The organism is Hydrogenophaga atypica, assembly GCF_042665215.1.
Lineage (GTDB): Bacteria > Pseudomonadota > Gammaproteobacteria > Burkholderiales > Burkholderiaceae_C > Hydrogenophaga > Hydrogenophaga defluvii_A.
This window is the reverse complement of sequence record NZ_JBHTCA010000004.1, coordinates 1-219,175: the sequence shown is the minus strand read 5'-3', so window position 1 is coordinate 219,175 and position 219,175 is coordinate 1. Positions and strand designations below refer to the sequence as shown.

Annotated in this window: 227 protein-coding genes, 4 tRNA genes and 2 pseudogenes (1 of these 233 cut by a window edge); 139 read left to right on the top strand and 94 right to left on the bottom strand. The window is 64.4% G+C overall.

The window, feature by feature from the left end; all coding sequences use genetic code 11:
- The 5 genes in view from ACFQPB_RS07800 to ACFQPB_RS07780 are tightly spaced (at most 56 nt apart) and all read left to right on the top strand, a layout consistent with a single transcriptional unit that may run on beyond the window.
- A protein-coding gene (locus tag ACFQPB_RS07800; RefSeq protein ID WP_382221514.1) for a putative bifunctional diguanylate cyclase/phosphodiesterase crosses the window boundary here: on the top strand, positions 1–586 show its 3' portion. 1,646 nt of this gene lie to the left of the window's left edge; 586 of the gene's 2,232 nt are visible here — the last part of the coding sequence; its start codon lies off the left edge, out of view; its stop codon occupies positions 584–586.
- 19 nt (positions 587–605) lie between these two features.
- Positions 606–1,724 carry an ABC transporter substrate-binding protein gene (locus ACFQPB_RS07795; protein ID WP_382199132.1) on the top strand — a complete coding sequence of 373 codons (1,119 nt, stop codon included), beginning with the start codon at positions 606–608 and terminating at the stop codon, positions 1,722–1,724.
- Positions 1,721–4,507: a PAS domain S-box protein gene (locus ACFQPB_RS07790; protein ID WP_382221511.1), complete on the top strand. Its 2,787-nt coding sequence runs from the start codon at positions 1,721–1,723 to the stop codon at positions 4,505–4,507. Before ACFQPB_RS07795 ends, ACFQPB_RS07790 begins: the two co-directional genes overlap by 4 nt.
- A gap of 56 nt (positions 4,508–4,563) precedes the next feature.
- Positions 4,564–5,406 carry a substrate-binding periplasmic protein gene (locus tag ACFQPB_RS07785; protein ID WP_382221509.1) on the top strand — a complete coding sequence of 281 codons (843 nt, stop codon included), beginning with the start codon at positions 4,564–4,566 and terminating at the stop codon, positions 5,404–5,406.
- The gene (locus tag ACFQPB_RS07780; RefSeq protein WP_382221506.1) at positions 5,406–7,997 is read left to right on the top strand and encodes an ATP-binding protein; all 2,592 of its coding nucleotides are present in this window, start codon (positions 5,406–5,408) and stop codon (positions 7,995–7,997) included. The genes ACFQPB_RS07785 and ACFQPB_RS07780 overlap by 1 nt, the downstream gene beginning before the upstream one ends.
- Before the next feature lie 28 nt (positions 7,998–8,025).
- Here the strand turns inward: ACFQPB_RS07780 and ACFQPB_RS07775 are convergent, their stop codons facing one another.
- Entirely contained in the window at positions 8,026–9,945 is a 1,920-nt protein-coding gene (locus tag ACFQPB_RS07775; protein WP_382221504.1) for a response regulator, read from the bottom strand.
- 5 nt (positions 9,946–9,950) lie between these two features.
- Positions 9,951–10,472 (bottom strand): putative pterin-binding protein, encoded by a 522-nt coding sequence (locus tag ACFQPB_RS07770; protein WP_382221501.1) that lies wholly within the window; start codon positions 10,470–10,472, stop codon positions 9,951–9,953.
- Positions 10,473–10,738: 266 nt separating this feature from the next.
- Between ACFQPB_RS07770 and ACFQPB_RS07765 the strand changes: the two genes are divergently transcribed.
- A tRNA-Leu gene (locus ACFQPB_RS07765) sits at positions 10,739–10,827 on the top strand.
- 139 nt (positions 10,828–10,966) lie between these two features.
- Positions 10,967–11,968 carry a tyrosine-type recombinase/integrase gene (locus tag ACFQPB_RS07760; RefSeq protein WP_382221500.1) on the top strand — a complete coding sequence of 334 codons (1,002 nt, stop codon included), beginning with the start codon at positions 10,967–10,969 and terminating at the stop codon, positions 11,966–11,968.
- Position 11,969: 1 nt separating this feature from the next.
- Here the strand turns inward: ACFQPB_RS07760 and ACFQPB_RS07755 are convergent, their stop codons facing one another.
- The 11 genes from ACFQPB_RS07755 to ACFQPB_RS07705 are packed head-to-tail and all read right to left on the bottom strand — an operon-like array spanning position 11,970 to position 18,055.
- Positions 11,970–12,194 (bottom strand): helix-turn-helix transcriptional regulator, encoded by a 225-nt coding sequence (locus ACFQPB_RS07755; RefSeq protein ID WP_382221497.1) that lies wholly within the window; start codon positions 12,192–12,194, stop codon positions 11,970–11,972.
- Positions 12,191–12,832 (bottom strand): ASCH domain-containing protein, encoded by a 642-nt coding sequence (locus ACFQPB_RS07750; RefSeq protein WP_382221495.1) that lies wholly within the window; start codon positions 12,830–12,832, stop codon positions 12,191–12,193. Before ACFQPB_RS07750 ends, ACFQPB_RS07755 begins: the two co-directional genes overlap by 4 nt.
- Positions 12,829–13,311, bottom strand: a complete 483-nt coding sequence (locus ACFQPB_RS07745) for a hypothetical protein (protein WP_382221492.1) — start codon at positions 13,309–13,311, stop codon at positions 12,829–12,831. Before ACFQPB_RS07745 ends, ACFQPB_RS07750 begins: the two co-directional genes overlap by 4 nt.
- On the bottom strand, positions 13,308–13,757 hold the full coding sequence (locus ACFQPB_RS07740) for a hypothetical protein (protein ID WP_382221489.1): 450 nt from the start codon (positions 13,755–13,757) through the stop codon (positions 13,308–13,310). Before ACFQPB_RS07740 ends, ACFQPB_RS07745 begins: the two co-directional genes overlap by 4 nt.
- Before the next feature lie 8 nt (positions 13,758–13,765).
- Complete coding sequence (locus ACFQPB_RS07735; RefSeq protein ID WP_382221486.1) at positions 13,766–15,919, bottom strand: ParB/RepB/Spo0J family partition protein; 2,154 nt, start codon at positions 15,917–15,919, stop codon at positions 13,766–13,768.
- Positions 15,919–16,470 carry a hypothetical protein gene (locus tag ACFQPB_RS07730; RefSeq protein WP_382221483.1) on the bottom strand — a complete coding sequence of 184 codons (552 nt, stop codon included), beginning with the start codon at positions 16,468–16,470 and terminating at the stop codon, positions 15,919–15,921. The genes ACFQPB_RS07735 and ACFQPB_RS07730 overlap by 1 nt, the downstream gene beginning before the upstream one ends.
- A complete protein-coding gene (locus ACFQPB_RS07725; protein ID WP_382221480.1) occupies positions 16,467–17,009 on the bottom strand; it encodes a DUF4406 domain-containing protein in 543 nt (180 codons plus the stop codon). The genes ACFQPB_RS07730 and ACFQPB_RS07725 overlap by 4 nt, the downstream gene beginning before the upstream one ends.
- Positions 17,006–17,329, bottom strand: coding sequence for a hypothetical protein (locus ACFQPB_RS07720; protein WP_382221477.1), 324 nt, complete (start codon positions 17,327–17,329; stop codon positions 17,006–17,008). The genes ACFQPB_RS07725 and ACFQPB_RS07720 overlap by 4 nt, the downstream gene beginning before the upstream one ends.
- A gap of 2 nt (positions 17,330–17,331) precedes the next feature.
- Entirely contained in the window at positions 17,332–17,475 is a 144-nt protein-coding gene (locus ACFQPB_RS07715; protein WP_382221474.1) for a hypothetical protein, read from the bottom strand.
- A complete protein-coding gene (locus ACFQPB_RS07710; protein ID WP_382221468.1) occupies positions 17,472–17,747 on the bottom strand; it encodes a hypothetical protein in 276 nt (91 codons plus the stop codon). Before ACFQPB_RS07710 ends, ACFQPB_RS07715 begins: the two co-directional genes overlap by 4 nt.
- Complete coding sequence (locus ACFQPB_RS07705; RefSeq protein ID WP_382221466.1) at positions 17,744–18,055, bottom strand: DEAD/DEAH box helicase family protein; 312 nt, start codon at positions 18,053–18,055, stop codon at positions 17,744–17,746. The genes ACFQPB_RS07710 and ACFQPB_RS07705 overlap by 4 nt, the downstream gene beginning before the upstream one ends.
- On the opposite strand from ACFQPB_RS07705, the gene ACFQPB_RS07700 reads away from it, so the two are divergent.
- Both ACFQPB_RS07700 and ACFQPB_RS07695 read left to right on the top strand, forming a co-directional pair.
- Positions 18,054–18,368, top strand: coding sequence for a hypothetical protein (locus ACFQPB_RS07700; RefSeq protein WP_382221463.1), 315 nt, complete (start codon positions 18,054–18,056; stop codon positions 18,366–18,368). The two genes, ACFQPB_RS07705 and ACFQPB_RS07700, sit on opposite strands and share 2 nt — an antisense overlap.
- Before the next feature lie 76 nt (positions 18,369–18,444).
- Positions 18,445–18,696 carry a hypothetical protein gene (locus ACFQPB_RS07695; RefSeq protein ID WP_382221460.1) on the top strand — a complete coding sequence of 84 codons (252 nt, stop codon included), beginning with the start codon at positions 18,445–18,447 and terminating at the stop codon, positions 18,694–18,696.
- 121 nt (positions 18,697–18,817) lie between these two features.
- Here the strand turns inward: ACFQPB_RS07695 and ACFQPB_RS07690 are convergent, their stop codons facing one another.
- Positions 18,818–19,099, bottom strand: a complete 282-nt coding sequence (locus tag ACFQPB_RS07690; protein WP_382221457.1) for a hypothetical protein — start codon at positions 19,097–19,099, stop codon at positions 18,818–18,820.
- Positions 19,100–19,257: 158 nt separating this feature from the next.
- Between ACFQPB_RS07690 and ACFQPB_RS07685 the strand changes: the two genes are divergently transcribed.
- Positions 19,258–19,785, top strand: coding sequence for a hypothetical protein (locus ACFQPB_RS07685; RefSeq protein ID WP_382221455.1), 528 nt, complete (start codon positions 19,258–19,260; stop codon positions 19,783–19,785).
- A 170-nt stretch (positions 19,786–19,955) separates the two neighbouring features.
- Here the strand turns inward: ACFQPB_RS07685 and ACFQPB_RS07680 are convergent, their stop codons facing one another.
- Positions 19,956–20,348, bottom strand: coding sequence for a hypothetical protein (locus ACFQPB_RS07680; RefSeq protein ID WP_382221452.1), 393 nt, complete (start codon positions 20,346–20,348; stop codon positions 19,956–19,958).
- Between the two features lie 71 nt (positions 20,349–20,419).
- Here ACFQPB_RS07680 and ACFQPB_RS07675 point away from each other — a divergent pair, with 71 nt between their 5' ends.
- On the top strand, positions 20,420–20,695 hold the full coding sequence (locus tag ACFQPB_RS07675) for a YdaS family helix-turn-helix protein (protein ID WP_382221449.1): 276 nt from the start codon (positions 20,420–20,422) through the stop codon (positions 20,693–20,695).
- Positions 20,696–20,703: 8 nt separating this feature from the next.
- Here the strand turns inward: ACFQPB_RS07675 and ACFQPB_RS07670 are convergent, their stop codons facing one another.
- From ACFQPB_RS07670 to ACFQPB_RS07660, 3 genes are all read right to left on the bottom strand, one after another.
- Positions 20,704–21,141 carry a hypothetical protein gene (locus tag ACFQPB_RS07670; protein WP_382221447.1) on the bottom strand — a complete coding sequence of 146 codons (438 nt, stop codon included), beginning with the start codon at positions 21,139–21,141 and terminating at the stop codon, positions 20,704–20,706.
- Positions 21,142–21,249: 108 nt separating this feature from the next.
- Complete coding sequence (locus ACFQPB_RS07665; RefSeq protein WP_382221445.1) at positions 21,250–21,495, bottom strand: hypothetical protein; 246 nt, start codon at positions 21,493–21,495, stop codon at positions 21,250–21,252.
- A 90-nt stretch (positions 21,496–21,585) separates the two neighbouring features.
- Positions 21,586–21,855: a hypothetical protein gene (locus tag ACFQPB_RS07660; protein WP_382221443.1), complete on the bottom strand. Its 270-nt coding sequence runs from the start codon at positions 21,853–21,855 to the stop codon at positions 21,586–21,588.
- Between the two features lie 246 nt (positions 21,856–22,101).
- Between ACFQPB_RS07660 and ACFQPB_RS07655 the strand changes: the two genes are divergently transcribed.
- The 33 genes from ACFQPB_RS07655 (at position 22,102) to ACFQPB_RS07495 (ending at position 49,150) form a co-directional block, all read left to right on the top strand.
- Positions 22,102–22,599: a phage regulatory CII family protein gene (locus tag ACFQPB_RS07655; RefSeq protein WP_382221440.1), complete on the top strand. Its 498-nt coding sequence runs from the start codon at positions 22,102–22,104 to the stop codon at positions 22,597–22,599.
- Positions 22,596–22,910, top strand: coding sequence for a hypothetical protein (locus tag ACFQPB_RS07650; protein ID WP_382221437.1), 315 nt, complete (start codon positions 22,596–22,598; stop codon positions 22,908–22,910). The genes ACFQPB_RS07655 and ACFQPB_RS07650 overlap by 4 nt, the downstream gene beginning before the upstream one ends.
- 18 nt (positions 22,911–22,928) lie before the next feature.
- Positions 22,929–25,604, top strand: coding sequence for a VapE domain-containing protein (locus tag ACFQPB_RS07645; protein ID WP_382221435.1), 2,676 nt, complete (start codon positions 22,929–22,931; stop codon positions 25,602–25,604).
- Between the two features lie 367 nt (positions 25,605–25,971).
- A complete protein-coding gene (locus ACFQPB_RS07640; RefSeq protein ID WP_382221433.1) occupies positions 25,972–26,316 on the top strand; it encodes a hypothetical protein in 345 nt (114 codons plus the stop codon).
- Complete coding sequence (locus ACFQPB_RS07635; RefSeq protein WP_382221432.1) at positions 26,303–26,710, top strand: hypothetical protein; 408 nt, start codon at positions 26,303–26,305, stop codon at positions 26,708–26,710. The genes ACFQPB_RS07640 and ACFQPB_RS07635 overlap by 14 nt, the downstream gene beginning before the upstream one ends.
- A gap of 254 nt (positions 26,711–26,964) precedes the next feature.
- Positions 26,965–27,174, top strand: coding sequence for a hypothetical protein (locus ACFQPB_RS07630; protein WP_382221429.1), 210 nt, complete (start codon positions 26,965–26,967; stop codon positions 27,172–27,174).
- Entirely contained in the window at positions 27,174–27,557 is a 384-nt protein-coding gene (locus ACFQPB_RS07625; protein WP_382221427.1) for an HNH endonuclease signature motif containing protein, read from the top strand. Before ACFQPB_RS07630 ends, ACFQPB_RS07625 begins: the two co-directional genes overlap by 1 nt.
- Before the next feature lie 143 nt (positions 27,558–27,700).
- Positions 27,701–28,267 carry a phage terminase small subunit P27 family gene (locus ACFQPB_RS07620; RefSeq protein ID WP_382221424.1) on the top strand — a complete coding sequence of 189 codons (567 nt, stop codon included), beginning with the start codon at positions 27,701–27,703 and terminating at the stop codon, positions 28,265–28,267.
- Positions 28,264–29,979 (top strand): terminase large subunit, encoded by a 1,716-nt coding sequence (locus ACFQPB_RS07615; RefSeq protein WP_382221422.1) that lies wholly within the window; start codon positions 28,264–28,266, stop codon positions 29,977–29,979. The genes ACFQPB_RS07620 and ACFQPB_RS07615 overlap by 4 nt, the downstream gene beginning before the upstream one ends.
- Positions 29,976–31,283 carry a phage portal protein gene (locus ACFQPB_RS07610; RefSeq protein WP_382221420.1) on the top strand — a complete coding sequence of 436 codons (1,308 nt, stop codon included), beginning with the start codon at positions 29,976–29,978 and terminating at the stop codon, positions 31,281–31,283. Before ACFQPB_RS07615 ends, ACFQPB_RS07610 begins: the two co-directional genes overlap by 4 nt.
- Positions 31,280–32,017 carry a head maturation protease, ClpP-related gene (locus ACFQPB_RS07605; protein ID WP_382221418.1) on the top strand — a complete coding sequence of 246 codons (738 nt, stop codon included), beginning with the start codon at positions 31,280–31,282 and terminating at the stop codon, positions 32,015–32,017. Before ACFQPB_RS07610 ends, ACFQPB_RS07605 begins: the two co-directional genes overlap by 4 nt.
- Positions 32,018–32,083: 66 nt before the next feature.
- The gene (locus tag ACFQPB_RS07600; RefSeq protein ID WP_382221415.1) at positions 32,084–33,292 is read left to right on the top strand and encodes a phage major capsid protein; all 1,209 of its coding nucleotides are present in this window, start codon (positions 32,084–32,086) and stop codon (positions 33,290–33,292) included.
- Between the two features lie 75 nt (positions 33,293–33,367).
- Positions 33,368–33,715 carry a hypothetical protein gene (locus ACFQPB_RS07595; RefSeq protein WP_382221412.1) on the top strand — a complete coding sequence of 116 codons (348 nt, stop codon included), beginning with the start codon at positions 33,368–33,370 and terminating at the stop codon, positions 33,713–33,715.
- Between the two features lie 73 nt (positions 33,716–33,788).
- On the top strand, positions 33,789–34,277 hold the full coding sequence (locus ACFQPB_RS07590; RefSeq protein WP_382221411.1) for a hypothetical protein: 489 nt from the start codon (positions 33,789–33,791) through the stop codon (positions 34,275–34,277).
- Positions 34,278–34,340: 63 nt separating this feature from the next.
- Entirely contained in the window at positions 34,341–35,735 is a 1,395-nt protein-coding gene (locus ACFQPB_RS07585; protein WP_382221408.1) for a hypothetical protein, read from the top strand.
- Positions 35,701–36,270, top strand: coding sequence for a head-tail connector protein (locus ACFQPB_RS07580; protein WP_382221405.1), 570 nt, complete (start codon positions 35,701–35,703; stop codon positions 36,268–36,270). Before ACFQPB_RS07585 ends, ACFQPB_RS07580 begins: the two co-directional genes overlap by 35 nt.
- Positions 36,271–36,272: 2 nt before the next feature.
- Entirely contained in the window at positions 36,273–36,593 is a 321-nt protein-coding gene (locus tag ACFQPB_RS07575) for a head-tail adaptor protein (RefSeq protein WP_382221403.1), read from the top strand.
- The gene (locus ACFQPB_RS07570) at positions 36,590–37,123 is read left to right on the top strand and encodes an HK97 gp10 family phage protein (protein WP_382221400.1); all 534 of its coding nucleotides are present in this window, start codon (positions 36,590–36,592) and stop codon (positions 37,121–37,123) included. Before ACFQPB_RS07575 ends, ACFQPB_RS07570 begins: the two co-directional genes overlap by 4 nt.
- On the top strand, positions 37,120–37,473 hold the full coding sequence (gp17, locus tag ACFQPB_RS07565) for a tail completion protein gp17 (RefSeq protein ID WP_382221398.1): 354 nt from the start codon (positions 37,120–37,122) through the stop codon (positions 37,471–37,473). Before ACFQPB_RS07570 ends, gp17 begins: the two co-directional genes overlap by 4 nt.
- Positions 37,474–37,621: 148 nt before the next feature.
- Positions 37,622–38,269, top strand: coding sequence for a phage tail tube protein (locus ACFQPB_RS07560; RefSeq protein WP_382221395.1), 648 nt, complete (start codon positions 37,622–37,624; stop codon positions 38,267–38,269).
- Between the two features lie 117 nt (positions 38,270–38,386).
- The gene (locus tag ACFQPB_RS07555) at positions 38,387–38,767 is read left to right on the top strand and encodes a phage tail assembly chaperone (protein WP_382221393.1); all 381 of its coding nucleotides are present in this window, start codon (positions 38,387–38,389) and stop codon (positions 38,765–38,767) included.
- A 29-nt stretch (positions 38,768–38,796) separates the two neighbouring features.
- Positions 38,797–39,090: a DUF1799 domain-containing protein gene (locus ACFQPB_RS07550; protein WP_382221391.1), complete on the top strand. Its 294-nt coding sequence runs from the start codon at positions 38,797–38,799 to the stop codon at positions 39,088–39,090.
- A gap of 21 nt (positions 39,091–39,111) precedes the next feature.
- A complete protein-coding gene (locus ACFQPB_RS07545) occupies positions 39,112–44,253 on the top strand; it encodes a phage tail length tape measure family protein (RefSeq protein ID WP_382221388.1) in 5,142 nt (1,713 codons plus the stop codon).
- The gene (locus tag ACFQPB_RS07540) at positions 44,250–45,335 is read left to right on the top strand and encodes a carbohydrate-binding protein (RefSeq protein WP_382221385.1); all 1,086 of its coding nucleotides are present in this window, start codon (positions 44,250–44,252) and stop codon (positions 45,333–45,335) included. Before ACFQPB_RS07545 ends, ACFQPB_RS07540 begins: the two co-directional genes overlap by 4 nt.
- Positions 45,335–45,979 carry a hypothetical protein gene (locus ACFQPB_RS07535; protein ID WP_382221382.1) on the top strand — a complete coding sequence of 215 codons (645 nt, stop codon included), beginning with the start codon at positions 45,335–45,337 and terminating at the stop codon, positions 45,977–45,979. Before ACFQPB_RS07540 ends, ACFQPB_RS07535 begins: the two co-directional genes overlap by 1 nt.
- Positions 45,980–45,992: 13 nt before the next feature.
- Positions 45,993–46,319 (top strand): hypothetical protein, encoded by a 327-nt coding sequence (locus tag ACFQPB_RS07530; protein WP_382221379.1) that lies wholly within the window; start codon positions 45,993–45,995, stop codon positions 46,317–46,319.
- Entirely contained in the window at positions 46,319–46,777 is a 459-nt protein-coding gene (locus ACFQPB_RS07525; RefSeq protein ID WP_382221376.1) for a hypothetical protein, read from the top strand. Before ACFQPB_RS07530 ends, ACFQPB_RS07525 begins: the two co-directional genes overlap by 1 nt.
- Complete coding sequence (locus tag ACFQPB_RS07520; RefSeq protein ID WP_382221373.1) at positions 46,777–47,118, top strand: hypothetical protein; 342 nt, start codon at positions 46,777–46,779, stop codon at positions 47,116–47,118. The genes ACFQPB_RS07525 and ACFQPB_RS07520 overlap by 1 nt, the downstream gene beginning before the upstream one ends.
- A 14-nt stretch (positions 47,119–47,132) precedes the next feature.
- Positions 47,133–47,513: a hypothetical protein gene (locus ACFQPB_RS07515; protein WP_382221370.1), complete on the top strand. Its 381-nt coding sequence runs from the start codon at positions 47,133–47,135 to the stop codon at positions 47,511–47,513.
- Positions 47,510–47,824 carry a hypothetical protein gene (locus ACFQPB_RS07510; protein ID WP_382221367.1) on the top strand — a complete coding sequence of 105 codons (315 nt, stop codon included), beginning with the start codon at positions 47,510–47,512 and terminating at the stop codon, positions 47,822–47,824. The genes ACFQPB_RS07515 and ACFQPB_RS07510 overlap by 4 nt, the downstream gene beginning before the upstream one ends.
- A complete protein-coding gene (locus ACFQPB_RS07505) occupies positions 47,815–48,273 on the top strand; it encodes a D-Ala-D-Ala carboxypeptidase family metallohydrolase (RefSeq protein WP_382221364.1) in 459 nt (152 codons plus the stop codon). Before ACFQPB_RS07510 ends, ACFQPB_RS07505 begins: the two co-directional genes overlap by 10 nt.
- Before the next feature lie 5 nt (positions 48,274–48,278).
- On the top strand, positions 48,279–48,647 hold the full coding sequence (locus tag ACFQPB_RS07500) for a ubiquitination-like system serine protease family protein (protein ID WP_382221361.1): 369 nt from the start codon (positions 48,279–48,281) through the stop codon (positions 48,645–48,647).
- Positions 48,647–49,150, top strand: a complete 504-nt coding sequence (locus tag ACFQPB_RS07495) for a hypothetical protein (RefSeq protein WP_382221359.1) — start codon at positions 48,647–48,649, stop codon at positions 49,148–49,150. The genes ACFQPB_RS07500 and ACFQPB_RS07495 overlap by 1 nt, the downstream gene beginning before the upstream one ends.
- 217 nt (positions 49,151–49,367) lie before the next feature.
- On the opposite strand, the gene ACFQPB_RS07490 is transcribed toward ACFQPB_RS07495, so the two are convergent.
- Together ACFQPB_RS07490 and ACFQPB_RS07485 are read right to left on the bottom strand one after the other, a co-directional pair.
- Complete coding sequence (locus ACFQPB_RS07490) at positions 49,368–49,622, bottom strand: hypothetical protein (RefSeq protein ID WP_382221358.1); 255 nt, start codon at positions 49,620–49,622, stop codon at positions 49,368–49,370.
- 116 nt (positions 49,623–49,738) lie between these two features.
- The gene (locus ACFQPB_RS07485) at positions 49,739–50,029 is read right to left on the bottom strand and encodes a hypothetical protein (protein ID WP_382221355.1); all 291 of its coding nucleotides are present in this window, start codon (positions 50,027–50,029) and stop codon (positions 49,739–49,741) included.
- A 303-nt stretch (positions 50,030–50,332) separates the two neighbouring features.
- Between ACFQPB_RS07485 and ACFQPB_RS07480 the strand changes: the two genes are divergently transcribed.
- From ACFQPB_RS07480 to ACFQPB_RS07470, 3 genes are read left to right on the top strand one after another with little or no spacing between them, the layout of a single operon-like run.
- Entirely contained in the window at positions 50,333–50,959 is a 627-nt protein-coding gene (locus ACFQPB_RS07480; protein WP_382221352.1) for a DUF6806 family protein, read from the top strand.
- Positions 50,960–50,991: 32 nt separating this feature from the next.
- A complete protein-coding gene (locus tag ACFQPB_RS07475; RefSeq protein ID WP_382221349.1) occupies positions 50,992–52,293 on the top strand; it encodes an MFS transporter in 1,302 nt (433 codons plus the stop codon).
- Positions 52,293–52,823 carry a YgjP-like metallopeptidase domain-containing protein gene (locus tag ACFQPB_RS07470; protein ID WP_382221346.1) on the top strand — a complete coding sequence of 177 codons (531 nt, stop codon included), beginning with the start codon at positions 52,293–52,295 and terminating at the stop codon, positions 52,821–52,823. Before ACFQPB_RS07475 ends, ACFQPB_RS07470 begins: the two co-directional genes overlap by 1 nt.
- Here ACFQPB_RS07470 and murI read toward each other — a convergent pair.
- The 3 genes and pseudogenes from murI to ACFQPB_RS07455 form a co-directional block, all read right to left on the bottom strand.
- A pseudogene (gene murI, locus ACFQPB_RS07465) lies at positions 52,806–53,586 on the bottom strand (glutamate racemase). The gene ACFQPB_RS07470 and the pseudogene murI sit on opposite strands and share 18 nt — an antisense overlap.
- On the bottom strand, positions 53,586–55,136 hold the full coding sequence (locus ACFQPB_RS07460; protein ID WP_382221344.1) for a fumarate hydratase: 1,551 nt from the start codon (positions 55,134–55,136) through the stop codon (positions 53,586–53,588). The pseudogene murI and the gene ACFQPB_RS07460 overlap by 1 nt, the downstream one beginning before the upstream one ends.
- Positions 55,137–55,164: 28 nt before the next feature.
- The gene (locus ACFQPB_RS07455; RefSeq protein ID WP_382221342.1) at positions 55,165–55,764 is read right to left on the bottom strand and encodes a TIGR00645 family protein; all 600 of its coding nucleotides are present in this window, start codon (positions 55,762–55,764) and stop codon (positions 55,165–55,167) included.
- Positions 55,765–55,943: 179 nt separating this feature from the next.
- Between ACFQPB_RS07455 and acs the strand changes: the two genes are divergently transcribed.
- A complete protein-coding gene (acs, locus tag ACFQPB_RS07450) occupies positions 55,944–57,938 on the top strand; it encodes an acetate--CoA ligase (RefSeq protein WP_382221339.1) in 1,995 nt (664 codons plus the stop codon).
- Between the two features lie 64 nt (positions 57,939–58,002).
- Here the strand turns inward: acs and ACFQPB_RS07445 are convergent, their stop codons facing one another.
- Entirely contained in the window at positions 58,003–58,308 is a 306-nt protein-coding gene (locus tag ACFQPB_RS07445; protein ID WP_382221336.1) for a c-type cytochrome, read from the bottom strand.
- Between the two features lie 55 nt (positions 58,309–58,363).
- Between ACFQPB_RS07445 and ACFQPB_RS07440 the strand changes: the two genes are divergently transcribed.
- Positions 58,364–58,669, top strand: coding sequence for a TIGR04438 family Trp-rich protein (locus ACFQPB_RS07440; RefSeq protein WP_382221334.1), 306 nt, complete (start codon positions 58,364–58,366; stop codon positions 58,667–58,669).
- 72 nt (positions 58,670–58,741) lie between these two features.
- Here the strand turns inward: ACFQPB_RS07440 and ilvD are convergent, their stop codons facing one another.
- Positions 58,742–60,436, bottom strand: coding sequence for a dihydroxy-acid dehydratase (gene ilvD / locus ACFQPB_RS07435; RefSeq protein WP_382221331.1), 1,695 nt, complete (start codon positions 60,434–60,436; stop codon positions 58,742–58,744).
- Between the two features lie 106 nt (positions 60,437–60,542).
- Here ilvD and ACFQPB_RS07430 point away from each other — a divergent pair, with 106 nt between their 5' ends.
- The 6 genes from ACFQPB_RS07430 to ACFQPB_RS07405 all read left to right on the top strand — a co-directional run bounded on the left by ACFQPB_RS07430 (position 60,543) and on the right by ACFQPB_RS07405 (position 67,202).
- The gene (locus ACFQPB_RS07430) at positions 60,543–61,460 is read left to right on the top strand and encodes a LysR family transcriptional regulator (RefSeq protein WP_382221329.1); all 918 of its coding nucleotides are present in this window, start codon (positions 60,543–60,545) and stop codon (positions 61,458–61,460) included.
- Positions 61,454–62,248, top strand: a complete 795-nt coding sequence (lgt, locus tag ACFQPB_RS07425; RefSeq protein ID WP_382221327.1) for a prolipoprotein diacylglyceryl transferase — start codon at positions 61,454–61,456, stop codon at positions 62,246–62,248. Before ACFQPB_RS07430 ends, lgt begins: the two co-directional genes overlap by 7 nt.
- Positions 62,249–62,411: 163 nt before the next feature.
- Positions 62,412–63,095, top strand: a complete 684-nt coding sequence (locus tag ACFQPB_RS07420) for a GntR family transcriptional regulator (protein WP_382221324.1) — start codon at positions 62,412–62,414, stop codon at positions 63,093–63,095.
- Positions 63,092–64,573, top strand: a complete 1,482-nt coding sequence (locus ACFQPB_RS07415) for a malonyl-CoA decarboxylase domain-containing protein (RefSeq protein ID WP_382221322.1) — start codon at positions 63,092–63,094, stop codon at positions 64,571–64,573. Before ACFQPB_RS07420 ends, ACFQPB_RS07415 begins: the two co-directional genes overlap by 4 nt.
- A 55-nt stretch (positions 64,574–64,628) precedes the next feature.
- Complete coding sequence (locus ACFQPB_RS07410) at positions 64,629–65,639, top strand: Bug family tripartite tricarboxylate transporter substrate binding protein (RefSeq protein WP_382221319.1); 1,011 nt, start codon at positions 64,629–64,631, stop codon at positions 65,637–65,639.
- Positions 65,640–65,660: 21 nt separating this feature from the next.
- Positions 65,661–67,202, top strand: a complete 1,542-nt coding sequence (locus tag ACFQPB_RS07405) for a malonate--CoA ligase (protein WP_382221317.1) — start codon at positions 65,661–65,663, stop codon at positions 67,200–67,202.
- 113 nt (positions 67,203–67,315) lie between these two features.
- On the opposite strand, the gene ACFQPB_RS07400 is transcribed toward ACFQPB_RS07405, so the two are convergent.
- Entirely contained in the window at positions 67,316–67,759 is a 444-nt protein-coding gene (locus ACFQPB_RS07400) for a universal stress protein (protein WP_382221316.1), read from the bottom strand.
- Between the two features lie 127 nt (positions 67,760–67,886).
- Between ACFQPB_RS07400 and ACFQPB_RS07395 the strand changes: the two genes are divergently transcribed.
- The 9 genes from ACFQPB_RS07395 (at position 67,887) to ACFQPB_RS07355 (ending at position 75,810) form a co-directional block, all read left to right on the top strand.
- Positions 67,887–70,271: a heavy metal translocating P-type ATPase gene (locus ACFQPB_RS07395; RefSeq protein WP_382221313.1), complete on the top strand. Its 2,385-nt coding sequence runs from the start codon at positions 67,887–67,889 to the stop codon at positions 70,269–70,271.
- A 17-nt stretch (positions 70,272–70,288) separates the two neighbouring features.
- Positions 70,289–70,426, top strand: coding sequence for a cbb3-type cytochrome oxidase assembly protein CcoS (ccoS, locus tag ACFQPB_RS07390; protein WP_382199108.1), 138 nt, complete (start codon positions 70,289–70,291; stop codon positions 70,424–70,426).
- A 68-nt stretch (positions 70,427–70,494) separates the two neighbouring features.
- Positions 70,495–71,952 (top strand): cytochrome-c oxidase, cbb3-type subunit I, encoded by a 1,458-nt coding sequence (ccoN, locus tag ACFQPB_RS07385; RefSeq protein ID WP_382199106.1) that lies wholly within the window; start codon positions 70,495–70,497, stop codon positions 71,950–71,952.
- 10 nt (positions 71,953–71,962) lie between these two features.
- Positions 71,963–72,586 (top strand): cytochrome-c oxidase, cbb3-type subunit II, encoded by a 624-nt coding sequence (ccoO, locus tag ACFQPB_RS07380; protein WP_382221310.1) that lies wholly within the window; start codon positions 71,963–71,965, stop codon positions 72,584–72,586.
- A 12-nt stretch (positions 72,587–72,598) separates the two neighbouring features.
- Positions 72,599–72,745: a cbb3-type cytochrome oxidase subunit 3 gene (locus tag ACFQPB_RS07375; RefSeq protein ID WP_382199104.1), complete on the top strand. Its 147-nt coding sequence runs from the start codon at positions 72,599–72,601 to the stop codon at positions 72,743–72,745.
- 27 nt (positions 72,746–72,772) lie between these two features.
- On the top strand, positions 72,773–73,684 hold the full coding sequence (gene ccoP / locus ACFQPB_RS07370; protein ID WP_382199103.1) for a cytochrome-c oxidase, cbb3-type subunit III: 912 nt from the start codon (positions 72,773–72,775) through the stop codon (positions 73,682–73,684).
- A 129-nt stretch (positions 73,685–73,813) separates the two neighbouring features.
- The gene (gene ccoG, locus ACFQPB_RS07365; RefSeq protein ID WP_382222018.1) at positions 73,814–75,184 is read left to right on the top strand and encodes a cytochrome c oxidase accessory protein CcoG; all 1,371 of its coding nucleotides are present in this window, start codon (positions 73,814–73,816) and stop codon (positions 75,182–75,184) included.
- 24 nt (positions 75,185–75,208) lie between these two features.
- Positions 75,209–75,475: a nitrogen fixation protein FixH gene (locus tag ACFQPB_RS07360; protein ID WP_382199102.1), complete on the top strand. Its 267-nt coding sequence runs from the start codon at positions 75,209–75,211 to the stop codon at positions 75,473–75,475.
- A 38-nt stretch (positions 75,476–75,513) separates the two neighbouring features.
- The gene (locus ACFQPB_RS07355; protein WP_382221307.1) at positions 75,514–75,810 is read left to right on the top strand and encodes a hypothetical protein; all 297 of its coding nucleotides are present in this window, start codon (positions 75,514–75,516) and stop codon (positions 75,808–75,810) included.
- 5 nt (positions 75,811–75,815) lie between these two features.
- Here the strand turns inward: ACFQPB_RS07355 and fnr are convergent, their stop codons facing one another.
- A complete protein-coding gene (gene fnr, locus ACFQPB_RS07350) occupies positions 75,816–76,535 on the bottom strand; it encodes a fumarate/nitrate reduction transcriptional regulator Fnr (RefSeq protein ID WP_382199100.1) in 720 nt (239 codons plus the stop codon).
- Positions 76,536–76,663: 128 nt separating this feature from the next.
- On the opposite strand from fnr, the gene hemN reads away from it, so the two are divergent.
- Complete coding sequence (gene hemN, locus ACFQPB_RS07345) at positions 76,664–78,040, top strand: oxygen-independent coproporphyrinogen III oxidase (protein WP_382199099.1); 1,377 nt, start codon at positions 76,664–76,666, stop codon at positions 78,038–78,040.
- A gap of 27 nt (positions 78,041–78,067) precedes the next feature.
- Here hemN and pdxR read toward each other — a convergent pair whose 3' ends face one another.
- Positions 78,068–79,540, bottom strand: coding sequence for a MocR-like pyridoxine biosynthesis transcription factor PdxR (gene pdxR / locus ACFQPB_RS07340; protein WP_382199098.1), 1,473 nt, complete (start codon positions 79,538–79,540; stop codon positions 78,068–78,070).
- A 117-nt stretch (positions 79,541–79,657) separates the two neighbouring features.
- On the opposite strand from pdxR, the gene ACFQPB_RS07335 reads away from it, so the two are divergent.
- Together ACFQPB_RS07335 and ACFQPB_RS07330 are read left to right on the top strand one after the other, a co-directional pair.
- Positions 79,658–80,326, top strand: coding sequence for a pyridoxamine 5'-phosphate oxidase family protein (locus ACFQPB_RS07335; RefSeq protein ID WP_382199097.1), 669 nt, complete (start codon positions 79,658–79,660; stop codon positions 80,324–80,326).
- Between the two features lie 9 nt (positions 80,327–80,335).
- Positions 80,336–81,016, top strand: a complete 681-nt coding sequence (locus tag ACFQPB_RS07330) for a sulfite exporter TauE/SafE family protein (RefSeq protein ID WP_382221305.1) — start codon at positions 80,336–80,338, stop codon at positions 81,014–81,016.
- A gap of 2 nt (positions 81,017–81,018) precedes the next feature.
- Here ACFQPB_RS07330 and ACFQPB_RS07325 read toward each other — a convergent pair whose 3' ends face one another.
- Positions 81,019–81,939 (bottom strand): DMT family transporter, encoded by a 921-nt coding sequence (locus ACFQPB_RS07325; RefSeq protein ID WP_382221302.1) that lies wholly within the window; start codon positions 81,937–81,939, stop codon positions 81,019–81,021.
- A gap of 341 nt (positions 81,940–82,280) precedes the next feature.
- On the opposite strand from ACFQPB_RS07325, the gene aceA reads away from it, so the two are divergent.
- From aceA to ACFQPB_RS07285, 8 genes are all read left to right on the top strand, one after another.
- A complete protein-coding gene (gene aceA / locus ACFQPB_RS07320; RefSeq protein ID WP_382199094.1) occupies positions 82,281–83,612 on the top strand; it encodes an isocitrate lyase in 1,332 nt (443 codons plus the stop codon).
- 159 nt (positions 83,613–83,771) lie between these two features.
- Positions 83,772–84,170 (top strand): bacteriohemerythrin, encoded by a 399-nt coding sequence (locus ACFQPB_RS07315; protein ID WP_382221299.1) that lies wholly within the window; start codon positions 83,772–83,774, stop codon positions 84,168–84,170.
- A 229-nt stretch (positions 84,171–84,399) separates the two neighbouring features.
- Positions 84,400–85,620 carry a tyrosine-type recombinase/integrase gene (locus tag ACFQPB_RS07310; protein WP_382221296.1) on the top strand — a complete coding sequence of 407 codons (1,221 nt, stop codon included), beginning with the start codon at positions 84,400–84,402 and terminating at the stop codon, positions 85,618–85,620.
- A 231-nt stretch (positions 85,621–85,851) separates the two neighbouring features.
- Positions 85,852–86,103, top strand: a complete 252-nt coding sequence (locus ACFQPB_RS07305; protein WP_382221293.1) for a helix-turn-helix transcriptional regulator — start codon at positions 85,852–85,854, stop codon at positions 86,101–86,103.
- Positions 86,104–86,191: 88 nt separating this feature from the next.
- Positions 86,192–87,247 carry a hypothetical protein gene (locus ACFQPB_RS07300; protein ID WP_382221291.1) on the top strand — a complete coding sequence of 352 codons (1,056 nt, stop codon included), beginning with the start codon at positions 86,192–86,194 and terminating at the stop codon, positions 87,245–87,247.
- A gap of 304 nt (positions 87,248–87,551) precedes the next feature.
- Positions 87,552–88,226, top strand: coding sequence for an NUDIX hydrolase (locus ACFQPB_RS07295; protein ID WP_382221289.1), 675 nt, complete (start codon positions 87,552–87,554; stop codon positions 88,224–88,226).
- Positions 88,227–88,228: 2 nt separating this feature from the next.
- The gene (locus ACFQPB_RS07290) at positions 88,229–88,690 is read left to right on the top strand and encodes a YbjN domain-containing protein (protein ID WP_382221287.1); all 462 of its coding nucleotides are present in this window, start codon (positions 88,229–88,231) and stop codon (positions 88,688–88,690) included.
- 570 nt (positions 88,691–89,260) lie between these two features.
- A complete protein-coding gene (locus ACFQPB_RS07285) occupies positions 89,261–90,610 on the top strand; it encodes an alpha/beta hydrolase (protein ID WP_382221284.1) in 1,350 nt (449 codons plus the stop codon).
- 65 nt (positions 90,611–90,675) lie between these two features.
- On the opposite strand, the gene ACFQPB_RS07280 is transcribed toward ACFQPB_RS07285, so the two are convergent.
- Positions 90,676–91,002 (bottom strand): hypothetical protein, encoded by a 327-nt coding sequence (locus tag ACFQPB_RS07280; RefSeq protein WP_382221281.1) that lies wholly within the window; start codon positions 91,000–91,002, stop codon positions 90,676–90,678.
- 285 nt (positions 91,003–91,287) lie between these two features.
- Here ACFQPB_RS07280 and ACFQPB_RS07275 point away from each other — a divergent pair, with 285 nt between their 5' ends.
- From ACFQPB_RS07275 to ACFQPB_RS07255, 5 genes are all read left to right on the top strand, one after another.
- Entirely contained in the window at positions 91,288–91,800 is a 513-nt protein-coding gene (locus ACFQPB_RS07275; RefSeq protein WP_382221279.1) for a dienelactone hydrolase family protein, read from the top strand.
- A gap of 258 nt (positions 91,801–92,058) precedes the next feature.
- On the top strand, positions 92,059–92,643 hold the full coding sequence (locus ACFQPB_RS07270; RefSeq protein WP_382221276.1) for a recombinase family protein: 585 nt from the start codon (positions 92,059–92,061) through the stop codon (positions 92,641–92,643).
- Between the two features lie 44 nt (positions 92,644–92,687).
- Positions 92,688–93,410, top strand: a complete 723-nt coding sequence (locus tag ACFQPB_RS07265) for an endonuclease/exonuclease/phosphatase family protein (RefSeq protein WP_382221273.1) — start codon at positions 92,688–92,690, stop codon at positions 93,408–93,410.
- A 433-nt stretch (positions 93,411–93,843) separates the two neighbouring features.
- Entirely contained in the window at positions 93,844–94,632 is a 789-nt protein-coding gene (locus tag ACFQPB_RS07260; protein ID WP_382221271.1) for a hypothetical protein, read from the top strand.
- 229 nt (positions 94,633–94,861) lie between these two features.
- A complete protein-coding gene (locus tag ACFQPB_RS07255) occupies positions 94,862–96,046 on the top strand; it encodes a hypothetical protein (protein ID WP_382221268.1) in 1,185 nt (394 codons plus the stop codon).
- A 404-nt stretch (positions 96,047–96,450) separates the two neighbouring features.
- On the opposite strand, the gene ACFQPB_RS07250 is transcribed toward ACFQPB_RS07255, so the two are convergent.
- The 3 genes from ACFQPB_RS07250 to ACFQPB_RS07240 form a co-directional block, all read right to left on the bottom strand.
- Positions 96,451–97,266 (bottom strand): S1 family peptidase, encoded by an 816-nt coding sequence (locus ACFQPB_RS07250; RefSeq protein WP_382221265.1) that lies wholly within the window; start codon positions 97,264–97,266, stop codon positions 96,451–96,453.
- Between the two features lie 26 nt (positions 97,267–97,292).
- Positions 97,293–97,751: a hypothetical protein gene (locus tag ACFQPB_RS07245; RefSeq protein ID WP_382221262.1), complete on the bottom strand. Its 459-nt coding sequence runs from the start codon at positions 97,749–97,751 to the stop codon at positions 97,293–97,295.
- A 536-nt stretch (positions 97,752–98,287) separates the two neighbouring features.
- Positions 98,288–98,500 carry a hypothetical protein gene (locus ACFQPB_RS07240; protein WP_382221259.1) on the bottom strand — a complete coding sequence of 71 codons (213 nt, stop codon included), beginning with the start codon at positions 98,498–98,500 and terminating at the stop codon, positions 98,288–98,290.
- Between the two features lie 374 nt (positions 98,501–98,874).
- Between ACFQPB_RS07240 and ACFQPB_RS07235 the strand changes: the two genes are divergently transcribed.
- Positions 98,875–99,990: a dienelactone hydrolase family protein gene (locus ACFQPB_RS07235; RefSeq protein WP_382221256.1), complete on the top strand. Its 1,116-nt coding sequence runs from the start codon at positions 98,875–98,877 to the stop codon at positions 99,988–99,990.
- Between the two features lie 539 nt (positions 99,991–100,529).
- On the opposite strand, the gene ACFQPB_RS07230 is transcribed toward ACFQPB_RS07235, so the two are convergent.
- The 9 genes and pseudogenes from ACFQPB_RS07230 to ACFQPB_RS07190 form a co-directional block, all read right to left on the bottom strand.
- The gene (locus tag ACFQPB_RS07230; protein WP_382221253.1) at positions 100,530–100,901 is read right to left on the bottom strand and encodes a hypothetical protein; all 372 of its coding nucleotides are present in this window, start codon (positions 100,899–100,901) and stop codon (positions 100,530–100,532) included.
- 14 nt (positions 100,902–100,915) lie between these two features.
- Positions 100,916–101,003, bottom strand: a tRNA-Ser gene (locus tag ACFQPB_RS07225).
- A 44-nt stretch (positions 101,004–101,047) separates the two neighbouring features.
- On the bottom strand, positions 101,048–101,716 hold the full coding sequence (gene ureG, locus ACFQPB_RS07220; protein WP_382199090.1) for an urease accessory protein UreG: 669 nt from the start codon (positions 101,714–101,716) through the stop codon (positions 101,048–101,050).
- Positions 101,713–102,453, bottom strand: a complete 741-nt coding sequence (locus ACFQPB_RS07215; RefSeq protein ID WP_382221251.1) for an urease accessory protein UreF — start codon at positions 102,451–102,453, stop codon at positions 101,713–101,715. Before ACFQPB_RS07215 ends, ureG begins: the two co-directional genes overlap by 4 nt.
- Positions 102,454–102,455: 2 nt before the next feature.
- A pseudogene (gene ureE, locus ACFQPB_RS07210) lies at positions 102,456–102,974 on the bottom strand (urease accessory protein UreE); the annotation flags it as partial.
- Between the two features lie 240 nt (positions 102,975–103,214).
- Positions 103,215–104,933 carry an urease subunit alpha gene (gene ureC, locus ACFQPB_RS07205; RefSeq protein ID WP_382221248.1) on the bottom strand — a complete coding sequence of 573 codons (1,719 nt, stop codon included), beginning with the start codon at positions 104,931–104,933 and terminating at the stop codon, positions 103,215–103,217.
- Between the two features lie 2 nt (positions 104,934–104,935).
- Entirely contained in the window at positions 104,936–105,241 is a 306-nt protein-coding gene (locus ACFQPB_RS07200; protein WP_382221246.1) for an urease subunit beta, read from the bottom strand.
- Entirely contained in the window at positions 105,238–105,405 is a 168-nt protein-coding gene (locus ACFQPB_RS07195) for a hypothetical protein (RefSeq protein ID WP_382221243.1), read from the bottom strand. The genes ACFQPB_RS07200 and ACFQPB_RS07195 overlap by 4 nt, the downstream gene beginning before the upstream one ends.
- Before the next feature lie 8 nt (positions 105,406–105,413).
- Positions 105,414–105,716, bottom strand: a complete 303-nt coding sequence (locus ACFQPB_RS07190; RefSeq protein ID WP_382221240.1) for an urease subunit gamma — start codon at positions 105,714–105,716, stop codon at positions 105,414–105,416.
- Between ACFQPB_RS07190 and ACFQPB_RS07185 the strand changes: the two genes are divergently transcribed.
- The 3 genes from ACFQPB_RS07185 (at position 105,715) to ACFQPB_RS07175 (ending at position 111,178) form a co-directional block, all read left to right on the top strand.
- Positions 105,715–109,263, top strand: coding sequence for a hybrid sensor histidine kinase/response regulator (locus ACFQPB_RS07185; RefSeq protein ID WP_382221238.1), 3,549 nt, complete (start codon positions 105,715–105,717; stop codon positions 109,261–109,263). The genes ACFQPB_RS07190 and ACFQPB_RS07185 overlap by 2 nt on opposite strands.
- Positions 109,244–110,203 carry a response regulator gene (locus tag ACFQPB_RS07180; protein WP_382221235.1) on the top strand — a complete coding sequence of 320 codons (960 nt, stop codon included), beginning with the start codon at positions 109,244–109,246 and terminating at the stop codon, positions 110,201–110,203. The genes ACFQPB_RS07185 and ACFQPB_RS07180 overlap by 20 nt, the downstream gene beginning before the upstream one ends.
- 228 nt (positions 110,204–110,431) lie before the next feature.
- Entirely contained in the window at positions 110,432–111,178 is a 747-nt protein-coding gene (locus ACFQPB_RS07175; protein WP_382221232.1) for an N-acyl amino acid synthase FeeM domain-containing protein, read from the top strand.
- Between the two features lie 16 nt (positions 111,179–111,194).
- On the opposite strand, the gene ACFQPB_RS07170 is transcribed toward ACFQPB_RS07175, so the two are convergent.
- Positions 111,195–114,146: an EAL domain-containing protein gene (locus ACFQPB_RS07170; RefSeq protein WP_382221229.1), complete on the bottom strand. Its 2,952-nt coding sequence runs from the start codon at positions 114,144–114,146 to the stop codon at positions 111,195–111,197.
- 326 nt (positions 114,147–114,472) lie between these two features.
- Here ACFQPB_RS07170 and urtA point away from each other — a divergent pair, with 326 nt between their 5' ends.
- Genes urtA through ACFQPB_RS07140 form a run of 6 tightly spaced genes read left to right on the top strand, consistent with a single transcriptional unit; the run spans position 114,473 to position 121,446 of the window.
- Positions 114,473–115,750 (top strand): urea ABC transporter substrate-binding protein, encoded by a 1,278-nt coding sequence (gene urtA, locus ACFQPB_RS07165; protein WP_382199079.1) that lies wholly within the window; start codon positions 114,473–114,475, stop codon positions 115,748–115,750.
- A 10-nt stretch (positions 115,751–115,760) separates the two neighbouring features.
- Positions 115,761–117,356: an urea ABC transporter permease subunit UrtB gene (gene urtB, locus ACFQPB_RS07160; RefSeq protein WP_382221227.1), complete on the top strand. Its 1,596-nt coding sequence runs from the start codon at positions 115,761–115,763 to the stop codon at positions 117,354–117,356.
- Between the two features lie 7 nt (positions 117,357–117,363).
- The gene (urtC, locus tag ACFQPB_RS07155; RefSeq protein WP_382221224.1) at positions 117,364–118,485 is read left to right on the top strand and encodes an urea ABC transporter permease subunit UrtC; all 1,122 of its coding nucleotides are present in this window, start codon (positions 117,364–117,366) and stop codon (positions 118,483–118,485) included.
- The gene (gene urtD, locus ACFQPB_RS07150) at positions 118,482–119,357 is read left to right on the top strand and encodes an urea ABC transporter ATP-binding protein UrtD (protein WP_382221221.1); all 876 of its coding nucleotides are present in this window, start codon (positions 118,482–118,484) and stop codon (positions 119,355–119,357) included. The genes urtC and urtD overlap by 4 nt, the downstream gene beginning before the upstream one ends.
- Positions 119,358–119,374: 17 nt before the next feature.
- Positions 119,375–120,067 carry an urea ABC transporter ATP-binding subunit UrtE gene (gene urtE / locus ACFQPB_RS07145; RefSeq protein ID WP_382222015.1) on the top strand — a complete coding sequence of 231 codons (693 nt, stop codon included), beginning with the start codon at positions 119,375–119,377 and terminating at the stop codon, positions 120,065–120,067.
- A 41-nt stretch (positions 120,068–120,108) separates the two neighbouring features.
- The gene (locus ACFQPB_RS07140) at positions 120,109–121,446 is read left to right on the top strand and encodes a glycerate kinase type-2 family protein (protein WP_382221219.1); all 1,338 of its coding nucleotides are present in this window, start codon (positions 120,109–120,111) and stop codon (positions 121,444–121,446) included.
- On the opposite strand, the gene ACFQPB_RS07135 is transcribed toward ACFQPB_RS07140, so the two are convergent.
- The 7 genes from ACFQPB_RS07135 to ACFQPB_RS07105 all read right to left on the bottom strand — a co-directional run bounded on the left by ACFQPB_RS07135 (position 121,415) and on the right by ACFQPB_RS07105 (position 127,501).
- On the bottom strand, positions 121,415–121,948 hold the full coding sequence (locus ACFQPB_RS07135) for a Fur family transcriptional regulator (protein ID WP_382221217.1): 534 nt from the start codon (positions 121,946–121,948) through the stop codon (positions 121,415–121,417). The genes ACFQPB_RS07140 and ACFQPB_RS07135 overlap by 32 nt on opposite strands.
- Positions 121,949–121,980: 32 nt before the next feature.
- Positions 121,981–122,712, bottom strand: coding sequence for a metal ABC transporter permease (locus ACFQPB_RS07130; RefSeq protein ID WP_382221214.1), 732 nt, complete (start codon positions 122,710–122,712; stop codon positions 121,981–121,983).
- Entirely contained in the window at positions 122,709–123,644 is a 936-nt protein-coding gene (locus ACFQPB_RS07125) for a metal ABC transporter substrate-binding protein (protein ID WP_382221211.1), read from the bottom strand. The genes ACFQPB_RS07130 and ACFQPB_RS07125 overlap by 4 nt, the downstream gene beginning before the upstream one ends.
- Complete coding sequence (locus ACFQPB_RS07120; RefSeq protein ID WP_382221209.1) at positions 123,625–124,752, bottom strand: hypothetical protein; 1,128 nt, start codon at positions 124,750–124,752, stop codon at positions 123,625–123,627. The genes ACFQPB_RS07125 and ACFQPB_RS07120 overlap by 20 nt, the downstream gene beginning before the upstream one ends.
- 87 nt (positions 124,753–124,839) lie before the next feature.
- Positions 124,840–125,670 carry an urease accessory protein UreD gene (locus tag ACFQPB_RS07115; protein ID WP_382221206.1) on the bottom strand — a complete coding sequence of 277 codons (831 nt, stop codon included), beginning with the start codon at positions 125,668–125,670 and terminating at the stop codon, positions 124,840–124,842.
- 295 nt (positions 125,671–125,965) lie between these two features.
- Positions 125,966–126,466, bottom strand: coding sequence for a nucleoside deaminase (locus tag ACFQPB_RS07110; RefSeq protein ID WP_382221204.1), 501 nt, complete (start codon positions 126,464–126,466; stop codon positions 125,966–125,968).
- A gap of 3 nt (positions 126,467–126,469) precedes the next feature.
- Positions 126,470–127,501, bottom strand: coding sequence for an ABC transporter substrate-binding protein (locus ACFQPB_RS07105; RefSeq protein WP_382221201.1), 1,032 nt, complete (start codon positions 127,499–127,501; stop codon positions 126,470–126,472).
- 291 nt (positions 127,502–127,792) lie between these two features.
- Between ACFQPB_RS07105 and ACFQPB_RS07100 the strand changes: the two genes are divergently transcribed.
- Together ACFQPB_RS07100 and ACFQPB_RS07095 are read left to right on the top strand one after the other, a co-directional pair.
- Positions 127,793–128,836, top strand: a complete 1,044-nt coding sequence (locus ACFQPB_RS07100) for an aromatic ring-hydroxylating dioxygenase subunit alpha (protein WP_382221200.1) — start codon at positions 127,793–127,795, stop codon at positions 128,834–128,836.
- 50 nt (positions 128,837–128,886) lie between these two features.
- A complete protein-coding gene (locus tag ACFQPB_RS07095; protein ID WP_382221198.1) occupies positions 128,887–129,066 on the top strand; it encodes a DUF3012 domain-containing protein in 180 nt (59 codons plus the stop codon).
- 18 nt (positions 129,067–129,084) lie between these two features.
- Here the strand turns inward: ACFQPB_RS07095 and ACFQPB_RS07090 are convergent, their stop codons facing one another.
- From ACFQPB_RS07090 to ACFQPB_RS07070, 5 genes are all read right to left on the bottom strand, one after another.
- Positions 129,085–129,561, bottom strand: coding sequence for a nucleoside deaminase (locus ACFQPB_RS07090; RefSeq protein ID WP_382221197.1), 477 nt, complete (start codon positions 129,559–129,561; stop codon positions 129,085–129,087).
- Positions 129,558–130,325, bottom strand: a complete 768-nt coding sequence (locus tag ACFQPB_RS07085; protein WP_382221194.1) for an ABC transporter permease — start codon at positions 130,323–130,325, stop codon at positions 129,558–129,560. The genes ACFQPB_RS07090 and ACFQPB_RS07085 overlap by 4 nt, the downstream gene beginning before the upstream one ends.
- A 10-nt stretch (positions 130,326–130,335) precedes the next feature.
- On the bottom strand, positions 130,336–131,163 hold the full coding sequence (locus ACFQPB_RS07080; protein WP_382199061.1) for an ABC transporter ATP-binding protein: 828 nt from the start codon (positions 131,161–131,163) through the stop codon (positions 130,336–130,338).
- A 64-nt stretch (positions 131,164–131,227) separates the two neighbouring features.
- Positions 131,228–132,262, bottom strand: coding sequence for an ABC transporter substrate-binding protein (locus ACFQPB_RS07075; RefSeq protein WP_382221191.1), 1,035 nt, complete (start codon positions 132,260–132,262; stop codon positions 131,228–131,230).
- A gap of 224 nt (positions 132,263–132,486) precedes the next feature.
- Entirely contained in the window at positions 132,487–134,793 is a 2,307-nt protein-coding gene (locus ACFQPB_RS07070) for an NADP-dependent malic enzyme (protein ID WP_382221188.1), read from the bottom strand.
- Positions 134,794–135,028: 235 nt separating this feature from the next.
- Between ACFQPB_RS07070 and ACFQPB_RS07065 the strand changes: the two genes are divergently transcribed.
- Positions 135,029–135,406 carry a DUF2946 domain-containing protein gene (locus ACFQPB_RS07065; protein WP_382221185.1) on the top strand — a complete coding sequence of 126 codons (378 nt, stop codon included), beginning with the start codon at positions 135,029–135,031 and terminating at the stop codon, positions 135,404–135,406.
- Between the two features lie 68 nt (positions 135,407–135,474).
- Positions 135,475–135,987: a copper chaperone PCu(A)C gene (locus tag ACFQPB_RS07060; protein WP_382221182.1), complete on the top strand. Its 513-nt coding sequence runs from the start codon at positions 135,475–135,477 to the stop codon at positions 135,985–135,987.
- Here ACFQPB_RS07060 and ACFQPB_RS07055 read toward each other — a convergent pair.
- Positions 135,972–136,700, bottom strand: coding sequence for a TetR/AcrR family transcriptional regulator (locus tag ACFQPB_RS07055; protein ID WP_382221179.1), 729 nt, complete (start codon positions 136,698–136,700; stop codon positions 135,972–135,974). The genes ACFQPB_RS07060 and ACFQPB_RS07055 overlap by 16 nt on opposite strands.
- Before the next feature lie 79 nt (positions 136,701–136,779).
- On the opposite strand from ACFQPB_RS07055, the gene ACFQPB_RS07050 reads away from it, so the two are divergent.
- The gene (locus ACFQPB_RS07050) at positions 136,780–138,672 is read left to right on the top strand and encodes an amidohydrolase (protein ID WP_382221176.1); all 1,893 of its coding nucleotides are present in this window, start codon (positions 136,780–136,782) and stop codon (positions 138,670–138,672) included.
- A 12-nt stretch (positions 138,673–138,684) separates the two neighbouring features.
- On the opposite strand, the gene ACFQPB_RS07045 is transcribed toward ACFQPB_RS07050, so the two are convergent.
- Positions 138,685–139,803 (bottom strand): ABC transporter ATP-binding protein, encoded by a 1,119-nt coding sequence (locus ACFQPB_RS07045; protein WP_382221173.1) that lies wholly within the window; start codon positions 139,801–139,803, stop codon positions 138,685–138,687.
- An 89-nt stretch (positions 139,804–139,892) separates the two neighbouring features.
- Between ACFQPB_RS07045 and ACFQPB_RS07040 the strand changes: the two genes are divergently transcribed.
- Positions 139,893–141,500, top strand: a complete 1,608-nt coding sequence (locus ACFQPB_RS07040) for an ABC transporter permease (RefSeq protein ID WP_382221170.1) — start codon at positions 139,893–139,895, stop codon at positions 141,498–141,500.
- A 1-nt stretch (position 141,501) separates the two neighbouring features.
- On the opposite strand, the gene ACFQPB_RS07035 is transcribed toward ACFQPB_RS07040, so the two are convergent.
- Both ACFQPB_RS07035 and ACFQPB_RS07030 read right to left on the bottom strand, forming a co-directional pair.
- Positions 141,502–141,810, bottom strand: a complete 309-nt coding sequence (locus ACFQPB_RS07035) for an ATPase with chaperone activity (protein ID WP_382199052.1) — start codon at positions 141,808–141,810, stop codon at positions 141,502–141,504.
- A 25-nt stretch (positions 141,811–141,835) separates the two neighbouring features.
- Positions 141,836–141,910: transfer RNA gene (locus tag ACFQPB_RS07030), tRNA-Arg, on the bottom strand.
- Between the two features lie 116 nt (positions 141,911–142,026).
- On the opposite strand from ACFQPB_RS07030, the gene ACFQPB_RS07025 reads away from it, so the two are divergent.
- Both ACFQPB_RS07025 and ACFQPB_RS07020 read left to right on the top strand, forming a co-directional pair.
- Positions 142,027–142,344 carry a hypothetical protein gene (locus tag ACFQPB_RS07025; protein WP_382203040.1) on the top strand — a complete coding sequence of 106 codons (318 nt, stop codon included), beginning with the start codon at positions 142,027–142,029 and terminating at the stop codon, positions 142,342–142,344.
- A gap of 10 nt (positions 142,345–142,354) precedes the next feature.
- A complete protein-coding gene (locus ACFQPB_RS07020; RefSeq protein ID WP_382221167.1) occupies positions 142,355–142,768 on the top strand; it encodes a hypothetical protein in 414 nt (137 codons plus the stop codon).
- Between the two features lie 5 nt (positions 142,769–142,773).
- Here the strand turns inward: ACFQPB_RS07020 and ACFQPB_RS07015 are convergent, their stop codons facing one another.
- Genes ACFQPB_RS07015 through ACFQPB_RS06995 form a run of 5 tightly spaced genes read right to left on the bottom strand, consistent with a single transcriptional unit; the run spans position 142,774 to position 151,172 of the window.
- On the bottom strand, positions 142,774–146,700 hold the full coding sequence (locus ACFQPB_RS07015) for a translocation/assembly module TamB domain-containing protein (RefSeq protein WP_382221164.1): 3,927 nt from the start codon (positions 146,698–146,700) through the stop codon (positions 142,774–142,776).
- On the bottom strand, positions 146,697–148,616 hold the full coding sequence (locus ACFQPB_RS07010) for an autotransporter assembly complex protein TamA (RefSeq protein ID WP_382221162.1): 1,920 nt from the start codon (positions 148,614–148,616) through the stop codon (positions 146,697–146,699). The genes ACFQPB_RS07015 and ACFQPB_RS07010 overlap by 4 nt, the downstream gene beginning before the upstream one ends.
- Positions 148,508–149,695, bottom strand: a complete 1,188-nt coding sequence (locus ACFQPB_RS07005) for a vWA domain-containing protein (protein WP_382221159.1) — start codon at positions 149,693–149,695, stop codon at positions 148,508–148,510. Before ACFQPB_RS07005 ends, ACFQPB_RS07010 begins: the two co-directional genes overlap by 109 nt.
- Positions 149,696–149,710: 15 nt before the next feature.
- Complete coding sequence (locus ACFQPB_RS07000; RefSeq protein WP_382221156.1) at positions 149,711–150,325, bottom strand: GNAT family N-acetyltransferase; 615 nt, start codon at positions 150,323–150,325, stop codon at positions 149,711–149,713.
- A gap of 4 nt (positions 150,326–150,329) precedes the next feature.
- Entirely contained in the window at positions 150,330–151,172 is an 843-nt protein-coding gene (locus ACFQPB_RS06995; protein WP_382221153.1) for an AAA family ATPase, read from the bottom strand.
- A 173-nt stretch (positions 151,173–151,345) separates the two neighbouring features.
- On the opposite strand from ACFQPB_RS06995, the gene ACFQPB_RS06990 reads away from it, so the two are divergent.
- Entirely contained in the window at positions 151,346–151,975 is a 630-nt protein-coding gene (locus ACFQPB_RS06990) for a c-type cytochrome (protein WP_382221150.1), read from the top strand.
- A gap of 51 nt (positions 151,976–152,026) precedes the next feature.
- Here ACFQPB_RS06990 and ACFQPB_RS06985 read toward each other — a convergent pair whose 3' ends face one another.
- Entirely contained in the window at positions 152,027–152,461 is a 435-nt protein-coding gene (locus ACFQPB_RS06985; protein ID WP_382203032.1) for a DUF1841 family protein, read from the bottom strand.
- 105 nt (positions 152,462–152,566) lie between these two features.
- Between ACFQPB_RS06985 and pcaF the strand changes: the two genes are divergently transcribed.
- The 4 genes from pcaF to ACFQPB_RS06965 are packed head-to-tail and all read left to right on the top strand — an operon-like array spanning position 152,567 to position 155,669.
- Positions 152,567–153,769, top strand: coding sequence for a 3-oxoadipyl-CoA thiolase (gene pcaF / locus ACFQPB_RS06980; RefSeq protein WP_382221148.1), 1,203 nt, complete (start codon positions 152,567–152,569; stop codon positions 153,767–153,769).
- Complete coding sequence (locus ACFQPB_RS06975; RefSeq protein ID WP_382203030.1) at positions 153,766–154,542, top strand: sulfite exporter TauE/SafE family protein; 777 nt, start codon at positions 153,766–153,768, stop codon at positions 154,540–154,542. The genes pcaF and ACFQPB_RS06975 overlap by 4 nt, the downstream gene beginning before the upstream one ends.
- A 57-nt stretch (positions 154,543–154,599) precedes the next feature.
- Complete coding sequence (locus ACFQPB_RS06970) at positions 154,600–155,217, top strand: nucleotide-binding protein (protein WP_382221146.1); 618 nt, start codon at positions 154,600–154,602, stop codon at positions 155,215–155,217.
- On the top strand, positions 155,214–155,669 hold the full coding sequence (locus ACFQPB_RS06965) for a MaoC family dehydratase (protein WP_382221143.1): 456 nt from the start codon (positions 155,214–155,216) through the stop codon (positions 155,667–155,669). Before ACFQPB_RS06970 ends, ACFQPB_RS06965 begins: the two co-directional genes overlap by 4 nt.
- Here ACFQPB_RS06965 and trmL read toward each other — a convergent pair.
- Together trmL and ACFQPB_RS06955 are read right to left on the bottom strand one after the other, a co-directional pair.
- A complete protein-coding gene (gene trmL, locus ACFQPB_RS06960; RefSeq protein ID WP_382221139.1) occupies positions 155,653–156,147 on the bottom strand; it encodes a tRNA (uridine(34)/cytosine(34)/5-carboxymethylaminomethyluridine(34)-2'-O)-methyltransferase TrmL in 495 nt (164 codons plus the stop codon). The two genes, ACFQPB_RS06965 and trmL, sit on opposite strands and share 17 nt — an antisense overlap.
- A gap of 36 nt (positions 156,148–156,183) precedes the next feature.
- On the bottom strand, positions 156,184–156,807 hold the full coding sequence (locus ACFQPB_RS06955; protein WP_382221136.1) for a ComF family protein: 624 nt from the start codon (positions 156,805–156,807) through the stop codon (positions 156,184–156,186).
- Positions 156,808–156,954: 147 nt separating this feature from the next.
- On the opposite strand from ACFQPB_RS06955, the gene ACFQPB_RS06950 reads away from it, so the two are divergent.
- From ACFQPB_RS06950 to ACFQPB_RS06915, 8 genes are all read left to right on the top strand, one after another.
- Positions 156,955–157,806 carry a class I SAM-dependent methyltransferase gene (locus tag ACFQPB_RS06950; RefSeq protein WP_382221133.1) on the top strand — a complete coding sequence of 284 codons (852 nt, stop codon included), beginning with the start codon at positions 156,955–156,957 and terminating at the stop codon, positions 157,804–157,806.
- A 175-nt stretch (positions 157,807–157,981) separates the two neighbouring features.
- The gene (locus ACFQPB_RS06945) at positions 157,982–158,497 is read left to right on the top strand and encodes a DUF2244 domain-containing protein (protein ID WP_382221130.1); all 516 of its coding nucleotides are present in this window, start codon (positions 157,982–157,984) and stop codon (positions 158,495–158,497) included.
- A 55-nt stretch (positions 158,498–158,552) separates the two neighbouring features.
- The gene (gene coxB, locus ACFQPB_RS06940; RefSeq protein WP_382221127.1) at positions 158,553–159,749 is read left to right on the top strand and encodes a cytochrome c oxidase subunit II; all 1,197 of its coding nucleotides are present in this window, start codon (positions 158,553–158,555) and stop codon (positions 159,747–159,749) included.
- Between the two features lie 37 nt (positions 159,750–159,786).
- A complete protein-coding gene (ctaD, locus tag ACFQPB_RS06935) occupies positions 159,787–161,412 on the top strand; it encodes a cytochrome c oxidase subunit I (RefSeq protein ID WP_382221124.1) in 1,626 nt (541 codons plus the stop codon).
- Positions 161,413–161,446: 34 nt separating this feature from the next.
- Complete coding sequence (locus ACFQPB_RS06930) at positions 161,447–161,560, top strand: cytochrome oxidase small assembly protein (protein WP_382203021.1); 114 nt, start codon at positions 161,447–161,449, stop codon at positions 161,558–161,560.
- A gap of 2 nt (positions 161,561–161,562) precedes the next feature.
- Positions 161,563–162,165 (top strand): cytochrome c oxidase assembly protein, encoded by a 603-nt coding sequence (locus ACFQPB_RS06925; RefSeq protein WP_382203020.1) that lies wholly within the window; start codon positions 161,563–161,565, stop codon positions 162,163–162,165.
- Entirely contained in the window at positions 162,162–162,374 is a 213-nt protein-coding gene (locus ACFQPB_RS06920) for a DUF2970 domain-containing protein (RefSeq protein WP_382221121.1), read from the top strand. Before ACFQPB_RS06925 ends, ACFQPB_RS06920 begins: the two co-directional genes overlap by 4 nt.
- A gap of 77 nt (positions 162,375–162,451) precedes the next feature.
- Positions 162,452–163,333 carry a cytochrome c oxidase subunit 3 gene (locus tag ACFQPB_RS06915; RefSeq protein ID WP_382203018.1) on the top strand — a complete coding sequence of 294 codons (882 nt, stop codon included), beginning with the start codon at positions 162,452–162,454 and terminating at the stop codon, positions 163,331–163,333.
- Between the two features lie 82 nt (positions 163,334–163,415).
- Here the strand turns inward: ACFQPB_RS06915 and ACFQPB_RS06910 are convergent, their stop codons facing one another.
- The gene (locus tag ACFQPB_RS06910) at positions 163,416–163,643 is read right to left on the bottom strand and encodes a twin transmembrane helix small protein (RefSeq protein WP_382221118.1); all 228 of its coding nucleotides are present in this window, start codon (positions 163,641–163,643) and stop codon (positions 163,416–163,418) included.
- 24 nt (positions 163,644–163,667) lie between these two features.
- Between ACFQPB_RS06910 and ACFQPB_RS06905 the strand changes: the two genes are divergently transcribed.
- The 5 genes from ACFQPB_RS06905 to ACFQPB_RS06885 are packed head-to-tail and all read left to right on the top strand — an operon-like array spanning position 163,668 to position 167,706.
- Positions 163,668–164,399 carry an SURF1 family protein gene (locus ACFQPB_RS06905; protein ID WP_382221115.1) on the top strand — a complete coding sequence of 244 codons (732 nt, stop codon included), beginning with the start codon at positions 163,668–163,670 and terminating at the stop codon, positions 164,397–164,399.
- Complete coding sequence (locus tag ACFQPB_RS06900; protein WP_382221113.1) at positions 164,341–165,054, top strand: SCO family protein; 714 nt, start codon at positions 164,341–164,343, stop codon at positions 165,052–165,054. Before ACFQPB_RS06905 ends, ACFQPB_RS06900 begins: the two co-directional genes overlap by 59 nt.
- Entirely contained in the window at positions 165,054–166,211 is a 1,158-nt protein-coding gene (locus ACFQPB_RS06895) for a COX15/CtaA family protein (RefSeq protein WP_382221110.1), read from the top strand. Before ACFQPB_RS06900 ends, ACFQPB_RS06895 begins: the two co-directional genes overlap by 1 nt.
- Positions 166,208–167,119, top strand: a complete 912-nt coding sequence (gene cyoE / locus ACFQPB_RS06890) for a heme o synthase (protein WP_382221107.1) — start codon at positions 166,208–166,210, stop codon at positions 167,117–167,119. Before ACFQPB_RS06895 ends, cyoE begins: the two co-directional genes overlap by 4 nt.
- A gap of 5 nt (positions 167,120–167,124) precedes the next feature.
- A complete protein-coding gene (locus ACFQPB_RS06885) occupies positions 167,125–167,706 on the top strand; it encodes an SCO family protein (RefSeq protein ID WP_382203043.1) in 582 nt (193 codons plus the stop codon).
- Here the strand turns inward: ACFQPB_RS06885 and ACFQPB_RS06880 are convergent.
- The 9 genes from ACFQPB_RS06880 to ACFQPB_RS06840 form a co-directional block, all read right to left on the bottom strand.
- Positions 167,703–168,425, bottom strand: a complete 723-nt coding sequence (locus ACFQPB_RS06880; RefSeq protein WP_382221104.1) for an ABC transporter ATP-binding protein — start codon at positions 168,423–168,425, stop codon at positions 167,703–167,705. The genes ACFQPB_RS06885 and ACFQPB_RS06880 overlap by 4 nt on opposite strands.
- Positions 168,425–169,216 carry an ABC transporter ATP-binding protein gene (locus ACFQPB_RS06875; protein WP_382221101.1) on the bottom strand — a complete coding sequence of 264 codons (792 nt, stop codon included), beginning with the start codon at positions 169,214–169,216 and terminating at the stop codon, positions 168,425–168,427. The genes ACFQPB_RS06880 and ACFQPB_RS06875 overlap by 1 nt, the downstream gene beginning before the upstream one ends.
- Positions 169,213–170,202 (bottom strand): branched-chain amino acid ABC transporter permease, encoded by a 990-nt coding sequence (locus tag ACFQPB_RS06870; protein WP_382221099.1) that lies wholly within the window; start codon positions 170,200–170,202, stop codon positions 169,213–169,215. Before ACFQPB_RS06870 ends, ACFQPB_RS06875 begins: the two co-directional genes overlap by 4 nt.
- Positions 170,203–170,215: 13 nt before the next feature.
- Entirely contained in the window at positions 170,216–171,079 is an 864-nt protein-coding gene (locus ACFQPB_RS06865; RefSeq protein WP_382203009.1) for a branched-chain amino acid ABC transporter permease, read from the bottom strand.
- Positions 171,080–171,231: 152 nt separating this feature from the next.
- Positions 171,232–172,419, bottom strand: coding sequence for an ABC transporter substrate-binding protein (locus tag ACFQPB_RS06860; RefSeq protein WP_382221096.1), 1,188 nt, complete (start codon positions 172,417–172,419; stop codon positions 171,232–171,234).
- 114 nt (positions 172,420–172,533) lie between these two features.
- Positions 172,534–173,358 carry an alpha/beta fold hydrolase gene (locus ACFQPB_RS06855; RefSeq protein ID WP_382221093.1) on the bottom strand — a complete coding sequence of 275 codons (825 nt, stop codon included), beginning with the start codon at positions 173,356–173,358 and terminating at the stop codon, positions 172,534–172,536.
- A complete protein-coding gene (locus tag ACFQPB_RS06850; protein WP_382221089.1) occupies positions 173,355–174,938 on the bottom strand; it encodes a benzoate-CoA ligase family protein in 1,584 nt (527 codons plus the stop codon). The genes ACFQPB_RS06855 and ACFQPB_RS06850 overlap by 4 nt, the downstream gene beginning before the upstream one ends.
- A 25-nt stretch (positions 174,939–174,963) precedes the next feature.
- Complete coding sequence (locus ACFQPB_RS06845) at positions 174,964–176,538, bottom strand: 3,4-dehydroadipyl-CoA semialdehyde dehydrogenase (RefSeq protein WP_382221086.1); 1,575 nt, start codon at positions 176,536–176,538, stop codon at positions 174,964–174,966.
- Between the two features lie 154 nt (positions 176,539–176,692).
- Complete coding sequence (locus ACFQPB_RS06840; protein WP_382203004.1) at positions 176,693–177,157, bottom strand: DUF4863 family protein; 465 nt, start codon at positions 177,155–177,157, stop codon at positions 176,693–176,695.
- Positions 177,158–177,240: 83 nt separating this feature from the next.
- On the opposite strand from ACFQPB_RS06840, the gene ACFQPB_RS06835 reads away from it, so the two are divergent.
- From ACFQPB_RS06835 to ACFQPB_RS06815, 5 genes are all read left to right on the top strand, one after another.
- Positions 177,241–178,152 carry a helix-turn-helix transcriptional regulator gene (locus tag ACFQPB_RS06835; protein ID WP_382203003.1) on the top strand — a complete coding sequence of 304 codons (912 nt, stop codon included), beginning with the start codon at positions 177,241–177,243 and terminating at the stop codon, positions 178,150–178,152.
- Positions 178,153–178,280: 128 nt separating this feature from the next.
- Entirely contained in the window at positions 178,281–179,963 is a 1,683-nt protein-coding gene (gene boxC / locus ACFQPB_RS06830) for a 2,3-epoxybenzoyl-CoA dihydrolase (protein WP_382221083.1), read from the top strand.
- A gap of 85 nt (positions 179,964–180,048) precedes the next feature.
- The gene (boxB, locus tag ACFQPB_RS06825) at positions 180,049–181,476 is read left to right on the top strand and encodes a benzoyl-CoA 2,3-epoxidase subunit BoxB (RefSeq protein ID WP_382221080.1); all 1,428 of its coding nucleotides are present in this window, start codon (positions 180,049–180,051) and stop codon (positions 181,474–181,476) included.
- 308 nt (positions 181,477–181,784) lie between these two features.
- Entirely contained in the window at positions 181,785–183,080 is a 1,296-nt protein-coding gene (gene boxA / locus ACFQPB_RS06820; RefSeq protein ID WP_382221077.1) for a benzoyl-CoA 2,3-epoxidase subunit BoxA, read from the top strand.
- 45 nt (positions 183,081–183,125) lie between these two features.
- On the top strand, positions 183,126–183,749 hold the full coding sequence (locus ACFQPB_RS06815) for a YitT family protein (protein WP_382221074.1): 624 nt from the start codon (positions 183,126–183,128) through the stop codon (positions 183,747–183,749).
- A 136-nt stretch (positions 183,750–183,885) separates the two neighbouring features.
- Here ACFQPB_RS06815 and ACFQPB_RS06810 read toward each other — a convergent pair whose 3' ends face one another.
- Entirely contained in the window at positions 183,886–184,851 is a 966-nt protein-coding gene (locus ACFQPB_RS06810) for a Bug family tripartite tricarboxylate transporter substrate binding protein (RefSeq protein WP_382221071.1), read from the bottom strand.
- A gap of 21 nt (positions 184,852–184,872) precedes the next feature.
- Entirely contained in the window at positions 184,873–185,910 is a 1,038-nt protein-coding gene (locus ACFQPB_RS06805; protein WP_382221069.1) for a CDP-6-deoxy-delta-3,4-glucoseen reductase, read from the bottom strand.
- Between the two features lie 95 nt (positions 185,911–186,005).
- On the opposite strand from ACFQPB_RS06805, the gene ACFQPB_RS06800 reads away from it, so the two are divergent.
- Entirely contained in the window at positions 186,006–186,935 is a 930-nt protein-coding gene (locus ACFQPB_RS06800) for an SDR family oxidoreductase (RefSeq protein ID WP_382221067.1), read from the top strand.
- A gap of 10 nt (positions 186,936–186,945) precedes the next feature.
- On the top strand, positions 186,946–188,133 hold the full coding sequence (locus ACFQPB_RS06795; protein WP_382221064.1) for a C45 family autoproteolytic acyltransferase/hydolase: 1,188 nt from the start codon (positions 186,946–186,948) through the stop codon (positions 188,131–188,133).
- A 138-nt stretch (positions 188,134–188,271) separates the two neighbouring features.
- Here ACFQPB_RS06795 and ACFQPB_RS06790 read toward each other — a convergent pair whose 3' ends face one another.
- A complete protein-coding gene (locus ACFQPB_RS06790) occupies positions 188,272–191,853 on the bottom strand; it encodes a class I SAM-dependent DNA methyltransferase (RefSeq protein ID WP_382221062.1) in 3,582 nt (1,193 codons plus the stop codon).
- Positions 191,854–192,014: 161 nt separating this feature from the next.
- Here ACFQPB_RS06790 and ACFQPB_RS06785 point away from each other — a divergent pair, with 161 nt between their 5' ends.
- The 5 genes from ACFQPB_RS06785 to ACFQPB_RS06765 all read left to right on the top strand — a co-directional run bounded on the left by ACFQPB_RS06785 (position 192,015) and on the right by ACFQPB_RS06765 (position 195,081).
- Positions 192,015–192,830, top strand: a complete 816-nt coding sequence (locus ACFQPB_RS06785; RefSeq protein ID WP_382221059.1) for an alpha/beta fold hydrolase — start codon at positions 192,015–192,017, stop codon at positions 192,828–192,830.
- Complete coding sequence (locus ACFQPB_RS06780; protein ID WP_382221056.1) at positions 192,827–194,182, top strand: GGDEF domain-containing protein; 1,356 nt, start codon at positions 192,827–192,829, stop codon at positions 194,180–194,182. The genes ACFQPB_RS06785 and ACFQPB_RS06780 overlap by 4 nt, the downstream gene beginning before the upstream one ends.
- A gap of 132 nt (positions 194,183–194,314) precedes the next feature.
- Positions 194,315–194,569 (top strand): type II toxin-antitoxin system Phd/YefM family antitoxin, encoded by a 255-nt coding sequence (locus ACFQPB_RS06775; RefSeq protein WP_382221054.1) that lies wholly within the window; start codon positions 194,315–194,317, stop codon positions 194,567–194,569.
- Entirely contained in the window at positions 194,566–194,829 is a 264-nt protein-coding gene (locus ACFQPB_RS06770; protein WP_382221052.1) for a Txe/YoeB family addiction module toxin, read from the top strand. Before ACFQPB_RS06775 ends, ACFQPB_RS06770 begins: the two co-directional genes overlap by 4 nt.
- Positions 194,830–194,868: 39 nt before the next feature.
- Positions 194,869–195,081, top strand: a complete 213-nt coding sequence (locus ACFQPB_RS06765; protein WP_382221049.1) for a hypothetical protein — start codon at positions 194,869–194,871, stop codon at positions 195,079–195,081.
- A gap of 9 nt (positions 195,082–195,090) precedes the next feature.
- Here ACFQPB_RS06765 and ACFQPB_RS06760 read toward each other — a convergent pair.
- Positions 195,091–195,175: transfer RNA gene (locus ACFQPB_RS06760), tRNA-Leu, on the bottom strand.
- A gap of 77 nt (positions 195,176–195,252) precedes the next feature.
- Between ACFQPB_RS06760 and cysM the strand changes: the two genes are divergently transcribed.
- The 3 genes from cysM to ACFQPB_RS06745 are packed head-to-tail and all read left to right on the top strand — an operon-like array spanning position 195,253 to position 196,978.
- The gene (cysM, locus tag ACFQPB_RS06755) at positions 195,253–196,173 is read left to right on the top strand and encodes a cysteine synthase CysM (protein WP_382221046.1); all 921 of its coding nucleotides are present in this window, start codon (positions 195,253–195,255) and stop codon (positions 196,171–196,173) included.
- Positions 196,170–196,721 carry an NUDIX domain-containing protein gene (locus tag ACFQPB_RS06750; RefSeq protein ID WP_382221043.1) on the top strand — a complete coding sequence of 184 codons (552 nt, stop codon included), beginning with the start codon at positions 196,170–196,172 and terminating at the stop codon, positions 196,719–196,721. The genes cysM and ACFQPB_RS06750 overlap by 4 nt, the downstream gene beginning before the upstream one ends.
- A 29-nt stretch (positions 196,722–196,750) precedes the next feature.
- Positions 196,751–196,978, top strand: a complete 228-nt coding sequence (locus tag ACFQPB_RS06745) for a sulfurtransferase TusA family protein (RefSeq protein ID WP_382202985.1) — start codon at positions 196,751–196,753, stop codon at positions 196,976–196,978.
- 70 nt (positions 196,979–197,048) lie between these two features.
- Here ACFQPB_RS06745 and ACFQPB_RS06740 read toward each other — a convergent pair whose 3' ends face one another.
- The 3 genes from ACFQPB_RS06740 to ACFQPB_RS06730 all read right to left on the bottom strand — a co-directional run bounded on the left by ACFQPB_RS06740 (position 197,049) and on the right by ACFQPB_RS06730 (position 201,979).
- Positions 197,049–199,940, bottom strand: coding sequence for a valine--tRNA ligase (locus ACFQPB_RS06740; RefSeq protein WP_382221041.1), 2,892 nt, complete (start codon positions 199,938–199,940; stop codon positions 197,049–197,051).
- Between the two features lie 63 nt (positions 199,941–200,003).
- Positions 200,004–200,249: a DUF2783 domain-containing protein gene (locus ACFQPB_RS06735; RefSeq protein WP_382221039.1), complete on the bottom strand. Its 246-nt coding sequence runs from the start codon at positions 200,247–200,249 to the stop codon at positions 200,004–200,006.
- An 8-nt stretch (positions 200,250–200,257) separates the two neighbouring features.
- The gene (locus ACFQPB_RS06730; RefSeq protein ID WP_382221037.1) at positions 200,258–201,979 is read right to left on the bottom strand and encodes an FAD-dependent monooxygenase; all 1,722 of its coding nucleotides are present in this window, start codon (positions 201,977–201,979) and stop codon (positions 200,258–200,260) included.
- A gap of 151 nt (positions 201,980–202,130) precedes the next feature.
- On the opposite strand from ACFQPB_RS06730, the gene ACFQPB_RS06725 reads away from it, so the two are divergent.
- From ACFQPB_RS06725 to queF, 6 genes are all read left to right on the top strand, one after another.
- Positions 202,131–202,553, top strand: a complete 423-nt coding sequence (locus ACFQPB_RS06725) for a rubrerythrin family protein (protein ID WP_382221034.1) — start codon at positions 202,131–202,133, stop codon at positions 202,551–202,553.
- Between the two features lie 99 nt (positions 202,554–202,652).
- A complete protein-coding gene (locus ACFQPB_RS06720) occupies positions 202,653–204,002 on the top strand; it encodes a (Fe-S)-binding protein (RefSeq protein ID WP_382221031.1) in 1,350 nt (449 codons plus the stop codon).
- 7 nt (positions 204,003–204,009) lie between these two features.
- Positions 204,010–204,600 carry a DUF3501 family protein gene (locus ACFQPB_RS06715; protein WP_382221028.1) on the top strand — a complete coding sequence of 197 codons (591 nt, stop codon included), beginning with the start codon at positions 204,010–204,012 and terminating at the stop codon, positions 204,598–204,600.
- Between the two features lie 61 nt (positions 204,601–204,661).
- Positions 204,662–205,438, top strand: coding sequence for a peroxide stress protein YaaA (gene yaaA, locus ACFQPB_RS06710; protein ID WP_382221026.1), 777 nt, complete (start codon positions 204,662–204,664; stop codon positions 205,436–205,438).
- Positions 205,439–205,474: 36 nt separating this feature from the next.
- Entirely contained in the window at positions 205,475–206,332 is an 858-nt protein-coding gene (locus tag ACFQPB_RS06705) for a 2OG-Fe(II) oxygenase (RefSeq protein ID WP_382221023.1), read from the top strand.
- On the top strand, positions 206,329–207,186 hold the full coding sequence (gene queF, locus ACFQPB_RS06700; RefSeq protein WP_382221020.1) for an NADPH-dependent 7-cyano-7-deazaguanine reductase QueF: 858 nt from the start codon (positions 206,329–206,331) through the stop codon (positions 207,184–207,186). The genes ACFQPB_RS06705 and queF overlap by 4 nt, the downstream gene beginning before the upstream one ends.
- A gap of 145 nt (positions 207,187–207,331) precedes the next feature.
- Here the strand turns inward: queF and ACFQPB_RS06695 are convergent, their stop codons facing one another.
- From ACFQPB_RS06695 to dinB, 5 genes are all read right to left on the bottom strand, one after another.
- Positions 207,332–208,888 (bottom strand): methyl-accepting chemotaxis protein, encoded by a 1,557-nt coding sequence (locus tag ACFQPB_RS06695; protein WP_382221018.1) that lies wholly within the window; start codon positions 208,886–208,888, stop codon positions 207,332–207,334.
- Positions 208,889–208,954: 66 nt separating this feature from the next.
- Complete coding sequence (locus ACFQPB_RS06690) at positions 208,955–209,998, bottom strand: histone deacetylase family protein (RefSeq protein ID WP_382221015.1); 1,044 nt, start codon at positions 209,996–209,998, stop codon at positions 208,955–208,957.
- 11 nt (positions 209,999–210,009) lie between these two features.
- Positions 210,010–210,858 carry an enoyl-CoA hydratase-related protein gene (locus ACFQPB_RS06685; protein ID WP_382221012.1) on the bottom strand — a complete coding sequence of 283 codons (849 nt, stop codon included), beginning with the start codon at positions 210,856–210,858 and terminating at the stop codon, positions 210,010–210,012.
- A gap of 58 nt (positions 210,859–210,916) precedes the next feature.
- Positions 210,917–211,393, bottom strand: a complete 477-nt coding sequence (locus tag ACFQPB_RS06680) for a putative metalloprotease CJM1_0395 family protein (RefSeq protein WP_382221010.1) — start codon at positions 211,391–211,393, stop codon at positions 210,917–210,919.
- Between the two features lie 43 nt (positions 211,394–211,436).
- Positions 211,437–212,630, bottom strand: coding sequence for a DNA polymerase IV (gene dinB, locus ACFQPB_RS06675; protein WP_382221007.1), 1,194 nt, complete (start codon positions 212,628–212,630; stop codon positions 211,437–211,439).
- An 84-nt stretch (positions 212,631–212,714) separates the two neighbouring features.
- Between dinB and ACFQPB_RS06670 the strand changes: the two genes are divergently transcribed.
- Together ACFQPB_RS06670 and ACFQPB_RS06665 are read left to right on the top strand one after the other, a co-directional pair.
- Positions 212,715–213,353 (top strand): GDSL-type esterase/lipase family protein, encoded by a 639-nt coding sequence (locus ACFQPB_RS06670; RefSeq protein WP_382221004.1) that lies wholly within the window; start codon positions 212,715–212,717, stop codon positions 213,351–213,353.
- A gap of 79 nt (positions 213,354–213,432) precedes the next feature.
- On the top strand, positions 213,433–214,380 hold the full coding sequence (locus tag ACFQPB_RS06665; RefSeq protein WP_382221001.1) for a glycosyltransferase family 2 protein: 948 nt from the start codon (positions 213,433–213,435) through the stop codon (positions 214,378–214,380).
- Between the two features lie 16 nt (positions 214,381–214,396).
- On the opposite strand, the gene ACFQPB_RS06660 is transcribed toward ACFQPB_RS06665, so the two are convergent.
- The 5 genes from ACFQPB_RS06660 to ACFQPB_RS06640 form a co-directional block, all read right to left on the bottom strand.
- Positions 214,397–215,038, bottom strand: coding sequence for a DUF2894 domain-containing protein (locus ACFQPB_RS06660; RefSeq protein ID WP_382220998.1), 642 nt, complete (start codon positions 215,036–215,038; stop codon positions 214,397–214,399).
- Complete coding sequence (locus ACFQPB_RS06655; protein WP_382222012.1) at positions 215,035–215,685, bottom strand: OmpA family protein; 651 nt, start codon at positions 215,683–215,685, stop codon at positions 215,035–215,037. The genes ACFQPB_RS06660 and ACFQPB_RS06655 overlap by 4 nt, the downstream gene beginning before the upstream one ends.
- A complete protein-coding gene (locus tag ACFQPB_RS06650; RefSeq protein ID WP_382220995.1) occupies positions 215,685–217,856 on the bottom strand; it encodes a DUF802 domain-containing protein in 2,172 nt (723 codons plus the stop codon). The genes ACFQPB_RS06655 and ACFQPB_RS06650 overlap by 1 nt, the downstream gene beginning before the upstream one ends.
- On the bottom strand, positions 217,853–218,590 hold the full coding sequence (locus ACFQPB_RS06645) for a DUF3348 family protein (protein WP_382220992.1): 738 nt from the start codon (positions 218,588–218,590) through the stop codon (positions 217,853–217,855). Before ACFQPB_RS06645 ends, ACFQPB_RS06650 begins: the two co-directional genes overlap by 4 nt.
- A 189-nt stretch (positions 218,591–218,779) precedes the next feature.
- The coding region (locus ACFQPB_RS06640; RefSeq protein WP_382220989.1) for a nitroreductase family protein at positions 218,780–219,175 on the bottom strand (396 nt) is incomplete at its 5' end.

Here is a 219,175-nt window from a genome sequence, read left to right as displayed (position 1 = left end):
GCTGGGCCAGTGGGTCATGACCTCGGCGTGCATGATGATGCGTGACCTCCTCGACCTGGGCTTGGCGCCGCGGCGCATCGCCGTCAACGTGTCGGTGGTGCAGTTGCAAGACCCCGCCTTCACCGACCACGTGGCCCAGGCCCTGACCGTCAGTGGCCTGGAAGGCCGGCACCTGGAGCTGGAGATCACCGAGTCGGTGGCGGTGTTGCCAACGGCCTACCTCGAAACCACGCTCGCCGGCCTGCGGGCTCAAGCCATTGCCATCGCCATCGACGACTTTGGCACCGGCTACTCGTCGCTGAGCTACCTGGAGCGCCTGCCGCTGGACCGCATCAAGATCGACCGCACGTTTGTGCGCCAGATCACCGAGGCCAAGGGTCCGCGCATTGCTGAGATGGTCACCCAACTGGGCCGCAAACTGGGCTTGAAGGTGCTGGCCGAAGGCATTGAAGACGCCAGCGTCTGGGCGGCGCTGGTGGCCATGGGCTGCCATGATGGCCAGGGCTACCACATTGCCCGACCCATGGACAAGGAACAGCTGCTGGCCTGGTTGCGCCAGCGACGGGACGGCCCCGCCGCCGAGTGACCCACTGGAGGACGCCCTGATGCCCCCCCTGACGCGCCGCGATGTTCTTCTGGGCACCCTGTCCACAAGCGCCCTGGGGCTGGTGGGCTGCGACAGCGCGCCCATCAAAATCGGGTTTGTGGGCGGGCTCACCGGTCGCACCGCCGACCTGGGGTTGGCCGGCCGCGACGGCGCGCTCCTGGCCCTGGAACAAGCCAATCTGGCCGGTGGTGTGGGCGGGCGCCAGCTGGCGTTGCTGACCGCCGACGACCAGCAAAACCCCGACACCGCCGCCGCTGCCTTCCAGACCCTGCGCGAGGCGGGTGTGGCGCTCATCGTCGGCCCCATGACCAGTGCCATGGCCATGGCCATGGTGCCCCTGGCCAACGCTGCGGGTCTGGTCATGGTGTCGCCCACCGTGACCACCAGCGCGCTCACCGGCCTGGACGACCACTTTTTCCGGGTCATTTCCTCCACCCGGGAATACGCGCAGGCCAGCGCCCGTTTTCATGCGCAGCGCAGCAAATTGCTGCGGGTGGCGGCGGTGCTGGACATGTCCAACGCCGCCTACACCGAGCGCTGGCTGGACGACTTCGAGACCGAGTTTCGCGCGTTGGGTGGGGAAGTGGTGGCCAGGGAGGGCTACCGCTTCAAGCCCGGGATGGCTTTCGCCGATTTGGCCCGCAGTGCCCTGGCCAGCCAGCCCGACGGGCTGTTGCTGTTGACGGGTGCGGTGGACGCCGCCCAGCTGATACAGCAGGTGCGCAAGCTGCAGCCCAGCCTGCCGCTGATGACCGCCGAATGGGCGGCCACCGAACAACTGCTGGAGCTCGCGGGTGGTGCCGCCGAAGGGGTGGTGGCGGCGCAGTTCCTGGACCGCACCAACACCGCGCCCGCCTACCGCCAGTTTCGGCTGGCGTACCAGCAACGCTTCGGCAACCCGTCCGGCTTTGCCGACCTGGCCGGCTTTGACGCCATGCGTGTGGCCTTGCAGGCTTTGGGTGCGCAGCAGCGCGGCGAGCACCTCAGGCAAACCTTGCTGCGGGTGCGCCAGTTTGAAGGCACGCAGCAGGTGGTGGCGTTCGATGCCACCGGCGACGCGGTGCGGCAGACCTACATCACGGTGGTGAGGCAGGGCCGCTACGAGGTGCTCGCTTGAGCCGCTTCGGCGGGCCTTGGCGCCTGCGCACTTTGCTGGTGGGCCAGTTTCTGGTCGCCATGCTGGTGGCCTTGGTGGTGCTGACCTTGATGATGATCTTCTGGCGCCTGCCGCTGGCGCAGCAGCAAACCCAGGACGAACAGGCGCGTGTGGCCGACCTGGCGCTGGCCAACATGGAGCATGGCCTGGACAACACCCAGGCCCTGATGTCCACCCTGACCGGGCTGACCGGGCTGGCCGACTCGGCCGGTGGCCCGGCTGCCGCCATCGCCGCCGATGTGTTCGCGGTGGCCACGCGGCAACTGCTGTTGGGCGACAACCTGCTTGACGGCGTCTACCTGCTGGACGACACCCTCACCCTGCGCTCGGCCTTGTTGCGCCACGGTGTGGTGGCGCAGGCGGGCGAATGGGTGGGCAACGACCTCAGTGCCGTGGCGGTGCTGCGCACGGCGCGCGAGCAGGGCACCTTGCAGTGGAGCGCACAATTTCTTTCGCCCATACAGGGGCGGCCGGTGGTGGCGGTGGCGGTGCCTTTTGCGGGCGGCGTGTTGCTGGGCGAACTCTCCATGGACCGCCTGGTGAGCCTGACCAACCGGCCCAACCAGCGCGATGGCCTCTTGCTGCTGGCGGTGGACAACCGGGGTGCCCTGGTGTCGGCGCCCAACTTGCAGATGGTGCGCGAACGCACCAACCTCATGAACCTGCCGCTGGTGCAAGCCGCGCTGCGCGGCGAACAGGCCAGCGGGCGTTTTGAGTTTGATGGGCAACCCTACCAGGGCACTGCCCGCCTGTCCCATCGCCTCGGATGGGGTTTGCTGGTGGCCTACCCCGAATCGGTCGCGCAGGCGTCGCGGGATGCGGCCATCCTGATCGCGGTGGTCACGCTGTCGCTGGCGCTAGCCGTGGGCGTGGCCACGGCGGTGTGGCTGACCCACCGCATCGAGCGGGTGGTGCACGGCGCCATGGCGTTTGCCCACCGCATAGCGGCGGGGCAGTACGACGGGGCACCCCAAAGCAGCGGCATTGCCGAGCTGGAACGCCTGGGCACCGACTTGCAGCAGGTCGCTCAGGCCATTGCGCAGCGCGAACACCAGCTGGCCGACCAGGACAGGCGCTTTCGCGAGCTGGTGGAACACACCGCCGACCTGGTGATCGAGCTGGACCGCCATGGCACCGTGACCTACGCCAACCCCAGCGCCGAGCAGGTGCTGGGGCAGCCAGGGTTGCCGGCACGTGGTCGCGCCATCGTCGATCTGGTGGAGCCCGACGAGCGCGCCATGGTGCAAGAGTTTGTGGTGGTGGGTGGCAAGTTGCGCCGCCCCACCTACCGGCAGGACTTGCGCATGCTCACTGCGGGCGGGGCGGTGCGCGACATCGCCTGGAGCTCCAGCGTGGACCGCAACGCCGAGGGGGGCTTCGAGGGTTTCCGCTGCATTGGCATCGACGTCACCAGCCAGCGTGCGGCCGAGGCGGCGGTGCGCCGCAGCGAGGAACGCTTGCGCACCATTCTCGACAGCACGCCCGCGCTGGCGGTGCAGTGGTTTGACACCGAAGGCCGCGTGCTGGAGTGGAACACCGCCTCTGCCGCGCTGTTGGGCTGGTCGAAAGACGAAGCGATGGGGCGGCGGCTGGAGGAGCTGATCTACTCCCCCCAGCAACAGCGGGACTTCATGCACATGCTGGCCGAGGTGGGGCGCACCGGGCAACCCTACGGACCCTACGAAGGCGAGGTGCATGACCGCGCCGGGCGGGCGCGCTGGCTGTTGTCCACCACCATTGGTGTGCCGGGCGACGTGGCGCGGGGCGAGTCGCCCATGATATTTGTCTGTCTGGACGTGGACATCAGCGACCGCAAACGCGCCGAAGCCGCGTTGCTGGACCTCAACGCCCAGTTGGAGGGCCGCATCGAAGAGCGCACACGCAGCCTGTCCATCGCCAACACCGAACTGGAGCAGGCGCTGCAGACGGTGCAACTGGCGCAGGAGCGGCTGGTGGCGTCGCAAGACCGCCTGGTGCAGTCTGAAAAACTGGCCTCACTGGGCTCGCTGGTGGCGGGGGTCGCACACGAGCTCAACACGCCCATAGGCAACGGGCGCATGGCGGTGTCCACGCTGAAAGAGCGGGTCGGGCAGTTCCGCCGCCAAATTGAACAAGGCCTCAAGCGCTCCGATCTGGAGGCGTTTGTGTCCCATGTTGACACCGGCGGCGACATCGCCCTGCGCAACCTGGAGCGCGCCAGCGAACTGCTCAGCAGCTTCAAGCAGGTGGCGGTGGACCAGACCAGCGACCAGCGGCGGCGGTTCCGCTTGCGCGAGGTGGTGGACGAGATCGTGCTCACCCTGCAGCCCACCTTCAAACGCAGCGCCCACGAGTTGGTGTGCCGCGTGCCCGATGAGATTGAACTCGACAGCTACCCGGGCGCGCTGGGCCAGGTGCTCACCAACCTGATTCAGAATGCCCACATCCACGGGCTGGACGGCATCGAGCGCGGGCGCATCGACATCGCTGCCGAGGTGCGTGCAAGCGAGGTCTGCCTGTCGGTGGCGGACAACGGCCATGGCATCCCCGAAGCCAACCGCCGCCATGTGTTCGATCCCTTCTACACCACCAAACTGGGGCATGGCGGCAGCGGCTTGGGCCTGCCCATTGTGCGCAACATCGTCGCCGGTGCACTCGGTGGGCACATCGACTTCCGCCATCCGGACGCAGGGGGTGTGGTGTTCGAGGTGGTGATTCCGCTGACCGCGCCGGTGGCCCCCGCCACCGAAGCGGCGGCCGTTTGAGTGGTGGGGGCGTTGGCCCCACAGCCCTTGCCCACGTGTTTTTCGAAGGAGTCAGGATGTTTTTGAGATCGACACAACATGGCGCCGCCGGTGTGGGTGGGATGGTTGTGGCGCTGGTGTTGGGCCTGGCACCTGCCGCATGGGCGCAGGGCGCCAGCGCTGCCGCGCCCACAGGCAGCCGCTTGCAGCACATCCAGGCCAGCAAAAAACTGCGCGTGTGCATCTGGCCTGACTACTACGGCATCAGCCTGCGCAGCCCGCGCACGCAGCAACTGGCCGGTGTCGATGCCGATCTGGCACTGGAGTTGGGCAAGGACCTGGGGGTGGCGGTGGAATTTGTGGACAGCTCGTTCGCACGCCTGGTGGGTGACGTGACCGGCAACCTGTGTGACGTGGCGATGTTCGCGGTCGGCGTCACGCCCCAGCGGGCCGAGAAGCTGTTGTTTGCGCGGCCCACCCTGGCCAGCGACATCTACGCCATCACCACACGCAGCAACCGGCGCATCAAGTCTTGGGACGACATCGACAAGCCCGGGGTGGTGGTGGCTGTGATGAAAGGCACCCTGCACGAGCCGGTCATGCGGGCCCGCCTGAAGGCCGCCACCTTGCTGGTGGTGGACACCCCGATGGCGCGCGAGCAGGAAGTGGAATCGGGCCGTGCCGATGTGTTCATGACCGACTTCCCGTACAGCCGGCGGATGCTGGAGACCACCGACTGGGCGCGCCTGATCTCGCCCACCAGCACGTACCACATGACCGAGTACGCCTACGCCGTGGCGCCGGGGGATCTGCCCTGGTTCAACCGCGTCGAACAGTTTGTGCGCGACATCAAACGCGATGGCCGTCTGTTGCGTGCGGCCAGCCGCTACCGGCTGGAGTCGATCGTCGTGCCGAACTGATGGCCCAGTTGCCCGGACGAAGCTTTGGCCCGCCCGCGGACGACCCGCGTCCGGCGGTGCGTTACCAGTGGCTGGCGCGGCTGTTCCTGGGGCTGTTTCTGGTCACGGTGCTGGGTGCGGTGGGCTATGCCGTGTGGCGCGACCGCGAGGTGCAGTTGGAGCAGCAGTTGGTGCGCGCCCAGGGCAACGTGCTGATCTTTGAGGACGAGATCGGCCAGACCCTGCAACTCGTGGAAAACACCTTGCGTGCCCTGCCCGAAGTCTCGGGCGAACCTTTGGCCAGCGCGTCGCCGCAGTGGTTGTATGGCGTGTTGCGGCGCTTGCAGCACAGCCAGCCCGCCCTGCGTTCTTTGTCCATCCTCGACCGCAGTGGCCGGGTTCGGGCCAGTTCGCAGCCCAACAACCTGGGGGCGGTGATCGATACCCTGGGTTTTTTGCCGGCCGACCGCGCCACCGGCGAGTCGTCTGTCTTGCGCGTGGGGCCGGTCTGGGAGGGGCGCGACATCGGCGAGGCCCGCCCCACGCTGGCCGAGCAGCCGGGTGACCCGGCCAAGCCTTATTTTGTGCCGTTGCTGTTGCGCATGGGCGAGGGCGACGAAGCCGTCTGGCTGGTGGCCGCGCTCAACCCGGACTACCTGCTCGGGCGCATGGAACGCTTTCACCGCCCCGACAGCGACCGCGTGCACGTCGCCCGGCTCGACGGCCGGGTGCTGTTCAGCACCGATGACAGCCCCAACGGCGGCCCCTATCCCTTTGACGACCTGTTGCCCGACATCCTGACCCACGAACTTGGCACTGACGAAGGCGATGCGCTGAGCGCCTACCGCACCCTCAAGGCTTACCCGGTGTTTGTGTCGGTGCGGGTGGACCGCTTGGCGGTGCTGGCCGACTGGCGCCGCAAGTCGGCGGTGATCGGCTTGGTGACTTTGCTGGGGCTGGCCAGCGTGCTGGCGGGTTACCTGTGGCTGATGCGCCGGGTGCGCGCCGGCGAACAGGCCGAGGCCTTGCAGCAGGCCACCATCGTGCGGCTGTCGCAGGCGCTGGAGCAAAGCCCCAGTGGCATGCTGATCGTCAACGACCAGGGCCGCATCGAATACAGCAACCCCTTCTTGCGTCAGATGACGGGCTATTCGGCGGCCGAGCTGCAAGGTCGCACGCCCGCGCTGCTCGATGGCGGCCGGGTGGACAAGGCGCGTTACCTGGAGGTGCTGGCGCAGTTGAAGGCGGGCCAGATCTGGCGTGGTGAACTGCTGCGCCGGCGCCGCGATGGCCAGGTCTACCCCGCCCACGTGGTGGCGGCACCCCTGCGCGACGTGTCGGGGCACATCACCCATTTTGTGAGTGTGGAGCACGATCTCACGCAGGAGAAGCGGACCCTGGCCGAGCTGGCCCAGGCGCGCGACCATGCCGAGGCGGCCACACGCGCCAAAAGTGCCTTCTTGGCCAACATGAGCCACGAGATCCGCACCCCCATGAACGGGGTGATCGGCATGGTCAGCCTGCTGCTGGATTCGCGGCTGGACCCCGAACAGCGCGACCAGGCGCAGACCATCCGCGAGAGCGCCGAGTCGCTCTTGCACCTGATCGACGACATCCTGGACTTCTCCAAGGTCGAGGCCGGCAAACTGGTGTTGGCCAGCGCCGCGCTGTCGCCGGCCGAGCTGTGCCGAACCTGCGCGCGCCGCCTGCAGGTGACCGCACAGGGCAAAGGCCTGCGGCTGGTGTTGGCGTTGGCAGACGACGTGCCACCGGCGGTGCTGGGCGATGCCCAGCGTCTGCAACAGGTGCTGGTCAATCTGTTGGGCAATGCCATCAAGTTCACGGCGGCGGGGCAGGTGGTGCTGCGTTTGCAGCGGCTGGCACCGGCCTGCGCTTCAGACACAGGCGCGGAACCTGGCGCGACGCTGCGATTTGAGGTGCAGGACGAAGGCATAGGCATCGCACCGGAGGCGCAGCAGCAGTTGTTCCAGCCCTTCACCCAAGTGGACAGTTCCAGCTCGCGGGCTTTTGGCGGCACCGGCTTGGGCCTGTCCATCAGCCGCCAACTGGTGGAGGCCATGGGGGGACGCATCGGCGTGCACAGCGCGCCGGGTGCAGGGGCCACGTTCTGGTTTGAGCTGACCCTGCCCTTGGCATCACCCGTGGTGGCCCCGCTCAGCAGCCACCCTGCGCCCGCCGTGGCCTTGCCCCGCCTGACAGGGCGTGTGTTGCTGGTGGAAGACCAGCCGGTGAACCAGAAACTGGCGCTGGCCGTGCTGGGCCGGGTGGGCCTGGAGGCGGTGCTGGCGCAGAACGGCCGGGAAGCGCTGGACCGTTTGCGTGCAGAACGCTTCAACCTGGTGCTGATGGACTGCCAGATGCCGGTGATGGACGGTTTCGAGGCCACCGAACGCTTGCGGGCCGGCGAGGCGGGTGACGCTGCGCAGACCGTGCCCGTGCTGGCCCTCACCGCCAACGTGATGGCGGAAGACCTGGAGCGCTGCCGCGCCAGCGGCTTCGATGGGCACGTGCCCAAGCCCTTCACCATGAAGGGCTTGCACGCCGCCCTCGTGCCCTGGTTGCCGGCCGCATCGCCCGAAGCGGCGTCCTGATCTGAACCGGGTGGGCGGGGGCCTGGGCTCAGGCCGCCTGCATGGCAGCGGCCTGTTCCAGTGCGCGGTGTGGGGCGGCTTGGCAGTTGCGCACCACGGCTTGCAGCTCTTGCACCTTCAGCGGCTTGGTGAGAAAACCGTTGACACCGGCCTGTTCGGCCTCGCGCCGGGCCTCCTCCAGCGCGTTCGCCGTGAGTGCCACCACCGGCACCTGTCCGCGTGGTGCGGGCAGGGCGCGGATGTGCCGTGTGCTCTCCAGCCCGTCCATTTCGGGCATGTGCAGGTCCATCACCACCAGATCGAAGGCCTGTGCCTGCACCGCCTCCAGCGCCAGCCGCCCGTTGACCGCCTGAACCACCTCATGCCCCATTTTCTGCAACAGGGCGGTGGCCAGTTTGAGGTTGATGGGGTGGTCGTCCACCACCAGCACCTTCAGCACCTGGGCCGCCGGTGTGCCGGCCGTGGCGGTGACCATGTCGCCCCCCTCGGCGGTTGCCAGCACGGGCGCCGGCGGTGGCATGGTGTTGGCAAAGCAGGGCGCCACGCTGGCCTCCACTGTGGTGGGCAGGCGCAGGGTGAAGGTGCTGCCTTGTCCTTCGTGGCTCTCCACCTGCAGGCTGCCACCCATGAGTTCGGCCAGGGCACGCGAGATGTTCAGGCCCAGGCCCGAGCCGCCACGGCGCCGGTTGAGGCGCGACTCGACCTGGAAAAAACGTTCGAACAGGCGTGCCACCGACTCGGCCGACATGCCGATGCCGGTGTCGCGCACGGTGAACACCAGTTCGATGGTGTCGGCCGACAGCCCCGGTTGAACGGCCACTTCAAAGCCCACGCTGCCGTGTTCGGTGAACTTGACGGCGTTGCTCAGCAGGTTGAACAGCACCTGCCGGGTGCGGGTGGGGTCCAGTCGCACGGCAAGCGGCAACGAGGGAGGCATCTGGACATCAAACTGCAGACCCTTGTCACGCGCCTGTGCGGCCATGGGGGTGACCACGTCGCGCAACACGCGTGGCAGTTCGATGGCTTCGGGCGCCACCTTGAGCTTGCCCTCCTCAATGGCCGCCATGTCCAGGATGTCGTTGAGCAGCGTCAGCAGGTGTTGTGCGGAATCGGCGGCGGTGTGCAGGTAGTCGCGCTGGCGCGCATCCAGTGGCGTTTCGTGCAGCAGTTGCAGCATGCCCAGCATGCCGTTGAAGGGCGTGCGCAGTTCGTGGCTCATGTTCGCCAGGAAGTGGCCCTTGGTCACGTTGGCCTGCTCCGCCAGATGGCGCGCGATGTCCAGTTCGCGGTTGAGCTGCTCCAGTGCCAGCCGCTCGCGCTCCTGGCGCCGCTGGCGCACCACGATGGTCGCGGCCACACTCAGCAGCAGCAGGGCCTGGGCGGCAAACAGGCCCACGATCATCCGGCTCTGGCCGCGCAGGGTGCTGATCTGGTGCTGCATCTGGCGCGAGATCATGGCGTTGGACGCGAAAGACAAGGCCTGCACTTCGGGGCCGATCGCATCCATGTCCTGGGCGAGGGTGGCCCAGTTGCTGCGGTGCGCCGCCGGGTTGTCCAGCCAGGGTTGAATGCGCTCGGCCAGCACCTGCAGATGTGGCAGGGCCGCCTGGTATTCAGGCGTTTCACGCAGGCGGTCCACGCTGGGGCTGGTCAGCAGCAGGTCCAGGCGGCTTAAAAAGATGTCGAGGCGCAGCGTCAGGGCGTCCCAGTCGGTGCTGGCTTCGTCTGCTTCGCCAGCCAATGCCACGCCGCCGCGCATGCGCAGGAATTCACGCTCCAGCTGAAACACCAGCGCGGTGACCGAGTCGGCTTGCAACTGCGCGGCCTCCTCCGCCAGTCGGGCCTGGCGCAGAAAGATGCCCATCAGCACCAGCAGCCCGGCCAGCATCAGGGCGGTGGCCAGACCGAGCCACGCCCAGAAGCGTTGCGTGGCTTTGCGCCGCTGCATGGGCCTCAGTCGATTTCCAGCCCGCCCAATTGCCAGATGGAACGCTCGTAGTAGACGGTGTTCTGCAGCGTCGGGTTGCTGTCAAACGGGTAGACAACAAACAGCGGCCCTTTGGTGCGCACGGGGATCGGCTTGTCGTTCATGCGGTGGGCCAGCATCAGGTCGAACTTGGTCGTGTCTTCCAGGGGAATGGTGATCTTGTAGTCGTTCAGTGCCACCGCCTTGAGCGTGCTGCCTTGGGCCTTGACGGCGGCCAGCACATCGCGCAGCAGCGGGCCGGAGAACTTCACCGGCGTTTTCTCCCACGGTGTCATGGTGGTGAAGGTCTTTTGTGGCAAGGCTTCGAGCATGGCCATGTCAAACACCGCCTTGCCCGCCCGATTGCTGGCGCCCAATTTGCCACTGACGGTCAGCACCACCTTGCCTTTGGGCGCGTCCAGGGCCCACGCGGCCGACGGCAGCAGGCCCGCCCAAACGAGTGCCAGGGTGCTCCAAAGGGCGTGCAAAACGGGGCGGCGGGTGGGCATGTGGGTTTCCTTTGCAGGTTCTGCAAAATGACAACTCGTGGTTATCAATAGCAAAAAATTTGACAATGCGCGGAACTATAGCTTCTTTCCACCGCGATTTCCAGGCGTTTTCACTTTTAAATGATTTTATTGATTATAAATGCATTGATTTTAATATTTGTAAATCGAACTTTTTTTATTGCGCCTTGCTGCCCGGCTCGGGGTCGGGGCCTGGCGTGGTCGGGCCAAGGGGTGACTGAACGAATTGCGGCGAAAATACGGGCCTGGCCCCGATGGTGAAATCGGTAGACACAGCAGACTTAAAATCTGCCGCCCTTCATCGGGCGTACCGGTTCAAGTCCGGTTCGGGGCACCACATAGGTTTCTAGCGTTTTTCGATTGTCGTAAAAACGTAGAAAAATCAAGGCTTCCGGGCCGGTGGGTTTTCGGTATATTCCAGCCAGCGCGAACATTTGTAAGGTGTTTGCCCCCGAAAATCCCCCACCAATCCCCCGATGGCCACGCCGAAGAAAACACCCCAGGGCACGTACCGAATTCAGGTTGAGGTGCGCGGTGTGCGCGACTCGGGCACTTTCCCCACGGCGCGCGAGGCGCGGGAGTGGGCGGTGGCCCGAAAAGCGGAGCTGCAGGCCATCGGCAGTGGCAAGGTGGGCACTGTCAAAACGCTGCGGGATGCCCTGCGCAAGTACGCCGAAGAGGTGAGCCCGAAGAAGCGGGGCGAGCGCTGGGAGCTGGTGCGGCTGCAGGCGTATGAACGGCCGCCGACTGACGAGAAACCGGGCCATCGCCTGCCGCTCGATGCCAAGCTGTCCGATGTGACCAAGGCCGACCTGGTGGCCTGGCGCGATGATCGGCTGAAGGTGACGACGCGCGGCACGGTGTTGCGCGACATGACGTTGCTGGGCAACGTGCTGGAGGTGGCGCGGCGCGAGTGGGGGTGGATTCCCGCCAACCCCATGAGCGATGTGACCAGGCCTGCTGAGCCGGACCACCGCACCCGCGTGATCGCCGGCCCTGAGGTGCGCAAGATGCTGCGGGCGCTGCGGTATGGCTGGCCCGTGCGGTCGGTGGGCCAGGCGGTGGCGGCTTGCTTTCTGCTGGCCTTGTCCACCGGCATGCGCGCCGGCGAGCTGTGCGCCCTGACCTGGGCCGACGTGCGCGACGACTACGTGGTGCTGCACACCAGCAAGACGGGCGCCGGCCGGCATGTGCCGCTGTCGCCGGTGGCGCGGCGGATTGTGGCGGGCATGAAGGGCTGGGACGAGTCCAGCGTGTTCGGGCTGACGCCGCCGACCCTGGCGGCCATGTTCATCAAGTACCGCAAGCGGGCCGGGTTGGAGGGCTTCACTTTCCACGATGCGCGGCACTCAGCCGCCACACGCATCGCCCAGCGCCTCCACGTGCTGGACTTGTGCACGATGTTCGGGTGGAAGAACCCGAAGATGGCGATGACCTACTACCAGCCGAAGGCCAGCGACCTGGCCAAGCGGCTGTAAGTCAGTGCCGGGCCTCCCACTCAAGGATCTCTGACAGCAGCCACTTGCCGTCTTTGCCCGGCCGTGGGTACTGGCCCAGCTCCAAGCGCTTGGCCAGGGTGGGGCGGCTCACGCCCAGACGCAGGCACACCTGCTCGCGTGTGAGGCGTGGGCCAAACATGCGCACCAGTGTGGCCACGGTTTCGCGCAGGCTGCGCAGTTCTTTTTCGATGGCGGCTTCGCTCATTTCTCAACTCGCTTGAATGTGATCGCCCAGACCCAGGGATTGGCCTCCCAAGAGCCAGCGCCGTTGATTTCGTCCCAGAGCTGGGCATATGCGTCGTAGGCAGGGCACGCTGGGTCGGTGTAGACGCCCTCGACCTGGGCATCCGCCTCGCTGATGTCCTGCAGCCGCTCCACGCGGACCTCGGTCACTTCCAGGGTGATGCGGCTGGCCCAGCGGGGCATGTGGATGCTGGGGCGGCGATGCCACCCTGGCACTGTCGTACTGCGGCCCCTGATGAAGCCGTTCGGCTCCGAGAGCTGGACGCCCATGTCCCGGTTCGGGTGGAAACTCCAGCGACGTTTGCCGTGCTCGTCCTTGTGCACGCCCCATATGCCATGGAGGTAGTGCGTCTCCCGCACCCACAGCCGGTCGCCGGGCTGGCCGTGGGGACAAGAAAACTGTGTCGCCGATGGATGGATGTCCTGGTCTTCGCCGATGGTCCAGGCGAATTGGTGGACGCCGTCGAGGTCAACCCAGCAGCAACCGTCGACTTCGTCTGGGGGTTCCTGCTTTACCACCCGCCGTGTCTGCGTCTTCGTGCCAGCCAGCAGGGCGCGCACCATCGGCGCGCTGAAAAGGATTGGGCGTTCTTTGCTCATGCCGCCTCCAAACACAGCCCTGTGGCCGTCAGCTGCTGCACTTCGTTGATGGCGGCGTGCACGGCGCGTTTGTATTCGGCGGCGCCCAGTTGCTTGATCTGGAAGTGGTGGAGATCCACGAAGGTGGTGAGGGCGTCGATCTCGTGGAAGTAGAGCGGGGTGGGGCGCCAGCCTTGGGGCGTGTGGCTGCGGGCCGCGATGGCCTGCAGGACGTTGTGGGCGCTTTGCAGGTGCTCGGCCAGGCCGCATACCACGCGCTGGCGCTCGATGGCCTGGGCCACGGCGCAGGCCATGGCCAGGTTGGACCATTCGTCGTCGGTGGCGCGTGCTTGCCGCGCTGCTGCCAGCGCGAGGTGGAGGGGTTCGAGCAGGGCGGCGGTCTCGGCGTCGGTGAGGCATGCGGCGCTGATGATGGCCAAGCGCATGGAGTCCACGCGGGCGGGCCAGCGGGGTTGGCGGGGTTTTTTGCGGCCGTTCATGTGGCGCTCGCTTTCTGGGCCGCGATGGCTGCCCGAAGCCCGGTCTTGATTTCCTCGACCTCGCTTTGTCCGATTGCGCCGTCAGTCAGTGCACGGTGGAATGCGAGCGCCATTGCGTCTGTCACATCGCTCGGCACCGCCTCGGCCTGCGGCTGCTGCCCACGGCAATACGGGCACTTGGCCGCGTTGTGGTGGTTCGTTGGGTCAAAGCCCAGCGCCTCGCATACCTTGAGCATGTCGGGTTCTGCCTGCGGCTGCTCATCAACCGACACCGCTTCAATCGTGATGCGCACGCCCAGCCAACCGGCGCAGTCCTCACGCTGCACGGGGTAGTTGAATGTCAGTGGCTTGGTGCCGCAGTGTTGGACATAGGCCGACTTGAGCATGGACTCGGCCAGCAGTTGCACGGCGAATGGGTTCAAGCCGACGGCGTGGAGATCGTGCATGGTGGCGCTCATACCCGCCCCTTCGGAAACGGCCACAGGTCTGGGTTGGCCATGCTGTTGGTCGTCGCGCCCTGGTCTTCCCCAGCGGCCGTCGAAGCGGCCGCCTCATCGCCCTGCGACGCGTCAGCGGCGCCTGGATTGACATCCGAAGCGTGCTCATCGGCAGCGCCATCGCCAGCAGCGTCAGCGGCGGCCGTCGAAGCGGCCGCTTCGTCTTTCTGCATCGCGGCAGCGATGCCTGATAAGGCATGGGCAGCGCTGAGCTTGGGCGTTTCGTCGGGCGCCTGTTTTGCGCCTCGCGCAGCGGGGGGTCGGCGGTTTGCTTCTTTGGGCTTGCCCCCTCGCGCAGAACGCGCTTGCGCAGCAGGGTGCAGGGGTGGAGAGGCTTCCGTGGCCTCGGCGGCGGGTGCGGCTGTGGTGGGCGCGCTGGCCTGGGCTGCGCGGGTGTTGGCGCGGGTTTGGGCTTCGATGGCGGCTTTGTCCACGCCAAAGGCTTCGGCCACCAGCCACAGGGCGTCGTTGCCGTCTTTGCCGCTGTAGTCCATCAGGTGCGGGTGGTAGCCGCACTCGTTGAACATGGTGATCAGCAGCAGGGCGGCGCCGGGGTTGGTGCTGTCGTTGCGCACCCAGTCCAGCAGGCCTTCCTTGGGGGCCACTTTGCCCAGGGCCAGCAGCTTGCACAGCTTTTTGGCGTCGTCCTGGTTGAGCCGGTCGGCGGCCCTGGTGGCAATGTGGCGGGTAACGCGGTCCAGTTCGGGGCCGCTGGTCTGGCCCTGGGTGCGCTCGTGCACTTGCTGCCAGGTGGCCTCCAGCACGGCCCAGCGCCAGGCTTGCTCCAGGGCGTTTTTGGCTTCGGCGCGTTCGCGCTCGACCTGCAGGTTGGCTTCGGCCTCGGCATCGCCCTGCAGTTTCTTGGCGGCTTTGTTGTCGCCCTTGGCCTGCAGCAGCTCGGCCACCTTGTCGGTGGGCAGCACGGCGATCAGGTCGCCTTCTTTGTGCGGGTTGGCCACGAGGATGGGCTGCACATCGGCCTTGGCCAGTTGCTTGGCCAGCACGGTGCGCAGGGGTTTGTCGGTGGGGCTGTCGCTGGCGTCGTCCAGGCGCAGGTAGCCCTCCACGCGGGTGCTCCAGCTGTGGGGCATCAGCTCGCGGGCCTCTTTGCCTGTGATGATGGTTTGCCCCCGCGCCTGGGCCTCGGCCAATTGGCGCGCCTGGTGGGCGGCCTCTTTGCCGTGATAGCACTTGGGGTCGGTGCACATGTCTGCACCCTTGGCGTCGGCAAACAGGTCGGGGTTCGCGCCGGTGCGTTTGGGGCAGGCCTTGCATTCACCGGCGGCGGGCACCAGGGTGGCGTCTTTGATGGGGAACTTGGCGTATTCCAGCTTCAGCATGAACTCGCGCTGCACGATGTCGCACGCCTGGCGGTAGCTGGGCATCTGGCCGTAGAAGTCTTCCTCGGTCAGTTCCTCCACCGCCTTGGCTTGCAGCTCACCGTCTGGGATGCGCGCCACCAGCAAGGCGCGGCTGGCGTCCAGCTTGCCTTCGCGCAGGGCCTCGCGGCCTTGGGGGCCGAGGTCCAGCAGCTTGGTGCGGGCGTACACGTAGCTGCGGCTCTTGCCGATCTTGGCGGCCACCTGGTCGGCGTTGAGGCCGGCGTGCTGCATCAGGTGCTCGTAGCCCTCGGCCTCTTCCAGCGGGGTGAGGTCGTCGCGCTGCAGGTTCTCGATGATCTGGATTTCGAGCATCTGGTCGTCGGTGAGGTGGCGCACCATGGCAGGGATGGTGGGCATGCCGGCCAGTTGGCTGGCGCGGTAGCGGCGCTCGCCGCTGATGATTTCGTGCGTGGGCTTGGGGCCGGTGCGGCGGGTGAGGGTGTTCACCTCGAAGAAGGTGTCTTGCAGGCGGCTGCCGGGCAGCGGCCGCACCAGGATGGGCTGGTGCACGCCCGTGGCTTTGATGCTGTCGGCCAGCTCCTGCAGCTTGGCCTGGTCAAACGTCTTGCGCGGGTTGGTGAGGCTGGCCACCACCACCTCCAGCGGCAGCACGGCGAAGTGCTGCTCGGGCGTGGGGGTGGGGTCGGTGGCCTCGTTTTCGATGGTTTTGGCGGTGGGCCAGGCGTTGTCGGGCTGGGCACCGCCCAGCTCGTATGCGGTGAGGGGCATTACTTGGTCCTCCAAAGGCGGGCGGTGGTGGGGCTGGTTTTGCGCACGAGGTACTGGGGGTGGTCCTCGCCCTTTTTGTTGCGCTTGGTGGCTTCGGCCAGAAGGGGCACGTACCACTCGAACTTGAGGGGCACGCTGGTGTCGGGCTCGGTCAGCTTGGCAAAGATGCCGTCCCACTTGCAGCCGCCGTGCACACGGCTCAGGGGCACGGGCACGCCTTTTTCGGGCTTGAGTTTGGCAATGTCGGTGGGGTCCACGTACACGGGTGGGCGCGGGGTGCGGCGTGTGGCGCTGCCTGCAATGCGCGCCGCTGCCATGGCCGGGCCTGGGCTGTAGACGTACTCGCCGTCTTCGTCGGGCACGCGCAGCAGGGCGCCGCTGTCCACCGCGCTTTTGAGCTGGGTGTGGACGCTGCTGGCGGTGGCGCTGAATTTTTCGGCCACGTCCACGCGGGTGAGCGTTTCTTCGGGGTTGGCCAGGAAGAAGGTGATGACCTTGGCCGGCAGGCCGTGGGGTGCGAACTTGTTGAGGGGGCCGGGGCGCTTGCTCATGCTGCGGCCTCCGTGGCGCGGGCTTCTTCCGTGGCCTGGCTGAGCCAGTGCTGCAGGCTGCTCACCTGCATGCCCAGTTGTGTGGCCACGCGCACCTCCAGCGTGGCGCCACGGCTGTTTTGCCAGCCGTCCAGTGTGGCCACGTGGGTGCAGTCCATCAGGTGTTTGATGTCCACGCGCAGGTGCTCGGCCCAGGGGGCCTCATCGGGCACACCGTTTTCGGCGGGGTTGAACACCTGCCAGCCGGCGGTGCGCAGGGCCTGCGCGGCCAGGTTGAAGGCGGGGCGGTTGTGGTCTGCCACGTTGGTGATGGGGCCGCTGATGTAGATGCGCGGTGTGCGGCTCTGGCCGGGCGTGGGCTCGGCGTCGGCAAAGTCCACCGGCCATTCGCGCGGGGAGCGGCGCAGCATGTCGAGCGCGAGGCTTTGCGCGGGTGTGGCGGGGTGGCCCACGGCGGGTTTGAAGGTGCTGTGCACGGCAACGGCGCCGGTGGGCGTGTCGCGCAGGGTGAGTTGCACGGTGCTGGCGGGGTGGCTCAAGATGCTTCCTGTGTGGTTTGGGGGTGGATGTGGGTGGCATTGGCCACCACCAGGCGCACGCCCACCATGGGCGCCTCCACGGTGATGTGCATGCCTTTGGTGAGGCGCCGGGCGGCTGCCTGGCACTGGGCGTGGTGGTCCAGCGGGTAGGGCTGTTCCACATGGATGGGCAGGCGCATGGGGCTGTCGCTCTCGATGTCGAGGCACAGCACCGGCACCATGTGGCCTTCGCCGTCGATGACCTTGTTGCGCACCTCGGGGGCGCGCAGCAGGCGGCCGGTGTACTGGGCGTGGATGGCGCCGAAGAGGTCGGGGGCCATGATCAGATGTGGTATCCGAATTTGGCCAACAGGGTGACCGCAGCGGCGGTTGTGAAGGCGATCGCGGTGAGGCGCTGAAGGCGGGGCGAGACGGAAGGCGCGAGATAGATGGCCGCCAGGATCAGGAAGAACTCGGTGTGATTCACAGCACCACCTCCACACGTCTGCACACCAGCTCACCGGTGCCGGCCACGCGCAGCACGCGGGCGCGGTTGCCGTGGATGTGGGCGCAGGCCTGGCGCACGTCCAGTTCGAAGGCGGCGCGCTCGTCGGCGTCGGCCTGGGCTTGCATGGCCTGGGCGTCTTGCCGGGCCAGTTGGGCGTTGATTGCGTCGCGCTCGTCGTCGCCGCTCAGGGCGGTGGCGCCCACCAGCACGGCCATGAGGGCCAGGGCGGCGAGGGTGTTGGCGGGGGTCATCGCTGCACCTCTCTGGCCCATTGCAAATGGATGACCTGATCGCTGTGCTCCACTTGCCCCAGTGGTGGCAGATCGCGCTCGTGCTCGATGACCAGGACGTCGTAAGTTGTGGCCTTGCCCGTCTCCGGGTCGATGAACGCGCGGTCTCGAAGCCTGTTCGGCTCGCGGGTCTCTCGGTAGTCGATCAGGCCGTGGTCCTGCGGGCACAAGGCCGTCTTGCCGCGTCTTTTGAGGTCGGCGATGATGAGTGCGCCCAGCATCGTTTTGCCGGAGCCCTGCGGGCCAACAATGTGAATGAGTTTTGCCATGGATGAAATGACCTCTGCTGAGAAATTCAAGCTGCCGTACACACTGCTGCTGGACCCTGAGACGGGCCGCGCTGCCGCGTATTCACAAAACCACCGCCTGTTGACGGAGACGGCCAGCGACAAGTTGGTTGCGTGGGCACGTGCCAATCACGTAAAGCAGGCTGTGTGGGATGCAGCGATGCACGACCCGAGCAGCCAGCACCACCCGTTGCCGAGCTGGGCCACGCCAGCGGTGCTGGCCCGGTGTGTATTGCTGTGGGTGCGCGAAGGTGGGCAGCCAGACGATTGGCTGCGGCAGATACCGAGGCGCTGAGCTGGCTCATGCCGCACCCCCTTCCGTGCACCGCGTAGCATGGCGGCCTGTCACAACCATGGCCGAAAGGGAGCCGATGAACACACTGAGCAACACCGACCCGTTTGACGCGCGCCTGCGCATCGTTGACCGGATGGGGCGCACCGAAGAAGGCCGGGCGGCGCTTCTGGTGTACGAACGGCTTTTGACGGCGCGATCGATTGCCGAATCACTGCTGCCCGCTGCCACGCCCGCCGATGTGGTGGGCATCCTGGCGGTGCTTTCGCCTCTGGCCGACGCCTGCGAGGCTGCAGAACTGGCGCGGTCCAGCTCCACCTCGGGCACGTAAACCAGCGTGGTGTGGCGCTGGTAGGGCGCACGGTACTGGATGCCCACCAGCCCAGGGCCGGGGCCGGGCATGCAGTGGTTCTGCACCAAATCGTCCAGCAGGTGGCGGGGCGGGGTCGCGTTCATGCGGCACCGCCTTGCAGCACCTTGGTGCTGGGCCAGCAGAACAGCAGCAGGCCACGGTTGAGGGCGCGTTCGGCTGAGTGCCCCGCTTCTTTCCGCAGCTCGTGGTAGCCCGAATAGAGCGCGCTGATCAGCGCCTGGCGGGTGGGTGCTGGCTTGAGGCGCGCCAAGCGGTGCGCTTCGCCCAGGAGCACGTCCGCGTCACGGGCGGCTTCGTTGTGGCACACGACCCAGATCAGCGGGCCGGGGTTGTTGGTGGTGGGGGTGGCTGCGGCTTGCATTTCGACTCCATCGCCCCTTGAGTGGGGTGCGGATGCAATTACATCAAACGGTGATGTCAATGTCAACACCAGTTGGTGATATTTCGTGCAAAATCACACCACGTGGTGCATGTGGCGCCCGTCAGAATGGGGTCTGCAAGCCTCAGTGGAGTAGGGAAATGACCGAGATCGATGTGGCCGAATTCAACAGCCGAGAGGCGGCCAAGTTCAGCCTGGCCAACCTGGACGTGGTGCGCACCCGTGCCCACCAGTTGCTGCTGTTGCTGCTGGGTGGTGGCGCCGGCATGGGGGCGCTGGGTCTGGAGCGCTGGCACGCCTCGCCCGTGCTGGCGGGGGCGTTGCTGGGGGCGGCGCTGCTGTGGTTTGTGCTGGCCCGCCAGGTGGCGCGGCAGGGCCTGGTGTCAAGCCCGGTGAAAGCCTGGGCGCAGGCCGGCCTGGTGGAGCATTACGGCGAATGGCAGCGCTTCAATGCGGAGCTGGCGCATGAGGGCAAGCCCACCATTGACCCGCTGGCCGAACTGCGCAAGGCCAGCCTGCGCGCCACCGACCGCGCCGCTGCCGACTACCGCACCGCCAGCGCGGCGGCCTATGCGGTGGTGGACAACGCCTACAAGTCCATGGTCACCACCCCGGTGGCGGCGCTGCTGGGCGCGGGGGCGGCGGCCTTGTTGCGGCGTTTTATGTGATCTGGCGCGGCCTGTCTTGCGGGCGGGGCAGGTCTTTGCGCTCAATGGGTTGGTCGGGGTCGTTGGGCCGGGTGGCGTGTGGCATGTGCTGGCTCCCTGATTGTGGATTTTGGTTTGCGTTTCAACCTGTTACAAACGGGCTGGAAATCGATAGATTCGGGCGCTTGCTTTCAGGCGGCTTTCTGGTTTTCGGTGATTGGTAGCCCGGGCATGTCGAGGTGGGCGCGAAGTACGTTTTCAGCCCGGTGGAGTGCATTGCTGTCCAGGCTCAATATGGCGGCATAGAGGCTGCTCGAAAAAGGCCAGCCAGTCGGGGATGGGGATTCTTCCCATTCTGAAAGCTCAAGCCGGCGCAGGCCCAGTTTGTCCTCAATTTCATAGGCGAGATCGTGGGAGATTGGGCGGTGGCCTCGCAGTCGGTCACTCCAAAAAGAGCTGGTGCGCCCAAAAATTTTCACAAGCTCTGACGGTGCCCCTCGGGTGGGGTCTTTTTGACTGACCCAGCCTTTGGCGACGCATATCGCATTCAGGCGATTCCGGTAGACGTCAGACAGTTCACTCATAGCGCAACTTGACACCGTTCACATCATCATTTGGTGTTGACATAGAATGTCACCCAATGGTGTAATAAAGCATGAACCTCAAAACCTACCTGGCACCCCTGCCGCAAACGGAACGGGTTGCGCTGGCTGTAGCGGCTGGCACCACATTTGGACACCTGCGCAACGTGGGCTACAGGCTGCGCCCCTGCTCGCCCGAGCTGGCCGCCGCCATTGAGCGGGCCACGCGGGGTGCTGTGATGCGCTGGGACATGCGCCCGCATGACTGGCGCCTGATCTGGCCGGAGTTGCAGGCGCGCGCCGATGCGCCCGTTGAGCGCATCAAGGATGCAGAGCGGGAGGTGGCGTGATGGACTGGTCAAGGAAGTCGCAGCTTGCAAAGGCTGCACGTCCATGTTGGGGATCCCCAAAGGTCGCCTGGTTGAAGAACCGATTTCCGGCCCTGGTCGAAGCACGGCTGGCATACGTAGTGCGATGGGGTTGGACTCCCTTCCTCGTCTGGCTCGAAGCGATATGCCATCGCACCTTGCCCGGGCGCTATTTGCGCGAGCGTGTATCGCGCGCGTTCCTGAAGCTTCATTTCCAGAACACGAGTTTTCTCTTGCTCTTGATGGAGCGCCAGTTGAAGCGAATGAGCCGTGGCCTGTGATTCCAGTGCTGCCGACATGGCGTCCATCAGGCGGCTTTGCATGTCTAGGAGCGCGCCCTTGGCTTTGGTGTCGTCCCTGGCGTCTACGGCCGCTTTCGTGACTTCGATCAGGGCTTTGAGCCCGGCGAGGGCTGAGGCGATTTCCATGGGTCGGTCCCTTCGGTTCGTTGGTGTGGGTCAGAGCCACCAATGTACCGGGCTGGGCCGGCCCGCCCCCTTTTTCAATCAGGAGTTTGCCAATGGCTGAGGTTGGCGTCAGTGTTTCGGTAGCCCCGTGCCTTCTGGTGGTCCGTCTTTCAACGCCGCTGCGTGTTTTTTCAGTGCCTCGCTCAGCTCTAGGGCTTGTGCAGCGGTCAGCACGAAGTGTGGCGTCTGAAGGGCTTCGCTTGGCTGCTGCGTTGGGTGCAGCAGGTAGTCGAGGCGAAGGATGACCGCGCCGTATGCCGGTATGGGCCCGGTGGTCCAGCCCGCAATGGGTGCCAGCGGTATGTCTTGTGTCATGTCTGTCTATTTTTCTTGCTTGGAGGTAATCAATGGCTGAAGCCCTGGAACAAACGCGCGCCCTGTGGCTGCACGAGCTGGGCGAAATGCTCAGCTGTGGCTGGGATGGGCGCCGCCGGCTTGATCGTTGGCTTGCAAAACTGCTTCGGCGTGGGCTGCGGCCTGTGCGTTTTGCAGCACTACCAGCACGAGGCGCGAAGCCTGGGCGCTTTGCTCGTAGGCGCGGCTGATGCCTTCTAAGTCTCGTTTGAGCTTCTTCGCGTCCAACTGCCGGCACAGCGCCTGGGTGAGCAGGCCAATGGCCTGGGCCTGGGTTGCCTGCAGTTCGGCAATGAGTTGTGCGACGAATTTTTCGTTCATGGGCTGGCCCTCCCTGGGCTGCGTTGTGGTGTGTAGGAGCGCCCATCGTAGCGGGAGTGGCCGGCCCGCCCCCTTTCCCCACCACGCGCCGGCTGCAGTCAGCCGTGACCCGGCCCGCATGGGCTTTCCTCCGGCCGCGCAAGCGTGCGGGTTGGGTCGGTGGGGTCTTTCTGTTGTGCATGGGCGCAGTGTCGGCACAGCCGGCGCGCCTGTGAATCGTTTTGTCTGTTTGAAGGGATCATGGTCATGAGTGGTGCTGTGGATGCACTGGCGCGCATGGTGCGCTACTACCCTGGGGGCCGGCCTGCTGTGGCCGCCCGCCTGGGCCTGAGTGATGAGGACTTGCGCAAGAAGCTGTCGGTGAGCGACCGCAGCCGCCACCTGGGCGTGGAAGAGGCCGCCGCCATTGCCAGCATGTGCCACGAGGTGGGCGCGGTGGACGCCGACGCCTACGCCGTGGTGGTGGCCGCTGAGAGTGGCGGGCGCTTTGTGAAGGATGCGCGCACGGGCGACAACGATGCCAAGGCCTTGCTGGCCCGCCTGGGTGCCGAGAACAAGGAAGCCGCCGACCTGACCCAGGCCGTGCTGACAGCCATGGCCGATGGCGTGGTGAGCGACCGCGAAAAGCGCGACATTGAAGAGCAGGCCATGGAGCTGATGGTGGCCGTGCAGCGCCTGCTGGACGTGTGCCACGCCAACAACGCCGCGCACGCCCAACCCGGCCGCCAAGGGGGTGGCGCATGAGGCCAGCGGGTGAAATTCGGCAGGCGCTGCTGACATCGGCCGTGCAACTGGCCCAGCCGCACCAGGCGCCCACGCTGGCCGAGCTGGCCGCACACGCGGGTGTGGGCTACCTGGCCGCACGCCGCACGGTGGACAACCTCAAGCGCTGTGGTGCGCTTGAGATTGCCCGCCTGCGCCGGGTGGACTACCGCAACCGCCCGGTGGCGGAATACGTGCCCGCCCAGCTGCAGGCCGACGACAGCGCGAACAGCGCCCCGTTTGTGGACCTGGCCCGGGTGCTGGGTGGATGGAGCGCCGCCCAGGCGGCCTGACCAGCACCCCCAGCACACATGGCCGAACAACAACAGACGCCGGGCGCAAGGCCCGAGCGGGGGCCGCTGCCCCCCATCAATTTCACGGCGCTGGCCGATGCGCTGCTGCACAACGCCGAGCACCTGGTGGCCGCCTGGCTGCCGGGTGGCGTGAAGCGCGGGCACGAGTGGGTGTGTGGCGGGCTGAGCGGGGGCGAAGGCACCAGCTGCAGCGTCAACCTCAACAACGGCCGTTGGGCCGACTTTGCCACCGGCGAACAAGGCGGTGACCTGGTGAGCCTGTACGCCGCCATCCACAGCCTGACCATGGGCAAAGCCGCCGTGCAGGTGGCGCGTGATGAGGGCCTGGAGGATGTGGCCGGTGTGCAGCGCAGTGCTGAGCACCAGCGCATTGAGCGCCCCCCACCGCCGCCTGCCGCGCCGAAGCGCGAGCGGGTGGAAGAGGGCTGGACCACCGTGCGCCCTGTGCCCAGCATGGCACCGGCGCCCACCTTCAAACACCACCACCGCCAGGCGCAAGACATTGAGCACACCGCCACCTACCGCGCGGGCGATGAGCTGCACGGGTACGTGGTGCGCTTTCGCACCAGCGACGGCGGCAAAGACACGCTGCCCTACACCTGGTGCGTGAGCGCGCACACGGGCACGGCCAAGTGGACGTGGCGGCAGTTTGACGAACCCCGCCCGCTGTACCTGCCGGGCCATGCCTTGCCCAACGGCCGCACCGTTGTGCTGGTGGAAGGCGAGAAGAAGGGCGACGCCCTGCAGGCCCTGCTGGACGCCACCGCCTCCGGTGTGTACTGCGTGGCCAGCTGGCCCGGCGGCTGCAAGGCCTGGAAGAAGGCCGACTGGGCCTGGCTGGCCGGGTGCACCGTGCTGCTGTGGCCGGACTGTGATGCCAAGCACGAAGCCCTGACCGTGGCCGAACGCAAGGCCCACCCCGACAAAGCCGCCCAGGCCGTGGTGCAGCAGAGCAAGCCGCTGCTGCCCGCACACGAGCAACCGGGCATGGCCGCCATGTTGGGCATCGGCGCCCACCTGCGCGACGTGCACGCCTGCACCGTGCAACTGCTGCCCATCCCCGCGCCTGGTGCCGTGCCCGATGGCTGGGACTGCGGCGACGCCATCAACACCGACGGGTGGGACGGTGCGCGCGTGCTCGCGTTCTTTGGCGGGGCCTTTGCTTTGCCTGGGGATGCGGGTGCGGATGCGCCTGCGCCTGATGCCGCGCCTGCCGCTGCGGGCGGTGGGAGTGGGGGCAAGGGTGGCGGAAAAAATCGCGATCCCCTCGCTGGCGCTGAGGACGGCGGTTCAAGTGATGGTGGCCGCCCGGACTGGCTCACGCCGTTCTGGAACCGGAAGAAGTACTACTGGATGGTGTCGCGCGAGCTGGTGATTGCCGCGCTGGAAAACGACCCCGACCTGGTGGGCCTGGTGGCGGTGAACAAGCTGACCAACAACATCGATCTGCGCCGGCCATTGCCTGGCAGCAAGATCGAAGCGGGCCCAATGACGGGCGCCACCGACCTGCTGCTGGGGCGCTACCTGAGCCAGCGCTACGGCCTGCCCACCATCAGCCGCGCGGCGCTGAGCGAGGCCATTGAGACGGTGGCGCACCAGTGTGAATTTCACCCGGTGCAGGACTACCTGCTGGACCTGCACGACGGCAAGGTGTGGGACGGCACGAAGCGGCTGGACAAGTGGCTGCCGTGGGTGATTGGTGAGATTGACCCGAAGACCGGCGCCGCGCTGCTGCCGCCCAAGGTGCACGAATACCTGTGCCTGGTGGGGCGCTTCTTCCTGCTGGGCATGGTGAACCGGGTGATGGACCCGGGCTGCAAGTTCGACTACTGCATGGTGCTGGAAGGCAAGGGCGGGCTGATGAAGAGCACGCTGTTCAAGGTGCTGGCCAGCAAGCAGTGGTTCAGCGACACCCACTTTGATGTGGGGCGCGGCAAGGATGGCCAAGAGCAGGTCCAAGGCCTGTGGGTGTACGAGATTGCCGAGCTGGCCGCGTTCAGCAAGTCAGACATCAACCTCATCAAGGCCTTCATCAGTGCCGAGGTGGACCGCTACCGGCCCAGCTATGGCCGTGTGGTGGAGGCCTACCCGCGCCAGTGTGTGCTGGGTGGCACCACCAATGAAAAGCAATGGCTGAGGGACCGCACGGGCAACCGCCGCTGGTGGCCGGTGCCGGTGAAGAACCGGGTCAAGATCGAGTGGCTGCAGAAGTACCGCGACCAGCTGCTGGGTGAGGCGTTTGCCGAGTACCTGGCCGGTGCGCGCTTCTTCCCGAAGCCTGACGAAGAGGAACGGCTGTTCGTGCCCATGCAGGACAAGCGGCTGGTGGAGAGCACGGTCATGTCGGCACTGTTGGAGGTGCTGACGCGCCCACCCGTGGCGGCTGGCATTGGCGCCATCGTGAACGAGCTGACCGAGTTCGTGACGATCAAGCAGCTCAACGAGGCCTTGCACGTGGACGCGGGCAAAAGTTCGGCGGCGCTGGATGGGCAGATCCGCGCGTGGCTCGACAGCGAGGGCTGGGAGCACACGAAGAAGCAGATCAACGGCGTGCGCGCCAACGGCTACCTGCGGCCCAAGGGCTGGCCCATTGCCCGCCCTGACGACGATGAGGTGCCGCCCGCGCCGCCACCACCACCCACCACAGACGAAGGCGACGATGCCCCGTTCTGACCATCAACACCACCAGGCATGGGCCGCTGAAACGCGCCGTGCTGCAGACACCGCCAGACGCAAGATTGGCAGCGGTGTGCCCGAAGGGCTGGGAGGCGAGTGCCCCCACTGTGGCGCGGTAGCGGGGATGTCGGTTCACGCGCCTATGACCTGAGTGTCCAAGTGTCCACGGTGGCCAGGCCCTTCCATGGAGGGCTATGGCAGTGGTGTTCCCCCTCTTTTGGGGGTTGAAGCTGCTGCATTGCCCAACCGGTGGACAGCGCGAATTTCCAAGGCGGGCGGGCGTGTGATCAGGGGCGCATGAGCGCGCTCGCGCGTGTGCCGCTCCCCCGATCACCTTATCCCTCTATAGAAAGTGTTGGACAGTATGGACACCAGGACAGCAGACAAGCCGGGCCAGCAGGTTGATGTGCAGGCGCGTGTACAGCTCATCAAGGCCGAGATGCCCGAGACCTACAAGGCAATCGTCGTCCAGGCTCAGATGATGGGCAACGAGGCCTATGCTTTGGTGCGGCGCGGCCTGCGGGGTGAAGCCAACTGCTTCTACGCCGTGGAGCGCGGCCACGTGGTGGGCACGCCCTTCAACTTGCCCGATGTGCAAGCCGACATGGCGCGCTTCATGGTGCAGTTCGGGTGCGCGTTCCTGGTGATGTGGGCGCCGGTTGCTGTGGCTGCAGCTGCGGGCAAGGGGGCAGCCGATGGCGCGCATTGAGTACATCAAGCAACGCCTGGAAAACTGGGCGCGCTGGCACCAGCAGCGCGACGGTGGCGGCCTGGGCTACCCCAGCCAGTCGGCCTTCGTGCGGCTCATGCCCCGCTCGGGCCCAGGTGAAGCCGTCATCCCCATCAACGACCTGGACGCCAGCGAGACCGAGGATGCCGTCAACAGCCTGCGCCTGGTGAAGAGCCACCTGTACCTCACGCTGCACCACATCTACGTGCAGAACTGGGACATCAAGCGCACGGCCAAGGCGCTGTGCAAGGCAGAGTCCACCGTCAAGGCCCACCTCGACCAGGCCGACCACGCCCTGCAAGCCTGGTTCACCGCCCGCGCAGAGCTGCGCCAGAAGCGTGAGCAGACTGCAAAAAGGAGTTTTACGACATAGACCTTTTCGGTACATTTCAGGCAAGCTGCAGCGAACGTGTCACCACAACTCACTGTTTACTGCAGCCGAACCCCGTAGTGCGCGAGTGCTTCGGGGTTTTTCTTTTTGTGGTGCGTCTTGGAGTTGATATGGGAACTGTCACTGAATCAATCTGCTTTCGGTGCCGGTCGGACTGCACACCTCTGGCGAACCTCGGGTCAGACGCGCCAAGCAAGTCGGCGCCGTCCGCCCCCGTTTCGTTCATCTGTGTTGGGGTGAACCACCCGGCCTCTCGGTCGGTCCCGCAAGATCGCTTCACCTTGTGCTGGAAGAACCGGGCAGTTGATGAGCGAGGTCATTGGGACAAGCGCGATCTGCTCGACACCATGAGCGTGATCGCGCAGGCGCTGAGCGTCGACGAGAACATTCGCGTCAGCAACGGGTTCTCCGAATCCGATATGCAGCAAGTCAACTTCTTGTCCTGATGCCCTCGTCCGCACCCAGGCCTTGCACTCACCCCGGCTGCGGCCAGCTGGTGCGCGACGGCTCAGGCCGGTGCGACAAGCACAAGCGCGCGATCACGCAGGCCAGTGACGCCAGGCGCGGTACCGCCCACGAGCGTGGATACACCAGCGCCTGGCAGAAAGCACGCGCCGCCTACCTGCGGGCACACCCACTGTGCCGCATGCACGAGGCGCGCGGTGAGGTGGTGGAGGCGGTGGTGGTTGACCACATCAAGCCGCACAAGGGCGACAAGCTGCTGTTCTGGGACAGCAACAACTGGCAGCCGCTGTGCAAGCGCTGCCACGACATCAAGACCGCCCGCGAGGACGGCGCCTTCGGGCGCGCCCCGGTGGTCAAGCGCTGACCGGCGCGGTCCCGCCCAGGCGGCAGGGGAGGGGGAGGGTGAAAGTCCACACCCTTTCTCCCCAGACCGACCGGTTCCTCAAATTTTTACGCGCGATAGTTTTGGAGGGGGGGGTACTCCCCCGCTCTGCATTGGAGATTGCAATGGCACAAGTTCATGCCCTGGGGTCTCGGGGGCCGCTGCCAAATCCCCTCTCTGACCGCACCAAAAACCGGGCGCTCGACCTCACGGCTGGCATCAACCCGAAGATCGAGATCCCGAGCCCGCCCAAGCACCTCGGTGCCGAGGCGCGCAAGGAATGGAAGCGGATCACGCCGCTGCTGGAAGAGCTGGGCCTGATCAGCGGCCTGGACCGTGCCGCCCTGGCGCTGTACTGCCAGACCGCCGGCCGGCTGGCCGAGCTGGAGACCGCCTTCAACAGCAAGGTGGCCCGCCTGGTGTCTGACAAAGGCATGGACTACGCCGACGCGGTGTACGAGGCCAGCCACGCCGTGACGCCCTCGGGCTACGCGCAGCAGAGCGTGCTGGTGCAGCTGATCGGCAAGCACCGCGAGCAGCTCAACCGCTACCTGATGCACTTCGGCCTGAGCCCTGCGGCGCGTGGCCGTGTGCAGGCCAGCAACTACGTGCAGCCCACGCTGCCCGGCATTGACGCGCCGCCAGAGCGGCCCACGGGCTTCGCCATGTTCGCGGTGGGTGGCGCGCGATGAGCGAATACGTCAACGCCGCGCTGGCCTATGCCCGCGCGGTGGTGGCGGGCGACCTGGTGGCGTGCAAGTGGACGAAGTTGGCCTGCCAGCGCCAGCTGGACGACCTGGAGCGCGAACCCTCGGCCGAGTGGCCCTGGGTGTTCGACGTGACGCGCGCCGAGCGCCCTTGCGCCTTCATCGAGCTGCTGCCCCACATCAAGGGCAAGTGGGCACGCGAAGGCCGCAACATCGCGCTGGAGCCCTGGCAGTGCTTCATCATCACCACCGTCTACGGCTGGGTGCACCGCGAAACCGGCCTGCGCCGCTTCCTGGAGGTGTACGAAGAGATCGCCCGCAAGAACGCCAAGTCCACCAAGGGCTCGGGTCTGTTCTTGTATTCGCTTACCGCTGATGGTGAGCACGGCGCCGAGTGCTACACCGCCGCCACCACCCGCGACCAGGCGCGCATCGTCTTCGATGACGCCCGCGCCATGGCCGAGCGATCGCCAGGCCTGCGCACCCACCTGGGGCTGGCCATCATGCAGCACAGCCTCACGGTGGCGCACACGGCCAGCAAGGGCGCGCCACTGGCCGCCGAAGGCAGCACGCTGGACGGCCTGAACGTCCACTTCGCCCTGCTGGACGAACTGCATGCCCACAAAACCCGCGCCGTGTACGACGTGATCGACACCGCCCGGGGCGCGCGTGAACAGTCGCTGCTGTGGACCATCACCACCGCCGGCACCGACCGCTCGGGCATCTGCTACGAGCGGCGCACCCACATCACCAAGATCCTCGACAAGGTGGTGATCGACGACCGCGTGTTCGGGATCATCTACACCATCGACGATGGTGACGACCCGTTCGACCCGGCGGTGTGGCCCAAGGCCAACCCGAACTTCGGCAAATCGGTCCTGCCCGACGACATGGCCGCAGCGGCCCGCAAGGCCGAGGCCATGCCGAGCGCGCTCAACAACTTCCTCACCAAGCGCCTCAACGTCTGGGTGTCGGGTGAGTCGCCCTGGATGGATATGCGGGCCTGGGACCGCTGCGCAGAACCCTCGCTGCGCGACCTCTCCGAGTACCACGGGGCTAAGGCGTGGATTGGGCTCGACCTGGCGCAAAAGAAGGACTTTGCCGCGTTGTCTATCGTCTTCCAGCACAACTTCCTTGAGCTGGGCGCCGATGGTGTATACGCGCCAGTGGAAAAGTGGTGCCTGTCCACACGTCTGTATCTCAACGAGCTGGCCATTCAGGAAAGCGGCAACGCCCACCTGAGCGGCTGGGCACGCCAGGGCTACGTGCAAGTCACCGATGGCGACCTCACCGACTTCGACGTGGTGGCCGACGACCTGCGCGCTCTGTGCCGCCAGTTCGACGTGCAAGAGATCGCCTTCGACCCGGCGCTCTCCATGTACTTCGCCGGCAAGCTGATCGAAGAAGGCCTGCCGCTGGTGGAAATCACCCAGCGCGCCATCTTCTTCACGCCCGCCCTCATCCAGGTGGAGAACCTGGTGTTGGAGGGCAAGTTGTGCCACGACGGCAACCCCGTCATGGCCTGGATGGTCAGCAACCTGGTGGTCAAGGTCAGCAAGTTCAACGAGCTGATGTCGCCCACCAAAGAGCGGCCAGAAAACAAGATCGACGGCCCCATTTCGGCGCTCATGGCGCTGGGCCGGGCGCTGGCCAACGAGCCCAGCAACACCATTGAACAAGGCTTCGTATCGCTATGACCACCACCACCTGGGACGATGTGCAGGCCCGCGCCACAGTGCCGGGCTCGCCCATCCTCACGCAGTGGCGCGCCGAGCGCGAGGCCACCCGTGCCATCCGCAACGCTGGCAACGGCGCCACGGAAACCATCGCCAGCAGCGACCCGCGCGTGGTGGAGCTGTTCGGGTCCAACCGTGCCGCCGCCGGCATGGCCGTCACGGCAGAGAGCGCCATGCGCGTGTCGGCGGTGTATGGCTGTGTCACCCGCATCGCGGGCGTCATCAGCCAGCTGCCGGTCAACGTGTACGAGCGCATCGGCACCGGCCGCAAGCTGGTGGAAGACACACCCTACTGGTGGATGCTCAACGAGCAGCCCACCGCGCGCTTCACCGCCGCCAGCATGTGGGAGCAAATCACCAGCCACAAGCTGCTGCGCGAGTCCGGCTTCGTGTTCATTGGGCGCAGCAAATCGGGCGCGGTGCGCGAGCTGATCCCGCTGCCTTACGAGGCGGTGCAACCTGATCGCGTCCAGTCGGGCGAGCGCCTCAAGTACTTCGTGCAAGACGTGCGGACCTATGGCTGCGACCAGGACGACATGCTGCACTTCCCCGGCTTCGGCTTCGACGGACTGCGGGCCAGGAGCGTCATCCAGTGGGCCGCCCGCAACGCCACCGGCAACGCCATGGCGATGGACGAGTACTCCGGTCGCTTCTTCGCCAACGGCTCGCACCACAGCATCGTGATCGAGGCGCCAGGGCAGATGAAGCAACCCGCCGTCGATGCGCTGCAACAGGCCTACGCCAACAAGTACAGCGGGCTCGACAACGCCCACCGCCTGCCCCTGGTGCTCACCGACGGGCTGAAGGCCAAGGAGGTCAGCATCAGCGCCCAAGACGCCCAGCTGCTCGACGCCCGCAAGTTCCAGGTGGTGGACATTGCCCGCGCCTTTGGCGTGCCGCCCCACCTGATTGGCGAGACCAGCGCGGCCACCAGCTGGGGCAGTGGCCTGGAGGAAATGACCCGCGCATTCATGCTCTTCACCATCCAGCCGCACCTCAAGCGGTTGGAGCAAGAACTCAACCGCAAGCTGTTCCGCACCTCGCGGTACTTCTTCGAGTTCGACCGCGACGCCATGCTCGAAGGCAACAGCAAGGCCCAGGCCGACTACTTCCGCGCCGCACTGGGTGGCCCAGGCAGCGGCCAGGGCTGGATGACGGCCGACGAGATCCGCCGCAAAAAGAACCTGCCACCGCAAGGCGGCGAGGCCGACAAGCTCTTTCACCCCGGCACCGCCGGCACCAAGACCACCGGAGCCCAACCGTGAAAAAACTCATCCAACTGCTGCGCGACAACGCAGCCCAAGAGCGCAAGCCGCTGCAGCTGGTGCGCGCCGAGGCCTCTGCCGACGCCACGCTCTACATCTACGACGTGATCGACGCCTACTGGGGCGTGAGCGCCCAGGAAGTGGCCAAGAGCATCGCCGGCCTCGACGCCAGCACCACGCTGCACCTGCGCATCAACAGCCCAGGCGGTGACGTGTTTGAAGCCCGCGCCATCGCGGCATCCATCGCGCAGTTTGGCGGCAAGACCATCGCCCACATCGACGGCCTGGCCGCCAGCGCTGCCACCACCATCGCCTCGGCCGCGCAAGAGGTGGAAATCGTGGACGGTGGCTTCTACATGATCCACAACGCGTGGACCTTCGCCATGGGCAACAAGCACGACATGCGCACCACCGCCGACCTGCTGGACAAGGTGGATGGCGCCATCGTGGCCGATTACGCCCGCCGCACTGGCGCCACCACCGAGCAGGTGATTGCCTGGATGGACGCCGAAACCTGGTTCACCGCACAAGAGGCGGTGGACAACAAGTTTGCCGACCGCCTGGCGCCCTCTGGCCAGGCCGGCACCAGCAACGCCAGCGCCCGCCAGTTCAACCTGGCCGCGTTCGACAAGACACCCCAGGCGCTGCTGGCACCCCAGCCGCCCCAGATCAACGAGGGCGCCGTGCGCGCCCACAACGAGCGGCGCCTGCGCCTGCTCGAACTCAACGCCTGAAGCGCTACCGCGCAGCGTACCGCCGCCCTCTGGGCGGTTTTTTTTGCTCAACACGAAAGGACTGATATGAGCATCCAAGCCCTGCGGGAGCGCCTGGCCTCCCTGAAGAAGCAAGCCCGCAACCTCCTGGAGGAAACGGGTTCCGCCACCTGGTCGGCCGAGAACAAGGCCAAGTTCGACACGCTCGTGGACGAAGCCGAGCGCGTTGAACAGCAAATCGAAGCCCACCAGCGCCTGCTGGACAACGAGGCAGAGAACGCCTTCGACAACCTGCCCCGCAACGAGCGCAAACCCGCCCAGCAAACCGATGCCCAGCGCGCGGTGGACCTGTTCCTGCGCAAGATGAGCAAGCACCTCACCGCCGAGGAATCCCTGCTCATCCGCAACACCATGAGCACCACCACCGGCAGCGAGGGCGGCTACACGGTGCAATCCACGCTGGCCAGCACCTTCATCGAAGCGCTGAAGGACTACAGTGGCATTCGCCGTGTGGCCAGCCGCCTGGTCACCGAGAACGGTGCCGACCTGAGCTATCCCACCACCGACGGCACGGCGGAAGAGGGCGAAATCATCGCGCAGAACACCACTGCCAACGATGCCGACGTCACCTTCGGCACCGTGCCGTTGAACGTGCAGAAGTGGAGTTCCAAGGTCATCACCATCCCCATCGAGCTGCTGCAGGACACGTCCATCGACATCCTGGCCCTGGTGGCACAGCGCGTGCGCGATCGCATCGGCCGCATCCAGAACCGCCTGATGACCGCCGACGGCACCGGCACCGGCCAGCCTTACTCGCTGGTGGGCGCTGCAGGCGTGGGAAAAACCGGTACCACTGGCCAAACCACCACCGTCATTTACGACGACCTGGTGGACCTTGTGGACAGCATCGACCCGGCCTACGACGACGCCGCCTTCAAGTTCATGTTCGGCCAGACCATGCGCCGCACCGTGCGCAAGATCAAGGACACCGCCGGCCGCCCCATCTGGACGCCCAGCTACGACGAAGGCATGTCCGCCAAGACGCCCGACCTGTTGCTGGGCTACCCGGTGGAAATCAACAACGCCATGCCCACGCCGGCGGCCAACGCCAAGCCCATCAGCTTTGGCGACCACAGCAAGTACATGGTGCGCGACGCCATGGAGGTGACCCTGTTCCGCTTTGAGGACAGCGCCTACATGAAGAAGGGCCAGGTCGGCTTCCTGGCCTGGGCGCGTGCCGGCGGCAACCTGCTCGACGTCAACGCGGTCAAGACCTACCGCAACAGCGCCACCTGATAGGCGCCAGGCCCCGGCCCGCCCAGGCACCCGCCCGGCGGGCCGGCCCGTCCACCCCACCCACAAGGAAGTCTCATGTCCAAGCTCATCGCCCTGATGGCGCTCGCTGCCGGCACCGTGGCCGGCATTGCCGAAGACCTGGCCGAAGGCGCCGAATTCGAAGTCGCGCCCGACGTCGCGGAACCCCTGCTCAACGAAGGCAAGGCCAAGCTGGCCAGCGCCTCCATCACCCCGCCTGCGCCCCCGGCCACCAAAGAAAAGGCCGTCAAGGTGCGCGTGCTGGTTGCCTGTGCCTACGGTCAGCCCGACGACGTGGCCGAAATGCCCGCCGCCGTGGCCAAGGCCGCCGTGGCCGACGGCCTGGTAGACGCCGACAAGGCCGCCGTGGCATTCGCCCAAAGCCTCAAGCCCGCCAAGGCCTGACCACCAGCCTGATGCGTGAAACACCCTGCCCCCAGGGTGTTTTGCAGATCAGCCTTCTGCTGGAGACCCTCCCATGCCCATCACCTCCACCGACATCCAGTACCGCCTCTCCGGCGGTGCCGCCAACAGCAACCCCGACGCGTCCCTCGGCGGTGCCAAATCGTCCGAGCTGGTACCGGTTGATCTGTTCGATGACGTCAGCAGCGCCGAGAGCGCCGCCGGCGACACCGAATACCGGATCATCTACGTCCACAACAACCACGGCTCGCTCACCCTCCAGAACGCGGTCATCTGGATCAGCGCCAACACCACGGGCAGCCGCATCGCCATCGGCCTTGGTGCTTCGGCCATCAACGGCACGGAAAGCACGATTGCGAACGAGAACACAGCCCCTGGCGGTGTGACCTTTAGCCAGCCCAGCAGCAAAGGCGCGGGCCTGTCCCTGGGCAGCATCCCGCCTGGGCAGCACAAGGCGGTCGCCATTCGCCGGGCCGTGGTCGCTGCCACACCTGCCGCCAACGACACCTACACCCTGAGCGTTGAAGGCGACACCGCCGCTTGATGAGCTGCGGCCCATGGGCAGCGTCCCCCTGGGCCTTGAACTGGACGCCGGAAAGAACCGTATGTGGCAATCTCTTATGTAGGCGGCAAGGGGGCGGGTGCTGCAGGCCAGGGTGGCGGCTCCATCAGCCTCACCACGGGCCTCACTGGTGGCAGTGGTGGCGCACCCATTGAGGGCGACCTCGTTGTCGTCACGGTAAGCGTTGGCACGGCTGCACGGGCGCCCACCGTCGCCATCAGCACGCCGAGCGGCTACACGCCACTGACGCCGCAGCGCACCACCGCCACCACCTACGACACCAACGTCCAGACCTGCTACAAGGTCATGGGCAGTACGCCGGACACGGCGGTCACCATTCCGCCGTCGGGCAACAACGCCGACGGCATTGCCTACACCATCCAGGTGTTTCGCGGCGTGGACCCAACCACGCCGATGGACGTTTCGCCGACCTATGCCACCGGCTCTGGCGTCAACAACCGGCCTGACCCGGCAGCCATCGAGCCTGTCACCGAAGGGGCCTGGATTGTGTGCTGCGGCGGTGGCGCATCGGCCACTGGCACCACGCTGTACACGGCTGGGTACCTCACCAACCTGCTGACCTTCAACGGTGCCGACACAAACGATGGCACGGTAGGTGCTGGCTACTACACCGGCTGGACATCTGGCAGCTACAACCCTGCGGCCTTCGGTGGCGGCAGCGTCAACGCGGCCAACAGCTGGGGCGCCACTACCCTGGCGCTGCGGCCCCAAGCGCTGTCGGCGGTGGGGCAAGACAGTCCCGGCGGGTACGACATCCTCGCCAGCGCCGATGCCGACAGCACCGGCAGCTACGCAATCAGTTCCATCGTGGGCGCTGAGAGTGCGGGCAGCTATGCCGTGCTCAACGCCGTGGGCGCGAACGCCGTAGGCACCTATGCCCTGCGCCAGGCAGTGGGCCAGGCCCAGGCGGGCGGCTACAGCGTGTTGGCGGTGGTGGCGGCCAGCCTGCCCGGGGCCTACGGCCTGGGGGGTGTGGCTGGCGCCAGTTTTGCAGGTGCCTATGGCCTGGCCGGCACCGTAGGTGCCGAGCACTCGGGAGGCTTTGCGGTGCTCACCCCGGTGGGGGCCGAACTGGCCGGTGCGGCCCAGGTGCTGACCGCCGTGGGCACCAACCTGTCCGGCGCCTACGCGCTGGCAGAGGCGGGCAGTGCTGTGGGCGCTGATCTGCCAGGCAGCTACCAGCTGAGGTCGCCGGCTGCCGCTGAGCTGTCCGGTGGTTACCTGATCGACAGCCTGCTGCGCCGTGCTCCTGCTGGCGCAGGACACAGCCGAACCGGTGCTGCAACGCAGCGCCCCGTGCAAGAAAACACCGCGCGCGTCCTGGTGGGCCGCGCTGGCCAGGCGAGGGCGCCAGCCACCCCGACGACCCGGAAAAACACACGTTATGAACCCCAAGCGAACCGCCGCCCCAGCCGCTGAGCCGCTCACGTTGGCCGAGGCCAAGGCACACCTGCGCGTCACCGTCAACGACGACGACACGCTCATCACGGCCCTCATCAGCGCCGCCCGCGAGGCCTGCGAAGACCGCCTGCAGCGCACGCTCATCAGCACGCCCTGGCTGCTGGCGCTCGATGCCTTCCCCGACGCCATCAAGTTGCCCATGCCACCCGCCCTGCAGGTGCAGAGCCTGCAGTACTTCGACGCGGCCGGCACCCTGGTGACACTGGCCGGTGAAGACTACGAGCTCGACCCCTACAGTGAGCCTGCCTACCTGGTGCCCGCGCCCGGCGTGGCCTGGCCTGCCACCCAGGCCGGCCGCATCAACGCCGTGCGAGTGGCCTACACCGCCGGCTACGGCACCACCGCCGCCGACGTGCCCGGCCCCATCAAGCAATGGCTGCTGCTCGCCATTGGCGACATGTACGAGCGCCGCACCCGCAGCGCCGAACGCCCCGCAGTGCCGCAGGGCTTTGCCGATGGCCTGCTGGACACCTACCGCGTGTGGAGTCTCTGACCATGCCCATCGACCCCGGCCGCCTGCGCGAGGTGGTCCACATCCGCGCCCCACAAACCGCGCAAGACGAAGCCGGCCAGCCGCTGCCCGGCCATACAGACGTGTGCACAGTGCGCGCCGAGGTGCGTTACCTCAGCGGCATGGAAGCCCTCAAGGCCGGCGCCCCCGTCAGCACCGTGCGCGCCAGCATGCTGGTGCGCCGCACCGCCGCCATCAACCACAGCCACGTGGCCGTGTTGGGTACCACGGTGTTCAACATCCTGGCCGTGCAACCGGCCGACGATCAGGGCTACATGTACCTGGTGTGCGAGGCCACGCAATGAGCATGACCATCAAAGCCGACCTCGGCGGCCTCAACCGCCTCATGGGCAAGCTGGGCACCCGCATGCAAGAGGCAGCCCGCCCCGCCGCCCAGGCCGCTGCCGATGTGCTCTACCAGGAAGTGCAGCGCAACGCCAACCGGGGCAAGCGCAGCAGCGGCAAGCTGGCCAGCGCCATCTACCAGGCCTACAGCGCCGACAACAGCGGCCCCGGCCGCGCCGTCTATCACGTCAGCTGGAACGCCCGCAAGGCGCCCCACGGCCACCTGGTGGAGTTCGGCCACCTGCAGCGCTACGAGTACTACCAGGACGAACAAGGCCGCGTGCGCCCCAAGGTGCGGCCCGAGATGTACGGCAAGCCCAAGCCCAAAAGCAACGGCCGCAACCGCGCCGCGCTCGACGCCTACTACGTCACCCTGCCCACGCCCGTGCACGTGCCCGCCCGGCCCTTTGTGCGGCCCGCCATGGCCAAGTTTCCGCAGGCCATGGCAGCAGCTCGCGCCGAGCTGCTCAAACGCATCAACAACCCATGAGCCTCGAAGCCCAACTCACTGCTGCCCTGCAGGCCGTGTGCCCCCGCGTCTACCCCGACCAGGCACCCGCAGAGGCCCAGCTGCCCTACGTCATCTACGAGCAGGTGGGCGGCCCCGCTCTGGTGTACCTGGAAGGCACCTTGCCCCCCGAGCGCGCCGCGCTCATGCAAATCACCGCCTGGCACAGCACCCGCCTGGGCGCCAGCCAGCTCATGCTCAACATCGAGGCCGCACTGTGTGCAGCCCCAGGCTTTACCGCCACACCACAAGCCGCCCTGCAGGCCGCCCCGTCAGACGACCCCGCCACACGCGGCGCCATGCAGGATTTTGAAATCTGGGCCGATCGGTAGACCCGACAGACCCGCACCGAACCGGCCACACGGCCACCTGAGCAACCCGCCCTGGGCAACCAAGGCGGGTTTTTTCTTGCCCGCGAGGGCGCATGCAACCACTCCGCCCACCTCGCGTGGGTTTTTTCACTTCTGAAAGGCCCTTGTTATGGCACGTACCCCTTCCGGCACCACCCTCTGGGTGGCCAGCACCATCGCGGCTTCCAAAGCCACCACCATCGTCACCAACGCGGCCGAAGCCGTGGTCACCTCGGTGGCCCACGGCTACACCAACGGCGACATCGTCGAAATCCAGTCCGGCTGGGGCCGGCTGCACAAGCGCGCGTTCCGCATCAAGGGCGTGACGGTGGACACCTTCACGCTCGAAGGCGCAGACACCACCAGCACCACCTTCTTCCCGGCCGGTACCGGCGTGGGCTCGGTGCGCAAGGTCAGCGCCTGGACCCAGATCACCACGGTGATGAACCCGCAGTCCAGCGGCGGCGAACCCAAGCAGGTGAACTACAAGTTCCTGGAGAGCGACGTTGAATACACCATCAACGACGGCTTCACCCCCATCACCCGCTCGTTCAACATCGACGCGGACAGCATCGGTTCGCCGGGCTACACCGCGCTCAAGACGCTCACCGACGTGCAGACCGACACCATCATGCGCAACATCGCCAAGAGCGGCGCCATCACCCTGCTGCCCTGCACCGTGGCGCTGAACGAAGAAGAAGTGATGCAAGAAGGCCAGGTGACCATGCTGCGCGTCTCCGTCAGCGGCAACAACCGCAGCACCCGCTACGCCTCCTGATCCCCGGGCCACTGAGGTGGCCCAGCCCGCGCACCGACCCGCCCCCATTCGTCCCTTTCGCGGGGGACGGTGGGGGTGGGCACGGGCATTTCTCTATCCCCGCGAAAGACAAGCATCATGGCCAAAATCCAATTGGGCAAGCGCCCCGAATCCTTCCCCGCCGTTGTCACCTTCCCCATGCTCGACGGCAGCACCGGTGCCCTCTCTGTCAAGTACAAGTACCGCACCCGGCGTGAGTTCGGCGAGTTCATTGACCGCATGTTCAACGACGCGGGCGAGGCCCCGCCCGCCGATGGCAAGTTCTCGCTCGGCACCCTCATGAGCAAGACGGTGGACAAAAACGCCCAGTACCTCAGCGAAGTGCTGGTGGGCTGGGATCTGGACGAACCTCTCACGCTGCAGAGCCTGGCCGAGCTGGCGGACGAACTCCCCGCCGCTGCTGCCGCCGTGATGGAGAAGTACCGCACCGCCATCACCGAAGGCCGGCTGGGAAACTGAAGGCCGCCGCCCAGGCGGCTTACGAGCGCATGCCCACCATCGCCGAAATGCGCGCCGATGGCTGGGAGCCCGAAGATTTCGAAGCCGAAGACCCGGTGGAGGTCTGGCCCGAGAACTGGCAGGCCTTCACCACCTTCATGCGCCTGCGCACCCAGTGGCTGCTGGGGCCAGGTGGCCCCATTGGCCTCAACTACGTGCCGCTCTTCTCCCTGATGGACCGCCTCGGTCTGCAGGGCCGCGAGTGGGACGACTTTCTGTCCGATGTGCAGGCGCTCGAAGAGGGCGCCCTCGACCAGATCGCCAAAAACAAACCGCCGGGGTGACTCGGCTTTTTTTCGCCTGCCATGTCCACACGTGAAGAAAAAATCCAGCTCGCCACCGAGGTGGACAGCTCTGGCGCGCTCCAGGGTCTCAAGCGCATTGAGGACGGCGCCGCTGGCATGGCCCGCGCCGTGTCCGATTCCGCCAGCAAGGCGGGTGCCGGCATCGATGCCATGGGCACGTCTGGTGCCCAGGCCTCGGCCAAGATCGACGCCAACACTCGCAGCATCGTGGCCAGCATCCAGCGCGCCACCGCTGCGGCCGAGGCCGGCGAAAAGGGCACCGCCAAATTCTTCGAGTCCCTCGGCCGCCAGCGCGGCGCCGACGTGGGCGCTCTGCAGCCCTACCTGCAGCAGCTCGAACAGGCCCGCCAGCGCACCGATTCGCTGACCATCTCCACCGGCCAGTACACCAATGCCCTGCGCATGGTGCCGGCCCAGATGACGGACATCGTCACCAGCCTGGCCAGCGGTCAAGACCCGCTGCTCGTGCTCATCCAGCAGGGCGGCCAGCTGAAAGACCAATTCGGCGGCGTGGGCGCTGCTGCCAAGGCGCTGGGTGGCTACGTCATGGGCATGGTGAACCCGCTCACCCTGGCGCTTGCAGCGGCGGCAGGCCTGGCCCTGGCGTTTGAATCTGGCCGCAAAGAGTCCGCCTTGCTGGACATCACCGCCACCAAAACCGCCACCACCCTTGGCGTCACCGCTGGCCAGTTGGAGTCCATCGTCTCCAAGCTCTCGGGCGCCGGCTTCTCGCGCGGCGCCATCAGCACCGCCCTCACCGAGATTGCTGCCAACGGCCGTGTGGCAGCCGACAGCCTGGAGCGGTACACCCTGTTTGCCGCCGAGCTGGAAAAGTACCCTGGCCAGGGCGTGGCCGAAACGGCCAAGGTGTTCAAAGAGCTGGCCGACGAACCCACCAAAGCCACGCTCAAGCTGAATGAGGCGCTGGGCTACCTGACCCAAAGCCAGTACGAGCAGATCAAGGCACTGGAAGAACAGGGCCGCAAGACCGAGGCCGCCCGCATCGCCCAGGCCGCCTATGCCGACGCGGTGAAGCCCACCATCGAAGCCTACAAGGCCAACATGGGTGCCCTCGAAACCGCCATGGACTTCTGGGCCCGGAAGGGCAAGTCCATGTGGGATGCGATCACCGGTATCGGCCGCTCCGACACGGGCGAAGAGCGCATTGCAGCGGCACGCGAAAAGCTGGAATCCATGCGCACCCGTGGGGGCGCGTTCGGCCAGAGCGCCGCCGACCGCAAGGCCATGATCCAGGCCGCGCAAGACGAACTCAACTACCTGGAGCGCGTCACCCAGGCCGTGCGCGACAACGCCGCCGCCGAAGCCAAACGCCAGGCCACCCAACGTGCCGGCATTGAGGCCAGCGGCGCCGTTGAGGCCGCGCAGTCCAAGGGCTTGGGCAAGCAATACCAGCTCAACAAAGCGCTGGACGACTACCGCGAAGGCCTGGACAAGATCCGCGCGGCCAACCCCGAAAGCGCGTTGCTCAACCCCGAGCGCGTGGCCGCTGGCGAAAAGGCCATCCGCGAGCAGTTCAAAGACACGGCCATCGCGCGCGTCAACGCCGAGAACATGCAGATCGCGGCCCTGCGCTCGCGTGCGGTGGCCGAAGAAGAGGCTCTGCGTCGCCTGCAGGTGTACGGCCTGCAGGCCGACAAACTGACCGACGGCGAACGCGAGGTGCTGCGCCTGCAAGAACAGATTGCCGTGGCCACCGATGGCCGCGCCAAGTCCGTGCTGCAGGCCGAGCTGGCCGAAGCCCGCCGCGTGGCCACCGCGCAGCGTGCCCAGGTGGTGCTGCGCGAATCGCTGCAGTTGGAGCGCGACCTGGTGGCGCAGGGTGACAAGCAACTCGCCGGCATCAACAACGATGCCGAGGCCATCCTGCGCCGTGCGATCGCCTTGGAGGCGGAAAACGAGGTGTGGGGCAAAAGCCGTGCCGTCATCGAGGCCGCCGCGTTGGCCCGCATGCAGTCGAACGCTGCCGACATCGCCGGGTTCAAAAACTCGGAGCAGGTTGTCGCAGCGATCAACAACAAAACCGACGCACAACAGCGCTACGTGGACGCCCTCAAGGCCGCCGAACTGAAGACCTTCAATCAGCGCGGTGACGAAATGCTGCGCCAAGCACAAGAGCTGCGCGACACCTACGCCGACGAACTGCGCATGGTCGGCCTGTCGGCCGTTGAGCGCGAAAAGATCGTGGCCGTGCGCCAGGTGGAGCTGAAGTACGCCAAGCTCATCGCCGACGTGGAGCGCTCCAGCCTGAGCGACGCTGAAAAGCGCGCCCAGGTGGGCAAGCTGGTGGAAGCCAAAGGCATCGAGAGTTCGGCCGTCGTCAACCGCGTTCTGCAGCAGGATTTCGCGCGCACGTCTGCACAGATCGAGCAGACCCTCACCGACGCCCTCATGCGCGGCTTCGAGTCCGGCAAAGACTTTGCCGAAGTGCTGCGCGACACCGTGGTCAACATGTTCAAAACCATGGTGCTGCGCCCGGTCATCCAGGCCGTGGTGCAGGGCGGCATGGGGGCGATGGGCATGGGGGGCTCGCAGGATGGAAGCGGGGGCATGTTCAACAACGTGTCCAACGGCTACAGCCTCATGAACAATGCCTCCGGCGCGGGCGCTGCTTACACCGGCTTCATGAACGGCATGACCGTTGCCGCCGAGGGCGGCAGCTATGCCGGCATGGTGGCCAACCCCGGTCTCTACTCTCAGTGGGAGCTGATCGGCGGCGCGTACGCCAACGGCGGCGCGGGCACGTGGATGGGCACCACAGCCGGTGGCGTCGGCCTCAGCGCGGCGGGTGGCCTCAGCGCCTACGGCTTCGGCAAGGAATACGGCGCCGTGGGCGGCTTCATCGGTGGCGCGGGCACGGTGGCTGCTGCGGGGGCGGTCTCGGGCGCTGTGGCCGGCACGGGTGCCACGGCGGGGGCCACCGCGGCGCTGGGTTCTGTGCCCGTGTGGGGCTGGATCGCCATCGCCGCCCTGGCCATTCTGGGCAGCCTTGACGACTCCGGCACCCTGCACGCGGGCGGTGCTGGCTCGTACAGCAAGGCGCAGGGCAGCAAGTCCGGGTTGGGTGTGGATGGACTCGACTTTGCGCTCGACGTCCACAACGAAGGCGTTTCCAAAGGCGCGGCCGCGCTCTCGCAATCCCTGGTGGAAGTGCTCGACACCACCGCCAAAACCTTCGGCAAAGACGCCGGCTACTGGGCCGCCACCGGCTTTGCTGACGACAGCAGCGGCGACGGCGCCTGGGGTGCACTCAACATCATGCGCGATGGCCAGTCGCTCATCGACTGGAAGCAGGGCGCAGACAAGTGGCCCGGCCGCGAATTTGCTGATGGTGAAAAGGGCTACACCGAGTACCTCAACGCCATCTCCAAAGATGTGCGCGACGTGCTCATCGAGTCCACGCCCGATTGGGCCGACGCCATGCTCAAGGGCCTGGGCGACTCCGTCACCATGGACGGCCTGTCCATGGTGGTCACCCAGATCAACCAGATTCAGGCCGCGCTCGAAGGCATGGGTGCTGCCATGCCGCAGCTGGCCAGCCTCACCGACGAAGCCACCAGCGCGCTGATTTCCATGTTCGGCAGCATGGAAGGCCTGGCGGCCGCCAGTGCCAGCTACTACGAAAACTTCTACAGCGACGCGGAGCGCGCCAGCTTTGCCACCGCTCAGGTGGCTGAGGCCATGGGTGAGCTGGGCCTGTCCATGCCCGCCACGCGCGATGCCTTCCGCGCGCTGGTGGAAGCGCAAGACCTCAGCACCGAAAGCGGCCGCAAGAACTACGCGGCCCTGCTGCAGTTGGCCCCCGCCTTTGCCAGTGTCACCGAAGCCGTCACGCAAACTGCCAGCGGCATCACCACGGCGGCCACGCAGGCGCGCGACGCTGCCTTCAAGCAACTGCAGGCCTCGGTGGACGCTGAAAAGGCCCTGTGGCAGCGCCAGGCCGATGGCGCCAGCGCCCTGCGCGACGAAGTGGCCGCAGTGTTCGACATCCTCAGCGAGGGCGTCAACTCCCTGCGGGCCGAAGCCCTTGGCCCTGTGGCTGCGGCCGCGCGGGGGCAAGACACCATCCAGCAGGCGCTGGCCTCGGCCCGCGCTGGCCTGGGCCTGCCCGATGCCGAAGCGCTGGCCAACGCCATTGACAGCGCGCGCGGTGGCATGGGCATGGAGAACTACGCCAGCCTGGCCGAACAGCAGTTCGCCCAGCTCAAGCTGGCCGGCGACCTGGAAGACCTCTCGCGCTTCGCGGGCGACCAGCTCAACGAAGCCGAGCGCCAGCTGCTGGTGGCTCAGCAGCAAATGGAAGCGCTGGACCAGACCCTGGTGTACTGGCGCGACATGCTCACCCGTGCCGACGCCGGCACCGAGGTGAACCGCGCGGGCTACGTGTCGGTGGTGGATGCGATTGCCGAGCTGCAGGAGGCCATCAAGCCGGGCAGTACGGGCCGGCGCCCCAACGCCGGCACACAGTCGGCGCCCATGTACGCCAACGCCTATGGCGAGGGTTCGGGCTACACCACCGACCCCTACAGCATGACGGCCACCCAAGAGCAAATCTATGGTGGCCTGTTGGCCTACAACGCCGAAAACCGCACGGCCTACGAACAGGCGCAGGTCTACCTCAACGCCGTGCGCGGTGGCGAGCTGGGCCTGGGCGGTGCCGACGCCGTGGCGGCCGCCATGGCTGGGGCAGGGGCCTCGCAGGCGCAGATCGATGCCACGGCAGCGGCTGCAGCGGCCTACCAGCAGTTCCAGCAGGACACCGGCCGCACGCCGCAAAGCGCCACCGAGTTCTTGAGCTACTACGGCCAGGAAGACCCCTATGCCTGGATGAATCTGCCCCGGTTTGCCGATGGTGGCTGGCACAGCGGCGGTTGGGCCATGGTGGGCGAACGTGGGCCAGAGCTGGCCTACATGCCGCCCGCGCAGATCTACACCGCCACGCAAACGCAATCGATGCTGGGTGGAAACACCCAGCGCCTTGAAGCGCTGGTTGAAAGCCTCACGGCCGAAGTGCAGCGCCTGCAGGTGGTGGTGAACGACGGCAACACCTACCAGCGCCGCACCGCTGAGACGCTGGACAACGTAACCGAAGGCGGCGCAGGCATGCGCACGTTCGCAGCATGAACATCATCAACCCCATTGCCATCACCGCCGAAATGATCGGCGCCGGCACCACCGTGCCCGAGCCTTCGGGCACGGCTGCCGATTGGTCTGGCTCCAGCGTGGCCTACACCGTGGGCCAGGTGGCCAAGCGCAGCACCACCCGCAAAAACTACGTGTGCAAGGTGGCGCACACCAGCGCCGCTACGCCCACACCCGAAGACGATCCCACCCGCTGGACGGTGCTGGGTGATGTGGAGCAGGCCTGGGCCGCCGCCGTGACCTACGCGGTGGGCGACATCGTGGCCCGCCCCACCACGCACCGCAAATACAAGTGCGCTCAGGGTCACACCAGTGCCGCCAGCCCGCTGCCCGAAGACGACCCCACCCGCTGGAAAGACTGGGGCCCCACCGACCGATGGGCGCCCTTCGACATCTACTCCAGCACCGCCGCCCTGGGCGCCAACAGCATGACCTATGTGCTGAGTCCTGGCTTCTTCAACGCCGTGGCGCTGTACGGCCTCACAGGGGCGCAGTACAGCATCACTGTCAAAGACGCGCCAGGCGGCACGGTGATTTTTGAGCAGAGCGACTTTCTGTTGGAGCCGTCGCTCGGTTGGTACGAGTACCTGTATGCGCCCGCGCGCCCGCTCAACCGCGTGGTGGCCACCGACATCCCGCTGCGCCCCACGGCCGAACTCACCATCACCGTCACCGCCGCCCTCGGTCAGCCCGTGGGCATCGGAATGATCGTGGTGGGCGACTTCGTGCCGCTCATGAGCGCGCTGGACTGGGGCGGCACCTTGCAAGGTGCTATCGCCGAGCCGGTGTCGTACAGCTACATCGACGTGGCCGAAGACGGCACCACCACCATCAAGCGCCGCCACAAGGCCACCAACCTGCGCTGCCGGGTGGCCATGCCCCGTGCCAATGCCGACTACGCCGTCAGCCTGGTGCAGCAGGTGCTCGACGTGCCCGTGGCCTGGGTGGCCACGCGCCAGCGCGGCTACACGGGGCTCACCACCTTCGGCATCGGCAGTGGCTCCATGGCCTACGACGCATTCAACCAAGCCACTTTGGACATTGTTGTGAAAGGACTTATCTGATGGCCTCACCGCCGACCACCATCCCGGCGCTGCCCCCCGCGCCGGACCTAAACGACCGCAGCACATTCAATGCGCGGGCTTACGCGTGGAGTGTGGCCCTGGGGCCTTACGCCACGGGCTTGCAGCTTGTGGGAGAGAACGCCTACAGCAACGCCGCCGAAGCCTATGCGTCGGCCCAAACCGCATCCGCCCAGGCGCAAGCCGCCGTGGCGGCCGTCAACTCACCCAAGTGGGTGACGGGCACCAACTACACCGCTGGCGACACGGCGTGGAGCTTGCTCAATGGCCGCACTTACCGTGCGCGAAACAACCTCTCGCCCAGCACGGTGGACCCAGCCCTGGCCCCGACCGACTGGTGGGACATCGCGTCCGTGTCGGGCCGGCCCATGGTGACGTATCCGGCTGGCGGCCCCGCCATTGCTGGCTTTCATCACGTGCTCACCGGTTCGGGTGACCTGGTGCTGCCTACCACTGGTTTGGTGGATGGCAGCACGGTGGTGGAGTTTCTGGACCTCTCGGAGTCCTTGACGGCGGCCCTCGATCCGGGTCCCAACAAGATCCGCAATGCGCTTGGCAAATGCACCCTCAACGTCAAAAACGCCCGCGCCGTTCTGGTGTGGACGGCCTCCAAGGGCTGGGTCTGAAAAGGAGAGATGAATGAGCTTATTCAGTGAATTGTTCGGTGGCGGTGGCATGAAGTCCATCCAATCGGGCTATGTGAGCACAACCAGCCTGAGCAGCGGATCGGGTGAAGACACCGAATACGTGGACATCACCATCAGCAGCGTGAACACGGCCAAGGCTGTCATCACCTTCGCGGGTGGTTTTGCGGATTCCGTAGTCAACACGACTTTCAGATCCGGCGGCACCTCTGTTCAAGAGCCGACCCGCCGCCTCACAAGTCCAACCAATCTTCGTTTGGCGGTGCCGAACACCTTCGCCAGCGCGTGCGCCGGCCGCTGGACCGTTATGGAGTACGACTGATGCACTACGCACAAATCACCCCCGCCCGCATCGCTTTCGCCGTCACCAAATCGTCGGGTGTCATCGACGCCCCGGACATGATCCCACTGGCGGCGTATGACGAAACCGTCATCGGCAAGCGTCACAACGCCGAAACCGGCGAGTGGGAAAGCCTGCCGCCCGCACCCGACACCCGCCCCCGCCACATCACCGAAGGCGCCTGGAAAGACCGCCTGGGCTTTGCCTTGGTGGCGGGCATTGCCGCCAGCACGCATCCCATTTGCATCGGCATGAAAGAGATGCTCAACAACCGCGCCCATGTGAACCTGGACCGGCCTGATCTGCCGGTGCTGCTGGGCATGATGGTGGAGCAGAGCCTGCCCGAGCCCATTCCGGGCCTGCCCGGCAGCGGCCCCATCACCGCCGACAAGGTGGCCGAGGTGCTGGGTGGCCAGGTGCTCGAAGAGGAGCGCCCCTGATGCGCGCCCGCCTGCTCAAGGTGTGGGCTTGGCTGCTGCAAGTGCTCATCGCCCTGGACCAGTTCCTCAACGCGGCCATCCCTGGCGGTTGGGCCGACGAAACCCTGAGCAGCCGCGCCCACCGCATGCGCGTCAAAGGCCAGCGCTACTGGGGCTGGACGGCCCGCGCCATCGATGCGCTGTTCTTCTGGCAGCGCGCCCACTGCGCCCAGGCCCACGCCGACGAGCTGGACCGCCTGCAGCTGCCGCCCGAGCTGCGCGGCACGCCGTCTGCACCAGCGGCCCCAGCCTTACAGCCCCAGCCCTACTACCCGCCCGGCGCCGACCCCGACCAACTCTGACCACCACCCCAAGCATGAGCGAACCCATCTCCACCTCCGGCGCGGCCGGGGCGTCTCTTGTGGCCATTGCGTCGGGCATCGTCGGCGCGCAGTTCGGGCCCATGGCCACCGTCATGGTGGCGGCCCTCATTGGCACGCTGGTGAGCCTGGGCGAGGTGGACACCACCAGCCGCACCGAGGCGGCCAAGTACGTTGCCCGCTACGTGGCCATGGCCGCCATCTTGAGCGGCACGCTGGCCTACCTGGTGGAGCGCTACCTCGCCATCCCAGCGGTGGAACTGCTCGCGCTGGTGGCCTTCCTCATCGGCTGGGTGGGCAACCGCTGGCTGGCCCTGCGCGAGGCCATTGCCGGGGCGCTCAGCGTGTTCATCGGCCGAAAGGGGGCAGGGCAGTGAAAGACGTCATCTACCTGGCGCTGGCCGCCGCCTTGTGGTGGACGTGCTTTTGCCGCGCCACCCGCATGAACAAACGCAACACCCTGCGCCCGGTGCGCTGGGCGTTCGCGTTGCTCACCACCGCCGCCACAGTGGCCATCTACGCCCCCCTGGCCACCGCCTACCAGCCCGACTGGGTGACGGTGCTGCTGCTCGCCGGCATTGGCGCCGTGCAGATCACCACCAGCAAGTACTGGCGGCACGGTGTGCCCGACAACTTCCGCATCCACCCCGATCCATCCGCCCCGAAAGGCCCACCGCCATGCGCCTGACCGCCAATTTCTCGCTCGAAGAACTCACCCGCAGCAGCACCGCCCAGCGCCTGCGCCTGGACAACACCCCGCCGCCCGGCTTCCTGCCCCAGCTGCAGGCCACGGCCGAGATGCTCCAGCGCATCCGCGAACACCTGCAGCGCCCGGTGATCGTCACCAGCGCCTACCGTGGGCCAGAGGTCAACCGCGCCGTGGGCGGCGTCACCAGCTCCGACCACACGCGCGGCCAGGCCGCCGACATCGTGGTGCCCACTTTCGGCACGCCCTACCAGGTGGCCAAGGCGCTCGCGCCCCAGGTGTCCGTGCTCGGCATCGGCCAGCTCATCCTGGAAGGGGTCAAGGGCAAACAGTGGGTCCACGTCTCCACACGCCTGCCCGAAAAGGTCATGAACCGCGTCATCACCATCACCGACGCCGGCGCCCAGGTGGGCATACAGGTGTTGGCGTGATGGGGATGCTGTCCAGACTGCTGCGCAACACGACCGATAACGGCCTCATGTTCTGGTGCCTCGGCTGCGACATGGCGCACCGGATTCAACACGGTGATGGCGCTGGCCCACGTTGGGGCTGGAACCAGGACGCCGAGCGTCCAACATTCACGCCCAGCGTGCTGGTCCGCTGGAATCAGTGGACCCCTCCGGCAACAAACGACGAAGTGGCGGCAAAGATCAGATCGGGCGAGATCGTGCAGACCAAGATTGAAAAGGTGTGCCACACCTTCGTCACCGATGGCCGCATCCAGTACCTGGGGGACTGCACCCATGCCCTCGCGGGGCAAACCGTTGACATGGTGAGCTTTCCTGCGGATTGGGGAGACGACTGATGTTTGCCCTGCCTTCCATCACCACCCTCAAGCTCGCCGGCATCGCCGTGCTGGCCGCTGGCTCATTCTGGGCCGGCTACCAGTGGCACGCCGGCCGTGTGGCCCAGGCCGACCTCGAAGCCAAAGACCACGCGCAAGACCTACAGCGCTACGCCCGCCGGGGCATGGACGCATCCGCCGGCCAGCACGCCCAAACGCTGGCCACCCTCAACACCCAACTGGGAGCCGCCCGTGTCCAAATTGCCCGCCTGGCTGGCCGTGATTGCCTTGACCCCAACACTGTGGGCGTGCTCAACGACATCGGCCGTGGTGGCCTGCGAGCCCCTGCCGGCGACGCTGAGGGTGCGCCCCCAGCCGCTTCCACTGGTGGAGGCCTCCGGTTCACTACTGACCGCGACGCCGCCAGCGCCATCGCCATCTGCCGCGCCAAGTACGCCGAGGTGAGCAGCCAGCTCGACAAGATCCTCGACATCGAGGATAAGCGCCACCCGTCGTCGCCCTGATCGCTCGCTGTTGTCTCCTGGCCTGGTTCGCCCGGCCCTTCGCCCGCCCACTCCGTCACAGGGGTGGGCGGGCTTTTTGCGTTTTGTGGCGCCTTTGATTGAGGGGTAGCAGGCTACCTGCGTGACGCATTCGTGGCCCCTCCATACACGGGGGTTGCTATCCGAGTTTTGTTTCTACCTTGGTGCCAGAACGGCGTAGGAAAATAGCGCGGCGGTGTTACTTGGGCTGTGTAACTGCAGGAGGAGGTGCGCGGTCGGCCAGTTGAGACGCCATCAAGTCCCAGGCTTTGTTGACAATAAATCCACCAACGACAACTAGTATCCCGAGAACCACGCCGGCTGCATAGATTTTGTGTGTCACCGATGACACCTTGTCCTCGACCTTGTCGACCTTCGATTCCAGTTTTTCAACCGCGTCCTTCAAGCTTTTGACTGTCGCAGTCAATTCTCCAGTAGAGCGCTGCAACTCCATTACGGCCTGTAGTGTGAAGTCGTGCCCGGGTGTTCCAAAATTTACATTTGGACTCGACTGCGGGGTTTGTGGGACGGACTCCGCTTCAGTGGGCCGCCTGGCTCGTGTAGTCGCCATCAGTTTCTCTCGAAGCGAATTTTGAGCCACTCCCACATGTCAGTAGGGCCGCGACCATAGTAGGAGGTTACGGCGGTAATCAGCGTTGACCCAACGGGCGAGATTTCACCCTTCGCTTGACCCGTGACACCTAGCGTGTTTGACAATTCAATAGTGGTCCCATCGAAGTCAACAAACCAGCCCATGTTGTTCTGCAGGGGAATCCGGTCGCGCTCATTTATCGTGGTCGTCACAGCACGAGCAAGCGCGTCTCTGTTGTTACCGATTGGCGTTACCTGATAGATTGGCATCGCCCGAATTTAGCACGTGACGAGTTATCGGGTACGGGGCTGTTCGCGTGCAGTCGAAGTGGCTTCATCACCTGGAAGAGCGCCCCGTGCCCGACTGGGGGCCGCCGTAGTTGCAGGGCCTCGCCCCCAGTTCGGCGGCATGAGAAAATGCAGCCAAGACCTGATCTGGCGGTTTCGCGTGTGCAGACGTTTGCCCTCGAAATCCCCCCGTTTTTCCCGTGAAGCCTTGATCGGCGCGGGTTGGCGGTGCCGGTTCGGGGCACCAGGCGACGTGACGGCCAGCCATTTTTGAGAGTACAGACCATGACCCCTTACGACGCCCCCTTCGAGATCCATGTCCACGGCGACGTGCCGCTGCGCGACGACGTGGCCTTTGCGCAGATTCAGGAAGCCCTCAAGCCGCTGTGGGCGTACGCCGGCGCCAAGTCGTTGGCCGACGGCGCGGCCAGCGCCTACGAAGACGAACCCGGCATCCGCTTTGACGCCCCTCAGCACCTGCTGCAAATCTGCTGGACGGTCAGTGGCGACGAGGACTTCCGCCAGGTGATCGAGGAAACCTGCATGGCGCTGAACGACATCGCCGCCGCCGGTGCCGCGCTGGAGGTGTCCTTCTACGACACCGAGTTCGACGAAGAGAACGAGGACGAAGAGGCCGAGTCGCGCGACGATTTCATGATGTGTTTTGTGGGCCCCACGCCGGCGGCCATCATGCAGGTGCAGCGCGACCTGCTGGTGCAGGACGTGGTGCACATCATGGAGCGCCACTTCGACGCGTCCGAATTGGGCGATGTGGTCGTGGCCATCGACAAGCTGTTCTCCAACCGATTTGATGCGCTGATCAATTCCATGCAGTTGGGCCGCCCGCCGCGTGGCCCCGGTGGGTCGGCGGGTGGGCATGGTGGCCCACGCAAGCCGCGCCACCTGCACTGATGACCTGATCCACCGAACCGACACATCGACAAATGGCCAACAGCCTGACCGGCGCGCTCAACCCCGGTGTGCGCCGCCGCGAGGTGCTGGGTTGGGCCATGTACGACTTTGCCAACTCCGGCTACACCACGGTTGTGCTCACGGCCGTGTTTGCCGCTTACTTCGTGGGCGGCGTGGCCGGCGGTGCGGACTGGGCCACCTTCGCTTGGACAGCCACCCTGAGCGTGTCCTACGCCATCGTGATGTTGACCATGCCCACCTTGGGTGCCTTGGCCGATTTGCGGGCCAACAAGAAGCAGTTGCTGCTGCTCAGCACCGTGGGGTGTGTGATGAGCACCGCCGCACTTGCGCTGGTGGGGCCGGGCGAGGTGGCGTTGGCTGTGGCACTGCTCATCCTGTCCAACCTCTTTTATTCGTGGGGCGATTCGCTGATCGCGGCCTTTTTGCCCGAACTGGCGCGTCCGCAGTCCATGGGGCGGGTCAGTGGCTGGGGTTGGAGCCTGGGCTATGTGGGTGGCATGCTGGCGCTGGGCCTGAGCCTGGGTTACGTGTTGTGGGCGCAAGCGCGCGGCTTGCCGGCCGCCCATTTTGTGCCGGTCACCATGCTCATCACGGCGGTGGTGTTTGCGGTGGCCGCGGTGTTCACCTTCACGTTGCTGCGTGAGCGCGCGCAAGCCAACCCCCAGGCCTTGGCCCAGAGCGGCCTGCGTGCATCGCTCGCCCGTCTGCGGGCCACCTGGCGCCAGGCGCGCCACTACCGCGATTTCATGTGGCTCATGGGCTGCGCGGTGGCCTACCAGGGTGGCGTGGCGGTGGCCATCACCCTGGCCGCCATCTACGCTGAGCAGGTGGTGGGTTTTGCGCCCCAGGAAACCATGGTGCTGATCTTCGCCCTCAACATCGCCGCCGCGTTGGGGGCATTCGCTTTTGGCTACGGTCAGGACCGCGTCGGCCACAAGCGGGCCCTGGCCATCACGCTGGTCGGCTGGATCGTGACCTGCGTGGTCGCAGCGCTGTCGACCACCAAAGGCATGTTCTGGTACGCGGCGGTCATCGCCGGTCTGTGCATGGGGTCCAGCCAATCAGCGGGGCGGGCCATGGCCGGCCTGCTCGCGCCGCCCGCGCAGCGCGCCGAGTTTTACGGTTTGTGGACCCTGGCCACCCGCCTGGCCAGCATCATTGGCCCGCTGACCTACGGGGCCATCACCTGGGCCACGGGGGGCAACCACCGCTTGGCCATCCTGTCCACGGCCGCGCTGTTTGTGGTGGGCCTGCTGCTGCTGTGGCCGGTGAACATGGCGCGCGGTGAGCGTGCTGCGGCCCAGGCCCCCTAGTGAGCGCGCCGCTCAAATACCTCTCGGCCTATTCCCCCGAGTTGCAACAGCAGGCGCGTGGCCTGCTGGACGGCGGGCGCCTGGCGCCCTGGCTGCTGGCGCGCCACCCGCAACCCCACGGCAAACGCAACGACAGCGCGCTGTACGCCCATGTGGAGGGGCTGCGACAAACCCACATGCGCCAGACGCCGCGCCTGGACCGCGTCTGTTTCGACAGCAAGCTGCATGTCGTGCAGCACGCCTTGGGCTTGCACACCCGCGTGTCGCGTGTGCAGGGCAACAAGCTCAAGGCGGCGCGCGAGATCCGCATCGGCTCCGTGTTCCGCGACGCGCCGTTGGCCTTTCTCGACATGATCGCGGTGCACGAGCTGGCCCACCTGCGCGAGCGTGAACACGACAAGGCCTTCTACCGGCTGTGCCAGCACATGCTGCCCGACTACCACCAGCTGGAGCTGGAGTTGCGCCTGTACCTCATCCACCTGGAGCGGGGGCGTGAGCGGTTGTGGGCCGCGTCAGATCTGCCAGCGTGAGGCCGCTGCGGCGAGTCGCGTGACCGAGCCTGTGTCCAGCCACGCAACGGCTGGCAGCACCGGGCCGGTCGGGTCGGCCAGCCGGCCCGCGTTGGTCAACAGGCGGCGGGTTTGGCGGGCCACGGGTTCGCCGGTGTCCACCAGGGTCACGCCAGGCCCCAGCTGTTCTGCCAGTTGTTCGCGCACAAACACGTAGTGGGTGCAGCCCAGCACCAGGGTGTCGATCTCGCCGGCGCTGGTGCCGAAGTGGCCAAGCGCGCTCAGGTAGCGCTCGCACAAAGCCTGAACCGGCCCCGGGTCGGTGTCCTGCTGTTCGATGGCCAGGGCCAAGCCATCGCAGGCTTGGGTGACGAATGTGGCCTGGCCGTCCAAAGAAGCGCGCAGTGCGGCGAACTTGGGGCTGCCCAGGGTGCCCCGGGTGGCCCAGACGCCCACCCGCCTTGTGCGTGTCACCGCCAGCGCCGGCTTGAGCGCAGGCTCCACGCCCACGATGGGCAGCAAGGGATGCCGCTGTCGCAACGCGTGGATGGCCGGCGGTGTTGCAGGCCACCACGAGGGCCTTGATGTGGTGGTCCCGGACCAGCCCCTCGGCGATGGCCAGCGACCGCGCGATCACGAACGCGTCGCCGCGTTCGCCGTAGGGTGCGTGGCCGCTGTCGGCGAAGTAGACGTAGCGTTCGTGGGGCAACTCGGCGCGCAGCGCGCGCAACACGCTCAGGCCACCGACGCCGCTGTCAAAGACGCCGATGGGCGCGTTCGCCATCAACCCGCGATGGCGATGCCTTTGAATTCGCCCGAAGCGATGCGCTTGCTCCATTCGGCCGGGCCGGTGATGTGGGCGCTGGTGCCGCCCGAATCCACGGCCACCGTGACCGGCATGTCCACCACATCGAACTCGTAGATGGCTTCCATGCCCAGGTCCTCGAAGCCCACCACCTTGGCGGTCTTGATGGCTTTGGACACGAGGTAGGCGGCGCCGCCCACGGCCATCAGGTAGGCGCTCTTGTGCTGCTTGATGGCCTCGATGGCGACTGGGCCGCGTTCGGCCTTGCCGATCATGGCGATCAGACCGGTTTTGGCCAGCATCATCTCGGTGAAGCCGTCCATGCGGGTGGCGGTGGTGGGGCCGGCGGGGCCCACGGCCTCGCCCTTGACCGGATCGACCGGACCCACGTAGTAGATGACGCGGTTGGTGAAGTCCACCGGCAGCTTCTCGCCCTTGGCCAGCATGTCCTGGATGCGCTTGTGCGCGGCGTCGCGGCCGGTCAACATCTTGCCGTTGAGCAGCAGGGTCTGGCCGGGCTTCCAGCTCGCCACTTCGGCGGGCGTGAGGGTGTCCAGGTTGACGCGCACGCTCTTGTCGGTGTCGGGTGCCCACTCGACCTTGGGCCACAGGTCCAGGCTGGGCGGGTCGAGGTAGACCGCGCCGCTGCCGTCCAGCACGAAATGCGCGTGGCGCGTAGCCGCGCAGTTGGGGATCATGGCCACCGGCTTGCTGGCCGCGTGGGTGGGATACATCTTGATCTTCACGTCCAGCACCGTGGTCAGGCCACCCAGGCCCTGCGCGCCGATGCCCAGGGCGTTGACCTTGTCAAACAGCTCCAGGCGCATCTCTTCCACGCGGTCGAGCTTTTCGCCTTTGGACGCCTTGGCCTGCAGCTCGTACATGTCGATGTCGTCCATCAGGCTTTCCTTGGCCATCAGCACGGCTTTTTCGGCGGTGCCGCCGATGCCGATGCCCAGCATGCCGGGCGGGCACCAGCCGGCGCCCATGGTGGGCACGGTTTTCAGCACCCAGTCCACCACGTTGTCACCGGGGTTGAGCATGACCATCTTGCTCTTGTTTTCCGAGCCACCGCCTTTGGCGGCCACGGTCACCTCCACCGTGTTGCCGGGCACCAGCTCGGTGAAGATCACGGCGGGCGTGTTGTCCTTGGTGTTCTTGCGCAGGAACTGCGGGTCGGCCACCACGCTGGCGCGCAGGGTGTTGTCCGGGTGGTTGTAGCCGCGGCGCACGCCTTCGTTGATGGCGTCGTCCAGGCTGCCGGTGAAGCCTTCCCAGCGCACGTCCATGCCCACTTTCAGGAACACGTTGACGATGCCGGTGTCCTGGCAGATGGGGCGGTGGCCGGTCGCGCTCATCTTGCTGTTGGTCAGGATCTGCGCGATCGCATCCTTGGCGGCCGCGCTCTGCTCGCGTTCGTAGGCGCGGGCCAGGTGGGCGATGTAGTCGGCCGGGTGGTAGTAGCTGATGTACTGCAGGGCGCCGGCAATCGATTCGATGAGGTCGGCTTGGCGGATGGTGGTGCTCATGGCGTGGCTCCGATGGGGTAGGTGAGGCTCAGTGTTTGTCAGCGTGTGACATCAGCTTGTCGGTGTAGGCGATGGCCATGGCGCTGAGCAGGAACACGACGTGGATGATGGTCTGCCACATCAGCACCTTCTCGTCGTAGTTGGCGGCGTTGATGAAGGTCTTGAGCAGGTGGATGGAACTGATGCCGATGATGGACATGGCCAGCTTGACCTTGAGCACCGAGGCATTGACGTGGCTGAGCCACTCGGGTTGGTCGGGGTGGCTCTCCAGGTTCATGCGGCTCACAAAGGTTTCGTAGCCACCCACGATGACCATGATCAGCAGGTTGCTGATCATCACCACGTCGATCAGGGCCAGCACCACCAGCATGATGATGGTTTCGTTCAGGCCGGTCAGTTGTACGTCGCTCTTGTAGCCAATGCTGGCCACCAGCTTGTCCAGTGCGCCCTGGTTGCCAAAAGCGGCTTCCACGAGGTGCACCAGTTCGACCCAGAAATGGAACACGTAGATGGCTTGTGCGGCGATCAGACCGATGTAGAGCGGGAGCTGCAACCAGCGGCTGGCGAAGATGAGGTTGGGCAGGCTGCGCATGCTGGGCGCGGGCTTGTTTTGGGGGACTTTGGACATGGGTTGGAAGGTAGGGGAAAGCCCTGTTATTGTAGGTGGGCAGACCGCCACCAGCCTGTGGCTGGGGCGGCCGGCGCGGTGGCTGGGGGCTTGTGTAAGTGGCTCGTAAGAGCCCAGCCGCACAGTCCGTCCCGTCCGCAAACGCGACCCTGTCCGACAACATCCGAGGAGACCGAAGCATGTCCGCACCATCGTCTGCCATCCAGTCCACGCTGATCGAGAACCGCGTGTTTGAACCCAGCGCCGCCACGGTGGCGGCGGCCCGTGTGGGCGGCATGGCAGCCTACGAAGCGCTGTGCGCCGAGGCCGACAAGGACCCGGAAGGTTTCTGGTCGCGCCTGGCGCGCGAAAACCTGAGCTGGCACAAGCCCTTCACCAAGACGCTGGACGAGTCCAACGCGCCTTTCTACAAGTGGTTTGACGACGGCGAATTGAACGCTTCCTACAACTGCCTCGACCGACACATGGGCACGCCGGTCGAGAACAAGACCGCCATCATCTTCGAAGCCGACGGCGGTGAGGTCACCCAGGTCACCTACAAGGAGCTGCTGGGCAAGGTCTCGCAGTTCGCCAATGCGCTCAAGGCCAAAGGCGTGAAGAAGGGTGACCGTGTGGTCATCTACATGCCCATGACCATCGAAGGTGTGGTGGCCATGCAAGCCTGCGCCCGCATCGGTGCCACCCACAGTGTGGTGTTTGGTGGCTTCTCGGCCAAGGCCTTGCAGGAACGTATCCAGGACGCCGGTGCCGTGGCTGTGATCACCGCCAACTACCAGCTGCGCGGCGGCAAGGAGCTGCCGCTCAAGGCCATCGTGGACGAGGGCATCGCCCTGGGTGGCTGCGAGTGTGTGAAAGACGTGATCGTGTTTCAGCGCACGCCCACCGCTTGCAACATGGTGGCCGGCCGCGACAGCCTGATGCACGAGGTGATGGCGGGCCAGTCCACCGACTGCCCGGCCGAAATGGTGGGTGCCGAACACCCGCTGTTTGTGCTCTACACCTCGGGCTCCACCGGCAAGCCCAAGGGCGTGCAGCACAGCACCGGCGGCTACCTGTTGTGGGCCAAGCTGACCATGGACTGGACCTTCGATCTGAAGCCCAACGACATTTTCTGGTGCACCGCCGACATCGGCTGGATCACCGGCCACAGCTACGTGGCCTACGGCCCGCTGGCCGCTGGCGCCACGCAGATCGTGTTCGAAGGTGTGCCCACGTTCCCGAACGCTGGCCGTTTCTGGCAGATGATCGAGCGCCACAAGTGCACCATCTTCTACACCGCGCCCACGGCCATCCGCTCGCTGATCAAGGCCGCTGAAGGCGACGAAAAAGTGCACCCCGCGCGGTCCGACTTGAGCAGCCTGCGCCTGTTGGGCTCGGTGGGCGAACCCATCAACCCCGAAGCCTGGATGTGGTACTACAAACACGTGGGTGGCGAGCGTTGCCCCATCGTGGACACGTTCTGGCAGACCGAAACCGGTGGCCACATGATCACCCCGCTGCCTGGCGCCACGCCACTGGTGCCGGGTTCGTGCACGCTGCCGCTGCCGGGCATTGCCGCCGCCATCGTCGACGAAGCCGGCCACGACATGCCCAACGGCTCGGGTGGCATCCTGGTCGTCAAGCGCCCCTGGCCGTCCATGATCCGCACCATCTGGGGTGACCCGGAGCGTTTCAAGAAGAGCTACTTCCCTGAGGAGCTCAAAGGTTTTTACCTGGCCGGCGATGGTGCTGTGCGCAGCGCCGACCGGGGCTACTTCCGCATCACCGGTCGCATCGACGACGTGCTCAACGTTTCGGGCCACCGCATGGGCACGATGGAAATCGAATCGGCTCTGGTGGCCAAAACCGATCTGGTGGCCGAAGCCGCTGTGGTGGGCCGTCCCGACGACCTGACCGGCGAGGCGATTGTGGCTTTTGTGGTGCTCAAGCGCCCGCGCCCCACGGGCGAAGAGGCCAAGGCCATCGCCAAGATCCTGCGCGACTGGGTGGGCAAAGAAATTGGCCCCATCGCCAAGCCCAAGGACATCCGCTTCGGTGACAACCTGCCCAAGACCCGCAGCGGCAAGATCATGCGCCGCCTGCTGCGTGGCATCGCCAAGGGCGAGGCCATCACGCAAGACACCTCCACCTTGGAGAACCCAGCGATTCTGGATCAGCTGTCCGAGAACAACTGATCGCCAACCTCCCAAGCAAAACGCCCGCAGCTGCGGGCGTTTTGTATGTTGGGTGGCGCCTTGTTTATTTCAGGCCCAGGACCCAGTTCGCGAGTTGAAGCGCCTCGGCCTGGTTGACCTGGGTGTTGGCTGGCATGGGCACCGCGCCCCAGGTGCCGGCGCCACCGGTCACGATCTTGGCGGCAAGTTTGGCTGCCGCATCGCCTTGACCGGCGTACCTTTTGGCGATGTCCTTGTAGGCCGGTCCCACCAACTTCTTGTCCACGGCGTGGCAGGCCACACACTGTTTGCTCTTGGCGAGCGCCTCGTTGGCCAGGGCGGGCGTTGCGGCCAGGCTGCCGAGCAACGCTATCGTCAAAATGTGTTTCATCGCGGTATCCTTCAGGTCATGGTGCGGTGTTTGCCGCCATTCTAGGAGTCGCCCCTTGCGCGGCGGTTCCTGGGCCAACTCAAATTTCCTGCGGGCGGTGCCCGAGACGATGGAGTCGATGATGTGGTTTTTGGCGTTGGGTCTGTTGTTGATGCTGCTCAAATGGCTTGAATTTGGCCCTGTGGCTGAGTGGGCCTGGTGGCAAACCATGATTCCCCTGGGCTTGGCCATCGTGTGGTGGACATGGGCCGACTTGTCGGGCTACACCAAACGCAAACGCATGGAAAAAGACGCCAAGCGCCACGATGACCGCATCCAGCGGCTGAAAAAAAACATGGGGCAGATCCAGCGGCCCAAGTGAGCCGCACCGGGCAAAAAAAGGCCGCCGAGCCCACGTGGGGCTGGCGGCCTGTGTCTGGACCGGTGCCGCAGATCAGTAGTCGTCCAGCACAGCGCCTTTGCTGGCGCTTGATGCGTTGAACGCGAACTTGGCCTGCACACCACGCGTGTAGCGCGGTGCGGGTGCTGTCCAGCCTTCGCGGCGTTTGGCCAGTTCGGCTTCGCTCACGTTGAGTTCCAGCACCAGCTTGTGCGCGTCGATGGTGATGCTGTCGCCTTCGTTGACGAAGGCGATGGTGCCACCGGCCGCGGCCTCGGGTGCCACGTGGCCCACCACCATGCCCCAGGTGCCGCCCGAGAAGCGGCCATCGGTGATGAGGCCGACACTCTCACCCAGGCCGGCACCGATGAGCGCACCGGTGGGGGCCAGCATCTCGGGCATGCCGGGGCCACCCTTGGGGCCCAGGTAGCGCAGCACCATCACGTCGCCGGCTTTGATTTTGCCGGCCAGGATGGCGGCGAGGGCCGATTGTTCATCGTCGAACACGCGAGCGGGGCCGGTGATGACCGGGTTCTTCAGGCCAGTGATCTTGGCCACGGCGCCCTCGGGGCTGAGGTTGCCCTTGAGGATGGCCAGGTGGCCTTGTGCGTACATGGGGTTGCTGATGGGGCGGATCACGTCCTGGTCGGCACGTGGCTGGTCGGGCACGTCCTTGAGGACTTCGGCGATGGTCTGGCCGGTGATGGTGATGCAGTCGCCGTGCAGCAGGCCGGCATTGAGCAACAGCTTCATGACCTGCGGGATGCCGCCGGCGCGGTGCAGGTCCACCGCCAGGTACTGGCCGCTGGGCTTGAGGTCGCACAACACGGGGGTGCGTTGGCGGATGCGCTCGAAGTCGTCGATGGTCCATTCCACACCGGCGGCGTGGGCGATGGCCAGGAAGTGCAGCACCGCGTTGGTGGAGCCGCCGGTGGCCATGATCACGGCCACCGCGTTCTCGATGGCCTTTTTGGTGACGATGTCGCGCGGCTTGATGTCTTTCTTGATGGCCTCGATCAGCACCTTGGCCGACTCCTTGGCCGAGTTCATCTTCTCGTCGTGCGGGTTGGCCATGGTGGAGGAGTAGGGCAGGGAGATGCCCAGGGCCTCGAAGGCCGACGACATGGTGTTGGCGGTGTACATGCCGCCACACGAGCCGGTACCGGGAATGGCGCGTTTTTCGATCTCGTGGAGGTCAAAGTCGCTGAGTTTGCCGGCCGCGTTTTCACCCACGGCCTCAAACACGCTGACGATGTTCAGGTCTTTGCCCTTGTACGAGCCGGGCAGGATGGTGCCGCCGTACACGTAGACGGCGGGCACGTTGGCGCGCAGCATGCCCATCAGGCCGCCGGGCATGTTCTTGTCGCAGCCGCCCACCACCAGCACACCGTCCATCCACTGGCCGCCCACGCAGGTTTCAATGCAGTCGCTGATGACTTCGCGGCTGACCAGCGAGTACTTCATGCCTTCGGTGCCCATGGCCATGCCGTCCGAAATGGTGGGCGTGCCAAACACCTGGGCGTTGCCGCCGGCCTCCTCGATGCCTGCGATGGCCGCATCGGCCAGCTTTTGCAAGCCCGAATTGCAAGGCGTGATGGTGCTGTGGCCGTTGGCCACACCCACCATGGGCTTCTTGAAGTCGCCTTCCTCGTAGCCCATGGCGTAGTACATGGAACGGTTGGGCGCGCGCGACTTGCCTTCGGTGATGTTGGCGCTGCGGCGGTTGATCTGGATCGGTTTGGTTTCCATGGCGGGCTCTGAGGTGTGGGGGACGGTGTGGAGAAAGGCGACATTTTGCGCCCTGCCCGTGATTGCTTCCAATCCATTTTGCAGGGCTTATTGATATGCTTGGTGTATGAGTGAGGTGACGATAGATCTGCGCGTGTGGCGCCAATTTGTGGTGTTGGCCGAAGAGCTGCACTTCGGCCGTGCGGCTGCGCGGCTGCACATGACCCAGCCACCTCTGACCCAGGCCATCGCGCAGCTGGAGGCCGTGCTGGGTGTGCGCGTGTTTGAGCGCAGCCGCCGCCACGTGGCCCTGAGCCCGGCAGGCGAGGCCTTGCTGCCTGAGGCGCGCGAGCTGTTGGCCCGCGCGCAGCGTTTGCCAGGGGTGGCGCAGGCGGCAGCGGCCGGGGAGGTCGGCCGTCTGCGGCTGGCCTTTGTGTCGCCTGTGGGCTTTGAGTTGCTGCCGCATTGGGTGCGTGGTTTTCGCGCCCACTCGCCCGGCGTGGCCCTGGACCTCATCGAAGCCACGGGCGACGTGCAGTTGGCTGCCCTGGAGCGGGGCGAAATCGATGCCGGCGTGCTGCTGCATTCGCCTGGTTTTGTGCCCGCCAGCCTGGCCTCGCTGCCGGTGGCCGAAGAACCCCTGGTGCTGGCCATCCCCGCCGCGCACCCGCTGGCCAGTACCCGCCGCCTGAGCGCACCTCAGGTGCTGGCGCAGCCGCTGGTGCTGTTCCCGCGCCGAATACTGCCGTCCATCTTCGACGCGCTGTTTGCGCTTTACCACGCGCATGGCCACTCGCCCCAGGTGGCACAGGAGGCGATCCAGATGCAGACCATCGTCAACCTGGTGGCGGCCGGCATCGGCGTGGCCTGGGTGCCACGCAGCGTCACCCGCTTCGAGCGCAGCGGCGTGGTCTACCGCGAGTGGGCGCAGGCCGGCGTGCCCCGCTGCGAAACCCGGCTGGTGTGGGCGCAGGGCGAGCCGCGCCCGGCGCTGGCGCGCTTCGTGGGCTTTGTGCGTGAACAGGCACAATCGCCCGCATGCTGATACACCCCCAGATCGATCCGGTCGCATTGCAGCTCGGCCCCGTGGCCATCCATTGGTATGGCCTGACCTACCTGGCCGCGTTTGGCCTCTTCATGTGGCTGGGCACGCGCCGCTTGCAACACCCGCCGTTTGTGTCCCTGCCGCAATGGACGCGGCGTGACGTGGAGGACATCCTGTTCCTGGGCGTGCTGGGCGTGGTGCTGGGCGGGCGCATCGGCTATTGCCTGTTCTACAAGCCGGCCTACTACCTCGCCAACCCGCTGGAAATCCTGGCCGTGTGGCAAGGCGGCATGAGCTTTCACGGCGGGCTGCTCGGCGTGTTGCTGGCCATGGTGTGGTTTGCTCGCTCGCGCCAGCGGCCCTGGCTGCAGGTGATGGACTTCGTGGCGCCCTGTGTGCCCACCGGTCTGGCGGCCGGGCGGGTGGGCAACTTCATCAACGGCGAACTGTGGGGCCGTGTGGCCGATCCGTCGCTGCCCTGGGCCATGGTGTTCCGCGGTGCGGGCGATCTGCCGCGCCACCCCTCGCAGGTCTACCAGTTCCTGCTGGAAGGCGTGTTGTTGTTTGTGTTGCTGTGGCTGTACGCGCGTGGCCCGCGCAAAACCGGCCAGGTCAGCGCGGCCTTTCTGGTGGGCTACGGCAGCTTCCGCTTCATTGCGGAATTCTTCCGCGAGCCCGACGCCCACCTGGGCCTGCTCGGGCTGGGCCTGAGCATGGGCCAATGGCTGTGTGTGCCCATGGTTCTGGCGGGCTTGGTCATGGGTGTGTGGGCGTCGCGCAGAGGCTGAATCTGACAACTCGCCGCGCCTCTTGATCGCCCGCCACTTTTCTCCCTAACCCCGTCAGGGCCGTTGACCAGGGCGCCGCCTCAGTGGGCGGCCCAACGCCGCCAACAGCTTGCTTGACAAAGCAGAGCAGGTCGTTTGTAATTTCTCGTAATTACAGAAAATTATGGCCATTTCAAACACCACCACCGCCCCTTTGTCGCTGCACGAAGACGTGGCAGTGCGGCTGCGCGAGCTGATCTACAGCGGTGAGCTGCCCCCGGGGGCGTTTGTGGACGAGCCCGCGCTGTGCGAGCGCCTGGCCATTTCGCGCACGCCGCTGCGCGAGGCACTCAAGGTGCTCACCGCCGAAGGCCTGATGCGCCACGAGCCGCGCCGGGGCTGCTTCGTCAACCAGGTGACGGAACGCGACCTGGACGAGATTTTTCCGGTCATCGCCTTGTTGGAAGGGCGCTGTGCGTTTGAGGCCGCGTCGCGCGTGAACGACGCCGATCTGCGGGTGCTGGACGGGATGCACCAACGCCTGCGCGATTGCGCCGCCGCTGGCCAGATCGCCGCCTACTACGAGGCCAACCACGTCATCCACGAGGCCATCATCCAGCTCGCCGACAACCGCTGGCTGGCGCAGGTGATCGCCGATCTGCGCAAGATATTGCGCCTGTCGCGCCAGCAGTCGCTGCAGGTGCCGGGGCGGCTGGAGCAAAGCCTGTCTGAGCACATGGCGGTGTTTGCCGCGCTGCAGGCGCGCGACAACTGCGGTGCCGAGGCGGCCATGCGCACCCACTTGCTGCGCCAGCGCGAGGCGCTGCGTGAACTCTCGCGCCAACAACCCCGGAGCCTGATGCCATGAACACCACCACCGACTGGATTGGCCGGCGGGTCTCCAGCCTGTTGCCCGGCAAGGGCAAAGCGGCCACTGCGCCGGCCACGAGCACGCCCGCCGGTGCCAGCCCACCGCCCACGCCGGGCCGTGGCAAGCCCGCCGCGCGTTCCACCCGTGACCGCCTGGCCGCCACCTTGCGCCAGGGCGACGAGGCCATGTCACCGCGCATGCTGCGACGCACGCTGGAGGAGCTGCGCGCCATCATCGATCCGCGCGTGAGCGAGGTGGAAGGCGGGCGCCGTGCCGAGGCCATGGCCCAGCTGTACCTGGGGGCCACACCCGAACGCCGGCGCGACCTGTGGCTGCTGATGAGCGAGATGTTCGTGGCCGACCCCAAAAAAACGGCCGACGCACAGGCCCGCTACGCGGCGGCGCTGGGCACACCCGACGAGGCCGCTGCCGAAGTGCACTACCGCCGTGCCACCGTGTCGCCCCGCCGGCGCCTGCTGCAGCGCTTCAGCGTCTACCCCGGTGGGGTGGTGTTTCTGGTGGAGATGCGTGCCGAGATGCAGCCCCACCTCAAGGGCGACAAGCGCCTGCTCGCGCTGGACGTGGAGATGGAGTACATGTTCTCCACCTGGTTCGATGTGGGTTTTCTGGAACTCAAGCGCATCAGCTGGGATTCGCCCGCTTCGCTGATTGAAAAGCTCATCCAGTACGAGGCGGTGCACGACATCCGCAGCTGGGCCGACGTGAAGAACCGCCTGGACAGCGACCGCCGCTGCTACGGCTTTTTCCACCCGCGTTTGCCGGGCGTCCCGCTGATTTTTGTGGAGGTGGCGTTGGTGGATGCCATTGCCAGCGACATCGAGCCTTTGCTGGACGAATCGGCGGCGGCGGCCGATCTGAAGAAAGCCACCACCGCCATTTTTTACTCCATCAGCAACACCCAGGTGGGTTTGCGTGGGGTGAGTTTTGGTGACTCGCTGATCAAAAACGTGGTGGACACGCTCAAGCAGGAATTCCCCCAGCTCAAGACCTTTGCCACGCTCTCGCCCATCCCGGGTTTCCGTGCCTGGCTGGGCCGCCAGATCGGGGCCGAGCTGGCGGCGCTGGGCGACAAGCCGCGTGCCGAGCTGGGCCGCGCCGTGGGCTTTGAGCCACCCGCCGCCGAACACGTGTTGGGCGCACTCGACAAACCGCTGGCGCTGGACACCAAGTCGCCATTGCGCCGCTTTCTGATGGGGGCTGCCGCGCGCTACCTCGGCACGCAGTGGCAAGAGGGCAAGCCGCTGGACCCGGTGGCGCGTTTCCACCTGGGCAACGGCGCCCGCGTGGAACGGCTCAACTGGGCCGGCGACCCCTCGGCCAAAGGCCTCAAGCAGTCTTATGGCCTGATGGTGAACTACCTCTACGATCTCAAGCGGCTGGACCGCCACCGTGCCCAGCTGGCGCAAGGGCGCATCCCGATGTCCAGCGAGGTCGAGGACTTGCTGAAAGCCTGAACCGTTCTTTCACCCGCCGGGGTGTTCCCGGCCATCACAACGACGGAGACAAACCATGAACCCTTCTTTCGACCGCCGCGCGCTGCTGCGCCATGCCTCTGCCTTGGCCGGAGCCAGTGCCGGCCTGGGTGTGCTGGGCGCCTTCGGGCATGCCCACGCGCAGTCCACCTGGCCCAGCAAACCGGTCAACCTGGTGGTGCCTTTCCCGGCAGGCGGCGGCACCGACGCATTTGCACGTCCGCTGTCGGCGCAGTTCGCCAAACTCACCGGGCGGCAACTGATTGTGGACAACCGAGGCGGCGCTGGCGGCACGCTGGGCGCGGGCATCGCGGCCAAGGCGCCGGCCGATGGCTACACCCTTTTCATGGGTGCGGTGCACCACGCCATCGCGCCGTCCATGTACCCCAAGCTCGACTACGACATCGAGAAGGATTTCGTGCCCATCGCCCTGGTGGCGAACGTGCCGCAGGTGGTCGTGGTCAACCCCAAGAACGTGCCGGTGGCCGACATGAAGGGCTTCCTGGAGCTGGTGCGAAAGAGTCCCGGCAAGTTCAACTACGGCTCGGCTGGTACCGGCACGTCGCACCACCTGGCGGGCGAGTTGTTCAAGCAGCAAAGCAAGACCTTCATTACCCACATTCCTTACACCGGCGCCGGCCCGGCGCTGCGCGACCTGGTGGGCGGGCAGGTGGATGTGATGTTCGACGGCCTGGGGTCGTCTGCCGCTCACATCAAGGGTGGGCGCGTCAAGGCGCTGATGGTGTCGGGCAACAAACGCAACCCGGCTTTTCCCGATGTGCCTTCGGCCGCCGAAGTGGGCCTGCCCGACTACACGGTGAGCACCTGGTACGGCATCTGGGCGCCCAAGGGCACACCGGCCGATGTGGTGGCCCGCATCGCCGAAGAAATCCGCCGCTGTGGCGCCAGCGATGAACTCAAGACCATCTGGGCCGGCAACGGCGCCGAATTCAGCACCATGACGCCCCCGCAGTTCGGGTCGTTTGTGGGCAACGAAGTCAAGCGCTGGGCCACGGTCGTCAAGGCCTCGGGCGCAAAGTTTGACTGATTCCTCCCTCACTTCACGGATATGAGCCAACACAACCTCTTCGCGGCCTTGCGGGCCGCTTTTCTCGCCGATCTCGACAGCACCGCCATCGAAACCGATGGGGGCCTGAGCTATTCGTGGCGTGACATCGATCGCGCCACCGCCATGGTGGCCAACCTGCTCGGATCGCTGGACATCCCGCCCGCTTCGCGCATCGCGGTGCAGGTGGAAAAGTCGGTGGAGGCGGTGGTGCTCTATCTGGCCACGCTGCGCGCCGGCCACGTGTTCCTGCCGCTCAACACCGCCTACCAGAGCGCCGAGATCGACTACTTCGTCACCAACGCCGAACCGGCGGTGGTGGTGTGTTCGCCGGCGAACTTTGGCTGGATGAGCAAGATCGCGTTCAAGGCGGGTACCCAACACGTGTTCACGCTGGGCGACGACCGCACCGGCAGCCTGCTGGAGCGCGCCGCCCATTGCAGTGACCAGCACACGGTGGTGGCGCGCGGCCCCGACGACCTGGCCGCCATCCTCTACACCAGCGGCACCACCGGGCGCAGCAAGGGGGCCATGCTCTCGCACAACAACTTGCTGTCCAACGCGCGTGTGCTCAAAACCTATTGGGGCTGGAAGCCGGGCGACGTGCTCATCCACGCGCTGCCCATCTTCCATGTGCACGGTCTGTTTGTGGCGCTGCACGGCGCCTTGCTCAACGGCAGCAAGATGTTGTGGATGGCCAAGTTCGACCCCAAGCAGGCCATTGCCTGGATGCGGCAGGCCACCGTGTTCATGGGGGTGCCCACGCTGTATGTGCGCATGTTGGGCGAATCGGGGCTGACGCGCGAGGCCACCGCCCACATGCGGCTGTTCATCTCAGGCTCGGCACCGCTGTTGATCGAGACCTTCAAGGCGTGGCAGGAGCGCACCGGCCACACCATTCTGGAGCGTTATGGCATGAGCGAAACCGCCATGCTCACCTCCAACCCCTACGCCGCCGATGCGCGTTTTGGTGGCCAGACCGAGCGCCGGGGCGGCACGGTGGGTTTCCCGCTGCCAGGCGTGGAGCTGCGTGTGTTGGGTGACGATGGCAAAGCCTTGCCGGTGGGCGAGATTGGCGGCATCCAGGTGCAGGGCCCGAACATCTTCAAGGGCTACTGGCGCATGCCCGAGAAGACGGCCGAGGAGTTCACCGACGACGGTTTCTTCAAGACCGGCGACGTGGGCAAGGTGGACGAGCGTGGCTACGTGACCATCGTGGGCCGCAGCAAAGACCTCATCATCAGCGGCGGCTACAACGTCTACCCGGCAGAAATCGAGGGCTACATCAACGACATGCCCGGCGTGGCCGAAAGCGCTGTGATCGGTGTGCCCCACCCGGACTTTGGTGAGGTGGGCGTGGCGGTGGTCATCCCCAAACCGGGCGCCAAGGTGGATGGCGATCAGATCATCGCAGCCCTCAAAGCCCAACTGGCCAACTTCAAGATCCCCAAGCGCTGTTTTGTGGTGGCCGAACTGCCACGCAACACCATGGGCAAGGTGCAGAAAAACCTGCTGCGCGAACAGCACAAATCCCTGTTCGCTTGAGCAAGAACCCAGACCGGAGCGCGTGTCCGATCCGGGAACGCGGCGGATCTGGCTCCGCCAGGCCGCTCGCGTTGCCCCCTGGGGGGTGACGCCGAAGGTGGCGCGGGGGGGATTTATCGGAGCACGAGGACAGGAATGTGCGAGTGCGTCAGCACATGGGTGGTCTCGCTGCCCAGCAGCAGCCGCTTGAGTCCTTTGCGACCGTGTGAGGCCATGATGATCAGGTCGCACTTGCTGCGCTTGGCGGCGGCAATGATGGCCTCGGCCACCAGGTCGGACTTGGCGGTGATGGCCTTGACCTTGACCTCGCGCTTCTGGCCAGCGGCCTTGACGGCGTTGACCACCTCCATGGCCTCGGCCTGCCACTGCGCCTCGATCTTGCTGATCTCGGAGGCAGCCAACGCCACCCCGCCTTCGAAGTAGGTTTGTGGGTAGCGGGGAATCACCTTCAAGGCCACCACCTCTGCGCCGGTGATGTCGGCCAGACCCAGGCCGTGTTCGACCGCCTTTTGCGAGAGTTTGGAGCCGTCGGTGGCCACCAGGATGCGCTTGTACATGGTTGTGTCCTCAGTCGTTGGGAAGGGCAGGCCGAGCCTGGACCAGAAAAAGATTAACACCATGGCAAAGTCGCGTGTTGACGTATGTCAAGCGCGATCAGGGTGAACTGGACTAAGCTTGCCCCCCATGTCAGACGCCGCCAGCACAAGCGCAGACCTGCCACTGCCTGACGGTGCCTCCCGCATCGGCGGCCCGGCCTTGCCCGTCGGTCAGCTGGATGTGACGGACGACTTCAGCGGGCTGGACGACCCAGAGGAGCAGCGCAGCTTCACCGAAGCCCCCGACACCAGCCGCAGTGGTGCGGCCGAGTCGCTGCTGGTGGTGCAGGGCATGTACTGCGCCGCCTGTGCCGACACGGTCGAAGCCGTGCTCAACGGCCAGCCCGGCGTGTTGCGTGCCGAGGTCAACGCCGCCAGCCGGCGCCTGCGCCTGCATTGGGACCCGGCTCAGATTCGCCTGTCGGAACTGGCGCAGGCGGTGGGCCGCAGCGGCTACCGCGTGTTGCCGCTCTCGCAGGCGCTCAGCCTGGGGCAGCGTTTGGCCGAAACCCGCAAAGCCTTGTGGCGCCTGTTTGTGGCGGGCTTCTGCATGATGCAGGTGATGATGTACGCGTGGCCCGCCTACGTGAGCGAGCCGGGCGAGATACCGCCGGACATCGCCCAGCTGCTCAACTGGGGCAGCTGGATCGTCAGCGTGCCGGTGCTGTTGTTCGCCAGTGGTCCGTTCCTGGGTGGGGCTTGGCGCGATCTCAAACAGGGCAGGGTGGGCATGGACACACCGGTGTCGGTGGGCATTCTGGTCACGTTTTTTGTCAGCACGGCAGCCACACTGGAGCCCACCGGCCCGTGGGGTTCCGAGGTGTGGTTCGATTCGCTGACCATGTTCGTGTTTTTTCTGCTCGGCGGTCGCTACCTGGAACTGAAGGCGCGCGACCGCACGGCCGGTGCGCTGGATGCCATGGTCAGCCGCCTGCCCGAAACCTGCGAGCGCGAACTGGCCGATGGCCGCTGGGAGCAGGTGGCGGTGCGCCGCTTGCGGCAAAACGATGTGGTGCGCATCCCGGTGGGCCAGGCTTTCCCGGGCGACGGCGTGCTGCTTGACCCTTTGGCCAGCGTGGACGAAGCCTTGCTGACCGGCGAGGCGCGCCCGGTGCACCGCGTTGTTGGCGAGGCGCTGGTGGCGGGCAGCTTCAATTTGGCCGGTCCGGTCCGCGTGCGCCTGACGGCGGTGGGTGCCGATACCCGTTTTGCCCAAATTGTGGCCTTGATGGAGCGCGCTGCGACCGAAAAACCGCGTCTGGCGGTGCTGGCCGATCGCATCGCGGCGCCCTTTCTGATGTTGGTGTTGCTGGCCGCCGCTTTTTCCGCCTGGTACTGGTGGGACACCGATGCGCACCGCGCCATGGCCACCGCCGTGGCGGTGTTGATCGTGACCTGCCCCTGCGCCTTGTCGCTGGCCACGCCAGCGGCAATGCTGGCCTCGGCCGGTGCATTGGCGCGCAAGGGCGTGCTGGTGCGGCGCCTGCAGGCGTTTGAGGCGCTGGACGGTGTGGACGTGGTGGTGTTCGACAAGACCGGCACCCTCACCGACGACCAGGCCCGGCTGACGGCCGTGTTCACCCGCCCCGGCGTTGCGCGCGAGCAGGCGCTGGCGTGGGCGCGACCGCTGGCGGGCGCCTCGCGCCACCCGGTGTCGCGCGCCATTGCCGGTGCTGCGGGTGAGCACGCGCAGGTCGCGGGCACGGTCACCGAATTCGCCGGGCAGGGTTTGTTGTGGCAGCGCTCTGACGGCAGCGAACTGCGCCTGGGGTCTGCCCGCTTTTGTGGGCTGGATGAGCAGGTGCTGGCGGCACATGGCGTGCCGGCGCCCGAGGCGCCACATGCCCACCTGACCGATGCCCAGGGCTGGCTGGCCACGTTTGTGCTTGACGAATCGCTGCGCCCCGACGCCGCCGCCACGGTGGCGCGGTTGCAGGCCAGTGGCGTACAAACGTGGCTGATCTCGGGCGACCACGAGGCGGCGGCCTGGCGCATTGCGCGGGCGGTGGGCATCACCCACGTGGTGGCCGGTGCCAGCCCCGAACAAAAGCTGGCCGAACTGCTGGCGCTTCAGGCCCAAGGTCACAAAGTCGCCATGGTGGGCGATGGCCTCAACGACGGCCCGGTGCTGGCGCGTGCCAACGCCTCCATGGCGCTCGGCCACGCCCTGCCGCTGGCGCAGGCGCAGTCGGACTTGGTGTTGCAGGGGGGGCGCCTGGCCGATGTGGCCGACGCGCTGGTCCAATCACGCGCCACCATGCGCATCGTGCGCCAGAACCTGGTGTGGGCTGGCGTCTATAACGCCGTGTGTGTGCCGCTGGCGCTGTTGGGCTGGATGCCCCCCTGGCTGGCGGGGCTGGGCATGGCCGCCAGCTCCTTGTTTGTCATTGCCAACGCTTTGCGGCTGTCCCGCCGTGGTGAGGCCGCAACACCGGTCGCTGCGGCGCCCATGCCTGCCCCGGTGGCCGGCTGATCTGGAGCCCTATCCCCATGGACGTTCTTTACTTGTTGATTCCGCTCTCGGTGGTGCTGGTGCTGGGCATCATTGCCTTGTTCTGGTGGGCCTTGCACAGTGGCCAGTTCGACCACGTGGAGCGCGAGGGCGAGCGCATTCTGGATGGCGATTGACCTAGGTCAATCCCTGATATGTATCTGCCGGTGACACTCGGCGCAGGATTATTGAGAGGAGTTTCTGTATGTCTGTGAACTCGAAGACCGCCCAGGCGGCGGTCTACAACGACAAGGTGGTCAGGCAATTTGCCATCATGACCATCGTCTGGGGCGTCGTCGGCATGTTGGTGGGCGTCATCATTGCCGCCCAGCTCACGTGGCCAGAGCTGAACCTGGGCATTTCCTGGTTGAGCTACGGTCGTTTGCGCCCGTTGCACACCAACGCCGTGATTTTTGCCTTCGGTGGCAGCGGCCTGTTCGCCACCAGCTACTACGTGGTGCAACGCACCTGCCAGACACGGCTGATTTCCGACAAACTTGCCGCCTTCACCTTCTGGGGCTGGACAGGGGTGATCGTGCTGGCCGCTGTGTCTCTGCCGCTGGGCTACACCCAAGGCAAGGAATACGCTGAACTGATTTGGCCCATCGACCTGCTGATTGCGGTGGTCTGGGTGTCGTATGCCATCGTGTTCTTCGGCACCATCGGCATCCGCAAGGTGCGCCACATCTACGTGGCCAACTGGTTCTTCGGCGCCTTCATCATCGCCGTGGCCTTGCTGCACATTTTCAACAACATCCAGTTGCCCACCGGTCTGCTGCATTCCTACTCGGTCTACGCCGGTGTGCAGGACGCCATGGTGCAGTGGTGGTACGGCCACAACGCGGTGGGCTTTTTCCTCACCGCCGGCTTCCTGGGCATGATGTATTACTTCATCCCCAAGCAGGCCGAGCGCCCCGTTTACAGCTACCGCCTGTCCATCGTCCACTTCTGGGCGCTGATCTTCACCTACATGTGGGCCGGCCCACACCACCTGCACTACACCGCGCTGCCCGACTGGGCGCAGTCCATCGGCATGGTCTTCTCGCTCATCCTGCTGGCCCCCAGCTGGGGCGGCATGATCAACGGCATCATGACCCTGTCGGGCGCCTGGCACAAACTGCGTGACGACCCCATCCTGCGCTTCCTGATCGTGTCCCTGTCGTTCTACGGCATGTCCACCTTCGAAGGCCCGATGATGTCGATCAAGACCGTCAACGCCTTGAGCCACTACACCGACTGGACCGTGGGCCACGTGCACTCGGGTGCCCTGGGCTGGGTGGGCCTGGTGACCATGGGTTCGATGTACTACCTGATTCCGCGCCTGTTTGGCCAGAAGAAGATGTACTCGGTGCCTGCCATCGAACTGCACTTCTGGGTCGCCACCATCGGCATCGTGCTGTACATCGCCGCCATGTGGATTGCCGGTGTGATGCAGGGCCTGATGTGGCGCTCGGTCAACGCCGACGGCAGCCTGACCTACACCTTCGTCGAGTCGGTCAAGGCCACCTTCCCGTTCTACGTCATCCGTTTGTTGGGTGGCCTGCTCTACCTGGGCGGCATGCTGGTCATGGCCTGGAACGTCTGGAAGACGGCCAGCGCCGGTCTCAAAGCCGGTGGCGTGCCCGAGGTGCGCATTCCCGCCGTCAACCCCGCACACGCTTGAGGACCTGACCATGGCTGACAAAGAAATCAAGGGTTTCACCCACGAGCGGATCGAAACCAACAACTTCCTGATGATCGTGCTCATCACCTTGGTGGTGGCCGTGGGTGGTCTGGTGGAAATCGTGCCGCTGTTCTTCCAGAAGTCCACCACACAGGCGGTGGAAGGCCTCAAGCCCTACACCGCGCTGCAGATTGCCGGGCGCGACATTTATGTGCGTGAGGGTTGCTACAACTGCCACTCGCAGATGATCCGCCCCTTCCACGCCGAGACGCTGCGTTATGGCCCCTATTCGGTGGCCGGCGAGTTTGTGTACGACCGCCCGTTCCAGTGGGGTTCCAAGCGCACCGGCCCTGACCTGGCCCGTGTGGGTGGTCGCTACAACGACGAGTGGCACCGCATCCACCTGAACAACCCGCGCGACCTGGTGCCCGAGTCCAACATGCCCGCTTACCCGTGGCTGGAGAAGGCCCCCGTGGGTGGTGCCGACCTGCCCAAGCGCATGGCCGTGCTGCGCACACTGGGCGCGCCCTACACCGACGAGGAAATTGCCGGCTCGATCGAGTCGGTCAAGGGCAAGACCGAAATGGACGCCCTGGTGGCCTATCTGCAGGTGCTGGGCACCGCTGTCAAGTAAGGGGTCGGCGCCATGGACATCAACGACTTCCGCAGCGCGGTCACCGTGCTGAGCCTGCTGCTTTTTGTGGGCATCGTGGCGTGGGCCTGGTCGCGTCGCAACCAGGCCGACTTCGAAGCCGCCGCCCAGCTCCCGTTCGAAGATGAGCAGGACCGCTGAGCCGCGCAACGCACAAGGAAAAACATCATGAGCGACTTCACAAGCGAATTCTGGCACCTGTATGTGGCCGGGCTGACCGTGGTCAGCATCATTGCCTGTCTGATCCTGTTGTGGATCTCGGGCACCACCAAGGTCAACGCCAGCAGCGACAACACCACCGGCCACGTTTGGGACGAAGACCTGCGTGAAATGAACAACCCGCTGCCCCGGTGGTGGATTTACCTGTTCATCCTCACCTGCGTCTTTGGTTTTGTGTACGCGGCGCTGTACCCCACCCTGGGCAAATTCCAGGGCACGCTGAACTGGTCGTCCGCCGGGCAGCACACCGATGAGGTGAAAAAGGCGGTCGATTCGACGGCGCCCTTGTACGCCAAGTTCAATGGCCAGCCGCCCGAGCAGCTGGCGGGTGACGCCCAGGCCATGGCCGTGGGTGAGCGCCTGTTCATGAACAACTGCGCCCAGTGCCACGGCTCTGACGCACGCGGCAGCAAGGGCTTTCCCAACCTCGCCGATGCCGACTGGCTGTGGGGCGGTGCGCCCGACGCGATCAAGACCACCCTCAACGAAGGCCGCCAGGGCGTCATGCCACCCATGGCCGCTGCGGTGGGTTCGGCCGAAGACGTGCGCAACCTGGCCCAGTATGTGTTGAGCCTCTCGGGCAGCCCGCACGACTCCATCCAGGCCTCGCTGGGCAAGTCCAAGTTCGGTGCCTGCGCCGCCTGCCACGGCATGGACGGCAAGGGCAACACCGCCATGGGCGCACCCAACCTGACCGACGCCGTGTGGCTGCATGGCTGGGGTGCCGACGCCATCATCAAGATGGTCAACGAAGGCAAGCACAACGTGATGCCGGCACAAAAGGGCAAGCTCAGCGATGAGCAGATCCACGTGCTGACGGCCTATGTGTGGGGCCTGTCCAACAAGCCCGCCGCCAAGTAACCCGGCCCCCCGAGTGGAGCGTCCCAACGGGCGCTCCCCCAGAAAGCAGACGTTCCCGTGAGCACCAGCGACAGCAACAGCAAGGTCATCCCCATCACGCCGGTGGCACCCGACGGTGCGGACGAGGTGATGGTGTCCCTGTACGAAAAGAGCAAGAAGATTTATCCGCGCTCGGTGCAGGGCTTGTTCGTCAAATGGCGTTGGGCGCTGGTGTGGCTGACGCAGCTGGTTTTTTACGGGCTGCCTTGGCTGGAATGGAACGCACGCCAGGCGGTGCTCTTCGATCTGGAAGCGCGCCGCTTCTTCATTTTTGGCCTGGTCCTGTACCCGCAGGATTTCATCTACCTCACCGGCCTGCTGGTCATCTCGGCGCTGGCCTTGTTCCTGTTCACGGCGGTGGCTGGGCGGGTGTGGTGCGGCTACGCCTGTCCTCAAACCGTTTACACCGAAATTTTTCTCTGGATAGAGCGCAAGGTCGAAGGTGACCGCTCGGCCCGCATACGGCTGGACGAGTCAGCCATGTCGGTCCGCAAGCTGGGCAAAAAATCGCTCAAGCACACGCTCTGGATCGTGTTGTCCTTGTGGACCGGGTTCACCTTTGTGGGCTACTTCACGCCCATCCGTGAACTCAGTGCACTGACCCTGGCCGGTGCCTTGGGCCCGTGGCAGACCTTCTGGATTTTCTTTTATGGTTTTGCCACCTACGGCAACGCCGGTTTCATGCGCGAGCAGGTGTGCAAATACATGTGCCCGTATGCGCGCTTCCAGAGCGCCATGTTCGACAAGGACACGCTCATCGTCACCTACGACGAAAAACGTGGTGAGCCACGTGGTGCGCGCTCCAAGAAGGCCGATCCCAAGGCCTTGGGCCTCGGGTCTTGTGTGGACTGCACCCTGTGTGTGCAGGTCTGCCCCACCGGCATCGACATCCGCAAAGGCCTGCAGTACGAATGCATCGGCTGCGCGGCCTGCATCGACGTGTGCGATGACGTGATGGATAAGGTGGGCTACCCACGGGGCCTCATCCGCTATTCCACCCAGAACGCGGTGGCCAATGGCTGGACACAAGCCGAAATCATCAAACGTGCGGTGCGCCCGCGTGTGCTGGTGTACACCGCCATCCTGGGCCTGATCTGTGTGGCCGTGGGCGTGAGCCTGTTCATGCGCACGCCGCTGAAGGTGGACGTGATCCGCGACCGTGGCGCGCTGGCGCGCCTGGTGGAGCAGGGCCGCATTGAAAACGTGTACCGCCTGCAGGTGATGAACGCCACCGAATCGACCCAGTCTTACCAGCTGGCCGTGAGCGGCCTGGAGGGGGTCACGATCGCTTCCGAGACCAGCATTGAAGTGCGCTCGACCGAAGTGCGTTCGGTGGCCGTGCGTGTGCAGGTGCCGCCGGGCGTGGCGCCGGGCTCGCACCCCATCCATTTCGACGTTCGCTCCACCGGGGCCGATGTGGCCCAGGTGAGCGAAAAAGCCGTATTCCTGGTGCCACGCTGAACTTGCCCGTTTAGAAAGACCCCCATGACAACTGCCCAAGCCCTCAAGAACCCGCCCGTGGCCCGCGCCTGGTGGCGTGAGCCCTATGTCTGGCTGGTGATCGGCGGCCCGGCCGTGGTGGTGGTGGCCGGTATTGCCACCGCCATCATTGCCATGACCAACCCCGACCCTGTGCTTGACCGCAGCGCGCCGCAGACCCGCACGGCGTCACCCGACGAAGCCTTCAAGCTGGCGCCCGCCGGCCAGGCACGCAACCACGCCACCACCGCCACGGTGCCCGTGAAGCCCTGAGCCCCGGGGCCAGACCGACAAACAACAAGGAGACTGCGATGCGCCTGCAACGCCTGATGTGGATTGCGTGGCCGGCCTTTCTGGTGGCCGGCGTGCTGGAGATGGTGGTCTTTGCGATGGTCGATCCGGACGACCTGCACCGCATCGGCGGCGGCGAGCTGGGCTGGTCGCGCCAGGCGGTGTACACCGTGAGCTTTTTCTTCTTCTGGGGTGCGACCATGGCGTCCAGCGCGCTCACCACGCTGTTGGCCATGTCACCTTTCGAGGTGAACCGCTGCCCCGTGCCGCCCGAAGAGCGCCCCGCCGACTGCGCGCGCGAGGGCAACTGCTGCTGAACTGATCAGTTGCAGACCTGGGGGTTCACGATGCGCTTGAGCGCTTCCGTGTCGAGGATCTTCACGTAACGCTGCTTGACCTCGATGACGCCGTCCTCGACGAACTTCGAGAAGGTGCGGCTCACGGTCTCCAGCTTCATGCCCAGGTAGCTGCCGATTTCCTCGCGCGTCATGCGCAGGATCAGCTCGGACTGCGAGAAACCCCGCGCGTGCAGGCGCTGCACCAGGTTGAGCAGAAAAGCGGCCAGGCGTTCCTCGGCGCGCATGCTGCCCAGCAGCAGCATCACCCCGTGGTCGCGCACGATCTCGCGGCTCATGATCTTGTGCACGTGGTGCTGCAAGGTGTTGAACTCGCGTGAAAGCGTCTCCAGCTGGTCGAAGGGCATGACGCAGACTTCGGCGTCTTCCAGCGCGATGGCGTCGCAAGAGTGCTGGTCGGACACGATGCCGTCCAGGCCGATGATCTCGCCCGTCATCTGGAAGCCCGTCACCTGGTCGCGCCCATCGGCGGTGGTGATACAGGTCTTGAAGAAACCCGAGCGAACGGCGTAGAGCGAGGTGAAGCGGTCACCCGTGTTGAACAGGGCCGTGCCACGTTTGATGCGTTTGCGGGTAGAGATCACGTGGTCCAGCTTGTTCATCTCGTCGTGGCTCAGGCCCATGGGCAGGCAGAGTTCACGCAAGTTGCAACTGGAGCAGGCGACCTTGATGCTGTGTGCGTCCATGGTGCGATTGTCAGGTGTTTCCCCATGTTAGCGGAAAACATCATTCACATTTGGAGGGGGTTGACCCAGATCAAGGGCAGAAAGCCCCGTGTCAGGCACAGTTCCTCCCACATTGGAGATGCCCCGACATGCACGTGATTGACGAACAACTGCTGCGCCGCTTTGACGTGCCTGGGCCGCGCTACACCTCGTACCCGACGGCCGACCGTTTTGTGGAAGCCTTTGGCGAGGCCGATTACATCCAGGCCTTGGAGCAGCGCCGCGCCGGCTCGCTGGCATTGCCGCTGTCGCTATACATCCATGTACCTTTTTGCGAGTCGGTGTGCTACTACTGCGCCTGCAACAAGGTCATCACCAAACACCACAGCAAATCGGCCGAGTACCTGCGCTACCTGGCGCGTGAGCTGGACCTGCATGTGCAGCACTTTGGCCGTGGCCACCACGTGTCGCAACTGCACATCGGCGGCGGCACGCCCACCTTCTTGAGCGACGCGGAACTGAGCGACCTCATGCACACCGTGCGCCGCCATTTCAACTTGGTGCCCGGTGGCGAATATTCGATTGAGGTCGATCCACGCACCGTGACCGAACAGCGCCTGGAGCACCTGCACCAACTGGGTTTCAACCGCCTGAGTTTCGGCGTGCAGGACTTCGACCCCGCCGTGCAGAAAGCGGTGCACCGCGTACAACCCGCCGAACAGGTGTTTGCCCTGGTGGCGGCCGCCCGCCGCATCGGCTTCGAGTCGGTCAACGTCGATCTGATCTACGGCCTGCCGCTGCAAACCCCCGAGTCGTTCGCGCGCACTTTGAGCCAGGTGGCCCAGTTGCGCCCCGACCGCATCGCCCTTTACGCCTACGCCCATTTGCCGGCGCGCTTCAAGCCGCAACGCCGCATCGTGGCGGCCGAACTGCCTGCGCCCGCCGACAAGCTGTCCATGCTGTCGCAATCGCTCGACGCCTTCAGCGAGGCCGGTTATGTGTACGTGGGCATGGACCACTTCGCCCTGCCCAACGACGCCTTGGCCGTGGCCAAGCGACAGGGCCGGCTGCACCGCAACTTCCAGGGCTACAGCACCCAGCCCGACTGCGACCTGATCGCGCTCGGCGTGTCGGCCATCGGCCGCGTGGGCGCCACTTACAGCCAGAACGCCAAGACGCTCGACGAGTACTACGACGCCCTCGACCAGGGCCGCCTGCCCATCGTGCGTGGCATGGCGCTCACGCGCGATGATCTGGTGCGCCGCACCGCCATCATGGCGCTGATGTGCCAGGGCCGGTTGCTGTTTGAGTCCATCGAACTGGGTCACCTGCTCGACTTCCGAAGCTACTTCGCGCGCGAACTGGAGCAACTGCAGGATTTCGAAGCCCAGGGGCTGGTGACCATAGACGACCAGTGCATCGAAGTGACCGAAGCTGGCTGGTACCTGGTGCGCGCCATCGCCATGGTGTTCGACAAACACCTGCGCGTGGACCAGGACCGCGCCCGCTTCTCGAAAATCATCTGAGGCCGCAGCGCTGCCGTGGTGGACAGCCTATTTCCCATCCCCGCGCACCACGGCGTCGAGCCGCCGCACCAGCCCTTCCATGGCCTCGGCCGGCACCTGGGCGTAGCCCAGCAGAAAGCCCCGCCAGGGCTGGGCGCGCAGGCCCACTGCGTGCAAGCTGAGCGCCGGAGCCACGATGCCCTGCTGATCCAGCAGGCGCGCGCTCAACGCCACGTCGTCCGCGCGGTCGTCGTGCAGGCGCAGCGCCAGGTGCATGCCCGCCGAGCCGCCGTAAACGGTGGCCACGTCGCCCAGCCGCCGGGTGAGGGCGGCCGTGAGCGCATCGCGGCGTTCGCGGTACAGGCGGCGCATGCGCCGCAGGTGCAGGCTGAACTGCCCGCTGTGGATGAATTCGGCGAGCGCCAGCTGGTCGGCCGCGCGCCCGCGTGGCGCGGTGCGGTCCAGCATCGCGGCCAACGCAGGCGCCAAGGTGGCGGGCACCACCATGAAGCCCATGCGCAGCGCGGGGAACAGCGTCTTACTGAAGGTGCCCAGGTAGACCACGGGCGCGTCCGCCGCCAGCCCTTGCAGGCAGGCCAGGGCCGGGCCGTCGTGGCGGAACTCGCTGTCGTAGTCGTCCTCGATCACCAGCGCGCCCGCCTGGCGCGCGCCCTCGATCAGGGCCAGGCGCCGTGCCAGGCTCATGACGCTGCCCACGGGGTACTGGTGCGAGGGCGTGGCGTAGATCAGCCGGGGGCGCTGGCGCTGCCAGTCGCCGGCGGTGGGGGCCATGCCCTCGGCATCCACCACGATGCCTATGGTCCGGAGCTGCGCCGCGCGGAACGCCGCCACCGCGCCCTGGTAGCCGGGGTTTTCCACCCACACCTTGTCGCCCGCGTCGGCGAAGGCGCGGGCGCACAGGTCCAGGCTGGCCTGGGTGCCGTCGGTCACGAACACCTGGGCCGCGTCCACGAGCGCCCCCCGCGCCACGCGCAGGTGGTTGGCGATGGCTTCGCGCAGCAGGGGTTCGCCCGCCGGGTCGGCGTAGTTGAGCTGGGCGGGCCGCAGCGCGCGCCACGCGCGGTCCAGCATGCGCCGCCACAGCGTGAGCGGGAAGTCATCGAGCGCGGGCACGCCCGGCGCGAAGGCCACCGAGGCGGGGGAGCCGGGCAGCAGCGACATGCCGCGCACCCGCCGCGACAGGCCGGAGGGCTCGGCGGCCGTGGACGTGCGCCAGGGCGCGGCGGGCGCGAACGAGGTGGCCAGGGGCGCCACCACACTGCCGCGCCGGCTGGCCAGGATGAAGCCTTCCGTGGCCAACTGCTCGTAGGCGTAGAGCACGGTGTTGCGTGCTACGCCCAGCTCGCCCGCCAGCGTGCGGCTGGCGGGCAAGCGCGTGCCGCTGGCCAGCAGCCCGGTGCGCACGCCGTGGCGCAGGCAGGCGTGCAGCTGGCGCTGCTGCGACCAGCTGGCGTGGGCGGGCTGCGCGCGAAAGGCGGAAAAAAGGAGTTGGTAGTCCATTTGAGGAGGTCGGTTTCTGTGGCTCTAAAAAATAGCACGGATATGGGTCTTATTCGGATGCCAGCAGGCGATTACATTGCGCTTCCTCCGTCTACCGCAACCCAGGAACAAGCGCCCGTGAGCAACACCACCGATCTGCCCTCCACCAGCCAGCCGCCCAGCGACCGCACCCGCGTGCGCCGCGTGGCCGAGAACGCACGCTACGACCGCGCCACGCTGCACGCCATCATCGACGCCGCCTACCTGTGCCACGTGGCCTTCGTCGACGGCAAGGGCACACACTGCATTCCCACCGCTTGCTGGCGCGAGGGCGAGCACCTCTACATCCACGGCTCCAACGGTGGGCGGCTGATTCGACTGCTGCAAGATGGCACGCAGGCTTGCGTGACCATCACCCACCTTGACGGGCTGGTGCTGGCGCGCTCGGCCTTCAATCATTCGATGAACTACCGCTCGGCCATGGTCTATGGCCAATTCGAGGCAGTGGCCGAGAAGCAGGCTTCCCTGGCCGCGCTCATGGACCACATCGCGCCCGGCCGCCAGTCCGAGATCCGCGCCGGCAGCTCCAAGGAACTGGCCGCAACCACCGTGATGCGTATCGCCTTGGGCGAGGCCGCCTGTAAAGTGCGCACTGGCCCGCCCGTGGACGACACGGAAGACATGGAGCACCCGGCCTGGGCGGGCGTACTTCCGCTGGTGCAGCACCGCGCGGCGCCCGTGGTTGACCCGCTGTGCGCTATCGAGCCTCCGCCCTACGTGCGGGCGTGGGCACACGCGCCTTGCTAGACTTCGTCCATGCAAACGTCGATGGCCGTCACGGCCTTGTTCATGGGTTTTGTGGGTGGCCCCCACTGCGTGGCCATGTGTGGCGCGGCCTGCGCTGGCATTGCCAAGGCGGCCGCACCGCGCACGCGCCAGGCCATCGTGGGCTTCCAGCTCGGGCGCATCGTGGGCTACGCCACGCTGGGCGGTGTGGCCGCTGCCACCGTGCAAGGTTTGGGCTGGCTGGGCACGAACACCGTTGTTTTGCGGCCTTTGTGGACCGCCATGCATGTGGTGGCCCTGTTGGTGGGCTTGTTGTTGCTGGTGCAGGCGCGCCAGCCCGCGTGGGTGGACGGCTTTGCGCAGTCGGTGTGGCGCAAGGCCAAACCGGTGTTGGGCCGTCTGGGCGGCAAAGCCCCTTATGCCTTGGGTGTGGGTTGGGCGCTGATGCCGTGTGGCCTGTTGTATTCCGCGCTGCTGCTCGCATCGCTGTCGGCCAACGTGCTGGAAGGCGCGGTCATCATGGGCCTGTTTGCATTGGGCACGTCGGTGTCCATGACGATTGGTCCCTGGCTGCTGCTGCGCTGGCACGCATCGGGCAGCCTGCGCGGCGGTGCCTGGGGCATGCGCCTGGCGGGTGCGGCGCTGGTGCTCACGTCGGGTTGGGCGATCTGGATGGGCATGACCAACCCCACCGGCCTGTGGTGCGCTTGACCTCAGTGGGCTGAAGGCGGTTCGCGGCCCGGCAGCGTGGCCAGCAGCAAACCCAGCAAGGCGATGGCGAACGCCAGCGCTTGCACGCCGGTCAGGCTTTCACCCATGAACAGCACGCCGATGGCGGCAGCGCTCACGGGCAACATCACGGTGAACACGCCGGCCTGGGATGCGGGCACGGCCTTGAGCCCGGTCATCCACAGCCACACCGTCCACACGCTGGCCGCCAGGCCGTAAAACACCAGCAGCAGCCAGAAGCTGGTTGACACGCTGCTGAAATCGAAACTCAGCGCGGCCCACAACCCCATGGGCGTGACCAATACAAAACCGACCAGGTTGATGAGCGATGAAATGCGCTTGGGACCCAGGCCCTGCGTGAGCCGCTTGCCAATGACCACGTAAGAGGCTTCGCACACCACGGCCGCGAAGATCAGCAGGTTGCCCCACAAGGGCAGCGGCAGGCCAGCCCAGGTGTCTGCCGTGCTGCTGGCGGTGTCCGCCTTGGTCAGGGAAAACAGCCCGATGCCAATGGCCGCCAGCGCAATCGCCGCCATCGAACGCTTGCCAATGCGTTCGTGCAGGAAGAGGGCGCTGAGCACCGCCACCACCGCCGGAATGGCCGACATGATGACGCCGGCCGCCACCGCCGTGGTGAGCTTGACGCCGAACAACATGCAGACCGAGAACAGGAAGTTGCCCAGGAAGGATTCGAGAAAGAGCAGGGCGCGCGTGCGCGGCGTGAGCGAGGGTTCATCGGCCGGCTTGCGCAACCAGCGCGCCATGGCCAGCCCGCCAATGCCAAATCGCAGCCAGGCCAGCAAAAACACGGGCATGGCGGCCACCAGCGGTTTGGACAGGGCCACGTAGCTGCCCACCAGGGCCATGCTGGAGGCGAGACAGAGGTAGGCGAGCCAACGGTTCATGCGTATGTGGTGCGGACAAAGGCGCCATCATGCCGCACCTGGCGCACCGTGCCGGTGCCTGCACCTGCGGTGTGCTCTTGTGTTTTCAGAAAGAAGAAATGTGCTTCCGCAATGCGAAATAACGAAATGCTGCGGCGCAGAAAAATTTCTCAATACAAGAGATAGATTTTCATATTGTGATATAAAAATCATAGGTTGTTGATTTTAAACAAATAAAAATCTTGTCTTCTATAAGACATAAGATTAGACAAACTCTTATAGAAGACTTAAAGTACAGACCATGGGCACCGGTCTTGCAAGCAGCAGCCACCGCCCCCGACTCAACCAACCAAGGAGTGACCATGTCGCAAGCCCTCAACGGCCAACTCAGCCGCCAACAACAAATTGAAGCCCTGGAAAAAGACTGGGCCCAGAACCCCCGCTGGAAGGGTGTGAAGCGCGGCTACAGCGCCGCCGACGTGGTTCGCCTGCGTGGCAGCCTGGCCATCGACCACACGCTGGCCAAGCGTGGTGCCGAAAAGCTGTGGGACAAGATCAACGGCAGCGCCAAGAAGGGCTATGTCAACGCCTTCGGCGCCATCACCGCCGGCCAAGCCATGCAGCAAGCCAAGGCTGGCCTGGAGGCCGTGTACCTGTCGGGCTGGCAAGTGGCCGCCGATGGCAACACGTCGGAAACCATGTACCCCGACCAGTCGCTCTACGCCTACGACTCGGTGCCCACCATGGTTCGCCGCATCAACAACACGTTCAAGCGCGCCGACGAAATCCAGTGGAGCCGTGGCATCGAGCCGGGTTCGCCTGAGTTCATCGACTACTTCCTGCCCATCGTGGCCGATGCCGAAGCCGGCTTCGGCGGCGTGCTCAATGCCTTCGAACTCATGAAGAACATGATTGCCGCCGGTGCCGCTGGCGTGCACTTCGAAGACCAACTGGCCGCCGTGAAGAAGTGCGGCCACATGGGTGGCAAGGTGCTGGTGCCCACGCAAGAAGCCTGCGAAAAGCTGATCTCGGCCCGCTTTGCCGCTGACGTCATGGGCGTCTCCACCATCGTGCTGGCCCGCACCGACGCCGAAGCCGCCAACCTCATCACCAGCGACCACGACGCCAACGACAAGCCCTTCCTGACCGGCGAACGCACCCCCGAAGGCTTCTTCCGCGTCAAGAACGGCCTGGAGCAGTCCATCAGCCGTGGCGTGGCCTACGCCCCCTACGCCGACCTGGTGTGGTGCGAAACCGGCGTGCCCGACATCGGCTTTGCCCGTGAATTCGCCCAAGCCGTGCACGCCGCCTGCCCCGGCAAACTGCTGTCGTACAACTGCTCGCCTTCCTTCAACTGGAAGAAGAACCTCAACGACAAGCAGATCGCATCCTTCCAGGAAGACCTGTCCGCGCTGGGCTACAAGTTCCAGTTCATCACCCTGGCCGGCATCCACATCAACTGGTTCCAGACCTTCCAGTTCGCCCACGCATACGCACGCGGCGAAGGCATGAAGCACTACACCGAAATGGTGCAGGAACCCGAATTCGCCGCACGCGACAAGGGCTACACCTTCGTGTCGCACCAGCAGGAAGTGGGCGCAGGCTACTTCGACGACGTGACCACCGTGATCCAGGGCGGTTCGTCCAGCGTGAAGGCCCTGACCGGTTCGACCGAAGAAGAACAGTTCCACTGAGATTGAGTTTCAACCCCTGCTTATCCGCAGGGGCCAGAAAAAAGAAGCCCGGGCGACCCCCGGGCTTTTTTCGTTTTCGGACTGGCTGCGGTCGCGACACGGCAGCTACCGCTTGCGGGCCACAGGCAAAATCACCAGAGTTGACCCTGGAGAACCGCCATGCCTCACATCCCCCAATGGAGCCACACGCTGAGCGTGCGCAATGCGCGGTTGGATGAGCAGCACATTGTGCTGATCGAACTGTCCAAGGAGCTGATTGCGCTGGTGAAAGGGGCGCCGACTACCGATGCGCCCATTCTCCAGGCGCTTCGGGAGTTTGCCGATCTGGCGCGCCGCCACGATGAGCTGGAAGAGGGGTTGCTGGCGGCCAATGGCTGCCCAACGCTTGATGAACACCGCGCCATCCATCGCCTGGCGGAAGCCGAACTGGATCGCTGGATGGCGACTGCTGCCTCGGAGTCGCTGGACCGCAAAGCCTTGGTCGATGGCCTGGACGGCTGGATGGCCCACCATCTGACCGAGACGGACATGCCGGTCAAAGGCTACATGCACGAATGAGGGGCCTTTTGGCGGAAGCGGTGAAATCCAAACTCGTGTCCAGACTAGATCATTTTGAGCCAAGTTTGACCATAAAAACAAACAAAAACAACAACTTATGAGTCCAAGTTAGTCCGTGTTTGTCCAATTTTGATCTACTACATCCGGCACTAGAGTGTTACCTGTGATGTGACTTGAAATCTAGTCACACTCCGTGTATCTTCGCGATCCCTAGCACAGGATACGGTACATGGGCAAGCTGACAGACACGTTTTGCAAGAACACGAAGGTGCCGAAGATGCACCCGGATGGTGATGGTCTTTACCTGAAGGTACAGGCCTCAGCCAAAGACAAGAGTCGAGTCACCAAGTCATGGATGTTTCGGTGGGGCGCGGGTGGGAAGAACACCATGGGACTCGGGTCATACCCTGAAGTCACACTGGCTAGGGCACGAGAACTGACGTTGGAGAAGCGGCGGCTGATCACTGAGGGTATCGATCCACGTGAAGAACGTCAGCAACGGCAGCTTGAAATCAAGCGTCAGCAGAACACCAAGACCTTCAAGGATCATGCCCTTGACTACATCGATGCCCAGAAGGCCGGGTGGAAGAATCCAAAGCATGTACAGCAGTGGCAAAACACCCTGGCCACCTATGCCTATCCGGTGATTGGTGATCTGACCATTGAACAAATTTCTTTGGACCACATCAGGCAAATCCTTGACCCGATATGGTCAACCAAGAGTGAAACAGCGGAAAGAATTCGTGGTCGGCTGGAGGTCATCATCGACGCGGCCATGGTCAAGGAAGATCGACCGGTGATGAACCATGCACGATGGAAGGGACGGCTGGAACACCTGCTTCCAGCCCCGCAACGCAAGAAGAGGTTGCAACACCATCCCGCACTCAAATACGCGGCTCTAAAGCCCTTCTATGACCTTCTGAAGGCCCATGGTGGCATCGCTGCGATGTGTATGCGGTTCACCATCCTGACAGCCTGCAGAACCAATGAGTCCATCGGTGCCACTTGGGCAGAAATCGACCTGGAAAACCGCGTGTGGACGATACCCAAGACACGCATGAAAAAGGGCAAGGAACACAGGGTTCCACTATCAGATGAGGCGGTAGCACTACTCAAGGAGTTGAAGGGCTTCGAGTTGAGCAAGCAGTGGGTCTTCCCGAGCCCCATGAAGCCGCAGCAGCACCTGTCGAACATGGGGATGCTGTCGCTGCTGAAGAAGGGGTTGAATCGACCGGACATCACAGTGCATGGTTTCCGGTCTACGTTCAGAGACTGGGCTGGTGAGACCACCAATCACGAACGTGAGGTCATCGAACACGCTCTGGCCCACCAGTTGGCTGATGAAACCGAAGCTGCGTATCAGCGGGGTGACTACTTCGAGAAGCGAAAGGTGCTCATGCAAGATTGGTCTACGTTCGCCGCTGGTCGGAACCCAGACGCAATGACTTGACATCAGGACTGAAAATAGTCCTTGACAATCAGATTCAATCCTGGTAAAGTACAGCCTATCGGACATACTGTGTCTTTAAAGACTACGTTCGATGCAGTTTGATCTCCAGGTCAAACTAGCCTCAATCCAAAGACCTCATTAGATTCAACAGCAAGTTGATCTGAGGCAACCAGACAATCTAAGCAGAAAACCCATTGACTTTGCCGTCAGTGGGTTTTTTTTCGTCTCTACATGTCCCGATTCCCGAGTTCCTTATATATGCCACTTACTCGTGAAAGGACAATCATCGCAAAACTGCTTCGTTTAAAAGACATCATTGGAGACAAGAAAGAAGGCATAGCACCACGAATCCCAATTGGAAAATCTAGCTGGTGGAATGGAGTTCGAATTGGGAAATTCCCTCAACCGATCAAACTTGGATCGAGGACAACATGTTGGAGAGAATCCGATATCGATGCTCTTATTGCTGGAGCATCTCAGTAAATAAGCAGTCGCATCCCCATCTGAAATAGCATTGAAAGTGTATTTTCAAATGGGGATGCGATCCAATTAACAATATTTAAGGATAAATATGGATCGTGATTATGATGGAACGTTGAGTGAGTTATTCGAGTCTACAGATGATTCACTTGCCGATGTTCGCAGGTTTCCCAAGGGAATGCACTACGATACAAAGTTGGCATTGTGCCTTACGGGTGGCAAACTTCCCCTGCTTCTTGATGATTGTTTATTATCAAAAAGAATCCAATCCGAGCATGCTGATTCAGTTCTTGAAAAGTTCAAGAACAAACTGAAGAATAGTCGTGCTCCTGGTCAAGACGCAGAAGAGTTGTTTTGCAACTTTCGCTTCCTGACCATTCTCGACTCTGTTGTTCCTTTGACGAGAACATCAGCAATTGATCAGGTCAAGAGTTTCAAGAAGAAGTTGAAGAAATTCTTCGGAGCATATCGTAGCTTGTGGGTTGTGGGCGCTATTGAAGTCGAGATTGTCAACATGAGTGGCATGCGACTGTTGCAGACAATAGAAAATGCCGAGGGGATGCGCAAGCTCAAGACATGCGAGCAGCTATTTAATCTGTGGGTGAAGCCTGAGGACCGGAACAATGACAGTTATGCACTGATCCACTTTCATGGACTGATGTTCCATCGATCTGAGAATGAGCTTCATGCCATCAACCGCGACTTGAAACGCAAAAGTGAATGGTCAAAGATTGATTATCAGACAATGATGAAAAGACTGTCAAGAGAATATGAGGGAAGAATCAAACCTTTGACTCTAAGCCTTGAGCACATAGCCCGATACATTGTGAAGGGTGGCACGGACAGAGCTGGAAAGTATGTGTACCTAAGATACAAGCACAACTACTCCAACGGCAGCATTCCAAATGACTTGTCAGAACTTGAATCAGACCTCAAGAGTGACATCATTTCAGAGGTCAAGGATGATTATTCAAATTGGGATCACATGTCTTTGACCTATGGCGAGACAATTTTCCTTGCTCAACTTACTCGCTCAATGATGTACATGAATCGTGCGCCAAAGACAGACAAGAACCATGGAAAAGGGTACTTAATTATCTTGGAGAACAGACCTGCAAGAGCATCAAAGCGAAAGAAGCGGAAGTAGATGTTCTCTAGTTCATCAAGCTGGAACCCTTGATTTCATTGGGGTTTCGGCTGATGAGGTCTCACTTGCAGAACCATATTGAAATGCATATTGAGCATGGAATGCCAGCACTATAACTCTATACTGCAGGCGTCCATGTTTGCGGCTGACAAAGAAACAAAAGGCAAACACTATCTGGATTCAGACACCTATAGGCTTCTTCTCAATCGTAGCGAAGCCTGAAGATCATCAACACGATCAACTCACAATCAGATCAAGGATTCGGTCTGATCTGGAAGCACTCAAGCTTCTTTACCTTCCCACGATGGGAAGTATCACAGAGTCTCACAAATCAGATTACCAGTTTCGAGCAAAGGTATCTCGATTTGATCTGGCACAAGCGATGGTGAATCTGGTTTCATCCATCGGATATTCCAACTTCAAGAATGAAGTACAGACCGTTCAAGGAAAAGACCGAGCCAAAGTCTATGGCAAGGTTTGGACTCAACTGTATGAGCTGCAACTTGATCCTGATCGCTTTGAATTGGATAGCACCACTGCGATAGACAGGATGGCCGTAGCTGCTGCAGATGCATATGGTGTGGTGCTTGTATCAACCAGTGGTCAAATGTTGCTCAGAAAGCCATCTCGTGGCTTTGGTGGGTATTCGTGGAGCTTCGCGAAAGGCCAGCCAAACAAGTACGAGACACCACAGGAAACCGCGAGGCGTGAATGCCTTGAAGAGACCGGTTATCGGTGCCGATTGATCGGATTGCTACCCCAACATTACCAGGGTACTACTGGAACCACAGTGTTCTTCGTCGGTGTGCCCGAGGGTAAGCAACAAGCTTTCGGAACTGAGACTGAAAAAACACGCTGGGTTGACATCCAAGAGGCGCATAGCCTCATCCAGCAGACCGCAAACCCTATCGGTCGCGACAGGGATCAGATGATCCTGTGTGATCTCTACCGCTGGCTATGCGCCAGACAGAAACATTGAATATGAAAGAACTTTACACAATGCCGAACAACATCACATCACTATCGTCTGAACTGATTGAAGAACAAGACATCTCCATCGTCAACTTGTCGCTTCTGCTGGAACAGTCAGTCATCCAGCACACTATTCAAGAAGAAGACAAGATTTACGTGACTGAGTCAGGAATCTTTGCACACTGGATTCGCATCTTCAAAGAACCATGCATCATTGCACTATCGACCTACTTCACTTTGCCTGAAGGCATGGGTGATGTGCAGAAGTTGGAATTCTGCAACAAGATCAATGCTGAGTATCTGGTTCCATCCGCATACACAAAAGACGACCGAGTTTGGCTGTTTAATCCGATTTATTTTAAATCAGGATTGATCAAGAGTCATCTGGTGCGTCAGATTAGGTACTTTGCTTCTGGTTGTCAAAAAGTTCGGCGAGAATTGAAGAGCAATATTGATGGCAAAGCCGAGTAATAGATGGATGCTTGGGTACAGGCAAACAGAAAAGCCCATAGTCGTGAAACAGTGGGCTTGATGGAACGAAGCTGTTGCTGTGGGCTATAGGCAGTGAACACACGCTTGCCGTGTCGAGTAGCATTTTCACGCAGCATATCCTCAACACAGACTCGGGCGATTTCCTCGAAGCTTTTGACGGCTGGTGCCAGCCCCCATTCGGTCTCTGAATCTGGCCTCGCCATAGCGCTCGCAGGCTTATGCGGCTGGCATCATCAAGGCGTCGTTTGCGGGTGCTGAATCGCAGCCAGTGCCCGGTCTGTGTTTCGTATCGTGCTTGCCAGTAGCGGCTTGGTGGGGCACGATACAGAACAAATTTGCCGTCACAAATATAGTGCTGTCGACTGTTGGCAGTGCCAGCTCAGTGATTGACTGGGGCGTAACTGGCTGGGCCTGGGCAGTGGGTTTGGGTGGCGCACTACGACTGTCGTGTAACACGACAGTCATGGAGGTGGGAAGGCAGTAGAAGGTGGGAAGGGCGATCCGGGGAACTGGTGCCAAGTGCTTCACTTTTTACGCCATATCAGTATCATGCAGCAAGTGCAATTTCTGAAGTTGAAATTTTGCGGCCTGAAAATCGAAAAAAGTAGCATTATGGATTCCATAATATGTCGCGCGATAGTGTATATATTTACAGCCTTGATGAATAGCAAGTTTCAGAGAGTGGGCTATATGCTGGTTGGCAAAAGATTTCTTCGAAACTATTCGCTATTGGCCTGCATTGTCATCTCAAGTAGTGCCCTTGCACAGCAATCGGCGATGGATGCCTTCTATGAAGTGACTGGAGTTTCAGTTGAAAAGTCTCCAGGCACCCTTGTGCGGGTCGCTGAATATAGTAACTCGCGGCTGACTGGTGCTGCTAGCAGTCGTATTATGTACCTCTCAGTAGATGCTTTAGGTCAGACTGTGCCGGCAACAGCGGCAGTTGCGATTCCACGAGGTGAGCCACCGAAAGGGGGCTGGCCAATTATTGCTTGGGCACCTGGCACGGTGGGTATTGGGAAGAAGTGCGCACCTTCAATGACAGACAATCTGAGCAAATATGGGCCATATCTTCAAGGTTGGATAGATAGAGGGTATGCGATTGTTGCCGTTGACTATAGTGGTTTGGGCACGACTGGACGTCACTTCTATTCCCATCGAGAGTCTAATGCCCGGGATGTCATTGAGGCTGTGAAAGCTGCAATCTTCTCATATCCGCAGTTGAGTAGAGCATTTGTTGCTATGGGGCACTCTCAAGGTGGTTTGGCTGCAGTCGGAGTCGCCGAGACGATTGGCAATTTGGATATTTCTCCACTCCAATACAAGGGTGCTGTCGCATTTGCACCCAGCAACGGTGCAAATCATGGTTATTTTCGTTTTGTTGAGCGAGCTGGTGTATCTGAGCCGACGCTGTTGGCCTACATGCTGTACTACTCAGCGACTTTGAAACTGGCTACTCCTGGATTGCAATATTCAGATCAGATGTCGTCTGAGATGGAGGAGTTAATGCCTGCCGCAGAACATCAGTGTTTGGATGAGTTAAGAACGACACTAAAATCGGCAGTGAGCTTTCCAAAGCACTTTATTAAATCGTCCTGGGTTCAGCATCCAGCGCTGAAGAAGTATTCCGAGAAGAATCAAGCAGGTCAGCGAAAAACTACGGGGCCTTTATTTATAGCTTGGGGCACTTCTGATTCATCAATATCGAAAAATATGCTTGATACGATTATTCTGCCGTCATGCAGGCATGGAAGTGATATTCAGTTTTCACAATATACTGGGGCAAGTCATAGTACTGTTTTGGTTCAGTCTAGAGTTGATGTGGCGGCTTGGCTTGGTCAGCAATTTTCTGATAATTTCAAAAGTCCTGCATGTGGCGATGCGTTCAAGGCGTCTTAATCTTGAGAGGCCTTCATGCCTCTATCTATCTCTATGATCACAAGATTGCCTCTATCATGTGACGATCACTGGCCATGGGCAAGACGATGAATAGCCACATTCAACTCGGATTCCGGTTCACACTCGCCCTTTTTGGATTCCTGGAGGCTAGGGCATACGCCAACGATGACGTTGTTGATGTTCAGCGGTTTCAACCACCAATCGTGCAGCAACAAGCCCCGAGCATCCAACATCGTTGGAGCATTGATGGCAACCAGCAGCGAACCGGCGTGGCTCGATTTTCCAGTATCGTGCCTGCATACAGCGGTGCAGGAAACTTGATTGCCAGTTGGAATCCCCGACCAGAACGGATTGCAAGTAGGCCCACATTTATCGTTGTTCATGGCGGCCATGGAGTGAGTCCTGGAAATTTCGCGTCCGCCGAATGGCTTATTCGCAACTTGGATGCCAATGTCCTAATCCTTGACTCGTATTGGTCCAGAGGTATAACGGAAAACTGGACAACTTGGACCAAGTATGGGGCCAACATGCGTATGCTTGACGCTCTAGCCGCTGCTCGGTTTACTCGGTCTCAAGGGGCCGACCCAAACAAGACATATTTGTATGGAGATTCACAGGGCGGGTGGACAGTATTGCGCACTTTCACTCAGGGGCACTCTTTGGAGTCGGAGGTAAAGTTGCTGTTCCGTGGTGGAATTGCACTATATCCAAACTGCTATGCAAAAGAGAGTTGGTTTAGCTCTATCCCGAACAGGGAAACAGATAAAACGTACGCTCCACCACTTGGACCCTACTTCAGCCCTGTAATTGTATTTACTGGGTCCAAGGATACGGCCACTCCTATCTCACAGTGCAATGTAGAGAAGTCGCTTAAGACTGCAACTTCCTGGCTTCATTTTGAAGGTGCGACACACGCGTGGGATGCCCCAACAGACGGGGCTGGACGGCCATCGGTCGATGGGAAGTGCGGTAATGCCGATAACATTTACAACCGTTTTCCGGTTTGTCGCAGCGACAAGTATACGGCTGAGACCCAAAAAGAAGTTCTTGCGTTTGTTGAAAGCCACAGCAGTCGCAAACGCTCCAGAAAAAATACCTCTTTAGAAACAGATCAAACTCAAGAGTCCGACATATCCACTGAAGAGCGGACGAGGGAAATATTGCGTGAAATGAGTGGCGGCAAGCAATGACGTGATTGGCTTCTGTCCTTCCCTCGTTGTTTATTGGGATGGCCTGTCATTCGAGGTTTTCATGCAATTAAGGGTGAGGTGCATCGTAACCATGCCCTCAAGGTAAATACAGAGTTGTGTAAGCTAATTTTGATCATCGGTAGGATCATTAGGTGTACCAAATGAGCCAAGGTTGTCAAACCACATTCATGTAGCTCAAAAGTATCTTGACAGATATTTGATCTGGGATCATAATGATCGCCTATCTTTTGATCCTCAATGTCTCAGTCCATCGCATATTTCCGCGTAAGCACTACCGAACAGTCCATTGAATCCCAGCGACAGCTATTGGGTGGTGGCTTCGACCAAGAGTTTTCTGACGTTGGTGTTTCAGGGTCTGTGCCTGCTACTGATCGACCGGGCTTTGGAGAGTTGCTGGCGTACATCCGCAAGGGTGACGTTTTGCACGTGGCTGCAGTGGATCGATTGGGGCGTGATGCCCTGGATGTGCAAGCGACCGTTCGCGCCCTCATCGCCAAAGGTGTTGCCATCGAGGTCTTGGGTCTCGGACGAATCGGATCGGGTGCCGGTGCTGGTGAGTTGATCCTTGCCGTCTTGGCACAGGTGGCCGACATGGAACGCAAGCGGATCGCTGACAGGACTGCTGCGGGAAGAGAAACCGCGAAAAGGTTGTTGGCTGAGATTGGAGTCACCCAGCACGGCAAGACAAGTCTTGGCCGGCCCCGAGTGGCCGATCCTGCTGCTGTGCGTCAATGGAGAACTGAGAACGGTGCCAGCATCTCGTTGACTGCTGAGAAATTTGGTATCAGCACGGCGACAACAAAACGGTACTGCTCAAGCTGACCGCCAGGAGTCGAAAACGGCGACTCATGTGGCACAGTTGATGAATGGTCGAAACCAGATCACTGCGAATCGTCACATGGAACTGCAACGGTGCTCTTCGCAAGAAGTGGCATCACCTACAACCGCTGGACGCCGACATCTACGTCATTCAGGAGTGCGAAGACCCCTCAGGGTCATCCGACAGCCCCTATCAAGATTGGGCCTCAAACCATCTTTGGACTGGTGAGAACAAGAACAAGGGTGTTGGCGTTTTCGCCCGATCAGGCCTAGCACTCGAACGAGTTGACCTGAGGCTTGATCCATTGAAGCTGTTCTTACCCTGCAGAATCAATGGGGCACCACTGCTCGCAACCTGGACGCAGCATGCCAACTCGCCTACCTTCGAGTACATAGGCCAGTTATGGAAGTTTCTCCAGGGGCATCGTTCCTTCTTGGATGATCCTCGGGCAATGGTTGTTGGAGACCTGAACAGCAACGTCCAATGGGACAAGTGGGATCGCTGGTGGAACCACTCGGACGTAGTACGAGAACTTGGAGACCTTGGTCTTAGAAGTGCCTATCACGAATCCCGAAAACTAGCCCAAGGAAACGAACCTGATCCGACCTTCTTCCTCCAGCGGAACGAATCAAAGGCGTATCACATTGACTATGTGTTCATGGGCCAAGAATGGACAGTGGGTGGGTTTGACGTGGGGCATAGTGATCAGTGGTTGCCGTACAGCGACCATATGCCACTGGTCGTCGATCTACACGTTTTCGACTCATGACGAATCGAAGCACGCGTGGAGCCAAGTCGAGCTCGGCCCTGGTCGGCCCTGGTCGGCCCTGGTCGGCCAAAGGTTAAAGATGCGGCAGACGTGCGTCAATACCGTCAGCAGAACGGTGCCAGCATTTCGCAGACTGCTGGGCAGTTTGGGATCAGCACCGCGAGCGTTAAGTGGTACTGCAGTTAATTCAGAAGGCGCCTCTTGCCCTAATGCGAGCGACAACCGTTTCAGGCTGATTGTAGCCATTCGACTGCGTGGTCTGCGCGGAGGCTTCCGACCTGAAGCCGGCGATTGGCATCATTCCTCAAATCGATCATTGCTTCTTAACCCGTTTTGCTGGTAGTCCGACCCGCCATTGGAGACTTCGCGCCCTGTGCACTCGGAAGCTATAGTTTGTCAGACTAAATCACTCCGGATTTCCGCTGAAGTCAATATGACCATACTCATCCGCACATTCGGCTCCAAGATAGGCACCTGCAATATTTGTGGCGAGTACGGGACGCTTACAGAGGACCACACGCCACCAAAGGGCTGCCATCGCCCAACGCAAGTCGAGATTCAGCACCTCTCCTACCTTTTGTCGGGAACAACGAATCCACCGAAAGGTCGCCGTTCACAGAACGGTGTCAAATACAGGACGCTTTGCCACCGCTGCAACAACACTCTTTTGGGCTCACGGTACGACCCGCCGTTCATCGAGTTTGTGAATGCAGTCGCGCTACACCTGCGAAGTCCAATTTCTCTACCCGCATCGGTAACTATACCAGGCAAGCCGCAGCCCATTGTCCGCTCCCTTCTCGGGCACATTTCGGCACAGGGTGTCGACAGATACTTGAAAGGACCACTCACCGAAGCAATGCGTGACTACTTCCTTGATGACTCACTTCCGCTTCCTGCAGGCATCAAGGTCTTCTACTGGGCGTATCCTCATCGCGTGCATGTCATGCTCAGGGACGCTGCCTACACTCATTTGTCTAATAGCCAACCTTTCGCATTCTGGCTGCTCAAGTTTTTTCCGATCGCGTTTCTCGTAGCATGGGATGAACCAGTGGGTTTGATGTACCCCCTCCATGACTTTGAGTGCTGGCGGTCCGCTCCAATAAATCACATCGCAGACTTGCCGTTGAGTCTGTCAAATATTCCGCCCCTGTTTTGGCCAGAGGCGCCTACTGACGCCTCTATTCTCGTGTACGGGCAAGAGGCGATCCATGCAGTGGCGTGACAGGTAGTTCAGCACAACGAGCTAACGACATGGAGCTCTTGCCGTTCGCTTCAGTGTCGGCAACGCAAATGACCTCGCCGTCAGTCTGTGATTGCCTTTAGTCACACCATGAATGAATTATATTCTGAATCACTTGCATTGGCAATAGTTCATTCAGGCATAATGCCAAAAACCTATTGCAATATTACAACTGTCTACTTTGACGATTACTGACGAAAGGAGTACGCTGATGAAGGAATCAACTCTGCAAACCTTAATTACAGCTAAGACGCTGTTTGAGCAGGCTCAGCGTGATTGTGCGATGGGCGACCGCCATAAAGCAACTGCTGGACTTATTGTTCTACAAGATGCGGTCGAACTAGTTTTTTACGCAGTCCTCGTAGAAAAAGGGGTTGATGAAGTGACTGCAGTGGAGAAGTTGGACTTCGACCAAATGATTGGTTCTTTGGGCAAAGCTGGAATAAAGGTGCCAAAATCGGGCACGCTCAAAGCAATGAACAAGCTAAGAGTCACAGCTAAGCACTACGGCCAAGTAATGGAGCCCATGACCGTTCAGGGTCATATGAACGCAGCAAAGTTTGCTGTGGATGCGGTGCTAATCGCGGCTGTTGGGCGGCCCCTGCGTGAAGTCTTTCTGACCGAGTTGATCACGCCTGGCGAACCTCGAGCACATCTGGAGACTGCAGCCTTATGTCTATCTCAAGGCAGATATATGGAATGCCTGCTGGCGATCCGTAGAGCCTTTTTCTTGGTGTTCGAGAAAGATTACTGCATATATTCTTATTGCGATATACCATCGAATGCTCCACCGCGAGGTGTCTTAAGCTTGCTACGCGGCGGGTATAAAGCACCATACTGGACTCGGAATGCTGAATGGATTCGCGAAAATGTGAAAACTCCCATGGATTATATCCAGCTCGACCATGATCGTTGGCGCATGGAGGCAGTTGAATGCGGAATAAACACCCAAGGGCTCGCAAACATTCAAAGGCTTACACCTCAGGTTATTCGACTTCAGAATAATGGTGAATGGTTAGTGCAATACCCGGCATCGTATCTAGCAAACTGTGCAAATCATGAGAACGCAGCGATGTGTCTAGACCTCACAATTGAGGCTATTCGACGCGCCCAAGAACACTCCAAAGCGGCTCGGACGGTCCGGACTGACCGTCCGTTTGACATGCCAACTGCGTACGTGGGGCAGCCATTATTCGAACGCCCTGATACGCAAAGTAGACAAATCGTGGTTCTAAGTGAAAGTCATCAGTACAAGGTTCATGATTTTTTGGATGGCTTTCAACCGGGCAAAAAATTTTACTATATCCACTGTAACGCACCAAATGAACCCTATGCTTGGGGGTATATAGAACAGCGTGAGGGAGCCTTCCTTGAGGATGGCCCTGAGACTGCGTAGAACCGGCGTAATCTTCCCTAGAAAAGCAATAATAATGCCACAAGGGTTGATCAATTTGACGTTTACAAGTTAGCTCTCCTGCATGAAGCAGTCCGCCACGGCGTTGAGCTGACCAACTGCTCTTGGCCGGCTGCGGGCACAGAACCTTAAATGTTGGTGTATACGCACCTTTCGAACCTGATCTGTTCAGACGGCAAGCAGTTGCCTCTTCGCGAGGCTGCACCGGAAGGAATACATCCGATCCGTTTACACAAAAATTCGGACACACCCTCCGAGGGTATGGGTATCGGCATTGTGGATGGATGCGGTATCTCGGTAGACGTCCATGAAACTCCTTCCTCGTTGGTCAAAATAAAGCCCGCCGAGGATTGCTCCAAGGCGGGATTGACTTAAAGTACAGAAAACTATTTCGAATCATAGCACTTCACAAGACCAGCAATACTTTTTCCAATTTTAGCAATCTCCTCGCCTGACTTTTTGAACCTTAACCAATCAGGATTCGCAGAAGAGACTGGAAGGCGATCTAATTCATTCAAAACTGATGCTTTTATAGCAAAATTGACATTTTGCGGGATGTCGCCAGCAATTCGAGCATATCGAATCACATCGAGCTTTGAGACAGCAACCCCAACAACCTCTCCATATTCATTTAGAATTGGCCCCCCACTGTTCCCTTGTTGCAACTGAGCCGATATTTGAAATTTATTTATATCTCCGCCAAGTCCGGACAATGAGTTAATCACACCCTTGGTGATAATCAGGTCAGCAAGCAACCCACGCAGCGGAAAACCTACCGCGTATATCTCTTGGCCAGGGTTTATACGATTGCTTACTCGCGTCTCGATTTTGTGGGCTCGATCCAACTCGAGGAATGCAACATCTTCAGCCTGGCTATGCGCCTTTACTTGCGCACTAAAACTATCGCCTCCAATATCAATTTCAATTTTTTCGCAGGCTGATATTACGTGATGATTTGTGACAAAGCCCTTTGATGCCACCGCGAAACCCGAGCCTGTACTGCTCAGCTTTTTTCGTGCCGGCGGCAGATTGTTTTTTGAGCTTTTCTCCGCATTGGGATCGTATACCAATCTACATTCCTTTTCCCGCCCCTTTATGTCATTTGTGAAATCATTGCCGCATCTGTATATAATATCTTGACCAAAAGCCTGGCCGTACACGAGGAAGCACCCCAAGAAAAGCAATATTTCTTTTTTACTCATATTTGATCTCAAAGTACTAAACATAACTACTTCGCAGACATCTGACGCGACAATGCAAATCGCGACGCGTGAAGAATTGGGTTGCGGACTCCGATTATTCGATTTGCAAGATTGTATAGCTCTTCTGACTTCGCGGCCTTTTTCGGAATGCCTGGGCGACCAGAAAAGATGGTATCCCCAGTGCCGGGAATTGCATACACGCGCCCATGAATTACGTTATTTCGCTCCTCCAGAAGCTGACTTGCGGCCACAAGTACTTCTGGTAGACATGACAGCTCTTTAGAAAGCGGCCCTACAGCTTCCAATTGCTTGTGGAGGTATTCGATTTTTTGGCTGGTAGCACGCCGATTCAATCTAACATCAAACTTTGGATCATGTGCAGCCACGACCGACAAGCAATCGTCTACAGCCTCTTCTAGATACGCAGCATACAGGGCCACGAAACCCAATCCACGTATCAAGTCGCCGTCGTCAATGAGAGCCAAAACAACGCGCCTTCAAGAATTGCTCAAGGTTTTCAGGACAAGCAAGGAAGATTGAGGGCATCTCGATGTAGTTTTCCGTTGGTTTCGGTCATCGAATGGTTTGTGGGTTACGTCCACTGTACAAACACTTGGGTAGAAAATCCAGTACAGAGTCGGTGCGCCAGCTACCCTACTTGCAGACCGTTAAGCCGTCCAACCTGTCAGGCAGACCAGACGCAAAGAACCCGGGGGTCGCCCGGGTTTCTCACTTGGCCTCTGAGGATAAGCAGGGTTTGAAGACATTTCAGTGGGACTACTCTTCTTCGGTCGAGCCGGGCAAGGCCTTCACATTGCACAAGTCGCCCCGGATCACGGCGGTCACATCGTCTAAGTTTCCGCGCCAACTTCCTGCTGGTGTAACACTCAGGTGTAGCTTTGACCGCATGGGCAAGGTTGGCCTCAATCATTAGCTGGTTCAGGTTGCGTTGGTCAAGAAGCATCATTGCCGTATTGTCATCGCACAAGACGCGCACTGATCTAGCAATGTGGCAAGCGTGTCAGTGACGCACCCTGCCATCACCTGACGCATGGCGAGTAACCAGCTGCTGGTACTCAAGCTCTTCGAGTGCATCAACCGCTGCTGCCAACTTCAAGATGGCTTCCATGGAGACCTCTGGTGGTGGTGTCGAACCATCATGAGTGGCGACCTCTATCATGGCATCTAGAGCGTCTTCTAGCATCCTCTCGACGGCAAGTGATGGGTAGGTCATCAGAAGCCTCCAAAAAGCCATATGAAGCGTTCATGGTACGCACCTAAATAGACTCGCGATACTCCTGAAAATGTGACACATCGGTAGCGGCCTGTCATTGACTGGTGAGTGCAATAGGGCCGCTCTCGGCCAGATGCCATTCAGACAACTACCCCTTTGGCGATATGCGTGTTTGACGCGATAGTCCAGATCGGGCTAACCAAGGTCAAACGCTCCACGTCGCCTCCTAGCACATGCCCGGTGCCTCTTTCTGCCCAGAAAAGAGACGTCCTTGGATTGCAAACTATGATGAGGGTTGAAAAATCGCAAGAATCTGCACAGACTTGCTGTAACCTCTCTCAAAAGGCAACCAACGGTAAAACTCTGGGGACTCTATGAATCAGCCGCTACTACGTGCAGTTTTGGGCTCAATCGCAGCTATCGTTTGCAACACTGCAACGGCTGAGCCACTCGACAACCTAACAAATGGTCAGACGGGGCGCATTGAGTTCAACGCATCCAACCCTGCGCACCGTTGGAACCTCATTCGCGGAAAACTTGGTGAGCCACAAGTTATTTTCGGAGACCTGTTTTTTCCACCTGGCTCTACTCTGGAGCGATTTCCAGCAGTTGTGATGAGTCATGGGAGTGATGGCATTACTAACGGCATGCACGAGATTTGGGCGAAGCCACTACTTGCCGCTGGTTACGCAGTATTTATGATTGATAGCTTTACGCCTAGGGGAAGCGACAAGATCGGGGGCACCAGCGGACAACTTACTTGGAACACAACCTTCAACATATCCGATTCTATCTATGCACTTCGTTTACTCACAACGCATCCAAAGATTGATGCAGCGCGGATTTATCACCTAGGTTGGTCGCGCGGAGGAAACGCTGTCACGGGAGCTATGTGGCCTAACTATCGTTATCCGATCACACAGTCGGAAGATATTAGATGGGCAGGTAGTGTGGCCGTCTATCCTGGATGCAATCTGCGATATCAGAATCCTAAACTGAAACTCACGGCACCAGTCCTGTATCTATTGGCCGAAAAAGACGACATGACTCCTGCTCAACCTTGTGTAGAAGAAGCGGACTTGCTTGCCGCAGCAGGAAACCCCGTTCGTTATAGGGTCTACTCTGGCGCATATCATGGTTTTGATCGACCAAATCAAAGTTGGCGGCAAATTCGCCAAGGAACTTACGCAAGATGTGCTATCGATGTCGTGATGCCAGAAAACGCAAAGGATTACAGTTGGGGGCCGAGTTTTCATCGTGAGAAGAAAGAGTCATTAGAAACTCCAGAAAAGTGGAGGGAAGCTGTGAAGGCATGCGAAAGTTACCAATGGGTAACGTCAGAAACGCATCGTTCTGCACGTGATGAAGCCGTTAAAGAAACCCTGAGTTTTTTTGCGGCTAGTCGGGCCATGCCGTTACGCCCCGATGTGCCAAATAGAGCGGGAAAAATGACAGCGGAAGAAATTCTTCAAAAATTGAACTGGAAGTAGTGAGCTTCACTGAGAATGGAGCGAGTTTCTGATGGTATTCAAGAAATTTGAAATGAATAATTCACTACGAAGGCAGAGGTCGAGGGAATCCGAGCCTGAGTGGTGCTGCTAAGACCCTTGTAGCCAAATGAGTCACTATCGATACTTCATCATCGAAACATACGAAAACAAGGGCGAGCCTTCAAGCAAGAAGGTTCGTGCTCGGCCACTACCAGGGCAAGGTGTATCGCCATCCCTCAATGTCGAGTGTTCTGTTGCGATGCGGGAGTCATATCCACCAGGGACGCTGTTCAAAGTCGATTGCAAGGTCACCGACCGAGAGGGCACTTCGTTTCTATATCGGCATTTCCAATGGCCATACCAAGTGGTCACACGGAACCAAGCAGAACAGTTCATCCAACACGGTTTTGCTAACCAACCCCTGCGGGATCAACGATCATTAACATCGCACGCGGGTAAATGATTGGCAAAGTGACTGCGGGTAAGGTGCCACAGTTGGCTGCTAAAGGATCAAAGTCCAGGTGCAAGTCACAACCAGATCAGTGAAGCACCCTGCTGCCACCCGACTCATGACCAGCAACCAGCTGCTGGTACTCCAGCTCTTCGAGGGCAACAACCACAGCGGCCATCTTCATGATGACGTCGATTGAGACCTCTGGCGTCGTCGTCGAAACATCACGAGTGGTGACCCCTGCCAGGGCATCTAGAGCGTCTTCTAGCGCCTTCTCGATGTCAGATGTTGGGGTGGTCATCAGGTTGTTGCCACTCAATTGAGGATGCTGGTCATCATAGTTTGGCGAGACTAGGTGTGGTCTTGCCAATCTGAGTACCAGGGCAGCAGAATCCAGAATGTGTCTTGTAGTGTGACTGATACTGGCCATAAAGCAAAAAACCCAAGTGAAATCAATCACTTGGGTTCAATTTATGGCGGAAGCGGTGAGATTCGAACTCACGAACCCTTGCGGGTTGCCGGTTTTCAAGACCGGTGCAATCGACCACTCTGCCACGCTTCCAGGGTCACGCTGTTGCCAGCGGCGCTGATTGTACCGGTCTGGGCTCAGGCTTTTTCGGCTGTCAACATCCCACGCTGTTCGATGAAGCGCACCACCTCGTCCACACCGCTGCGCGTCTTGAGGTTGGTCATCACCCAGGGGCGGCGGGTGGTGTCGGGGCGCATGCGGGCGGTGTCGGCTTTCATCACCTCCAGGTCGGCGCCCACGTGGGGGGCGAGGTCGGTTTTGTTGATGACGAAGAGGTCGCTTTTGGTGATGCCGGGGCCACCCTTGCGCGGGATTTTTTCGCCAGCCGCCACGTCGATGACGTAGATGGTGAGGTCGCTCAGCTCGGGGCTGAAGGTGGCGGCCAGGTTGTCGCCGCCACTTTCGATGAACACGACGTCGGCGTTGGGAAAGTCGCCCAACATGCGGTCGATGGCTTCGAGGTTGATGGAAGCGTCTTCGCGGATGGCGGTGTGCGGGCAGCCGCCGGTTTCCACGCCCATGATGCGCTCGGCCGGCAGGGCGCCGCTGACGGTCAGCAGGCGCTGGTCTTCTTTGGTGTAGATGTCGTTGGTGATGGCGATCAGGTCGTACCGCTGGCGCATGGCCTTGCACAACATTTCCAGCAGGGTGGTTTTGCCGGAGCCCACAGGCCCGCCAATGCCCACGCGCAGCGGGGGCAGGTGTTTGGTGCGGCCGGGGATCTGGTGCAGAGCGGGCGTGTTCATGATCGGAAAAGGCGTGAGTACTGGGTTTCGTGCTGCGCCGACAGGATGGCGAGCATGGGGCAAAAGGATTGGCGTTCGCTGTCGCGCAAGGTCAACGCGGTGTCCACCACGGCGGGGATGTCGGCCATCAGCCGCGCCAGCATGCGCTGACCGGCGGCCTGGCCCAGGGGCACGGCTTTGATGGCGGCTTGCACCATGTTTTCGGCCCAGCCGAAGGCGAAGGCCAGCAGGCTGTCGCGCACCGGCGTGATGGCCGGTGTGTGCAGGGCCAGCGCCAGGCCGAAGGCGACCGGGTAGGTGGGGGCTTGCAGCGTGGCGGGGGCGTGTTGGTTGGCCAGTGCCTCAGGCTGCACGGTCTTGAGCCATTCGATGAGCGAGCGGCCCATCTGCTCTGTCTGCAGCCGCATTTCGGCGGTTTCGCGGGTCTGGCGCACCCAGGCGTCCAACTCGGCCAGGCGGGCCCAGTCGTGGCGGCGCCAGGCGGGCAGGGCGCGGGCCAGCACCGGCAGGTCGGCCCGCGCCAGGCTCACGTGCAACTGATGGCCCACCCAGGCACTGGCGCTGGCCTCGTCGCGCACATGGCCGGCGTCCACCGCCGCTTCCAGGCCCTCGGAATAGGAAAACCCACCGATGGGCAGCGCCGGCGAGGCCAGCCAGATCAGGGGCAGCAGGCTGGCCGGGTTGGGGGTGCGCGAGCGCGGGGCGGGGCGTGCGGGCTTGCGGAGCAGACGGCGCATCAGTGGCCGTGGTCGTGGTGACCGTGGTCGTGTGAATGGGCATGGGCATGGCCGTGACCATGCCCGCCTTGCGCGTAGGCGCCGCTCTCGGGCTCGAAGGGTTCGCGCACATCGTTCACGATCAGGTGCATCTGGCGCAGCATGTCGGCCAGCACGTGGTCGGGCTCGATCTTGAGGTGGTCCGGCTGCAGCTCAATGGGCACGTGGCGGTTGCCCAGGTGGTAGGCCGCGCGGGTCAGGTCGAAAGGGCTGCCGTGCTGGGCACAGGCGGTGATGCGCAGCACCGCCTGGGGCGCGGCCACCACACGGATGAAACCGCCGGCCTGTGTCAGCAACACATCGCCGCCGCGTACCACGGTGCCGCGTGGCAGGAACACGCCCACCCGCTGGCCGTCGCTTGTCTCGGCATCAAACCGGCTTTTCTGGCGCAAGTCCCAGTCCAGGGTGACGCTGGGCGCGCGGCGCAGCAGCACCTCGGCCAGGCCCTGGCCTTGGGGGATCAGTTTGGAGGCTTGCAGCATGGGCTTGAGCGGGTTTGGGAGTGGAGTCAAGTCCGTTATAACGTTGGCACGGAGGCCGCAAATGTTTTCAATCAAACTGATCGAAGTAGGTGACTCGCTGGGTCTGATATTGCCTGAGGAAGTGCTTGCCAGAATGAACGTTGCCGTGGGGGACTGCTTGTACGCGACCGAGTCGGCTTCCGGTGGATACAACCTGTCACCGAGCGAAGGTGGCAGCTGTGATGACGCCCTCCCAGCGGATCAGAACAAAAAGTAGCGCTGCGCCAGCGGCAGCCGCGTGGCCGGCTCGCAGGTCAGCAGCACGCCATCGGCGCGCACGGTGTAGCGCTGCGGGTCGATTTCCATCGTTGGCAGATAGGCGTTGTGCACCATGCTGGCCTTGGTGGTGCTGCGGCAGCCTTTCACCGCCACCAGTTGTTTGGCCAGGCCATAGCGCTGCGCCACGCCGGCGTCCAGCGCGGCCTGCGAGACGAAGCTCAGGCTGCCGCGTGCCAGCGCACCGCCGAAGGCGCCGAACTGCGGGCGGTAGTGCACTGGCTGCGGCGTGGGGATGGAGGCGTTGGGGTCGCCCATGGCGGCCAGGGCGATGCTGCCGCCCTTGAGCACCAGCGCGGGTTTGACGCCGAAGAAGGCCGGTTTCCAGATCACCAGATCCGCCCACTTGCCCGGCTCCACCGAACCCACGATGTGCGAGATGCCGTGGGCAATGGCCGGGTTGATGGTGTATTTGGCGATGTAACGCTTGATGCGGAAGTTGTCGTTGCGGCTGCTGTCCTGCGGCAATGCGCCGCGCTGCTGCTTCATCTTGTCGGCCGTCTGCCAGGTGCGAATCACCACCTCACCCACGCGGCCCATGGCCTGGCTGTCGCTGCTCATCATGCTGATGGCGCCCAGGTCGTGCAGGATGTCTTCGGCGGCGATGGTTTCGCGGCGGATGCGGCTTTCGGCGAAGGCCAGGTCCTCGGGGATGGACGCATCGAGGTGGTGGCACACCATCAGCATGTCCACGTGCTCGTCCAGCGTGTTCACCGTGTAGGGCATGGTGGGGTTGGTGGACGAGGGCAGGAAGTTGGCCTCGCCCACCACGCGCATGATGTCGGGCGCGTGGCCGCCACCCGCACCTTCGGTGTGGAAGGCGCAGAGGGTGCGGCCCCTGGTGGCGGCGATGGTGTTCTCCACAAAACCAGATTCGTTGAGGGTGTCGGAGTGGATGGCGACCTGCGTGTCGGTTTCTTCGGCCACGTCCAAACAGGTGTCGATGGCCGACGGCGTGGTGCCCCAGTCTTCGTGCAGCTTCAGTCCGATGACACCGGCGTGCACCTGCTCGCGCAGCGCCTCGGGCCGGCTGGCGTTGCCTTTGCCCAGGAAGCCGATGTTCATGGGCAGGCCATCGGCCGCCTGCAGCATGCGCTCGATGTGCCAGGGGCCGGGCGTGCAGGTGGTGGCAAAGGTGCCGGTGGCCGGCCCGGTGCCGCCGCCCAGCATGGTGGTCACGCCCGAGGCCAGGGCCTCGTCCACCTGCTGCGGGCAGATGAAGTGGATGTGGCTGTCGATGCCACCGGCGGTGACGATGTTGCCCTCGCAACTGATGATTTCGGTGCCCGGGCCGATGACGATGTCCACACCCGGCTGGGTGTCGGGGTTGCCGGCCTTGCCTATGGCCGCGATACGACCATGCTTGAGCCCGATGTCGCACTTGACGATGCCCCAGTGGTCGATCAGCAGGGCGTTGGTCAGCACGGTGTCCATCGCGCCTTCGGCATTGGTGCGCTGGCTCTGCGCCATGCCGTCGCGGATCGTTTTGCCGCCACCGAACTTCACTTCCTCGCCGTAGCCGCCGGCGCGCAGGGTCAGGTCCTGCTCCACCTCAACGATGAGGCCGGTGTCGGCCAGGCGCAGGCGGTCGCCCACGGTGGGGCCGAACATGTCGGCGTAGGCGCGTTTGGGGATGCCGGCCATGTTTACAGCTTTCCTTGGATGAGCGCGCGGAAACCATAGACCACCCGGTCGCCCGCGTAGTCCACCAGTTCCACGGTGCGTTGCTGGCCGGGCTCAAAGCGCACGGCCGTGCCGCTGGCGATGTTCAAGCGCATGCCGCGCGCGGCCGCGCGGTCGAAATCCAGTGCGCCGTTGGTTTCACTGAAGTGGTAGTGCGAGCCCACCTGTATGGGGCGCTCGGCGGTGTTTTTCACCAGCACGCTCAAGGTGCGGCGGCCCGGGTTCAGGGCGTGTTCACCTTCATCGATCAGGTACTCGCCGGGAATCATTTGCCGCCCCGGGTGAACCAGAGAAAAGCCGCCGCAACGGCGGCAACGGCCACAAAACCGAGCGCATCGCTGGCGTGCCAGTGGCTGCCAAACAGCCCGTGGCCGTCGTGGGCGAAGGCGGGCAGGGTGCTGAGCGTGGCGGCGAGGGTGGCGATGTGCTTCATGGCAGGGCTCAGACGATGGGTTGGTGGACGGTGACGAGCTTGGTGCCGTCGGGAAAGGTGGCCTCGACCTGGATGTCGGGAATCATCTCGGGGATGCCCTCCATCACGTCTTCGCGCGTGAGCACCAGGCGGCCCTCGCTCATGAGTTGCGCCACGGTCTTTCCGTCGCGCGCGCCCTCCATCACGGCGGCGCTGATGAGGGCCACCGCTTCGGGGTAATTGAGTTTGAGGCCACGCGCCTTGCGCCGCTCGGCCAGCAAGGCGGCGGTGAAGATGAGGAGCTTGTCTTTCTCGCGGGGTGTGAGTTCCATGGAGCGGTTCCAGCAAATTGCGTGCCGATGCAGCGCGTCATGGCATGGAATCTGCACCGTACCGGAGGTGAATGCCCAGATCCCTTCCGATGCCGTCGCCGATCCGCCGCCGGGCCGCCCCAAGGCGGATCAGCCCCCTTTGGGGGCAGCGACCCGCGAAGCGGCGGAGCGTGGGGGCATTGGTTCAGCACCACAACGCATCATCAAGGTGCGGCGCGACTACAACGCCTGGGTGGCCAGTGAGACACTAGAAGACTATGCGCTGCGCTTCACGCCACAGCGCTTCCGGCAATGGTCGGTCTGGCGCGTGGCCAACACGGCCTTTGGTGCGGCGTCGTTCCTGATCCTGGAGGCGGTGGGGGCCACACTGCTGGTGCAGTATGGCTTCGTCAACGCGGCCCTGGCCATCCTGGCCACCGGGCTCATCATCTTTCTGGCCGGCCTGCCCATCAGCGTGTACGCCGCCCGCTACGGGGTGGACATGGACCTGCTCACACGGGGCGCGGGTTTCGGCTACATCGGCTCCACCATCACCTCGCTGATCTACGCCAGCTTCACCTTCATCTTTTTTGCGCTGGAGGCGGCCGTGATGGCCTACGCGCTGGAGCTGGCCTTCGACATCCCGCCTGCCTGGGGCTACCTGATCTGCGCGGTGGTGGTGATTCCACTGGTGACACACGGGGTGTCCGTCATCGGCCGCTTGCAGGTCTGGACCCAGCCGCTGTGGCTGGTGATGCTGGTCTTGCCGTTCGTGTATGTGGCTATGCACGAACCGGGTGCATTCGGTGGCGTTGTGCACTACGGTGGCGCATCGGGTGAGGGTGCGCGTTTCAATGTGCACTTTTTCGGTGCTGCTTTGACGGTGGGCATCGCCCTCATCACCCAAATGGGGGAGCAGGCTGACTACCTGCGCTTCATGCCCGCGCGCGAAAAAGTGGGCGCGCTGCGCTGGTGGGCGGGCGTGTTGGCGGGTGGGCCGGGTTGGGTGTTGCTGGGCGTGCTCAAGATGTTGGGTGGCGCGGTGCTGGCCTACCTCGCCATCACCCACATGGTGCCGGTGGAGCGCGCGGTGGACCCCAACCAGATGTACCTGGCCGCCTACGAGTACGTTTTCCCGCACTACGGCTGGGCGGTGGCGGCCACGGCGCTTTTCGTGGTCGTCTCGCAACTCAAGATCAACGTCACCAATGCCTACGCCGGCTCGCTGGCTTGGAGCAACTTCTTCTCACGCCTCACCCACAGCCACCCGGGCCGCGTGGTGTGGGTGGTGTTCAACACGCTGATCGCCTTCATGCTCATGGAAATGAACGTGTTCCAGGCGCTGGGCGAGGTGCTGGGCCTGTACGCCAACATCGCCATCGCCTGGATCATGGCGGTGGTGGCCGATCTGGTGGTGAACAAGCCGCTGGGCCTGTCGCCCAAAGGCATCGAGTTCAAGCGTGCCCACCTCTACGACATCAACCCGGTCGGCGTGGGCGCTATGGCCCTGGCGTCAACCCTGTCCATCGCCGCGCACATGGGCGTGTTTGGTGCCCTGGCGCAGGCCTTCTCGGCCAGCATCGCCATGGTGACCGCCTTTGTGGCGGCACCGCTCATCGCATGGGGTACCCGGGGCCGCTACTACATCGCCCGACCCAGTGCGCCAGAACTGAGCGGTGAGCAGCGCCTGCGCACACACACCTGCGTGATTTGCGAACGCGACTACGAAGGCCCCGACATGGCCCACTGCCCCGCCTATGGCGGCGCCATCTGCTCGCTGTGCTGCACGCTGGATGCCCGCTGTGGCGACCAATGCAAACCCCACGCGCGCCTGAGTGTGCAGTGGGGCCAGGGCCTGCGGGCCGTGTTGCCGCGCCGCCTGTGGCCTTACCTCGACGCCGGTCTGGCCCACTACCTGTTGCTCATGGCGGTGGTGGCCCCTGTGCTGGCGGCGGTGTTGGGCCTGCTGTATGGGCAACAGCGCTCCCCCGGTTTTGTGCTGGTGTTTCTGGTGCTGCTCACGGTGGCGGCGGTGGTGGCCTGGTGGCTGGTGCTGGCGCACCAGAGCCGCGAGGTGGCGCAGGAGGAATCGCGCCGCCAGAGCGCGCTGCTGATGCAGGAAATCGCATCGCACCGCCGCACCGACGAGCAACTGCAGCAGGCCAAACGCGCCGCCGACCAGGCCAACCAGGCCAAGACGCGCTACATCAGCACCATCAGCCATGAGCTGCGCACACCGCTCAACAGCATTCTGGGTTACGCCCAATTGCTGCAGGAAGACACCGGCATGGCGCCGCACCGGGCCCAGGCCATCCAGGTCATCCACCGGGGCGGCGAGCACCTGCTCTCGCTCATCGAAGGCACGCTGGACATCGCCCGCATCGAGTCGGGCAAGCTGACGCTGGACCTCAAGCCCATGCGCTTTCAGGCCGCCATGGCCGAGATGGCGGGCCTGTTTGAACTGCAGGCGCAAGAGAAAGGTTTGCGCTTCCGTTTTGAGACCCAAGGCAGCCTGCCCCTGGCGGTGCGTGCCGACGAAAAACGCGTGCGCCAAATCCTCATCAACCTGCTGGGCAACGCCGTCAAGTTCACCGCGCGCGGCGAGGTGGCCCTGCGCGTGCGCTACGCCCGCGAGATGGCCCACATCGAGGTGACCGACACCGGGCCGGGCATGACGGCCGAGGACCTGCAACGCGTGTTCGAGCCCTTTGCACGCGGCAGCACGGCGGCCGGGGGGGCCCAAGGCTCGGGCCTGGGGCTGACGATCGCGAAGATGCTGACCGACCTCATGGGCGGCGAGATGACGGCCCACAGCACGCCGGGGCAGGGCACGGTGTTCCGTCTGCGCCTGTTTGTGCCCGAGTTGCAAGGCGCGGTGGCCCCGGCGGCGCTGACATCACCACCGCGCGTGGGTTACCAGGGGGCACGTCGCCGCGTGCTGGTGGTCGACAACGAAGAGGCCGACCGCAACCTCATTGCCCGCTGGCTCAGCCCTCTGGGCTTTGACGTGACCCTGGCCACCCACGGCGAAGACGCTTTGCGTGCCCTGGCCAACGGCCTGCGCCCCGACGCCGTGTGCATGGACCTGGCCATGCCCGGCATCGATGGTTGGGAGACGCTGCGCCGCATCCGCGCGCTGGGCCTGGTGCCCGAGCCTGCCTTGGCGGTCGTTTCGGCCAACGCCTTCGACAAAGGGCTGGACAACGACATCGGCCTGCCGCCGCGCGATTTCCTCGTCAAGCCGGTGCGGCGCGACGACCTGCTGGACTGGCTGGGCCAGCGCCTGGACCTGGCGTGGCAAGTGGACACGGCGCCCCCCGAGGCGCCGGCACCTGAAGCCGCTGTCAGCGAACAGGCCAGGCCCACAGCCGCCGAGCTGGACGCCTTGCTGGCCGCCACCCGGCTGGGTTACTACAAGGGCGTGGTGCGACAACTCGACGAATTGCTGGCGCGCCGTCCCGAGTGCACCCACTTCGTTCAGCGTGTGGCGGCGCTGGCGCGGGCCTTCCGGTTCGACGCCATCGACCAACTGATCGCGGAGACACAGCTTGACCCCCGCCACCCTTGACGCCGACGCCCCCCTGGTGCTCATCGTGGACGATGTGCCCGACAACGTGGCGGTGCTGCACGACGCGCTCGATGAGGCCGGTTACACCGTGCTGGTGGCGCTGGACGGCGAAAGTGCGCTCGCCCGCGCGGCCCAGGCCTTGCCCGACCTCATTCTGCTCGACGCCGTCATGCCCGGCATTGATGGTTTCGAGGTGGCGCGTCGCCTCAAGGCCAACCCGGCCACGGCCGCCATCCCCATCATCTTCATGACCGGGCTCACCGAGACCGAGCACCTGGTGGCCGCGCTGGAGGCCGGCGGCGCCGATTACGTGACCAAGCCCGTGAAGCCGCGCGAGGTGATGGCGCGCATGGGCGTGCACCTGCAAAGCGCCCGCCAGGCGCGCCAGGGCGCGCGCGAGCGACAGCAGGCCCGCAATGCGCTGGACGCGCTGGGCTACGCCGCCATCACCGTGCGCGCCAGCGACGGCCGCCTGATGTGGCAAACCCCGCTGGCACGCGAGTGGCTGCTGCGCTACTGCGGCACCCAGTCGCCCCACACGCCGCCCGAGGTGGTGGTGTGGCTGCAACGCCAGTTGCCGCCCGACCCCTTGCGCGAGCCACCACGCCTGAGCATGGAAAGCGGGCCACGCCGCCTGACCTTCCGTTTGCACCAGCAGGTGGACGACGGTGAGTGGCTGATCGTGATGCAGGAAAGCTCCGACACCAGCGTCATCGAAGCCACGGCACAAGCTTTTGGTCTCACCGCGCGCGAGGCCGAGGTGTTGTACTGGGTGGTGAAGGGCAAGATCAACCGCGACATCGGCGACATTCTTGGCGCCAGCCCGGCCACGGTAAAAAAACACCTCGAACGTGTGTACGCCAAGCTCGGGGTGGAAACGCGCACGGCCGCTGCGGCCATGGCCATCAACCGCGTGCGTGGGCTCGGGCCATCGGCTTGAAAGCCCGCACCTGTGTCGTTCTGATGCAGGTGTGTCCGGGTGTGAGTGGGCAGCCTTGTAGGAAAAAACCTGACACGATTTTCAGCGCGGCACCGACTTCAGAAATGTGAATTGAAATTTACATTGATTTTGTACTTTTCATTCCTTCGCAAATCAACGGGTCGTGCCATGGAAAACCTCAATGCTTTCTCGACAGTCCCTTCGAGCCCTTCTCACCTGTCTCCGCGCGTGGGCGAGGTGGTCCGTGCGCCCGTTGCCCTGCAGTGCGGCGCACTCAAGGAAGAGTGGCTGCCCTTCACCATCAAGTTGGTGAACAGCCAGGAAGATCTCGACAAAGCGGTGCAGATACGCCACGAGGCTTATGCGCGCCACTTGCCGGAGTTTGCGCAAACTTTGTTGCGTGCCGAAGGCGCGGACCACGAACCAGGTGTGGTGGTCTTGCTCGCAGAGTCCAAGCTCGACGGGTCGCCTTTGGGCACGATGCGCATCCAGTCCAACCGCTTTCGGCCGCTCACGCTGGAGCAGTCGGTGACGCTGCCAGCGCCGTTTTGTAACGCCACGCTGGCCGAAGCCACGCGCCTGGGGGTGACACAGGAAGCCGCAGGGCGCCTCGTCAAGACCGCCTTGTTCAAGTCCTTTTTCCTCTACTGCCACATGGTGGGCGTGGACTACATGGTGATTGCAGGGCGTGCGCCTATCGATCGACAGTACCAACGCCTGATGTTCAGCGACGTGTTTCCTGGGCAGGGATTCGTGCCGCTCAAACACGCTGGCGATCTGCCGCACCGCATCATGTCGTTCGAAGTGGAGACAGCCGAGCAGCGCTGGTTCGTGGCGCACCATCCGTTGTACCAGTTCGTGTTTCAGACGATTCACCAAGACATCGCGTTGCCTCCCTATGGCAACGCAGAGGCAAGTGCGAATGCTGCCGAGTGGCCCACCATGGGCATGACCACCCGCTTCGCCACCCAATAAGGCGGGGGGCAGCCGATCAGTGCACCTGATCGACCGATGTGCCCAAAAACAGGTCGGGCGTGGTGCCCAGTTTTTCCAGCGCATCGAGCACGGTTGCCATCTCCCCTTCGGCCGGAATGAAGTCTGCCGACGAACGAACGCCGAGGATGGCGGCCGGTGCTTGGGGCCTGGCCACCACGAAGCCCTGCACGTAGTCCACACCGATCTCGGCCAAGGTCTGTACCGTTTCAGCGTCCTCGGCCCATTCCGCAATGGTTTTCATGCCCAGGTTTTGCGCCAGGTTGACGATGGCCTCGACGATGGCAATGTTGGCCGGGTGCTGGTTCATGTTGACGATGAAGCTGCCATCGATCTTGAGCAGGTCACCTGGCAAGTCTTTCAGGTACGAGAACGAGGTGTAGCCGGCGCCGAAGTCGTCCAGCGCCACCTTGGCCCCGTACTGGCGCACCCGGTCGATGAAGCGGCGGGTGTTCTGTAGGTCGTGCAGCGCAACGCTTTCGGTGATTTCCAGGCAGATGTGGCGTGCGATCTCGATGTTCTGTTCCAGTGCTTCGAACACGTCGTCCACAAAGCGCTCGTCGTTCAAAGACGCGCCGCTGAGGTTCATGCAGACGAACTGGGTCGCACCCAGTGATGCCTGGTGGGTTTGCAGCCACTGCAGCGTGTGGTCCAGCACCCAGCGGTCGATCACGCCCATGCGTCCGCTGTTCTCGCCTGCGGCGATGAGACGGTCGGTGGGGATGCGGTTGCCGTTTTCGTCCTGCATGCGCAGCAACACCTCGAAGTTGAGCGAGGCGCGCGGTTTGCGCAGCGACATGATGGGCTGCATCTCGACGAACAGGCCGCTGAGGTCGGCCTGCGCGGACAGGCGCTCGACCAGGCGCATTTCGGCTTCGTGGTCCAGGAAGGCGCGGGCGTTTTTCTCGAACACCACCAGCCCGTCGGAATGCCCGGCTTTCGCCTCGCGGCAGGCGCGGTCGGCGGTGGCCACGGCGTCCTTGATGGAGGTGCCCGGGCCGACTTCAATCAGGCCCACCGAGCCACGCACATGAAACGCCCGTTCGCCCACACGGTATGGGGTGCCCCCGATGGTGGCTACCACGCCCTGGCAAATCAGTCGGGCCAGTTTGACGCGGGTGTCGGGCATCACGATGACAAATTCGTCGCCACCCACGCGCCCCAGACGCATGGGTTCTGACAGCAGCGTGTTGACCCGGGTGCAAACCTGTTGCAACACTTCGTCTCCCGCGTTGTGGCCGAACAGGTCGTTGATGAGTTTGAAACGGTCCAGATCGAGGTAGGCCAGCGCAAGCGGTCTGCCTTCGCGCGCGCCGCTGAGAGCTGCATCCAACGCCATTTCCACGCCACGGCGGTTGAGGACCTTCGTGAGCGGGTCGTTGTGTGCCAAGAAGCGAAGGTTTTCGATGGCAAGCGATTTTTCGGTCACATCCTGCAGCGAACCTTCGATTTTGTCGCGCGCCAGAGCTGCGCGCACCATGTAGCGCCGCGGACGGGCGTTGTCGTCCTGGCGCAAACCCTCGACTTCCAGTTCTACCGTCTTCTGCTGGTGCAACTGCTGGTGCAAGTGGGTCCAGGCGCCCTGCCTGAACTGCCGGTACCAGTCGTTGTGGCCAGGCTCCAGCACCTGTTCGCCCAGCATTTGCAGCAAGGCCGGGTTGGCGCTCATGATGCGCCCCTGCATGTCGAGCGTGAACAGTCCGATGGGCATGGCCTCGTACGTGTGCTGCAGCTCAGCCTGGATTTCCAGCCGTTGTTCATGCTCCTGTTTCATCTGCGCAGCAATGGCCAGCGCAGCCATCAGGCTGGAAGAGAGCGCCGCCGTCACGCTGTTGACGCTGTCAATCAAACCTTTGATGCCCAGGGCGGCAGAGATCACCTCGTACAGGCTGGCGAACAAGGTAATGGTGATGGATGCGGCGTACCACATGGCCACGCGCGAGCGGGTAAGCCACAGGATGCGACCGAGAAAGAACACCAACACGATGATGTTGAACGCGGTCGACACCCAGATCAGCGGCAGGAAGCTGGCGTAAGACAACGTCGCCGACAGCATCAACAGGGGCAGGCATGTCCACTGCGCCAGTCGCATCAGTTGTTGGTAGCCCACTTTGTTCAGTTCGTCTTCAAAGAAGGTGCGGAACAGGGTGATGGTGGTCACGTAATACACCGCCACAGTGATCAGGCGTGATGGTTGTAGCCAGTTCACCGGTACTAAGTGACCCAGCCACTGATAGTCCCAACCCGCAGAGAGGGCAGCCATGCGCAAGTTCACGACCAGCCATGTCGAAAACAACACATAGGTGGTGTTTCGGTTGATCAGCCCAGTCAGGAACACAAACAACGCGAGGATCATCACCCCGCCATCGAGCAGACCAGCGTAGTTGTGAAACTGCTGTGTGGAGCGCAACAGCACAGGTGAGTCCCACTGCTGGGCCCGTATGCGCGCGGGCCCCACAAAGAGGGCTCGGCAGATTGCCGAGTCGACGGCCCGGTCCACTGGCAGCGCGAGGGCGAAACCCGCTTTGAGAAGCGACAGGGGGCCTGTGTCGGTGCCGCGGTCGGCGTGCCCCAATTCGGTCAGGTTCTGCGCATCCCAGCAAGTGATTTCGGTCGCGTGCCGCGAGCTGAACTCCACCGACTGGGGAATCGCGCTGTCGTGTTCCGCTATGTCAAGACGCAGCCAAAAAGGCCGGGTGGACAACTGTGTGTCTCTGTGCACCACAGCAGGCGGATTGACCTCGGCCAGCGTTTTCAAGGCGTCTTGTGGCGTCCAGTTGCCGCGAAGGTCTTCCACCACCTGAAAGCTCAGAGCCTGGCCTTGCAGGGAGGGGTAGTGACTGGGCCAGGCGACCAGCGCAAGGGCCGAGAGCCCGAGCATCAGCAGCGGCAACAAATAGGTGGACAAACGGAACAGCAACCGATCCAACACCTGGTGGCAGGCGCTCAACCAGGAGGTAACGGCTGGGCTTGTCACATTTAACATTTATTCCGTTGTCTCTTCACTTTGCTGGCGGTGCAATATTGATTCGCATTGGTTCGATCAATTATGAAGTGAATGTGAGTTGTTTGCCGGTTGTGACGCAACCCAGGTTCGAATTTGAACGCCCGTCTGTCTCCTTGTGTGCACACCCGCCCGCATACGCCACCCGGCGTACATACGCCACCCAGGGTTCTCCCTAGCATCCAGTCATCCCCTCTGAAGCGGCCTGCGAGGGCCGGGGCAAGGGGACACAAGCCACCCCTTTGTGTTGTCTGGAAACCTGGAGAAACCCCATGTCGCAAGCGCAGAACACCCGCCGATTCACCCTCAAAGCCCTGACGGTGGCCACCGCCCTGGGCGCCTTTGGCCTGTCGGCCCACGCGCAAGAGACCATCAAGGTCGGCGTGTTGCACAGCCTGTCGGGCACCATGGCCATTTCGGAAACCGTGCTCAAGGACGTGGCCCTGATGGCCATCGACGAGATCAACGCCAAGGGCGGTGTGTTGGGCAAGAAGCTCGAACCCGTGGTGGTGGACCCGGCCTCCAACTGGCCGCTGTTTGCCGAAAAGGCCAAACAACTGATCGACCAGGACAAGGTGGCCGCCGTGTTCGGCTGCTGGACTTCGGTGTCGCGCAAGTCGGTGCTGCCGGTGTTTGAGGAAAAGAACTCGCTGCTGTTCTACCCCGTGCAGTACGAGGGTGAAGAGCTGAGCAAGAACGTGTTCTACACCGGTGCCGCGCCCAACCAGCAGGCCATTCCCGCCGTGGAGTACCTGATGAGCAAGGACGGTGGCTCGGCCAAGCGCTGGGTGCTGCTGGGCACCGACTACGTTTACCCCCGCACCACCAACAAGATCCTGCGTGCCTTCCTCAAAGCCAAGGGCGTGAAGGATGAGGACATCATGGAGGAGTACACCCCCTTCGGCCACTCCGACTACCAGACCATCATCGCCAACATCAAGAAGTTCGCGTCTGCCGGCAAGAAGACGGCGGTGGTCTCCACCATCAACGGCGACTCCAATGTGCCCTTCTACAAGGAGTTGGGCAACGCTGGTCTGTCGGCCAAGGACGTGCCGGTGGTGGCCTTCTCGGTGGGTGAGGAAGAGCTGCGCGGTGTGGACACCAAGCCGCTGGTGGGCCACCTGGCCGCATGGAACTACTTCATGAGTATCAAGAACCCGGCCAACGCCGAGTTCACCAAGAAGTGGGCCGCATACGCCAAGGCCAAGAACATCGCTGGCCACAAGGACAAGCCGCTGACCAACGACCCGATGGAAGCCACTTACATCGGCATCAACATGTGGGCGCAGGCCGTGGCCAAGGCCAAGAGCACCGACACCGACAAGGTGATTGCCGCCATGGCCGGCCAGACCTTCAAGGCGCCGGGCGGCTTCACCTCCACCATGGACAAGGAAAACCACCACCTGCACAAGCCGGTGTTCATCGGTGAGATCAAGGCCGACGGTCAGTTCAACGTGGTGTGGAAGACCCCGGGCCCGGTGGTGGCCGACCCGTGGAGCGACTACATCGCCGAGAACAAGGGCAAGAAAAACGTCGCCATGGCGAAGTGAGCGAGGGAGCATGATGCGCTGGCTGCGTTCCTGTTGTGCCCTGCTGTGCCTGATGGGCGCAGCCAGTGTTCATGCCCTGACCCCGGCCGACGCCTTGGCGTTGGTCGAGGGCGATGGTGATGCGCGCATCGCCACACTCAACCGCCTGGCGGCCAAGCCCGACGACCAGGCCCAGGCGCTGATGAAAGCGCTGGCCGATGGTGCGGTCAAAGTGCTGGGCCAGCAGGTGCTGATCGTGGCCGACGACGGCAGCACCACCGACGCCACCACCGGTGCGGCGGTGGCACAGAACGACGAGGCACAAGACGTCATTGTCAACAACCGCATGCGGGGTGCGCTGGAAGCCGCCCTCGCGGTGCGTCAACTGTTTGGCAGCGACGTGGGTGCGCAGCGTGACGCGGCCAAGCTGCTGCAGCGCGCGGCATTTGAAGAGCCCGACGCCACACAGATTCCCCTGATCGAGAAGGCCCTGGCCGGCGCGCTGGACGACCAGGCGCGCGACAGCCTGGACTTGGCTCTGGCCGCCATGCAGCTGGCCGCCGAAGACGACGCCAAGCGCCTGAGTGCCGCCAAGGCTCTGGGCGAAAAAAGCCGGCCCACGCTGCGCCCGCTGTTGTTGCAGCGCCTGGAGGCGGAAGCCAACCCGGCGGTCAAGGCCGCGCTGTCGGCCGCTCTCTCGGCCATCGACCGCCAACTGGCGCTGGGCAGCGCCCTGTCGCAGGCCTTCACCGGCATCAGCCTGGGTTCCATCCTGCTGCTGGCCGCGCTGGGCCTGGCCATCACCTACGGCCTCATGGGCGTGATCAACATGGCCCACGGCGAGCTGATCATGATCGGCGCCTACGCCACCTGGGCGGTGCAGGTCTTCTTCCGCAACAGCCTGCCCGGTCTGTTCGACTGGTATTTGCTCGCCGCGCTGCCCGTGGCTTTCCTGACCTCGGCCCTGGTCGGCGCGGCCATGGAGCGCAGCGTGATCCGCTTCTTGTACGGCCGCCCGCTGGAAACCCTGCTGGCCACCTGGGGCATCAGCCTGGTGCTGATGCAACTGGTGCGCAGCCTGTTTGGCGCGCAGAACGTGGGCGTGGAAAACCCCAGCTGGATGAGCGGCAACATCACCCTGCTGGGCAACCTCACCCTGCCCTGGAACCGCCTCATCATCATCGCCTTTGCCGCCGCCGTGTTGCTGGGCGTGACGCTGCTGATCGCGCGCACCCGGCTGGGCCTGTTCGTGCGCGGTGTCACGCAGAACCGACCGATTGCCTCTTGTATGGGCGTCAACACCGCCCGCATCGACACCTACGCCTTCGCGCTGGGTTCGGGCATCGCGGGCCTGGCCGGTTGTGCGCTGAGCCAGATCGGCAACGTGGGGCCCGACCTGGGCCAGAACTACATCGTGGATTCGTTCATGGTGGTGGTGCTCGGCGGTGTGGGCCAACTGGCGGGCACGGTGTACGCCGCACTGGGCCTGGGCCTGCTCAACAAATTGCTGGAAGGCTGGACCGGTGCGGTGCTGGCCAAGATCGCCGTGCTGATTTTCATCATCGTGTTCATCCAGAAGCGGCCACAAGGCATCTTCGCGATGAAGGGCCGCAACGCCGAAGCCTGATCAGACCATGACGACACAAGCCATTTCTCCCTCCGTGGCGCTGCCTCAGGCTGGCCCGCTGCTCACCCGTCCGGGCTGGAGCGCCTTCATCGTGGCCTTGCTGCTGGTGTGCGCGCTGGCACCTGTGCTCAACCTGCTGGTGCCTGAAGACAGTGCCTTCCACCTCTCGGGCTACATGGTGGGCCTGCTGGGCAAGATCATGTGCTACGCCATCTGCGCGCTGGCCATGGACCTCATCTGGGGCTACACCGGCATCCTCAGCCTGGGCCACGGCCTGTTCTTTGCGCTGGGTGGCTATGTGATGGGCATGTACCTCATGCGCCAGATCGGCCGCGACGGCAACTACAAAAGCGATCTGCCCGACTTCATGGTCTTTCTGGACTGGAAGGAACTGCCCTGGCATTGGGCCTTGAGCGACAGCTTTTTCGCCACGCTGCTGTTCATCGTGCTGGTGCCGGGTGTGGTGGCCTTTGTGTTCGGCTACTTCGCCTTCCGCTCGCGCATCAAGGGCGTGTACTTTTCGATCATCACCCAGGCGCTGACCTTTGCCGCGCTGCTGCTGTTCTTCCGCAACGAAACCGGCATGGGCGGCAACAACGGCTTCACCGATTTCAAGCGCATCCTGGGCCTGCCCATCGCCACGCCGGGTATGCGCATGACGCTGTTTGTTGTCACCGGCCTCACGCTGCTGGGCTTCTATCTGTTCGCGCGCTGGCTGGTGGGCAGCAAGTTTGGCCGCGTGCTGCAAGCCGTGCGCGATGCGGAAAGCCGCGTCATGTTTTGTGGCTACAACCCGCTGCCCTACAAGCTCACCATCTGGACCATCTCGGCCGTGATGTGTGGCGTGGCCGGTGCGCTGTATGTGCCGCAGGTGGGCATCATCAACCCGGGCGAAATGAGCACAGCGGCCAGCATCGAGATGGCGGTGTGGGCCGCCGTGGGCGGGCGCGCCACGCTGGTGGGGCCCATCGCCGGGGCCTTCATCGTCAACGGCGCCAAAAGCTGGCTCACCGTGGCTTTCCCTGAGTTCTGGCTTTATTTCCTGGGCGCGCTGTTCATTGCGGTGACCTTGTGGATGCCACAAGGTGTGGTGGGGCTGGTGAAGAAACTGCGTGGAGGCAAGGCATGACGCCCGATCTGATGGAAGCGGGCGCGCAGCGCTTTGAAAAGGCCGCGCAGGCCGCTGTGCTGGGCCAAACCGAATCCGGTGGCCGCAGCGCGGGTTATGGCCGCATCGCCAAGGCGGGCGAGGTGGACACCACCCATGGCCGCATCCTCTACCTCGAAGATGTGCACGTGAGCTTCGACGGCTTCAAGGCCATCAACGGGCTGAACCTGGACATTGCCCCTGGGGAGTTGCGCTGCATCATCGGGCCCAACGGCGCCGGCAAGACGACGATGATGGACATCATCACCGGCAAGACCCGGCCCGACCAAGGCTCGGTGTTTTTCGGCAGCACCATTGACTTGCTGCGCCACCGCGAGGCCGAGATCGCCGCCCTGGGCATTGGCCGCAAGTTCCAGAAGCCCACGGTGTTCGAGCAGCTCAGCGTGTTCGAGAACCTGGAGTTGGCGCTGGCCACCGACAAACGGGTGCGCCACAGCATGGTGTTCACGCTGACCGGCGAAGAGAAAGACCGCCTGGCCGAGGTGTTGACCACCATCCACTTGGCAGACAGCGCCAGCCGCCAGGCCGGCCTGTTGAGCCACGGCCAGAAGGAGTGGCTGGAGATTGGCATGTTGCTCATGCAAGACCCCAAGCTCTTGCTGCTCGACGAACCGGTGGCCGGCATGACCGACGAAGAAACCGCCCGCACCGCCGAGCTGTTTCTCACCCTCAAGGGCAAACATTCGCTGATGGTGGTGGAGCACGACATGAGCTTCATCCGCGCCATCTCTGAAAAGGTCACCGTGTTGTGCGACGGCTCGGTGCTGGCCGAAGGCACGCTGGACGAAGTGCAGGCCGATGAACGCGTGATCGAGGTTTACCTCGGTCGCTGAGGAGTACACACATGAGCCTGCTCGAAGTCAAAGACGTCAACCAGTATTACGGTGGCAGCCACATCCTGCGCAACGTCAACCTGCGTGCCGAACTCGGCCAGGTCACCGTGGTGCTGGGGCGCAATGGGGTGGGCAAGACCACCTTGCTCAAATCCCTCATGGGCCTGGTGCCCATCAAGAGCGGCGGCATCACCTTCAACGGCCAGCCCATCGACAAGGCCACGCCCTACGAACGGGCGCGCGCCGGCATGGGTTTTGTGCCGCAGGGGCGCGAGATTTTTGCCCGCCTGACGGTGTTGGAAAACCTGCAGATGGGCCTGGCTTACAAACCGGGGGGCACGCCCATTCCGGCCGAGCTGTTCGAGCTGTTCCCGGTGCTGAAGCAGATGCTGGGGCGCCGGGGCGGCGATCTCTCGGGTGGCCAGCAACAGCAGCTGGCCATCGCGCGTGCGCTGGCCGCTGGCCCCAAGTTGCTGATCCTGGACGAACCCACCGAGGGCATACAGCCCAACATCATCAAAGACATCGGCAAGGTGATCCGCATGCTGGCCGACCGGGGCGACATGGCCATCGTGCTGGTGGAGCAGTACTACGACTTTGCCGAAGCCTTGGCCGACCAGTACGTGGTGATGGAGCGCGGCGAGGTGATTGCGAGTGGGCCGGGTAGCGAAATGCAGGCCAAGGACATCCGGCAGCTGGTGGCCATCTGAGCGGCCATCGGAGCGGTGCGGGCAGGCGGCACAATGTCGCCATGCCGACCATTGAAAACCCCCGCCAAACCCTCGTCGATCTGTTCCAAGTGGCGGTGCAGCGCGCCATGCCGCTGCACACCCTGGGCGCCCACCTGCCACCACCGCCGCCACCCGGTGGCCGCACCGTGGTGCTGGGGGCCGGCAAGGCCGGCGCCGCCATGGCGCTGGCCCTTGAGACCCTGTGGCCCGAGCACGTGCGTGCCCACGGTGGCACCGACACCCGCCTGACCGGCCTGGTGGTCACACGTTATGGCCACCTGCCGCCCCGACCGGCCGACGTGCCGCAGCAGATCGAGGTGGTGGAAGCCGCCCACCCCGTGCCCGACGAGGCCGGCTTGCGAGCCGCCCAGCGCATGCTGGAAATGGCCCACGGGTGCACCGCCAACGACCTCGTCATCTGCCTCATCTCCGGCGGAGGTTCATCGCTGCTCACCTGGCCTTGCGAAGGCCTGTCGCTTGCCGACAAGCAACGCATCAACCGCGAACTGCTGCGCAGCGGCGCCGACATCGGTGAGATGAACACCGTGCGCAAACACCTCTCGCGCATCAAAGGTGGCCGGCTGGCGCAGGCCTGTGCGCCTGCGCGTGTCGTCACCCTGGCCATCAGCGACGTGCCCGGCGACGATCCGGCCGTCATCGCCAGCGGCCCCACGGTGCCCGATGCCAGCACCTGCGAGCAGACCCTCGACATTCTGCGCCGCTACCAGATCGACGTGCCTGCGGTGGTGCGCGTGGGCTTGACCAGTGGTGCGTTGGAGTCGGTCAAGCCCGGTCATCCGGCTTTGGCGGGGCAACAATTTGCCATGATCGCCACCCCTGCGCAGTCCTTGCAGGCGGCGGCCGATGCAGCGCGTGCCCTCGGCCTCAACGCCTATGTGCTGAGCGACGAAATCGAGGGTGAGTCGCGTGAAGTGGGCAAGGTACATGCGGCCTTGGCGCGCGCGGCGGCGCGCGGCGAGGGACCGTTTCAAAAGCCCTGCGTCATCCTGTCGGGTGGCGAAACCACCGTCACCGTGCGCCCGCAACCCGAAGGCACACCGCGCGGGCGCGGCGGGCGTGCAGGCGAGTTCTGCATGGGCCTGGCGCAGGCGCTGCAAGGGCAGCCGGGTGTGTGGGGCATCGCCGCCGACACCGATGGCATTGATGGCGTGGAAGACAACGCGGGCGCGTTGGTGGCACCTGATACCCTGGCGCGCGCGCAGGCCGCCGGCGTGTCGCTGCAAGCCCACCTGGATCACAACGATGCGTACAGCTTCTTTGACCCCATCGGTGACCTCGTGGTGACGGGGCCGACCAACACCAACGTCAACGATTTCCGCGCGTTGCTGGTGTTGTGAGCTTGTCGGTCTGTGCGCAGCCGGCGCACAGACCTTGTATCTCGATGCCGTGCACCGCAAAACCCGTGGCCTTCAAGGCCTGGGCCACCACAGCGTGGCAGCCCTCGGCGTCCCACTCGGTGGCGCTGCCGCAGCGCTCACAAATCAAAAAAGAGGGTTCGTGGTGGCGGTGGTGGTCGTGCTGGCAGTAGACGAAGCTGCTGTTGCTGGCCACCTTGTGCACGATGTCATGGGCCACCAAAAAATCGAGCGAGCGGTAGACCGCCATGGGCGCGACCGAGGCACCGCCGCTTTGCAGGTCGGCCAGCAGCTCGTAGGCCTTGGCGGTGCCCCCACGGCGCAGCAGGGCTTGCAGCACCGCCTTGCGTCCGCTGGTGAGCTTGAGACCGTGGTCCAGGCAGTGCCGATCTGCTGAGGCCAGCTGCGCGTCGATGTCTTTGGCTTGGGCGGCTGTGGCTTGTGCCTTGGGGGAAGCGCGGGGCGAGGAGGGGGCACGGGGCATGGCGCCCATTTTAGGGGGCCGTCTGCCTGCGTTCAGCTTCGTTTCCAAAGGCTGCCCAAGCCCATGAGTGCGGTGGCCAATGCCACACAAGCGCCGCTGGGGGCATCCCACGTCCACGACACGGCCAGGCCCAGCAAACACGCACCGACCGCGAGTGCGATGGTTGCCACCAGGCTGTGGCCTTTGAAGGTCAAGAGTGCGGGGGCAATCAGCAGTGCGAACACCAGGTAAAGGCCCAACAGGGGCACCGCTGCGCTGAGCACTACCGCAAACAGCGGGTAGAACAAGGCGTTGCGGGCCAGCGTCTTCGGCCACCGCAGTGACAGCAGCCACACCGGTGCCGCACAGACCCCGAACCAGGCGATGGTGCTCCAGGGCGCCCACAACACGTCGGCCGACAACAATTGGTCCAGCCGCTCGCGCCCGTGGGGCTCCCAGGAGGCGCCCCACAAGGCCAGGTTGGCACCGGCCACGTAGAGCAGGCCAATGAGGGCTTCGCGCTGCGCGGGCCAGCGCTGGACGACCCAGGCCACCAGACCCGCCAGCAGCAGTGCCGCCAGCGAAGCGCTGGCCTGCACCTTCCACACGGCCGGGTGGTCCCACCACAGGGCGCTGAGCAGGGCGCCGCAGGCCGCGCCCTGTGCCAGCGCGAGATCGACAAACACCACCCCCCGTTGCAGCACCTCGCGCCCCAGCGGCACCAGCGTGACAGCGGCCAGCACCAGCGCGCACACGGGCGCGAGCAACCAAGCCAGCTCGCTCATCGTGTGCCACCGTTGGCGTTCAACAGCTGTTTGAACAGGTCGTCAAACAGGCGCACCAGGCCTTGGGGGTCCTGTGCGTCGTCCACCGTGGTGGGCAGCGCGATGGCCATGGTTTCGTTGCCCAGTTGTGCGGCCAGCCAGCGTGCGCTGCGGGCGTCCTGGTAGCGGGTGGCGACGACCGCCATGGGCCGTTCGCGCTGCGCCAGCTTGAGCACCGCATTCAGGTGGCCAGGCGTGGGAGGCAGGCCGGGCTTGGGCTCCAGATCGGCGCTCTGGACCATCCCCAGCCAGCGCCAGAGGTAGGCAAAGCTGCTGTGTTGTGCGATCACGCGCTGGCCCCGCAAGGGGCTGGTTTGTGCCCGCCAACGTTGCACATGGGCCAACCAGTCGCGCTCAAACGCCTGTGCACGCTGGTGGTAGGCGCGGGCCCCTGTGGGGTCCACTTGGGCAAGTGTTTCGGCCAAACCGCGCGCGACCTCCAGCACCCGGTCAGGGTCCACTTGGAAGTGTGGGTTGCCAGCGGCATGCACGTCACCGTCGAACGGGCCGCCCGGCGCGCGTGCGTCGATCAGGGCCACGTGGTCGGATGCGAAGAACATGCCCCCTGCGCGGTCCAGCACCATGGGGTTGCCTGCGCGTTGTTGCAGCACGGGCAACCAGCCGGCTTCCAGTTCGGCACCTGTGCACACCGCCAGGTCGGCACGGCGCAGAGCGGCGATCAGGCTGGGGCGTGCTTCGATGTGGTGCGGGTCCTGGCGTTGGTGGGTGGCGCTGACGACCTGCGCCTGTGGGGCCAGTGCCTTGACGAGTGAGGCCCACTCCGGCTCGCAGGCAAACACGTTGAGGGCGTGCGCCGAGCCGGCGCAGGCCAGCCAGGCGCAGGTGATCAGCCAGCGTGTGAGGTGCCGTGCTTCAGAAACTGTGCGCGGCATGGGCACCCCAGTTCAGGACGTACTGCAACTGCACCGAGTGGCCCTTGGTGGCAAGGCCGTCGCTGCCGGTTTGTTTGGCCACTTGCAGGCGCACGGTTTGCATGTGCCCAGGTTTGTAGGCCAGCATCAGGCTGGTCTGGCGCAGGCGCGCGCTGTGAAAGTGGTCGCCGTGGGGCTCGGCCACGCGCAAACGTTCCAGCCGGGTGCCGACCTCCCAGGTGTGCGAGAAGCGCCAGACCACCGCGAGGTGGTCGGCCACGTGGCGATCGGCTGCGGTCGCAAGGTGGTTGGGTTTGTGCACCACCGCACGTTCATAGCCCACACGCAACTGGCGCTGGCTGTTGTTGCCGTCGGGTGCCCACTTCCAGGTGACTTCCCACACCTGCATGCGTTTGCCGCTGTAGAGCGCACCGTGACCGTGATCGTGTTCGTCACCATGGTCATCGCCGTGCTCGTCTTCGTGCCCATGCTCGGCCGCTTCCTGTTGTCGGCGGTTTTGAACCAGCGCAAAGCCGGCCTGCCAACTGTGTGAGGCACCGATGTCGTCACCCAGCCGCGCGGACAGCACCGACACCCCTGGGCTGGACGCAGGTTCTGCGTGTTCAACGAGCCGTTTGCCACGGAAGACCTCGGCCCCCAGGCGCAGGTACATGGGTGTGGGAGCGGTCCAGTTCAGGCGCAGGCCATCGTCGTTCCAGTGCCCGCCCAAAAACGCGCGGTACATCAGCGGCCGCTCCACAAAGTCGTCGGCGTGTGGGTGCTGTTCGTTGAGGTAACCCAGCTGCGACGCAAACCGACCGGCGCGTGCTTGCAGGCCCCACGGCAGGCTGCGGGTTTGCAACCAGGCCTCTTCAAGCTCGGCCTCGGTGTTGCCCTCGTGGGTGTGCACGGCGGCGGTGAGCTGGGCCGACAGCGCCTTGCCAACGGGGCCCGATGCCGACACGTCGCTGTGCCCCAGCGCGAGCCCTTGGTTGCGTTGTGCCAGCCCCAAGGCGCGGGAGCTTGCGGTGACGTCCAGCACCGCGCCCCATTGCCAGTGGTCGGTTTGGGCGTGTGCGGCGGGAACCGCCAGGGCCACAACGGCGAGGCGGGTGAATGGCTTGAGCATGCGTGTTTTCCTGCGGTTCAAAAAATGTGATGTTACAACATCACATTCTGAGGGCGGAAAAAAACCACTACACCCCGCCGTTGTGGCTCACACGTCCCAGATGCGAGGGCGTTGGGGGGCGATGCTCCACACGGTGGGGCGCAGTGCGCTCCACACCTGCTGCAGCAGGTCCATGACCGGCTCCACCACGGGCCCAAGCACGCGCAGCACCACCATCTGGGGGTTGGGGCTGGTTGCGCCGGCACGGGCGCTGAGCGGGTGGTGGGCACAGACGCTGCGCACCGTGTCTAGCACAAGCTCGGTGCGGTCACGCCCGAGCGCCGTGCCCGAGGCGAACACCAGCGTGCCCATACAACGTTGCCCGTCCAAGCCCAGGGGGGCGTCAAGCAAGCGTGTGTCGTCGGCGCGGATGTGGGCCTGCTCCAGCCAGAGGTCGGGCACCGAGAGTCGCTGCGTGAAGGCACCTGCCTCGAACGGTTTGCCCGCCGTGGGTTGGCCCAGGGCCAGCACGTCCCACAAGAGGGCTTCGGCGGTGGGGGCCAGTTGCAGGCTCAGGGTGTTGTGGGCCAAACAGCCGCTGTAGGCCAGGGTTTCCAGCGGCAGCCATTCCAATCGGGCGCCGTCTTGTACTCGCAGCGTGATCTGTTGTTTGGCAGCTTCACCACCGCTGCGATAGAAACGCGTGGCGCCCGGCGTGCCTATCCACGCATGGGCCCCGTGCCCGACGTTGACGGCGATGTCCACCACGTCGCCGTTGGCCAGGCCACCGGGAGGGTGCACCACCACGTTGTGGCAGATGGTTTTGCCTTCGGGGTGGAGGCTTTGAAAGACGCGCAACGGGCCTTCGTGGCGGTGGTGCAGCACGGTGGTGTCGTGCTTGAGTGTGTAGTCGAGTTCGAGTCGGGCGTGCCAGGGCATGGGTTTGAGTTTAGGTGCGTTTCGCTCGACTGTTTGTGGTGGGACGGCGGGCCTGGGTGACTGGCTTCGCTCGTGTCCCCCAGCGGCTTCGCCGCTTCCTCCTTTACCTCGCTGCGCCAGTCACCCAGGCCCGCCGCCTGCAAACACAGTGGCGCGCCAATGGTTGCATGCACGGGGGGAGGCGGTGCGGGTTGTGAGGCTGGCTTGCATAGCGAGGTAAAGGAGGAGCCGGCGCAGCCGGCGGGGGACACGAGCGGCGCAGGCCGGGCTCACAGCCCGCACTTCAGCAGACGGATCACAGCTTCCAAAACCCCACATGCACCTCGCTCGCCTCATCCACCAACGCCGGACCAATACATTCAATCGGGTGCGGTGAGGCCGCGAACACATCGCGGCACGACAGTTCGGCGTCACGCTGCTCGGCGCGCTCACCCCGGAAAACGCGCAGCCGCACGGCATCGATGCCATAGACCACCCGGCCAATGTTGGACCAGAAGATCGCCCCCGCACACATCACGCAGGGCTCGGCCGACGAATACAGTGTGGCACGCGCCAGCGTGGCGCGATCCACCTTCGGGCTGAGCTGGCGCACCACATTGGTTTCGGCGTGCCCGGTGCAGTCGCCCGTCTCAGACGTGTTGCACCAGGCTTCGCCCAGCACCTCACCGGTGTCGGCTACCACCACGGCACCGAAGGGGCGATTGCCCCGCTCGCGGCCGGTGCGCGACCAGGCAATCGCCTGGCGCAGGTAGCGGCCGTCGCGTTCGCTCAGCGTTTGTTCTGTGGGCAGCACCATGGCTCAGGCTTTCAGTGTGCGGTCGGCTATCGAAGGCAACACGGTGCGGTTGAAAACGCCTTCGGCGCTGGGGCGGTTCTTGAGACCAAATACCTCGCTCACCTGATCGACCTGTTGCTCCAGCAGGTACTTGCGCACGTCGCCCAGCCCGTGGCTGCGGGTGTCGGCGGCGGCCACGTACTGGGCCGTCAGGCGCCAGCGTTCCAGTTCGATTTTTTCGTCCAGGATGGGCTCGCGCTGTTTGATGGCAGCCATCGCCGGCTGCGGGTTGGCCAGCGTTTCCTGCAGGGCGCGGTTGGTGGCGCGCAGGAAGGCGGCCACCAAACCCGGGTTTTGCGTGACCATGGCGTTGCTGGCCAGGATGGCGTTGCCGTAGAGGTTCACCCCGGCGTCCGTGTATTTGAGGATGGACAGCTCCTCGGTTTTCATGCGCGCGAACAGCGACACGGCCGAGTCGTGGAAGTAGGTGGCTGCGTCCACATCGCCGCGCACCATCACGTTGTCGCGGGCGCTGAAGTCGGTGGTGCTCCAGGCGAAGTGGTCGTCGGGCATGCGCAGCTTGCGTGCCACCATGGGCCAGGCGCGGCGTGTGGCTTCGACGGCGGCGGCTGCCACGCGTTTGCCCTTGAGGCTGGCGAAATCGCTGGTGATGCCCCGGTCCTTGCGGCCGATGATCACAAACGGTGCGCGGTTGTAGTACTGGTAGACCGCCTGCACCAAAGGTGTGCCGGTGTTCTGTGCATGGAACTCGATCAGCGAGCTGATGTCGCCCAGACCCATGTGGTACACGCCGCTGGCGATGCGGGTGATGGAGGCCACCGAGCCCGCGCCCACGTCGATGCTGACTTCCAGGCCTTCCTCTCGGTAGTAGCCTTTTTGCTGGGCCAGAAAGAAGGGCGCGGTCTGGCCGGTGACGCGGAAATCCAGCGTGAATTTGAGCGGCGTGAGTTTGGGCGTGGACTGTGCCCAGACGGTGGGCGCAGCGACGGAAGAGGTGAGGGCGGCGGCAGATGCGATGAAATGACGGCGGTGCATGTGGGCTCCGTGGGTGCTGTTGAAGGCCCGCGCGCACAACGCAACGCGGGAACTCAAGAGCAATTTCCGGGCGACAGGCACTGCATCAGTGCGCCACGCTGAACGCTTCTACTCTTGCCACGTTCAATGCAACAGCCGTGCCAGGCTGTGTGGGTTTCGTGAGCGGCGGTTGGCCCGCCGTTTGCTACAGTTCTGTTGAGAGTAGAAGCGTTCACCCTCGTCCCCCATCCACAGGGGCTGCGGCCGGAAATTGCTCTTGGTTCATCTGTTTGAAATCCAAGGAGCGTTTCCATGCTGGTCACCCAACAAGCCGTTTTTCGCAAGTACTGGCACGCGGTCATGCCGCTGTCCCATCTGACCGATGGCCCCAAGCCTTTCAAGTTGCTGGGCGAGGACATCGTGCTGTTTCTTGATGCCACCGGTCAGCCCGCCGCGCTGCGTGACCGCTGCTGTCACCGCACCGCCAAGCTCTCCAAGGGCTGGTGTGTGGACGGCGCCGGCAAGGCCTGTGGCCAGGGCCACATCCAGTGTGGCTACCACGGGTGGACCTACGACCGCAGCGGCAGCGTGGTGGTGATTCCGCAGTTCGACGCCGAACGCCGCATCCCGCCCGACTACCGCACCACCGCCTACCACTGCACCGCACGCTACGGCTACGCGTGGGTGGCGCTGGAAGACCCCATTGCCGACATCCCGGCCGTGCCCGAATTTGACGACCCGGCCTTTCGGACCATCTTCCAGTTCCACGAGGTGTGGGCCACCAGCCCGCTGCGCGCGCTCGAAAACTCGTTTGACAACTCGCACTTCAGCTTCGTGCACCGTGCCACCTTTGGTGTGCCCGACGCGCCCAAGCCGAGCAAGTACGAAATCGTCGAAAACGAAGAGGGCTTCTACGCCGAGACCGTGATCGCTGCCGCCAACCCCGAGCGCTTTCGGCGCATCAGCGGTGTCGAAGAGCCGGTGACGACGCGCCACATGCGCAACGCTTACTTCCAACCCTTTTCGCGTCGGCTCGACATCGAATACCCCAGCGGCATACGCCACATCATCATCAACTGCTTCACCCCCATCGATGACGGCCACATCCAGCTCTGCCAGTGGCTGTACCGCAACGACACCGAGGCCGACTGCCCGGCGCAGATGCTGATCGACTTTGACGAGGAGATCACGCGTGAGGACAAGGACATCCTTGAATCGACCGACCCCGACGCGGTGGTGGACCTGCGCCGCCGGGGCGTGGAGTATTCGATGGACTCCGACCGGCCCGGGGTGCTGATCCGCCGCCAACTGATGAGCTTGCTGAGCGGGGCGGGCGAGGCCGAAGTCCACCGCTGAGCGCGCTGGCGCTACCATCGGCGTCACAACAACCCCATGGAGGATATGAAATGACGCCGATGAAACGCAAGCTGGTGAGCGTGTGCTTGATGGTCTGGCTGGCCGGACTCGTGGGCTGCGCGCCCGAAGTGGGCAGCGACAAATGGTGCCAACAGCTCAAGGACAAACCCAAGGGCGACTGGAGCATGAACGAGGCCACCGACTTCGCCCAACACTGCATCCTCAAGTGAGGCGACAGGGCAGGGTGCTCAGCCCTGCCAAAAATCGCGGTGCAACGCCGCGATTTCTTCTTCTACCTCGGGCACCGGGCCGATGACTTCAATGGCCTTCTGCCCGGCCGCGAACACGCTGCGGCAGGGCAGATCCATGGTGGGGTTTTCTTCGTGGCCGCCGGTGAGTTCCAGCAGACGCCGCTCCGTCATGCCATACACCAGGCGGCCGATGTGCGCCCAGTACTGGGTGCCGGCGCACATGGCGCAGGGTTCCACGGTGGTCACCAGGGTACAGCGCCACAGGTACTCGGCAGGGTGGTTCAACACGGCGGTGCGCGCCAGCACCGCTTCGGCGTGGTTGACGGTGTCCACATTGCCTTGCTCGGCCAGCACCGTTTCGCCATCGGGCGCCACCAGGATGGCGCCGAAGGGGTGTTTGCCCATGGCATCGCGGGCGCGGCGCGCCACTTCGTTGGCCCGGCGCAGGTGTCGGATAGCCTGTTCGGGCGTCATGCGTTCTGGCTCCCCCGGTGCGCCCAGGCCGTGGTGTGCTTCTCGACGAAGCTGAACAGCTCGTACATGGCCATGGCCATGGCGCCGACCACCAGCAGACCGCTGAAGGCCAGACCCATTTGCATGGAGCTGCCGGCCGAGATCAGCAGGTAGCCGATGCCTTCGTTGGCGGCCGTCATCTCCGACACGGTGGTGCCCACAAAGGCCAGGGTGATGGCGACTTTGAGCGAGCCGTAGAAGTAGGGCAGTGAGCGCGGAAGCCCCACTTTGATCAGCACGTCCCAGCGCTTGGCGCCCAGCACGCGCAGCACGTCCTCCAGCTCGGGCTCTAGCGTGGCCAGACCGGTGGCGATGTTGACCATGATGGGGAAGAAGCTGATGAGGAAGGCCGTGAGGATGGCCGGGCCCACACCGATGCCGAACCACACCACCAGGATGGGCACGAAGGCGGCCTTGGGCAGCGCGTTGAAGGCAGTCATGAGCGGGTAGACCGCCGCGTACGCCAGGCGTGAGCTGCCGATGAGGAAGCCCAGCAGCACCCCCACCACGATGGCAATGCCAAAACCCACCATGGTCACCCAGAAGGTGCGCCAGGCGTGGCCGGCGATGGTGAGCTTGTGTTCCAGCGTCTGCTCCCAGATGCGGCTGGGGCTGGGAAAGATGAATTCGGACACGCCGAAGCCGCTGCAGATCACCTCCCACACCACCACGATGGCGAGCAGCAGCAGCAGGGGGGACCAGCGTTCGATCTGTTTTCTTTTCATGGGATGGTCTTCACTGGTTGATCACGGCGCCCGACTTGCGCATGGCGCCGATGTGGCCGCGCAGCTCGTGGACGATGTTGGTGAACTCGGGGGTGTAGGTGGTTTCCAGGTCGCGCGGGCGCGGCAGGTCGATCTCGCGGCGCACCACAAAACGGCCCGGGCTTTTGCTCATCACGTACACCGTGTCGGCCAGAAACACCGATTCGCGCAGGTCGTGCGTGACCAGGATGACGTTGAAACGCTGCTCTTGCCACAGGTCGCGCAGGGTGCACCAAAGCTCCTCGCGGGTGAAGGCATCGAGCGCACCGAAGGGCTCGTCGAGCAGCAGCATCTTGGGCTCGTGGATGAGGGCGCGGCAGATGCTGGCGCGCTGCTGCATGCCGCCCGACAGTTCCCAGGGGAACTTGTTTTCCATGCCACCCAGGCCCACGGTGGTCAGCAGCTTCTTGGCGCGGTCCTCAAATTCCTTGCGCCGGTCCTTGAACTGCTGGCGGTAGGGTTCCACGATCTCCAGCGGCAGCAGCACGTTGTCGAGCGTGGTGCGCCAGGGCAGCAGCGATGGCGCCTGGAAGGCCATGCCCGAAATTTTCAGCGGACCATTGACCGGCTGTCCGTCCACATGGATGCGGCCCATGCTGGGTTTTTTCAGGCCGGTGGTCAGTTTCATGAAGGTGGACTTGCCACAGCCCGACGGGCCAACGATGGCAATGAACTCGCCCTGCTGCACCTTCAGGTTGATGTTCTCCACCGCGAAGACGTTTTGGGCCAGCAACTCGTCGTTGTAGGCCAGCCAGACGTCGTCGAAGTGCACAAAGGGGGCTTGGGAATCGGTGCTCATGCGTGTCGCTCGCAAAAAAAGGGCCAGCCTTCGTCAGACGGCTGGCCCTTGGGTCGGATCGGGCTTATTTCTTGGCGGGCGGCAGGATGTTGAGCTCGGCGGCGCTGGGCAGCATGCTGCCGTTCCACACCGCAGCGGGGTCGATGCGGGTTTTGGTGGCAAAGGCGTCAGACACTTGCGAGGCCATCAGCGACATGCGGGCCGGGTTGATCTGGCCAAAACCTTCCTTGCGCGCGTCGGGGCTGGCCACCACCGCGTCGATGGCCATCTGCAGGCGGCGCGTTTCCAGCGGCACGTTGATGATGCCGTCGCGCTGCTTGACGAACTCGATGCTGGCGGCCGGGTTGGCCATGACCTCTTTGGCGCCCTTGGTGAAGGCGCTCAGGAAGGCCTTGATGGCCGCCGGGTTCTCTTTGATCAGCTTGGGGCTGGCGATGATGACGTTGCCGTACAGCTTCACGCCGAAATCGGCGTAGGGCATGATGACCACGTCGTCGGTCTTGGCGCCGCGTGCTTCGAGGTTGAGCAGCGAGGTGAACGAGAAGCCGGTGATGGCGTCGATGTCACCGCGCACCAGCATGGTTTCGCGCAGCGGCGGGTCCATGGCGGTCCAGGCCACGTTGGTGACGTTGTTGGCCTTCTGGAAGATGGGGAAGGCCTTGCGCCCGGCGTCAAACACGGGCGCGCCCAGCTTTTTACCGCTCAAGTCGGCCGGGGTTTTGATGCCCGACTTTTTCAGCGCCAACACCGCCGCCGGCGTGTTGTTGTAGACCATCATCACGGCCACCGGCTTGTTGGGGGCGTCCGGGTTGTTGGCGTGGAATTCCATCAGGGCCGCCATGTCGGCAAAACCCATGTCATAGGTGCCGGACGCCACGCGGGTGACGGTTCCGCCCGAGCCGTTGCCGGAGTCGATGGTCACATCCAGGCCGGCGGCCTTGAAGTAGCCTTTGGCGGCCGGTTGAACGAACAGCGCGGCCGGGCCCTCGAAGCGCCAGTCAAGCTGGAATTTGATGGCGGTGCTCTGGGCGTGGGCCAGGCCGAAGGCGGAAGCCAGGCCCAGGGCCGTGGCGGTCTGGATGAAGAGGCGCTTGTTCATGGTTTCTCCGAAGGGGCGACGCACTGGGCGCCAGGCTTGTTGTGCCTGGGACTAAGCAATAACGGTGCCACGCTGCGGGGATCGCCCGTTTGTGGACACAAAACGTGTATACAAACGTGTGCATCACCCAGCCGCCAGCGTGAGCTGGCGGGATTGTTGCATCAATGTGAAGCACGCCGCACAGGGTTTGCCCTGTTTTGGTGCCCTCTGGCCGGGTGACGGCTTCAGCGGGTGCCGGCTTTGGCGGCCACGGCCAGCGCCGTCATGTTGAGCACGCGGCGCACGGTGGCCGCTGGCGTGAGGATGTAGGCCGTGGCTGCGGCGCCCATGAGCACAGGGCCCACCGTCACGCCACCGCTGGTCGTGGTTTTCATCACGTTGTAGAGGATGTTGGCTGCGTCCAGGTTGGGGCAGATCAACAGGTTGGCCGAACCGCTGAGCGTGTTGTCCTCACCCAGGTAAGCGCTGCGGATTTCGGGCTGCAGCGCGGCATCGCCGTGCAGTTCGCCATCGCATTCGATGTCGGGGTGTTGGGCCACGAACAGGTCGCGCGCCAGGCGCATTTTTTTGGCCGATGCGCGCTTGGACGAGCCGTAGCTGGAGTGCGACAGGAAGGCCACCTTGGGTGGGATGCCAAAACGCATCACCTGCTGTGCCGACATCCAGGCGATCTCGGCCAGTTGTTCGGCGCTGGGGTCTTCGTTGACGTAGGTGTCGGCAATGAAGATGGGACCCCGGTCGGTCATCAGCGCATTCACCGCAGCGTAGTTGCCCACACCTTGTTGTTTGCCAATGATGCTGTCGATGCGTTCCAGGTGCGTCATGTAGCTGCCCACCAGGCCACAGATCAGCGCATCCGCATCGCCCAGCGACACCATCAGCGAGCCGATGATGGTGTTGGAGCGGCGCACGGCGGCCTTGGACACCTCGGGCGTGGCGCCATTGCGGCCCATGAGCTTGTGGTAGTGCTCCCAGTACTGGCGGAAACGCGGGTCGTCCTCGGGGTTGACGTTCTCCACGTCCACCCCCAGGCGCATGCGCAGGCCGGCCTTTTCAATGCGGGCGGCAATCACCGCCGGGCGGCCGATCAGGATGGGGCGGGCCAGGTGTTCGTCGATGGCCATTTGGGCGGCACGCAGCGCGCGTTCGTCTTCACCGTCGGCGTAGGCCACCCGCTTGGCGTTGTCGGCCACGGCCTTGGCGGCGTTGAAGATGGGCCGCATCAGGATGCCGGTCTGGTACACAAAACGCGACAGGGTCTCCTTGTAGGCCTCCATGTCGGTGATGGGGCGGGTGGCCACGCCCGAATCGGCGGCAGCCTGCGCCACGGCCGGCGCGATCTTGAGAATGAGGCGCGAGTCGAAAGGCTTGGGAATCAGGTAGTCGGGGCCAAAGGCCAGCTCCTGGCCCACGTAGGCGGCGGCCACCTCGTCGCTGATCTCGCTCTTGGCCAGGTCGGCGATCTGGCGCACGCAGGCCAGCTTCATTTCTTCGGTGATCTTGGTGGCGCCGCAGTCGAGTGCGCCACGGAAGATGTAGGGGAAACACAGGACGTTGTTGACCTGGTTGGGGTAGTCGCTGCGGCCGGTGGCGATGATGCAATCGGGCCGCGCGGCCTTGGCCAGCTCGGGGCGAATTTCAGGCTCGGGGTTGGCCAGGGCCAGGATGATGGGCTGGGTGCCCATGGTCTTGACCATCTCCACCGTCATCACGCCGGGGGCCGAGCAGCCCAGAAACACGTCGGCGCCTTTGACCGCGTCGGCCAGGGTGCGCGCGCTGGTGACTTGGCAATAGCGTTGCTTGGAGGCATCGAGCTTGCCGGCTTTGGTGTCGTCGCGTTCGGTGTGGATCACGCCCTTGGAGTCGCAGACCAGGATGTTCTCGACCTTGACGCCTAGGCCCACCATCACGTCTAGGCAGGCGATGGCTGCCGCGCCCGCGCCCGACACCGCGACCTTGACCGCGCCAATGTCCTTCTGCACCAGTTCCAGGCCGTTGAGCAGGGCGGCGCTGGAGATGATGGCCGTGCCGTGCTGGTCATCGTGGAAGACCGGGATGTTCATGCGTTCGCGCAGCTTCTTCTCGATGTAGAAGCACTCGGGCGCCTTGATGTCTTCGAGGTTGATGCCGCCCAGCGTGGGCTCCAGCGAGGCAATGATCTCGACCAACTTGTCGGGGTCGCGCTCGGCCAGTTCGATGTCGAACACATCGATGCCGGCGAACTTCTTGAACAGGCAGCCCTTGCCTTCCATCACCGGTTTGGAAGCCAGCGGGCCGATGTCGCCCAGGCCCAGCACGGCGGTGCCGTTGGTGATCACACCCACCAGGTTGCCGCGCGAGGTGTATTCGGAGGCCAGTGTCGGGTCGGCCTCGATGGCCAGGCACGGGTAGGCCACGCCGGGCGAGTAGGCCAGCGACAGGTCGCGCTGGTTGGACAGGGGTTTGGTCGGGGTGACCGCGATCTTGCCCTTGGACGGGCTGCGGTGGTATTCGAGTGCGGCGTCGCGCAGGGCTTGTTCGGCGGGTGTCATGTCGTTTCGATCTGTCAGTTGTGGCAAGGTGCTTGTGCTCACAGGCTCCCAAGGACCGCCGAGGGCCGCCGAGGGCAATGGGGTGAGGCAGGCGGTTTCAGTGTATCCAAGCCAGCACGGTCTGGGCCTCTCTGGAAACCCGCAGACAGCGGTTCATGGATGAGCCAGTGGTCAATTCAGTTTTCACTTCTGGTCACAGGCCTGCGGGCTCGGGCGGGATCGTTAAACTTCTCACATGGGTTTGCCGTTGTTTTACCGCCGTTTCAGTGCCTGGCTGGCTTTGCTGGCCATGGTGGTGGGCGTTTTCACGCCTGCCGTGACACAGGCGGTGGTGGCGGGCAGCGAACGCGCCAACTGGGTGCAAATCTGCTCGGCCAGCGGCATGGCCTGGGTGCAACTTGATGACCGCTCAGACGGCACACCGCCCAGCAGCGGTGCGTCGGGCGGCTGCGCCTGGTGCAGCACCCATGTGGCAGGTGGTGTGCCAACCACTTCGCGGTGGTGGGCGCATCCCTTGCCCACGGCCCATGGCCCCTCAGCGGTGGCCACGTCGGCGCCTTTGCAGCGCGCCTGGACGCCCTTGCAAAGCCGTGCCCCGCCCGCCTTCTTGTGACGCTCTTCCTTGTTTTTTTACGGTGTGCCTGCCGGGCCGCCGATGTTTGATTTTTTCCGGAGTTTTGTATGCACAAGAAGCAGTGGCTGGTGGCGGGCTTGGTCGCCTTGAACGTGGGTGTGGTGGGCAGCGTCTGGGCCCAGGCGCAGGTCAAGATTGAGGATCCCTGGGTGCGCGGGACCGTGGCCCAACAAAAGGCGTCGGGTGCGTTCATGCGGTTGACTGCCCCGCAGGACATGCGACTGGTGTCGGCCAGCTCGCCTGTGGCGGGTGTGGTTGAAGTCCACGAGATGGCGATGGAGAAAGACGTCATGCGCATGCGGGCTGTGCCGTCATTGGATCTGGCCGCAGGCAAGACCACCGAACTCAAGCCGGGTGGCTACCACGTGATGCTGATGGACTTGAAGCAGCCGCTCAAGGCGGGCGAGTCGATTCCGCTGACGCTGGTGTTTGAAGACGCCGCCAAGGTGCGCAGCAGCCAGACCCTGCAGGCGCCGGTGCGTGCCCTGGGCGCGGCTGCCATGCCTGCCAAGCCCATGGACCACGGCCACCATGGCGGCCACGGTCAGCACAAACCTTGACGGGGCGGTGACCCAGGCTTGAGGTGTCTGCGCGGCAGGGCCTGCCGCAGCAGACGCACGACCGCGCGCCCGTGCCAGCGCCGCACATCGGCGGCCTCGGCGGCGGGCAGTTGCGCGGCCAACATCAGTGCAGCGTCGATCTGCACGTAGAAGAGGCGTGACAGCACGCGCAGGCGTTGCAATGGCCAGTCCGACCCATGGTGCTGCAAGGCCTTCGCCCAGAAATCGACGATGCGGGCCGAATGCGCGTCCTCCAGGGCACGCAGTGGCGGCAGGGTTTCCATGAGGTGGGCCAACTCCTGGTAGGCCCAGCGGCCTTCTGGCATGTGCTCGATGTCGTGGGTGACCGATCGCAGCATGGCCAGCAACGGCATGCCGTTGAGCATGCGCTCAAGGTGGCGGTCGTGGATGGCCTGGATGCCCGCGATCCAGCGTTCCGTCAATTCCACCAGGATGGCTTCCTTGCTGCCGTAGTAGCGGTACAGCGAGGCGATGTCCACCCCGGCCCGCCGGGCAATGTGGTTGGTGGTCAGGGTGCGGCCACCTTCTTCCTCCAAATGTTCGATGGTCGCTCGAAGGATGCGCTCGGTCATTTCGCGTGACCGGGCCTGCCGTGGCTCGCGGCGGTAGAGGTTGACCCCGGTGTCTGCGGTCGAACTGGCACCTTTGTTGGCAGGAGAAGTGGCTGTGGGGCCACGTTGGGGTTGGGTCACAATAAAACAGCAGTATTTACTGGCGATATTAACTGGTGATATTGACCGTCAAGCTGCCAAAACAACCTACGGAGTCAACATGCTGAAACGATATCGGGTGGGGCGCGCCTGGCTGGCCGGCGCCGCTTCGGTGGCTATTCTGGCCGCTTGCCTCGGTGGTGGGGGCGAAACCCCTGCCACCCAGGTTTTCAAGGGCGGCCACGTGGTCACCATGGACGCGCAACGCACGGTGGCGCAGGCGGTGGCGGTGCGCGGCGGCAAAATCATTGCGGTGGGTTCGGACGCCGACATGGCGCGTTACATCGACAGCCAGACCGAGGTGATCGACCTGCAGGGCAAGACCTTGCTGCCGGGCTTCATCGACGCCCACATCCACCCGGTGCTGGGTGCCACCCGTCTGGGCCAGTGCAGCATGGACGGCGAAACGCTGGCGGCAGCCGAGATCGTGACCCGCCTGCAAGCCTGCCTGGCGGCCGATCCTGGCGCTGCCGGCGAATGGTTCGAGGCCGTCAACGTCAACCCGGCGGGTCTGGTGATGACAAGTGCCGACCTCGATCAGGTCAGCACCACGCGGCCGATGTTTGTGGCGGGCATAGACGGCCACACCGCCTGGGCCAATTCGTTGGCCTTGCAAATGGTTGGGGTGATGGCGGCCACGCCCGACCCGGCGGGCGGCGTGATCGTGCGCGACGCCCAAGGCCAGCCCACCGGCGCGCTGGTGGATGCAGCTCAGGGCTTGGTCAGCAGCGCCATCCCTGAAATACCGCTGGCGCAGCATGTGGTGAAAAGCCGGCAGGCGCTGGATTTGGCGCGCTCCAAAGGCCTGACGTCGGTGCAGGACGCTTGGGCGTCGGAGCGTGCCATGGATGTGTACGACGCGCTGGAGAAGGACGGCACGCTCAAGATGCGGGTGCGCGCCAACCTCATGGCCGATGTCGCCGACGACGAAGCCCAGTACGCCCGCTTGAAGGAGCAGCGCGCACGGTTTGCGCAGCACAAGCTGGTCAAGGCCGATGGCGTGAAGGTGTTTTCGGACGGTGTGATCGAGTACCCGACCCAGACTGCCGCCATGCTCACGCCATATCTCGACACCAACGGCCAGCCCACAAACAATTACGGTGGTCGCTATTTCGAGCAGGACGTGATGGAGCGTTATCTGACCCGCCTGGACAAGGAGGGCTTCCGCGTGAACGTGCATTCCATCGGCAACTTCACCACCCGCACCATCCTGGATGCCTTCGAGAAAGTGCGCGTGGCCAATGGCAACCAGGCGATTGCCCACCAGATCTCGCATCTGGAGATCATCCACCCCGACGACATCCCGCGTTTTGCGCCGGCCAACGTGCTGGCCAACCTGCAGATGTTCTGGGCCTTGCCCGACGTTTACACGCTGGATGCGCTCAAGCCCTTCATCGACCCGCAGGCGCACCGCTACATCTACCCTGCAGGGAGCCTGAAAGCGGCCGGTGCCACCATCGTGGGCGGCAGCGACTGGCCGGTGGACTCGATGCCTGGTGAGCCCATGCTCAACACGCCGCTGCGCGCCATCTACATGGGTGTCACCCGCACCAACCCCATCCCCGACGAACACTTCGGCGAGGTGTTGTATGCCGAAGAACGCGTGGACCGCGACACCATGATCGCCGCCTACACCATCCATGGCGCCAAGGCCCTTGGAATGGACAAAGAGGTCGGCTCCATCGAGGTGGGCAAATACGCTGACTTCGTGATCTTCGACGAGGACGTCACGCAGGTGGACATCCACCGGCTGATGTTCGATGTCGAGGTGGCGGCCACGGTGTTGGGGGGTGAGTACGTCTACCAGCGCAGCACCGCAGCGACCGGTGCCAGCCTGCGCAACCGCATGTCACAGCCAGGCAACGGGGGCAAGGACAGCAACAAAGGCTGGCACGTGGTGCGCTCGCACGCGTTCTGCGGGCCGGACCACCACCACGGCGAACAGCTGCACTGACGGAAAAGCGGTTCAGGCAGACTCGGCGGCCACCGTGGCCGCAGGCGCGGGCGGCGAGCTGGGCCCCGCGCCACGCGCAAAGGTCACCACATGGTCCACCTCGGCGCGTATGCCAATCCATTCGCCCACCGCGTGGTTGTGGTGCGAGGGCACGTGGGTCATCACCGTCTCGCCGCTGGACAGGCGCAGGGTGTACAAAAACTCCGAGCCGCGAAAGGCCTTGCGCACGATTTGCGCCTTCACCGGCGCGTCGTCGTCGTGCACGATGTCGTCGGCGCGCAGCAGCACATCACACAGCCCGGCTTCGTAGGCGCTGGGCAGCGGGCATTCGTCCACATCCAGCAGCGGGCCCATGGGTGTGTCCACCACCACGTCGTCGCCCAGCTGGCTGATGCGGGCCGGTGCAAACACGCCGTGGCCGATGAACTCGGCCACAAAACGCGTGGCGGGGCGGTGGTACAGCGCGTAGGCGTCGTCCCACTGGTGCAGGTGGCCCTGGTGCATGACACCGATCACGTCGCCAATGGCAAAGGCCTCCAGCTGGTCGTGGGTGACGAACAAGGCCGTGGCGCCGGCCGCCTTGAGGATGCCACGCACTTCGTGGGCCAGGCGCTCGCGCAGGTCGACGTCGAGGTTGGAAAAAGGCTCGTCCAGCAACAGCAGGCGCGGCTGCGGGGCCAGCGCGCGTGCCAGCGCCACACGCTGCTGCTGGCCGCCCGACAGTTCGTGTGGATAACGTTCCTGCAGGCCGTCCAAGCCCACCAGCGTCAGCACCTCGGCGACGCGGCCGCGGCGTTCTGCCGGATTCAGGTGTTGCAGGCCAAAGGCCACGTTGCGGCCCACATTGAGGTGCGGGAACAGGGCGTAGTCCTGGAACACCATGCCAATGCGGCGCTTTTCAGCAGGCACATGTTCACCCGCTGCACTAACCACCTCGCCACCCAGTCGGATGTGTCCACTGGTGGCACGCTCCAGCCCGGCCACCGCACGCAGCAAGGTGGTCTTGCCACAGCCCGAGGGCCCAATCAGCACCCCAATGTCACCGGCACTCAGGCCCAGGGTCACGCCGTCCACCGCCGCCTGGGCAGCGCCGGGGTAACGAATCTGCAGTTGGGACACCGATAGAAACATAGGCGCATTGTAGATAACTACAATTCTCATTTGCGTTGATGTGGATCATCCTGTCCTGGGGAGCCACGCCCGCACCTTGCACACCCCATATGACCCGCTGGCTCACCTCGGCATTGCTGTTGCTGCTCACCCTGTTCCTGACCTTGCCGGTGCTGGCGCTGGTGGCTTCATGGATGCGCTTTGATGCCGCCGCGCAGGATGTGCTGCTGCAAATGGCGCAAACCGTGTTGCCGGGCTACACCGCCACCACCATTGGCCTGTGCGTGGCCGTGGCCGTGGGGGTGGCGGTGGTGGGCATGGCCACCGCCAGCGCGGTGACGCTGTTCGACTTTCCGGGCCGGCGCGTCGTGGAATGGGCGCTGCTGCTGCCCCTGGCCATGCCGGCCTATGTGGTGGCATACGCCTACACCGACTATCTGCAATTCTCAGGTCCACTGCAAACCGCGCTGCGCGAGAGCTTCGGCTTGCACGGGCGTGTGTTCCCCGAGGTGCGCAGCCTGGGCGGGGCGGTTTGGGTGTTCACCTTCGCGCTCTATCCGTACGTGTACCTGCTGGCGCGCACGGCTTTGTCGGAGCGCGCAGCGCAGCTGATGGAGGCCGCGCGTTTGCTCGGTGCGCCGTTGTCGCGCCGGGTGCGCGAGGTGGCGCTGCCCCTGGCCCGTCCGGCGGTGGCAGCCGGTGTGGCGCTGGCGCTCATGGAAACCCTGGCCGACTACGGCGTGGTTAGCTACTTCGGCATCCAGACCTTCACCGCTGGTATCTACAAGGCCTGGTTGTCCATGGACATGCCCTTGGCCGCTGCCCAGCTGGCCACACTGCTGTTGCTGCTCGTGGCCTTGCTGATGTGGCTGGAGCACCGCGCCCAGCGGCGCTTGCGGTTTGCGGTGCAACGCGGCGGCCGTGCTGGCGGCGACGAAGCGCAACCTGTGCAACTGCGTGGCGCGCGCGTGGCCTTGGCTTGGGCGGTGTGTGGCCTGCCGGTGCTGGCCGGTTTTGTGCTGCCAGTGCTGTTCATGCTGCGCCCGCTGCTGGGCGGCTGGGACGAGCTGCCCTGGGCCGCCTTTGTGGGTTGGGCTTTCAACAGCGTGCGCCTCGCTGGCCTCAGTGCCACGTTGGCGGTGGGCCTGGCGCTGGTGCTCGCTTTTGCCGTGCGCGTGTGGCCCGACACCTTTACCCGTGGTGTGGTGCAACTCACCAGCCTGGGCTACGCCGTGCCCGGGGCCGTGGTGGTGGTGGGGCTGCTGTTGCCCGTGGGTTGGCTGCAGCAGGTGGCGCCCCACAGCGGCGTGGGCGCCTGGGTCACGGCCACCGCCTTGGGCATCGTCTGGGCCTACCTGGTGCGGTTTTGTGCGGTGGCCCTTCAATCGGTACAAAGCGGCTACGCCCGCATTCCCGCCAGCCTGGACGATTCTGCCCGCATGCTCGGCACCACCGGCCTGGCGCTGATGTTGCGCGTGCACTGGCCGTTGCTGCGCCGTTCGGTGGCGGCCGCCGCCTTGTTGGTGTTTGTGGACGTGATGAAAGAACTGCCCGCCACCCTGGTGTTGCGCCCCTTCAACAGCGACACCCTCGCCGTGGTGGCTTATCAGCTGGCGCGCGACGAGCGTCTCGGCGAGGCCTCGCTGCCCGCACTCACCCTGGTGTTGGTGGGCCTGTTGCCGGTCATCCTGCTCAGCCGCACCCTGCGCTCGCGTTGAATCACCTCAGTGGGGCAGGCCAGTTCATCAGCTCGGCCAACCGTGAGACCACCCAGCCCGCCTCGTCGGCCGACACCACCGCCGGCTCGGCCCGCAGCCCCAGGCGGCAGCGCGCCAGCACATCCTGTTCGGTGATGCCCAGCGTCACCAGCATGGTGGACGCCGTTTCGGTCAACATCTGCGCCATGTCCTCGCACAGCTCGTAGCGCTGCGCGATCTCGTCGCGCGCCAGCGTCGGCTTGATGCGGCCCGGTGGCACGTACAGCGCAATGAAGGACGGCGGGATCAGGAGTTGGCTGTCCTCGGACATCGGTGGGCGCGGGTTGGGGAGAATGTGGCGCCCCCAGCAGGAATCGAACCTGCATCTAGCGCTTAGGAGGCGCTCGTTCTATCCATTGAACTATGGCGGCGGGGCGCGTGGATTCTAACGGCCCTGGCCGCAGGCCTTGTCCCTGGGCAGAGGGCGGCCTAAAATTGTCAATTATCTTCAGTGCGCCGGCTGTTCCGGCGTGTCGTGGGAGCACACATGACCCCCATCAACACAGTGGCCGGCAGTTACGGTCGGGTGGCGTCGAGCACGGCGACGCCTCAGGAGCGGCCGCCTGCCGCCCAGACGGCGCAGGCTGCGCCGGCGCCCACGCAGCGGCCCTCGACCGTGGTCAACATCAGCCCCGAAGCGCGTGAGCGCGCTGAAACGGCCGAACGTGCGGCGCAAACGCCGCCCACCCCGCAGGCCAATGACGCGTCGTCGCGTGCTCAGTCCGACACGCGGGCGGCCCAAAACCAATACGCCCAGGCCGCTGCCGCTCAAAACGCCAGCGGTCCCCAAGGGCCGTCCAGCTGAGGAGCGCGCCTTGGCCGCCATCTCCAGCGTGGGCGCCTATGTGCCGGTGCAGCGGGTGCAGGCGGAACGCGCCGCAGCGCAGGCCGAGGGGCGCGCGCAGCGTTTGGCGGCCGAGAGCCAGCAGGCACGCGGCCAGGCCGATCGGCTGAACCAGCGGGCCGATCGCTTGCGGGAAGCCTCAGGGCAGGCGCAGAACGAGGCCGCCAGCGCGCGTCGTTCGGGTGACGCGGCGCCTGCGATCTCGCAGGTGGGGCAACCGGTGGCTGCGGCCGTGCCCAGCGGGTTGAGTGCGCCCGCCCCAGCGCCAGTGCGCACCGGTGTGCTCGGGCCGTCAACGGTGGCTGACAGCCTGTCCTCCATCAACCGCTACCTGCAAGTGAGTGGTGCGGCCACGCCCAGCCCGACGTTGAACGTCAGCGCCTGAGGTGGTCAGTCGTAAGGCAGCGTGAAAATCAGGTCCACGGCGTTGTCTTCGCCGGTGCGCGCGCGCAGGGTGAGGCGCCTTGACACGTCGTAGAACAGCGAGAGCGTGCCCAGCGTGCCGGCCAGGCTGCGTTCGTAGGCCACGTAGAGCCGGTTGGACAGGCGTTTGCCCAGGGTGATGGTGGCGCCGCTGACGGTTTCACCGCTGGCGTTGGTGGTGGTTTCACCGGCGCCGCGCACGGAAATCTCGTCCAGGCCAAACAGACCGTCCAGGGGGCTGGCACCGCTGCCGCCGCTGAGCAGGGCGATGGCGGCCTGTTGCAGTACCGCGGCTTCGGCGCCACCGCCGCTGGCGCTGCGGCCCAGCACCAGCCAGGCCAGCTTTTCGCTGTCGGGCAGGTCGGGGTCTGAGTACAGGCGCACCTGCGGCGCTTGTGCGGTGCCTCGGATTTGTACGCCCACGCGTTGGCTGGTGAAGGGGCGTATGGCCAACACGTCCAGTGCGGGGTTGTCGTACGGGCCGGCAAAACGCACCACGCCTTGTTCGATGTCCAGCCGCTGGCCGTAGGCGCGGTAGGTGCCGCGCACGGCGCGCACCTCGCCCAGCAGGCGCGGCGTGGGTTGGGCCGCCGTGCTGCGCAGTTCCAGATCGCCGGCGAGCCGGGTGTCCAGGCCGTGGCCGCGCACCTGGAAGTTGTCGCCCAGTTGCAGTGTGAGCAGCACATCGGGCAGCACACGTTCGCCGCTGCTGGCCTGGCCGTTGGGGGTGCTGCGGCCACGCACCACCACGTCGTCCCCCAGTCGAGGCGTCTGTTCGTCGGGCAGCACAAAGGCGGCCTGGTCCACGCCCAGGTTGCCGCGCAGTTGCAGGTGTTTGCCTTGCAGGCGGGCTTGTACCTGGCCGCTCACGGTAAGGCGTCGGTCGGCGCGCACCGACACGCGCAGCCGCTCGGCCTGGGCCTGCAGTTGCAACACGGGTTGGCGTTGGCCGTTGGGTGGGACGGTGGCCGCCCAGCTGGCGCTGCCACTGGCACGCAGTTGCCCGCCGGTGGCCGCGCCGCTTGGGCCTTCGAGCGTGAGGCTGTCGATCAACAGTTCTTCGCCGCGCAGGCTGGCGCGCAGTTCGCCGTTCGCGAACGCGATGCCGTCCACCAGCGAGCGCAGGGCCAGGCCGTCGCCGCGCAGTTGGCCGCTCCATTGCGGCGTGGCGCGCGTGCCGGCGAGTTCAGCGTTGGCCTGCAGGCTGCCACTCAAGCGCCAGCCAGGGGGTGCCAGCACCGACCACAGACCCACCTGGGGCAGGCTGGCTTTCACGTGCCCTGCCAGCGGCGCAACGGCCGGCCAGTGGGGCTGGGTCAGGCCACCGTTCCAGCGGGTACGAACCTGTGTGTTCACCTGGCCTGCGCGCTGGCTGTCCCAAACGAGGCGGGCGCTGAGTTCGGCGCCGTTGAGCTGCAGGCCGAGCAGGGCCTGGGCCACACCTGCGGTCAGCGGGCTGTTGCCAGGGGTGTTGGGATCGGCCTTGAGCGCCAGGTCGCCACTGCGGCGTTCAAGGGCCAGCTCGCCTTGTGCGCCATCGGTGCCGTGGGCAGGCAGGCGCAGTTGCCAGCGCGCGTCGAACAGCATGTCGCCTTGCAGGTTGGCCTGGGCCAGCAGGCCCTCGGGGCGTTCGTCGCTGCGGGCCAGGTGGTCCAGCCAGCTCAGGGGCAGGCCGCGCAGGCTGCCGCTGGTGCTCAGGCCCGCGTTGGCGCCGGTGGCGAGCCACTGGCTGGTGTCCCAGCGCAAGGGCCGTGGTGTGGGGTCGAGGTCGGGTGCCGTGATGTTCAGCCCACCCGCATCCAGTGCAACACCGTCGCGCAGCCAGCGCAGCACCAGCGGGGTGTTGGCCGTGAGTTGCCAGCGGGCCAGCGCGGCGGGCACCCGCGCCACGCGGGCGTCGGCGCGCCATGGGTCGGCCACCAGCCTCGGGCCATCGGCCTGCGGCCACACCGTCCAGGCCTGGTTCAGACGCAGCTCATGGCCTTGGTGGCTCAGCGCCCCGCTGTGCTGGAGCTGCCAGCGCCCGCTGCGGCCCGACAGGTCCATCTGCCAGCCGCTGAGCGCGCTGCGCGGGCCGGTGGCCTGCGCGAACGCCAAAGTGGGCAGTTGCAGTCGCACCGTCAGGGGCTGGGCGGGCTGGTTGAGCAGGGTGCGTGTGTCGGCGCTGTGGGACAGGGCCGCCCACCAGCTCTGCGCTCGCTGCCAGCCACCCTGCCAGCTGAGTTCAAGACCGCCGGCATCGCGCGCAGACCAGCCGCTGGGCATGGTGTCGGCCGGGCGCACGGCGGCTGCCACACGCTGTATCCAAGGGAACAGCCGCTCGGCCTGCGGCACCTGCAGGTTGACGTGGGCGTCGCCGGTCTCGGGGGCCAGGTTGGCCTGCCAAGAGGCGCTGGCGCCCGGCGCGTTCAGGCGGCCGTCACCTTGAAAGGTTTGGCTGCGGTTGTCCCAGCGGGCTTCGGCCGACAGTTGCGCTTGCGGCAACTCAAGGTGCAGGCGTTCCAGCGTCCACACATCGCCATGCCACTGGCCTTGCAGTTCGGCCAGGCGCAGGGTCAGTGGGTGGTTGGGGGCCTGCTTGTTGGCCGGGCGGGCGCGGAGCGAGAGCCGATGGCCTTCGCGGGGGGTGCCGCTGGCTTCGGCCTCAACATGGAGGGTTGCGTCGGGCAGCGTGCTCCACAAGGCTGCGGGTTGCAGCCCGGCCCAGTCCAACCGGCCAGTGGCGTTGAAGCTGCCCGGCCGATCCCCCCAGGACAATGCCGCCTGGCCGGAAAGTTGGCCCCGAGCCGCCGTGGCCGTCAGTTGCTCAATCGCCCATTGCCGCTCGCCGCTTTGTTGCACACGGGCGCGCAAGCGCTCCACCGGTAGGCGCTGCCGGTCCCAAGGCCCGGCCTGGCTGTTGGTCAGTTCGATGTCGGCCTGCCACTGTGCACCCTTGGGCTCGGCGCGTATGCTGCCCGACAGCCCGGTGCGAGGTGCAGCGGGCCACACGGCAGCGAGGTCGATGTGGGCCAGCTGCACGTCGGCGCGGTGCAGGGGCTGGGATGCCCAGGGGCGCAACTCGGCCGCCACCGTGGCCTGTGGCGTGCGTGCACCTGCCGACAGCGCTTGCGTGGGGCGGAGTTCGGCGCTCAATTGCAGTTGTGCGTTTGCACCGGCCAGGCTGCCTCGCACCGTGGCGCTGGCTTGCATCGCCGGGCCACGCCATTCGGGCACCGTCACTTCGCCCTGCAGCGCGGCCTGCAAGGCCATGGGGGCGGTGCCGTCCAGCGTCAGCTCGCCTTGGTAGCGGCCTTGGGCCAACGTCAGTTCATCGAGCCGCAGGTGATGGCGCTGGGCGTTGTCGTAGCGGTAATGGCCTCGCAGCGGGCCCAGGGTGACGGGTGAAGCACCGTGGTAAGTCAACTGGCCCACCTCGAAGGGCAGCGAAACGGGCACCGGCAGCGTGAGTGCCTGCAGCGGCTCGGTGGGGGTGGCGGGGCGCTGGTCGCGCACGGACACCCGGGCGGCGCGCAAGGTGTGCACGTGGATGCCATCGCCGTGCACCAGCGCCAGCCACCAGCGCGGCGCCCAGGTCAGCGTGAAGTCGTCGATCTCTACATTGAGCCCGCCTTGCGACCAGGCCAGGTGGGCGATGCGCCCCCCTTCGATCAGTGCCGTGGGCGGGGCGGCCGGGTCCAGGCGCATCTGCAGCGAGCCCACGTGCTCGGGGTGTTGCGCGGCCCAGGCCTGGGTCCAGCGCAACGCTTGCTGGAAAGAGCCTGCGCTGTGCCCCCAGGCGACCAGCACGCCGAGCAGCGCGAGCAACAGGGCCAGCAGGGCACCGGGCCACCAGTGCAGCAGCCAGCCGGTGCCGCTGAGCAGCATGCGCCAGGTGGTGCGCAGGCGGCTCAAAACGTGGCCCCCACACTCAGGTGGATGCGCCAGCGTTGGGTGTCCAGGCCGTAGGCCAGGTCCAGTTGCAGGGGGCCGACCGGGCTGTTGTAGCGCACGCCGGTGCCCACGCCGTAGCGGGGTTTGAGGTCGGCCGGGCGGTTGGCCACGGCACCGGCGTCGATGAACACGGTGTGTTCCCAGTCGCTCGGTTGGCCCGGGCTGCCCAGGGGACGCTGCCATTCGAGGCTGGCCACGCCCAGGTAACGCCCAGGCAGCACGCTGCCGTCCGCTTGTGGCACACCGATGCCCCGCACGTCGTAGCCGCGAACGCTCACATCACCACCGGCCAGAAAACGCTGGGTGGCGGGAATGCGCGCGTCGTCGGCAGCCAGCACCGCGCCTCCTTCAAGCCGCACCGCCAGACGCTGGCCCGAGGCCCGTTCGGTGAGCGGGAACAGGCCGTGCCAGCGGGCGCGCGTGCGCAGATAGGGGCGGCGGCTGTCGCCCAGCGTCATGCCCACGCCCAGTTCGGCGCTGTAGCCCTGGCCTTGGCGCGCCACGGGCAGGGCGTCGTACTGGCGGCGGGCGAAGGCAAAGTTGGCGCTGACGGACGATTCGGCCACCAGCGGACCGGCGGCGCGCAGGGCCTCGCTGTCGCTGCGTGCACGGTCGTACTGCAGGTAGAAGCTGCGGTCGCGGGTGGCGGTGTCGGTCGTGCGGCCGGCGCGCAGGCGCTGGCTGGTGATGCTGAGGTCTGCGTCGCGTTCGCGTTGGGCTAGCGCGCCCACGTTCCAGTACCAGCCGCTGGCGTCGCGGGGCGAGCGCAGTTCGCCTTCGGCCAGCGGGGTATCGCGTTCGGCGCGCAGCTTGACGGTGGAGCGCCAGCGCAGGCCGGGCACGCGGTGGTGGGTGTGCTCCAGGCTCAGGCGTGGGCCGCTGTTGGTGCTGGCGCCCACGCCCAGCACCAGCTTTTGCAACTGCGCCTCGCGCAGTTGCAGCACCACCGGGGCGGCGTCGGGGTCACCGGCGGTGTCCACAAACACGAAGGCCGCGCTGTAGTAGCCGCTTTCGGCCAGGCGCTGTTGTGCGGCCTGCAGGGTGGCCAGGTTGTAGTCGGCGCCGGGCACCAGGCCGGCCAGACGTGCCAGGTCGGCGGCCTGCGCTGGCGGGTAGCGTTCGGCACCTTCTACCCGCAGCTCGCCCAGGCGCACGGGCGTGCCGGTGTCCACCTGCAGGGTGAGGTGGGCCTGTTGTTGGGTGGCGTCGATGTCGGCACGGCTGTCGAGCAGCCGGGCCAGGGGGTAGCGTTGGGCGGTGAGGCCACGCAGCAGACCGGTCTTGGCGTTGTCCCACGCGGCCTGGGTGAAGGGCTGGCCGGGTGTGAGCGACCACTGGTCGCGTGTGGCTGCTTGGCGCGTTTCGGCCTGTGTGTCGCCCGGGGTGGTGGAGGCAAAGCGGATGTCCACCGAGGCCACTTGGGTGGGCGGGCCGGGTTCGACGTCGATCTGCACCTGGGGGCGCGCGCCCTCGCGCGCCACGCGCACACGGATCACCGGCGAAAAGTGGCCCTGTGTGCCCAGCAGGTTGCGCAGGTCGGCCGGGGTCTGGGCGACCAGGCGGTCGAGTTCGGAGGCGTCGAGGTCGGGCAGGTCGCGAAAGCGCTGCAGCTCGGCGTGGCGCAGCAGGAAGGCGCGCAGCGGTTCGGGGGCCTGGAGTTCGATGTCGAAGCGCGGCCCGCTGTCGGGGGCTTGGGCTTGGGCGCGCGCGGGCGGAGCGCCGAGCAGCGCCAGCGCGAGCAGGGCGCTGGCTGCCGTGCGCTGGAGCGCTACTTGGAGAGCTGGCGCATGGCGTCTTCCAGGCCTTTGAGCGTGAGTGGGTACATGCGCTGTCCCATCAGTTGCTGCACGATGGAGATGCTCTGCCGGTACTGCCACACGCCCTGGGGCTCCGGGTTGATCCAGGCGAACTTGGGGAAGGTGTGGGTCAGGCGTTGCAGCCATTCGGCGCCCGCCTCTTCGTTGTTGTATTCGACACTGCCACCAGGCTGCAGGATTTCATAGGGGCTCATCGTCGCATCGCCGACGAAGATCAGTTTGTAGTCCTTGTTGTACTTGCGAATGATGTCCCAGGTGGGAAATTTTTCGGCGTAGCGCCTGCGGTTGTTCTTCCACATGAAGTCGTAGACACAGTTGTGGAAGTAGTAGTACTCGAGGTGCTTGAATTCGTTCTTGGTGGCCGAAAAGAGTTCCTCGACGCGGGCGATGTGTTCGTCCATGGTGCCACCCACGTCCATCAGCAGCAGCACCTTGACGTTGTTGTGCCGCTCGGGCCGCATCTTGATGTCGAGGTAGCCGGCGTTGGCGGCGGTGCGCTCGATGGTGGCGTCCAGGTCCAGCTCGTCCTCATGGCCCTCGCGGGCGAACTTGCGCAGGCGGCGCAGCGCCATCTTGATGTTGCGCGTGCCCAGCTCCTGGCTGTCGTCGTAGTCTCTGTAGGCGCGCTGGTCCCACACCTTGACAGCGCTTTTGCCGCCGCCTTTGCCGCCAATGCGTATGCCCTGTGGGTTGTGGCCGCCGTTGCCGAAGGGGCTGGTGCCGCCCGTGCCTATCCACTTGCTGCCGCCTTCGTGGCGTTCTTTCTGCTCTTCAAGCCGCTTCTTGAGCGTCTCCATGAGCTCGTCCCAGTCCATCTTGGGCGCGTTGGCCTTTTGTTCGTCGCTGAGCAGGCGCTCCATCTCCTTGCGCAACCAGTCGGCGGGCACGGGCTTGGTGAAGTCGGCCAGCATCTCCACGCCTTTGAAGTAGGCGGCAAAGGCACGGTCGAACTTGTCGAAGTGCTTCTCGTCCTTCACCAGCGCGGTGCGGCTCAGGTAGTAGAAGTCGTCCATCGTGCAGGCGTCGGGGTTGGTGGGCCCGACCACATCGGCCTGCAGCGCTTCCAGCAGCGTGAGGTATTCCTTGACCGACACGGGCAGCTTGGCCGCGCGCAGGGTGTAGAAGAAGTCGATCAGCATGGCGCCTCCTGGGGTTCAGCCCCTGGGCTTGATCATCTGGTGGTTCAGGTGCGCCTTCACCGTCGGCCACTCGCTGGCGATGATGCTGTAGACGCAGGTGTCGCGCAGGCTGCCACCGGCCGCCGGGTGCGGGTTGATCTGGTGGTTGCGCAGCACACCGTCGAGCTTGGCGCCCAGGCGTTCGATGCCACGGCGGCTCTGGTGGTTGAAGAAGTGGGTGCGGAACTCGACGGCGATGCAATCGAGCTGCTCGAACGCATGGGTGAGCAACAGGCGTTTGCATTCGGTGTTGACGGCGCTGCGCTGCACCGCACGGCGGTACCAGGTGGAGCCGATTTCCACCCGCCGGTTGGCCGCGTCGATGTTCATGTAGGTGGTCATGCCCACGGCCTTGCCTGCCAGATCACCTTCGAGCGCGATGACCGCAAACGGCAGCATGCTGCCCTTGGCCTGCAGGCCCAGGCGGCGGTCAATCTCGGTGGCCATGCCCTCGGGCGTGGGAATGGCGGTGTACCAGTGGTCCCACAAATCCCCATCGCACACGGCTTCCACGAGGTCGTCGTGGTGATGTTGGCCGAGCGGTTCGAGTTTGGCGTTGAGGCCGACGAAGGTGATGGGTGAGGGCCACATGGTTTTACCGGTTCCTTTGGTTCATGAACACCAGCTTCTCGAACAGGGTGACGTCCTGCTCGTTCTTGAGCAGCGCGCCCACCAGGGGCGGCACGCTGACCTTGTCGTCTTGGCTTTGCAGCGCTTCCAGCGGGATGTCCTCGGCCATCAGCAGCTTGAGCCAGTCCAGCAGCTCGGAGGTGCTGGGCTTTTTCTTCAGGCCCGGCAGGTTGCGGATGTCGAAAAAGGTTTTCATGGCTGCGGTCAGCAGCTCGTTTTTCAAGTTGGGGTAGTGCACGTCCACGATTTGTTTCATCGTGGTGGCGTCGGGGAACTTGATGTAGTGGAAGAAGCAGCGGCGCAGGAAGGCGTCAGGCAGCTCCTTCTCGTTGTTCGACGTGATGAACACCAGCGGGCGGTTTTTGGCTTTCACCAGCTCACGCGTCTCGTAGCAGTAAAACTCCATGCGGTCGAGTTCGCGCAGCAGGTCGTTGGGGAACTCGATGTCGGCCTTGTCGATTTCGTCGATCAGCAGCGCCACCGGCTCTTCGGCTGTGAAGGCCTGCCACAACACGCCCTTGACGATGTAGTTGTGGATGTCTTTGACGCGCTCGTCACCCAGCTGGCTGTCGCGCAGGCGGCTCACCGCGTCGTACTCGTACAGGCCTTGCTGGGCTTTGGTGGTGCTCTTGATGTGCCACTGCAGCAAGGGCATGCCCAGCGCCTGCGCCACCTCTTCGGCCAGCATGGTTTTGCCGGTGCCGGGTTCGCCCTTGACCAGCAGCGGGCGTTTGAGGGTGATGGCGGCGTTGACGGCCAACATCAGGTCTTGTGTGGCGACGTAGTTGTCGGAACCTTTGAATTTCATGGTGGACTGTGGGGCTGGGAATCCGTGCATGGGCCGGCAAATCGCGGACAGGTCATGAAAATGAGCTGTAACCGAGTCTATATAATCCGCCGTTGATTTTCGTCAAACGACCCACCCATTGTGCTTGCAAAATGAACAAACAGATGTCCTCTCTGCTGAAGCCGGTTGTCGCTATGGTGACCATGACCCTGGCGACGTTTGCGGCGCAAGCCCAGGCGCCCGCGGGGGATGTCAAGGCGGGTGAGTCCAAGGCCGCCATGTGCATTGGTTGCCACGGTATTCCGGGCTACCAGAACAGCTTCCCCGAAATCCACAAGGTGCCCATGATCCAGGGCCAGTCGGACAAGTACATCGTCAGCGCGCTGACCGCCTACAAGAAGGGCGACCGCAAGCACCCCACCATGCGCGGCATTGCCGCCTCGCTGAGCGAGCAGGACATGGCCGATCTGGGCGCTTTCTACGCCAGCCAGGGCAAGGCGCCCATCGGCGAAACGCCTTCGCGTGCCGCCAGCACGGCCGTGGCCGAGTTGCTCACCAAAGGTGCTTGTGTGTCTTGCCACGGCGCCAACTTCAGCAAGCCCATCGACCCGAGCTACCCCAAACTGGCGGGTCAGCACTCGGACTACTTGTATGTCGCGCTCAAGTCGTACACCGTGGAGGGCAACAACGTGGTGGGCCGCTCCAACGGCGTGATGGCCGGCATTTCCAAGCAGTTCAAGCCGTCTGAACTCAAGCAGATTGCCAACTACCTGGGCAGCCTGCAGGGCGAGATGCAGACCCAACCCGAATCGCGGTTCCGCTGATTCCGCAGCGGGATGTCCTCAAAGGCCGCTCCTTGAGCGGCCTTTGTTTTTTCAGTCCCGCGTGGCGCGCGCCCGCACGCGTTCCAGGTAGGCGTGCCCATCGGGTGGGCGGCCGCTGCGCTGGCTTTCCCACAACATCTCGCCCAGGCATTCCATCACTTCGTGGTGCGCGTCGTGCAAGGAGTCGCGGCGTGCCACCAGCAGCTCCACCGCTTGCCGTATGCCGGCGGGCTGGTCGATGCTGCACTGCTCGCTGATCGTCAGGTGCATGGACAGGTGCAGGAAGGGGTTGCTGCCGGCAGGGTCTGGCTGCTCCATGTCACGCAGGGCCGCATCCACATCGGACAGCGCGGGGTGGAACTCCGGATGCTCGGCCATCCACAGTTGTGCCAGCGACTCGATCGCCTCCATCGGTTCAGCTTGGTGCCATTTGCTGTAGACCGAGCAAAAAAAACGGCGGACATCGGCTTGGGACGGGGAAAACATGGCGGCTGGGTGTGGCGCGCGCGGGCTGGCGCAGAGGCTGCGGAGCATAAGCGAGAATCGGTGCACCCCCCGTTGACCCCTTATTTACCCTCTGGAGGAGACCCCGTGACCCAAGCTTTCATCTGCGACGCCATCCGCACCCCCATCGGCCGCTACGGCGGTGCCCTCTGCAGCGTGCGCACCGACGACCTGGCCGCCATCCCGCTCAAGGCGCTGATGGCGCGCAACCCCAACGTCGATTGGGCCAGCGTGGTCGATGTGATCTTGGGCTGCGCCAACCAGGCCGGCGAAGACAACCGCAACGTGGCCCACATGGCCTCGCTGCTGGCGGGCCTGCCGCTGGACGTGCCCGGCGCCACCCTCAACCGCCTCTGTGGCTCTGGCATGGACGCCGTGGGCACGGCTGCGCGCGCCATCAAGTCGGGTGAAGCCGGACTGATGATCGCCGGTGGCGTGGAAAGCATGAGCCGCGCCCCCTTCGTGATGCCCAAGGCCGAGAGCGCCTTCAGCCGCAACAACGCGGTATACGACACCACTATCGGCTGGCGCTTCGTCAACAAGCTGATGAAAGAAAAGTACGGTGTCGATTCCATGCCCGAGACGGCAGAGAACGTGGCCACCGATTACAAGATCGAGCGCGAAGCACAAGACCGCATGGCCCTGGCCAGCCAGCTCAAGGCCGTGGCCGCCCAACAGGCCGGCCACCTGGCCGCGGAAATCACCCCGGTGAGCATCGCGCAGAAGAAGGGCGACCCCATCGTGGTGGACACCGACGAGCACCCGCGTGCCACCAGCCTGGAGACGCTGGCCAAGCTCAAAGGTGTGGTCCGGCCCGATGGCACGGTGACCGCCGGCAACGCCAGCGGCGTGAACGACGGCGCGTGTGCACTGATCCTGGCCAACGAACACATCGCCGCCAAGAACGGCCTGACGCCGCGCGCTCGCGTGGTGGGCATGGCCACGGCCGGTGTGCCGCCGCGTGTGATGGGCATCGGCCCGGCGCCGGCCACGCAGAAGCTGCTGGCACAAACCGGGCTGACTTTGGCGCAGATGGACGTGATCGAACTGAACGAGGCCTTTGCAGCGCAAGGGCTGGCCGTGCTGCGCCAGCTCGGCTTGCAAGACGATGACCCGCGTGTGAACCAGTGGGGCGGGGCGATTGCGCTGGGCCACCCGCTGGGCGCCAGTGGTGCGCGCTTGGTGACCACGGCGGTCAGCCAGTTGCACCGCCTGGGCGGGCGCTACGCGCTGTGCACCATGTGCATCGGCGTGGGGCAGGGCATTGCCCTGATCGTGGAGAAGGTTTGAGCCTGTTGCTTGACCTGCCGCTGATCACCGACCCCTGGTTTTACGCGGTGTCCATCCCGGCGGTGCTGCTGCTGGGGCTGAGCAAAAGCGGCTTCGGCGCCGGCTTCGGCTCGCTGGCTGTGCCCATGATGGCCCTGGCCGTGACGGTGCCTCAGGCCGCCGCCATCCTCATGCCCGTGTTGCTGGTGATGGACCTGCTGGGCCTGGCCGCGTTCAGAAAGGACTTCGACGTCCCGATGCTGAAGTTCCTGATCCCGTGTGGGTTGGTGGGCATCGTCATTGGGGCATTGTTGTTCCGGGCCTTGCCCGCCCACGTGGTGGCCGGTCTGGTGGGCGTGTTCACCCTGCTGTTTCTGGCGCAGCGCCTGCTGTTTCCACCCAAGCCCGGCAGCGCGCCGCCACCGCGCTGGGTGGGCGCCATCCTCACCGCCACGTCGGGGTTCACCAGTTTCATCGCACATGCGGGCGGGCCACCCATCAACGCCTACATGATTCCGATGAGGTTCTCGCCGGTGAAGTTCACCGCCACGATGGCGGTGTTCTTCTTCGTCATCAACCTCAGCAAGTGGGTGCCGTATGGCATGTTGGGCTTGCTGGACATGCGCAACATGGCCACTTCACTGGCACTCCTGCCGTTTGCGCCCTTGGGTGTGTGGGCGGGCGTGAAAGTCGCGCGGCGCATTCAACCGGGTTTGTTTTACCGGCTGGTGTACGCGGGCATGTTTTTGACGGGCGTCAAACTGGTGTGGGACGCTGTGGCCCACGCAGGCTGACCGCGCCTGGTCTGGGCGGATAAGATTCCTGGCTGTTGCCGAACCCAGGAGGTGTGCATGCCAGTTGTTGTTGTCGCCAATCCCAAAGGGGGCGTGGGCAAATCCACTTTGTCCACCCACATCGCGGGGTACTGGGCCCGCCAGGGCCATGCGGTGATGCTGGGTGACGTGGACCGCCAGCAATCGTCCCGCCTGTGGTTGGGCTTGCGGCCCGAGGCGGCGCGGCCCATCAGCACCTGGGAAGCGGGCCCAGACCTGATCGTCAAACCGCCCAAGGGCACCACCCATGTGGTGCTGGACACGCCCGGTGGCCTGCACGGTTGGCGTTTCAAGGATGTGGTGAAACTGGCCGACAAGCTGATCGTGCCGCTGCAGGCCAGCATCTTCGACATGTACGCCACCCGCGCCTTCGTGGACGAACTGCTGGAGCAGCGCAAACACGGCAAGCCGGACATCGGGGTGGTGGGCATGCGTGTGGATGGGCGCACGATCGCCTTCGACAAATTGACAGAGTTTGTAGAGAGCCTGGGGCTGCCGGTGTTGGGCCACCTGCGCGACACGCAAAACTACGTGCACCTGGCCGCGCGTGGCCTGACCGTGTTTGACGTGGCGCCTGGCCGGGTGGAAAAAGACCTGGCGCAGTGGGAAGGGATTTGCCAATGGCTGGACCAATGAGGTCGTTCGAGCGGTTGGAACATTTGCTGGCCCTGGTGGGCAGCGAGGTGGCTGTCAGCGATTGGGTGCAGGTGTCGCAGGCCCGCATCCAGCAGTTTGCCGATGCCACCGGCGACCACCAGTGGATTCACCTCGATGAGGAACGTGCCCGCAGTGGCCCGTTTGGCGGCACCATTGCCCACGGTTTCCTCACGCTGTCGCTGGTGCCGCAGTTCTTCGACAGCAGCATGGCCATCGGAGACCTGCGCATGGGGGTGAACTACGGACTCAACAAGGTGCGCTTCACCGCGCCCGTGCCGGCGGGCAGCCGGGTGCGTGGGCGCTTGACGTTGCATAAGGTGGAAGCCATTGCAGACAACGGTTTCCAGGCAACGTGGGCTGTGACGGTGGAACGCGAAGGCGCCGACAAGCCGGCCTGTGTGGCCGAGATGTTGGTCAGGTACTACCGCTGATGCCGGCGGTGACGCTGTGGCTGAACCCGTTCTGGCGCCAGGCCTCGAACGCTGCCACAGCCACCGCGTTGGAAAGGTTGAGGCTGCGCTGACCGGCCCGCATGGGCAAACGCAGGCGCTGGGCGGGCGGGAACATCTCGCGCACCGCTTCGGGCAGGCCTTGTGTTTCGGCACCGAACACCAGCCAGTCGCCGGGCAAAAAACGCGCATCAAACGCGTTGTGTGAACCCCGCGTGGTGAAGGCGAACATGCGATCCAGCGGCGGCCGCTCGGAGGCCAACAGTGCCTGCCAACTGGCGTGGCGGCGCAGTTCGGCGTACTCGTGGTAGTCCAGCCCGGCGCGCTTGAGCAACTTGTCGTCCATGGAAAAACCCAGTGGCTCCACCAGGTGCAACGTGTTGCCGGTGTTGGCGCACAGGCGGATGACGTTGCCGGTGTTGGGCGGGATTTCCGGGTGCACGAGGACGATGTGGAACATGGCGCGCGCATCATACCCAGCGCCTTGTGTGCGTTGTCAGCCGTCGGCCGGCGTGCGCGCAAAACACAGGCCACTCACGCTGGCGGCGCCCGCGCGCAGCAAGGCGTCGGCTGCGGCGGCCAGCGTGGCGCCGGTGGTCATCACGTCGTCCACCACCAGCAGGTGCCGGCCGGCCAGCAGGGGCAGGTGGGCGGGGGTGACGGCAAACGCGTTGCGCATCTGCCGCTGGCGTGAGGCCCGGTCTTGGCCAATCTGGTCTGAGGTGTTGCCCAGCCGCAGCAGACTGTCGGGCAGCGGACGGGTTGGCCGCAAGGCCTTGACCAGTTCCCAGGCCTGGTTGTAGCCCCGTTCGGCCAGCCGGGCGGGGTGCAGGGGCACTGGCAGCACGTGGTCGGCGGCCAACAAGGCCTGTGCAATGGCGGTGTGCTGCAAGGCCAGCGCAGCCATGGCGCGCGCCCACGCGGGCTGTTGCTGGAACTTGAAGCGCGTCACCACCGTGTGCCAAGGGTAGGCGTAGTCCACCACGGCCCAACAGTGCCGCAGTGGCAACGGATGACGCAGGCAGCGGGCACAAGCCGACGCGCCTGCCGGCGTGCGCAGGGCGCAGGTGGGGCAGCGGGCCACTGCGCCGGCAAAGCGTGCCGCGCAGGCAGCGCACACAGGTCGTGCCGGCCAGCGGCCACACACTTGGCAACGTGATGGCAAACCCGTCCACACCGTGGTGTCTCCCTGCGCCGCTGGGCGGGCGCTTCGGATGACTATACTGCCCGGCGCTTTGTCTACCCACTGCTTGTTGGTCGCTTGTCCATGACGTCTGCTCCCCCCCGTTCCCGCCTGCCCGACAGCCCCTGGCTGCACGAGGAGGTGGGGCGCCGCATGGCCGAACGCCTGCCATGGATCAAACTGCAGCCCCACAGTTGGCTCAATTGGGCGCCGTTGGTGGGGGGCGAACAAAGCCATGCGGCACTGCTCAAAACCTACCCCGAAGCCCGCGCCTGCCTCGATGGCCCGGGCGCCGCCGAGGCCCTGGCCCGCTGGGCGCCGGCCAGGGGCTGGAACCCATTCCGGCGTGGCCCCAAACTGCAACAGGCGCAACCAGGGGACACGGTGGACATGGTCTGGGCCAACATGAGCCTGCACGCCGAGTCCGAGCCGGCCGCGCGCCTGGCCGACTGGTTTGCCCGCCTCAACATCGATGGCTTTCTGATGTTTACCTGCCTGGGCCCGGACAGCCTGCGTGAGCTGCGCGCCGTGCACCAGCGCAGGGGCTGGCCCGAACCATCGCTGCCTTTTGTGGACATGCACGACTGGGGCGATCGCCTGGTGGGGGCCGGTTTTGCCGAGCCGGTGATGGACATGGAGCGCATCGTGCTGACCTACAGCGATGGCGCCGCCTTGATTGACGAGCTGCGCGGACTGGGGCGCAACCAGCACCCGCAGCGCTTTGGGTCGCTGCGTTCGCGGGCCTGGGGACAGCGTTACCGCGAGGCCTTGGCCCAGGAGCTGCCGCGCAGCGAAGACGGTCGTTTGCAACTCACCTTTGAGGTGGTCTATGGACATGCCTTCAAGCCCCGCCCACGGGTCAAACCGGGGGAGGCGAGCGCCATTTCGCTCGACGACATGCGGGCGATGTTGCGTGCGCCGCGCGCTGGCGGGTGAACCTGGCCCGTCCAGTGCCGTCAGCGTGCCGTCATTTGAGGGCGCTGCCAGGGAAAACCAGTCTCTGGCGCCGCTACAATTGACGTAAATCAAGAATCGTTGGGGCATTTTCCCCGGCTGGCTGCTTGTGGCGGTGGTTCAACTCGGCGCCCGCAGCCTTTTTGGTGTGCAAGACGTGGCCGACCTTCACGAGCCGTTTCGCTTGGCTGCTGTGTGCGACGGAGAAATGCAGTGGCGACTCAAGCGCAACTGTGCGTTGACGCCACGGCAGGTGGGCTGGTTTTTCCTGCTGCTGTGTGTGTTGTCGCTGGCGGTGGGGCTGTTCTTCTGGCTGATGGGCGCCACGCTGGTGTTGCCTTTCGCTGCGTTGGAACTGGTGGCGGTGGCGTTTGCTTTTCTGCTCTATGCGCGGCACGCCCTCGATGGTGAGTGCATTCGGCTGGGGCGTGATTGCATGGTGGTGGAGCGGGAAATGGCTGGCCGCCTGGAGCGCACCGAGTTTGCCCGCGACCGGGTGCGTGTGTCATCGCAGGCGGGGCAGGGTTCGTTGATTGAGGTGTGTGCCGGAGATCGCTGTGTGACGGTGGGGCGATTTCTCAGGGCCGACCTCAGGTCGGCGCTTGCAAAAGAGATCAGGCATGCCTTGCTTGCTGTGCAATGCGGTGGGCAGGGTAGCAAAAATTTGGTGTAATCGACGTTGATATAAATCAATGGTTATATTTGAGGCGAGATCGAAAGTGAGCACGATGAAACAAGCAGCAGAACCGGTGCGCCAGGGCGCGCTTGCCCTGAAAGCCGCCGCCGGCTCCCTGGTGGCCAGTGCCGGCGCCTGGGTCAGTACCGCCGCCTATGCGGTGAACGACCTGCCTGGCGGCCCGGCCGTCAACCAGCTCAACTTTCATCCGCCGGTCACCAAGATCGCCGAAGAACAGCACTGGCTGCACTGGTTCATGATGATCATCTGCGCGGTCATCTTCGTGATCGTGTTTGGTGTGATGTTCTATTCCATCGTCAAGCACCGCAAATCGGTGGGCCACAAGGCGCAGGAGTTGCCCGAGCCGATCTGGGTCGAACTCGGCTGGACCATCGTGCCGCTGCTGATCGTGATCGGCATGGCACTGCCCGCCACCAAGGTGCTGGTCGCCCAGAAAGACACCACCAACAGCGACGTGACCATCAAGGCCACGGGCATGCAGTGGAAGTGGGGCTACGACTACATCAAGGGCGAGGGCGAAGGCATCGCTCTCGTGTCGACCTTGGACGCCACACACCGCGAGCTGTCGAACAACCCGACCGGCGCGAAGCCCGACGACTACCTGCTCAAGGTCGATCACCCCATGGTGGTGCCTGTGGGCAAAAAAATCCGCATCATCACCACCGCCAACGACGTGATCCACGCCTGGATGGTGCCGGCCTTCGGCGTGAAACAAGATGCCATCCCCGGCTTCGTGCGCGACACCTGGTTCCGCGCCGAAAAGACCGGCGATTTTTATGGTCAGTGCGCCGAACTCTGCGGCAAGGAGCATGCCTACATGCCCATCCACGTGAAGGTGGTGACGGCTGAAGAGTACACCGCCTGGGTGGAAGGCAAAAAGAAGGAAATGGCCGCTGCGGTTGACGATCCGAGCAAGGTCTGGACCTTGGCCGATCTGGTCAAGCGTGGCGAGTCCGTCTACGCCGCCAACTGCGTTGCTTGCCACCAAGCGAATGGCAAGGGTGCCGGCTCCATCAAGCCCATCGACGGCGCGGCCGTTGTGTTGGATGCCGACAAGAGCAAGCTGATCTCGGTGTTGCTCAACGGTCAGAACAACGGCGCCATGCCGGCCTGGAAGCAGCTCAACGACACCGAGCTGGCGGCCGTGATGACGTTTGCCAAGAACAACTGGTCCAACAAGACCGAGCAGCTGATCCAGCCTGCTGAAGTGCAAGCTGCTCGCAAGTGAGCCGGCGCCAAGAATCTGAGATCGGAAGGAAACCACAATGAGTGCAGTACTTGACCACCACGACGCGCACGGTCACGACCACCACGATGACCACCATGCCCCCAAGGGCTGGCGTCGCTGGGTGTTCGCCACCAACCACAAAGACATCGGCACGCTCTACCTGCTGTTCGCCTTTGCGATGCTGATGATCGGCGGCGTGCTCGCGCTGCTGATCCGTGCCGAGCTGTTCCAGCCCGGCCTGCAACTGGTGAACCCGCAGCTGTTCAACCAGCTCACCACCATGCACGGCCTGATCATGGTGTTCGGCGCCATCATGCCGGCCTTCGTGGGCTTCGCGAACTGGATGATCCCGCTGCAGATCGGCGCCTCCGACATGGCCTTTGCCCGCATGAACAACTTCAGCTTCTGGCTGATGATTCCTGCGGGTCTGATGCTGGTGGCCTCGTTCTTCATGCCTGGCGGCGCACCCGCCGCCGGCTGGACGCTGTACGCGCCGCTGACCCTGCAGATGGGCCCGTCCATGGACGCGGGCATCTTCGCGATGCACATCCTGGGCGCTTCCTCCATCATGGGCTCGATCAACATCATCGTCACCATCCTCAACATGCGCGCCCCGGGCATGACGCTGATGAAGATGCCGATGTTCTGCTGGACCTGGCTGATCACCGCCTACCTGCTGATCGCTGTGATGCCCGTGCTGGCCGGCGCCATCACCATGACGCTGACCGATCGCCACTTCGGCACCAGCTTCTTCAACCCCGCCGGCGGCGGCGACCCGGTGATGTACCAGCACATCTTCTGGTTTTTCGGCCACCCCGAGGTGTACATCATGATCTTGCCGGCCTTCGGCATCATCAGCCAGATCGTGCCGGCCTTCAGCCGCAAGAAGCTGTTCGGTTACGCCTCCATGGTGTACGCCACCGGCTCCATCGCCATCCTGTCGTTTGTCGTGTGGGCACACCACATGTTCACCACCGGCATGCCCGTCACCGGCCAGCTGTTCTTCATGTACAGCACCATGCTGATTGCGGTGCCCACGGGCGTGAAGATCTTCAACTGGATCGCCACCATGTGGAAGGGTTCGATGACCTTTGAGACCCCCATGCTGTGGGCCGTGGGTTTCATCTTCGTGTTCACCGTGGGTGGCTTCACCGGCCTGATCCTGTCGATGGCGCCCATCGACATTCAGATGCAGGACACCTACTACGTGGTGGCCCACTTCCACTACGTGCTGGTGGCAGGCTCGCTGTTCGCGTTGTTTGCCGGCGTGTACTACTGGGGCCCCAAGTGGACGGGCGTGATGTATTCGGAGTTCCGTGGCAAGTTCCACTTCTGGGGCTCGCTGATCACCTTCAACATCACCTTCTTCCCCATGCACTTCCTGGGTCTGGCTGGCATGCCGCGTCGCTACGCCGACTACCCCATGCAGTTTGCCGACTTCAACGCCATTGCCTCCGTCGGTGCCTTCGGCTTCGGTCTGATGCAGGTCTACTTCTTCCTGTTCGTGGTCGTGCCCATGATGCGCGGCCAAGGCGAAAAAGCTTCGCAGAAACCCTGGGAAGCCGCAGAAGGTCTGGAGTGGGAAGTGCCCTCGCCGGCCCCCTTCCACACCTTTGAAAACCCGCCGAAGCTGGACGCGACCGCCACCAAGGTGATCGGCTGATTTCCTCCCTTTGTCCTGAACACACGCCTGCGCCATGTCCACACCTGAACAGAAAAAGAGCAACCTCCGTCTGGGCCTGATCCTGGCCTCGGTGGCGGTGGTGTTTTTTGTGGGGTTTGTGGGCAAGCGCGTGCTGTTGGGCGGCTGAAGATGCGACTCCAACGCGAAAACCTCCGCATGGTGGGCAAGCTCGGGGTCATTGCCCTGGGCATGTTTGCTTTTGGCTATGCACTGGTGCCTTTGTACAAAGCCATTTGCGAAGTCACGGGCATCAACATCCTGGCGCTGTCCGAGCGCGAGGTGCCCGGTGCGAAGCTCAAGCTGCCTGCCAACACACAGGTGGATACCTCGCGCCTCATCACGGTGGAGTTCGACGTCAACACCCGTGGCCCGTGGGATTTCAAGCCTGAGCGACGTTCGATGGAAGTGCACCCTGGTCAACTTTCGACCGTGATGTACGAGTTCCAGAACATCCAGAACCGCACCATGGCGGCACAGGCCATTCCCAGCTACGCACCGCGTCAGGCCGCGCAGCATTTCAACAAGTTGGAGTGCTTCTGCTTCACGCAGTACACCCTCGCGCCGGGCGAGAAAAAAGCCTGGCCGGTGGCCTTTGTCATCGACCCGCGTCTGCCCAAGGACGTGACCACCATCACGCTGTCGTACACCTTCTTTGAGGTGGGCGGCAAAGTGCCGGCGGCGCCCGTGGCAGCCACACCCACGCAGCCTGCCCTGCCTGAAGGGCGGTCATGAGCGGGCCCGAGTCGCCAACGTCCCGCCAGCCTGGCCTGCTGTACACGCTTCGTGCGGTGCTGTGGGGTTTTCTGGGTGTGCGCCGCAAAAGTGACTACCAGCAAGACTTGGTGAAGCTCAACCCGCTGCACCTCGTGCTGGTGGGTGTGCTGGTGGCGTTTGCCTTTGTGGCCGGCTTGATGTTGCTGGTGCGCTGGGTGGTGGCCTGAACACTGCCCATCGGCCCGATCACACGAATTTCAACGTTTCCACTTATTCAAAACAAGCGAAAGTCTTAGGAGTGAGCATGTCAGCAAACGCACACGGCGCAACGCCTTACTACTTTGTCCCGGGGCCGTCGCGCCACCCGGTGATGGCCTCCATCGGCTTGTTTTTTGTCATCCTGGGCGCCGGCCAGTGGATCAACGGCGCGCAGTGGGGCGCCTACTCGGTGGCCTTCGGTTTGGCCTGGTGGGGCATCGTGCTGTACCAGTGGTTCCGTGACGCCGTGTCCGAAAGCGAAGGCGGCCTGTATGGCCACAAGATCGACCTCTCGTTCCGCTGGAGCATGAGCTGGTTCATCTTCTCCGAGGTCATGTTCTTCGGTGCCTTTTTCACCGCCCTGTGGTGGGCACGTGTGCACTCGGTGCCAGCGTTGGGTGGCATTGAAAACGCGCTCTTGTGGCCCGACTTCAAAGCCGTCTGGCCCAGTGTCCAAGCCGGTGCCACCGCATCGCCTGCCGGCATCGTCGAGCCCTTCCAGACCATGGGCCCGTTCTGGCTGCCCACCATCAACACCGCGCTGCTGCTGACCTCGGGTGTGACGCTGACCATCGCCCACCACGCGCTGCAAGCGGGCAACCGGGGCAAAACCATTGCCTTCATGTGGATGACCGTGGTCCTGGGCATCGTCTTCCTGTTCGTTCAGGGCTACGAATACGCACACGCCTACGCCGACCTCAACCTCAAGTTGTCCTCCGGCATCTTCGGTTCGACCTTCTTCATGCTCACCGGCTTCCACGGCTTCCACGTGTTCGTGGGCATGTTGATGCTGCTGTTCATCACCCTGCGTTTGCAGAAGGGCCACTTCACCAAAGACCGCCACTTCGGCTTCGAAGGCGCGGCTTGGTACTGGCACTTTGTGGACGTCGTGTGGCTGGGCCTCTACATCCTCGTCTACTGGATGTGATTTGCCTGGCTTGGCCGCAAAAAAAGCGCCTTCGGGCGCTTTTTTTGCGGCCACCGAACCAGCCGCGTTTGTCGAATGTTTGTCAGCGGCTGACGGGCAAGCCGGTGGGTTGTACCCAGCCCATCAGATAGGCCACCAGCACCAGCACAAACAGGAGCACCGAGAAGCCGATGCGAAAGGTCAGGGCACGTGCCATGTGGCGCGAGCGCGCCTGGTGGTCGCCTTCGCTGGGGCGGCGCATCATGAAGAAGAGGGCGGCCGCGAGGCTGCCGATGATGGCCACGAAGCCGACAATAGCGATCCATTTCATGTGCCCGATTATCCAATGAAGCCCATGGCCTCAGGTCGAACCCGACTCCTGCTGATCAGCGTGGCCACTGTGCTGGTGGTCGCGGTTGGCATTGCACTGGGTTTGTGGCAACTCGGTCGCGCCGATCAGAAGCTGCGCCTGGCCGATGGCATAGCGCGCCAGGGCGCTTTGGCGCCGCTGACGGCTGCCGAACTGCGCACGGCGCCACCCGAGGCACTTTGGCACCGAACCGCCCAGGTCGAGGGTGAGTGGCTGTCTGAAGCCACGGTGTTCCTCGACAACCGCCAAATGAAGGGCCGCGTGGGTTTCTTTGTGCTTACACCACTGCGTCTCGCCGACGGCCATGGCACCTTGCTTGTGCAGCGCGGCTGGACCCCCCGCCATTTCGAGGACCGCACCCGGGTGCCCGCCGTGCCAACACCGGCCGGCACGGTGTCTTTGCGGCTGCGATTGGCCCCGCCGCCGCCCAAGCTTTACGAGCTGGGTTCGGGGGAGGGCGGGGCGATCCGGCAAAATGTCGACCTTGCCGCCCTTGGGGCGGAGTTGAAGACGCCTTTGCTGCCCCTGTCGGCCCTGCAGATCAGTGCTGCCGACGATGGGCTGTTGAGAGACTGGCCACAACCGGCCACCGACGTCCACAAACACTACGGTTACGCCTTCCAGTGGTTTGGCCTCAGCGCCTTGTTTGCCCTTTTGTATGTCTGGTTCCAAATCATCGCCCCCCGCCGCCGAGCACGTGTCCAGTCAGCCGGATGAGCCCTTGGGCTTGACCGTCCATTCCATGCCCCAGCTCGACCCGGCCAGCGCCGTGTCGGCCGCCGCTTCGCGTCGCGGCCGCCTCAAGATGCTGGGTGTGCTGCTGGTGTGTGCCGCGCCGGTCATCGCCTCCTACTTCATGTACTACGTCGTGCGCCCGGAGGGCCGGCGGAACTACGGCGAACTGATCGACCCGCAACGCCCTTTGCCCGCCGTTCAAGCGTTGGGGCGTGATGGCGCCGCAGTGGCTTTGCCCACGCTGAAGGACCAGTGGCTGCTCATCAGCGTGGCCGACAGCGCGTGTGACGCCGACTGCGAACGACATCTCTACCTGCAGCGCCAGCTGCGTGAAGGGCTGGGCAAGGAAAAAGGCCGGCTCGACTGGGTTTGGTTGCGCACCGGGAACACCGCTCTGACGCCTGCGCTGATGGCGGCCACCGAGCAGGCCACGGTGCTGCAGGTGGACGAGGCCGCCCTGGGCGCCTGGCTGCAGCCCGCCCCGGGTCAGCGGCTCTCCGACCACCTCTATGTGGTCGATCCCCTGGGCAACTGGATGATGCGTTTCCCGGCCCAGGCCGACCCGGCCCAAGTGCGCCGCGACCTCGAGCGTCTGCTGCGTGCCTCGGCGTTCTGGGACAAAGAGGGCCGGCCCTGATGGACACACAAGCCCTCGTGGATCTGTCGCCCGCCGCGCGCCTGATGCTCATGGGCGTGCTGGTGGCGGTGTTGCCGCTGTGGTGGGTGTGGCGGCGCCAGCCCCACGCCACACCGGCGCAGCGCCTGCGTTTGCTGACAGTGGTCACGCTGTTCCTCACCTTCGATCTGGTGTTGTTCGGCGCCTTCACCCGCCTCACCGACTCTGGCCTGGGTTGCCCGGATTGGCCCGGTTGTTACGGCGCCGCCAGCCCCATCGGCGCCCACGCCGACATCAGCGCTGCGCAAGCGGCCATGCCCAGCGGACCGGTCACGTTCCCCAAAGCCTGGATCGAAATGATCCACCGCTACCTGGCCACCGGTGTGGGCGTGCTGATCATCGTGCTGGCGGTGCAGACTTGGCGCCAACGCCGCCAGGTGCCGGTCTCGCCGCTGTGGCCACTGTTGACGCTGGTGTGGGTGTGTGTGCAGGGCGCGTTCGGCGCGCTCACCGTCACCATGAAACTGTTTCCGGCCATCGTCACGCTGCACCTGCTGTTTGGCCTGGGCCTGCTGGCCTTGTTGCGTGCCCAGGCCGTGCAGTACGCGCGTGCCGATCAGGCCTGGCCGGTGGTGCCCATGCAGCGCAACAGCGTGTGGATGTTGTGGCTGGTGTTCGTGTTGTTGTGGCTGCAGATCGCCCTGGGCGGCTGGGTCAGCACCAACTACGCCGTGTTGGCCTGCACCGAATTCCCCATGTGCCAAGGCAGCTGGTGGCCACCCATGGACTTCGCCACCGGCTTCCAGTGGTGGCGTGAGCTGGGCATGGACCGCAGCGGTGCGGCCATTCCCTTTGCCGCCCTCACCGCCATCCACATGGCACACCGTGCCTTCGCGGTGTTGGTGATCGTGGCCCTGTGCTGGGCCGCCTGGCAGCTGTGGCGTGCCGATGCCACCCTTCGCCCCCAGGCCCGCTGGCTGGCTTTGGGTGCAGCCTGGCAGCTGGGCTCCGGCCTGAGCAACGTGGTGTTGGATTGGCCCTTGCTGGCTGCCGTGGCCCACACCGGTGGCGCTGCTGCGCTGGTGGTGGTGTTCACCGGTGCCTTGCTCTCGGTGCGTGGCCAGACACAGGTTCAACACCACCCTTCCATTTCTTCAACGACAGGACGGCCTGCATGACCACGCCCGACACCTCTGCCGCGCCGGTGATGCCCCTGCCGTCCACCTGGCGCCAGTTCAACGCGTTGACCAAGCCACGCGTCATCCAGCTCATTGTTTTTTGTGCGCTCATCGGCATGGTGTTGGCCGTGCCCGGCTTGCCCAACCTGGGCCAGCTCGGGCTGATGGCTGTGGCCTGTTTCGGTATCTGGCTGGTGGCCGGTGCGGCGGCGGCCTTCAACTGCGTGGTCGAACAGCACATCGACGCCAAGATGAAGCGCACGGCCTGGCGCCCCACGGCCAAAGGGCAGCTCAGCAACACACAGACGCTCACGTTCTCGGCGGTGTTGTGCGCCATCGGCTCCGCCATTTTGTACGTGTGGGTCAACCCGCTGACCATGTGGCTGACTTTCGCCACCTTTGTGGGTTACGCGGTCATCTACACCGTCATTCTCAAGCCGCTGACGCCACAAAACATCGTCATCGGTGGTGCATCGGGTGCCATGCCGCCCGTGTTGGGTTGGACCGCCATGACCAACATGGTGGCGCCCGAGGCACTGATCCTGTTCCTCATCATCTTCCTCTGGACGCCGCCGCACTTCTGGGCGCTGGCCTTGTACCGGGTGGAGGACTACCGCAAGTCCGGCCTGCCCATGTTGCCCGTCACGCATGGGTCCGAGTTCACGCGCCTGAACATCCTGCTCTACACCTTCATCCTGTTCGCCGCCTGCCTGTTGCCGTTTGTGCTGCGCATGAGCGGCTGGCTGTACCTGGTGGTGGCCATCGCGCTGAGCATCGGCTTCTGCGCCTACGCCTGGGCGCTGTGGCGCAACTATTCCGACGCCCTGGCGCGCAAGACCTTCCGTTTTTCGCTCATCCACCTGTCGCTGTTGTTTGCGGCACTGCTGGTCGATCACTACCTCGTATGAACCCCATGATGCTCACCCGCCGTGGCCTGTTGCTGAGCGCCGCCGCGCTGGCCGCCTGTTCGCCCGACCAGCCTTCGTTCTCTGGCATCGACATCACCGGTGCCGACTACGCGCAAGGTTTTGACCTGCCCGACCACAACGGCCAACGCCGTACCCTGGCCGACTTCAAGGGCAAGGTGGTGGTGGTGTTTTTTGGCTTCACCCAGTGCCCGGATGTGTGCCCGACCTCGATGGCAGAGCTGGCGCAGGTGAAGCAGCAGCTGGGCGCCGATGGCGACAAGCTGCAGGGCATCTTCATCACGGTGGACCCGGAGCGCGACACGGGCGAGTTGCTCAAGGCCTACATGACCAACTTCGATCCCAGCTTCCTGGCCTTGGTGCCCACGCTGGCGCAGTTGCCCGACCTGGCCAAGGCCTACAAGATTTACTACAAAAAGGTGGAGGGCAAGACGCCTACCAGCTACACCATGGACCATTCGGCCGGCAGCTACGTGTACGACGGCAGCGGCCGTGTGCGGCTGTACCACCGCTACGGCAGCCCCACCGAGGGGTTGGTGAGCGATGTGCGCGCTCTGCTGAAGGGTTAAACCCCCAGGTACTGCTCCAGCAACTGGGGTTGCGACACGAGGGTGGGCGAGTCGCCCTCGTACACCACCTCGCCCTTGACCAGGATCACGTTCTTGTCGGTGATCTGGGTCACGTGTTTCCAGTTCTTGTCCACGATGATGCTGCTGATGCCGCTCTCGCGGATCAGCGCGCAGATGCGCCAGATCTCGCGCGCAATAAGTGGCGCCAGGCCCTCGGTGGCCTCATCGAGGATGAGCAGGTCGGGGTTGGTCATCAGCGCGCGGCCGATGGTCAGCATCTGCTGCTCGCCGCCGGAGAGTTGTTGTCCGCCGTGGCCCAGCCTCTCTTTGAGGCGAGGAAACGTCTCCAGCACACGTTCGTAGGTCCATTCGCGCTGTCCCTGCGTGCCAGCACGCGCTGCCATCTGCAGGTTTTCTTTCACGCTCAGGTTGCCGAAGATGCCGCGGCCTTCGGGCACGTAGGCAAGCCCCAAGCGGGCCACCTCAAACGGCGCCGCACCGGTCATGTCCTGCCCTTTGATGTGGACCTGACCGCTGCTGGGTTTGACCAGGCCCATGAGGCTTTTGAGCAGCGTGCTTTTGCCCATGCCGTTGCGCCCCATCAGGCCAATGGTCTGGCCGGGCAAGACCTCAAAATCGATACCACGCAGGATGTGGCTCTGGCCGTAGTGGGTGTTCAGACCCGTCGCATGCACGAGGGTGGTGGTAACGCGGCTCATCAGTGTTCTTCCCCGAGATAGGCGGCTTGCACGGCGGTGTCGGCGCGTACTTCGGACGGCGTGCCGCTGGCGATCACCTGGCCGTTGACCATCACCGTCAAACGGTCGGCCAACGCAAACACCGCGTCCATGTCGTGTTCGACCAGGCACATGGCGTGGCCCTTCTTGAGCTTGAGCAGCAGCTCCACCATGCGCTCGGCCTCGGCCTGGCCCATGCCGGCCAGGGGCTCGTCCAGCAGCAGCACCTGGGGCTCGGTCGCCAACGTCATGGCGATTTCAAGCTGGCGTTGTTCACCGTGGCTGATGGTGGCCGCGATGGTGTTCGTGCGCGATGTCAGGCCAGCGAGTTCGATGGCGCGCTCGCAACTCGCGTTGGTGGTGGCTTGCGCATCGGCGCGGGTGAACCACTGCGCCGGGTTCCACGGCGCGTACCGGCGGCGCGACTGCGCGGCCAGGCGCACGTTGTCCCACACCGTGAAGCTGCTGAAGATGTTGGTCTTCTGGTAGCTGCGGCCCAGACCACGCTGCGACTTGGCTTCGGGGCTGTGTCGGGTGGTGTCGATGCCGCCCAGCGTGACGGTGCCGGCGGTGGGCAGGATGTCGCCCGAGAGCAGGTTGGTCAGTGTGGATTTGCCCGCGCCGTTGGGACCGATGACGGCGTGGATGCGATCGCGCCAGAGGTCGAGGTTGACACCGTTGACGGCGGCCAGCCCGCCAAAACGTTTGGTCAGCTCGCGCGCGCTCAGCAGCACTTCGGGCGTGCCAGATGGTGTGGTCGGGGTGGCGCTCATTTCGCGTCCTCCTTCTGGCGCACCAGCAGGCCCAGCAGGCCACGCGGCGCAAACACCACCACCAGCACGATGAAGCTGCCCATCAGCAGCTGCCAATGTTTGGTGATGTCCTTGAACAGGTGCAGGGTGTATTCGAAGGCAAAGGCGCCCACGATGGCGCCGGCAAAGTTGCCCATGCCGCCCAGGATGACCATCATGATGGCGTGTGCGCTCATGTGGAAACCCATCAGCTCGGGGTTGACGTAGCCGGTTTGTGCGGCCCACAAATAGCCCGCAATGCCCGCCAGGCCACCGGCCAGAGTGAAGGCGGTGAGCTTGTAGCCATACGTGCCATAGCCCACGGCGCGCATGCGGTGTTCGTTGGCGCGTATGCCGGCCAGCGCACGGCCAAAGGGCGAAAACAGCAGCCGGCGCAGGAACAGGTAGACGCCCACCAGCACCAGCAACGTCAGGTAGAAGAAGGTGGCCTTGTTCTCCAGGTCGATGCCGTCCCAGCCCGCGATGGACGCGTGCGGTTTGAAGTTGACGTAGATGCCGTCGGAGCCGCCCAGTGCCTTGTTGTCGAAGAACAAGAAAAACACCATCTGGGCGAAGGCCATCGTCACCATGATGAAGTAAATGCCGTGGGTGCGCACCACGAAGAAGCCGATCACCAGCGCGGCCAGCGCAGCGCCCAGTGCGGCGAGTGGCAGCGACCACCACAGGGCGATGGGCGTGTCCGCCGGTGTGATGAAGGCCAGCGCGTAACCCGCCAGACCAAAGTAGGCCGCATGGCCCAGCGACACCAGACCGGTGACGCCTTGGAGCAGGTCCAGGCTCATCGCGAAGATGGCCAGGATCATCATCTGCGTGAGCATTTGCAGGTAGAAATCGCGCCCTTCCATGGGCACGAGTGGGACGGCGGCCAGGGCCAGACCACCCAGCATCAGGGCGATGTGGAGGGCGCGCGGCAGGCGCTCCAGCGGGGCTTTGGAAGATGCACTCATGTTGTCCCCGAGCTCAATGTTTGAACAAGCCTTCGGGCTTGTAGAGCAGCACTGCGGCCATCACCATGTAGACCAGCATGCCGGCCACCTGCGGCAGCAGCACCTTGCCGAACGTGTCCACCAGCCCCACCAGCAGCGAGGCCACCAGCGCCCCGCGCACCGAGCCGATGCCACCAATCACCACCACCACAAAACACATGATGAGCACGGTGCTGCCCATGTTGGGGTAGACGCTGGAGATGGGCGCGGCGATCATGCCGGCCACCGAGGCCAGGCCCACGCCGATGGCGAACACGATGCCGTGGATCAGGCGGATGTTGATGCCCAGGGCTTCGGTCATATCGTGGTTGAAGGCGCCGGCGCGGATCTTCATGCCCAGGCGGGTTTTGGAGATCAGCAGGTACAGGGCCAGGGCCAGCAGCACACAAATGCCCGACATCACCAGCCGGTAGACCGGGTAGGACAGGTTGTCGGTCAGCGGGATGGCCCAGTCGAGCGAGGCCGGCATTTGCACGGCGTGCACGTCGTCGCCCCACAAGAGCGAGCGCAGTTCTTCAAAGATGTAGATCAGGCCAAAGGTCAGCAGCACCTGGTCAAGGTGGTCGCGGTGGTAGAAGTGCCGGAACAGCACCCACTCCAGCGCCCAGCCCAGCGCCACCGACAACACCGCGCCGACCACGATGGCCACGAACAGGTTGCCGAACAGCGCTGACATGGACCAGGCCATGTAGGCGCCGATCATGTAGAAGCTGCCATGGGCCAGGTTGACCACGCCCATGATGCCGAAGATCAGCGTCAGGCCAGCGGCCAGCATGAAGAGCAACAGGCCGTATTGCAGGCCGTTGAGCAGTTGGATGAGGAAGTTGGCGAGGTCCATGGCGCTCAAAAAAAACGGCGGGGTCAACCGCCGTTGGTGGGCACGGGGTGGGGCGGTGGCGCAGTGTGTGCAACCCAGGATGCCGCGGGTCCGGGTTTCCCGGCCCGCAGGCATCGCCCCCTTTGGGGGTGACGCCGCAGGCGGCGCGGGGGTTAACCCATTCTGCAGCCGGTGGCGGGGTCGGCCACGGCTTTTTGTGCGATGCCAATGACCTTGTTTTCCTTGTTCTCGACCTTGCGCAGGTACATGTCCTGCACCGGGTTGTGCGCCTTGCTCATGGTCCACTTGCCGCGCGGGCTGTCGATGGTGGCGCCTTCCATGGCGGCGTACAACGCTTTCTTGTTGGCCAGGTCGCCCTTGACCGCGTTGGCGCCCTTGATGAGCAGCAAGCCGGTGTCGTAGCCCTGCACCGCGTACACATCGGGCTGCAGCTTGAAGGTTTTGGCGTAGTCCAGGCGGAATTTCTTGTTGGCCGGTGTGTCCAGCGCATCGCTGTAGTGCATGGTGGTCAACACGCCGTTGGCAGCGTCACCGGCGGCCTCCAGCACACCTTCGGTGAGGAAACCCGAGCCGTAGAGCTGGATGTTCTTGTTCAGGCCGGCGGCGGCAAAGTCGCGCAGGAACTTGGCCGCACCGCCGCCCGCAAAGAAGCAGGCCACAGCGTCGGGCTTGAGCGAGGCGATTTCGGTCAGCAGCGCCTGGAACTCCACGTTGGGGAAGGGCAGGCCCAGCTTCTTGATGATGGTGCCACCGGCCTCGGTGTAACTCTTCTCGAAGCCTTCAAAGGCCTCGTCGCCGGCCGCGTAGTTCCAGGTGATCCAGACCGCCTTTTTGTGGCCACGTTCAACCATGGCCTTGCCCAGCGCCAGCGTGGGCTGCGAGTTGCTGAACGACGTGCGGAACACGTTGGGCGCACATTGTGCGCGGGTGGCGATGTGCACGCCGGCGTTGGGGATGAGGTTGAGCACACCGGTGTCGCGCGCCACCTTGTGGATGCCCATTTGCACGCCCGAGTGCACCGTGCCCACCAGCACATCCACCTTGTCGCGCTCCACCAGGCGGCTGGCGTTTTCAATGCCCTTGGCGGGGTTGGACTCGTCGTCCACCTTGAAGAACTCCACCTCGCGGCCGCCCAGCTTGCCCCCTTGTTCGTTGAGCGCCATGCGGAAGCCGTTTTCGATGGCCACACCCAGCTGCGCAAAGGTGCCGGTGTAGGGCAGCATGAAACCCACGCGCACCTTGCCCGACTGGGCGCGGACGATTTCGGGCAGCAGCAGGCCGGAGGAGGCGGCGCCGATGATGGCGGCGCTGCGGGTCAAAACGAGTCGGCGGTTGGCCATGGTTGTCTCCTGTTGTGGTGCCGGGTGGCAAAAACATGCGGTTTAATTCATCTCGCGTTGTGCAATATAGTGCAGCTTGCGCCAAGGGTCAGCAGGGATAACCCTTGAACACTGTCAAATGTTCGCATGGTTTGGTGAGCTTGCGCCTGTGAATGTGGTCACCAGGTCCAGCAAGCGCTCGGTTTGGTCCTTGTGGGGCGAATGGCCGCAGCTTGCAAACACTTCCACGGTGGTGTGTGGTGCGGCTGCCGCGATGCCGAACACCTGCTGCAGCGTGCCGTATTCGTCGTCTTGGCCCTGCACCGCCAGCACCGGGCAGGTGAGGGCGGGCAGCATCGCCTCGATGGACCAGTCGCGAAACGCGGGCGACAGCCACACGTCGTTCCAGCCCCAGAAGGCGGAATCCGGGTCGCGGTGGTGGCGGGCCAGGCGCTCGCGCAGGTCGGTGGTCTGGTAGGCCTCGCGCGCCTGCGCGATGCTGGCCACCGAGACGTCTTCCACCATGATGTGCGGGGCCAGCACCACCAGCCCCGCCACGCTGTCCGTGTGATGTGCCGCGTGGATCAGGGCGATGGAGCCGCCGTCGCTGTGGCCGAGCAGCCAGAGCGGGCGGCGTGTGCCGTCCACGCCCAGCGCCTGCAAGAGCGCGGGCAAGACCTCCAGCGCCTGGCGCTCCAGAAAGTCCGGCGGCAGCGGCTCATCCAGCGGGCGGGGTGTGGACTGGCCGTAACCCGGCCGCGAGTACACCAGCCCTTGCCAGCCCAGGCGCTCGCACAACCGGGAGGGGAAGTCGCGCCACATCGACACCGAGCCCAGGCCTTCGTGCAGAAACACCAGCAACGGGCCGTTGCTCGGTCCTGCTTCTATCCACTGGTGTTCGATGGCCACCGGGCGGCCCGCCCAGGCCATCGAACAGAACTGGGGGGCGCGTGCGGTCATGCCTGTTTTTCGCGCTCGCGCAACCGGAAGCGCTGGATTTTGCCGGTGGCGGTCTTGGGCAAGTCGCTCACGAACTCGATCTGGCGCGGGTACTTGTAGGGCGCGAGCTTGTCTTTGACGAAGGCCTTGAGTTCGTCTTCCGTCACGGGCTGTTTGCCGGTGAGCACCACAAAGGCCTTGGTCTTGACCAGGCCGTCGGCATCGTTCACGCCGATGACGGCGGCCTCCAGCACAGCGGGGTGCTGCACCAGCGTGGCCTCCACCTCGAAGGGCGAGACGTAGATGCCACTGACCTTGAGCATGTCGTCGCTGCGCCCGCCGTAGGTGTAGCTGCCGTCGCTGTTGCGCACGTATTTGTCGCCACTTTTGGTCCAGCCGCCCTGGAAGGTTTCGCGGGTTTTTTCACGGTTGCCCCAGTACATCATGGCCGCCGACGGGCCGTGGATGTAGAGGTCGCCCGGCTCGCCGTCGGGCACCGGGCCACCGTCATCGCCACGCAGCTCGATCTCGTAACCCGGCACCGGCCAGCCGGTGGTGCCGTAGCGCACGCGGTCGGGGCGGTTGGACAGGAAGATGTGCAGCATTTCCGTGGAGCCGATGCCGTCCACGATGTCGATGCCAAAGTGGCGCTTGAAGCGTTCCCCCAGTTCGGCCGGCAAGGCCTCACCGGCGGAGGACACCAGGCGCAACGCCACCTCGCTGGCGGCCGGCAGCTGTGCGTTCGCCAGCATGCCGGCAAAGCCGGTGGGGGCGCCGTAAAACACCGTGGGCTTGACCCCGCCCACACCACCGGTCCAACGCTTGAAGGTGGCCTCGGGTGTGGGGCGCTCGGCCATCAGCAAGGTGGTGGCGCCCACCGCCATGGGGAAGGTCAGCGCATTGCCCAGGCCGTAGGCAAAAAACAGCTTGGCGGCTGAAAAACAGACGTCGTTTTCGGTGAGCTGAAGCACGCGTTTGCCGTACAGCTCGCCGGTCCAGTAGGGGTTGCCGTGCGAGTGCACCGTGCCCTTGGGCCGGCCGGTGGAGCCGGACGAGTAGAGCCAGAAGCCGGGGTCGTCGGGCGAGGTGGGGGCAGGCTTGGCGGCGGGTGTGTGGGCGGCGACGAAGGCCGCCATGTCCACCTCGGCCGGGTGCAGCGGCGCGGCTGGCCGCGAGACGATGACCTTTTTCACCTCGTGGTCGCTTTTGACCATGGCTGAGGTCAACACGGGCAGCAGCGCGCCCGACACCAGGGCCGCCTGCGCGCGCGAATGCTCCAGCATGTACGCGTAGTCGTCGGCGGTGAGCAGGGTGTTGACGGCCACCGGCACCACACCCGCGTACAGCGCGCCCAAAAAGGCCACGGGCCAATCGTTGTTGTCGTGCATGAGCAGCAGCACGCGCTCTTCGCGGCGCAGGCCCAGGGCCAGCAGGCCGTTGGCCACGCGGCGCACGCGCTCGAACAGCGCGCCGTAGGTCAGGCCGCCTTGGTCGTCGATGAACGCGGTCTTGTCCAGGCGCGCTGCGTTGCACTCGATGAGGTGTTGTGCAAAGTTGAAGCTGCTGCCGGGTGCGGGCACGTCAAGCGTTGTGTTGTCCATGGTTGTCTCCTCTTTTTTTGGTGCTTCAGGCTTTGGCGGTTGCCGGGGCCACGCCCGCCCCCAGCACCGCCGTGCTGGCCTGGATGGCGCTGCGCTGGTGGTAGAAGCGCAGCGCGCGCAGGCCACCCAGCTCCTCGCCCCCACCGGCCCGGCCGGGGCCGCCGTGTTGCGACTGTGGCATCACATTGCCGTGGCCGGTGTGTGCCGCCTTCACGTCGGGGCTGATCACATGCACACGGCCATGGCTGTCTGCCAGGGCCAGTGCGATGCGGGCCAGGTCGTCGGCTTGTGTGCCGTACACCGACGCCACCAGCGAACCCTGCCCTCGGCGCACCAGCGCCAGCGCATGGGCTTCGTCGCGGTAGGGCATGAGGGTGGCCACCGGGCCAAACACCTCCACGTCGTGCACCACGGGGTGGTTGTCGGGGTTGCGCGCGCCCAACAAGGTGGGGCCCACGCAGCAGGCCTGCGCCGGGTCGGCGTCCACCAGTGGCAGGGTATTGCCGTCAAACAAGACCTCGGTGTGGGCTTTGAGCGCTTGCAGGCCTTCTTGCACGGCATTGAACTGGGCCCGGCTCACCACCGCGCCCATGCGCACGGCTTCATTGCGCGGGTTGCCCACGGTGGTGCTGGCCAGCCGCGCCGCGATGGCGCTGGCGGCGCTGTCGAACAAGGCTTCTGGCACAAAGATGCGGCGGATGGCGGTGCACTTCTGGCCCGACTTGACCGTCATCTCGCGCACCACCTCTTTCACCAGCAGGTCCAGCGCTTCGGCATTGGCTTCGCCGGGCGCGAGCAGGGCCGAGTTCACGCTGTCCGCCTCGATGTTGACGCGCACCGAACGTTGCACCACCGCCGGGTGCGAGCGGATGACGGCGGCGGTGTCGGCCGAGCCGGTGAAAGACACCACGTCAAAGGCCTGCAATTGGTCCATGAGCCCGCTGGCGCTGCCACAAATGACGGACAACGCACCGGCGGGCAGGATGCCGGCATTGACCACGTCCTGCACCATGCGTTGGGTGAGCCAGGCGGTGGCGGTAGCAGGTTTGACGATGACAGGCGCACCCGAGAGCAGGGCGGGCGCTGCCTTTTCCCACAGACCCCAGCTGGGGAAGTTGAAGGCGTTGATGAACAGGGCCACGCCGCGCGTGGGCACCGCCACGTGTTGCGACTGGAACAGGGGGTCTTTGCCCAGCCGTGCCGCATCGCCTTCGGTGAGGTGGAACACGTCGCCCAGGCCATCGCCCAACTTGGCGTAGACGCCCACGGTGTAGATGCCACCGTCCACATCCACCGCCGTGTCGGCCTTGACGGTGCCGCTGTTGGCCACTGAGATCGCTTCGTAGTCGGCGCGGTTGGCCTGCAGCACCTGGGCCACCTGGGCCAGCAAGGCGGCGCGCTGGCGGTAGGTGAGCGCGCGCAGCGCCTGGCCACCCACTTCGCGGGCAAAGCGGAAGGCTTCGGGCAGGTCCAGACCGGTGGCATCTACGCGGGCCAGTTCGGTGCCGAGGATGGGATCAAACAAGGGGGTGCCGGCGCCGGTGCCGTGGATCCATTGGCCGCCCACGAAGTTGGGCAGCAGGGGGGATGAGGTGGTCAAGGTGAGATCCTTTGAGAGAGATGAACTTCAGTATTCGATAGCGCCACAGCGTATGAGGCAACCCAGCCGGGGATGCCGCCGGGCCGGCTTCGCCGGACGGCTGGCATCGCCCCCTGGGGTGGGACGCCGAAGGCGGCGCGGGGGGAGCCCCATCTCAGCGCGTGAATTCGATGCGGCCTTCGGGCAACAAATAGAGCACCAACGCACGTCCGTTGGCCACGGTGGGTGGGTGGGCGCTGCCGGGGCCGTACACCAGCCAGCCGGCACCGTGGCCGTCAAACGTGGCCGTGTTGTCCTGGGGCATGATGAGGTCGATCTCGCCCAGCGGGTGGGTGTGGTGGGGGCCGGCAACCGTGTCCATGTCCACCACGTCCACCGAAAAGCCGTGCAGTTCATCGCTGGGCTTGAAGATGCGGCCGTACTTGATGCCGCCGCCCTCGCGCTGGCACAACCAGCCGGCGGCCACGCCCACTTCGCAGGCGGACTTGAGCTGCTGGTACAGGGGGGAGGTGGCACCGTGTTCGGTGTTGAGCCAGGTGTGCAGCTCCTGGTCCAGCGGGCGGTTGCCGATGGCGCGTGTGATCTGCTGCAACAGCGCCTTGAATGCATCTGGGTTCATGTTCATCTCCTCATTCTTCCGCTTGCGTCGCGCGGCAATATGAAATATCGTGCAGGTAGCGAAGGTTATCCAAAAACGATTGAATGTCAAGCAATATATTGCATGTTTCGGGCGGGGCCGCCGCCGACCAGCGCCATCCTTTCCTGGTCCAACTGGGGGAGCGGGTGCGTTCTACACGTGCGCGCCGGGGCATGACGCGCAAGGCCTTGGCGTTGGCGGCGGACGTGTCCGAGCGCCACTTGGCCAACCTGGAGTACGGCGAGGGCAATGTGTCCATCCTGCTCCTGATGCAGGTGGCGAGTGCCTTGCAGGCGTCGGCGGCCGAGCTGTTGGGCGACGTCACCACCCAATCATCGGAGTGGCTGCTGATCCGCGAGTTGTTGACCAACCAGGACGAGGCCACGCTGCGCCGTGCCCGTATTGCCTTGGCTGAAATGCTGGGCACGGCGTCCAAACAGCGAGGGCAAAGCTGTTGTGTGGCCTTGATCGGTTTGCGCGGTGCGGGCAAGTCCACGCTGGGGCAGATGCTGGCCGATGACCTGGGCTACCCCTTTGTGGAACTGAGCCGCGAAATCGAGAAGTTTGCCGGTTGCAGCGTGTCGGAAATTCAGGCCCTGTACGGGCAAAACGCTTACCGCCGCTACGAGAGAAGGGCGGTGGAAGAGGCGATTCAGATCTACCCCGAGGCGGTGCTCGCCACGCCGGGCGGGCTGGTGTCCGATGCGGCCACCTTCAACCTCCTTCTGGGTCACTGCACCACAGTGTGGCTGCAGGCCGATCCCGAGGACCACATGGGCCGTGTGCGCGCGCAGGGCGATTTGCGGCCCATGGCCGCCAGCGCCGAGGCCATGGACGACCTGAAGAACATCCTCAAAGGGCGTTCGGCGTTTTACGCCAAGGCGCAATACCGCGTGAACACCAGCGAACAGCCGTTGGACGAAACCTTTGTGGTGCTGCGCGCCACCGTGCGGGAGGCTTTGGGTCTGCCGGTGTGAGTGCCGCGATGCGGTGCTGATGTTTTGAAAAAACATGCAGAAAATTGCTTGACGTCGTTTTCAAACATGCACTATGATGCACATCAACGAGATGCAACATGCTGCATCTCACCACCAGGAGACAGCCCATGAACGCACCCGCCCCCATCCAGGTCCAGCTCGCCGAACCCGTGGACTACCGCACCCACCCCAGCCAGTACCGCCACTGGAAGCTGAGTTTCAACGGCCCGGTGGCCACCCTGGCGGCCGATTTCGACGAAAACGCCGGCTTGCGCCCTGGCTACAAGCTCAAACTCAACAGTTACGACCTGGGTGTGGACGTTGAGTTGAACGATGCCATCAACCGCATTCGCTTTGAGCACCCCGAAGTGCGCACCGTGGTCGTCACCAGCGCCAAGGAGAAGGTGTTCTGCTCGGGCGCCAACATCTTCATGCTGGGCGTGAGCAGCCACGCCTGGAAGGTGAACTTCTGCAAGTTCACCAACGAGACACGCAACGGCCTGGAAGACTCGTCGCAGCACAGTGGTCTGAAATTCCTGGCCGCCGTGAACGGCGCTTGCGCCGGTGGCGGTTACGAGCTGGCCTTGGCGTGCGATGAAATCCTTCTGGTGGACGACCGCAGCAGCGCCGTCAGCTTGCCCGAGGTGCCCCTGCTGGGCGTGTTGCCCGGCACCGGTGGCCTGACCCGCGTGACCGACAAGAAGAAAGTCCGTCACGACCTGGCCGACATCTTCTGCACCAGCGTGGAAGGTGTTCGTGGCCAGAAAGCCAAAGACTGGCGCCTGGTGGACCACATCGCCAAGCCGGCCCAGTTTGCCGCCAAGGTGCAAGAGCGTGCCCTCGAGCTGGCTGCTCTGAGCGACCGGCCTGCCGACGCCAAGGGCGTCGAGCTGCCGCTGGTGCAGCGCACCATCGCCGGTGACACGCTGAGCTACGCCAACGTCACGGTCGAGATCGACCGCGCCAAGCGCACCGCCACCTTCACGGTCAAGGCCCCCACCGGCGCGCAGCCGAGCGACGTGGCCGGCATCGAAGCCGCAGGTGCCGCCTGGTACCCGCTGCAAATGGGTCGCGAACTGGAAGACGCCATCCTGCACATGCGCACCAACGAGCTGGACATCGGCACCTGGCTGATCAAGACCTCGGGTGACGCCGCTGCCGTGTTGGCCATGGACGCCGTGCTGCTGGCGAACAAGAACCACTGGTTGGTGCGCGAGACCATCGGCCTGCTGCGCCGCACCTTCAGCCGCCTGGATGTGTCCTCGCGCAGCCTGTTTGCCCTCGTCGACAGCGGCACCTGCTTCGCCGGCACCCTGCTGGAGCTGGCCCTGGCGTGCGACCGCAGCTACATGCTGGCCCTGCCCGACGACGAAGCTGCCGCGCCCAAGATTGCTGTGAGCGAAGCCAACTTCAGCCTCTACCCCATGGTGACGGGGCAGACCCGCCTGGGCCGCCGCTTCTACGACGAAGCCCCCGCCCTGGAGGCTGTGCGCGCCACCTTGGGCAAATCGCTGGACGCAGATGCCGCCTTCGCCGTGGGCCTGGTCACCAGCAACCCCGACGACATCGACTGGGCCGACGAAATTCGCATCGCCATCGAAGAGCGTGTGGCCATGTCACCCGACGCGCTGACGGGCATGGAAGCCAACCTGCGTTTCAACGGTCCCGAGAACATGTTCACCCGCGTGTTCGGTCGCCTCACCGCCTGGCAGAACTGGATTTTCCAGCGCCCCAACGCCGTAGGTGAAAAGGGCGCTTTGAAGGTTTATGGCAAAGGCGACAAGGCCGTCTTCGACTGGAACCGCGTCTAAGCCTCTCGTTTTCGTTGTGCGGCGCGGGTCCGGGTGGCGCGCCGCAACCGAACCCATTCCACCGTTGAAATCCCAGGAGACCTCCATGTCCAACATCGACTACAGCGAGAAGATTCCCAACAACGTGAACCTGGCCGAAGACCGCACGCTCAAGCGCGCGCTCGAACAGTGGCAGCCCAACTACCTGAACTGGTGGAACGACATGGGCCCGGATGGCTCGCAGAACTTCGATGTCTACCTGCGCACCGCCGTGAGCGTGGACCCGCAGGGCTGGGCGCAATTCGGCCACGTCAAGATGCCCGACTACCGCTGGGGCATCTTCCTGAACCCGGCCGAACAAGACCGCAAGATCCACTTCGGTGACCACAAGGGCGAAGCCGCCTGGCAAGACGTGCCTGGCGAATACCGCGCCAACCTGCGCCGCATCATCGTCACGCAGGGCGACACCGAGCCGGCATCGGTCGAGCAGCAACGCCACCTGGGCCTGACCTGCCCCAGCCAGTACGACCTGCGCAACCTCTTTCAAGTGAACGTGGAAGAGGGCCGCCACCTGTGGGCCATGGTCTACCTGCTGCACAAGTACTTCGGCAAGGACGGCCGCGAAGAAGGCGAGGCCCTGCTGGAGCGCAACAGCGGCAACAAAGACAACCCGCGCATCCTGGAAGCCTTCAACGAAGAAACGCCCGACTGGCTGTCCTTCTTCATGTTCACCTACTTCACCGACCGTGACGGCAAGTTCCAGCTCTGCGCCTTGGCAGAAAGCAGCTTCGACCCGCTGGCCCGCACCACCAAGTTCATGCTGACCGAAGAGGCCCACCACATGTTCGTGGGCGAATCGGGTGTGAGCCGCGTCATCAACCGCACCTGCCAGGTGATGAACGAGCTCAAGACCGACGACCCAGCCAAGCTGCGTGCCGCTGGCGTGATCGACCTGCCCACCATCCAGCGCTACCTGAACTTCCACTTCTCGGTGACCATCGACCTCTTCGGTGCCGACGAGTCCAGCAACGCCGCCACCTTCTACAGCACCGGCTTGAAAGGCCGTTACGAAGAAGGCAAGCGCACCGACGATCACCAACTGCGTGGCCAGTTCTACAAAGTGCTGAACGTGCAGAACGGCCAGCTGGTGGAAAAAGAAGTGCCCATGCTCAACGCGCTGAACGAAGTGCTGCGCGACGACTACATCAAGGACAGCGTGGGTGGCGTGGAGCGCTGGAACAAGGTGATTGAGAAGGCCGGCATCCCCGTGCGCCTGTCGGTGCCGCACAAGGCCTTCCACCGCAACATCGGCCTGCTCAAGGGCGTGAAGGTGGCCCCGGATGGCCGCGTAATTTCCGAATCCGAATGGAACGCCAACCGCGACAACTGGTTGCCCAGCGAAGCCGACCGCGCCTTTGTGGCCAGCCTGATGGGCCGTGTGGTCGAGCCCGGCAAGTTCGCCAACTGGATCGCGCCTCCGGTCATGGGCATCAACCGCCAGCCGGTCGATTTCGAGTACGTCAGGTTTAATTGACCCCCCGCGCCGCGCCTAAGGGCGCGTCACCCCCCAGGGGGCGATGCCTGCGGGCCGGGAAACCCGGACCCGCGGCATCCTTGGTTAAGTCACATGCTCCGGAGAGGTCGCTGCGTTGGAGGCGTCTTTCCTCGTCGCACCGAGCATGGGTTGGGGTGACTGGCGCAGTGAGGTAAAGGAGGAGCCGGCCGCAGGCCGGCGGGGGACACGAACGAAGCCAGTCACCCCAGCCCATGCGGCGCCACACCAATGCAGTGCGTCCCCCAGAATCCAGCCATACACTGCCCAAAAAACACACGGAGATTCCCATGAACGCGCCCGCTGAAGCCGCCATCGTCAAGCAGCATCTGATCGACCCCGAGATTTGCATCCGCTGCAACACCTGCGAATCCATCTGCCCGGTGGGCGCCATCAGCCACGACTCGCGCAACTACGTGGTGGACATCGACATCTGCAACTGGTGCAACGACTGCATCTCGCCATGCCCCACCGGCAGCATCGACAACTACCGCAAGGTGCTCAAGGTCAAGGCCTACAGCCTGGCCGAGCAGCTGAGCTGGGACGTGTTGCCCGCCGAGCTGAGCGCTGCCGAGCTGGTGGCCGATGGCGCGGTTGCGGAAGCCGAACCGGTCGTGGCGCCCGAACCCGTTCCGAGTGCCCTGGCCGAAGCCGGCGCACCCGTCTTCAACAGCGCCCAGTACGGCGCCACATTGCCCCCATGGTCGGCCGCCCACGCCTACACCAACCTCTACGGCCCCAAAGCCGCACAGAAAACCATCGAAGCCACCGTCAGTGGCAACGTGCGTGTCACCGAAGTGGGAAAAACCGCCGGTGGCGACTACGACACCCACCACATCGTGCTGGACTTCGGCACCATGCCCTTCCCGGTGCTCGAAGGCCAGAGCATTGGCATCGTCCCGCCCGGAACCGACGACAAGGGCCGCCCCCACCACGCGCGCCAGTACAGCATCGCCAGCCCGCGCAACGGCGAACGCCCCGGCTACAACAACCTGTCGCTGACCATCAAACGTGTGCTCGAAGACCACCAGGGCCAGCCCGTGCGTGGTGTGGCCAGCAACTATATGTGCGACCTCAAGGTGGGCGACAAGGTGCAGGTCATCGGCCCGTTTGGCAGCAGCTTCCTGATGCCCAACCACCCGCGCTCCAGCATCGTCATGATCTGCACCGGCACCGGCTCGGCGCCCATGCGTGCCATGACCGAGTGGCGGCGCCGTTTGCGGGCGAGCGGCAAGTTCGAGGGCGGCAAGCTGATGTTGTTCTTTGGTGCCCGCACACCTGAGGAACTGCCTTACTTTGGTCCGTTGAACAACCTGCCCAAGGATTTCATCGACATCGAGTTCGCCTTTTCGCGCGAGGCCGGCAAACCCAAACGCTACGTGCAAGACGCGATGCGTGAACGTGCGCCCGACCTCGCCGCTTTGCTGACCGACCCGAACGCCTGCTTCTACGTCTGTGGCCTCAAGGCCATGGAAGAGGGCGTGGTGCTCGCGCTCAAAGACATCGCCACCCAGGCCGGCCTCGATTGGGACACCGTGGGCACCGCGCTCAAACGCGACGGGCGCCTGCATCTGGAAACCTACTGACCCAGGTCAAAGGCCCGCTGGCGGGCGGGGGACACAATCCCCCGAATGGATACCCAGCGCACGCCTGTCCCTGCAGCCGCCCCCCACAGCACACTCGAAGACCTGCAAGGCCTGCTGACCGGCTGCCTGTTTGTGGCGCTGGCGGTGCTGATGTTCCGGCAGGGGCAACTGCTCACCGGTGGCACCACCGGCCTGGCCTTCGTGCTGCACTACGTCAGCCAGTGGCCGCTGGGTGCCTGGCTGTTTGTGGTCAATTTGCCGTTCTACGTGTTCGCCTGGCTGGCGCTGGGACCGGTGTTCACGCTCAAGTCGTTTGCTGCCGTGGGCCTCATGTCGTTGTATGTGGAGGTGTTGCCACACCTTGTGGGGTTTGCGCACCTGGACCCGGCGTTTGCGGCCGTCATGGGCGGACTGCTGGCCGGCACCGGCATCCTCATCCTCATCCGGCACGGCGCCAGCCTGGGCGGCATCGGCGTGTTGGCCATCTACCTGCAAAAAACGCGCGGCTGGCGCGCAGGCGCCATCCAGATGGGGGCCGACGTGCTGATTTTGGCGTTGGGCTTGGCGGTGCTGCCGCCGCTGCAATTGCTGCTCTCGGTGCTCGGTGCGGTGGCGCTCAACTTTGTGATTGCCGTCAACCACCGCACCGACCGCTACTTCGGCGTCTGAGCCCTGTCGGGACTGGGCGCGCGGGAGAAGGCAAGCCGGGAGGCACCGCCGGGCCGGCTCTGCTGGACGGCTGGTGCCGCCCCCTTGAGGGGGGATGCGGCCACGCGCAGCGGGCAAGCGGCGGGGGTGGGCTGTATCAATCCACCTTGGCGCCGCTGATCTTCACCACCCGCTCGTACTTGGCACGCTCGCGTTTCATGAACTCGTCGAACTGCTCCGGCGTGCTGGGCGCGGGCTCGGCCATCAGGTTGCCAAACCGGGTTTTCACCTCGGGCGATTTGAGCGCGTCCACAAACGCGGTGTTGAGCTTTTGCACCACGTCGCGCGGCGTGCCGGCGGGGGCGATCAGGCCCCACCAGGTGTCGATGGCAAAACCCTTGTAGGTCTCGGCCACGGTGGGCACGTCGGGCATCACGGCCGAGCGCTCCAGTGTGGTCACGGCCAGGGCCTTGAGCTTGCCCGAGCGGATGTTGGGCGCGGCCGTGGCCAGGTTGTCGAAGTTGAAATCCACCTGGCCCGACAGCAGGGCGAGTTGTGCCGGGTTGCCACCGTTGTAGGGGATGTGCAGTGCGAAGATGCCGGCCTGGTTCTTGAACATTTCGCCCGCCAGGTGGCCGGCGCTGCCGTTGCCACCCGAGCCGTAGTTGAGCTTGGCGGGGTTGGCCTTGGCGTACTTCACCAGGTCGGCCAAGCTGTGGATGTTCAGGCGCTGTGCGGTCTCGGCGTTGATGACCAGCACGTTGGGCACACGCAGCATCTGCGTGACCGGCGCAAAGTCCTTGGCTGGGTCAAACGGCAGTTTGCTGAACAGCCAGGGGTTGATGCCGTGTGAGGCGGTGGTGGCAATGCCCAGCGTCAGCCCGTCGGGCGCGGCCTTGGCCACCGCGTCCACGCCGATGTTGCCGCCGCCACCGGGGCGGTTCTCGATGATCACCGTGCCCAGCGAGTCCTTCACCCGTTCGGCCAGGATGCGCGCCGTCACGTCGATGGGGCCACCGGCCGCGAAGGGCACGATGACGCGTGTGGTGCGTGCTTGGGCGTGTGCGGCCAGGGGCGCCAAAGCGGCGAGGGTAGCGGCAGTGATGATCGTGCGGCGTTGCATGGTGTCTCCTTATGTGGGGGCTTAGGCAGCAGCTTTGTCGGCCGCGCTGGTGAATGAATCGGCAAAAAATTCGTCTTCAGGTAGGCCGGCTTGGGTGGTGTAGTCGGCGCGTGCCGAGTCCACCACGATGGGCGCGCCACAAGCGTACACCTGGTGGCCGGAGAGGTCGGCAAAGTCCTGCAGCACCGCGCGGTGCACAAAGCCTGTGCGACCGGTCCAGCCATCCTCAGGCAACGCGTCCGAAATCACGGGCACATAGCTCAGCCAGGGCAGGGCGGCGGCCTGTGCGGCCAACCAGTCGTGCTGGTACAGGTCGGCCGGGCGGCGGCCGCCCCAGTACACCGTGGTGGGGCGGGTGATGCCCTTGGCGACCATGTGCTCGATCAGCGCCTTGATGGGCGCAAAACCGGTGCCCGAGGCCAGCATGACGATGGGCTTGGTGCTGTCCTCGCGCAGGAAGAAGCTGCCGTAAGGCCCTTCGATGCGCAGGATGTCTTTTTCCTTCATCGCGCCGAACACGTGGTCAGTGAACTTGCCGCCGGGCATGTGGCGCAGGTGCAGCTCCAGTCCGGGTTTGTCGGCCTGGGTGTGGGGTGCGTTGGCCATGGAGTAGCTGCGGCGGTCGCCGTCGCGCAACAAAAACTCCACGTACTGGCCGGCGTGGTACTGGAACTGGTCGGTGGCGGGCAGCTGCAGGCGCAACACCACCACGTCGCTGGACACGCGTTCGAGTGCACTCACACGCACCGGCATTTTTTTGATGGGGAAGGCCCCGGCTTCGGTCACCTGGCGGGATTCGAGCACCACGTCGGTCTGGGGCACGCCGCAGCAGGTCAGCACATAACCGGCGGCTTCTTCGTCGGCGCTCAAAGCCTTGGCCTGGTGCGGGCCGTGGACAACGACACCTTCGAGCTTCTTGCACTTGCACGAACCACAGGCGCCGTCCTTGCAGCCATAGGGCAGGCCAATGCCCTGGCGGATGCCGGCGGCCAGCATGGACTCGCCAGCGTCGGCGGTGAAGGCGCGGCCGCTGGGCTGAACGGTGATGGTGAATGTCATACTCGGAATCAATGAATCGCAATGGAAAGCGGCGCCGACAGGCGCCGCCACGATGCGTGCGATTGTCTCAAATTTGACCGAATGGACGGTTTCGAATGAATTTGATCGGCGCCCGCCCGGCGCGTTTTCGGCGCCTGCGCGTGTTGGTGGTGGGCTGTGGTGACGTGGGCCAGCGTGCCGCGCGCGAATTGGGCGCTGCCCAAGGCCGGGTGCGGGTGTTGGCCCTGACCTCCTCGCCGGAACGTGTGGCCGCCTTGCGTGGCCAAGGCATCACGCCACTGCTGGGCAACCTCGACCAACCCGACAGCCTGCGCCGCCTGGCCGGCCTGGGCCAGCGTGTGCTGCACCTGGCGCCGCCGCCCTCACAAGACCTGGCCGACTGGCGTCAAGACCCCCGCACCCGTGGTTTGCTGCAGGTGTTGGCGCGCCGCGCGCCGCCCTGGGCGCTGGTGTATGGCTCCACCAGCGGGGTGTACGGCGACTGTGGCGGCGCCTGGGTCGCAGAAACGCGTGCACCCACACCCCAAACACCCCGGGCCATGCGCCGCGTGGACGCCGAAGCCTCGGTGCGTGCGTGGGGCCGCGCCTTGGGTGTGCCGGTGAACGTGTTGCGCATCCCCGGCATCTACGCGCCCGACCGCGACGGTGGCACGCCCCAGGCGCGCCTGCAACGCGGCACGCCGGTGCTGCGCCCCGAGGACGACGTGTTCACCAACCACATCCATGCCGACGACCTCGCCCGCGCCTGTGTGCGTGCCCTCATGGCGCCCAAGGCCCAGCGTGTGGTCAACGTGAGCGACGACACCGAGCTGAAGATGGGCGACTACTTCGACCTGGCCGCCGACCTGTATGGCCTGCCGCGTCCGCCCCGTGTGTCGCGCGAGAGCGCCCAGCAGCAGTTGCCCCTGAGCCTGCTGAGCTTCATGGGCGAGTCGCGCCGCTTGAGCAACCAGCGCATGAAGCGCGAACTGCGGCTGGTGCTGCGCTACCCCACGGTGGCGCAGGGCCTGGCCGCTTCACGATGAAGGAGCGACCATGTTTCCCACGCTGGATTTGAGAGCCGCTGCCACCGACCACGCGCGTGGCCTCATCCATGGCCAGGGCGCGCGTGCCCAGGTGGCGCACAGCGTGTCCACCTACGCCCGCATGTTCGCGGGCTGTGGCATCTCGTGGACCCAGGCGTGCGAACGGGCGCAGGCCTATGCAGAGGTGATCGCGGCGTTGAGCCCGCGTTGGCTTGCTGAAATTCAAGGCATTGCCGAAGGCAGTGGACAGCCGCTGGCGGCCATTCTGGCGCTGAACTGCCGCACCGAAATCTTGCCGCCCGGCTTGTATGCCGAGGCGCCCGACCCGGCCTTGGTGCATGCGGCGTTGACCGCCAACACCGCCCTGGGCCTGTCCGATTGGGGTTCCGATGCACAAGCCGAGGCCTTGTCGGCGGCGGCCACCCGAGCCCACGAAGAAGGCGAATGCACCACCCTGTGTGTGGCGCCGCCAGCCACCGCCGATGGCCACACCTGGCTGGCGCAGAACTGGGACTGGCTGGGCCGCCAGCGCGCCGCGCTGGTGCTGCTCAAAACACCCGGTCCCGAGGGCCACACCATCACCACCCTCACCGAGGCCGGCATGTTGGCCAAGATAGGCTTGCACGAAGCCGGGTTCGGGCTGGGCTTGAACATCCTGCGTTCGGTGGACGATGGCGCGCGGCCCGGTGTGCCGGTGCATGTGTTGTTGCGGCACTTGCTGGACTGCAACAGCCTGGCCCAGGCCAGAAGCGAGCTGGACCGCGCGGCGCGCTTGGGTTTTGGCGCCGGCTCCAACATCGCCTGTGTGGATGCCCGCGGCGACATTGCCTGTTTTGAACTGGCCCCGGCGGGCTGGGCCGAATGGCCCGCCGTGCGTGGCCGCGTGAGCCACAGCAACCACTACCTGAGCCCGGCTTTGCAAGCGGTGCAGGCGCCTATGGCGGTGGCGCTGTCCACCCAGTCGCGGCTGGAGACGTCCTGCCGACATGGCGAGGCCGCCCAAGTGGACCGGGCCGGACTGGAGGCCTTTCTGCGCGACACCAGCGGCGGCTACCTTGCGGTGTGCCGCCACCCCGATCCGGCCTTGCCGCCCGAGGCGTGTGTGGAAAGTGTGGCGGGCGTGATGATCGACGCCACCGCGCGCCAGATGTGGGTGGCACCGGGGGTGCCCGACACCGTGGCGTTTCAAGCCGTTTGACCCCACAGACAGGCTTCGCTGCCGTTGCAGCGGTACACCGGCTGTTGTGCCACTGCGTGTGGGCTCAGGCAGAGCAGCGCGGCAAGGGCCAGTGATGAGCGGGCTGCGGTTGTTCTTTTCATCTTGTTTGCGGCGCGCTCACGCCGCCCAGCGCTCGCCATCTGCGCGCCGCGCCCGCCCCAGCGCTTCCAGCGTTTCGAGGATGCGTGGCAAGCCTTTTCTCCACGGCCCCTTGCCTTTGAAGTGGCTTTCGATGGCGGGTACGGCCAGCGGGCTGGGGCTGCCGGCCAGCACCTGCGCCACGGCGCGCACCTGGTCGGGCAGGGCGGGGGGCCAGGGTTGTGCGGTCAAGGTGGGCGCCACGGCGGCGGTGGCGGCGGTGTCCTCTGGCGTGTCGAGCTCGGCGTTGGCCTGGGCCTCGGCTTGTGTTTCCACGCCCTCAATGCCGGCTTGTTGTGGCGCGGGGGCGGCGGTGGCGATGGCCGCGCGCCGTGCCGGGTCTTGAAACTCGGGGCGCAGCCAGCGCACGGTGCCGGCGGCTTCTTCGGCGGCGCGTTTGGCGTTCAGCGCCACCAGGCGCTCCAGCAGGGTTTCGGTCCACGTGGTGCGGGCGGCTTCATCGGCCCAGGGCACGGGGCCGAGGTCGCTCCAGCCGTAGGCGGCCAACACGGCGGCGTCCAGTTCGTCGTGTTGGCTTTGCAGCACGCTCACCAGGGCTTGTTCGTGCACCAGCTTGTCTTTGGCGGTCAGCGCTTCGCCCCGGCGCAGTTTGTCCAGCACGTTGTACATGCCGGTCAGCGTGACGCCCGCGTGTGCGGCCTGGCGGGCTTTGCGGTGGGCGTCGAGTTGTTCGGCCAGTTGGCGGATGCGCTCAGTCAGGGCGGGGGTGAGGCCGGTGTCGTCGGAGGGGAATGGGAAGGGCTCGAAGCAGCGCGATTTGTTGTAGCGTGGGTCGTTCCCCACGCCCAGCCGGCCACCCGCTGCCAGCGCCCATTCGACATGGATTTGGCTGGAGAGGATGCCGAGCCAGGTCGCGTCGTCAGTCGCAATAGCTACCAGCATGTTGTCCGGCAAGATGCTGACATCGAGAAACTGAAAAACGCGGTGTTTTGATGTCTCGACGGTTGCGATGTAACGCCCGAGTCCAGCCAATTGCTTGCGGAGTTTCGGATTGGTCTCGCCAAACAACCACCAATTGCGTTTTCTTGATTCCCGATTGTTGTTATCCCGCTCTGGTTTTACACGTTCAACCAGCCACTGGTAGATCGCAGGAAAGCACTCACGCAATTCGTCAGCACCCATGCCGAAAGTGTCAATCACCAACACATCTCGCGAGGTGGCCATAAGGTCGCGGCCGTTGCGGTATTCGCGGATGGGGGCATTGTTGGCGGGCGTGCCCTCACCCCCGCCCTCTCCCATAGGGAGAGGGAGCAAGGCAGCAGCTTCCGCGCGGGTGACGATGAAGCCTGCTCCAAACAGTTGAACACCTCGATTGCTGAGGTTCAGATTGGCAAGCTGCGGTTTTGTACCTGAAACATTTGCGCCCAAACGCAGGTCGGCGTGGAGTTGGCCGCGCTGTTCCTCAAGTTCGACGTTGACCTCATCGTTGTCAGCGGTGCGTTCGTGGGTCACAGTCAGCAACCTGCCTTCTTCAGCAGCAGCGGTGCCCACGCTCATGGCAATGCGCACAGCAGCGCCCTGCGCGCTGTCCACCCACGGGTGGTCGGGCACGGCAAAGGCCAGGGTCAGTGGCTGTTTGGGCGCGTCCAGGTGCTGTTCGATCACGCGGCGGTTGAAGGTCTGGCGCAGGCTGTTGGTGGTGATGAAGCCAAAACGTTTGGCTTCGCCCGCGCGCACGGCGTTGGCGGCTTTGTGCCACCAATACATCACAAAGTCGGCGCTTTCGGGCACCTCGGGCCAGGTGGCGCGCAGGGTTTCGGTGTAGCCGTCGCCCAAGGCGGAGCGCATGGCGCCAGCGCCAATAAACGGCGGATTCCCCACAATGAAATCCGCCTGCGGCCACGCGGCCGGGCGCGGGTTGATGTAGCGCCACTGCGGCACCTGGGCGGCTTCGTCGGGCACGTCTTCGCCGGTGACGGGGTGCTTCTTGAACGTCACGCCGTCCCAGCGGGTGATGGGGCGGCCGGTGTCGTCGGTGGCAATTTCGGCACGGTCGTAAGCCAGCACGGCGTCGCGGTGTTCGATGTTGCCGTAGTCGTGCACCACGGGTTCGGCCACGCTGGCCAGGCCGCGTGTGCGCACATGCCATTGCAGCCAGCCGATCCACAGCACCAGCTCGGCCAGGGCGGCGGCGCGTTCGTTCAACTCGATGCCGCGCAGTTGTTGCAGCGTGACGGTTTCGCCTTCGAGGCCGAGCTTGCCCTGGGTTTCGCCCAGCGCCTCCAGTTGGTTGATGACCTCGCCCTCCAGGCGCTTGAGGTGTTCGAGCGTGACGTACAAGAAATTGGCACTGCCACAGGCTGGGTCGAGCACGCGGGTGGTGCACAACTGGTGGTGAAAACGGCGCACTTCGGCGCGGGCTTCTTCCAGCTTGGCTTCGCGTTTTTTGCCTTCCAGCTCGGCGGCTTCGTGGGCCAGCACCAGGGCGGCGGCCTGGGCGTTGGCCCAGTCGGCGCGCAGGGGCTCCACCACGGTGGGCAGCACCAGGCGTTCCACGTAGGCGCGCGGGGTGTAGTGGGCGCCGAGGGCGTGGCGTTCGGTGGGGTCGAGGGCGCGCTCCAGCAGGGTGCCAAAGATGGCGGGCTCCACCTCTTGCCAGTTGGCCTGGGCGGCGCGCAGCAGGCCGTCGATCTGGCTGGTGTTGAGGGGCAGCACGTAGCCGTCGGCGTTGGCGCCTTTGAACAGTTTGCCGTTGAAGCGCAGCACGTCGCGGGCGATGGCGGCGTTGAAGCCGCCCACGTCCATGCCGGCCCAGAACACGCGCAGCATTTGCGCCAGGGTGGCGGGTTGTTCGCGGTACTGGCGCAGCAGTTGCACAAAGCTGCCGGTGCCGTCGGGCGCGGCGGGCAGCAGGCCCACGTCTTCGGCAAACATGGAGAACAGCGCCCGCGTGAGGAAGCCGGCCACCTGTTCGGGCGGGTGGCCTGCGGCCTCCAGCGATTTGGCGAGGTCGGCCAGTTCGGCGGCCACGCGGCGGGTGACTTTGGCGCTGATGCGCGAGGGGTCGAGCGAAAGCGGGTCGGCCCAGATGGCGCGCAGGCGCTCCAAGATGCCGGGCTCGGCCAGTTGCTGCAGCCGAATGCGGTGGCTGCGCGGGTCGGGGTAGGGGGTGTAGGTGCCGCCGGAGCGGCTGAATTCGGCGTACACCTCGATGACGTGGCCCACATCCACCACCAGCACAAAGGGCGGGCGGCCCTCGGCGGCGGGCAGGGCGCGGGCGTAGCCTTCACCTTGTGCGCGGGCGCGCAAGAGGGCGTCGTCAAACCCCTTGGTGTGGGCGCCGGCCTTGACCTTTTTGGCCTCCAGCACAAAGTGGCCGCGTTTGTAGCAGTCGATGCGGCCGGCGCTGGTGCTGCCGTCGCCATGGCTGAAGGTGACCGGGCGCTCGAACATGTAGGCCTGGTCGTCGGTGGGGTGGGGCTTTTCAACGCCCAGCAGCTCACACAGTTCAATGACGAAGGACTGGGCGGTGGCGAGTTCGCTGGCAGAAACGCCTTGCCAACGGGTGATGAAAGCGGCGGTGCTCGTCTTGTCAGCCATCAGAAATACCAGTTTTGGATGGCGTGAGTGTAGTGGGGGGCTGAAAGTGAACGGCCAGAGCCTGAAGTTGAGGGCATCGAATCGAACGCAAGCTGAGGCAAGCCAACCACCTGATGTTGTCGCGATAATCGAGGCATTTTGTTGCCAAAATCAGGTCACACATGAGTGTTGCTAAGCGCCTTAAAACCACCTGGAGCGGGGTCGGCAGCCATGTGGTCGTGCTCAGCCACGGATTCGGTCTGGATCAATCCTCATGGGACGATTTGCGGCCCGCACTGGATACGCATTTTCGGGTGTTGTCCTACAACCTTGCGGGGTGTGGAGACGACGGGGCCAGCAGCTACCACCGCGACGTGCACAGCTCACTGTTCGGTTACGCGGACGATTTGTTGTCGCTGTTGGACGAGGTGCATGCGCAATCGGTCAGCTACGTGGGACATTCCGTGAGCGGAATGATCGGCATGATTGCTGCTGTGGCACGCCCCGAATGTTTTGAACAGCTGATCCTGTTGCAGGCTTCGCCGCGCTACCTCAACGACCCGGAGAACGGTTATGTGGGCGGGTTCGAGCAGGGTGATCTTGACGCCCTGTATGAAGCGATGGCCACGAATTACCAGACCTGGGCCGCTGGCTTCGTTCCCATGGTGATGGGGGTGGGGCCCCAGCATGCGTTGTCTCGCTTCAGTGAGACGCTCTTCAAGATCCGACCCGACATTGCCCGCCACATCCTCAAGATGATTTTCCAGGCGGACCACCGCGCCACCCTGTCGCGGGTGGCTGTTCCCACGCATTTCATCCACAGCCGCAAGGATGTGGCTGTGCCCGTCGATGTGGCGCAGTGGTTGCATGCGCATGTCCCTGGGAGCACGTCGGAGATTCTGGAGTTGGAGGGCCACATGCCACACCTGACGCAGCCCGATGTCGTGCGGGAAGCCTTGATGCGTCGCCTTCTCCCCCTGATGGGCGTGGCAACATGACCGCCCAAGCCACGCAAGATGATGCTTTGGTGTCTTTTTTGCATGGTGTGTGTCAGCTTGCGCAGTGCCGCCTGGCTGTCGCCTTGTGGCAGCGTGCGCCCGGTGAGGTTGCTCCGCTGTGTAGCGTCCCCTCCATTGGGCTTGCCCATACACCTGTCTGGCAGTGGCAGCTGCCGGTATCCCCGAAGACGGGCGCGCAGACTGTTCGGCATCTGTCCCGCAAGGAACTGCCCAGCCTGGTGACCGCTGGCCTGTCGTTCAACCCTGTTTCTGTCGCTTATGTGGATTGCAGCGCCTTCGGCCGTGTGGCTGGGGGCGGCTTCATGCTGCTCTGGGACGATGTCTCTGCCTCACGGCAGGACCTTGCCGATGTTGACGGCGACGAAGGCGATGCCACATTGCAGTGGTTGCGGCCCGTGTACGCGCAGTTGCTCGACGCGCGGCAATGGGAGGCGCAAAACGAGGACTCGGCGGCGCAATTTCATCACGTATTCGACAGTGTGCCGCAGGGCATCATCGTGTCGTCTGCCCGACACGCGAAGGCCCAGATCAACGAAGCTGCGGCGACCCTGTTTCAGTTGACTGCCGGGTGGGTCCCAGCCGACCTCGTGGCGCAAGCCCTGCGCGATACCCGTTCGAGGTGCGAGAACGCGGCTGAGCTGGAGCAGGCTTACGCCCCTTTGCAACGTGATCTGGACATCGGCCTTGTTGTGAACTGGTGCCTGGACGATCGCGTGTGGCGGGTAGATACCCATCCCATACTCCACAGCGGTCACAAGGGGCGTGTGTGGTTGTTTCAAGACATCACAGCACAGATTCGACTGGAGCGCGTGCTGCGCATGGAGGCCAACCACGACCCGTTGACAGGCCTGTTCAACCGCCGCGCCTTTTTCGACCGGGCGCATGTGGCTTTTCAGCAGCTGCCAGAGGCCGCCAAGGACGCGGAACGCCTCGCGGTGGTGATGCTCGATATCGACCACTTCAAGCGCATCAACGATCTGTATGGACACCCCGCAGGCGATCAGGTGCTCAAAGAGGTGGCCCGCCGTGCGAAGTCGGTTCTGCGCGATGGTGATGTGCTGGCTCGTTATGGCGGGGAGGAGTTCATCGTTCTCCTGACTGCAACCCACAGGGACGCTGCGCGTGCCGCGGCCGAACGATTGCGGGCGGTGATGGATGCACAGCCCGTGCAGGTGGATGACCAGGCGATCACGGTGCGCGTCAGTGTGGGGCTCGCGCTTCGAGGCGGTGGGTCGGAGACGCTGCAGCAGACCATAGGACGGGCAGATGCAAATCTGTATCGGGCCAAGCGGGAAGGACGAAACCGCGTGGTGGGTGATGAGGGGGATTGAGGATTGTCCCGCCCGCAGCCTTTTTGTCTTGCCGGCCGCACTGTGCCGCTCACTGGCGACGCCGCCTTCGAGGCTGGCTGCGCCCGCTACAATACCTGTCCAGAAAGTTGAACAGGTCAAAAGGGGAAAATCATGCGAATCGTCAGCTATACCGATGCCCGCAACTCCCTCAAGTCGGTGCTCGACACTGTGGAGAGCGATGCCGACATCACCATCATCACCCGCCGTGACGGGGGCGATGCGGTGGTCATGTCCCTGGCGCATTACCAAAGCATGGCCGAAACCCTGCACCTGTTGTCCAGCCCGACCAACGCCGCCCACCTGGCCGAATCCATCGCCCAGTTCAAGGCCGGCAAGGCCAAGCGGCGCGAGCTGGTGGACGCGTGAGCCGGGGCGTGGCCTTCACCCCAGCGGCATGGGGCGACTACCAATACTGGCAAGGCCATGACAAAAAGACGCTCAAACGCATCAATGCGCTGATCGACGCAGCCCGGCGCGAGCCCTTCCAAGGCATAGGCAAGCCCGAGCCCCTGGTGGGCAACCTGAGCGGGTTTTGGTCGCGCCGCATCGACGACACCCACCGCCTGGTGTACGCGGTGGACGATGCCGACTTGACGGTGATCGCCTGCCGGCATCACTACCAATAGCTTGCGAGGACGACCACTGACCGAACGGAGCAACCGACGATGGCCGAGATGTTCAGCCCCCCACCCCGGCTTGACGATGTGCTTGGAGGCGTGGCTGGGCAAGGACAGGGGCGGCGATGTGCGTTTGGCGGTTGTGTTTTGCTTGGCGTGACGGGCAGATTTGCAAAGCCGTCTTACATCGGCCCTTACATCGAAGCCGGAAACAAAAAAGCCAGCATTGCTGCTGGCTCGAAAATCAACGTAAGCTGTTGATTTGACTGCTGGTGCCCAGGGTCGGACTCGAACCGACACTCCTTTCGGAACCGGATTTTGAATCCGGCGCGTCTACCAATTTCACCACCCGGGCGGGTATCTGGAAAACGAAATTATGGCACAGTGTTGGGTAGCTTTTCGCCCGCAGGGCACATCAACCGCATTTGAACCATGACCGCAGCCTCAGCGCCCGTTTACCCCACCATTGAAGATGCCGTTGGCAACACACCGCTGGTGGCTTTGCAGCGCATTGGCGCCGATGTGTGCCGCACGCGTGGCAATGTCATCCTCGGCAAACTCGAAGGCAACAACCCGGCGGGTTCGGTGAAGGACAGGCCCGCTTTGTCCATGATCCGCCGCGCGGAGGAGCGTGGCGAGATCAAGCCGGGCGACACCTTGATCGAGGCCACCTCGGGCAACACCGGCATCGCGCTGGCGATGGCAGCAGCTATCAAGGGCTACCGCATGGTGCTCATCATGCCGGAGGACTTGTCCATCGAGCGCGCCCAGACCATGAAGGCGTTTGGCGCCGAGCTCATCCTCACGCCCAAGAGCGGTGGCATGGAGTACGCGCGCGACCTGGCCGACAAGATGGTGAAGGACGGCAAGGGCCGGGTGCTGGACCAGTTTGCCAACGCCGACAACCCGCGCATCCACTTCGAGACCACTGGCCCCGAGCTGTGGCAGCAGACCGGCGGACGCATCACCCATTTTGTGAGCGCCATGGGCACCACGGGCACCATCACGGGTGTGTCGCGTTTTCTCAAGTCTCAAAACCCGGCGGTGCGTGTGATTGGCGCCCAGCCCAGCGAGGGCTCGCGCATTCCGGGCATACGCAAGTGGCCGCAGGAATACCTGCCCAAAATTTACGACCCCAGCGCGGTGGACGAACTGGTCTACGTGAGCCAGAACGACGCCGAAGACATGTGCCGGCGCCTGGCGCGCGAGGAGGGCATCTTCGCTGGCATTTCGGCGGCGGGCGCGTGCTGGGTGGCGCTGCAGATCGCGCAACAGGTGGAGAACGCGACGATCGCTTTTGTGGTGTGCGACCGCGGCGACCGCTACCTGTCCACCGGGGTGTTCCCGGCATGAGCGGCGCACATTTTCGCTACTGCCCGCAGTGCGCCACGGCGCTGGCCGAGCGCGTGGAACACGAGGACGGCGGCCTGAAGTCGCGCCTGCGCTGCCCGGCGTGCAACTGGACGCACTGGAACAACCCCACGCCGGTGCTGGCGGCCATTGTGGAAGTGGATGGCAAAGTTTTGCTGGCGCGCAATGCGGCCTGGACGCACCGCATGTTCGCTCTCATTACAGGCTTCATGGAGGCCGGCGAAAGCCCTGAGGAAGGCATTGCGCGCGAAATCGCCGAGGAGACCAACCTGGTGGCCGACGAACTGTCGCTGGTGGGTGTGCACGAGTTCCTGCGCATGAACCAGGTCATCATCACCTACCACGCGCGTTGCCACGGCGAGGTGAAACTTTCGCCCGAGTTGGCCGAGTACAAGCTGTTTGCGCCCGAAGACATCAAGTGCTGGCGGGCCGGCACGGGGCTGGCGCTGGCCGACTGGTTGCGCGGCCGTGGCATCGAGCCAGAGTTTGTGGATATCCCGCGTCAGCCGCCGGCAAACACAGCGACGTAAAATCGGCGCGCAACAGGAACCCCCACGCCATGATCGCTGACAAAGAACTCGACGCCCGCGGGCTGAATTGCCCGCTGCCCATCCTCAAGGCCAAGAAGGCCCTGGCCGACATGACCAGTGGTCAGACGCTCAAGGTGATTGCCACCGACGTTGGGTCGGTGCGTGATTTCCAGGCGTTTGCCAAACAAACCGGCAACGAACTGGTGGCCCAGGACACGGTGGGCACCGACTTCATCTCGGTGCTGAAGCGCCGCTGACCCTCGGCGCGGTTAGGCGCCGTGAGGCGCTGGGAGCGGCGGCGAACACCGCTTCCAGGCCAAAAGGGCTTCAGCCCAGACGCGCCAACTGCGTGCGCAGCTTCTCCAGCGTGGCGCTGAATTCGGCCACGCGTTTGTTCTCTTGCTCGATCACGGCCGGTGGCGCTTTGGCCACAAACGCCTCGTTGGAGAGCTTGCCTTTGGCCTTGGCGATCTCGCCTTCCAGGCGGGCGGCTTCTTTGCTCAGGCGGGCTTTTTCGGCGGCCACGTCCACCTCCACGAACAGGCACAGGCGCGCATCACCCACCACGGACACCGGCGCGGCTTGCGCGGCGGCGCTCCAGGCGGCCTCGTCGGCAAACACCTTCACTTCGCTGAGCTTGGCCAGGGCCTTGAGCACCGGGGCCGCACCCTCCATGAAGGTGGTGTCGCCCAGCACGTACAGCGGCAGGCGTTGCGCGGGTGACACGCCCATCTCGCCGCGCAGGTTGCGGCAGGCGTCCACCAGGCCTTTGAGCTTGGCCACATGGGCGATGGCCGCGGCGTCGATGCGTTCGGGTTGGCTCACCGGGTAGGCCGCGACGCTGACCGACGCGCCACCCCTGCCAGCCACGGGCGCTACCTTCTGCCACAGCTCTTCGGTAATGAAAGGAATGACGGGGTGGGCCAGGCGCAGGATGGTTTCGAGCGTGCGGATCAGCGTGCGGCGCGTGGCGCGCTGCTGCGCCTCGTTACCAGTCTGGATCTGGACCTTGGCAATCTCCAGGTACCAGTCGCAGAACTCGTTCCAGACGAAGTCGTACATGGTGTTGGCCACGTTGTCGAGGCGGTACTCGGCAAAGCCCTTGGCCACCTCGGCCTCCACCTGCTGCAGCAGCGAGACGATCCAGCGGTCGGCCTGGCTGAAGCTCAGGTAGCCGTGGGCCGGGCCACCCACGTCGCACTCGGCCTTGGTGTGTTCCTTCAGGCCACAGTCAAAGCCCTCGCAGTTCATCAGCGTGAAGCGGGTGGCGTTCCAGAGCTTGTTGCAGAAGTTGCGGTAGCCCTCGCAGCGTTTGCTGTCGAAGTTGATGGAGCGGCCCAGTGAGGCCAGGGCAGCGAAGGTGAAGCGCAGCGCGTCAGCGCCGTAGGCGGGAATGCCCTCCGGGAATTCCTTCTGCGTGTTCTTGCGCACGGCGGGCGCGGTTTCGGGCTTGCGCAGACCGGTGGTGCGCTTGTCCAGCAGCGGTTCGAGCGCGATGCCGTCGATCAGGTCCACCGGGTCGAGCACGTTGCCTTCGGACTTGCTCATCTTCTTGCCCTGCGCGTCGCGCACCAGGCCATGGATGTAGACGTGCTTGAACGGCACCCGGCCCGTGAAGTGGGTGGTCATCATGATCATCCGGGCGACCCAGAAGAAGATGATGTCGTAGCCCGTGACCAGGGTGGTGCTGGGCAGGTAGAGGTTGTAGTCGTCGGTGGCCGAGTCGGTCTGGTTCGGCCAGCCCATCGTCGAAAACGGGACCAGTGCCGACGAGTACCAGGTGTCGAGCACGTCGGGGTCGCGCGTGAGCGTCTTGCCCGCGCCCGCTTGCGCCTGTGCTTCTTCCAGGTTGCGCGCCACGTAGACCTGGCCCTGCTCGTCGTACCAGGCCGGGATCTGGTGGCCCCACCACAGCTGGCGGCTGATGCACCAGTCCTGGATGTTGTTCATCCACTGGTTGTAGGTGTTGACCCAGTTTTCGGGCACAAACTTGACCTGGCCAGAGGCCACGGCCTCAATGGCCTTGTCGGCAATCGATGTGCCGCTGGTGTTGTGCTCGTTGCCCTTGGACTGCATGGCGACGAACCACTGGTCGGTCAGCATGGGCTCGATTACCTGGCCCGTGCGGGCGCAACGCGGCACCATCAGCTTGTGCTTCTTGGTTTCCACCAGCAGGCCGGCGGCGTCCAGGTCGGCCACCACGGCCTTGCGGGCCACAAAGCGGTCCAGGCCCCGGTACTTTTCGGGCGCGTTGTCGTTGATGGTGGCGTTGAGCGCCAGCACGCCGATGATGGGCAACTGGTGGCGCTGGCCGACCGCGTAGTCGTTGGCATCGTGGGCCGGCGTGACCTTGACCACGCCGGTCCCGAAGGCACGGTCCACGTACGCATCGGCAATCACGGGGATTTCGCGGTCGCACAGCGGCAGCTTGACGTACTGGCCGATCAGGTGCGCGTAGCGCTCGTCTTCCGGGTGCACCATCACGGCCACGTCGCCCAGCAGGGTCTCAGGCCGGGTGGTGGCCACCGTGAGGTGGCCCGAGCCGTTCACCAGCGGGTAAGCGATGTGCCAGAGGAAGCCGTCTTCCTCTTCGCTTTCCACTTCCAGATCGGACACGGCCGACATCAGCACCGGGTCCCAGTTGACCAGGCGTTTGCCGCGGTAGATCAGGCCTTGCTGGTAGAGCTTGACGAAGGTGTCGGTCACCACGGCGGACAGCTTGTCGTCCATGGTGAAGTACTCGCGGCTCCAGTCCACGCTGTCGCCCATGCGGCGCATCTGGGTGGTGATGGTGTTGCCGCTTTTCTCCTTCCACTCCCACACCTTGGCGGTGAAGGCCTCGCGCCCAAGGTCGTGGCGGCTCACGCCTTGCTCCTGCAGTTGGCGCTCCACCACGATCTGGGTGGCGATGCCCGCGTGGTCGGTGCCGGGCACCCAGGCGGTGTTGAAGCCCATCATGCGGTGGTAGCGGGTCAGGCTGTCCATGATGGTTTGGTTGAAGGCGTGGCCCATGTGCAGGGTGCCGGTCACGTTGGGGGGCGGCAGCTGGATGCAGAAGGACGGTGCCTCGGCGCTGGGCTGGCCCGTGCCGCGCACGCCGGCCACGCCATAGCCGCGCTTCTCCCATTCGGGGCCCCAGTGCGCTTCCAGGGCGGCGGGTTCAAACGACTTGGACAGGCTGTTCAGGCCGGGCTGCTGCGGGGTGGTGTCGGTGGTCATGGGCGAAGCAAAAACGGCAGCCCGAAGGTTGCCGTTGGTCGTGGGTGGCAGAAACGGTGGATTTTACCGGGCGGGCGGGGGCGGTTCGTCCGCCAAGTCGCCCAGCAACTCGCCCGGCAGGTCGCGGGCCAGCGCCAGGCATTGGGTAAGCACCTGCGCGTCGCCAATCTGGTTGGCCAGGGTGAGGATGAGGCGGGCGTTGAGCAGTTCGGACTGCTCGCGTGTGAGGCCCAGGTGGGCGTCGAGCAACTGCTCGTAAAAGCCGTCGGCGTCCTGGAAGTGGGCGGTGGTCTGGAAACCGGTGGTCATGGTTTGGCTCACAAAAAGGTGGGTACGGCCAGCGCGTTTTCGATGGCGTGCACCAGGTCGGCGTCCACCGCTTCGCCGGTGGCGGCCAGGTAGGCGTCGGGGCGCACCAGGGCCCAGGCGTGGCCAAACACGTGGCAAGCGGCCTGCAAGTGGCCCGCGCCGTGCGGGTGGGTATCGCGCACGTGCTCCCGCACCTGGGGCGTGGCCTCGGCGTCCAGCACCTGCACGCTGCACAGCGGCGCACAACACGACAGCAAGGCCAGGCGTTCGCAGGCGGCGGGTGAGAGCTGGCCAAACACCAGCAACAGCAGGCGGCCGTTGGCCCAGCGCAGCAAGTCGTTGAGGGTGCCGGGCGTGTGGTCTGCCCAGAGCAAACCGGCGTTGGGCACCGACGTCCCGGCGTGTGGCGTGTTTTTGGCGCACACCGGCGAGCGGCGGTAGGTGTTGGCCACCGCCATGCGGCCGGTGTTGACCAGTGCTCGCGCAAACGGTTGCTGTCGCGCCAGCGTGATGGCGGCATGGCGGAACAGCTGTTCGGTGGGGCTGCCCGGCCGCAGAAAGCGGTTGGTGCGCCGTGTCACGCGCACGTTTTCGGTGGCGGCCTGGTGCCGTTCGGCGTGGTAGCTGTCCAGCAAACGGGGCGCGGCTTGCCCCTGCACGACGGCGGCCAGTTTCCAGGCCAGGTTGTCGGCGTCGGCGATGCCGCTGTTGCCACCGCGTGCCCCAAAAGGGCTGACGACTTTGGCGGCGTCGCCCATGAAGAACACGCGGCCTGCGCGCAGGTGGTTCACGCATTCGTTGCGGTAGGCGTAGGGGCCCACCCACACGATGTCCAGCGGCACGTCGGGCCCAAAGTGGCGGGCCAGGCGCTCGCGCACCACGTCCTCGCGGCTGATCTCGGCCGGGTCGCTGTCGGGGGGCATCTGGTAGTCGATGCGCCACACCCCGTCGGCCATGGGGTGTTGCCACACGGCGCGGTTGTCGTTGAAGGGAGCTTCTATCCAGGTGTGGCGCTCGGCCGGCGCGGGCGAAGCAAAGCGCACGTCGGCGATACACCAGCGGTCGTCGCCACGCGCGCCGGTGAAAGGCACTTGCAGCCACTCGCGCAAGGGGCTGTGTGCGCCCGTGGCGTCGATCACGTGCTCGGCCTCGATCCGGTAGTCGCCTGCCGGTGTGGACACCGTCAGCGTGGCGAAGTCGGCGTTCTGCTCGAACGCCACCACGCGGTTGCGCCAGCGCAGGTCCACCTGGCCCAGCTCGGCGATGCGATCGACGAGGAAGGCTTCCACGTAAAACTGCTGCAGGTTGACGAAGGGCGGCTGCAGCGAGAGGTTGAAGTTCTGTTGCTGGCGCAAATCGAAGTGGTAAACCTCGTCGTGCCCGGCAAAGGTGCGGCCCACGCTCCACTGCACACCTTTGGCCGCGATGTGTTCGAACACACCCAGGCGGTGAAAGATCTCCAACGATTTCTGGGTGTAGCAAATGCCGCGCGAGGCCGCGCCCTTGACGCCCACGGTGTTGTCTTCGTCCAGCAGCACGGCAGGCTGGCCCAATTGCGCCAGGCAGGCGGCCAGCGTGAGCCCACTGAGGCCACCGCCCACGATGACGATGGGGTGGCGAACCACGCCAGGGGCCGTCAGCTCAGGCGGTGGCACAAAGGGGTACTCGGGCAGCCGGTAGCTGCCGCCTGTGATGCCGACCTGGCCTGAAGCGGGTGATGGGGTGTGCATGGAAATCATTATCAATTGCCATGGAGCGGATAGCCAAATTCAATTCGCTGGATTGGATCGAACAATTAGACCCTGTCGATGCGAGCCGCTATGGTTGTGTGGTCCACAGGGCGTGGTCCTGCGGCGTATCAACCCAACACAGGAGATGAACATGGCTGCACTCAAGGGTTCCAAAACGGAACAGTGCCTGAAGGATGCGTTTGCGGGTGAATCCCAGGCCAACCGCCGCTACCTCTATTTCGCGAACAAGGCCGACGTGGAAGGCCAGAACGACGTCGCAGCCCTGTTCCGCTCCACCGCCGAGGGTGAGACGGGTCACGCCCACGGTCACCTCGAATTCCTGGAGCAGTCGGGCGACCCGGCCACCGGTTTGCCCATCGGCAACACCCGCCAAAACCTGGCCTCCGCCGTGGCCGGTGAAACCCACGAGTACACCGACATGTACCCCGGCATGGCCAAGACCGCACGCGAGGAAGGTTTTGACGAAATTGCCGACTGGTTCGAGACCCTGGCCAAGGCCGAACGTTCGCACGCCAACCGCTACCAGAAGGCCTTGAACGAACTGGTGGATTGATGTTGCAGCCCCGTCGTGCCTTGAGCGCGCCGGGGCGCCCGCTGTTGCTGCAAGCGCTCCGCGAGCGTTTGCAAGAACAACGAGACAAAAGGTGATCTGATGGCCCGAGAAGGCAACCTGGAAGCCCCCACCCGGCACGCACTCGACTGGAAAAATCCGGACTTCTACGACGAAGAAAAGTGTTTCACCGAACTGGAGCGCATCTTCGACATCTGCCATGGTTGCCGCCGCTGCGTGAGCCTGTGTGGGTCCTTCCCGACGCTGTTTGATCTGGTGGACGAGAGCAGCACCCTGGAGGTGGACGGTGTGGCCAAGGCCGACTACTGGAAGGTCGTGGACCAGTGCTACATGTGCGACCTGTGCTACATGACCAAGTGCCCGTACACACCGCCGCATGAGTGGAATCTGGACTTCCCGCACACCATGCTCCGGGCCAAGGCCATCAAGTTCAAGAAGGGCGAGGTCAAGGCATCCGAAAAATTCCTGGCCTCCACCGACGTGCACGGCTCGTTTGCCGGCATTCCCATCGTGGTGCAGGTGGCCAACGCCGTGAACAAGACCCAAGCCGCCCGTGGCGTGATGGAGAACTTGCTGGGCGTGGACAAGAACGCCTGGTTGCCCGAACTGGCCACACGCAAGTTCCGCTCCAGCGCGCCCGAGGCCCGCAGTACCGACGTCAAGGACGGTGAAAAAACACCGGGTAAGGTGGCCATTTTTGCCACCTGCTACGTCAACTACAACGAGCCCGGCATCGGTCACGACCTGCTCAAGATCCTCGACCACAACCACATCCCCTACGTGCTGGTGGAAAAGGAAAAATGCTGCGGTATGCCCAAGCTGGAACTGGGCGACCTGGCGTCGGTGGAGAAGAGCAAAAACGCCAACATCCCGGTGCTGGCCAAATACGCCAAGGACGGTTTTGCCATCCTGAGCGCCGTGCCCAGCTGCACCCTGATGTTCAAGCAGGAGATTCCGCTGATGTTCCCCGACGATGCCGACGTGCAGCGCGTGAAAGAAGCGATGTGGGACCCCTTCGAATACCTCAGCGCACGCAAGCGCGATGGCCTGCTCAAGACGGAGTTTCCGCAGCCGTTGGGCAAGATCAGCTACCAGATTCCCTGCCACGGCCGGGTGCAGAACATCGGCCGCAAGACCGAAGAGGTGCTCAAGTGGATACCGGGCACCGAGCTCAACACCATCGAACGCTGCTCGGGCCACGCCGGCACTTTTGGTGTGAAGAAGGCTTACCACCAGCAGGCCATGAAAATTGGCAAACCGGTGTTCAAGGCCATGGCCGCCATGAAGGACGGCAGCAAGCCCGACTTCATCAGCTCCGATTGTCCGCTCGGTGGCCACCACATTGCCCAGGGATTTGAAGTCAATGGCCTGGGTGCACCCGAGCTGAACCACCCGCTCACCCTGGTGCGCAAGGCCTACGCGTTGAAGTGAGACCACCATGCAACTGACCGGCAACATCACCCCCGACAGCCTCATGACCCTGGAGGCCTACACCAAGTGGCGCAAGGTCCACAAGCCCGATGTCATGGCCCACCGCAAGCTGCGCAGCGTGGTGCTGGGCGAGCACCTGCACCTGCAGTTCGAGAGCGAGACCACCATCCGCTACCAGATCCAGGAGATGCTGCGCATCGAAAAAATCTTCGAGGAAGAGGGCATTCAGGACGAGATCGATGCCTATGCGCCGTTGGTGCCCGACGGCAGCAACTGGAAGGCGACCGTGCTGCTGGAGTACCCGGACATCCACGAACGCCGACGCGAGTTGTCCAAACTCATCGGCGTTGAGGACCGGCTGTTTGTGGAGGTGGAAGGCGCGGCGCGGGTGTATGCCATTGCCGATGAGGACCTGGACCGCGAGAACGAGGAGAAAACATCAGCCGTGCACTTCGTGCGCTTCGAGTTCACGCCCGCCATGTGCGCGGCGATCAAGGCAGGTGCCGCCGTCAAGCTGGGCTGCGACCACACCCATTACCCCGCCCACGTGCAAATTCCCGCCGAGACGCTGGCCAGCCTGGCGGGCGATCTGAAATAGGCCTGCGTCTTCGGGATAATCCAGGGCTTCCCCGAGGGAAGCCTTTTTTTTGCACCACCCCATGCTGTTTTTGATTTCCCCCGCCAAGGCGCTCGATTACGAGACGCCGCCGACCACCGCCACCCACACCCAGCCGCTGTTTGTGCCCCAGGCCAGCGAGCTGATCGCCGTGCTGCGCGACAAGTCGCCGCAGCAAATTGCCGAGCTGATGGACCTGAGCGACCAGCTCTCGGGCCTGAACGTGGCGCGCTACCAAGCCTGGCGCCCCAAGTTCAGCACCCAAAACGCCAAGCAGGCCGTGCTGGCTTTTGACGGCGACGTGTATGGTGGACTGGACGCCAAGACCCTGAGCGAAGCCGACTTGGGCTGGGCGCAACAGCACCTGTGCATCTTGAGTGGCCTGTACGGTGTGCTGCGCCCGCTGGACCTGATGCAGCCCTACCGGCTGGAAATGGGCACCCGCCTGGCCACGCCCAAGGGCAAAAACCTCTACCAGTTTTGGGGCACCCAGGTGGCCGACTACCTGAACCAGCGCGCCACCGCCGATGCCACGCCCGTGGTCATCAACCTCGCCAGCGAGGAGTATTTCAAGGTGGTGGACCGCAAGGCCCTCAAGCCGCGTGTGGTGACCTGTGTGTTCGAAGAGCGCAAGGGCGACCAGTACAAGGTCATCAGCTTCATGGCCAAACGCGCGCGTGGCCTGATGGTGCGCCACGCGGTGTTGCAGCGCGCCGTGTCGGTGGATCAGCTCAAACGGTTTGACGCCGAGGGATACCGGTATATTGCCGAGCTGTCGGAGCCCGACCGCCTCGTGTTTCGCCGCGACCAGGGACGCTGAGCGCCCGCACCTGAGACCGTTTTTTTGGAGTCCACCATGAGCCAAGTGGCCACCCCCGAACTGCAGCAATGGATTGTTGAACAGGCCCGTGCCGGCTGCAAACCCGAGGCCGTGCTCAGCGCCATGATCCAGGCCGGGTGGCGTGAAGACGTGGCCATTGCCGCGATGGAGGCGACCCTGGGCGAACACCTTGCCGCATTGCCCCGCACGACCGCGCCCGAGGCCCCGGCAGAACCCAAACGCTTGCCCGAGCCACAGATGACCGGCCACCCTCGGCAGGTGGACGCGGGTGACCGCCTGGTGGACATCGTCATCAACATGCAGTCGCCCCGGGTCGTGGTTTTTGGCAATTTGTTGTCCGACGAAGAATGTGACGCGCTGATTGCCGACGCCGAACCACGCCTCAAGCGATCGCTCACCGTCGAAACCCAAACCGGCGGCGAGGCGCTCAACGAAGCACGCACCAGCGACGGCATGTTTTTCCGCCGCGGCGAAACACCGGTGGTGGAGCGCATCGAAGCCCGCATCGCCAAGCTGCTGAACTGGCCGCTGGAAAACGGCGAAGGTCTGCAGGTGCTGCATTACCGGCCTGGTGCCGAGTACAAGCCGCACTACGACTATTTCAACCCCACCGAGCCGGGCACGGCCAAAATCCTCCAGCGCGGCGGGCAGCGGGTGGGCACGCTGGTGATGTACCTCAACGACCCCGAGCAAGGCGGTGGCACCACCTTCCCCGACGTGGGTCTGGAAGTGGCCCCCAAGCGTGGCAACGCCGTGTTTTTTGCCTACGACCGGCCCCATCCTTCCACCAAGTCCCTGCATGGCGGCGCGCCGGTGATTGCGGGCGAAAAATGGGTGGCCACCAAGTGGCTGCGCGAACAGGAATTCAAATGAGCGACACCTCCGCCCAGCCCGAGCACTCTCCCCTGGGCAAGGCCAGCGCCTACGTCGACCAGTACGATGCGTCGCTGTTGTTCCCGCTGCCGCGCCTGACCAAACGCGCCGAGATCGGCCTGCCCGGCGCCATCCCCTTTCTGGGTGCCGACCTCTGGACCGCCTTCGAGCTGAGCTGGTTGAACCTGCGTGGCAAACCCCAGGTGGCGCTGGCGCACGTCACCATCCCGTGTGAGACGCCCAACATCGTTGAGAGCAAGTCCTTCAAGCTCTACCTCAACAGCTTCAACAACAGCCGTTTTGCCGATGCCGCCGAGGTGCTGGCCCGCTTGCGTTCCGACATTGGCGAAGCCGTGTGGCGCGGCAGCGCCACCCCGGGCAGTGTGGGCGTGAAGCTGCTGTCGCCCGAGCAGTTTGACCGCGAGGCCGTGCACGAACTCGATGGCCTGAGCCTGGACCGGCTCGACATCGAATGCACGCACTACACCCCCGCGCCCGAGCTGCTGCGGGCCGACACCACACAAGCCCCGGTGACCGAGGTCCTCACCTCCAACCTGCTCAAAAGCAATTGCCTGGTGACGGGCCAGCCCGACTGGGGCAGTGTGCGCATCGCCTACAGCGGCCACCAGATCGACCAGGAAGGCCTGCTGCAGTACCTGGTGAGTTTTCGCAACCACAACGAATTCCACGAGCAGTGTGTGGAGCGCATCTACATGGACATCTGGACGCGCTGCCAACCCACCAAGCTCACGGTGTACGCCCGCTACACCCGCCGGGGCGGGCTGGACATCAACCCCATACGCACCAGCCACCCGCAGCCGCTGCCGGGCAACGTGCGCACGGCACGGCAGTGATGGCGCCCCATCCGGTTCCGTAGCGCTCCTGGCTACGATTGCAAGGACCATCCGGGGGACACCGCCGGGCTGGCTCTGCCAGACGGCTGGTGTCGCCCCTTGAGGGGGATGCGGCCACGCGCAGCGGGCAAGCGACGGGGTGGTTTCAAATCCGGAAGATTTGCACCGAACGTGTCAAGCTCTCGGTGCCGCCGCTGAGCACGTCGGCCGAGGCGGCCGACTCCTCCACCAGCGCTGCGTTTTGCTGGGTCACCGTGTCGAGCTGGGTGATGGCTTCGTTCACCTGCGAGATGCCGATGGACTGTTCTTTGGTGGCGTGGCTGATCTGGCTGACCAGTTCGCTCACCTTGCGCACCTCGGCCACCACCTGGTCGATGGTGCCACCGGCCGCGTCCATCTGGCGCACGCCTTGGGTCACCTGCTCGGCCGACTGACCGATCAGTTCTCGGATTTCCTTGGCCGCCGTTGCGCTGCGCTGCGCCAGCGCGCGCACCTCGCCCGCCACCACCGCGAAGCCCCGGCCTTGTTCGCCCGCGCGCGCGGCTTCCACTGCCGCATTCAGCGCCAGGATGTTGGTCTGGAAGGCGATGCTCTCAATGACCTGGATGATCTCAGTCACCTTGCGCGAGGACTGTTCGATCCCGTGCATCGAACCACGCACGGCCGTGATGGCCTGCTGCCCGCTGCCCGCCACATCGGTGCTGCGCTGTGTCTGGTGGGCCACCTGGTCGGCGGTGTCTGCCGTTTGTTTCACTGTGCTCGACAGCTCCTCCATGGACGCGGCGGTTTCTTCCAGGCTACTGGCCTGCGCCTCCGTGCGGGCCGACAAGTCCATGGCACCGGCCGCAATCTCACGTGCCGACTGGCTGAAGCCGTCGATCTCGCTGCGCACGTCGCCAATCACGGCCCGCAGGTTGATCTGCACCTGCAGCAGTTTGCGGATCAGCGCGCCCATGGGGTCGGGGTACTGGCCGTGCACCGATGTGGTCAGGTTGCAGCTGGCGATGTCGGCCGCAAAACGGTCGGCCTCGGCCAGCGCGCTCACGTAGTGGCGGTGGAACCAGAACAGCAGCCCGGCCACACCCGCGCCCATGGCGACCAGCCGCAGCACCAGGGCCATGGCGCCGCTTTGGCCCAGCAGTTCGGGCAAAAACGAGAGCAGCACCAGGCCCAGCAGGCCGGCGCCCAGGCGGGCGGTGGAGCCGATGTGGCTCAGGCTGCGCAGCGCGCCGCGCCAGCCCAGCGGGTGCACGTGCCCGCCCTTCACCGTGAACGTGTGGCGACCGCTCTCGCGTTCTGCCGCAATCTGCGCGTAAAGGGCCTCGGCGGCCCGCACCTGTTCGCGGGTGGGCACTTTGCGCACCGACAGGTAGCCCACCGGCTTGCCGTTGTCCATGATGGGCGTGACGTTGGCCTCGACCCAGTAGTGGTCGCCGTTCTTGCGCCGGTTCTTCACGATGCCGGTCCAGGGCCGGCCCCGGCCAACGGTTTGCCACAAGTCCTTGAAGGCCTCGGGTGGCATGTCGGGGTGGCGGATCAGGTTGTGGTTTTCACCGATCAGCTCTTCGTGTGTGTAGCCGCTCACCTCCACAAACGCGCGGTTGCAGTGGGTGATGTAGCCCTTGGTGTCGGTGGACGACACCAACATGGTGTGCGCCGGGTAGGCGTATTCCTGTTGCGTGACGGGCAGGTTGGTTCTCATGGTGGCAAGGTCTGTTATTTGACGGTGATTGTCAATGATTCGGCGCCCACCCAACAGCCCGCGCCCTCACCCAGCCACCAGCCCTTGCAACAGGTTCACCGCGTTCACGCCCACTTCGGCCACCGCGTAGCCGCCCTCGAAGGTGACCACGGTGGGCAAGCCCAGCGCCGCGATGTCGGCCCCCACCTGCTGGTAGTCGCCACTGCGCAGGTGAAAGCCCGAAATCGGGTCGCCCTCGAAGGTGTCCAAGCCCGCAGCCAGCACCAAGGCCTGGGCACCGAAGCCGCGCACCGCGTCCAGCGCGCGTTGCAGGGTCGCACGCCAGGTGGGCCAGTTGGTGCCACGGGGCAGGGGCAGGTTGAGGTTGAAGCCGGCGCCATCGTCCGCGCCGCGCTCATCGGCGTGACCCAGGAAGAAGGGGTATTCGGTGCGTGGGTCGCCATGGATAGAAACCGTGAGCACATCCGCACGCTCGTAAAAAATGCTTTGTGTGCCGTTGCCGTGGTGGTAGTCCACGTCGAGCACGGCCACCCGCTCGATGCCGCCGTCGCGCAAGGCCTGTGCGGCCAGGGCGGCGTTGTTGAGAAAACAGTAGCCACCAAAAAAGTCGGGACCGGCGTGGTGACCCGGTGGCCGTGTCAGCGCAAAGGCGCGGCGTTCGCCGGCCAGCACCGCGTCTGCCGCTGCCAGCGCGCAGGCCGCGCCCATTTGCGCGGCGGCCCAGGTGCCGGCCATCAGCGGCGTGCCCGCGTCGAAGGAGTACAGGCCCATGCGGGCGGCAAAATTCTCGGGCTCCACATCGGCGCGAAAGCCCCGCACCGGCCACACCGAAGGCAGGGCGTCGAGCGCGGCGTTGGCCGGATCCACAGCCACCCATTGGTCCCAGGCGCTGGCCAGAAAGTCGAGGTAGCGCGCGCTGTGCACACGCTCCAGACGGCTGCGCTCCGGTGCCGCGTTGGGGGTCAGCAAGTCGCCCATGGGGCGGCGCTGCAGCTCGTTCAGCACATGGTCCAGGCGGTCAGGCACCTCGTGGCAAGGCACCAGGCGGCCACGGTACATCTCTTGGCGGCCGGCGTGTTGGGCGTGAAGGGGGTTGTGGAAAATTTTCATGGGCGCGATTGTCAGCCCAGGTCGGCGAATCGTTTCAACGGTGTCAGCGGCGTGAAGTCGCCCGCGCGTTTTTCCTTCATGGCGGTGAGGGACTCGCGCACGTGGGCGTTGCTCCAGATGGCGCCTTGCAGCCAGCCCATCTGGCGCAGGCTGTCCTCCACCGAGTGGTCGCGCGCGTAGTGCAGCGCCTGTTTGGTGCCCCAGATCGCCACCGGCGGCTTGGCCGCAATTTCGCGCGCACATTGCAAGGCTGCGGCAACGGTGGCCTCGTGGCTCTCGAACACGGCGTTCACCAGGCCCAGCTCGCGCGCCTGCTGCGCGCCCAGGCGCCGGCCGGTGTAGGCCAGCTCTTTCACCAGGGCCATGGGCAGCAGCTTGGGCAGGCGCTGCAGCGTGCCCACGTCGGCCACCATGCCGATGTTGATTTCCTGGATGCAGAAGAAGGCGTCGGCCGAGGCATAACGCACACAGCAGGCGGTGACCATGTCCACCGCACCACCGATGCAGCCGCCTTGAAGCGCCACGATGACGGGCACGCGCAGGTTCTCCAACTGGGTGAAGGTGGCTTGCATGTCGGTCAGCAGATCAAAGATGGCCGCGCGCCCTTCGGGGCTTTGGTCGTCCATTTGAATAGCGCCGGCAAAGGTCTCCAGCGACATGCCCGCGCTGAAATGTTTGCCGGTGCTGCTGATGACCAGCGCGCGCGCCGTGCCCGCGCGGTGCAGCGCGGTCAGCACCTCGCCCAGCTCGCGCCAGAAGGTGGGGTGCATGGTGTTCATGGCCTCGGGGCGGTTGAGCACCAAGTGGGCAACGTGCTCGGTTTCGGTCAGCGTGAAGCAGCGCAGGGGGGGTAGGTTCATGGTGGAGGTGGTGAAATGAAACGGGCCCACCACGGCGGCGGGCAGCCTGCAAAAATGATCAGGCCCAGACCGACAGGCGCGGCGTCTCGGACGTGACAGCGTCCCGCTGCAGACGGGCCAGTTCGCGCACACCTTCGGCTTGCAGCGCTCGGCCGGCGGCGGCCACGCGCAAGTCCTGCCCACTGGGTTCGGCGGGCGCCAAGGCCGCCGCCTGTATGCGCCGGCCCTTGTCGATGTTGGCTTGCGGGCTCTGCTCGGGTGCGGTGTCCACCCCGACCTCGCCGCCTACCGCATAGGCACGGCCGTCGGGCCCGTAGGCATAGGTGTAGCTGGGCCCGCTGGTGACCACGCCCTGACCGGCCGCCATGTGCGCCATTTCGTGGGCGCGCACCTTGGCGTCGGTGGCCTTGAGTTCGGCCACACGTTTGAGTTCGGCCTCGGTCAGTTGTTGGGTGCCTGCCTGGGCCGCACGTGCCTGTGCTTGCCCGGCCGTGTTGCCGGGGTAAGGCGTGGCGGTGGCGTTGCCAATGTTCATGGTGTCGCCCGATTGTCTCGGTCGGGCTGGCAGCGGACAAGTGTCAGTCGTCGCCAAACAGGGGCAGGGTGGCAGGCTCGGGCGCCGGCACCGACTCGGGCGGTGCATCGGCCCGGCTCAAGCCGCCCACACGCACGCCCAGCAAACGCAGGCGGCGCTGCAGCGGCGCACGTTTCAGCGCCAGGCCAGCCGCGCGGCGCAGGGTGGTGGCGTCGGCGGTGGGGGCGGGCAGGCTGTGGTCGCGCGTCACGATCATGAAGTCGTCGAAGCGCAGCTTCACGCCCACCGTTTTGCCCACGTAGCCTTTGCGCTGCAGGTCGGCGGCCACCTGTTCGCACAAGCGGGTGAACACGGCACCCAGCTCGGCCTTGTCGCGCACGGCGTGCAGGTCGCGGTCAAACGTGGTTTCGCGGCTCATGGAAACGGGTTCGCTTTCGGTCACCACCGGGCGTTCATCGCGGCCATGCGCAGCATCGAAGAGCCAGGCGCCGTAAGCCTTGCCAAAATGTTCGATCAGCCAGGGCCGCTCGCGTGCGGCCAGGTCGCCGATGGTGACGATGCCGTGACCCTGGAGTTTTTCGTCGGCCTTGGGGCCGATGCCGTTGATCTTGCGGCAGGGCAGGGGCCAGATCTTGGCCTGCAGATCGGCCTCATACACGATGGAGATGCCCTGTGGCTTGTTGAATTCGCTCGCCATCTTGGCCAGCAGCTTGTTGGGCGCCACGCCGATGGAGCAGGTGAGGCCGGTCGCCTCAAAAATGCTTTTCTGGATCAGCCGCGCCAGCACGCGGCCACCTTCGCGCTGGCCGCCGGGCACCTCGGTGAAGTCGATGTAGACCTCGTCCACACCCCGGTCTTCCATCAACGGAGCGATCTCGGTGATGACTTCTTTGAAGCGGCGTGAAAAACGCCGGTATTCGGCGAAGTCCACCGGCAACAGCAAGGCGTCGGGGCACAGCTTGGCGGCTTTCATCAGGCCCATGGCCGAGCCCACGCCAAAGGCGCGCGCCGCGTAGGTGGCGGTGGTGATCACGCCCCGGCCCACATAGCCTTTCAGGCGCGGGAAAGCGTCCACCGGGATGCGATCCAGCTCGTTGCCGTACGCGGCCGCCAGCGCATCGTCTTCCTGCCGTCGGCCGCCGCCAATGACCACCGGCAGGCCCTTGAGCTGCGGGTAGCGCAGCAGCTCCACCGACGCGTAAAAGGCGTCCATGTCGAGGTGGGCAATGCGTCGCATGGTGGGGCAGGCTGGGTGGGGTCGGCGCGCAGGATAGCACCCGCCAGCGCCCGCCAGCGGGATGGGGCAGGCACAATCGCGGGCATGTTGCGTCGCACCTGTATTTCGGCCTCCGTGGCCTTCGCAGCCATGGCACTGCTGGTGGCCTGTGGCCGTGACACGCGCCACCAGGCCGTACCCACCGGCCAGACCGTGCTCGCCTTTGGCGACAGCGTGACCCATGGCACCGGCGCGTCTGCGGGCGAAGACTGGCCCACGCTGTTGGCCGCCGCCACCGGTTGGCAGATGGTCAACGCGGGTGTGCCGGGCGACACCGCGCAGGCGGCGCAGGCACGTTTGCCGGCCTTGCTGGCGCAGCACCGGCCTGCGCTGGTCATCATCGAAATCGGTGGCAACGACTTCCTGCGGCGGCGCACTGCCGCCGATGTGAAGGCCGATGTGCGTGGCCTGATCCAGGCCGCCAAGGGCAGCGGCGCCCAGGTGGTGCTGGTGGCGGTGCCGGCGCTGTCGCTGATGGCTGCGGTGGCAGGGCGCCCCAGCGATGCGCCTTTGTACGCCGAGCTGGCCGAAGAGGAACAGGTGGCGCTGGTGCCCGAGGTGTTCTCCCGCGTGCTGGGCGACGCCGCCCTGCGCACCGATCCCGTTCACCCCAACGCCGCCGGTTACCGGGAGATGGCACAGGGTTTGCATCAGCGACTCAAGGCGCTGGGGATCGCGCCGTGAAGGGGCTTGGGGTGAAGGCCATTCGTTGAAAGTTTCACCCCTCTAGAATCGCGCGACCCCCCCCCCACGGCAGCCAACATTGAACCGCATCTCCATCGTCATCCCCTGCTTCAACGAAGCCCAGGCACTTGACCAACTGTTCGACCGCCTGGACCAGGCCTTGGCGGCGGTGGAGGGGGCCACCTTCGAGATCGTGTGTGTCAACGATGGCAGCCGCGACAACACGCTGGCGCGCCTGCTGGAATGCCAGCAACAACGCGACGAACTGGTGGTGGTGGACCTGAGCCGCAACTTTGGCAAGGAGTCGGCCTTGTCGGCCGGCATCGCGGCGGCCACAGGCGATGCGGTGGTGCCCATGGACGCCGATTTGCAAGACCCGCCCGAACTGCTGGCGCAACTGGTGGATTTGTGGCGCCAGGGTTTTGAGGTGGTGGTGGCGCGCCGCGCCGACCGGTCGTCCGACAGCTGGCTCAAGCGCGTCACCGCAGGCGCCTTCTACCGCGCGCACAACGCCATGTCCGACATCCAGATCCCCAACAACGTGGGCGATTTCCGGCTCATGGACCGCGCCGTGGTGGACGTGCTCAATGCCTTGCCCGAGAGCCGCCGTTTCATGAAGGGCCTGTTCGCCTGGGTGGGTTTTCGCACCGCGGCGGTGGACTACGTGCGCGAAAGCCGCGTGGCTGGCACCAGCAGCTTCAACGGCTGGCGGCTGTGGAACCTGGCGGTTGAAGGCATCACCGGCTTTTCCATCACACCCCTGCGCATCTGGAGTTACCTGGGGCTGGCGGTGGCCGCTGTGTCGCTGGCCTGGGGCACCTGGATTCTGGTGCGCACCCTGATCTTTGGCCACGACATCCCGGGCTACGCCTCGCTGTTCGTGGCCGTCACCTTCCTGGGCGGTTTGCAGTTGATTGGCATTGGCATCGTGGGCGAGTACGTGGGGCGCGCCTACATCGAGAGCAAACGCCGACCGCCGTTTGTGGTGCGGCGGGTGTACCGCTCACCAGCCAGCACGACCGACTGACCATCGGTGCGGCGCGTCAGCTGCGGCTGCGGGGCTTTTTGGCCGGGCTCGCCGGTTTCGCGGGCTTGGCCACTTTGGCGCTGGCGGGGCGCTGCGCCAGGTCGTCCAGCCACAACAGGCTGTCCAGCTGGGCCATGAAACGGCGCAGGTAGTCGGGTGAGAGTTCGCGCATCAACGCCAGCGAGCGCAACACCAGGGCATGGGAGTTGAGCGGGCCCGCGTTGTCGGGGCTGCGGCCTATGGCTTGTGCCACCTGGTCTTCGGCCGCATAACGCGACCAGCTGGCGCGAAAACGCCGCAGGCTGGGCAATTCGGTCGGGTCGATGGCCTCGCCGGCCAGGGCGGCGTCGCGCACATCGCGTTCGCGCCGTTGGCCCAGGGTGTCGTTCAGCGTGCGCAGCAGGGCCTGACCCTGGCTCTGGCTGTGAGTGGGCGCCACCGGGCGCGCGGCCGCCATCTCGTGTTCACACGCTTGCACGGCCCGTTCCAGTGCGGCTTCCAGGTGGACCGACACCGCTGGCGGCAGCGTTGCCAGCCGCGCCTGCAAAGACTGCGCGTGGTGCCAGCGCCAGGGCAGCCGCGCGGGCGCACCCGCCTCGCGCAAGCTTTGCAGCCGCTGGCCGATGGCGGCGGGGGTGCTGTTCTGGGTGTCGCTCACGGCCTGGGTGTGGGGTGGGCTTTGGGCACCGGGGCCATTTCCACCCGGCGGTTGAGGGCACGCCCGGTTTCGTTGCTGTTGCTGGCCACGGGTTGCTCGGCACCGAAGGCGGCCGAAAACACCTGCGAGGACGGCATGCCTTCGTCGATCAGCGCGCGGGTGACGGTCAGCGCCCGCTGGGCCGAGAGTTCGAGGTTGTCGTTGAAACGGCGGTTGCCCTGCTGGATGCGCTGGTTGTCGGTGAAGCCGCTGACCATCAGCATTTCGTCGCGCTCGCTCAGGTACACCTTGAGCGGCGGCACCAGGCTTTGCAGCAACTGCCGGCCTTCGGGGCGCAGCTCGTCGGAGTTGACCGGGAACAACACGCTGCCGCTGATGCCGATGCGGCCGTTGGCCAGTGTGACGCGGCCCGATTGCAGCGGAATCGCCAGCGCCTTTTCCAGCGCCATGCGGCGCTGCTCTTCGGCGCGGCGCTTCTGCACCTCGGATTCGAGGTTGGCCATCAGGTCCATCTGCACCACCAGCACGCCCACCAGAATCAACACAAAGGCGCCCAGCAGGCCCGACATCAGGTCGCCAAACACCGCCCACACGGGCGCGGTTTGCTCGATGCCGTCGTCCACGCCATCGGCGTGGTGCTGGCCCATCACGCGGCGCTCCCTTCAGGCACGGCAGCGGTGTGTGCGCGCAGGCGGCGCATGTCTTCCACCAGGCCTTGTTGTGAGCTGATGCTGAGGTCGATCACCTCACGCGCCTGCGCCACGTAGTAGGCCAGTTGTTCGTCGCTGCGGGCCATGCTCTGCTGCAGCGTGCCTTCGATGCGTTGCAAGGTGTCCATGAGCTTGTCGTTGCTGGCGCCGAACTGCGCCACACTCTGGCCAAAGGCCTCGCCCAGGCTGGCCAGCTCCACCGCGCTGGCGTTCACGCGTGTGGCCACATCGGCCGCGTGTGTGGCTTGTGCACCCAAGGTGCTGGCCACCTGCTGCCCGGTGTCTGCCAGGGCAGCGGCGGCGTTGCCCACCAGGGATTCGATGGCCGCACGTTGCTCGGTGGTGGTTTGCTGCACGGCCAGCAGCAGCGTGCCCAGCTGCTGCACCAGGGCGTTGCGTTCTTCCAGCGCGGCGTTGTCGCGCTCGGACAAGCGGGTCATCTCGCCTCGCATCTGCGCAATCACCTCGGCCGCTGCCTGTGGCACTTCCGACGCGGTTTGTATCAGGCGGGTCATGGGGGTTTCCAGCGCTGCGCCCAGGGTGGCCAACTGGCGTGCCAGCGCGTCTTGCAACTCGCCCAGGCGGGCCACGGCGGCGTCGCCACGTGCGGCCTCGTCCTGGCGCAGCGCCGCCAGTTCGGTGCGCCAAAGGGCGGCCAGTTCTTGGGTGTGTTCGGTCTGCTGTTGTGCCCAGGCCGCCTCGGTTTCCATGCGGGCTTGCACCAAGGCGTCAGATTGGCTCAGCAGGCGGGTGATCTGCTCAGCCGTCTGGCTGCTGTGGTCGCGGTTGTGTGAGCCGATCTCTGCCGCCGTGCGGGCCAGGGCGTCGCACATGGCCTGCTGCTGCGCCAGCGTCTGGGTGCCAGCACGCTGCCATTCGGTGTGCAGGGTGTGGGCCACGGCCTGCAGTTGGTTCGTCCACAACCGCAGCCGTGCCTCTTCGGCTTCGGCTTGTGCTGCCAGCGCTTGTTTTTGTGTGGTGTTCAGGTGGTCCAGCAGGGCGGTGGATCGGGCGTCGATCTGCTGCGTGAAGCCGCCCAGGGTTTGGGTCAGGTCGGCGGACAGGGACTGGTGGCTGTGCTGTTGCGCTTCGAGGGCGCTGCGCCACCCGTCCGACACCCCGTGTGCGGTGGCGCTGAAGTCCTGTGCCAGGCGGTGCAACTGTGCCTGCGTGGCGTCCACCTGGCGCTGGTGGCTGGCCTGCGATTCGCGCGCGATCTCGGCCATGGTGGCCTCGACCACCGGACGGATGCTGTCGCCTGCGGCGCGTGCGCCTGCGGTCAGGGCTTCTTGCAGGCTGCTGCCCACGGTGCGCGCCAGCTCGGTGTAGGCCACGCCCACCTCGCGGTGGAACTCGGCCTGCTGGCCCAGCAGTTGGTCGTTGAGTTGCTGGCTGCGGCGTTCCAGCCCGTCCATCATGGCCTGCAGGTGTTTGACCACCTCGGGCAGGGCTTGCGCCTGCTGCTGCAAGGCCTTGTGGGTTTCCTCGCGCTGATGCACCCGCGAGAAGGGGCGCAGCGCTTGCGCCATGTGGGCTTCGAGCCGGCGCGCCACCTCGGCGCGTTCGCGCCGCGCCATGACGGACATCAGCCCCAGCGCGGCCGATGCGGCCACACCGGCCACCGAGGTGCCGAAGGACAGGCCCAGCCCCTTGATGGGCGCGGCCAGTGCGGAGCGAATGGCTTGCAAATCGGCCGAACCTTCCAGCGCGAACACGGCGCCCTTGAAGGTCAGGACCATGCCCACAAAGGTGCCCAACATGCCCAGCATCACCAGCAGGCCCACCAGGTAGGGCGTGAGGGCCGGGCCGGGCAGGGCCAGGCGTTCCCCTTCGATGCGCGAGCGCACGGCCGCACGCAGGCCAGCGGGCACCTGGCCCAGCCAGGCGGCCATGTCGATGGGGGTGCTACCGAGTTGGGCCAACGCGCTGTCCAGCGACGTGGTGGTGTGGCGGTAGCCACGCAGTTCGTGGGCGCCCAGCAGGTAGGTGGCGGCGATCAGCACCGTCATCACCAGCGCCAGTGGGCTGTGGCCCACAAAGCCCAGGCCAATCCAGGCCACGGTCAACAGGCCGGCCCCGAAGGTGGCCCCAAAAGCGAATCGGTTCATTGTGTTGTCTGGGGGCTTGCGCCCCATGCTTCCATCATTCCGACGACCGGTTGCAGGCGCAGGTGCAGCTCCGCCAACACGATCGCCTCCCATTCCCGGCCAAACACCACCGGCCCGGCGCCTGTGGCGGCGCACAGTTGTTCGAATCGTTTCTCCAGCAGCACCGGCACTTGGCCCAGCAGCTTGTGTTCGCGCGCGGCCAGGGTTTGCTCCATCAGCGCGTCCAGCGCGGCCAGCGGCCGCAGGTGGGGCTGGCTGCGGGCCAGCACCTGCCGCACCTGGGCGCGCAGCGGCCCGATCTTCAAGGCCATGTCGCGTTGCAGCTCCAGGTGGCGTTTGAAGAAGCGGTTGTAGCCGGGCTCGGGCGCTTCGGGCTCGGGGGCGGGCGGTGGCACCGGCACCCGCCGCAGCGTGGGTGCTGCGCCCTTGCGTGCTGTGGCATCGGGCGCTGGCCGCTGCCCGGTGATGGCCGCCACCAGGGCCGCACGGGTGCGCTGGAACGATGTCACCGCAGCCTGTTGCGCCGCATCGGCCGCCGGGTGGCTGGGTGCACTTGCCGCAGCGGCCGTGCCCACCGATTGGTGGATGCCATGTAGGGCCACGGCATCGAAGGCGTTGAGCCACAGGCTCAGGCGCTCGGCCAGGTCTTCGCGGGGCGCACCCGTGCCCGCGCCGGTGGCTTGTGCCAACAGACGGACCAAGGTTGAACTGCTGAAGTTCGTGCGCGACAACATGCCTCCAAGGGGGTGGTGGCCCTGCGCCGACATGGCCAGGGCGGTGGCGCTGGAACAGCGCCGGGTCGCCGCGATCCGCTATCAGAACCATCGAATTCATCAGATGAACCGGGTTCTGGCGGCGCGGCGACAACCCTCCATTAGAAACCATCCGGGCCATGGCCCCGGAAGTGCGCCACCGGCGCGGGCTCAACCGGTGGCTGGCGCACCTTCGCCCAGGCGGCTGAAATAGGCGTCCACCGGCGGGCGGGGGCGTGGCTTGCGGGCCTCCCGCACATGGCCGATGTTGATGAAACACAGCGCGTCTTCATCGGCGTGGAGTGCGAACAGACCGCGCAGGGCGTCGGACACCAGGGCCTTGCCGCTGGTCAGGCCCGAGCCCAGGCCCATGGCGGCGGTGAGCAGCAGCATGTTCTGGATGGCGGCCCCGGCCGACAACACCCGTTCGTGCGCGGGCACCTCCGGGTCGCCACCGCGCACGCGGCACACCGCCAGCAGCAACCAGGGCGATCGGTGGGCTTTTTCGCGGGCCTGTTCCAGCTCCTCAGCGCTGGCGGCGGGGTCGCGTGCCAGAAGAGCGTCGGC

What these genes read in the sequence shown, in the direction of transcription:
- ACFQPB_RS07795 (WP_382199132.1), top strand. Translation starts at nt 606, where the DNA reads ATGCCCCCCCTGACGCGCCGCGATGTTCTTCTGGGCACCCTGTCCACA.
- ACFQPB_RS07785 (WP_382221509.1), top strand. Translation starts at nt 4,564, where the DNA reads ATGTTTTTGAGATCGACACAACATGGCGCCGCCGGTGTGGGTGGGATG.
- ACFQPB_RS07780 (WP_382221506.1), top strand. Translation starts at nt 5,406, where the DNA reads ATGGCCCAGTTGCCCGGACGAAGCTTTGGCCCGCCCGCGGACGACCCG.
- ACFQPB_RS07775 (WP_382221504.1), bottom strand. Translation starts at nt 9,945, where the DNA reads ATGCAGCGGCGCAAAGCCACGCAACGCTTCTGGGCGTGGCTCGGTCTG.
- ACFQPB_RS07770 (WP_382221501.1), bottom strand. Translation starts at nt 10,472, where the DNA reads ATGCCCACCCGCCGCCCCGTTTTGCACGCCCTTTGGAGCACCCTGGCA.
- ACFQPB_RS07760 (WP_382221500.1), top strand. Translation starts at nt 10,967, where the DNA reads ATGGCCACGCCGAAGAAAACACCCCAGGGCACGTACCGAATTCAGGTT.
- ACFQPB_RS07755 (WP_382221497.1), bottom strand. Translation starts at nt 12,194, where the DNA reads ATGAGCGAAGCCGCCATCGAAAAAGAACTGCGCAGCCTGCGCGAAACC.
- ACFQPB_RS07750 (WP_382221495.1), bottom strand. Translation starts at nt 12,832, where the DNA reads ATGAGCAAAGAACGCCCAATCCTTTTCAGCGCGCCGATGGTGCGCGCC.
- ACFQPB_RS07745 (WP_382221492.1), bottom strand. Translation starts at nt 13,311, where the DNA reads ATGAACGGCCGCAAAAAACCCCGCCAACCCCGCTGGCCCGCCCGCGTG.
- ACFQPB_RS07740 (WP_382221489.1), bottom strand. Translation starts at nt 13,757, where the DNA reads ATGCACGATCTCCACGCCGTCGGCTTGAACCCATTCGCCGTGCAACTG.
- ACFQPB_RS07735 (WP_382221486.1), bottom strand. Translation starts at nt 15,919, where the DNA reads ATGCCCCTCACCGCATACGAGCTGGGCGGTGCCCAGCCCGACAACGCC.
- ACFQPB_RS07730 (WP_382221483.1), bottom strand. Translation starts at nt 16,470, where the DNA reads ATGAGCAAGCGCCCCGGCCCCCTCAACAAGTTCGCACCCCACGGCCTG.
- ACFQPB_RS07720 (WP_382221477.1), bottom strand. Translation starts at nt 17,329, where the DNA reads ATGGCCCCCGACCTCTTCGGCGCCATCCACGCCCAGTACACCGGCCGC.
- ACFQPB_RS07710 (WP_382221468.1), bottom strand. Translation starts at nt 17,747, where the DNA reads ATGACCCCCGCCAACACCCTCGCCGCCCTGGCCCTCATGGCCGTGCTG.
- ACFQPB_RS07700 (WP_382221463.1), top strand. Translation starts at nt 18,054, where the DNA reads ATGGATGAAATGACCTCTGCTGAGAAATTCAAGCTGCCGTACACACTG.
- ACFQPB_RS07705 (WP_382221466.1), bottom strand. Translation starts at nt 18,055, where the DNA reads ATGGCAAAACTCATTCACATTGTTGGCCCGCAGGGCTCCGGCAAAACG.
- ACFQPB_RS07695 (WP_382221460.1), top strand. Translation starts at nt 18,445, where the DNA reads ATGAACACACTGAGCAACACCGACCCGTTTGACGCGCGCCTGCGCATC.
- ACFQPB_RS07690 (WP_382221457.1), bottom strand. Translation starts at nt 19,099, where the DNA reads ATGCAAGCCGCAGCCACCCCCACCACCAACAACCCCGGCCCGCTGATC.
- ACFQPB_RS07685 (WP_382221455.1), top strand. Translation starts at nt 19,258, where the DNA reads ATGACCGAGATCGATGTGGCCGAATTCAACAGCCGAGAGGCGGCCAAG.
- ACFQPB_RS07680 (WP_382221452.1), bottom strand. Translation starts at nt 20,348, where the DNA reads ATGAGTGAACTGTCTGACGTCTACCGGAATCGCCTGAATGCGATATGC.
- ACFQPB_RS07675 (WP_382221449.1), top strand. Translation starts at nt 20,420, where the DNA reads ATGAACCTCAAAACCTACCTGGCACCCCTGCCGCAAACGGAACGGGTT.
- ACFQPB_RS07670 (WP_382221447.1), bottom strand. Translation starts at nt 21,141, where the DNA reads ATGGAAATCGCCTCAGCCCTCGCCGGGCTCAAAGCCCTGATCGAAGTC.
- ACFQPB_RS07665 (WP_382221445.1), bottom strand. Translation starts at nt 21,495, where the DNA reads ATGACACAAGACATACCGCTGGCACCCATTGCGGGCTGGACCACCGGG.
- ACFQPB_RS07660 (WP_382221443.1), bottom strand. Translation starts at nt 21,855, where the DNA reads ATGAACGAAAAATTCGTCGCACAACTCATTGCCGAACTGCAGGCAACC.
- ACFQPB_RS07655 (WP_382221440.1), top strand. Translation starts at nt 22,102, where the DNA reads ATGAGTGGTGCTGTGGATGCACTGGCGCGCATGGTGCGCTACTACCCT.
- ACFQPB_RS07650 (WP_382221437.1), top strand. Translation starts at nt 22,596, where the DNA reads ATGAGGCCAGCGGGTGAAATTCGGCAGGCGCTGCTGACATCGGCCGTG.
- ACFQPB_RS07645 (WP_382221435.1), top strand. Translation starts at nt 22,929, where the DNA reads ATGGCCGAACAACAACAGACGCCGGGCGCAAGGCCCGAGCGGGGGCCG.
- ACFQPB_RS07640 (WP_382221433.1), top strand. Translation starts at nt 25,972, where the DNA reads ATGGACACCAGGACAGCAGACAAGCCGGGCCAGCAGGTTGATGTGCAG.
- ACFQPB_RS07635 (WP_382221432.1), top strand. Translation starts at nt 26,303, where the DNA reads ATGGCGCGCATTGAGTACATCAAGCAACGCCTGGAAAACTGGGCGCGC.
- ACFQPB_RS07625 (WP_382221427.1), top strand. Translation starts at nt 27,174, where the DNA reads ATGCCCTCGTCCGCACCCAGGCCTTGCACTCACCCCGGCTGCGGCCAG.
- ACFQPB_RS07620 (WP_382221424.1), top strand. Translation starts at nt 27,701, where the DNA reads ATGGCACAAGTTCATGCCCTGGGGTCTCGGGGGCCGCTGCCAAATCCC.
- ACFQPB_RS07615 (WP_382221422.1), top strand. Translation starts at nt 28,264, where the DNA reads ATGAGCGAATACGTCAACGCCGCGCTGGCCTATGCCCGCGCGGTGGTG.
- ACFQPB_RS07610 (WP_382221420.1), top strand. Translation starts at nt 29,976, where the DNA reads ATGACCACCACCACCTGGGACGATGTGCAGGCCCGCGCCACAGTGCCG.
- ACFQPB_RS07600 (WP_382221415.1), top strand. Translation starts at nt 32,084, where the DNA reads ATGAGCATCCAAGCCCTGCGGGAGCGCCTGGCCTCCCTGAAGAAGCAA.
- ACFQPB_RS07595 (WP_382221412.1), top strand. Translation starts at nt 33,368, where the DNA reads ATGTCCAAGCTCATCGCCCTGATGGCGCTCGCTGCCGGCACCGTGGCC.
- ACFQPB_RS07590 (WP_382221411.1), top strand. Translation starts at nt 33,789, where the DNA reads ATGCCCATCACCTCCACCGACATCCAGTACCGCCTCTCCGGCGGTGCC.
- ACFQPB_RS07580 (WP_382221405.1), top strand. Translation starts at nt 35,701, where the DNA reads ATGAACCCCAAGCGAACCGCCGCCCCAGCCGCTGAGCCGCTCACGTTG.
- ACFQPB_RS07575 (WP_382221403.1), top strand. Translation starts at nt 36,273, where the DNA reads ATGCCCATCGACCCCGGCCGCCTGCGCGAGGTGGTCCACATCCGCGCC.
- ACFQPB_RS07570 (WP_382221400.1), top strand. Translation starts at nt 36,590, where the DNA reads ATGAGCATGACCATCAAAGCCGACCTCGGCGGCCTCAACCGCCTCATG.
- gp17 (WP_382221398.1), top strand. Translation starts at nt 37,120, where the DNA reads ATGAGCCTCGAAGCCCAACTCACTGCTGCCCTGCAGGCCGTGTGCCCC.
- ACFQPB_RS07560 (WP_382221395.1), top strand. Translation starts at nt 37,622, where the DNA reads ATGGCACGTACCCCTTCCGGCACCACCCTCTGGGTGGCCAGCACCATC.
- ACFQPB_RS07555 (WP_382221393.1), top strand. Translation starts at nt 38,387, where the DNA reads ATGGCCAAAATCCAATTGGGCAAGCGCCCCGAATCCTTCCCCGCCGTT.
- ACFQPB_RS07550 (WP_382221391.1), top strand. Translation starts at nt 38,797, where the DNA reads ATGCCCACCATCGCCGAAATGCGCGCCGATGGCTGGGAGCCCGAAGAT.
- ACFQPB_RS07545 (WP_382221388.1), top strand. Translation starts at nt 39,112, where the DNA reads ATGTCCACACGTGAAGAAAAAATCCAGCTCGCCACCGAGGTGGACAGC.
- ACFQPB_RS07540 (WP_382221385.1), top strand. Translation starts at nt 44,250, where the DNA reads ATGAACATCATCAACCCCATTGCCATCACCGCCGAAATGATCGGCGCC.
- ACFQPB_RS07535 (WP_382221382.1), top strand. Translation starts at nt 45,335, where the DNA reads ATGGCCTCACCGCCGACCACCATCCCGGCGCTGCCCCCCGCGCCGGAC.
- ACFQPB_RS07530 (WP_382221379.1), top strand. Translation starts at nt 45,993, where the DNA reads ATGAGCTTATTCAGTGAATTGTTCGGTGGCGGTGGCATGAAGTCCATC.
- ACFQPB_RS07525 (WP_382221376.1), top strand. Translation starts at nt 46,319, where the DNA reads ATGCACTACGCACAAATCACCCCCGCCCGCATCGCTTTCGCCGTCACC.
- ACFQPB_RS07520 (WP_382221373.1), top strand. Translation starts at nt 46,777, where the DNA reads ATGCGCGCCCGCCTGCTCAAGGTGTGGGCTTGGCTGCTGCAAGTGCTC.
- ACFQPB_RS07515 (WP_382221370.1), top strand. Translation starts at nt 47,133, where the DNA reads ATGAGCGAACCCATCTCCACCTCCGGCGCGGCCGGGGCGTCTCTTGTG.
- ACFQPB_RS07505 (WP_382221364.1), top strand. Translation starts at nt 47,815, where the DNA reads ATGCGCCTGACCGCCAATTTCTCGCTCGAAGAACTCACCCGCAGCAGC.
- ACFQPB_RS07500 (WP_382221361.1), top strand. Translation starts at nt 48,279, where the DNA reads ATGCTGTCCAGACTGCTGCGCAACACGACCGATAACGGCCTCATGTTC.
- ACFQPB_RS07495 (WP_382221359.1), top strand. Translation starts at nt 48,647, where the DNA reads ATGTTTGCCCTGCCTTCCATCACCACCCTCAAGCTCGCCGGCATCGCC.
- ACFQPB_RS07490 (WP_382221358.1), bottom strand. Translation starts at nt 49,622, where the DNA reads ATGGAGTTGCAGCGCTCTACTGGAGAATTGACTGCGACAGTCAAAAGC.
- ACFQPB_RS07485 (WP_382221355.1), bottom strand. Translation starts at nt 50,029, where the DNA reads ATGCCAATCTATCAGGTAACGCCAATCGGTAACAACAGAGACGCGCTT.
- ACFQPB_RS07480 (WP_382221352.1), top strand. Translation starts at nt 50,333, where the DNA reads ATGACCCCTTACGACGCCCCCTTCGAGATCCATGTCCACGGCGACGTG.
- ACFQPB_RS07475 (WP_382221349.1), top strand. Translation starts at nt 50,992, where the DNA reads ATGGCCAACAGCCTGACCGGCGCGCTCAACCCCGGTGTGCGCCGCCGC.
- ACFQPB_RS07460 (WP_382221344.1), bottom strand. Translation starts at nt 55,136, where the DNA reads ATGAGCACCACCATCCGCCAAGCCGACCTCATCGAATCGATTGCCGGC.
- ACFQPB_RS07455 (WP_382221342.1), bottom strand. Translation starts at nt 55,764, where the DNA reads ATGTCCAAAGTCCCCCAAAACAAGCCCGCGCCCAGCATGCGCAGCCTG.
- acs (WP_382221339.1), top strand. Translation starts at nt 55,944, where the DNA reads ATGTCCGCACCATCGTCTGCCATCCAGTCCACGCTGATCGAGAACCGC.
- ACFQPB_RS07445 (WP_382221336.1), bottom strand. Translation starts at nt 58,308, where the DNA reads ATGAAACACATTTTGACGATAGCGTTGCTCGGCAGCCTGGCCGCAACG.
- ilvD (WP_382221331.1), bottom strand. Translation starts at nt 60,436, where the DNA reads ATGGAAACCAAACCGATCCAGATCAACCGCCGCAGCGCCAACATCACC.
- ACFQPB_RS07430 (WP_382221329.1), top strand. Translation starts at nt 60,543, where the DNA reads ATGAGTGAGGTGACGATAGATCTGCGCGTGTGGCGCCAATTTGTGGTG.
- lgt (WP_382221327.1), top strand. Translation starts at nt 61,454, where the DNA reads ATGCTGATACACCCCCAGATCGATCCGGTCGCATTGCAGCTCGGCCCC.
- ACFQPB_RS07420 (WP_382221324.1), top strand. Translation starts at nt 62,412, where the DNA reads ATGGCCATTTCAAACACCACCACCGCCCCTTTGTCGCTGCACGAAGAC.
- ACFQPB_RS07415 (WP_382221322.1), top strand. Translation starts at nt 63,092, where the DNA reads ATGAACACCACCACCGACTGGATTGGCCGGCGGGTCTCCAGCCTGTTG.
- ACFQPB_RS07410 (WP_382221319.1), top strand. Translation starts at nt 64,629, where the DNA reads ATGAACCCTTCTTTCGACCGCCGCGCGCTGCTGCGCCATGCCTCTGCC.
- ACFQPB_RS07405 (WP_382221317.1), top strand. Translation starts at nt 65,661, where the DNA reads ATGAGCCAACACAACCTCTTCGCGGCCTTGCGGGCCGCTTTTCTCGCC.
- ACFQPB_RS07400 (WP_382221316.1), bottom strand. Translation starts at nt 67,759, where the DNA reads ATGTACAAGCGCATCCTGGTGGCCACCGACGGCTCCAAACTCTCGCAA.
- ACFQPB_RS07395 (WP_382221313.1), top strand. Translation starts at nt 67,887, where the DNA reads ATGTCAGACGCCGCCAGCACAAGCGCAGACCTGCCACTGCCTGACGGT.
- ccoS (WP_382199108.1), top strand. Translation starts at nt 70,289, where the DNA reads ATGGACGTTCTTTACTTGTTGATTCCGCTCTCGGTGGTGCTGGTGCTG.
- ccoN (WP_382199106.1), top strand. Translation starts at nt 70,495, where the DNA reads ATGTCTGTGAACTCGAAGACCGCCCAGGCGGCGGTCTACAACGACAAG.
- ccoO (WP_382221310.1), top strand. Translation starts at nt 71,963, where the DNA reads ATGGCTGACAAAGAAATCAAGGGTTTCACCCACGAGCGGATCGAAACC.
- ACFQPB_RS07375 (WP_382199104.1), top strand. Translation starts at nt 72,599, where the DNA reads ATGGACATCAACGACTTCCGCAGCGCGGTCACCGTGCTGAGCCTGCTG.
- ccoP (WP_382199103.1), top strand. Translation starts at nt 72,773, where the DNA reads ATGAGCGACTTCACAAGCGAATTCTGGCACCTGTATGTGGCCGGGCTG.
- ccoG (WP_382222018.1), top strand. Translation starts at nt 73,814, where the DNA reads ATGGTGTCCCTGTACGAAAAGAGCAAGAAGATTTATCCGCGCTCGGTG.
- ACFQPB_RS07360 (WP_382199102.1), top strand. Translation starts at nt 75,209, where the DNA reads ATGACAACTGCCCAAGCCCTCAAGAACCCGCCCGTGGCCCGCGCCTGG.
- ACFQPB_RS07355 (WP_382221307.1), top strand. Translation starts at nt 75,514, where the DNA reads ATGCGCCTGCAACGCCTGATGTGGATTGCGTGGCCGGCCTTTCTGGTG.
- fnr (WP_382199100.1), bottom strand. Translation starts at nt 76,535, where the DNA reads ATGGACGCACACAGCATCAAGGTCGCCTGCTCCAGTTGCAACTTGCGT.
- hemN (WP_382199099.1), top strand. Translation starts at nt 76,664, where the DNA reads ATGCACGTGATTGACGAACAACTGCTGCGCCGCTTTGACGTGCCTGGG.
- pdxR (WP_382199098.1), bottom strand. Translation starts at nt 79,540, where the DNA reads ATGGACTACCAACTCCTTTTTTCCGCCTTTCGCGCGCAGCCCGCCCAC.
- ACFQPB_RS07330 (WP_382221305.1), top strand. Translation starts at nt 80,336, where the DNA reads ATGCAAACGTCGATGGCCGTCACGGCCTTGTTCATGGGTTTTGTGGGT.
- ACFQPB_RS07325 (WP_382221302.1), bottom strand. Translation starts at nt 81,939, where the DNA reads ATGAACCGTTGGCTCGCCTACCTCTGTCTCGCCTCCAGCATGGCCCTG.
- aceA (WP_382199094.1), top strand. Translation starts at nt 82,281, where the DNA reads ATGTCGCAAGCCCTCAACGGCCAACTCAGCCGCCAACAACAAATTGAA.
- ACFQPB_RS07315 (WP_382221299.1), top strand. Translation starts at nt 83,772, where the DNA reads ATGCCTCACATCCCCCAATGGAGCCACACGCTGAGCGTGCGCAATGCG.
- ACFQPB_RS07310 (WP_382221296.1), top strand. Translation starts at nt 84,400, where the DNA reads ATGGGCAAGCTGACAGACACGTTTTGCAAGAACACGAAGGTGCCGAAG.
- ACFQPB_RS07305 (WP_382221293.1), top strand. Translation starts at nt 85,852, where the DNA reads ATGTCCCGATTCCCGAGTTCCTTATATATGCCACTTACTCGTGAAAGG.
- ACFQPB_RS07300 (WP_382221291.1), top strand. Translation starts at nt 86,192, where the DNA reads ATGGATCGTGATTATGATGGAACGTTGAGTGAGTTATTCGAGTCTACA.
- ACFQPB_RS07295 (WP_382221289.1), top strand. Translation starts at nt 87,552, where the DNA reads ATGGGAAGTATCACAGAGTCTCACAAATCAGATTACCAGTTTCGAGCA.
- ACFQPB_RS07290 (WP_382221287.1), top strand. Translation starts at nt 88,229, where the DNA reads ATGAAAGAACTTTACACAATGCCGAACAACATCACATCACTATCGTCT.
- ACFQPB_RS07285 (WP_382221284.1), top strand. Translation starts at nt 89,261, where the DNA reads ATGCAGCAAGTGCAATTTCTGAAGTTGAAATTTTGCGGCCTGAAAATC.
- ACFQPB_RS07280 (WP_382221281.1), bottom strand. Translation starts at nt 91,002, where the DNA reads ATGGCCGCCATGAACAACGATAAATGTGGGCCTACTTGCAATCCGTTC.
- ACFQPB_RS07270 (WP_382221276.1), top strand. Translation starts at nt 92,059, where the DNA reads ATGTCTCAGTCCATCGCATATTTCCGCGTAAGCACTACCGAACAGTCC.
- ACFQPB_RS07265 (WP_382221273.1), top strand. Translation starts at nt 92,688, where the DNA reads ATGGTCGAAACCAGATCACTGCGAATCGTCACATGGAACTGCAACGGT.
- ACFQPB_RS07260 (WP_382221271.1), top strand. Translation starts at nt 93,844, where the DNA reads ATGACCATACTCATCCGCACATTCGGCTCCAAGATAGGCACCTGCAAT.
- ACFQPB_RS07255 (WP_382221268.1), top strand. Translation starts at nt 94,862, where the DNA reads ATGAAGGAATCAACTCTGCAAACCTTAATTACAGCTAAGACGCTGTTT.
- ACFQPB_RS07250 (WP_382221265.1), bottom strand. Translation starts at nt 97,266, where the DNA reads ATGAGTAAAAAAGAAATATTGCTTTTCTTGGGGTGCTTCCTCGTGTAC.
- ACFQPB_RS07240 (WP_382221259.1), bottom strand. Translation starts at nt 98,500, where the DNA reads ATGACCTACCCATCACTTGCCGTCGAGAGGATGCTAGAAGACGCTCTA.
- ACFQPB_RS07235 (WP_382221256.1), top strand. Translation starts at nt 98,875, where the DNA reads ATGAATCAGCCGCTACTACGTGCAGTTTTGGGCTCAATCGCAGCTATC.
- ureG (WP_382199090.1), bottom strand. Translation starts at nt 101,716, where the DNA reads ATGAACACGCCCGCTCTGCACCAGATCCCCGGCCGCACCAAACACCTG.
- ACFQPB_RS07215 (WP_382221251.1), bottom strand. Translation starts at nt 102,453, where the DNA reads ATGCGCCGTCTGCTCCGCAAGCCCGCACGCCCCGCCCCGCGCTCGCGC.
- ureC (WP_382221248.1), bottom strand. Translation starts at nt 104,933, where the DNA reads ATGGCCGGCATCCCCAAACGCGCCTACGCCGACATGTTCGGCCCCACC.
- ACFQPB_RS07200 (WP_382221246.1), bottom strand. Translation starts at nt 105,241, where the DNA reads ATGATTCCCGGCGAGTACCTGATCGATGAAGGTGAACACGCCCTGAAC.
- ACFQPB_RS07195 (WP_382221243.1), bottom strand. Translation starts at nt 105,405, where the DNA reads ATGAAGCACATCGCCACCCTCGCCGCCACGCTCAGCACCCTGCCCGCC.
- ACFQPB_RS07185 (WP_382221238.1), top strand. Translation starts at nt 105,715, where the DNA reads ATGGAGCGGTTCCAGCAAATTGCGTGCCGATGCAGCGCGTCATGGCAT.
- ACFQPB_RS07190 (WP_382221240.1), bottom strand. Translation starts at nt 105,716, where the DNA reads ATGGAACTCACACCCCGCGAGAAAGACAAGCTCCTCATCTTCACCGCC.
- urtA (WP_382199079.1), top strand. Translation starts at nt 114,473, where the DNA reads ATGTCGCAAGCGCAGAACACCCGCCGATTCACCCTCAAAGCCCTGACG.
- urtB (WP_382221227.1), top strand. Translation starts at nt 115,761, where the DNA reads ATGATGCGCTGGCTGCGTTCCTGTTGTGCCCTGCTGTGCCTGATGGGC.
- urtC (WP_382221224.1), top strand. Translation starts at nt 117,364, where the DNA reads ATGACGACACAAGCCATTTCTCCCTCCGTGGCGCTGCCTCAGGCTGGC.
- urtD (WP_382221221.1), top strand. Translation starts at nt 118,482, where the DNA reads ATGACGCCCGATCTGATGGAAGCGGGCGCGCAGCGCTTTGAAAAGGCC.
- ACFQPB_RS07140 (WP_382221219.1), top strand. Translation starts at nt 120,109, where the DNA reads ATGCCGACCATTGAAAACCCCCGCCAAACCCTCGTCGATCTGTTCCAA.
- ACFQPB_RS07135 (WP_382221217.1), bottom strand. Translation starts at nt 121,948, where the DNA reads ATGCCCCGTGCCCCCTCCTCGCCCCGCGCTTCCCCCAAGGCACAAGCC.
- ACFQPB_RS07130 (WP_382221214.1), bottom strand. Translation starts at nt 122,712, where the DNA reads ATGAGCGAGCTGGCTTGGTTGCTCGCGCCCGTGTGCGCGCTGGTGCTG.
- ACFQPB_RS07125 (WP_382221211.1), bottom strand. Translation starts at nt 123,644, where the DNA reads ATGCCGCGCACAGTTTCTGAAGCACGGCACCTCACACGCTGGCTGATC.
- ACFQPB_RS07120 (WP_382221209.1), bottom strand. Translation starts at nt 124,752, where the DNA reads ATGCTCAAGCCATTCACCCGCCTCGCCGTTGTGGCCCTGGCGGTTCCC.
- ACFQPB_RS07115 (WP_382221206.1), bottom strand. Translation starts at nt 125,670, where the DNA reads ATGCCCTGGCACGCCCGACTCGAACTCGACTACACACTCAAGCACGAC.
- ACFQPB_RS07110 (WP_382221204.1), bottom strand. Translation starts at nt 126,466, where the DNA reads ATGGTGCTGCCCACAGAACAAACGCTGAGCGAACGCGACGGCCGCTAC.
- ACFQPB_RS07105 (WP_382221201.1), bottom strand. Translation starts at nt 127,501, where the DNA reads ATGCACCGCCGTCATTTCATCGCATCTGCCGCCGCCCTCACCTCTTCC.
- ACFQPB_RS07100 (WP_382221200.1), top strand. Translation starts at nt 127,793, where the DNA reads ATGCTGGTCACCCAACAAGCCGTTTTTCGCAAGTACTGGCACGCGGTC.
- ACFQPB_RS07095 (WP_382221198.1), top strand. Translation starts at nt 128,887, where the DNA reads ATGACGCCGATGAAACGCAAGCTGGTGAGCGTGTGCTTGATGGTCTGG.
- ACFQPB_RS07090 (WP_382221197.1), bottom strand. Translation starts at nt 129,561, where the DNA reads ATGACGCCCGAACAGGCTATCCGACACCTGCGCCGGGCCAACGAAGTG.
- ACFQPB_RS07085 (WP_382221194.1), bottom strand. Translation starts at nt 130,325, where the DNA reads ATGAAAAGAAAACAGATCGAACGCTGGTCCCCCCTGCTGCTGCTGCTC.
- ACFQPB_RS07080 (WP_382199061.1), bottom strand. Translation starts at nt 131,163, where the DNA reads ATGAGCACCGATTCCCAAGCCCCCTTTGTGCACTTCGACGACGTCTGG.
- ACFQPB_RS07075 (WP_382221191.1), bottom strand. Translation starts at nt 132,262, where the DNA reads ATGAACAAGCGCCTCTTCATCCAGACCGCCACGGCCCTGGGCCTGGCT.
- ACFQPB_RS07070 (WP_382221188.1), bottom strand. Translation starts at nt 134,793, where the DNA reads ATGACACCCGCCGAACAAGCCCTGCGCGACGCCGCACTCGAATACCAC.
- ACFQPB_RS07065 (WP_382221185.1), top strand. Translation starts at nt 135,029, where the DNA reads ATGGGTTTGCCGTTGTTTTACCGCCGTTTCAGTGCCTGGCTGGCTTTG.
- ACFQPB_RS07060 (WP_382221182.1), top strand. Translation starts at nt 135,475, where the DNA reads ATGCACAAGAAGCAGTGGCTGGTGGCGGGCTTGGTCGCCTTGAACGTG.
- ACFQPB_RS07050 (WP_382221176.1), top strand. Translation starts at nt 136,780, where the DNA reads ATGCTGAAACGATATCGGGTGGGGCGCGCCTGGCTGGCCGGCGCCGCT.
- ACFQPB_RS07045 (WP_382221173.1), bottom strand. Translation starts at nt 139,803, where the DNA reads ATGTTTCTATCGGTGTCCCAACTGCAGATTCGTTACCCCGGCGCTGCC.
- ACFQPB_RS07040 (WP_382221170.1), top strand. Translation starts at nt 139,893, where the DNA reads ATGACCCGCTGGCTCACCTCGGCATTGCTGTTGCTGCTCACCCTGTTC.
- ACFQPB_RS07035 (WP_382199052.1), bottom strand. Translation starts at nt 141,810, where the DNA reads ATGTCCGAGGACAGCCAACTCCTGATCCCGCCGTCCTTCATTGCGCTG.
- ACFQPB_RS07025 (WP_382203040.1), top strand. Translation starts at nt 142,027, where the DNA reads ATGACCCCCATCAACACAGTGGCCGGCAGTTACGGTCGGGTGGCGTCG.
- ACFQPB_RS07005 (WP_382221159.1), bottom strand. Translation starts at nt 149,695, where the DNA reads ATGCTGATCGACTTCTTCTACACCCTGCGCGCGGCCAAGCTGCCCGTG.
- ACFQPB_RS07000 (WP_382221156.1), bottom strand. Translation starts at nt 150,325, where the DNA reads ATGTGGCCCTCACCCATCACCTTCGTCGGCCTCAACGCCAAACTCGAA.
- ACFQPB_RS06995 (WP_382221153.1), bottom strand. Translation starts at nt 151,172, where the DNA reads ATGAAATTCAAAGGTTCCGACAACTACGTCGCCACACAAGACCTGATG.
- ACFQPB_RS06990 (WP_382221150.1), top strand. Translation starts at nt 151,346, where the DNA reads ATGGTGACCATGACCCTGGCGACGTTTGCGGCGCAAGCCCAGGCGCCC.
- ACFQPB_RS06985 (WP_382203032.1), bottom strand. Translation starts at nt 152,461, where the DNA reads ATGTTTTCCCCGTCCCAAGCCGATGTCCGCCGTTTTTTTTGCTCGGTC.
- ACFQPB_RS06970 (WP_382221146.1), top strand. Translation starts at nt 154,600, where the DNA reads ATGCCAGTTGTTGTTGTCGCCAATCCCAAAGGGGGCGTGGGCAAATCC.
- ACFQPB_RS06965 (WP_382221143.1), top strand. Translation starts at nt 155,214, where the DNA reads ATGAGGTCGTTCGAGCGGTTGGAACATTTGCTGGCCCTGGTGGGCAGC.
- trmL (WP_382221139.1), bottom strand. Translation starts at nt 156,147, where the DNA reads ATGTTCCACATCGTCCTCGTGCACCCGGAAATCCCGCCCAACACCGGC.
- ACFQPB_RS06950 (WP_382221133.1), top strand. Translation starts at nt 156,955, where the DNA reads ATGACGTCTGCTCCCCCCCGTTCCCGCCTGCCCGACAGCCCCTGGCTG.
- coxB (WP_382221127.1), top strand. Translation starts at nt 158,553, where the DNA reads ATGAAACAAGCAGCAGAACCGGTGCGCCAGGGCGCGCTTGCCCTGAAA.
- ctaD (WP_382221124.1), top strand. Translation starts at nt 159,787, where the DNA reads ATGAGTGCAGTACTTGACCACCACGACGCGCACGGTCACGACCACCAC.
- ACFQPB_RS06930 (WP_382203021.1), top strand. Translation starts at nt 161,447, where the DNA reads ATGTCCACACCTGAACAGAAAAAGAGCAACCTCCGTCTGGGCCTGATC.
- ACFQPB_RS06925 (WP_382203020.1), top strand. Translation starts at nt 161,563, where the DNA reads ATGCGACTCCAACGCGAAAACCTCCGCATGGTGGGCAAGCTCGGGGTC.
- ACFQPB_RS06920 (WP_382221121.1), top strand. Translation starts at nt 162,162, where the DNA reads ATGAGCGGGCCCGAGTCGCCAACGTCCCGCCAGCCTGGCCTGCTGTAC.
- ACFQPB_RS06915 (WP_382203018.1), top strand. Translation starts at nt 162,452, where the DNA reads ATGTCAGCAAACGCACACGGCGCAACGCCTTACTACTTTGTCCCGGGG.
- ACFQPB_RS06910 (WP_382221118.1), bottom strand. Translation starts at nt 163,643, where the DNA reads ATGAAATGGATCGCTATTGTCGGCTTCGTGGCCATCATCGGCAGCCTC.
- ACFQPB_RS06905 (WP_382221115.1), top strand. Translation starts at nt 163,668, where the DNA reads ATGGCCTCAGGTCGAACCCGACTCCTGCTGATCAGCGTGGCCACTGTG.
- ACFQPB_RS06900 (WP_382221113.1), top strand. Translation starts at nt 164,341, where the DNA reads ATGTCTGGTTCCAAATCATCGCCCCCCGCCGCCGAGCACGTGTCCAGT.
- ACFQPB_RS06895 (WP_382221110.1), top strand. Translation starts at nt 165,054, where the DNA reads ATGGACACACAAGCCCTCGTGGATCTGTCGCCCGCCGCGCGCCTGATG.
- cyoE (WP_382221107.1), top strand. Translation starts at nt 166,208, where the DNA reads ATGACCACGCCCGACACCTCTGCCGCGCCGGTGATGCCCCTGCCGTCC.
- ACFQPB_RS06885 (WP_382203043.1), top strand. Translation starts at nt 167,125, where the DNA reads ATGATGCTCACCCGCCGTGGCCTGTTGCTGAGCGCCGCCGCGCTGGCC.
- ACFQPB_RS06880 (WP_382221104.1), bottom strand. Translation starts at nt 168,425, where the DNA reads ATGAGCCGCGTTACCACCACCCTCGTGCATGCGACGGGTCTGAACACC.
- ACFQPB_RS06875 (WP_382221101.1), bottom strand. Translation starts at nt 169,216, where the DNA reads ATGAGCGCCACCCCGACCACACCATCTGGCACGCCCGAAGTGCTGCTG.
- ACFQPB_RS06870 (WP_382221099.1), bottom strand. Translation starts at nt 170,202, where the DNA reads ATGAGTGCATCTTCCAAAGCCCCGCTGGAGCGCCTGCCGCGCGCCCTC.
- ACFQPB_RS06865 (WP_382203009.1), bottom strand. Translation starts at nt 171,079, where the DNA reads ATGGACCTCGCCAACTTCCTCATCCAACTGCTCAACGGCCTGCAATAC.
- ACFQPB_RS06860 (WP_382221096.1), bottom strand. Translation starts at nt 172,419, where the DNA reads ATGGCCAACCGCCGACTCGTTTTGACCCGCAGCGCCGCCATCATCGGC.
- ACFQPB_RS06855 (WP_382221093.1), bottom strand. Translation starts at nt 173,358, where the DNA reads ATGACCGCACGCGCCCCCCAGTTCTGTTCGATGGCCTGGGCGGGCCGC.
- ACFQPB_RS06850 (WP_382221089.1), bottom strand. Translation starts at nt 174,938, where the DNA reads ATGGACAACACAACGCTTGACGTGCCCGCACCCGGCAGCAGCTTCAAC.
- ACFQPB_RS06840 (WP_382203004.1), bottom strand. Translation starts at nt 177,157, where the DNA reads ATGAACCCAGATGCATTCAAGGCGCTGTTGCAGCAGATCACACGCGCC.
- ACFQPB_RS06835 (WP_382203003.1), top strand. Translation starts at nt 177,241, where the DNA reads ATGTCAAGCAATATATTGCATGTTTCGGGCGGGGCCGCCGCCGACCAG.
- boxC (WP_382221083.1), top strand. Translation starts at nt 178,281, where the DNA reads ATGAACGCACCCGCCCCCATCCAGGTCCAGCTCGCCGAACCCGTGGAC.
- boxB (WP_382221080.1), top strand. Translation starts at nt 180,049, where the DNA reads ATGTCCAACATCGACTACAGCGAGAAGATTCCCAACAACGTGAACCTG.
- boxA (WP_382221077.1), top strand. Translation starts at nt 181,785, where the DNA reads ATGAACGCGCCCGCTGAAGCCGCCATCGTCAAGCAGCATCTGATCGAC.
- ACFQPB_RS06815 (WP_382221074.1), top strand. Translation starts at nt 183,126, where the DNA reads ATGGATACCCAGCGCACGCCTGTCCCTGCAGCCGCCCCCCACAGCACA.
- ACFQPB_RS06810 (WP_382221071.1), bottom strand. Translation starts at nt 184,851, where the DNA reads ATGCAACGCCGCACGATCATCACTGCCGCTACCCTCGCCGCTTTGGCG.
- ACFQPB_RS06805 (WP_382221069.1), bottom strand. Translation starts at nt 185,910, where the DNA reads ATGACATTCACCATCACCGTTCAGCCCAGCGGCCGCGCCTTCACCGCC.
- ACFQPB_RS06800 (WP_382221067.1), top strand. Translation starts at nt 186,006, where the DNA reads ATGAATTTGATCGGCGCCCGCCCGGCGCGTTTTCGGCGCCTGCGCGTG.
- ACFQPB_RS06795 (WP_382221064.1), top strand. Translation starts at nt 186,946, where the DNA reads ATGTTTCCCACGCTGGATTTGAGAGCCGCTGCCACCGACCACGCGCGT.
- ACFQPB_RS06790 (WP_382221062.1), bottom strand. Translation starts at nt 191,853, where the DNA reads ATGGCTGACAAGACGAGCACCGCCGCTTTCATCACCCGTTGGCAAGGC.
- ACFQPB_RS06785 (WP_382221059.1), top strand. Translation starts at nt 192,015, where the DNA reads ATGAGTGTTGCTAAGCGCCTTAAAACCACCTGGAGCGGGGTCGGCAGC.
- ACFQPB_RS06780 (WP_382221056.1), top strand. Translation starts at nt 192,827, where the DNA reads ATGACCGCCCAAGCCACGCAAGATGATGCTTTGGTGTCTTTTTTGCAT.
- ACFQPB_RS06775 (WP_382221054.1), top strand. Translation starts at nt 194,315, where the DNA reads ATGCGAATCGTCAGCTATACCGATGCCCGCAACTCCCTCAAGTCGGTG.
- ACFQPB_RS06765 (WP_382221049.1), top strand. Translation starts at nt 194,869, where the DNA reads ATGGCCGAGATGTTCAGCCCCCCACCCCGGCTTGACGATGTGCTTGGA.
- cysM (WP_382221046.1), top strand. Translation starts at nt 195,253, where the DNA reads ATGACCGCAGCCTCAGCGCCCGTTTACCCCACCATTGAAGATGCCGTT.
- ACFQPB_RS06750 (WP_382221043.1), top strand. Translation starts at nt 196,170, where the DNA reads ATGAGCGGCGCACATTTTCGCTACTGCCCGCAGTGCGCCACGGCGCTG.
- ACFQPB_RS06745 (WP_382202985.1), top strand. Translation starts at nt 196,751, where the DNA reads ATGATCGCTGACAAAGAACTCGACGCCCGCGGGCTGAATTGCCCGCTG.
- ACFQPB_RS06740 (WP_382221041.1), bottom strand. Translation starts at nt 199,940, where the DNA reads ATGACCACCGACACCACCCCGCAGCAGCCCGGCCTGAACAGCCTGTCC.
- ACFQPB_RS06735 (WP_382221039.1), bottom strand. Translation starts at nt 200,249, where the DNA reads ATGACCACCGGTTTCCAGACCACCGCCCACTTCCAGGACGCCGACGGC.
- ACFQPB_RS06730 (WP_382221037.1), bottom strand. Translation starts at nt 201,979, where the DNA reads ATGCACACCCCATCACCCGCTTCAGGCCAGGTCGGCATCACAGGCGGC.
- ACFQPB_RS06725 (WP_382221034.1), top strand. Translation starts at nt 202,131, where the DNA reads ATGGCTGCACTCAAGGGTTCCAAAACGGAACAGTGCCTGAAGGATGCG.
- ACFQPB_RS06720 (WP_382221031.1), top strand. Translation starts at nt 202,653, where the DNA reads ATGGCCCGAGAAGGCAACCTGGAAGCCCCCACCCGGCACGCACTCGAC.
- ACFQPB_RS06715 (WP_382221028.1), top strand. Translation starts at nt 204,010, where the DNA reads ATGCAACTGACCGGCAACATCACCCCCGACAGCCTCATGACCCTGGAG.
- yaaA (WP_382221026.1), top strand. Translation starts at nt 204,662, where the DNA reads ATGCTGTTTTTGATTTCCCCCGCCAAGGCGCTCGATTACGAGACGCCG.
- ACFQPB_RS06705 (WP_382221023.1), top strand. Translation starts at nt 205,475, where the DNA reads ATGAGCCAAGTGGCCACCCCCGAACTGCAGCAATGGATTGTTGAACAG.
- queF (WP_382221020.1), top strand. Translation starts at nt 206,329, where the DNA reads ATGAGCGACACCTCCGCCCAGCCCGAGCACTCTCCCCTGGGCAAGGCC.
- ACFQPB_RS06695 (WP_382221018.1), bottom strand. Translation starts at nt 208,888, where the DNA reads ATGAGAACCAACCTGCCCGTCACGCAACAGGAATACGCCTACCCGGCG.
- ACFQPB_RS06690 (WP_382221015.1), bottom strand. Translation starts at nt 209,998, where the DNA reads ATGAAAATTTTCCACAACCCCCTTCACGCCCAACACGCCGGCCGCCAA.
- ACFQPB_RS06685 (WP_382221012.1), bottom strand. Translation starts at nt 210,858, where the DNA reads ATGAACCTACCCCCCCTGCGCTGCTTCACGCTGACCGAAACCGAGCAC.
- ACFQPB_RS06680 (WP_382221010.1), bottom strand. Translation starts at nt 211,393, where the DNA reads ATGAACATTGGCAACGCCACCGCCACGCCTTACCCCGGCAACACGGCC.
- dinB (WP_382221007.1), bottom strand. Translation starts at nt 212,630, where the DNA reads ATGCGACGCATTGCCCACCTCGACATGGACGCCTTTTACGCGTCGGTG.
- ACFQPB_RS06670 (WP_382221004.1), top strand. Translation starts at nt 212,715, where the DNA reads ATGTTGCGTCGCACCTGTATTTCGGCCTCCGTGGCCTTCGCAGCCATG.
- ACFQPB_RS06655 (WP_382222012.1), bottom strand. Translation starts at nt 215,685, where the DNA reads ATGGGCCAGCACCACGCCGATGGCGTGGACGACGGCATCGAGCAAACC.
- ACFQPB_RS06650 (WP_382220995.1), bottom strand. Translation starts at nt 217,856, where the DNA reads ATGAACCGATTCGCTTTTGGGGCCACCTTCGGGGCCGGCCTGTTGACC.
- ACFQPB_RS06645 (WP_382220992.1), bottom strand. Translation starts at nt 218,590, where the DNA reads ATGTTGTCGCGCACGAACTTCAGCAGTTCAACCTTGGTCCGTCTGTTG.